Source organism: Salinigranum salinum (assembly GCF_009176545.1).
GTDB classification, from domain to species: domain Archaea; phylum Halobacteriota; class Halobacteria; order Halobacteriales; family Haloferacaceae; genus Salinigranum; species Salinigranum salinum.
Map to the genome: position 1 here is coordinate 1 of NZ_VTOJ01000002.1, position 228224 is coordinate 228224.

Annotated in this window: 217 protein-coding genes, 5 tRNA genes, 1 rRNA gene and 2 pseudogenes (1 of these 225 running past the window's edge); 123 read left to right on the top strand and 102 right to left on the bottom strand. The window is 66.5% G+C overall.

The window, feature by feature from the left end; translation table 11 throughout:
* The first annotated feature begins 220 nt into the window (after positions 1–220).
* Positions 221–342: ribosomal RNA gene (gene rrf / locus FZP69_RS11685) — 5S ribosomal RNA — on the top strand.
* 411 nt (positions 343–753) lie between these two features.
* The gene (locus tag FZP69_RS11690) at positions 754–2418 is read left to right on the top strand and encodes a (2,3-dihydroxybenzoyl)adenylate synthase (RefSeq protein ID WP_192918566.1); all 1665 of its coding nucleotides are present in this window, start codon (positions 754–756) and stop codon (positions 2416–2418) included.
* Between the two features lie 83 nt (positions 2419–2501).
* Here FZP69_RS11690 and FZP69_RS11695 read toward each other — a convergent pair whose 3' ends face one another.
* From FZP69_RS11695 to FZP69_RS11730, 8 genes are all read right to left on the bottom strand, one after another.
* Positions 2502–3503, bottom strand: coding sequence for an LLM class flavin-dependent oxidoreductase (locus tag FZP69_RS11695; protein WP_152041597.1), 1002 nt, complete (start codon positions 3501–3503; stop codon positions 2502–2504).
* Between the two features lie 96 nt (positions 3504–3599).
* Positions 3600–6026 carry a xanthine dehydrogenase family protein molybdopterin-binding subunit gene (locus tag FZP69_RS11700; RefSeq protein ID WP_152041598.1) on the bottom strand — a complete coding sequence of 809 codons (2427 nt, stop codon included), beginning with the start codon at positions 6024–6026 and terminating at the stop codon, positions 3600–3602.
* 194 nt (positions 6027–6220) lie between these two features.
* Entirely contained in the window at positions 6221–8245 is a 2025-nt protein-coding gene (locus FZP69_RS11705; RefSeq protein ID WP_152041599.1) for a hydantoinase/oxoprolinase family protein, read from the bottom strand.
* Positions 8242–10053 carry a hydantoinase B/oxoprolinase family protein gene (locus FZP69_RS11710; protein WP_152041600.1) on the bottom strand — a complete coding sequence of 604 codons (1812 nt, stop codon included), beginning with the start codon at positions 10051–10053 and terminating at the stop codon, positions 8242–8244. Before FZP69_RS11710 ends, FZP69_RS11705 begins: the two co-directional genes overlap by 4 nt.
* Before the next feature lie 96 nt (positions 10054–10149).
* Entirely contained in the window at positions 10150–10437 is a 288-nt protein-coding gene (locus FZP69_RS11715; RefSeq protein ID WP_152041601.1) for a lipoyl domain-containing protein, read from the bottom strand.
* The gene (locus FZP69_RS11720) at positions 10437–11456 is read right to left on the bottom strand and encodes an alpha-ketoacid dehydrogenase subunit beta (protein ID WP_152041602.1); all 1020 of its coding nucleotides are present in this window, start codon (positions 11454–11456) and stop codon (positions 10437–10439) included. The genes FZP69_RS11715 and FZP69_RS11720 overlap by 1 nt, the downstream gene beginning before the upstream one ends.
* Complete coding sequence (locus FZP69_RS11725) at positions 11453–12445, bottom strand: thiamine pyrophosphate-dependent enzyme (protein WP_152043371.1); 993 nt, start codon at positions 12443–12445, stop codon at positions 11453–11455. Before FZP69_RS11725 ends, FZP69_RS11720 begins: the two co-directional genes overlap by 4 nt.
* A gap of 351 nt (positions 12446–12796) precedes the next feature.
* Positions 12797–13429 carry a halocyanin domain-containing protein gene (locus FZP69_RS11730; RefSeq protein ID WP_152041603.1) on the bottom strand — a complete coding sequence of 211 codons (633 nt, stop codon included), beginning with the start codon at positions 13427–13429 and terminating at the stop codon, positions 12797–12799.
* Positions 13430–13822: 393 nt separating this feature from the next.
* On the opposite strand from FZP69_RS11730, the gene FZP69_RS11735 reads away from it, so the two are divergent.
* Entirely contained in the window at positions 13823–14344 is a 522-nt protein-coding gene (locus tag FZP69_RS11735) for a CinA family protein (protein WP_152041604.1), read from the top strand.
* 33 nt (positions 14345–14377) lie between these two features.
* Here FZP69_RS11735 and FZP69_RS11740 read toward each other — a convergent pair whose 3' ends face one another.
* Together FZP69_RS11740 and FZP69_RS11745 are read right to left on the bottom strand one after the other, a co-directional pair.
* Positions 14378–15013 (bottom strand): universal stress protein, encoded by a 636-nt coding sequence (locus tag FZP69_RS11740; RefSeq protein ID WP_152041605.1) that lies wholly within the window; start codon positions 15011–15013, stop codon positions 14378–14380.
* A gap of 119 nt (positions 15014–15132) precedes the next feature.
* Positions 15133–16323, bottom strand: a complete 1191-nt coding sequence (locus FZP69_RS11745) for a redox-regulated ATPase YchF (protein WP_152041606.1) — start codon at positions 16321–16323, stop codon at positions 15133–15135.
* A gap of 185 nt (positions 16324–16508) precedes the next feature.
* On the opposite strand from FZP69_RS11745, the gene FZP69_RS11750 reads away from it, so the two are divergent.
* The 5 genes from FZP69_RS11750 to FZP69_RS11770 all read left to right on the top strand — a co-directional run bounded on the left by FZP69_RS11750 (position 16509) and on the right by FZP69_RS11770 (position 19734).
* Positions 16509–16742 (top strand): hypothetical protein, encoded by a 234-nt coding sequence (locus FZP69_RS11750; RefSeq protein ID WP_152041607.1) that lies wholly within the window; start codon positions 16509–16511, stop codon positions 16740–16742.
* The gene (locus tag FZP69_RS11755) at positions 16729–16917 is read left to right on the top strand and encodes a hypothetical protein (RefSeq protein WP_152041608.1); all 189 of its coding nucleotides are present in this window, start codon (positions 16729–16731) and stop codon (positions 16915–16917) included. Before FZP69_RS11750 ends, FZP69_RS11755 begins: the two co-directional genes overlap by 14 nt.
* A gap of 350 nt (positions 16918–17267) precedes the next feature.
* The gene (locus FZP69_RS11760; protein WP_192918567.1) at positions 17268–18665 is read left to right on the top strand and encodes a hypothetical protein; all 1398 of its coding nucleotides are present in this window, start codon (positions 17268–17270) and stop codon (positions 18663–18665) included.
* Between the two features lie 192 nt (positions 18666–18857).
* The gene (locus FZP69_RS11765) at positions 18858–19277 is read left to right on the top strand and encodes a hypothetical protein (protein WP_240137616.1); all 420 of its coding nucleotides are present in this window, start codon (positions 18858–18860) and stop codon (positions 19275–19277) included.
* Positions 19267–19734 (top strand): hypothetical protein, encoded by a 468-nt coding sequence (locus FZP69_RS11770; RefSeq protein ID WP_152041610.1) that lies wholly within the window; start codon positions 19267–19269, stop codon positions 19732–19734. The genes FZP69_RS11765 and FZP69_RS11770 overlap by 11 nt, the downstream gene beginning before the upstream one ends.
* A gap of 265 nt (positions 19735–19999) precedes the next feature.
* Here the strand turns inward: FZP69_RS11770 and FZP69_RS11775 are convergent, their stop codons facing one another.
* On the bottom strand, positions 20000–21625 hold the full coding sequence (locus tag FZP69_RS11775) for a hypothetical protein (protein WP_192918568.1): 1626 nt from the start codon (positions 21623–21625) through the stop codon (positions 20000–20002).
* Positions 21626–21871: 246 nt separating this feature from the next.
* Between FZP69_RS11775 and FZP69_RS11780 the strand changes: the two genes are divergently transcribed.
* The 6 genes from FZP69_RS11780 to FZP69_RS11805 all read left to right on the top strand — a co-directional run bounded on the left by FZP69_RS11780 (position 21872) and on the right by FZP69_RS11805 (position 28022).
* Positions 21872–22933, top strand: coding sequence for an alcohol dehydrogenase catalytic domain-containing protein (locus FZP69_RS11780; protein ID WP_152041612.1), 1062 nt, complete (start codon positions 21872–21874; stop codon positions 22931–22933).
* Positions 22934–23130: 197 nt separating this feature from the next.
* Positions 23131–24534: an ABC transporter substrate-binding protein gene (locus FZP69_RS11785; RefSeq protein WP_152041613.1), complete on the top strand. Its 1404-nt coding sequence runs from the start codon at positions 23131–23133 to the stop codon at positions 24532–24534.
* 27 nt (positions 24535–24561) lie between these two features.
* Positions 24562–25449: a branched-chain amino acid ABC transporter permease gene (locus FZP69_RS11790; RefSeq protein WP_152041614.1), complete on the top strand. Its 888-nt coding sequence runs from the start codon at positions 24562–24564 to the stop codon at positions 25447–25449.
* Positions 25446–26480: a branched-chain amino acid ABC transporter permease gene (locus FZP69_RS11795; RefSeq protein ID WP_152041615.1), complete on the top strand. Its 1035-nt coding sequence runs from the start codon at positions 25446–25448 to the stop codon at positions 26478–26480. Before FZP69_RS11790 ends, FZP69_RS11795 begins: the two co-directional genes overlap by 4 nt.
* Positions 26477–27232, top strand: coding sequence for an ABC transporter ATP-binding protein (locus FZP69_RS11800; RefSeq protein ID WP_152041616.1), 756 nt, complete (start codon positions 26477–26479; stop codon positions 27230–27232). The genes FZP69_RS11795 and FZP69_RS11800 overlap by 4 nt, the downstream gene beginning before the upstream one ends.
* 85 nt (positions 27233–27317) lie before the next feature.
* Positions 27318–28022 (top strand): ABC transporter ATP-binding protein, encoded by a 705-nt coding sequence (locus tag FZP69_RS11805; RefSeq protein WP_152041617.1) that lies wholly within the window; start codon positions 27318–27320, stop codon positions 28020–28022.
* 74 nt (positions 28023–28096) lie between these two features.
* Here FZP69_RS11805 and leuS read toward each other — a convergent pair whose 3' ends face one another.
* Positions 28097–30781 (bottom strand): leucine--tRNA ligase, encoded by a 2685-nt coding sequence (gene leuS / locus FZP69_RS11810; RefSeq protein ID WP_152041618.1) that lies wholly within the window; start codon positions 30779–30781, stop codon positions 28097–28099.
* Between the two features lie 258 nt (positions 30782–31039).
* On the opposite strand from leuS, the gene FZP69_RS22565 reads away from it, so the two are divergent.
* Entirely contained in the window at positions 31040–31711 is a 672-nt protein-coding gene (locus FZP69_RS22565; protein WP_192918569.1) for a DUF7344 domain-containing protein, read from the top strand.
* 514 nt (positions 31712–32225) lie between these two features.
* On the opposite strand, the gene FZP69_RS11820 is transcribed toward FZP69_RS22565, so the two are convergent.
* Both FZP69_RS11820 and FZP69_RS11825 read right to left on the bottom strand, forming a co-directional pair.
* The gene (locus tag FZP69_RS11820) at positions 32226–32939 is read right to left on the bottom strand and encodes an HAD family hydrolase (RefSeq protein WP_152041619.1); all 714 of its coding nucleotides are present in this window, start codon (positions 32937–32939) and stop codon (positions 32226–32228) included.
* A gap of 121 nt (positions 32940–33060) precedes the next feature.
* Entirely contained in the window at positions 33061–36582 is a 3522-nt protein-coding gene (locus FZP69_RS11825) for a PAS domain S-box protein (RefSeq protein WP_152041620.1), read from the bottom strand.
* 269 nt (positions 36583–36851) lie between these two features.
* On the opposite strand from FZP69_RS11825, the gene FZP69_RS11830 reads away from it, so the two are divergent.
* Entirely contained in the window at positions 36852–37511 is a 660-nt protein-coding gene (locus tag FZP69_RS11830) for a DUF7344 domain-containing protein (RefSeq protein ID WP_449329023.1), read from the top strand.
* 108 nt (positions 37512–37619) lie between these two features.
* Here the strand turns inward: FZP69_RS11830 and FZP69_RS11835 are convergent, their stop codons facing one another.
* The 9 genes from FZP69_RS11835 to FZP69_RS11875 all read right to left on the bottom strand — a co-directional run bounded on the left by FZP69_RS11835 (position 37620) and on the right by FZP69_RS11875 (position 43930).
* Positions 37620–38795, bottom strand: a complete 1176-nt coding sequence (locus FZP69_RS11835) for a thiolase family protein (RefSeq protein ID WP_152041622.1) — start codon at positions 38793–38795, stop codon at positions 37620–37622.
* Positions 38796–39019: 224 nt separating this feature from the next.
* On the bottom strand, positions 39020–39430 hold the full coding sequence (locus FZP69_RS11840) for a type II toxin-antitoxin system VapC family toxin (protein WP_152041623.1): 411 nt from the start codon (positions 39428–39430) through the stop codon (positions 39020–39022).
* Positions 39431–39433: 3 nt separating this feature from the next.
* Positions 39434–39700, bottom strand: coding sequence for an AbrB/MazE/SpoVT family DNA-binding domain-containing protein (locus FZP69_RS11845; RefSeq protein WP_152041624.1), 267 nt, complete (start codon positions 39698–39700; stop codon positions 39434–39436).
* 242 nt (positions 39701–39942) lie between these two features.
* Positions 39943–40017: transfer RNA gene (locus FZP69_RS11850), tRNA-Glu, on the bottom strand.
* Between the two features lie 100 nt (positions 40018–40117).
* Positions 40118–41272, bottom strand: coding sequence for a metal-dependent hydrolase family protein (locus FZP69_RS11855; protein WP_152041625.1), 1155 nt, complete (start codon positions 41270–41272; stop codon positions 40118–40120).
* A gap of 249 nt (positions 41273–41521) precedes the next feature.
* Entirely contained in the window at positions 41522–41866 is a 345-nt protein-coding gene (locus tag FZP69_RS23040; RefSeq protein WP_152041626.1) for a hypothetical protein, read from the bottom strand.
* Between the two features lie 148 nt (positions 41867–42014).
* Positions 42015–42890, bottom strand: a complete 876-nt coding sequence (locus FZP69_RS11865; RefSeq protein WP_152041627.1) for an MOSC domain-containing protein — start codon at positions 42888–42890, stop codon at positions 42015–42017.
* Positions 42887–43624, bottom strand: a complete 738-nt coding sequence (psmA, locus tag FZP69_RS11870; protein ID WP_152041628.1) for an archaeal proteasome endopeptidase complex subunit alpha — start codon at positions 43622–43624, stop codon at positions 42887–42889. The genes FZP69_RS11865 and psmA overlap by 4 nt, the downstream gene beginning before the upstream one ends.
* Positions 43625–43744: 120 nt before the next feature.
* Entirely contained in the window at positions 43745–43930 is a 186-nt protein-coding gene (locus FZP69_RS11875) for an HVO_2922 family protein (RefSeq protein ID WP_152041629.1), read from the bottom strand.
* Between the two features lie 162 nt (positions 43931–44092).
* Here FZP69_RS11875 and sufB point away from each other — a divergent pair, with 162 nt between their 5' ends.
* Complete coding sequence (gene sufB / locus FZP69_RS11880; protein WP_152041630.1) at positions 44093–45526, top strand: Fe-S cluster assembly protein SufB; 1434 nt, start codon at positions 44093–44095, stop codon at positions 45524–45526.
* A 150-nt stretch (positions 45527–45676) separates the two neighbouring features.
* Here sufB and FZP69_RS11885 read toward each other — a convergent pair whose 3' ends face one another.
* From FZP69_RS11885 to thrS, 5 genes are all read right to left on the bottom strand, one after another.
* The gene (locus FZP69_RS11885) at positions 45677–48724 is read right to left on the bottom strand and encodes a PAS domain S-box protein (RefSeq protein WP_152041631.1); all 3048 of its coding nucleotides are present in this window, start codon (positions 48722–48724) and stop codon (positions 45677–45679) included.
* Between the two features lie 143 nt (positions 48725–48867).
* The gene (locus FZP69_RS11890; RefSeq protein WP_152041632.1) at positions 48868–50274 is read right to left on the bottom strand and encodes a hypothetical protein; all 1407 of its coding nucleotides are present in this window, start codon (positions 50272–50274) and stop codon (positions 48868–48870) included.
* A 116-nt stretch (positions 50275–50390) separates the two neighbouring features.
* Positions 50391–50945 (bottom strand): dihydrofolate reductase, encoded by a 555-nt coding sequence (locus FZP69_RS11895; RefSeq protein ID WP_152041633.1) that lies wholly within the window; start codon positions 50943–50945, stop codon positions 50391–50393.
* 1 nt (position 50946) lies between these two features.
* The gene (gene thyA, locus FZP69_RS11900; protein ID WP_152041634.1) at positions 50947–51948 is read right to left on the bottom strand and encodes a thymidylate synthase; all 1002 of its coding nucleotides are present in this window, start codon (positions 51946–51948) and stop codon (positions 50947–50949) included.
* Between the two features lie 60 nt (positions 51949–52008).
* Positions 52009–53931 carry a threonine--tRNA ligase gene (thrS, locus tag FZP69_RS11905; RefSeq protein ID WP_152041635.1) on the bottom strand — a complete coding sequence of 641 codons (1923 nt, stop codon included), beginning with the start codon at positions 53929–53931 and terminating at the stop codon, positions 52009–52011.
* Positions 53932–54150: 219 nt separating this feature from the next.
* Here thrS and FZP69_RS11910 point away from each other — a divergent pair, with 219 nt between their 5' ends.
* On the top strand, positions 54151–54576 hold the full coding sequence (locus FZP69_RS11910; RefSeq protein ID WP_240137617.1) for a VanZ family protein: 426 nt from the start codon (positions 54151–54153) through the stop codon (positions 54574–54576).
* On the opposite strand, the gene FZP69_RS23260 is transcribed toward FZP69_RS11910, so the two are convergent.
* Entirely contained in the window at positions 54563–55945 is a 1383-nt protein-coding gene (locus FZP69_RS23260; RefSeq protein WP_152041637.1) for a sensor histidine kinase, read from the bottom strand. The two genes, FZP69_RS11910 and FZP69_RS23260, sit on opposite strands and share 14 nt — an antisense overlap.
* 90 nt (positions 55946–56035) lie before the next feature.
* Complete coding sequence (locus FZP69_RS11920) at positions 56036–57583, bottom strand: ATPase domain-containing protein (protein WP_152041638.1); 1548 nt, start codon at positions 57581–57583, stop codon at positions 56036–56038.
* 153 nt (positions 57584–57736) lie between these two features.
* Between FZP69_RS11920 and malQ the strand changes: the two genes are divergently transcribed.
* The 4 genes from malQ to FZP69_RS11935 all read left to right on the top strand — a co-directional run bounded on the left by malQ (position 57737) and on the right by FZP69_RS11935 (position 61137).
* On the top strand, positions 57737–59215 hold the full coding sequence (malQ, locus tag FZP69_RS11925) for a 4-alpha-glucanotransferase (RefSeq protein WP_152041639.1): 1479 nt from the start codon (positions 57737–57739) through the stop codon (positions 59213–59215).
* 201 nt (positions 59216–59416) lie between these two features.
* Complete coding sequence (locus FZP69_RS23265; RefSeq protein ID WP_275689361.1) at positions 59417–59545, top strand: hypothetical protein; 129 nt, start codon at positions 59417–59419, stop codon at positions 59543–59545.
* Between the two features lie 285 nt (positions 59546–59830).
* Positions 59831–60058 (top strand): CBS domain-containing protein, encoded by a 228-nt coding sequence (locus tag FZP69_RS11930; RefSeq protein ID WP_152041640.1) that lies wholly within the window; start codon positions 59831–59833, stop codon positions 60056–60058.
* Between the two features lie 125 nt (positions 60059–60183).
* The gene (locus FZP69_RS11935) at positions 60184–61137 is read left to right on the top strand and encodes a mechanosensitive ion channel family protein (protein WP_204960002.1); all 954 of its coding nucleotides are present in this window, start codon (positions 60184–60186) and stop codon (positions 61135–61137) included.
* Positions 61138–61155: 18 nt separating this feature from the next.
* Here FZP69_RS11935 and FZP69_RS11940 read toward each other — a convergent pair whose 3' ends face one another.
* The gene (locus FZP69_RS11940; protein ID WP_152041641.1) at positions 61156–62004 is read right to left on the bottom strand and encodes an aldo/keto reductase; all 849 of its coding nucleotides are present in this window, start codon (positions 62002–62004) and stop codon (positions 61156–61158) included.
* A 53-nt stretch (positions 62005–62057) separates the two neighbouring features.
* Between FZP69_RS11940 and FZP69_RS11945 the strand changes: the two genes are divergently transcribed.
* From FZP69_RS11945 to FZP69_RS11955, 3 genes are all read left to right on the top strand, one after another.
* Complete coding sequence (locus tag FZP69_RS11945) at positions 62058–63602, top strand: APC family permease (RefSeq protein WP_152041642.1); 1545 nt, start codon at positions 62058–62060, stop codon at positions 63600–63602.
* Positions 63603–63739: 137 nt separating this feature from the next.
* The gene (locus FZP69_RS11950) at positions 63740–64675 is read left to right on the top strand and encodes a DNA-3-methyladenine glycosylase family protein (RefSeq protein WP_152041643.1); all 936 of its coding nucleotides are present in this window, start codon (positions 63740–63742) and stop codon (positions 64673–64675) included.
* A gap of 143 nt (positions 64676–64818) precedes the next feature.
* Positions 64819–65289 carry a DUF555 domain-containing protein gene (locus FZP69_RS11955; RefSeq protein ID WP_152041644.1) on the top strand — a complete coding sequence of 157 codons (471 nt, stop codon included), beginning with the start codon at positions 64819–64821 and terminating at the stop codon, positions 65287–65289.
* A gap of 257 nt (positions 65290–65546) precedes the next feature.
* Here the strand turns inward: FZP69_RS11955 and FZP69_RS11960 are convergent, their stop codons facing one another.
* A complete protein-coding gene (locus FZP69_RS11960; RefSeq protein WP_152041645.1) occupies positions 65547–65783 on the bottom strand; it encodes a UPF0058 family protein in 237 nt (78 codons plus the stop codon).
* Between the two features lie 170 nt (positions 65784–65953).
* On the opposite strand from FZP69_RS11960, the gene FZP69_RS11965 reads away from it, so the two are divergent.
* Positions 65954–66361: a translation initiation factor IF-2 subunit beta gene (locus tag FZP69_RS11965; protein ID WP_152041646.1), complete on the top strand. Its 408-nt coding sequence runs from the start codon at positions 65954–65956 to the stop codon at positions 66359–66361.
* 9 nt (positions 66362–66370) lie between these two features.
* On the opposite strand, the gene FZP69_RS11970 is transcribed toward FZP69_RS11965, so the two are convergent.
* The 8 genes from FZP69_RS11970 to trpB form a co-directional block, all read right to left on the bottom strand.
* On the bottom strand, positions 66371–66550 hold the full coding sequence (locus tag FZP69_RS11970; protein ID WP_152041647.1) for a DUF7836 family putative zinc-binding protein: 180 nt from the start codon (positions 66548–66550) through the stop codon (positions 66371–66373).
* Positions 66551–66620: 70 nt separating this feature from the next.
* Positions 66621–67604, bottom strand: coding sequence for a transcription initiation factor IIB (locus tag FZP69_RS11975; protein WP_152041648.1), 984 nt, complete (start codon positions 67602–67604; stop codon positions 66621–66623).
* Positions 67605–67995: 391 nt separating this feature from the next.
* Positions 67996–68976 carry a magnesium/cobalt transporter CorA gene (gene corA, locus FZP69_RS11980; protein ID WP_152041649.1) on the bottom strand — a complete coding sequence of 327 codons (981 nt, stop codon included), beginning with the start codon at positions 68974–68976 and terminating at the stop codon, positions 67996–67998.
* Positions 68973–69128 (bottom strand): hypothetical protein, encoded by a 156-nt coding sequence (locus FZP69_RS22570; RefSeq protein WP_192918570.1) that lies wholly within the window; start codon positions 69126–69128, stop codon positions 68973–68975. Before FZP69_RS22570 ends, corA begins: the two co-directional genes overlap by 4 nt.
* A 50-nt stretch (positions 69129–69178) precedes the next feature.
* Entirely contained in the window at positions 69179–69820 is a 642-nt protein-coding gene (locus tag FZP69_RS11985) for a DUF6517 family protein (protein ID WP_152041650.1), read from the bottom strand.
* A 149-nt stretch (positions 69821–69969) separates the two neighbouring features.
* The gene (locus FZP69_RS11990) at positions 69970–70371 is read right to left on the bottom strand and encodes a hypothetical protein (protein WP_152041651.1); all 402 of its coding nucleotides are present in this window, start codon (positions 70369–70371) and stop codon (positions 69970–69972) included.
* A gap of 32 nt (positions 70372–70403) precedes the next feature.
* The gene (locus FZP69_RS11995) at positions 70404–70871 is read right to left on the bottom strand and encodes a hypothetical protein (protein WP_152041652.1); all 468 of its coding nucleotides are present in this window, start codon (positions 70869–70871) and stop codon (positions 70404–70406) included.
* Positions 70872–71242: 371 nt separating this feature from the next.
* The gene (gene trpB / locus FZP69_RS12000) at positions 71243–72418 is read right to left on the bottom strand and encodes a tryptophan synthase subunit beta (protein ID WP_152041653.1); all 1176 of its coding nucleotides are present in this window, start codon (positions 72416–72418) and stop codon (positions 71243–71245) included.
* Positions 72419–72696: 278 nt separating this feature from the next.
* Here trpB and FZP69_RS12005 point away from each other — a divergent pair, with 278 nt between their 5' ends.
* From FZP69_RS12005 to FZP69_RS12040, 8 genes are all read left to right on the top strand, one after another.
* Entirely contained in the window at positions 72697–74490 is a 1794-nt protein-coding gene (locus FZP69_RS12005) for an alkaline phosphatase D family protein (protein ID WP_152041654.1), read from the top strand.
* Positions 74491–74838: 348 nt separating this feature from the next.
* Entirely contained in the window at positions 74839–75033 is a 195-nt protein-coding gene (locus FZP69_RS12010; RefSeq protein WP_152041655.1) for a cold-shock protein, read from the top strand.
* Positions 75034–75263: 230 nt separating this feature from the next.
* Entirely contained in the window at positions 75264–76142 is an 879-nt protein-coding gene (locus FZP69_RS12015; protein ID WP_152041656.1) for an NOP5/NOP56 family protein, read from the top strand.
* A complete protein-coding gene (locus FZP69_RS12020; protein WP_152041657.1) occupies positions 76139–76768 on the top strand; it encodes a fibrillarin-like rRNA/tRNA 2'-O-methyltransferase in 630 nt (209 codons plus the stop codon). The genes FZP69_RS12015 and FZP69_RS12020 overlap by 4 nt, the downstream gene beginning before the upstream one ends.
* Positions 76769–76868: 100 nt before the next feature.
* Positions 76869–77942 carry a glutamate--cysteine ligase gene (locus FZP69_RS12025; protein WP_152041658.1) on the top strand — a complete coding sequence of 358 codons (1074 nt, stop codon included), beginning with the start codon at positions 76869–76871 and terminating at the stop codon, positions 77940–77942.
* A gap of 147 nt (positions 77943–78089) precedes the next feature.
* The gene (locus FZP69_RS12030; protein WP_240137618.1) at positions 78090–78704 is read left to right on the top strand and encodes a winged helix-turn-helix domain-containing protein; all 615 of its coding nucleotides are present in this window, start codon (positions 78090–78092) and stop codon (positions 78702–78704) included.
* 83 nt (positions 78705–78787) lie between these two features.
* On the top strand, positions 78788–79294 hold the full coding sequence (locus tag FZP69_RS12035; protein WP_152041659.1) for a phosphopantetheine adenylyltransferase: 507 nt from the start codon (positions 78788–78790) through the stop codon (positions 79292–79294).
* A gap of 178 nt (positions 79295–79472) precedes the next feature.
* Positions 79473–79700, top strand: coding sequence for a hypothetical protein (locus FZP69_RS12040; RefSeq protein WP_152041660.1), 228 nt, complete (start codon positions 79473–79475; stop codon positions 79698–79700).
* Positions 79701–79731: 31 nt separating this feature from the next.
* On the opposite strand, the gene FZP69_RS12045 is transcribed toward FZP69_RS12040, so the two are convergent.
* Positions 79732–80040, bottom strand: coding sequence for a transcription initiation factor IIB family protein (locus FZP69_RS12045; protein WP_152041661.1), 309 nt, complete (start codon positions 80038–80040; stop codon positions 79732–79734).
* 89 nt (positions 80041–80129) lie between these two features.
* Here FZP69_RS12045 and FZP69_RS12050 point away from each other — a divergent pair.
* Positions 80130–80213: transfer RNA gene (locus tag FZP69_RS12050), tRNA-Leu, on the top strand.
* A 553-nt stretch (positions 80214–80766) separates the two neighbouring features.
* Here FZP69_RS12050 and FZP69_RS12055 read toward each other — a convergent pair.
* Positions 80767–81429 (bottom strand): potassium channel family protein, encoded by a 663-nt coding sequence (locus FZP69_RS12055; protein ID WP_152041662.1) that lies wholly within the window; start codon positions 81427–81429, stop codon positions 80767–80769.
* Between the two features lie 114 nt (positions 81430–81543).
* On the opposite strand from FZP69_RS12055, the gene dacZ reads away from it, so the two are divergent.
* From dacZ to FZP69_RS12075, 4 genes are all read left to right on the top strand, one after another.
* A complete protein-coding gene (gene dacZ, locus FZP69_RS12060; protein WP_152041663.1) occupies positions 81544–82359 on the top strand; it encodes a diadenylate cyclase in 816 nt (271 codons plus the stop codon).
* Between the two features lie 2 nt (positions 82360–82361).
* The gene (locus tag FZP69_RS12065) at positions 82362–83135 is read left to right on the top strand and encodes a mechanosensitive ion channel domain-containing protein (RefSeq protein WP_152041664.1); all 774 of its coding nucleotides are present in this window, start codon (positions 82362–82364) and stop codon (positions 83133–83135) included.
* A gap of 251 nt (positions 83136–83386) precedes the next feature.
* Positions 83387–84127, top strand: coding sequence for a hypothetical protein (locus FZP69_RS12070; RefSeq protein ID WP_152041665.1), 741 nt, complete (start codon positions 83387–83389; stop codon positions 84125–84127).
* A 301-nt stretch (positions 84128–84428) separates the two neighbouring features.
* On the top strand, positions 84429–85490 hold the full coding sequence (locus tag FZP69_RS12075; protein ID WP_152041666.1) for an ATP-binding protein: 1062 nt from the start codon (positions 84429–84431) through the stop codon (positions 85488–85490).
* A 39-nt stretch (positions 85491–85529) separates the two neighbouring features.
* On the opposite strand, the gene FZP69_RS12080 is transcribed toward FZP69_RS12075, so the two are convergent.
* The 4 genes from FZP69_RS12080 to FZP69_RS12095 form a co-directional block, all read right to left on the bottom strand.
* The gene (locus FZP69_RS12080) at positions 85530–86177 is read right to left on the bottom strand and encodes an acyltransferase (RefSeq protein ID WP_240137620.1); all 648 of its coding nucleotides are present in this window, start codon (positions 86175–86177) and stop codon (positions 85530–85532) included.
* Between the two features lie 132 nt (positions 86178–86309).
* Positions 86310–87329, bottom strand: coding sequence for an Acg family FMN-binding oxidoreductase (locus FZP69_RS12085; protein WP_152041667.1), 1020 nt, complete (start codon positions 87327–87329; stop codon positions 86310–86312).
* Positions 87330–87453: 124 nt separating this feature from the next.
* Entirely contained in the window at positions 87454–88740 is a 1287-nt protein-coding gene (purD, locus tag FZP69_RS12090; RefSeq protein ID WP_152041668.1) for a phosphoribosylamine--glycine ligase, read from the bottom strand.
* Positions 88741–88992: 252 nt separating this feature from the next.
* The gene (locus tag FZP69_RS12095) at positions 88993–89163 is read right to left on the bottom strand and encodes a DUF1059 domain-containing protein (RefSeq protein WP_152041669.1); all 171 of its coding nucleotides are present in this window, start codon (positions 89161–89163) and stop codon (positions 88993–88995) included.
* A 212-nt stretch (positions 89164–89375) separates the two neighbouring features.
* Between FZP69_RS12095 and FZP69_RS12100 the strand changes: the two genes are divergently transcribed.
* Entirely contained in the window at positions 89376–91514 is a 2139-nt protein-coding gene (locus FZP69_RS12100; RefSeq protein ID WP_152041670.1) for a thioredoxin domain-containing protein, read from the top strand.
* Between the two features lie 6 nt (positions 91515–91520).
* Here FZP69_RS12100 and FZP69_RS12105 read toward each other — a convergent pair whose 3' ends face one another.
* Positions 91521–91928, bottom strand: a complete 408-nt coding sequence (locus FZP69_RS12105) for a thioredoxin family protein (RefSeq protein ID WP_152041671.1) — start codon at positions 91926–91928, stop codon at positions 91521–91523.
* Between the two features lie 35 nt (positions 91929–91963).
* On the bottom strand, positions 91964–92509 hold the full coding sequence (locus FZP69_RS12110; protein WP_152041672.1) for a DUF7504 family protein: 546 nt from the start codon (positions 92507–92509) through the stop codon (positions 91964–91966).
* A gap of 109 nt (positions 92510–92618) precedes the next feature.
* Between FZP69_RS12110 and FZP69_RS12115 the strand changes: the two genes are divergently transcribed.
* Positions 92619–93530 carry a PLP-dependent cysteine synthase family protein gene (locus tag FZP69_RS12115; RefSeq protein WP_152041673.1) on the top strand — a complete coding sequence of 304 codons (912 nt, stop codon included), beginning with the start codon at positions 92619–92621 and terminating at the stop codon, positions 93528–93530.
* 20 nt (positions 93531–93550) lie between these two features.
* Here the strand turns inward: FZP69_RS12115 and FZP69_RS12120 are convergent, their stop codons facing one another.
* The 4 genes from FZP69_RS12120 to FZP69_RS12135 form a co-directional block, all read right to left on the bottom strand.
* Complete coding sequence (locus FZP69_RS12120) at positions 93551–94033, bottom strand: cupin domain-containing protein (RefSeq protein ID WP_204960005.1); 483 nt, start codon at positions 94031–94033, stop codon at positions 93551–93553.
* Positions 94034–94153: 120 nt separating this feature from the next.
* Positions 94154–94609, bottom strand: a complete 456-nt coding sequence (locus FZP69_RS12125) for a DUF5804 family protein (protein ID WP_152041675.1) — start codon at positions 94607–94609, stop codon at positions 94154–94156.
* Positions 94610–94671: 62 nt separating this feature from the next.
* Entirely contained in the window at positions 94672–94926 is a 255-nt protein-coding gene (locus FZP69_RS12130) for a hypothetical protein (RefSeq protein ID WP_152041676.1), read from the bottom strand.
* A 205-nt stretch (positions 94927–95131) separates the two neighbouring features.
* On the bottom strand, positions 95132–96316 hold the full coding sequence (locus FZP69_RS12135; RefSeq protein ID WP_152041677.1) for a tRNA sulfurtransferase: 1185 nt from the start codon (positions 96314–96316) through the stop codon (positions 95132–95134).
* A 196-nt stretch (positions 96317–96512) separates the two neighbouring features.
* Between FZP69_RS12135 and ppk1 the strand changes: the two genes are divergently transcribed.
* Positions 96513–99041, top strand: a complete 2529-nt coding sequence (ppk1, locus tag FZP69_RS12140; protein ID WP_152041678.1) for a polyphosphate kinase 1 — start codon at positions 96513–96515, stop codon at positions 99039–99041.
* Between the two features lie 59 nt (positions 99042–99100).
* Here the strand turns inward: ppk1 and FZP69_RS12145 are convergent, their stop codons facing one another.
* The 3 genes from FZP69_RS12145 to cyaB all read right to left on the bottom strand — a co-directional run bounded on the left by FZP69_RS12145 (position 99101) and on the right by cyaB (position 101308).
* A complete protein-coding gene (locus FZP69_RS12145; protein WP_152041679.1) occupies positions 99101–99280 on the bottom strand; it encodes a hypothetical protein in 180 nt (59 codons plus the stop codon).
* A gap of 149 nt (positions 99281–99429) precedes the next feature.
* Positions 99430–100647, bottom strand: coding sequence for a methionine adenosyltransferase (locus tag FZP69_RS12150; protein WP_152041680.1), 1218 nt, complete (start codon positions 100645–100647; stop codon positions 99430–99432).
* Positions 100648–100720: 73 nt separating this feature from the next.
* Positions 100721–101308, bottom strand: a complete 588-nt coding sequence (gene cyaB, locus FZP69_RS12155; RefSeq protein WP_152041681.1) for a class IV adenylate cyclase — start codon at positions 101306–101308, stop codon at positions 100721–100723.
* Between the two features lie 202 nt (positions 101309–101510).
* On the opposite strand from cyaB, the gene FZP69_RS12160 reads away from it, so the two are divergent.
* Both FZP69_RS12160 and FZP69_RS12165 read left to right on the top strand, forming a co-directional pair.
* Entirely contained in the window at positions 101511–102626 is a 1116-nt protein-coding gene (locus tag FZP69_RS12160) for an FKBP-type peptidyl-prolyl cis-trans isomerase (protein WP_152041682.1), read from the top strand.
* A 96-nt stretch (positions 102627–102722) separates the two neighbouring features.
* Positions 102723–102980: a hypothetical protein gene (locus FZP69_RS12165; protein ID WP_152041683.1), complete on the top strand. Its 258-nt coding sequence runs from the start codon at positions 102723–102725 to the stop codon at positions 102978–102980.
* Positions 102981–103047: 67 nt separating this feature from the next.
* Here the strand turns inward: FZP69_RS12165 and FZP69_RS12170 are convergent, their stop codons facing one another.
* From FZP69_RS12170 to FZP69_RS12180, 3 genes are read right to left on the bottom strand one after another with little or no spacing between them, the layout of a single operon-like run.
* Positions 103048–103674 carry an RAD55 family ATPase gene (locus tag FZP69_RS12170; protein WP_152041684.1) on the bottom strand — a complete coding sequence of 209 codons (627 nt, stop codon included), beginning with the start codon at positions 103672–103674 and terminating at the stop codon, positions 103048–103050.
* Positions 103675–103732: 58 nt separating this feature from the next.
* The gene (locus FZP69_RS12175) at positions 103733–104368 is read right to left on the bottom strand and encodes a MinD/ParA family ATP-binding protein (protein WP_152041685.1); all 636 of its coding nucleotides are present in this window, start codon (positions 104366–104368) and stop codon (positions 103733–103735) included.
* 50 nt (positions 104369–104418) lie between these two features.
* Positions 104419–104793, bottom strand: coding sequence for a YlbF family regulator (locus tag FZP69_RS12180; RefSeq protein WP_152041686.1), 375 nt, complete (start codon positions 104791–104793; stop codon positions 104419–104421).
* 91 nt (positions 104794–104884) lie between these two features.
* Here FZP69_RS12180 and FZP69_RS12185 point away from each other — a divergent pair, with 91 nt between their 5' ends.
* Positions 104885–106273 (top strand): hypothetical protein, encoded by a 1389-nt coding sequence (locus FZP69_RS12185; protein ID WP_152041687.1) that lies wholly within the window; start codon positions 104885–104887, stop codon positions 106271–106273.
* Positions 106274–106333: 60 nt separating this feature from the next.
* Here FZP69_RS12185 and FZP69_RS12190 read toward each other — a convergent pair whose 3' ends face one another.
* Both FZP69_RS12190 and FZP69_RS12195 read right to left on the bottom strand, forming a co-directional pair.
* A complete protein-coding gene (locus FZP69_RS12190) occupies positions 106334–106981 on the bottom strand; it encodes an alpha/beta hydrolase (RefSeq protein ID WP_152041688.1) in 648 nt (215 codons plus the stop codon).
* Positions 106982–107064: 83 nt separating this feature from the next.
* Positions 107065–107259 carry a hypothetical protein gene (locus tag FZP69_RS12195; RefSeq protein WP_152041689.1) on the bottom strand — a complete coding sequence of 65 codons (195 nt, stop codon included), beginning with the start codon at positions 107257–107259 and terminating at the stop codon, positions 107065–107067.
* Positions 107260–107403: 144 nt separating this feature from the next.
* Between FZP69_RS12195 and dph2 the strand changes: the two genes are divergently transcribed.
* Together dph2 and FZP69_RS12205 are read left to right on the top strand one after the other, a co-directional pair.
* Positions 107404–108435: a diphthamide biosynthesis enzyme Dph2 gene (gene dph2 / locus FZP69_RS12200; protein ID WP_152041690.1), complete on the top strand. Its 1032-nt coding sequence runs from the start codon at positions 107404–107406 to the stop codon at positions 108433–108435.
* A gap of 59 nt (positions 108436–108494) precedes the next feature.
* Positions 108495–108875: a TrmO family methyltransferase domain-containing protein gene (locus FZP69_RS12205; RefSeq protein WP_152041691.1), complete on the top strand. Its 381-nt coding sequence runs from the start codon at positions 108495–108497 to the stop codon at positions 108873–108875.
* Positions 108876–108959: 84 nt separating this feature from the next.
* Here FZP69_RS12205 and FZP69_RS12210 read toward each other — a convergent pair whose 3' ends face one another.
* A complete protein-coding gene (locus FZP69_RS12210; RefSeq protein WP_152041692.1) occupies positions 108960–109433 on the bottom strand; it encodes a TIGR00725 family protein in 474 nt (157 codons plus the stop codon).
* A gap of 862 nt (positions 109434–110295) precedes the next feature.
* Here FZP69_RS12210 and FZP69_RS12215 point away from each other — a divergent pair.
* The 8 genes from FZP69_RS12215 (at position 110296) to FZP69_RS12250 (ending at position 118147) form a co-directional block, all read left to right on the top strand.
* Complete coding sequence (locus tag FZP69_RS12215; protein ID WP_152041693.1) at positions 110296–111231, top strand: substrate-binding domain-containing protein; 936 nt, start codon at positions 110296–110298, stop codon at positions 111229–111231.
* Entirely contained in the window at positions 111228–111950 is a 723-nt protein-coding gene (locus FZP69_RS12220) for an ABC transporter permease (RefSeq protein ID WP_152041694.1), read from the top strand. The genes FZP69_RS12215 and FZP69_RS12220 overlap by 4 nt, the downstream gene beginning before the upstream one ends.
* Positions 111947–112711, top strand: a complete 765-nt coding sequence (locus FZP69_RS12225) for an ABC transporter ATP-binding protein (protein WP_152041695.1) — start codon at positions 111947–111949, stop codon at positions 112709–112711. The genes FZP69_RS12220 and FZP69_RS12225 overlap by 4 nt, the downstream gene beginning before the upstream one ends.
* A 200-nt stretch (positions 112712–112911) precedes the next feature.
* A complete protein-coding gene (locus FZP69_RS12230; RefSeq protein ID WP_152041696.1) occupies positions 112912–113133 on the top strand; it encodes a hypothetical protein in 222 nt (73 codons plus the stop codon).
* A gap of 268 nt (positions 113134–113401) precedes the next feature.
* Positions 113402–114097, top strand: coding sequence for a TOBE domain-containing protein (locus tag FZP69_RS12235; RefSeq protein WP_152041697.1), 696 nt, complete (start codon positions 113402–113404; stop codon positions 114095–114097).
* A 120-nt stretch (positions 114098–114217) separates the two neighbouring features.
* A complete protein-coding gene (locus FZP69_RS12240; RefSeq protein WP_152041698.1) occupies positions 114218–115051 on the top strand; it encodes an MBL fold metallo-hydrolase in 834 nt (277 codons plus the stop codon).
* Positions 115052–115276: 225 nt separating this feature from the next.
* Positions 115277–117187 carry a hypothetical protein gene (locus FZP69_RS12245; protein ID WP_152041699.1) on the top strand — a complete coding sequence of 637 codons (1911 nt, stop codon included), beginning with the start codon at positions 115277–115279 and terminating at the stop codon, positions 117185–117187.
* A 63-nt stretch (positions 117188–117250) separates the two neighbouring features.
* Positions 117251–118147, top strand: coding sequence for a hypothetical protein (locus FZP69_RS12250; protein ID WP_152041700.1), 897 nt, complete (start codon positions 117251–117253; stop codon positions 118145–118147).
* Between the two features lie 97 nt (positions 118148–118244).
* On the opposite strand, the gene FZP69_RS12255 is transcribed toward FZP69_RS12250, so the two are convergent.
* On the bottom strand, positions 118245–118781 hold the full coding sequence (locus tag FZP69_RS12255; RefSeq protein WP_204960011.1) for a cupin domain-containing protein: 537 nt from the start codon (positions 118779–118781) through the stop codon (positions 118245–118247).
* Positions 118782–118913: 132 nt separating this feature from the next.
* Here FZP69_RS12255 and FZP69_RS12260 point away from each other — a divergent pair, with 132 nt between their 5' ends.
* Positions 118914–119600 (top strand): cupin domain-containing protein, encoded by a 687-nt coding sequence (locus FZP69_RS12260; RefSeq protein ID WP_152041701.1) that lies wholly within the window; start codon positions 118914–118916, stop codon positions 119598–119600.
* Between the two features lie 218 nt (positions 119601–119818).
* Positions 119819–120847 (top strand): NADP-dependent oxidoreductase, encoded by a 1029-nt coding sequence (locus tag FZP69_RS12265; RefSeq protein WP_152041702.1) that lies wholly within the window; start codon positions 119819–119821, stop codon positions 120845–120847.
* Between the two features lie 21 nt (positions 120848–120868).
* Here the strand turns inward: FZP69_RS12265 and FZP69_RS12270 are convergent, their stop codons facing one another.
* The gene (locus FZP69_RS12270; RefSeq protein WP_192918571.1) at positions 120869–122572 is read right to left on the bottom strand and encodes an ABC1 kinase family protein; all 1704 of its coding nucleotides are present in this window, start codon (positions 122570–122572) and stop codon (positions 120869–120871) included.
* A 613-nt stretch (positions 122573–123185) separates the two neighbouring features.
* Here FZP69_RS12270 and FZP69_RS22575 point away from each other — a divergent pair.
* Positions 123186–123581 (top strand): inositol monophosphatase family protein, encoded by a 396-nt coding sequence (locus tag FZP69_RS22575; RefSeq protein ID WP_275689363.1) that lies wholly within the window; start codon positions 123186–123188, stop codon positions 123579–123581.
* A gap of 1084 nt (positions 123582–124665) precedes the next feature.
* On the opposite strand, the gene FZP69_RS12280 is transcribed toward FZP69_RS22575, so the two are convergent.
* The 3 genes from FZP69_RS12280 to FZP69_RS12290 all read right to left on the bottom strand — a co-directional run bounded on the left by FZP69_RS12280 (position 124666) and on the right by FZP69_RS12290 (position 127906).
* Complete coding sequence (locus FZP69_RS12280; RefSeq protein ID WP_152041704.1) at positions 124666–126090, bottom strand: aspartate aminotransferase family protein; 1425 nt, start codon at positions 126088–126090, stop codon at positions 124666–124668.
* 399 nt (positions 126091–126489) lie between these two features.
* The gene (locus tag FZP69_RS12285) at positions 126490–127512 is read right to left on the bottom strand and encodes a tyrosine-type recombinase/integrase (RefSeq protein ID WP_152041705.1); all 1023 of its coding nucleotides are present in this window, start codon (positions 127510–127512) and stop codon (positions 126490–126492) included.
* Entirely contained in the window at positions 127505–127906 is a 402-nt protein-coding gene (locus FZP69_RS12290; protein ID WP_152041706.1) for a DUF5805 domain-containing protein, read from the bottom strand. The genes FZP69_RS12285 and FZP69_RS12290 overlap by 8 nt, the downstream gene beginning before the upstream one ends.
* A gap of 1683 nt (positions 127907–129589) precedes the next feature.
* On the opposite strand from FZP69_RS12290, the gene FZP69_RS12295 reads away from it, so the two are divergent.
* Entirely contained in the window at positions 129590–130597 is a 1008-nt protein-coding gene (locus tag FZP69_RS12295) for a HEAT repeat domain-containing protein (RefSeq protein ID WP_152041707.1), read from the top strand.
* 543 nt (positions 130598–131140) lie between these two features.
* On the opposite strand, the gene FZP69_RS12300 is transcribed toward FZP69_RS12295, so the two are convergent.
* Complete coding sequence (locus tag FZP69_RS12300) at positions 131141–131902, bottom strand: IclR family transcriptional regulator (RefSeq protein ID WP_152041708.1); 762 nt, start codon at positions 131900–131902, stop codon at positions 131141–131143.
* Positions 131903–132072: 170 nt separating this feature from the next.
* On the opposite strand from FZP69_RS12300, the gene FZP69_RS12305 reads away from it, so the two are divergent.
* From FZP69_RS12305 to FZP69_RS12335, 6 genes are all read left to right on the top strand, one after another.
* On the top strand, positions 132073–133260 hold the full coding sequence (locus tag FZP69_RS12305) for an NAD(P)/FAD-dependent oxidoreductase (protein ID WP_152041709.1): 1188 nt from the start codon (positions 132073–132075) through the stop codon (positions 133258–133260).
* Positions 133261–133777: 517 nt separating this feature from the next.
* A complete protein-coding gene (locus tag FZP69_RS12310) occupies positions 133778–134392 on the top strand; it encodes an ABC transporter permease (RefSeq protein ID WP_192918573.1) in 615 nt (204 codons plus the stop codon).
* On the top strand, positions 134392–135426 hold the full coding sequence (locus FZP69_RS12315; protein ID WP_152041711.1) for an ABC transporter ATP-binding protein: 1035 nt from the start codon (positions 134392–134394) through the stop codon (positions 135424–135426). Before FZP69_RS12310 ends, FZP69_RS12315 begins: the two co-directional genes overlap by 1 nt.
* On the top strand, positions 135423–136472 hold the full coding sequence (locus tag FZP69_RS12320; protein WP_152041712.1) for an ABC transporter ATP-binding protein: 1050 nt from the start codon (positions 135423–135425) through the stop codon (positions 136470–136472). Before FZP69_RS12315 ends, FZP69_RS12320 begins: the two co-directional genes overlap by 4 nt.
* A complete protein-coding gene (locus tag FZP69_RS12325; RefSeq protein WP_152041713.1) occupies positions 136472–137464 on the top strand; it encodes an ABC transporter permease in 993 nt (330 codons plus the stop codon). Before FZP69_RS12320 ends, FZP69_RS12325 begins: the two co-directional genes overlap by 1 nt.
* Positions 137465–137704: 240 nt before the next feature.
* The gene (locus tag FZP69_RS12335) at positions 137705–139507 is read left to right on the top strand and encodes an ABC transporter substrate-binding protein (RefSeq protein ID WP_192918574.1); all 1803 of its coding nucleotides are present in this window, start codon (positions 137705–137707) and stop codon (positions 139505–139507) included.
* A 1-nt stretch (position 139508) separates the two neighbouring features.
* Here FZP69_RS12335 and FZP69_RS12340 read toward each other — a convergent pair whose 3' ends face one another.
* The 4 genes from FZP69_RS12340 to FZP69_RS12355 all read right to left on the bottom strand — a co-directional run bounded on the left by FZP69_RS12340 (position 139509) and on the right by FZP69_RS12355 (position 142416).
* Positions 139509–140201 carry a thioredoxin family protein gene (locus FZP69_RS12340; RefSeq protein ID WP_152041716.1) on the bottom strand — a complete coding sequence of 231 codons (693 nt, stop codon included), beginning with the start codon at positions 140199–140201 and terminating at the stop codon, positions 139509–139511.
* 72 nt (positions 140202–140273) lie between these two features.
* Positions 140274–141119 carry an ABC transporter permease gene (locus FZP69_RS12345; protein WP_152041717.1) on the bottom strand — a complete coding sequence of 282 codons (846 nt, stop codon included), beginning with the start codon at positions 141117–141119 and terminating at the stop codon, positions 140274–140276.
* Entirely contained in the window at positions 141116–141823 is a 708-nt protein-coding gene (locus tag FZP69_RS12350; protein ID WP_152041718.1) for an ABC transporter ATP-binding protein, read from the bottom strand. The genes FZP69_RS12345 and FZP69_RS12350 overlap by 4 nt, the downstream gene beginning before the upstream one ends.
* A gap of 137 nt (positions 141824–141960) precedes the next feature.
* Positions 141961–142416, bottom strand: coding sequence for a universal stress protein (locus tag FZP69_RS12355; RefSeq protein WP_152041719.1), 456 nt, complete (start codon positions 142414–142416; stop codon positions 141961–141963).
* Positions 142417–142646: 230 nt separating this feature from the next.
* Between FZP69_RS12355 and FZP69_RS12360 the strand changes: the two genes are divergently transcribed.
* The 3 genes from FZP69_RS12360 to FZP69_RS12370 all read left to right on the top strand — a co-directional run bounded on the left by FZP69_RS12360 (position 142647) and on the right by FZP69_RS12370 (position 146244).
* Positions 142647–143831: an NAD(P)/FAD-dependent oxidoreductase gene (locus tag FZP69_RS12360; protein WP_152041720.1), complete on the top strand. Its 1185-nt coding sequence runs from the start codon at positions 142647–142649 to the stop codon at positions 143829–143831.
* A gap of 114 nt (positions 143832–143945) precedes the next feature.
* Positions 143946–145058, top strand: coding sequence for an NAD/NADP octopine/nopaline dehydrogenase family protein (locus FZP69_RS12365; protein ID WP_152041721.1), 1113 nt, complete (start codon positions 143946–143948; stop codon positions 145056–145058).
* 172 nt (positions 145059–145230) lie between these two features.
* On the top strand, positions 145231–146244 hold the full coding sequence (locus FZP69_RS12370; protein WP_152041722.1) for an ornithine cyclodeaminase family protein: 1014 nt from the start codon (positions 145231–145233) through the stop codon (positions 146242–146244).
* Positions 146245–146439: 195 nt separating this feature from the next.
* Here the strand turns inward: FZP69_RS12370 and FZP69_RS12375 are convergent, their stop codons facing one another.
* Positions 146440–147261, bottom strand: a complete 822-nt coding sequence (locus FZP69_RS12375) for a HoxN/HupN/NixA family nickel/cobalt transporter (protein ID WP_152041723.1) — start codon at positions 147259–147261, stop codon at positions 146440–146442.
* A gap of 106 nt (positions 147262–147367) precedes the next feature.
* Between FZP69_RS12375 and FZP69_RS12380 the strand changes: the two genes are divergently transcribed.
* Positions 147368–147763 (top strand): CopG family ribbon-helix-helix protein, encoded by a 396-nt coding sequence (locus FZP69_RS12380; protein WP_152041724.1) that lies wholly within the window; start codon positions 147368–147370, stop codon positions 147761–147763.
* 41 nt (positions 147764–147804) lie between these two features.
* On the opposite strand, the pseudogene FZP69_RS12385 reads toward FZP69_RS12380, so the two are convergent.
* Both FZP69_RS12385 and FZP69_RS12390 read right to left on the bottom strand, forming a co-directional pair.
* Positions 147805–147918: pseudogene (locus FZP69_RS12385) on the bottom strand (IS1595 family transposase); the annotation flags it as partial.
* Between the two features lie 129 nt (positions 147919–148047).
* A pseudogene (locus FZP69_RS12390) lies at positions 148048–148683 on the bottom strand (IS6 family transposase).
* A 614-nt stretch (positions 148684–149297) separates the two neighbouring features.
* Here FZP69_RS12390 and FZP69_RS12395 point away from each other — a divergent pair.
* On the top strand, positions 149298–149639 hold the full coding sequence (locus FZP69_RS12395; RefSeq protein ID WP_152041725.1) for a hypothetical protein: 342 nt from the start codon (positions 149298–149300) through the stop codon (positions 149637–149639).
* Here FZP69_RS12395 and FZP69_RS12400 read toward each other — a convergent pair.
* Positions 149636–150403, bottom strand: a complete 768-nt coding sequence (locus tag FZP69_RS12400) for a hypothetical protein (protein WP_152041726.1) — start codon at positions 150401–150403, stop codon at positions 149636–149638. The genes FZP69_RS12395 and FZP69_RS12400 overlap by 4 nt on opposite strands.
* 169 nt (positions 150404–150572) lie before the next feature.
* On the opposite strand from FZP69_RS12400, the gene FZP69_RS12405 reads away from it, so the two are divergent.
* The 4 genes from FZP69_RS12405 (at position 150573) to FZP69_RS12420 (ending at position 154596) form a co-directional block, all read left to right on the top strand.
* A complete protein-coding gene (locus FZP69_RS12405) occupies positions 150573–151226 on the top strand; it encodes a hypothetical protein (protein WP_152041727.1) in 654 nt (217 codons plus the stop codon).
* Between the two features lie 214 nt (positions 151227–151440).
* On the top strand, positions 151441–152196 hold the full coding sequence (locus FZP69_RS12410; RefSeq protein ID WP_152041728.1) for a DUF5518 domain-containing protein: 756 nt from the start codon (positions 151441–151443) through the stop codon (positions 152194–152196).
* A 206-nt stretch (positions 152197–152402) separates the two neighbouring features.
* Positions 152403–153701 carry an MFS transporter gene (locus FZP69_RS12415; protein WP_152041729.1) on the top strand — a complete coding sequence of 433 codons (1299 nt, stop codon included), beginning with the start codon at positions 152403–152405 and terminating at the stop codon, positions 153699–153701.
* 28 nt (positions 153702–153729) lie between these two features.
* Positions 153730–154596, top strand: coding sequence for a polymer-forming cytoskeletal protein (locus FZP69_RS12420; protein WP_152041730.1), 867 nt, complete (start codon positions 153730–153732; stop codon positions 154594–154596).
* A 91-nt stretch (positions 154597–154687) separates the two neighbouring features.
* Here FZP69_RS12420 and FZP69_RS12425 read toward each other — a convergent pair whose 3' ends face one another.
* From FZP69_RS12425 to FZP69_RS12450, 6 genes are all read right to left on the bottom strand, one after another.
* Positions 154688–154894 carry a hypothetical protein gene (locus tag FZP69_RS12425; protein WP_152041731.1) on the bottom strand — a complete coding sequence of 69 codons (207 nt, stop codon included), beginning with the start codon at positions 154892–154894 and terminating at the stop codon, positions 154688–154690.
* A gap of 360 nt (positions 154895–155254) precedes the next feature.
* Positions 155255–155539 (bottom strand): CPBP family intramembrane glutamic endopeptidase, encoded by a 285-nt coding sequence (locus tag FZP69_RS22580; protein ID WP_192918575.1) that lies wholly within the window; start codon positions 155537–155539, stop codon positions 155255–155257.
* 496 nt (positions 155540–156035) lie between these two features.
* The gene (locus tag FZP69_RS12435) at positions 156036–157964 is read right to left on the bottom strand and encodes a S9 family peptidase (RefSeq protein ID WP_152041733.1); all 1929 of its coding nucleotides are present in this window, start codon (positions 157962–157964) and stop codon (positions 156036–156038) included.
* 907 nt (positions 157965–158871) lie between these two features.
* Positions 158872–160458, bottom strand: a complete 1587-nt coding sequence (locus tag FZP69_RS12440) for a hypothetical protein (protein WP_152041734.1) — start codon at positions 160456–160458, stop codon at positions 158872–158874.
* Positions 160459–161342: 884 nt separating this feature from the next.
* A complete protein-coding gene (locus FZP69_RS12445) occupies positions 161343–163718 on the bottom strand; it encodes a xanthine dehydrogenase family protein molybdopterin-binding subunit (RefSeq protein WP_152041735.1) in 2376 nt (791 codons plus the stop codon).
* 628 nt (positions 163719–164346) lie between these two features.
* A complete protein-coding gene (locus FZP69_RS12450) occupies positions 164347–165039 on the bottom strand; it encodes an SOS response-associated peptidase (RefSeq protein ID WP_152041736.1) in 693 nt (230 codons plus the stop codon).
* A 199-nt stretch (positions 165040–165238) separates the two neighbouring features.
* On the opposite strand from FZP69_RS12450, the gene FZP69_RS12455 reads away from it, so the two are divergent.
* The 3 genes from FZP69_RS12455 to FZP69_RS12465 all read left to right on the top strand — a co-directional run bounded on the left by FZP69_RS12455 (position 165239) and on the right by FZP69_RS12465 (position 167545).
* Entirely contained in the window at positions 165239–166003 is a 765-nt protein-coding gene (locus FZP69_RS12455; protein WP_152041737.1) for a ribonuclease H-like domain-containing protein, read from the top strand.
* A gap of 67 nt (positions 166004–166070) precedes the next feature.
* The gene (locus tag FZP69_RS12460; RefSeq protein WP_152041738.1) at positions 166071–166403 is read left to right on the top strand and encodes a hypothetical protein; all 333 of its coding nucleotides are present in this window, start codon (positions 166071–166073) and stop codon (positions 166401–166403) included.
* 416 nt (positions 166404–166819) lie between these two features.
* On the top strand, positions 166820–167545 hold the full coding sequence (locus tag FZP69_RS12465; RefSeq protein WP_152041739.1) for a dolichyl-phosphate hexose transferase: 726 nt from the start codon (positions 166820–166822) through the stop codon (positions 167543–167545).
* Between the two features lie 91 nt (positions 167546–167636).
* On the opposite strand, the gene FZP69_RS12470 is transcribed toward FZP69_RS12465, so the two are convergent.
* On the bottom strand, positions 167637–167837 hold the full coding sequence (locus FZP69_RS12470; RefSeq protein WP_152041740.1) for a DUF5800 family protein: 201 nt from the start codon (positions 167835–167837) through the stop codon (positions 167637–167639).
* Positions 167838–168012: 175 nt separating this feature from the next.
* On the opposite strand from FZP69_RS12470, the gene FZP69_RS12475 reads away from it, so the two are divergent.
* The 4 genes from FZP69_RS12475 to FZP69_RS12490 all read left to right on the top strand — a co-directional run bounded on the left by FZP69_RS12475 (position 168013) and on the right by FZP69_RS12490 (position 173094).
* A complete protein-coding gene (locus FZP69_RS12475; protein WP_192918576.1) occupies positions 168013–169185 on the top strand; it encodes a glycoside hydrolase family 27 protein in 1173 nt (390 codons plus the stop codon).
* Between the two features lie 369 nt (positions 169186–169554).
* Complete coding sequence (locus FZP69_RS12480) at positions 169555–170406, top strand: polymer-forming cytoskeletal protein (RefSeq protein WP_152041742.1); 852 nt, start codon at positions 169555–169557, stop codon at positions 170404–170406.
* A 262-nt stretch (positions 170407–170668) separates the two neighbouring features.
* Entirely contained in the window at positions 170669–171817 is a 1149-nt protein-coding gene (locus FZP69_RS12485; RefSeq protein ID WP_152041743.1) for a DUF4349 domain-containing protein, read from the top strand.
* Positions 171818–171918: 101 nt separating this feature from the next.
* Entirely contained in the window at positions 171919–173094 is a 1176-nt protein-coding gene (locus FZP69_RS12490) for a redox-regulated ATPase YchF (protein ID WP_152041744.1), read from the top strand.
* 63 nt (positions 173095–173157) lie between these two features.
* On the opposite strand, the gene FZP69_RS12495 is transcribed toward FZP69_RS12490, so the two are convergent.
* On the bottom strand, positions 173158–174285 hold the full coding sequence (locus FZP69_RS12495; RefSeq protein ID WP_152041745.1) for a pyridoxal phosphate-dependent aminotransferase: 1128 nt from the start codon (positions 174283–174285) through the stop codon (positions 173158–173160).
* Positions 174286–174612: 327 nt separating this feature from the next.
* Here FZP69_RS12495 and FZP69_RS12500 point away from each other — a divergent pair, with 327 nt between their 5' ends.
* The 6 genes from FZP69_RS12500 to FZP69_RS12525 all read left to right on the top strand — a co-directional run bounded on the left by FZP69_RS12500 (position 174613) and on the right by FZP69_RS12525 (position 178810).
* On the top strand, positions 174613–175674 hold the full coding sequence (locus FZP69_RS12500; RefSeq protein WP_152041746.1) for an ABC transporter substrate-binding protein: 1062 nt from the start codon (positions 174613–174615) through the stop codon (positions 175672–175674).
* A 1-nt stretch (position 175675) separates the two neighbouring features.
* Entirely contained in the window at positions 175676–176515 is an 840-nt protein-coding gene (locus tag FZP69_RS12505; protein ID WP_152041747.1) for an ABC transporter permease, read from the top strand.
* Between the two features lie 11 nt (positions 176516–176526).
* Positions 176527–177348: an ABC transporter ATP-binding protein gene (locus FZP69_RS12510; protein ID WP_152041748.1), complete on the top strand. Its 822-nt coding sequence runs from the start codon at positions 176527–176529 to the stop codon at positions 177346–177348.
* Positions 177349–177458: 110 nt separating this feature from the next.
* Positions 177459–177809 (top strand): hypothetical protein, encoded by a 351-nt coding sequence (locus FZP69_RS12515; protein WP_152041749.1) that lies wholly within the window; start codon positions 177459–177461, stop codon positions 177807–177809.
* A gap of 65 nt (positions 177810–177874) precedes the next feature.
* Positions 177875–178327 carry a pyridoxamine 5'-phosphate oxidase family protein gene (locus tag FZP69_RS12520; RefSeq protein ID WP_152041750.1) on the top strand — a complete coding sequence of 151 codons (453 nt, stop codon included), beginning with the start codon at positions 177875–177877 and terminating at the stop codon, positions 178325–178327.
* Positions 178328–178429: 102 nt separating this feature from the next.
* Positions 178430–178810: a hypothetical protein gene (locus FZP69_RS12525; RefSeq protein WP_152041751.1), complete on the top strand. Its 381-nt coding sequence runs from the start codon at positions 178430–178432 to the stop codon at positions 178808–178810.
* Positions 178811–178840: 30 nt separating this feature from the next.
* Here the strand turns inward: FZP69_RS12525 and FZP69_RS22585 are convergent, their stop codons facing one another.
* Positions 178841–179014, bottom strand: coding sequence for a hypothetical protein (locus tag FZP69_RS22585; protein WP_192918577.1), 174 nt, complete (start codon positions 179012–179014; stop codon positions 178841–178843).
* A gap of 106 nt (positions 179015–179120) precedes the next feature.
* On the opposite strand from FZP69_RS22585, the gene FZP69_RS12530 reads away from it, so the two are divergent.
* The 3 genes from FZP69_RS12530 to FZP69_RS12540 all read left to right on the top strand — a co-directional run bounded on the left by FZP69_RS12530 (position 179121) and on the right by FZP69_RS12540 (position 183413).
* The gene (locus FZP69_RS12530; RefSeq protein ID WP_240137622.1) at positions 179121–180461 is read left to right on the top strand and encodes a DEAD/DEAH box helicase family protein; all 1341 of its coding nucleotides are present in this window, start codon (positions 179121–179123) and stop codon (positions 180459–180461) included.
* Between the two features lie 122 nt (positions 180462–180583).
* Positions 180584–182131 (top strand): DUF790 family protein, encoded by a 1548-nt coding sequence (locus FZP69_RS12535; RefSeq protein ID WP_152041753.1) that lies wholly within the window; start codon positions 180584–180586, stop codon positions 182129–182131.
* A 43-nt stretch (positions 182132–182174) separates the two neighbouring features.
* Positions 182175–183413, top strand: a complete 1239-nt coding sequence (locus FZP69_RS12540; protein WP_152041754.1) for an outer membrane protein assembly factor BamB family protein — start codon at positions 182175–182177, stop codon at positions 183411–183413.
* Between the two features lie 43 nt (positions 183414–183456).
* Here FZP69_RS12540 and FZP69_RS12545 read toward each other — a convergent pair whose 3' ends face one another.
* Both FZP69_RS12545 and FZP69_RS12550 read right to left on the bottom strand, forming a co-directional pair.
* A complete protein-coding gene (locus FZP69_RS12545) occupies positions 183457–183981 on the bottom strand; it encodes a DUF7122 family protein (protein ID WP_152041755.1) in 525 nt (174 codons plus the stop codon).
* The gene (locus tag FZP69_RS12550; protein ID WP_152041756.1) at positions 183978–184883 is read right to left on the bottom strand and encodes an RsmB/NOP family class I SAM-dependent RNA methyltransferase; all 906 of its coding nucleotides are present in this window, start codon (positions 184881–184883) and stop codon (positions 183978–183980) included. Before FZP69_RS12550 ends, FZP69_RS12545 begins: the two co-directional genes overlap by 4 nt.
* 231 nt (positions 184884–185114) lie before the next feature.
* Between FZP69_RS12550 and FZP69_RS12555 the strand changes: the two genes are divergently transcribed.
* From FZP69_RS12555 to FZP69_RS12580, 6 genes are all read left to right on the top strand, one after another.
* Positions 185115–186140 carry a succinylglutamate desuccinylase/aspartoacylase family protein gene (locus tag FZP69_RS12555; RefSeq protein ID WP_152041757.1) on the top strand — a complete coding sequence of 342 codons (1026 nt, stop codon included), beginning with the start codon at positions 185115–185117 and terminating at the stop codon, positions 186138–186140.
* 218 nt (positions 186141–186358) lie between these two features.
* A complete protein-coding gene (gene sdhC, locus FZP69_RS12560) occupies positions 186359–186751 on the top strand; it encodes a succinate dehydrogenase, cytochrome b556 subunit (RefSeq protein WP_152041758.1) in 393 nt (130 codons plus the stop codon).
* 1 nt (position 186752) lies between these two features.
* A complete protein-coding gene (locus FZP69_RS12565) occupies positions 186753–187124 on the top strand; it encodes a succinate dehydrogenase hydrophobic membrane anchor subunit (RefSeq protein ID WP_152041759.1) in 372 nt (123 codons plus the stop codon).
* A 6-nt stretch (positions 187125–187130) separates the two neighbouring features.
* The gene (locus FZP69_RS12570) at positions 187131–188018 is read left to right on the top strand and encodes a succinate dehydrogenase/fumarate reductase iron-sulfur subunit (protein WP_152041760.1); all 888 of its coding nucleotides are present in this window, start codon (positions 187131–187133) and stop codon (positions 188016–188018) included.
* 137 nt (positions 188019–188155) lie between these two features.
* Positions 188156–190012: an FAD-binding protein gene (locus FZP69_RS12575; RefSeq protein ID WP_152041761.1), complete on the top strand. Its 1857-nt coding sequence runs from the start codon at positions 188156–188158 to the stop codon at positions 190010–190012.
* Positions 190013–190374: 362 nt separating this feature from the next.
* Positions 190375–190617: a helix-turn-helix domain-containing protein gene (locus tag FZP69_RS12580; RefSeq protein WP_152041762.1), complete on the top strand. Its 243-nt coding sequence runs from the start codon at positions 190375–190377 to the stop codon at positions 190615–190617.
* Here FZP69_RS12580 and FZP69_RS23515 read toward each other — a convergent pair.
* Together FZP69_RS23515 and FZP69_RS12585 are read right to left on the bottom strand one after the other, a co-directional pair.
* Complete coding sequence (locus FZP69_RS23515) at positions 190583–190744, bottom strand: DUF7563 family protein (protein WP_449329024.1); 162 nt, start codon at positions 190742–190744, stop codon at positions 190583–190585. The genes FZP69_RS12580 and FZP69_RS23515 overlap by 35 nt on opposite strands.
* Positions 190745–190978: 234 nt before the next feature.
* The gene (locus tag FZP69_RS12585) at positions 190979–191587 is read right to left on the bottom strand and encodes a hypothetical protein (protein WP_152041763.1); all 609 of its coding nucleotides are present in this window, start codon (positions 191585–191587) and stop codon (positions 190979–190981) included.
* A gap of 146 nt (positions 191588–191733) precedes the next feature.
* On the opposite strand from FZP69_RS12585, the gene FZP69_RS12590 reads away from it, so the two are divergent.
* The 6 genes from FZP69_RS12590 to FZP69_RS12615 all read left to right on the top strand — a co-directional run bounded on the left by FZP69_RS12590 (position 191734) and on the right by FZP69_RS12615 (position 200674).
* Positions 191734–192960: a DUF7345 domain-containing protein gene (locus tag FZP69_RS12590; protein ID WP_152041764.1), complete on the top strand. Its 1227-nt coding sequence runs from the start codon at positions 191734–191736 to the stop codon at positions 192958–192960.
* Positions 192961–193077: 117 nt separating this feature from the next.
* Positions 193078–194112: a hypothetical protein gene (locus FZP69_RS12595; RefSeq protein ID WP_152041765.1), complete on the top strand. Its 1035-nt coding sequence runs from the start codon at positions 193078–193080 to the stop codon at positions 194110–194112.
* A 226-nt stretch (positions 194113–194338) separates the two neighbouring features.
* Positions 194339–194740 carry a hypothetical protein gene (locus FZP69_RS12600; protein WP_152041766.1) on the top strand — a complete coding sequence of 134 codons (402 nt, stop codon included), beginning with the start codon at positions 194339–194341 and terminating at the stop codon, positions 194738–194740.
* Between the two features lie 472 nt (positions 194741–195212).
* Entirely contained in the window at positions 195213–196172 is a 960-nt protein-coding gene (locus FZP69_RS12605; protein WP_152041767.1) for a PGF-CTERM sorting domain-containing protein, read from the top strand.
* Positions 196173–196492: 320 nt separating this feature from the next.
* A complete protein-coding gene (locus FZP69_RS12610; protein ID WP_152041768.1) occupies positions 196493–199297 on the top strand; it encodes a PGF-CTERM sorting domain-containing protein in 2805 nt (934 codons plus the stop codon).
* Positions 199298–199750: 453 nt separating this feature from the next.
* Positions 199751–200674: an ATP-grasp fold amidoligase family protein gene (locus FZP69_RS12615; protein ID WP_152041769.1), complete on the top strand. Its 924-nt coding sequence runs from the start codon at positions 199751–199753 to the stop codon at positions 200672–200674.
* A gap of 241 nt (positions 200675–200915) precedes the next feature.
* Here FZP69_RS12615 and FZP69_RS12620 read toward each other — a convergent pair.
* Both FZP69_RS12620 and FZP69_RS12625 read right to left on the bottom strand, forming a co-directional pair.
* Positions 200916–200989: transfer RNA gene (locus tag FZP69_RS12620), tRNA-Thr, on the bottom strand.
* A gap of 11 nt (positions 200990–201000) precedes the next feature.
* A complete protein-coding gene (locus FZP69_RS12625; protein WP_152041770.1) occupies positions 201001–201489 on the bottom strand; it encodes a GNAT family N-acetyltransferase in 489 nt (162 codons plus the stop codon).
* A 319-nt stretch (positions 201490–201808) separates the two neighbouring features.
* Here FZP69_RS12625 and FZP69_RS12630 point away from each other — a divergent pair, with 319 nt between their 5' ends.
* From FZP69_RS12630 to FZP69_RS12645, 4 genes are read left to right on the top strand one after another with little or no spacing between them, the layout of a single operon-like run.
* Positions 201809–202747: a branched-chain amino acid ABC transporter permease gene (locus FZP69_RS12630; protein WP_240137749.1), complete on the top strand. Its 939-nt coding sequence runs from the start codon at positions 201809–201811 to the stop codon at positions 202745–202747.
* Positions 202744–204066, top strand: a complete 1323-nt coding sequence (locus FZP69_RS12635; RefSeq protein ID WP_152041772.1) for a branched-chain amino acid ABC transporter permease — start codon at positions 202744–202746, stop codon at positions 204064–204066. The genes FZP69_RS12630 and FZP69_RS12635 overlap by 4 nt, the downstream gene beginning before the upstream one ends.
* Positions 204059–204925, top strand: a complete 867-nt coding sequence (locus tag FZP69_RS12640) for an ABC transporter ATP-binding protein (RefSeq protein WP_152041773.1) — start codon at positions 204059–204061, stop codon at positions 204923–204925. Before FZP69_RS12635 ends, FZP69_RS12640 begins: the two co-directional genes overlap by 8 nt.
* Positions 204922–205698 carry an ABC transporter ATP-binding protein gene (locus FZP69_RS12645; protein ID WP_152041774.1) on the top strand — a complete coding sequence of 259 codons (777 nt, stop codon included), beginning with the start codon at positions 204922–204924 and terminating at the stop codon, positions 205696–205698. Before FZP69_RS12640 ends, FZP69_RS12645 begins: the two co-directional genes overlap by 4 nt.
* A 256-nt stretch (positions 205699–205954) precedes the next feature.
* On the opposite strand, the gene FZP69_RS12650 is transcribed toward FZP69_RS12645, so the two are convergent.
* Positions 205955–207268, bottom strand: a complete 1314-nt coding sequence (locus FZP69_RS12650; protein ID WP_152041775.1) for an ABC transporter substrate-binding protein — start codon at positions 207266–207268, stop codon at positions 205955–205957.
* Between the two features lie 350 nt (positions 207269–207618).
* Here FZP69_RS12650 and udk point away from each other — a divergent pair, with 350 nt between their 5' ends.
* Entirely contained in the window at positions 207619–208308 is a 690-nt protein-coding gene (gene udk / locus FZP69_RS12655; RefSeq protein ID WP_152041776.1) for a uridine kinase, read from the top strand.
* A 4-nt stretch (positions 208309–208312) separates the two neighbouring features.
* Here the strand turns inward: udk and FZP69_RS12660 are convergent, their stop codons facing one another.
* The 6 genes from FZP69_RS12660 to FZP69_RS12685 all read right to left on the bottom strand — a co-directional run bounded on the left by FZP69_RS12660 (position 208313) and on the right by FZP69_RS12685 (position 213013).
* Complete coding sequence (locus FZP69_RS12660) at positions 208313–208630, bottom strand: DUF5785 family protein (RefSeq protein WP_152041777.1); 318 nt, start codon at positions 208628–208630, stop codon at positions 208313–208315.
* A 635-nt stretch (positions 208631–209265) separates the two neighbouring features.
* Complete coding sequence (locus FZP69_RS12665) at positions 209266–209796, bottom strand: hypothetical protein (RefSeq protein ID WP_152041778.1); 531 nt, start codon at positions 209794–209796, stop codon at positions 209266–209268.
* Between the two features lie 190 nt (positions 209797–209986).
* A complete protein-coding gene (locus tag FZP69_RS12670) occupies positions 209987–210709 on the bottom strand; it encodes a hypothetical protein (RefSeq protein WP_152041779.1) in 723 nt (240 codons plus the stop codon).
* Positions 210710–210772: 63 nt separating this feature from the next.
* On the bottom strand, positions 210773–211408 hold the full coding sequence (locus FZP69_RS12675) for a uracil-DNA glycosylase (RefSeq protein WP_152041780.1): 636 nt from the start codon (positions 211406–211408) through the stop codon (positions 210773–210775).
* Between the two features lie 311 nt (positions 211409–211719).
* Positions 211720–211968, bottom strand: a complete 249-nt coding sequence (locus tag FZP69_RS12680; protein WP_152041781.1) for a hypothetical protein — start codon at positions 211966–211968, stop codon at positions 211720–211722.
* Between the two features lie 10 nt (positions 211969–211978).
* Entirely contained in the window at positions 211979–213013 is a 1035-nt protein-coding gene (locus FZP69_RS12685) for an Mrp/NBP35 family ATP-binding protein (protein WP_152041782.1), read from the bottom strand.
* A gap of 292 nt (positions 213014–213305) precedes the next feature.
* Between FZP69_RS12685 and moaA the strand changes: the two genes are divergently transcribed.
* From moaA to FZP69_RS12760, 15 genes are all read left to right on the top strand, one after another.
* The gene (moaA, locus tag FZP69_RS12690) at positions 213306–214319 is read left to right on the top strand and encodes a GTP 3',8-cyclase MoaA (protein WP_152041783.1); all 1014 of its coding nucleotides are present in this window, start codon (positions 213306–213308) and stop codon (positions 214317–214319) included.
* A gap of 435 nt (positions 214320–214754) precedes the next feature.
* Positions 214755–214839 (top strand) — tRNA-Ser (locus FZP69_RS12695).
* Positions 214840–214855: 16 nt separating this feature from the next.
* Entirely contained in the window at positions 214856–215368 is a 513-nt protein-coding gene (locus FZP69_RS12700; RefSeq protein ID WP_152041784.1) for a 30S ribosomal protein S13, read from the top strand.
* Entirely contained in the window at positions 215365–215892 is a 528-nt protein-coding gene (locus FZP69_RS12705; RefSeq protein WP_152041785.1) for a 30S ribosomal protein S4, read from the top strand. The genes FZP69_RS12700 and FZP69_RS12705 overlap by 4 nt, the downstream gene beginning before the upstream one ends.
* A gap of 7 nt (positions 215893–215899) precedes the next feature.
* On the top strand, positions 215900–216289 hold the full coding sequence (locus FZP69_RS12710; protein WP_152041786.1) for a 30S ribosomal protein S11: 390 nt from the start codon (positions 215900–215902) through the stop codon (positions 216287–216289).
* Between the two features lies 1 nt (position 216290).
* Positions 216291–217043, top strand: coding sequence for a DNA-directed RNA polymerase subunit D (locus FZP69_RS12715; RefSeq protein WP_152041787.1), 753 nt, complete (start codon positions 216291–216293; stop codon positions 217041–217043).
* A gap of 212 nt (positions 217044–217255) precedes the next feature.
* Positions 217256–217340 (top strand) — tRNA-Leu (locus FZP69_RS12720).
* A 138-nt stretch (positions 217341–217478) separates the two neighbouring features.
* Positions 217479–217829: a 50S ribosomal protein L18e gene (locus FZP69_RS12725; RefSeq protein ID WP_152041788.1), complete on the top strand. Its 351-nt coding sequence runs from the start codon at positions 217479–217481 to the stop codon at positions 217827–217829.
* The gene (locus FZP69_RS12730) at positions 217826–218263 is read left to right on the top strand and encodes a 50S ribosomal protein L13 (RefSeq protein WP_152041789.1); all 438 of its coding nucleotides are present in this window, start codon (positions 217826–217828) and stop codon (positions 218261–218263) included. Before FZP69_RS12725 ends, FZP69_RS12730 begins: the two co-directional genes overlap by 4 nt.
* Positions 218257–218655, top strand: coding sequence for a 30S ribosomal protein S9 (locus tag FZP69_RS12735; RefSeq protein WP_152041790.1), 399 nt, complete (start codon positions 218257–218259; stop codon positions 218653–218655). The genes FZP69_RS12730 and FZP69_RS12735 overlap by 7 nt, the downstream gene beginning before the upstream one ends.
* Before the next feature lie 11 nt (positions 218656–218666).
* A complete protein-coding gene (locus tag FZP69_RS12740) occupies positions 218667–218858 on the top strand; it encodes a DNA-directed RNA polymerase subunit N (RefSeq protein ID WP_152041791.1) in 192 nt (63 codons plus the stop codon).
* A complete protein-coding gene (locus FZP69_RS12745) occupies positions 218855–219031 on the top strand; it encodes a DNA-directed RNA polymerase subunit K (RefSeq protein WP_152041792.1) in 177 nt (58 codons plus the stop codon). Before FZP69_RS12740 ends, FZP69_RS12745 begins: the two co-directional genes overlap by 4 nt.
* A 33-nt stretch (positions 219032–219064) precedes the next feature.
* Positions 219065–220264 (top strand): phosphopyruvate hydratase, encoded by a 1200-nt coding sequence (eno, locus tag FZP69_RS12750; protein ID WP_152041793.1) that lies wholly within the window; start codon positions 219065–219067, stop codon positions 220262–220264.
* A gap of 6 nt (positions 220265–220270) precedes the next feature.
* Positions 220271–221104: a 30S ribosomal protein S2 gene (gene rpsB, locus FZP69_RS12755; protein WP_152041794.1), complete on the top strand. Its 834-nt coding sequence runs from the start codon at positions 220271–220273 to the stop codon at positions 221102–221104.
* A gap of 198 nt (positions 221105–221302) precedes the next feature.
* Entirely contained in the window at positions 221303–221788 is a 486-nt protein-coding gene (locus tag FZP69_RS12760; RefSeq protein WP_152041795.1) for a hypothetical protein, read from the top strand.
* A 470-nt stretch (positions 221789–222258) separates the two neighbouring features.
* On the opposite strand, the gene FZP69_RS12765 is transcribed toward FZP69_RS12760, so the two are convergent.
* Positions 222259–223071 (bottom strand): VOC family protein, encoded by an 813-nt coding sequence (locus FZP69_RS12765; RefSeq protein WP_152041796.1) that lies wholly within the window; start codon positions 223069–223071, stop codon positions 222259–222261.
* A gap of 126 nt (positions 223072–223197) precedes the next feature.
* Between FZP69_RS12765 and FZP69_RS12770 the strand changes: the two genes are divergently transcribed.
* Complete coding sequence (locus FZP69_RS12770; protein ID WP_152041797.1) at positions 223198–224160, top strand: zinc-dependent metalloprotease; 963 nt, start codon at positions 223198–223200, stop codon at positions 224158–224160.
* Between the two features lie 219 nt (positions 224161–224379).
* Here FZP69_RS12770 and FZP69_RS12775 read toward each other — a convergent pair whose 3' ends face one another.
* The 4 genes from FZP69_RS12775 to FZP69_RS12790 form a co-directional block, all read right to left on the bottom strand.
* Positions 224380–226128, bottom strand: a complete 1749-nt coding sequence (locus tag FZP69_RS12775) for a BCCT family transporter (RefSeq protein WP_192918578.1) — start codon at positions 226126–226128, stop codon at positions 224380–224382.
* A gap of 417 nt (positions 226129–226545) precedes the next feature.
* Positions 226546–227385, bottom strand: a complete 840-nt coding sequence (locus tag FZP69_RS12780) for a hypothetical protein (protein ID WP_152041798.1) — start codon at positions 227383–227385, stop codon at positions 226546–226548.
* Between the two features lie 315 nt (positions 227386–227700).
* Complete coding sequence (locus FZP69_RS12785; RefSeq protein ID WP_394350162.1) at positions 227701–227949, bottom strand: hypothetical protein; 249 nt, start codon at positions 227947–227949, stop codon at positions 227701–227703.
* Positions 227946–228224: the 3' portion of a nuclear transport factor 2 family protein gene (locus tag FZP69_RS12790; protein ID WP_152041799.1), read on the bottom strand. It continues 144 nt past the right edge of the window; 279 of the gene's 423 nt are visible here — the last part of the coding sequence; its start codon lies beyond the right edge, outside the window — the gene reads right to left on this strand; the stop codon is at positions 227946–227948. The genes FZP69_RS12785 and FZP69_RS12790 overlap by 4 nt, the downstream gene beginning before the upstream one ends.

Genomic DNA, 228224 nt, shown 5'->3' on the forward strand with positions numbered 1-228224 from the left:
AACGAGTCGTTCAGCCCGCGAGCACTAACAGACCGAGCCATACTCGTAATCAGAGTTGGCCCGCACTGTGACTCGACGAACCGAGTCCAGGCGCAAACTGGATTGCACGCACACACGATCCGACCCGACCAGACCGATCCGATTCGGTCGGTAGGGTTTCGGTTCGATTCGGTTTGACCGACGTTGGACGGAACGACGGTTCGACTCCGTCGGTCGGCGTTGAGGCGGCCAGAGCGGCGAGGTAACACCCGTACCCATCCCGAACACGGAAGTTAAGCTCGCCAGCGTATCAGCGAGTACTGGGGTGCGCGAGCCCCTGGGAACACTGATTCGCCGCCTCGCACTCATACTTCATACTCATATTCATACGCACAGTCGTAGCCGTGGCTCGGTCCCGTACGCACACGTACCACTCATACTGTAGATCCGAGCTCGGGTTCGGATTCGTGCGAGCTCCGGTCCGGAATGACACAGAGGTCGGAGAGAGGGATCACCGCACGGCGCGAGAGTGGATCTCTCGGCGTGGGGGCGTGGCTGGACGTGGCACGCGGGCGGTGTTCGACGGCGGACGGGCCACTGTCGTCGTCGAACGCTGTCGCAGGTGGCGGGCACGACAGCCGAACCGACTCTCGCGGCGACCACGTCGTTTACGGACGAAACACTCCCACCCGAAGAGGAACCTCTCCGATCGCCCGTGGCGGCCCGACCCCGCGATTGGCCCATCTATTTAACGGACCTCCCAGTTCGAAGGGTATGGACGGTAGCCCCGACACCGCAACTGCCGACATCGAAGGATACGTGCCGTTCCCGGACGACCGGATTCGGCGGTACGTCGACGAGGGTCACTGGCGGGGGCTCACGTTCCACGCGGTCGTCGACCGGGTGGCCGACGAGAGCCCGTCCCGCCGGGCGGTGATCGGACCGACGCGCGAGCTGAGCTACGGGGAGCTCGCCGCGAACTCCCGCCGACTCGCCGGTGCCTTTCGGGACGAACTCGGCTTGCGGACCGACGACCTCGTGACCCTCCAGTTGCCGAACTGTGTGGAGTTCGCCGAAGCCTTCCTCGCGTGTTCGCGGCTCGGCGTCGTCCCGGCGCTTGTCCTCCCGCGTCATCGTGAACAGGAACTGCGACACATCGTCGACCTCACCGAATCCCGGGCTGTCGTCACGGTCGGCGACCGCTACGACCTCGGATTCGACTACGTGGACCTGGTGGACGGGATCGTCGACGACTACGACCACCTCGACGCACGGATCGCGATCACGGCCGACGAGAGCGAGCCACCGACCGGGTGGCACGATCTGGCGGCCATGCGCGAACGTGGCGACGAGACAGTCGGGACGGACGTCAACCCCTGCAATCCCGGCTTGTTCATGCTCTCTGGCGGGACGAGTGGGCTCCCGAAAGCGATTCCACGGACCCACAACGACTACGTCTATCTCTGGGAGCACATCGCGACGGAGATGGGCGTCGACGCGGACTGGACGCTCGTCGCGGGGTTACCGGTGCCACACAGTTTCGCGTTCGGCTACGTGTTTGGTGCGGCGCTCTGGGCCGGCGCGACCGTCGCCGTCGAACCGAGGCTGAAGCCCGATCCGCTGATCGGGCTCGTCGACCGCGTCGACGGTGACGTCATCACGCTCATCCCGAAACAGCTCATCGACTTCCTCGAAGCGGGCGACGACGCGACGCTCTCGACGCTCCGGGTGGTCTGTTCGGGCGGGCAGAAGGTGCCGCCGGACCTCGTTCGGCGCGTCGCCGACCGCTGGGGAGCGGGCTTCTGCAACGTCTTCGGGATGGGCGAGGGCGCGCAGGTCATCAGCCGGCCCGACGACCCGCTCGAGGTACAGGCGACGACCGTCGGGCGACCGATCGGCCCCGGCGACGAACTCCGGATCCTCGACGAGGAGGGGCAGCCAGTACCGCAGGGCGACCTGGGCGAACTCGTGGTCAGGGGTCCGGGCGTCTTCACCGGCTACCTCCGGAACGACGCGGCGAACGAGAAGTCGTTCGACGACGAGGGGTGGTTCTACACCGGCGACGTCTTCTCACGCCGCGCCGACGGGAACCACGAGGTGTGGGGCCGGCTCGACGATACGATCAACCGGGCCGGAGAGACGGTGTACGCGCCGGCCATCGAGGACGTGCTCGTCGAACATCCGAAGATCACCAAGGCCGCCGTCGTCGGGATTCCCGACGAGACGCTGGGCGAACGGATCGGCGCGGTCGTCGAACTCCGGGCCGGCGTCGACTCGCTCGCGCTCTCGGAGGTGACGGCGTTCTTCGAGGACCGCGGCCTCGCGGTCTTCCGCCGGCCCGAGCGGTTGCTCGTCGTCGAGACGCTCCCGGAGACGGACGTCGGCAAGATCGACCGGAACGCCGCCGAGGGGCTGTTCGAACGGACGACCGCGGAGTGAGTCGACGGGCGGGAGGAGCCGACGAACGCGAGGAGGACGGTCACGACTGGCGCGACCAGCGCGACGGAACCGGGTCGGACCGTTCAGAACGTTTCGGGGGCGAGCGCCTCGACGTTGCGGAGTTTGACCTCTTCGGGCCCGTAGTTGTAGATGACCGGGCACTTGACGCCGGCGTCGACGTACTCGCGGTAGCGGTCCCGGACGGTCTCGGGCGAGCCGACGGCGGCGACGGTGTTGAGGAACTCGCGGTCGACGATCTCCTTCATCGCCTCGTAGTCGTTGCTGCGCACGGCCTCGCGGAGCGCCTCGATGTCGTAGTCGATGCCGGCCCGGTTGACGAGCGGCTTGATGTGGTCGCTGCAGCAGTGCCACGCCGTGAACTCCAGGACGTCGCGGATCTGTTCGTCGACGCTCAGCTCCGACTCCTCGTCGACGACCGCCGTGGGGATGTTGAGTGCGAAGAGGAACTCGTCCGGGTCACGGTCGAACTTCTCCTCCAGCTGCTGGGTCCCCTCTTCGACGACGTCGGCGACGAACGGGACAGTCGCGTTGAACGGTAGCCATAGCCCGTCGAACTTCGCCGCGGCGAGTTCGCGCATCTTCGGGCCCATCCCCGCGAGATAGAGGGGAACGTCGTCGTGAAACTCGCTGCGGAGCTTCCAGTTGTTCATCGTATAGATGTCGCCCTCGTAGTCGCACCGTCCCGTCTGGATGATCGACCGCAGGATGTCGTGCGTCTCGCTCATCCGCTTGATCGGGCGGTCGAGCGACTTCCCGAGCTTCTGGACGACCTCGGGAGCGCTCGTCGCGACGGCGAGCCCGCGCACACGACCGCCGGAGTAGTCGTCGACCGAACAGACCTCGGTCGCGATCATCGCCGGGTGACGTGTGTACGGGCTAGGCAGACCGACGACGATGTCGATGTCGATCCCCCAGGCACCGAGCGCCGTCGCGGTGGTGATCCCGTCTTTCGTGTCGATGAGCTCCTGCGTCCAGAAGGAGTCGTAGCCGAGTTCGGCGGCGAGTTCGGCCTGTGCTTTGATCTCTGTACCGGGACCGACGGTGTCCGAGACGGCGATCTTCATCTGATGAACGTACCCTCTGACGGGTCGCTCAAAGCAGTATCGGTCACGACGGCGAATCGGTTACGACGGCGAATCGGTCACAACGACGACCGAGAGTCAGTCGCTCGCCTGCTCGTCGTTCCGTGCGTCACGGATCGCCGACCAGATCGTCTCGCCCGTGAGCGGCGGCGTCAGGTCGCCCACGCCGAACGGTGATAGCGCGTCCTCGACGGCGTTGACCGTCGCCGCGAGCCCGCCGACAGCTCCCGACTCGCCGACGCCCTTGACGCCGAGGGGGTTGCGTGGCGACGGCGTCACGGTGAACCCGGTCCGCATGTCCGGGACGTGGTGGGATTTGGGGACAGCGTAGTCCATGTGCGACCCGCTGACGAGCGTCCCGTTGTCGTCGAAGATCGCCCCCTCGAACAGCGCCTGTCCGATCCCCTGTGCGGTCCCGCCGTGGACCTGTCCCTCGACGATCTTCGGGTTGATCTGGACGCCACAGTCGTCGACAGAGACGAAGTCCTCGAACGTCACCTCCCCCGTCGAGGGGTCGACCTCGACGACCGCGATCTGGACGCCGAACGGGAACGAGTAGTCGTCGGGGTCGAAGTACGACGTCGCCTCCAGGCCGGCGTCGACTCCGTCGGGGAGGTCGTAGCCGACGTTGGCCGTCGCCGCCACCTCCTGGATGGTGAGCGAGCGATCGGGTGCGCCGCTGACGAAGAACGCGCCGCGCTCGAACTCGACGTCCTCAACGGCGGCCTCGAGCCGGTGGGCCGCGATCCGCCGCCCCTTCTCGACGACCTTCTCTGCGCTCTCGCCGATGGAGCCACCCGCGGTGATCGCACACCGACTGGCGAACGTGCCGACGCCCTCCCTCACTCTGGTGGTGTCGTCCTCGACGACCTCGATCTCCTCGATCGGCACGCCGAGTTTCTCGGAGACCACCTGCGCGTACGTCGTCTCGTGGCCCTGGCCGTGGTTCGAGGTGCCGACGAAAACGGTGACGCCGCCGTCGCGGTGACACTGGAGGTTGCTGTACTCCCAGGAGGCGACGTTGCCGCCGCAGCCGAAGCCACACTTCTCGATCCACGCGCCGATGCCGATGCCGAGGTAGCGTCCTTGCTCCCGCAACTGTGCTTGCCGCTCGCGGAGGTCGTCGTACCCCACGAGTTCGAGCGCCTCGTCGAGCGCCGGCTCGTAGTCGCCGCTGTCGTACGAGCCGCCGGCGGCGGTCTCGTACGGGAACTGGTCGGGCGGGACGAAGTTCTTCCTTCGAATCTCCGCGGGATCGATCCCGGTCGCGGCCGCGGCTCTGTCGACCAGTCGTTCCAGCGTGTGGATCAGCTCGGTCTCGATGACGCCACGGTACGCGTCGGAGGGGGTCGCGTTCGTCATCACGCCGCGGACGTGGTAGTGGACCGCCGGGAGGTCGTACTGGCCCGTCATCACGTTCAGACAGGTGATGGCGATCCCCGGGGCGAACGCGGAGAGGTACGCCCCCATGTCGTCGACGAGGTCGACGCGGAGCCCGAGGAAGGAGCCATCGTCGTCGACCGCGAGCGTCCCCTCCGTCGTGACGCCGCGACCCTGCACGTCGCTCGCGTAGTTCCCCGTCCGGGTTCCCTGCCAGCGTACCGGGCGTTCGAGATGCATCGCGATCCAGGCGATGAGCGCCTCCTCGGGGTAGGGGACGCACCGGCTGCCGAACCCGCCGCCCATCTCCGGCGCGATCACGTCGATCTTCGACTCGGGGTAGCCGAGCGTCGCCGCGAGATCCCGGCGGAGTTTGTGGGGGATCTGCGTCGTGCTCTTGAGGCTCAGCCAGCCGGTCCCGGGGTCGAAGTCGGCGATAGCACCCCGTGGTTCGATGGGGTTCTGGACGATGCGCTGGTTGCCGATCTCGACCGAAACGGTGTGGGCCGCGTCCGCGAACACATCGTCCATCGCCTCGTGGTCGTCGTACTCCCACTCGAAGGCGACGTTGTCGGGCGTCCCCTCGTGGAGCGTCACGTCGCCGGCGAGCGATTCCTCGACGGTGACGGCCGTGTCGAGCCGTTCGTAGGAGACGTCGACCTCCCTGACGGCGTCGCGGGCGACGTAACGGTCCTCGGCGACGACGACCGCGATCGGCTCGCCCTGGTGACGGACGACGCCGTCGGCGATGACGGGACGGTTGAGGTGTTCGGCGGTCGTGATCCCTGGACCGGGGATGATCGGCAGGCGAGTCGGCGTGGGGAGGTCGCTCTCGGCCATCGTCTCCGCGGTGACGACCGCGACGACGCCGTCGATCGCCTCGGCGGCGGTGACGTCGATGGATTCGATCCGAGCATGGGCGTGCTGGCTCCGGACGACCGCCATGTGCCCCGCGCCGGCGACTGGCAGGTCGTCCGTGTACCGGGCCGCTCCCGTGATCAGCCGCCGGTCCTCGACGCGCCTGACGCTGGCACCGACAGCACTGCCCGTCGACGCCTCGCCCGCCGCCGAGTCACCCGTCTGTTCCGTCTCCGACTCCGCGGGTGTGACCCCGTCCGTACTCATTGCGTTACGCAAACGGCAGGGGGTGTAATAACGGTGTGTGCTCACGTCCCATGGTCGCGCGGGACGGGTACTCGCCACCGTACGGGACGTCTACTCACTAGTAGCATGGGACCTCCACTCACTACCGCACGAGAGCGCGTCGAACCGCGACCTCGGGTCGTGGTCGTGACCGTTCGCCGGTCACCGCGGGCGTCTCATCGCTCGACGAGGACCGATCCGTCGTCGGCGACCGTCGCGGTCGCGTCGGGCGGTAACAGGGCGGTGTTCCCCCTGTCCTCGATGATCCCCGGTCCGTCGACGGACGCACCCGGCGAGAGCGCCGGACGCCACCAGATCGCGGCGGGTTCGTAGCCGGTCGCCTCGAAGTACACCTCCCGTTCGCCGCGGCGGGCCTCGCCCGCGTCGCGGTCGGGGCGGTCCGCGAGGGGCGGGGTCGGCACCCGCCCGGTCACCCGGAGCGTGACGACCTCGACGCTCTCGTCGGGCATCGCGTAGCCGTAGAGCCGCTCGTGGGCGTCGTGAAAGGCCGCGACCGCGTCGTCGAGCGCCTCGTCGTCGAGCGTGCCCGCGGCCGGCACCGTCAGTTCGTACGACTGGCCGACGTACCGCACGTCGACCGCGCGTTCGAGGGCGACCTCCTCGGCCGCGAACCCCATCTCGGCGAAGCGGTCCGCCTGCACCGCTTCGAGGTCCGCGAACCCCTCCTCCATCGTGTCCGGATCGAGCCGCTGGCCACGGAACGCCCGTGACTCGTCGGCGCGCACGTCGGCCAGGAGGAGGCCACGTGCCGAGAGCACGCCGGCGTTCCGGGGCAGGATGACCGTGTCGATGTCCATCTGCGCCGCGACCGCCGGTGCCTGCATGGGGCCGGCTCCGCCGAACGCGAGGAGGGCGAACTCCGTCGGGTCGCGCCCCCGCTCGACCGTCACCCGTCGGATCTCGCGGGCCATCTTCGCGTTCGCGACCTTGAGGACGTCGAGCGCGGCGGATTCGACCGAGACGCCGAGCGGATCGGCGATGGCTTCGGTGAAGCGTTCGCGCGTCCGGTCGACGACGGGGTCCATGTCGCCCGTGACGAACGCCTCGGGCGTCAGTCGTCCGAGGACGAGGTTCGCGTCCGTGACCGTCGGCTCGGTCCCGCCGCGTCCGTAACAGATCGGGCCGGGGTCCGCACCCGCACTCCGCGGGCCGACGCGGAGGCCACCGGCGCTGTCGAGCCACGCGATGGAGCCGCCGCCGGCACCGACCGTGTTGATGTCGATGAGCGGCGTCTTGATCGGGAGGTCGTTGATTTCGCCCTCGGTCGAGCGGACGAGTTCGCCGTTCTCGACGATGCTCACGTCGGCGCTCGTCCCGCCCATGTCGAGCCCGATCGCGTTGGGGTAGCCGAGTTCCGCGCTCACGGAGCTGGCCGCGACGGCCCCCGCGGCCGGCCCCGAGAGGACCGTCCGGAGCGCGAACTGGGTCGCCTGTCCCGGGCTGAAGATGCCGCCGCCGGAGTGCATCACGTTCAGCGGCACGTCGATCCCCCGCTCTTCGATCCCGCCGCCGAGCCGATCGAGGTAGTCGGCGATATTCCGTTTCACCGCCTCGTTCAGCACCGTCGTCACGGTCCGGTCGTACTCGCGCGTCTCGGGGTACACCGCGGAGGAGAGGGCGTACTCGAGGTCCGTCCGCTCCTCGATGAGGTCGCCGACGCGCCGCTCGTGGTCGTCGTTGAGGTACGAGAACAGCATCGAGACGACGATCGACTCCGCGCCGGCGTCGACGAGGTCGTCGATCGCCGCCCGCGCGGCCGCCTCGTCGAGCGGGTCGACCACCTCGCCGTCGTGACCGATGCGCCCGGGGACGCCGAGGCGTCGCCGCCGCGGGACGAGCGCAGGTGGTTTCTCCTGCTGGAGGTCGTAGAGCTTCGGACGCGTCTGGTCGCCGATCTCGAGCACGTCCTGCAGCCCCTCGTTGGTGAGCAGTCCGATCGGCGGGATGTCGCCCTCGAGGACGGCGTTGGTGCCGACCGTCGTCCCGTGGCTCAGGAACTCGACGGCCGCGGGGTCGGTGTCGGTCTCGGCGAGGATCTTCTCGATCCCGGTCAGGACGCCCCGGTCGAAGTCGGGCGGCGTCGACGGCGTCTTGGTCGTGTGGATCGTGCCCGACTCGTCGTCGTACAGGACCACGTCGGTGAACGTCCCGCCGGTGTCGACGCCGATCCGGACGGTCATCGGTCACCCCCGGCGACCGGGGCGTCGGTGTCGCCCGCGTCTGCACGGTCGCCGTCGTGGTCGTCACGATCGTCGCCGCCGTCCGTCCGCGCGTCGCCTCGAATCGCCTCCCGACGCTCCCGGGTCGCCGCCGCGTCGAGGTCGCCGTCGTCGAGGACGACCCCGTAGACGTCGCGGGCCTTCGCCGCGGAGACCTTCCCGTCGCGGACGTCTTCGACGACGGCGTCGGGTGCTCGTTCGAGAGGGTCGCCGTAGCCGCCACCGCCCGGCGTCTGCACGCTCACGATCTCGCCGGGGTCGAGCGCGGTCGTCGACTTGGAGGCGAGCACCGTCTCCTCGTCGGTTCCCGGATTGCGCAAAAAGCGTGAGGCCCTGGCCGCGTGCCCGCCGAACAGCCCCCACGGGGCCGACCGGGTCCGGTCGGTGAGTAGCGAGAACGTCGCGTCCTCACCGTAGAACTCGTAGTCGCGCCGCACGCCGAGGCCGCCGCGCTGTCGACCCGCACCCTCCGAATCCCGGACGAGTTCGTACCGGCGGACGTACACCGGAATCTCCGACTCCAGTTCCTCGATCGGGCTGTTGGCCGTGTTCTGGAAGTGCGTCTGGACGGCGTCCATGCCGTCCTTCTCGGCGCGTGCCCCGTAGCCGCCGGCGACCGTCTCGTAGTAGACGTACTTCTCGTCGTCGCGGGGATCACGCCCGCCGTAGGCGATGTTGCAGACGATCCCCTTCGTCGCGGCGATCGTCTCCTCGGGCACCGCGTCGGCGAGGGCCTTCGTCACGAGGTCGCCCGCCCGCATCGCGATCTCCCACCCACCGGCGACGGGCGCGTCGTCGGCCGGGTTGACCATCGTCCCCTCCGGCGTGATCGTCTCCAGCGGGCGGTAGAAGCCGTCGTTCTTCGGGAGGTCGCCGCCGATGAACGCCATCACGACCGACATCGCGCCGGCGAACGCCATCGCCGGTGTGCAGTTGAGCGGGCCACGGTTCTGCCCGGCGGTCCCCGTGAAGTCGAGCGTGATCTCGTCGCCGTCGACCTCGATCGCCAGTTCGAGCCGGACGGGATCGTCGGTGAGGCCGTCGCCGTCCATCTCGTCCGTGGCGACGTAGGTGCCGTCCGGGAGGTCGGTGATGGCCGCCCGGACGCGTCGCTCCGTGTAGTCCAGCAGGGCATCGAGGTTCTCGTTCACCGTGTCGAGCCCGTACCGGTCGCAGAGCTCGGTGAACCGTTCCTCGCCGATCCGGTTCGCGCCCAGTTGCGCCTGGTAATCGCCCCGGCGCATCTCGGGTTCGCGGACGTTTCGGAGGAGAAACGAGAGCACCCGGTCGTCGTACGCCCAGTCGGAGACGGCGTGGATCCCGGGGATGACGACTCCCTCGGCGTACAGCTCGGTCGAGTCGTTCGGGATGCCGCCGGGAGTCCCCCCGCCGATGTCGACGTGGTGGGCCGAGTTGGCCGCGTAGCCGACGATCTCGTCCTTGAAGAACAGCGGCGAGATGAGCATCACGTCCGGCAGGTGGACCGCGCCCTTGTACGGGTCGTTGATCAGGATGCCGTCGCCGGGTTCGAGGTCGCGTTCGAGCGCCCTGACGTTCCGCGGGACGACGGAGACGAGCGAGCCGATGTGCTGCGGTGCGAGGTCGTGCTGAGCCACGTGCCGGAGCCGGGAGTCGAACAGCGCACACGTGTGATCGCGCCGGATCTTGATGTTGGTCGAGTACGCCGTCCGCTGGAGCGTGACGCCCATCTCCTCGACCACGCTCTTCAGCGAGTGCCGGAAGATCTCCAGTTCGCCCGTTGAAACCATACCTCCGGTGCAGAGGCCGATATGATAAACGTGTGGGAGTGGACGGGAACTCTCGGGATCGGCGAGGACTCGGAGGACGCGACCGTGCGAGACTCGCTACCCCGGCTGGATCCAGCCCAGCGTCTCGTTCTGCCCGCAGACGTCCCCCTCGGCGACGACGATGTCGACGAGGGTTCCGGCCACCGGTGTGGGGACGTCGACGCTGACCTTCTCGATCTGGATCTCACAGACCGTCTCGCCCGCGTCGAGCGACCGGCCCTCGCGGGCGAACCAGTTGACGACGTACCCCTCCTCGACGTCGGCGGCGTCCGCTGGCCACACCGCCCCCGTCTCGATCGGGACGCGGTCGTCGTCGCCCGCGCTCGCCTTTTCGTCCCCACTCATCACTGCGTCGCCCGGACGGCGGCTTCGATGTCGGCGACGTCCGGGTTGACCTCCTGTTCGAGGGGTCGAGCGTACGGGATCGGTACATCGGGGACCGCCACCCGCTCGACGGCGCGGAGGCTGTCGAGCGCGCCCTCTGCGGCCTGGGCGACGATCTCGCCGGTGACGCCGAACGAGCGGTAGTCCTCGTCGACGACGACGAGCCGGCCCGTCTTCTGCACCGACTCGACGACGGTGTCGGTGTCCAGCGGCGTCAGCGTCCGGAGGTCGATCACCTCCACGTCGGCCTCGCCCACGAGGTTCTCGGCCGCCTCGAGCGCCCGGTGGACGTGCAGTCCCAGGGTGACGACGGTGGCGTCTTCGCCGGTGCGCTTGACGTCCGCCTCGCCGAACGGGATCAGGTAGTCGTCCTCGGGGACGCCCGTCTTCGGTCCAGAGGGTGCGGGCATCCAGCCGAGCCCCTGCAGACGCTTGTGGAACATGTAGACGACGGGGTCGTCGTCGCGGATGGCGTTGTGCATCAGCCCCTTGGCGTCGTACGCCGTCGAAGGGACCACGACCTTCATCCCGGGGAGGTGGGCGAACGTACCGTACAGCGTCTGGGAGTGCTGGGCCGCGTCGTTGTACGTCCCGCCGACGGCGGTCATGAGCACCATCGGCACGGAGAAACTCCCACCTGACATGTAGGTGTTCTTCGCCATCTGGTTGTAGATCTGGTCCATCGCGACGCCGAAGAAGTCGACGAACATCAGCTCGACGATCGGGCGCATCCCCGACTGGGCCGCGCCGACGCCCGCCCCGATGAACGCCGTCTCCGAGATAGGGACGTCCATGACGCGGTCGCGGCCGAACTCCTCCAGGAGGCCCTGTGTGCTGTCGAAGATGCCGCCGTAGTCGGCGACGTCCTCGCCCATGACGAACACGTCGTCGCTCGCACGCATCTCCGACGCGATCGCCTCGACCGCTGCCCGGCTCATGGTGAGTTCGCGGTCCGACTCGCGGTCGACGCCGGTGCTCATCGGCCGTCACCCCCCTCGACCGCCCCCGACAGCGAGTTCGTGAACACGTCCTCGTACGCCTCGGACGGGTCGGGTTCGGGCTGGTCTTTCGCCCACGCGATGGCGTCGTCGACGCGTTCCTCCGTGGTCTCCCGGATCGACGCGAGGTCGTCGTCGGTCACGCCGTGGTCGCGGAGCGTCGCGGCGAGTCGCTCGATCGAGTCGCGCGCTTTGTGGGCCGCGACGTCCTCGTCGGGACGGTACGCCTCCGCGTCGCCCATGAAGTGACCCATCCGTCGGTGAACCTGGATATCGAGCAGCGTAGGACCGTTACCGTCGCGGGCGCGCATCACGGCCTCCTCGGCGGCCTCGTAGACGGCGACCGCGTCGTCGTGGTCGACGCGAACCCCGGGGAGGTCGAAGCCGCCGGCGCGCTCTGCGGAGTTCTCGACGTCGGTCACCCGCTCGATGGGCATCGAGATGGCCCAGTCGTTGTCCTCGACGACGAAGACGACGGGGAGGTCGTGGACCGCGGCGAGGTTGAGCGACTCGAAGAAGCCGCCCTGGTCGACCGCGCCCTCTCCCAAGAAGGCGACGGCGACGCTGTCCGTGTTGCGCTTCTTCGCCGCCATCGCCGCCCCGACCGCTGGGGGACAGCCCTCGGCGATGATGCCCGAGCAGGCGAAGTTCACGTCCGGGTCGAACAGGTGCATATGGCCGCCCTTCCCCTTCGAGAGCCCCGTCGCTCGGCCGAAGATCTCGGCGGTCATCCGCTTCAGGTCGACCCCCTTCGCGATGGCGATGTGATGCGGGCGGTGTGGTGCCGTGACGGTGTCGTCGTCGCGGAGGTGCGCACACACCCCCGCACCGGACGCCTCGTGGCCCGCGGCGAGGTGGAGCTCACCCGGGATCGGCCCCGCGCTGATGTCGAACGCCGGCTGTTTCCCCTCGAGGTACTCCTCCTGGAGGCGCTCTTCGTAGTAGCGCGCGGTCACCATGTCGTCGTACATCGATCGTAATATGTTAGCACTGACCATTGCCGGGGTATGTTTCGCAAACATCATAAATAAGCGTTGACGTGGGTGGTGTCCGACCGGCTCTCGTCGTCGACCGGTGGGAACGGCGAGTCAGTTCGACTACCCTCTCTGCCCGACGCGCGCCTTCACGACGGACGACGAACGGCCGCGAGCAGGGGCGGTCGTTCCCTCACTCGTCGCCACGAGCGCCGCGGTGTCGGTCAGGTAGCGCAGGGCGAGACGGGCAGCTTCACCAGCGACCAGTACAGTGCGAGGCGTCGGCGCAGCACGGCTCGCCGGGTGTCACGTGATGGGTGTGTCGTCGAGGCTTCCGGTGGGACCTCGTCACTCGACGACGACCGCGCCCTTCATACCGAGGGCCCTGTGGGGCTGACAGTAGTACGTGTACGCCCCGCTCTCCTCGAAGGTGTGCGAGAAGGTGTGTCCCTCGTCGGTCGTCAGTTCGCTCTCGAAGGAGCCGTCCTCGGCGACGACGTTGTGCGACCCGCCCAAGCCGTTCCACTTCCACGTCACTTCGGTTCCGGCCGAGACGCGGACCGCAGCCGGGTCGAACGCGAGGTTGCCGCCGTTGCCGTCAGCCCCGACGGTCACGGTTACGCTGCCACGTCCGGTCTCGTCGACCACACCGGAGAAGTTGCCCACGTCGGACAGGTACCCCGACACCTCACCGGGGGTTGTCCCGGACTCGCCGGAGTCCGATCCGTCTGCGTCGGAACCGTCGTCTGCGTCGGAACCGTCGTCGGAGCCAGACCCGGAGCCACCGTCCGAGTCCGCGGGCGTGCCGGTCGGGGTCACGGTCTCGTGGGCGGTAGAGCCGCTCGATCCACCGGAACCCGAACCCGAACCGTCGCCCGTGTCACCCTCTCCGGCGCTGCCGGCACAGCCGGCGAGCGACGCGAGTCCGAGCGTGGCCAGGCCAACCGTCCGGAGCGTGTCGCGTCTGGTGAGGTCGGTCATCACGTTCGAAGCTACGACCCCTCTTCACTCCGTAGTTTTGGACGAACCGGTTCGGGTGACGTTCCAGCGAGCGGGAATCGGTCGGGCAGGTCCCAAACACGTTCGGGTGTCGGCGATCGCGGGCGTGGTCGGCTGGTGACCCCGACGGCACCATCGAACGCGTTCTCGTGTGCCGACGGGCGTCGACTCGGACGGCGGTTCCGTGCGACCACGGACTCACCCCCCTCTCGACGACGGTGTCGATCGCTGTCGACGTTCGGGGCACACGTGGCGCGGGGCTCGACACACACCGCCTGTGGCTGTTCGACCCATCACCGGGTGCCTCAGTCGAAGCGTGACGACACCCTGAGGGTCGTCGCCGGATTGAAGCGACGACCGCCCGGAGCTACCGCCATGACCGACACCCCAGTCGAGGCCCGCGTCGGCGACGCCCTGCGAGCCCGCGGTCAGACGGTCGCGGTCGCGGAGTCGCTCACCGGCGGCCTCGTCGGTTCACGACTCACGGACGTGCCCAGGTCGAGCGACTACTTCGACCGCGCGGTCGTGACGTACTCGAACGACGCCAAACTGGAGGAACTCGCGGTGTCGCGGGAGTCGCTCGACGCACACGGTGCCGTCTCGGCACCCGTCGCCCGCGAGATGGCGGGGGGCGTGCGAGACACCGCCGGGACGACCTGGGGCGTCTCGACCACCGGCATCGCCGGGCCGACGGGCGGCACTGCGCAAAAACCGGTCGGACTGGTCTTCGTCGGCGTCGCCTACGCCGCACCGTGGGGCTCCGACGACTCGTTCACGCGCGCGGAGCGGTACGTCCTCGACGGTGGCCGCGACGCCGTCAAGGAGGAAAGCGCGACGCGGGCGCTCTCGGATCTGCTGGCGGCGGTCGAAGCGGTCGCGGACGCGAGCAGCGAGTGAGCGACGCGACTCGCACCGGTCGTCGCTCGCGACTCAGTTCGTCGGAGCCGTGACGACGTGCGGGTCGCCCGTCGCGCGGTCGACGTACACCGTCACGTGCCGACTCTGGACTGTGCCCTCGAACACCCACGTCCCCTGTTCGCGGTACGCGCCCGGATCGAGGTCGACCGTCTCCGCGTCACACTCCGCGAGTACGGCCTCGTGGGCGACGTCACGCGCCGCCGCTTCGGTGGTGACGGCGTCGGCGTCGGCGTGGAATCCGACCGTCAGGACCGGCACCCCGACGGATCGGACCACGCGCTCCGTGACGCTCCCGAGCAGGCGTCGTTCGAGTCCCGTCCGGCCGCGCGTGCCCATGACGACGAGGTCGATACCGGCGTCGTCGACGTACCGCTGGATCTCCCGGGCGGGTTCGCCCCAGGCGAGATCGCCGACGACCGGTACGTCCGCCCTGGCCGCTCGCTCGCGGACCGTTCCGAGGGCACGCGCTCCCCGTGCCGTGAGTTCGTCCTCGACGTCCTCGCCGCCCACGATGGGACTCCCGCCACCGTCGACGACCGACAGCGCGTGGAGCGTCGCGTCGTACCGCCCAGCGAGGTCGACCGCGTGTCTGATCGCGCGCTCGGCGCCCGGACTGCCGTCCGTCGGGAGGAGGATCCTGTCGTACATCGTCGTTCACCGCCTCCGACTACGACGCGGCCGGGGGAATAACCGGCACGCGATTCCAGTGTGGTGAGAACGCTCGATCCGGTCCGACCCGGCGATCGCGCGACAGCGGCGGCGACCGCTCAGCTGGTCGTGACGAGTTCGACGACGTCGCGGTGGTCGAGTTCGTGGTCGCCGCCGATCTGACAGCCCGAGCGACAGTCGATGCCGTGGAGGAGGCCGTCGCCGAGGTCCGAGTGTATGTGGGACGCGAACGCTTCGGTCGTCGCACCCTCGGGGAGGATGAAGCAGTCGCGGAAGACGCCCTGGCTGTCGGCTCGACCGTTCGCGCTCCCCGGGAACACCGCCAGTGCCCCGAGTTCGTCGAACAGCGCCGTCTCGAGTGCCGACTGGACGCCAGTTCCGCCGTAGTCGTCGACGAACTCGCGGACCTGTTCCAGTCCGGCGCGCTGGTCCGCCGAGGGGTCACCGACGATCTCGAACGTTTCGTCACCGGCCCGGTAGTCGACGACGCCAGCCTCGGCCCCCCGTTTCAGCGCCTTCTCCGCGTGGGCGGACGCGGGCACGACGGTCAGGTGGTCGTACGCGGGGTCGTCGACGATCTCGTCGTAGTTGTCCTGTGCCGCCGGCGTGTCCATCTTGTTCGCGACGATCACCATCGGCTTCGTCCGCAGACGGAGCTCGCGAGCGATGGCGAGCGTCTCCTCCCCGGACCAGCTGTCCGGGTCGAGGTCGAGACCGAGGCCCAGGATGACCTGTTTGATCTCCTCCTCGGAGGTGCGGAACGCGTCCATCTGCGTGGCGAGATCCGCCTCCACGTCGCCCGCCTTCCCGTGGTAGCCCGACTCGTACCGTTCGATCCCCTTCTCGAGCACGTCGAGATACCACTGGTCGAGCTCCCGCTCGAGGAAGTCGATGTCCTCGCGCGGGTCGTGGCCCGCCGTGGGCTCGCCCTCGTGGTCAGTCTCGCCGGAGAAGTCGACGACGTGGAGCAGGACGTCCGCCTCGTTGAGGTCGGTGAGGAACTGGTTGCCCAGCCCCTTCCCCTCGTGCGCACCGGGGATCAACCCGGCCACGTCGACCAGTTTCACGGGAACGAACCGCGTGCCGTCGTCGCAGAAACCGACCGACGGAGTACACTGCTCGTCGAACTCGGGCGCGGCACACGGAACGCGGACGTACGCCTCGCCGACGGCGGGATCGATCGTCGTGAAGGGGTAGGCCCCCTCGGGGACGTCGTTCATCGTCGCCGCGTTGAAGAACGTCGATTTGCCCACCGAGGGCTTGCCGACCAGGCCGATCCGATAGCTCATTACCCACCCGTCTCCGATCCTCGGACTAAAGGGGTCCCGTTCGACGGCGTATTGCCACGCCGTGACGTGACACGCACCGCGGATTGCGGCACATCTCATCCTGACACGCCTGGCCTGGCTCATGGACGACGCTGACCCTGGCGCCAGCCCCGGGGAGGACGCCGACATCGAGGTCCGGGGCCGGTTTGGAGGACCACGCCGCGGCTGACACCTTCGGCGTCGGCGTTCACGTCACCGCGCGGGAGCTCCAGTTCGTCGTCCACATCCCCTCGTCGATCGACTCCGGGTGGACCGACCCCGAGGCGTTCCAAGAACTCGTCGAGCGCGTCGTCTTGACGCACCTCGATCAGGACCGGACCACGTGCTCCGTGGCACTTCCGAGCAGGCGTCGTTCGAGCCCCGTCCGTGCGTGCTCGTGAGGACGAGGTCGATGCCAGCGTCGTCGACGTACCGCTGAATCTCCCGAACTGGTTCGCCCCGGGCGAGACTGCCGACGACCTGCACGTCCGCCGCGGTCACCCGCCCACGGACCGAATCGAGCACCTCTCCTCGATCGTGGAGATCGTCGAGCAGGTACTGGACGTGGTCGTATAGCCACTGCCCGCCACCGTCTGAGAGATCGACCTCAGGCCGGGATTACCGAGTACGTCTTGACGAACGTTCCTGTCCGGCAATAACAGATCTCCACACGGTATCCGATACGGGAGTGTCTGTGCACCAATAATACTATCTTTCCACAACTACCCGGAATTTTGTCCGTACTGACCAGTAGTACCCCAAAAAATACATACGTTTGATTGTTTACTAGTAGTCAACCGTCTAACCAGATAGCCGGGTCAGTTCCCCAAACCACTCCCCCCAGCCCCGACAATATGCCACAGACCAACCGCCGGCAGTTCTTGAAATACACGGCCGGTATTACTGGGACTGCTGGTGCCAGTGTCATGACCGGTGAGGCACAGGCTCAATCCCGATCTCCGGTTGTTTGGAGTGTTCCGATCGGAGGAGAGTTACGTAAGTATTCGATCGGAGCGGAGAGCGTTCTTACCGGCAACAGTGATGGACGGATACGCGCTCTGGAGACCACGACAGGAGAGCAAAAATGGGAGCTAAACGTAGATAGCGGCGTACGGTATGGTGGATTAGCACAGACGGATCGATATATAATGGCGATTACGGAAGACAACAGGGTTCAGTTTATAAACAAACAGCGGGACGGTGACAGACTGAGTCTTCCGTTATCGGGTAAACTCTCCGGAGTGGATACCAAAGACGGGAGTATCTGTGTTGGAACAGACAAATTAGTGAGACTATTTGATCTCCCTCCGGAGGGAGAGACTCTCGACAGTTGGAGGGAACAAACGAGGTTAGAGCGATGGAGGAGCGAGTCCGGGAATTTCGGTCCCCCCGTGGTCTGGACGAATCGAGGTCTGTTGGTCAGCGGAAGCGAGGACAACGGCAACGTAGTGAACATTCTGTCTACAGATAACGGCCTACCAGTTGATGAACCGAGTAATAACAACGGTGCTCTCGGGTCGTACCGGAAGGGATACGATCTCCACTCTGTCGCACAGTCTGAAGACTACGTCGCTATCCACGGCTTCAGAAATTCTCTCGCAGGACGCCGTTCTGTTAGTGATTCAGTGATAACCGTCGTGAACACCTCCATCGGAGAGAGTCGATTCCGACAATACACGAAAAACGCCATGTCCGTCGGTATGAATAACGACTTTGTGATCTACGATAACCGTGATTCCGGCGGTATCACGGTTCGATCTCACGGGACTTACGAAGAAGTTCAGCCACTGCAAGGGAAACTGTATCCAAAAGGGATCCATACGGAACCAGAGCGCACGTTCCTCTCGAAAAAGACTAGTTCGGGGACAACGATTCAATCCCTGACTCATCCGAATTCGAGACTCAGTTTCGGTGAACTGGACGCCGAACTGCCGTTCAAGTTGTGGTATATTAGAGGAAAAGACGAACTGATATTTGGTTTCGATAAATCGAACAGCCGACTGATCGCTCTGTCGAAGACCGGTGACCCCTGCGACACTCCCGGCGGTTGTACACCCACTTCTACGGACCGATTCACCACGACCACGACTCGAGACGGAGGTGGACAAGGTGGGGACGATGGGAACGGTGGGAACGATGGGAACGATGGTGACGACGGAACCCAAGAGGACGAGGAGGGGCTATACATGAACCTCCCGTTCCTAGGGAAGGCGAGACTCGACACTGTTGGTTCCATCGCTAGTATAGTCGGACTCCTTGTGAGTGTATTTCCCCTCTGGTGGTTGATCGAGAAGGCGTCTACCAGTTCGGAGAGAACGGAATAACAGAACACCAGTCTGTTCGATCCACTCTGGGGGTATTCCGTATCGCACGTGGGGAGCGCGCAAGGGTCGGCCCGGATCGACCGATTCGAGGAGTTCGACGGCGCCCACGACCCGGTCACGGCCTGTGGCGTCGCGTCCGGTTAGGACCAGGGGATCGCGACGTATTTCAGCCGTGCAGATCGACCATTGTGCATGGACGAGACGGACCTCGACGCGGGGATCGAGGACGATACCGACGGGGACCATGTCGACACCGCGAACGAGCAGGACACGCCCGCCGACACCTTCGGCGTCGGGATCCACGTCACCGAGGCGGAGCTCCAGTTCGTCGTCCACGTCCCCTCGTCGATCGACTCGGGGTGGACGGATCCCGAGGCGTTCCAGGGGCTCGTCGAGCGCGTCGTCTGGACCCACCTCGAGCAGGAGCCGACGCTGCGGGCGGTCGCGACGTCGGCGTCGACGGGTGAGACGGTCACGCTCGGGACGGTCACGCTGCGACCCGACGGAACGGTCGTCGACCACACCCTCTCGCCGCCGGAAACCGCGGCGGTCGACAAACCACACGGCGATCCGGCGTCGGATCGATCCCCCGGAGGGCCGCATGACGGGTGATCCCCTCCGGCTCGTCCAGCGGGGCGCGCTCGAACGCGCGCTAGTCGACGACGTCGACGCCCGTCGGTACTTCGCTCTCGCGGGGACGCTCGACGTCGCCCGTCGGGAGGCACGCACTCTCGACGGCGGCGACCACGGCGACCGACCTGCGACGATCGAGGTCGACGTCGATCACGGCAGCCGTCTCGCCGCGATCGAGGCCGACGCCGACGCGGACGACCCTTCGGCGGCGGTCCTCCCGGCGGCGCTGCTCTCGCTGGCCGCCGTCTCCATCTACAACGAGGGGGCACGGCCGGCGTCGGCGAGCGTGGATCCGTGGCTGCCGGGCACCGACACGACCCGGTCCGCGGTGCGGCGTGGTGCGCGGCTCGCGCTCCGCTGGTTCGACGTCTCGACCGAGCACGTCGCCGCCCGTGCGGGGCTTCCCGCGGTCGTACTCGCGGCGTCCGACGACTGACTGGCGTCGCGAGTGGACCGCCGGTCCCGAGAGTGGACCACTGGGAGCGAGATCGAGCGATTACACGTACGCGGTCATCAGCGTCGGACGATCGCAGGCCCGGTGACGGCGGCGTCCCCTCTCACCCGCCCGACGGTTGAACGGCGCACGGTGGGTCGAGTGGCGTCCCGACTCGACACTCGAACGGAGACGTCCGCCATCGGCTCACCGCCGGGTGGTCGGGAAGCCGAGTGTGGGTGAAAAACAGTTCCGCGACAGTCCCGCGTTACTTCCCGCGACCGTTGCCGTTGCCGCCGCCGTTGCCGTTGCCACCCTTGTTTCCACTGTTGCCGGGCGCGTCGTCCTCGTCCTCGTCGTCCGTGGCGTCGGTGGAGCCGTCCTCACACTCGTCGCCGTCTTCGACGTCGCAGTCGGTGTCCTCGCCGTCTTCGGCTTCGTCACCGTCTTCTGCGTCCTCACCGTCTTCGGCTTCGTCACCGTCTTCTGCGTCCTCACCGTCTTCGGCTTCGTCGCCGTCCTCGGCACCGGGCTTGCCCTTGTTCTTCTTCGCGTGCTCGGGCGGACCGCGCTTGTCGTCCTCCTCGGCCGCCTCGGCGTCTTCCTCACTCTCGTCGTCCTTCGGCCCCGCGTGGTCAGGCCTGTTGTCCGCACCGGGGTTGTTCTCGGTCGCGAACTCGGAGACCGCCTGGCCGAACTCGGCTCCGTGGTACCCCTCCGTCTTGAGCTGCTGGACGTAGGAGGAGATCCACAGGCCGAAGTTCTTGAAGCCGCCGTTCTCGACGGCTTCGAGCGCGGCAGTCGTCGTCGCCTCCTCGGTCCCGTTGATCGCGGTGACGGTGATCGTCACGTTCTCCTCGGGGTTGGGGAGGTCGACGGTGCCGTTCGTGCCGGTGGTGTAGCTGCCGTTGCCCGCGTACGCCACGTCGGAGGTGACGTTCACCGTCGCGTTGTCGACGGCGGCGCCGTCGTCGGTGACCGTGACGACGGCCGTCCCGTCGTCGTTCTGGACCGCGTCGACCGCGAGACCGGTGTCGACCGGCGACAGCCCCGTCTCGGTCGTCGCCTCGTCGTCACCGTCGTCGGCCGTGACGGTCACGTTCACCGTCTCGGACGGTTCGGGGAGAGCGACCGTCCCGTTCGCGTCGGTGGTGTACGTGCCGTTGCCCGCGTACGCCACGTCGGATGAGACGGTGACGTTCGCGCCCTCGACCGCCCCGTCGTCGCGCGTCACGGTGACGGTCGCCGTCCCGTCGTCGTTCGCCGCGAGGGCGACCTCGAACTCCGCGATGGGTTCGATGGTGCCCTCACCGAACGCTTCGAGATCACCCGACGTGACGGTCACGTCGACGTTGGTCGTCTCCGTCGGTTCGGGGAGGGCGACCGTCCCGTCCGCGTCGGTGGTGTACGTGCCGTTGCCCGCGTACGCCACGTCGGACTCGACTTTAGCGGTCGCTCCCTCGAGCGCGTCACCGTACTGCGTGACGGTGACGACGGCCGTCCCGTCGTCGTTCGACGTGACCGCCACGTCGATCGACTGCTTGACGGGGACGAGCGTGAACGTCTCCGTGACCACGTTGTCACCGTCGGTCGCCTCGATCGTCGCGTCGAGCGTCTGCGGCGGGTTCGGGAGCTCGATCGTCCCGTTCGCGTCGGTCGTGTACTGACCCGCACCGTCGTACGTCGCGCTCGCCGTCACGTTCACCGTGGCCCCGGCCACCGCGTCGGAGCCGTTCGTGACGGTCACCGTGGCGTTCCCCGTCGCCGGGTCCTGTGCGAGACTGAGTGTCAGGTCGGTCGTGCTGTCGGTGGTCTCCTGGGCGCTAACGGCCGCCGGTGCGACGGCAGTCAGCACCAGCACCGCCGCCAGGAACACCGCGAGTTGCTTGCGCATCATTCAGCTTTTACTGATAGTCCCGATCTATTAAAGTATACCATCGCTGAAATCCAGTTTGCCCCGATTTGGCCACAGTTAAGCCGAATTCAAACCGTTTTATTCGAGCACCTAGAGCCGTCTACTCCGAGAATCTGCGTTTTGCGTCGAAACCGGCGTTCGATCGCTGTTCTCGTATGTGATATCGAGCCTCGTGCCTGGGCCGGGCGTCTGCGCTTATGACCCACCCCCACGAAACGACGCGACATGGTGACACCGGAGACCGAGACGATGCGGGCCGTCGGCTTCCACGACCACGGCGACGTCGACCAGTTCGAACTCCTGACCGTCCCCGTCCCCGAGATCGATCCCGACGAGGTGCTGGTCGAGATCCGGGCGGCGGCGCTCAACCACCAGGACCTGTTCGCGGTGCGCGAACTCGACCACTACATCCCCGAGTATCCGTTCTGGGGCGGCGGCGATATGGCCGGGACGGTCGCCGCCGTCGGCGACCGCGTCACCGGGTGGCAGGCGGGAGATCGGGTCGTCGTCGACCCGACGATCACCTGTGGGGAGTGTCGGTTCTGCCGCGCGGGCGAGCAGTCGATGTGCGAGCAGTACGAGGTGTTCGGCGAACACCGGAAGGGTGGGTTCGCCGAGTACGCCGCCGTCCCGGCCGCGAACCTCCACGCCGTCCCCGACTCGATCCCCTTCGAGACCGCCGCGGCCGCACCGATGGTCACCGGGACGGCCTGGCGCGCGCTCGCGACGCGCGCCGGCCTCGAACCGTACGAATCGTTGCTCGTCGTCGGCGCGACGGGTGGCGTCGGCCACATGGCCGTCCAGCTCGCCCGCGAGGTGCTCAACGTCGACACCCTGTACGCGACGACGAGCACGGCGGAGAAGGCGGCGTTCCTCCGCGACCTCGGCGTCGACCACGTCGTCGACTACACGGAAGAGGAGTTCAGTGCGCGCGTCTGGGAGCTCACCGACAAGCGCGGCGTCGACGTGGTGTACAACAACGTCGGCGGTGAGACGTGGGTGCCGTCGATGCGGTCGCTCAGACCCGGCGGGCGACTGGTCGCCTCGGGTGCGACGGCTGGTCCCACCCCGCCGACCGAGATCAGGCTGGTGTTCGTCCGGCAGCTGAACGTCATGGGGAGTACGGCACACAGTGCGACGGACCTCGATCGGGCGCTGGGGTACGTCTGGGACGGCACGGTCGAGCCCGTCGTCCAGGAGACGTTCCCGCTCGAGGCGTACGCCGAGGCGTTCCGGACGATGGCCGACCGGGAGGCGTACGGTAAGCTCGTCCTCACTCTGGACTGAGGGGCTGTCGGTCCCCCGGTCGGGCCGCTCTGGAGCCGTGTACACTGGGGTCGGGAGTCGGCGGCGGCCTGGTCGAACGATGGCGTCCGACCGGCTGTTGGCGGCTCTGTCCCCCGATCCGTTCAGTCGGACGACACTCGACATATATTCCCGATACACTTATCAGATGGGGGTATGAGCGTTGCAAACGAGTAACAATGAGCGAGAAGGATACGACTCCGAACACGAACGATTCGAGCCGACGGAGTTTCTTGAAACTCACCGGCGCGAGCGCCATGTTGGCCACCAGCCTCGCCGGCTGCGCCGGAACGGAGGGAGGTGGCTCCACGGCCACCGCCACCGACACGCCGAGCGGCGGCGGTTCGACCGAGATGACCGAGAGCGGCGGCGGTCAGACCTCGACGGGGACGCCCACGTCGTCGGGCCCCGACAGGGTCGTCTTCGGTCAGCCGGCGGGTATCTCGGGGAAGTGGGACTTCCTCCAGCCGGCCGTGTCGCAGTCGTCCGAAGTGGCGACGCAGCAGATCAACGACGCCGGGGGCCCGCTGGACGCCGAGTTCGAGCTGCTCCGCCGGGACACGGCAGTCAACCCCCAGCAGGCGCGTCAGGTCGTCCGCCAGCTCGTCAACAACGACCAGGTGCCGGCGATCAACGGGCTGTTCTCGAGCGAGATCGTCCCGCTGTGGGACTTCATCCAGGAACTGGAGGTACCGATCATCTCCCCGTGGCCCGGATCGACGTTCCTCGACACCAGAGGCGGCGACATGGGAACGCCCGAGGACCTGAGCGACGACGAGTGGCTCTGGCGGACGGTCATCGGCGACACGGTCCACACCGCCGGCGCGGCGCAGGCCATGGTGGAAAACGACTTCACGACGATCGGCGTGCTCAACGGCACCAGCGCCGGTGAACGGAGCTGGTCCGACTCGTTCATCGCGGCGTTCGAGAACCTCGGCGGCACGGTCAGCCAGCGCGTCGAAGTGTCGGAGGGTCAGTCCTCGTACCAGTCGTCGCTGAACCGGCTGTTCCAGGCCGACTTCGACGCGTGGGCGCTCGCGGTCGCGCTCAACGACGCGACGACGGTCATCCGCGACTGGTCGAACGCGGGCTACGGTCGACAGCTCCTCCTCGAAGACGGCCTGATGGACGCGGACCTCATCGACGCCGTGGGTGAGGAGGCGGAGGGCGCGTGGATCGCCGCCGGCAGCACCCAGGGACCGAACTACGACAACTTCCTCCCGGCGTTCCAAGAGGCGGGTGACGCGGACGTCCACACCTGGGGTGTCGCCTCGTACGACGCGACGAACGTCCTCGCGCTGGCGACCCATCGCGCGGGAGAGGCCACCCCCGAGGCCATCCAGCAGAGCATCGGTCCGGTCACCCGCGAAGGCGGCACCGCGGTGTCGAACTTCGCCGAGGGCAAGGAGGCGCTCGACGCCGGCGAGGAGATCAACTACGAGGGTGCGGTGACGCCGGTGGACTTCACCGACTTCGGCAACGTCTGGGGGAACGTCGGCGTCTCGACGGTCGGCCCGGACGGCTTCCAGGAGGAGTTTACTATCTCGGCTGACACGCTCAAAGAGTCCATCGCGAACTACTGAGGAACTACCGAGGACCCCTCTTAATAAATGGCTATTCCCTTCGTTCAGGAACTCATCTTCGGTCTCGTGCTCGGCTCGTTCATCGCGCTCGGAGCCATCGGCTTCACACTGGTGTACGGACTGGTGAACATGATCAACTTCGCGCACGGCGAGTTCGTCACGGTCGGCGCGTACGTCGGGCTGATCGCCGCGCAGTTCGTCGGTCTCCCCCTGACGGTCGCCATCCTCGTCGCGCTCGTCGTCACGGCCGTCTTCGGCTGGGGCGTCGCTCAGGTGAGCTTCGAGCCGCTGAACGACGCCGGCGCGGTCCCACTGCTGTTGACCTCGATCGGCCTCGGGCTCGTCCTGCGCAACGGTATCCGGCTGTTCGCGGGCGCGAGCCCCAGGTACATCGACACGGCCCGTCCGACGTCGTACCGCTTCGAGGAACTGGGCTTCTTCTTCACCGACCAGCAGGTGTTCATCGTCGGTCTCACCCTCGTCTCGGTCCTCGCGCTCCACCTGTTCCTCAACCGGACGATGATCGGCGTGGCGATGCGAGCCACCTCCGACAACGAGGACCTGGCGCTCGTGACCGGCATCGACACCCGTCGCGTCCGCCACGTCGTCTGGCTCCTCGCCTCGGGGTTCGCGGGTATCGCCGGCGTGCTCCTGGCGGTGAGCCGTTCGGTGAACCCCTCGCTCGGCTTCGGTCAGCTCCTCCTGGTGCTCACGGCGGCGATCCTGGGCGGTGCCGGGAGCCCCTACGGGGCCGTCGTCGGCTCGTACCTCCTCGGAATCGGCATCTCGCTCGCCATCGGCTTCCTGCCGACCGGCGTCTCTGAGTTCGGTACCACGATGGCGTTCGTGGTGCTCATCGTCGTCTTGCTGATCCGTCCCGGTGGGATCGTCAACCAGGAGGTGCGCGAGTCGTGAGCGCCCTCGACGACCTCCCCGTCGACGCGGCCCGCGCCGGCGTCGTCCTCGTCGTCGTCGCTGTGGCGTTCCTCCTGAGCCCGCTCTTCATCGCGCCGCCGCGCGCGACGCTCCTCTTCTTCGAGGTGGGCATCATCTTCCTCGCGTACGTCCTGATCCTCGTCGGGGTGAACCTCCAGTTCGGCCACGCCGGCCTGGTGAACTTCGGCCCCGTCGCGTTCTTCGCCGTCGGCGGCTACACCGCCGCGATGCTGACCGCCGACGCTCCGTTCGAGGGCATCGGGCTGGGGTTCCCCTGGCCCGTCGGCCTCGTCGCGGGCGTGGCCGCCGCAGTCGTCCTGGGGGCGATCCTGGGTGCGTCGACGCTCCGGCTCCGCGACGACTTCCTCGCCATCGTCACGCTCGCCGTCGCCGAGATCATCCACGGACTCGTCGGCACGTTCCAGTCCATCACGGGGGGGAGTCTCGGCCTCGGCAACATCCCCCGGCCCATGGCCTCGCTCACGAGGGAGGGCGCGCCCAACCTCTTCGCGACCGCGTTCCTGTTCGGCGCGCTGGCGCTCTTGGCGTACGGCGTGTTCCACCGCCTCACCGAGTCGCCGTACGGGCGCGTCCTCCACGCGATCCGGGCCGACGAGCGGGTCACGGCCACCCTCGGCAAGAACGTCTTCCGGTACAAACTGGTCGTCTTCATCTACGGTGCCGCGCTCGCGGGGTTCGCCGGCGCGATGTTCGCGTTCCACCTCGGCGCGGTCTCCCCCGGCTTCTTCACGATCAACGTGACCGTGCTGGTCTGGATCGGGATGTTGATCGGGGGGGCCGCCAGCAACCGGGGCGTGATCGGCGGCCTCGCGATCATCATGAGCTTCCAGCTGCTGACCCGCTTCCTGAACGAACAGATTCCGGCGGTCACCGCCGACCAGTTCGCCTCGATCCGGCTCGTCCTCGTCGGTCTGCTGCTCATGATCATCATCCGCTACCGCCCCGAAGGGATCTGGGGCGACGCGCGAGAGCTGGGGGTGGACCGGTGACCCTGCTCGACGTCGCGGAGTTAGAGCGGTCGTTCGGCTCGATCAGGGCGCTCGACGGCGCGACCTTCTCGGTGGAGCGTGGCGAACTGGTCGGGATCATCGGCCCGAACGGCGCGGGGAAGACGACGCTGTTCAACTGCGTCTCGGGCGTGCTCGATAGCGACGCCGGCACCGTCACGTTCGACGGGACGGACATCACGGACGTCGAACCGTACGAACTCGCCCGTCGCGGCATGGTACGGACGTTCCAGCAGACGCGCGAGCTCTCGACGATGTCGGTCGGCGACAACATGCTGCTCCCGACGCCCGACCACCCCGGCGAACGGGCGCACCACGCGATCCTCCGGACGGAGGCGACACAGAGCCGCGAGCGCGAGGCCCACGAACGCGCCGAGGAACTGCTCGACCTCTTCGACCTCGAGACGATGGTCGACGAGTACGCCGGGGCGCTCTCGGGAGGGCAGCGCAAACTGCTCGAACTCGCGCGAGCGCTGATGCTCGATCCGGACCTCCTGCTGCTCGACGAACCGTTCGCGGGCGTCAACCCGACGCTCACGCGCGACATCGCGGCGCACATCGAGTCGCTCAACGACGACGGGCTCACGCTCGTCATCATCGAACACGAACTCGAGACGCTCACGGATCTGGTCGACCGGCTGATCGTGCTGACGAACGGGAGCGTCCTCACGACGGGGACGCCCGCGGAGATCCTCGAAGACCAGCGCGTCATCGACGCGTACCTGGGGAGCTGACCATGTCGGTGAACGACCTCCACACGACGGACGCGGTGGCACCGCTGGCACCCCGCCGACCGGCGGGGACCACGGAGGGCGAGCCGTGACGCTCCTCGACGTTCGCGACCTCGAGGCGGGCTACGGCGATCTCCAGGTGCTCCACGGGGTCGACCTCGCGGTCGGCGACGGCGAGTACGTCGCCATCGTCGGTCCCAACGGGGCCGGCAAGTCGACCGCGATGAAGACCGTCGTCGGGCTGACGACCTTCATGAGCGGCACCGTCGAGTTCGCGGGCGAGGACATCGCGGGGCTCGCCCCGCAGAAGATCATCCAGCGCGGCATCGGCTACGTCCCGCAGTCGGGCAACGTCTTCGCCTCGCTGACCGTCGAGGAGAACCTCCGACTCGGGGGCTACCTCGAGGGGGGTGCGGACGACGACGACCTCGACCGGGTGTACGAACAGTTCCCCGTGCTCGAGGAGCGGACGAACCAGCGCGCCGGTAACCTCTCGGGCGGCCAGCAACAGATGCTGGCGATGGGGCGGGCGCTCGTCCTCGACCCGCCGCTCGTCCTCCTCGACGAACCCTCGGCGGGGTTGGCACCCGACCTCGTCACGACCATGTTCGACCACATCGACACCATCAACGAGGCCGGGACGGCCGTCCTCATCGTCGAGCAGAACGCGAAGACGGCGCTCGAACGCTGCGAGCGCGGCTACGTCCTCGCGCAGGGTGAGAACCGCCACACCGACACCGGCGAGGCACTCCTCGGCGACGAACAGGTGCGGCGGGACTTCCTCGGCGGCTGACCGGGCTCGCTCCCGCCCAGTGGCTGACTCGGTCCGTCCCTGCACAGGGATCGGGCTCTGTCCGCGGCCCGTCCTCAGTCGATGTGAATCGCAGGCTTGTCCGGGCGCGCCTTCCGCGCGAGGTCGTCGTCGGGGCCGTCGGTCGCCTCCCGGACCACCACCTCGGCACCGAACTCCTCCTCGAACAGCCACGCCGCCTGCTCGAACAGTTCCCGCTCGCGCTCGGCGTCGAGCACTGGTTCGAGCCCCGGTTTTCGCTCGGCGACGCTCGCGGCGTACTCTCCGGCGGCCTCGCCGTGTTCCGCGACCGCCTCGTCGGCCATGATCCGCCCGACGATCGCCTCGTCGGGATCGGCCGCGCGGGCGATCTCGTACGCGCGGTACTTCCACGGCTGGGCGACCACGAGTTCGATCTCGTCGGGTTCGTCGATGCCGACCACGTCGGTGATGCCGCGGACGTCGTCGAGCGTCTGCCGGATCAGCTGTCGTTCGACCTGGTGGGCCGTGATCTCTTGCATCGGTTCGGGCCAGCGTGCCTCCGCGGCCAGTCCCGTCTCTCCGAGCATACTCCAGAGTTCCTCGGCGAGGAAGGGCGTGATCGGGGCGACGAACCGGGCCAGCGTCCGGAGCCCGCGCTCGTACGGGTACTTGTACGGCGTCTCGTACGCGCGGTAGCGGCGGAGGAGCCGCGTCAACCCCTGGATCTCGCTCACGACGCGGTGGAAGCGGAACCGCTCGTAGTCCGCCGTGACGGCGGCGATAGTCCGGTCGAGCTCGCGCTCGAGGTACGCGTCGTGCGGCGCGTGTTCGTCGCGGGTCGCCTCCGCGTCGCTGTCGACGTACTCGCGGACCAGCCGGTACACCGCTTGCTGGAGGTCGTACGCCGTGGAGACCTTCTTCGCGGTCCACTCGAAGTCCTGTTCGGGGTGTGCGGCAGAGAGGACGAACAGCCGCGTGGTCTCCGCGCCGTACTCGTGGGGCGCGATGGCGTTGCCTTTCGACTTCGACATCTTCTCGCCGTCGTACAGCACCGTCCCCTGGTTCAGGAGGCGGTCGACGGGTTCGCGCACGTCGAGCAGACCCAGATCACAGAGCGCCCGCGCGAAGAAGCGGATGTACAGCAGGTGGAGCACCGCGTGTTCGTCGCCGCCGACGTAGACGTCGACGGGGAGCAGGTCGTTGGCCCGGTCGGCGTCGAACGGCGCGTCGTCGAGATCCGGCGAGAGGAACCGGAGGAAGTACCACGAGGAGTCGACGAAGGTGTCCATCGTGTCCGTCTCCCTCCGGGCGGGGCGGCCGCAGTCGGGGCAGTCGGTCTCGACGAACTCGTCGCTCGCGTCGAGCGGATTGCCGGTCGTCTGGACGAACGCGGGGAGTTCGACGGGCAGGTCCTCGTCGGGGACGAGCACGTGGCCGCAGTCGTCGCAGTGGACGACGGGGATGGGCGTCCCCCAGTAGCGCTGGCGGGAGATGAGCCAGTCGCGGAGCCGGTACGTCACGCTCTCGGCCACAGCGTCCTCGTCGAGGAGGCGGTCGCGGGCCGCCGCGCTGGCGAGGCCGTCGTACGCCCCGCTGTCGGCGAGCATCCCGTCGCCCGTGAAGGGTTCGTCGGGGAGGTTCGTCGCGGTGCCGTCGACGGGTTCGACGACCTGCCGGATCGGGAGGTCGTGCGCGCGGGCGAACGCGTGGTCGCGCTCGTTGTGCGCCGGGACGCCCATCACCGCGCCGGTCCCGACGTCGTCGAGGACGTACGCGGCGACGTAGACGGGGAGTTCCTCGCCCGTCAGGGGATGGGTGGCCCGGAGCCCCGTGTCGACGCCGGATGTGCTCCCCGCGTCGGCACGACCGCGGACCATGTCGACGTACTGTGCGACGGATTCGTCCTCCGCGGCGACGGCACGCGCGAGGTCGTGGCCCGGGGCGAGCGCGACGAACGTGCCGCCGAAGACCGTGTCGAGGCGGGTCGTGAACACGTCGACCGTGGTGTCGCGGGCGGGCACGTCGAAGGTGACCTCTGCACCCTCGCGGCGGCCGATCCAGTTGCGCTGCACCTCGCGAACGCTGTCGGACCAGCCGTCGAGGTCGTCCAGCCCGGCGTGGAGTTCCTCGGCGTAGTCGGTGATCCGGAAGAACCACTGGTCGAGGTCGCGGCGACCCACCGGCGTCTCACACCGCCAGCAGACCTCGACCGTCCCGTCGGCGTCGTGTGTGGCGTGGTCGTCTCCGTCCCCGTCGCCACGGTCGCGCCGTTCGACCTGTGCGTCGGCGAGGACGGTCTCGCAGTCCGGACACCAGTTGACGGTCGCAGCCTCGTAGTCGACGAGTCCCGCCTCGTAGAAGCGCGTGAACAGCCACTGGTTCCAGCGGTAGTACTCCGGTTCGCACGTCGTGATCTCGCGCGACCAGTCGTAGCCGAACCCCATCGTCTCCATCTCCTCGCGCATCTGCCGGATGCACGTCTCCGTCCACGACCGCGGGTCAGTGTTGCGGTCGTACGCGGCGTTCTCGGCGGGGAGACCGAACGCGTCCCATCCCATCGGGTGGAGCACCTCGTCGCCCCGCATCCGTCGGTAGCGGGCGTACGCGTCCGTGATGGTGTAGTTACGGACGTGGCCCATGTGGAGTTCACCCGACGTGTACGGGAACATGCCGAGCACGTAGGTCGGGTCGGCGGCGTCACCGACGTGGTAGACACCTTCGCGCTCCCAGACCGACTGCCAGTACTCCTGCACTCGCCCGTGGCTGTATCCCTGAGACATGGTAGAACGATCGTACGGCCCCTGCGGCGCGGAGGGATATGACTGTTCGGGCGGTCAGGCGATCCGGTTCTCCGTGCGCAGTCGGCCGACGCTCCGTAGCCGACCGCGCACCTGCAGAATCGGTGTACTGGCGACACTAATTACTAAAATGTTTCGACCGTTTCGAAGCGAAACAGTCCGATTACAACCCGCTTAACGCCGAAACAGCGAGAACGGCTTCCACTGATTATGCCGCTGCACAATGTAACGAAGAGACAGATGTCAGTCGACACGACCAGTACCGCACTCGAACAGTCACCCTCCGAGGAGCCTCTGACGGATCAGATCGACGACGCGGACGGCGAGGCGTTCGGGCCGGACGAGATCTTCCACCTCCTCCAGAACCAGCGTCGACGGCAGGTGCTCAGACGGCTGCGCGACGTCGAAGACCGCGTCGCCATGGGCGACCTCGCCGAACAGGTTGCGGCCTGGGAGCACGACACGACCGTCGAGGCACTCACGTCGAGCGAACGACAGCGCGTCTACATCGCACTCTACCAGCGACACCTCCCCAAACTCGACGACATGGACGTCATCGACTACAACCAGAGCCGGGGCGTCGTCGAACCACGTCCCCGTGCCGCGTCGGTCACCAGTTATCTCGATCTGGCCACCGACGACGGTTCGACGCGCGGCCCGATCCACGACTCGGCCGGTAACGACGACGCCGAGGAGGTGACTGCCCCCGCCGACCGGGCAGGAGCCGACGACCACCGTGACGCCGAGGTCCCGTGGCAGACGTACACCCTCGGAACGACTGGCGTGGCGGCCGTCGTGCTCGCGCTGACGGCGCTCGACGTCTCCGTCTTCGCCACGGTCCCCGAGCTCGGCGTCGCCGCCGCCGTGGTGGCGGCGGTCCTGCTCCTCTCGGTCGCACAACGCCGCGACTGACGAACCCGCGACTGGTATGTCGACGCTGATCGGTCCCGTTCGTCGAGTCGTCACCGAGCTGTGACGTGACGAGCGACGACGTGACGGAAGCCCTCCTGCGGATGATGACAGATGTCCGAGCGACGGCGACAGCGGGGTAGACGGCGCTCTCTTTCGGATCGCACGCGGACATATCGGTATCGTGCGCCGAACGGACAGCAGAGACGGCCACGGAGCGTGCCGGGACTCTCCGCGAGCACACGGCACGGCTCCCGGCCGGGGGCATGGTCGGTCGGTGCGGCAGATCTGTACGGGTATCCACGAGGGGGAGACGAGAGCACGGCCGTCCCCGGACGGAGGTCAGTCCCGTCCTGGCCCCCGTGAGTAGCTGACACTCGCGTACCACCGTGTGGGGCACCGGTCGGCCGTCACGGGCCGACCGAACGGTGGTACGGGTGGACGTGAGACCGCGACCGACGTTACTATCCACCCGGTAAGCCGCGACGTCGGCCGTCGGTGCGGTGGTCGATCCCCGTCACCGCGAGTGTCGAGGGCCGTCGAGCACGTCGACGAGTCCTGCGAGCGTGTCGAGCACGTAGTCCGGTCGGTGACCGTCGGGCCACGGCGTCTCGCCGGTCTCGTACCCGCTCGCTCCGTCCGAGTCGGGACACCACGCCACCCGAAGCCCCGCCCGGCTGGCCCCGACCACGTCGTACTCGACGGAGTCGCCGACGTACAGCGACACCGTCGCGTCGACGCCGAGCCGCGACAGTGCCCGGTCGAACGGGTCGGGGTGTGGCTTCCGCCGCGGGAGATCGCCCGCGTAGACGACCACGTCGAACGCATCCGCGAGACCGAGCGCGTCGACCTTGACCGACTGGCGGTACGCCGGACCGTTCGTGACGAGGCCGACGGGAGCGTGGTCGCGCGCCGCGGTGAGTGCCCGTTCAGCGCCGGGGAGCAGCGAGACCGCACGGTAGTCGACGGTCTCGAGAAAGCCCGCGGCGAGCGCGTCGGCGTCGACCGTCTCGTCGTACTGGGCGGCGATCCGTTCGAAACCGGCGGCGAGATAGCCCGCGGGATCGTGCGGATCCGGGTCGCCGTCGAGTGCCTGCCAGAGGTCGTCCGGTTCGCCGAACGGTTCGACGCCGGCCCGATCGAACGCGCCGGTGTAGATCGTCTCGGCCGACTGTTCGTGACGGCAGAGCGTGTTGTCGAGATCGAACAGGACCGCATCGAACCGTGGCACACGTCGGATAGGGGTGCCACCGAGAAAAGCCCTCGTCCACGCCGTCTCACGCGCCGATGCGAGGGTCGGTCGGCGGTCGAGACGGAGTCGACGAGACGCGTCGACTGTCCCTCGCTCCCGGTCACTCGTTGACGGCGCGCACGTCGGCGAACGTCGAATCGAGCAGTTTCCGGACGCCGATCCGGAGGTGCTGGTGGAACGTGGGTGGGCTGACGCCGAGGGAGTCGGCCACCGCCTCCCCGGTGCTCTCCCGGGGCCATCCGAAGTAGCCGCTGAAGTACGCCGCCTCGAGCACGGTCCGCTGTCGCTCCGTCAGGTCCTCGCTCAGCACGCGTAACAGCGAGCGCCCGCTCCCCAGCGGCCGAGTGGAGTGGCGCTGGGAGACGAACTTGGCCTCGGGGAACGTCTCCCGGACGACGTCGGAGATCTGCCGGGTTTCGACGCCCGGCGGGAGGTGCACCTCGATCCGGTAGTCGCCGTCTTCGACGACGGCCCGTCTCACGTAGCCGCCGCGGGAGGCGACCGCCGAGACGACCGGCGCCTCCGAGAGCCGGAGTTCGAACCGGACCGTGTCCGACTCCTCACTGATCGCTGTCACCTCCCGCCAGGAGGGAACGTCGCCGACCCGCGTTCGGAGCTGCTCGAAGCCCGCCGCCGAGATGGTACCGTACGCGAGGTGTTCGCCGTCTCCGATGGGAGTGACGCGTTCGAGCGTGACTCGCCCGTCGATCGCCGGCACCGCGTACTCGTCGAAGACGTCGCGCACGAGGTACTCGACCGAGACCACCTCGTCGCTCATGAGCGCCCGCTTGCGCTCGATGCTCGCGATGGCGTGTCCCATCACCTCCCCCAGTTGTCTGATCACGGCCCGCTCCTGTTCCTCGAACGCGTTCGACCGGTCGGCGTAGACGGCCAGCGTCCCGTAGAGGGTCCCATCGTGGGTGATCGGGATGGCCGCGAGCGACCGGAACCCGTAGTTGCGGAGGTGATCGTACCAGGGTTCGTAGTCCGGGTCCTCGAGGAGGTTCCGGGAGACGCGCATCTCCATCGTCTCGACGGCCCTCCCCGTCGCGCCGCGGGAGCGCGGGTCGTCGGGATCGACCGAGATCGTGATGTCGTCGAGGTACCCCTCGACGCCCGCCTCTCGCCGGAGCTGGACGGTCTGCGAGCGCGAATCGACCTCTCCGATCCACGTGAACTGGTAGGAGTCGGAGTCGGCGAGTCGCTCACAGACGACGCGTTCGATCTCCTCGCGGGTGGACTGACTGACCACCGCGTCGGTGATGTCGCTGACGACCTCGTAGAGGTTGTTCAGCGCCGTGAGCCGCTCTCGCTGGTTCCTCAGCCGGTGCTCGTTCTGCTGCCGGTCGATGGCGGTGGCGAGGATGGTCGCGACCGACTGCACGAAGTTCACGTCCTGTTCGGAGAACGCCTTCCGGTCGCGGTCGTGGGTGCCGAGGATTCCCCACGGCCGCTCGAACGAGCCGACGATCGTGCTGATCCCGCTGTGGACGTCGTGGTCCGTGAGCAGGTCGGGGCCGCTGAACCGCGACTCCGCCTCCAGGTCCTCGACGACGATCGGTCGTCTCGACGCCAGCGTGTGTGCCGCCTGCGACTCGTCGTCGACGGCGGAGACGGTCGCCGAACCGACGATCCCGTCGTGCCACCCGACCCCCTGTCGGAGGACGAGTCGGTCGGCGTCCCGGTCGAGGTCGAGCACCTTGCAGTAGTCGGTGTCGAGCGTCTCGGCGACCCGTTCGGACGCCTCCCTCATCAGCGCGTCGAGATCGTGGCTCTCGAGCGCCCGCTGACCGAGACGGGTGACGACCCGCTGCTGGCGGACTCGTCGTTCGAGTTCCCGCTCCCGTTCGACGCGCGCCGTGACGTCCCGGACCACACCGCAGCGTCCGCGACCGTCGGCGAGCTGCACCGGTCCGAGCCGGCTCTCGGCGGGGAAACTGGTGCCGTCGGCCCGGTGGATGTCCAGTTCGATGTTCGCCGTCTCCCGCTCGCCAGCGGCGATCTCCTCGACGAGTCGGACGGCCCGCGGTGTGATCTCGTCGTCGTGGACGAGCGTCGCCGACGTGCCGAGGAGGTCGTCGCGGCCGTAGCCGGTCATCTCACAGAACGCGTCGTTGACGAGAACGAAGCGGGCGTCGGCGTCGACGGCGTAGATGCCGTCGTCGACGGTCTCGACGATCGTCTCGTACCGTTCCAGCTGGCGCTCGCGCTCCCACCGTTCGGTCACGTCCCGCAGGTGGATCGACAGACCGCTCTCCGAGGGATGCACACGGACCTCGAACCGGGCGTCCGGTGTCGAGAGCGTCGTCTCGAACTCGACGGGCTTCTGTGTCTCCATCGCGCGGGTACACACCTCGCGGAACCGCGAGTCTGCGTCCGAAAACGCCGCCCACACCGGCTCTCCGACGAGTTCGTCGATCGGGCGGCCGAGCACTACTTCGGCCCGCTCGTTCGCGTACGTGAACCGCCACTCCCTGTCCAGTGCGAACACCCCGTCGTCGATTCGATCGAACACCTCGTCGAGCTCTCGCCTGAGGGCGTCCCGCTGACGGGCCAGCCGCTGTTTCCGCGTCTGGAGCGTCGTGATGTCGTGTGCAGTGACGACGATCCGGTCGAGGTTTCCACCCGTATCCGTGAGCGGAGCCGTGTTGATCGAAACCCACCGAACGTCACCGTCCGACCCCCGAATCCGGACTTCCCGGTCGGTCGCCACCTCCCCGGCGTCGACGATCTGTCCGAGCGGGTGCTCGTCCGGCGCGACGGACGCACCCTCGGCGTCGACGACCGGCCACTCGGTCGCGTCCCCGTCCGTGGCGGCGGATGGGCCGAGCAGTTCCACCGCGGGGCCGTTGCTTCGAACGACCGTCCCGTCGGCGTCGAGGAGCGCGATTCCGGCCGTGCTGGTCTCGAGGACCGTCCGGACCACGTCGCGCTGTCGGCGGAGCTTGCGCTCGTACTCGCGGCGGTCGGTCATATCGCGGGTAACCTTCGTGTACCCCTGTAGTTCGCCGTCGTCGTCGCGGATGGCCGTGAGCGTCGCCGTCGCCCAGAAACGCGATCCGTCCGCGCGGCGTCGCCACCCCGTCAGTTCGATCGAGCCTTCCGCCGCCGCCCGGTCGAGGTTTCGCCCGGGCGTCCCGTCGGCGACTGCCTCCTCGGTGTAGAACGTCGAATAGTGGTCGCCGACGATCGCTTCGCGTTCGTACCCCTTGATACGCTTCGCCCCCTCGTTCCAGGTGACGACGTGCCCGTCGGCGTCGAGCATGAAGATGGCGTACTCTTCGACCGCCCCGACCAGCGACTGGAACTCCAGCTGTGGCCCACCCCCACCCCGATCGATCACGTCGGCCGTGGCGGTCCCGCTGCCGGATCCGGCGCGCGTCGTTGCATCGGGAGCCTGATCGAGTGGCAACCACCAGATCCGACCGCGAGCGCCGACCTTCTTCGTCGAGAGCGCGTCGCGTGCGACGAGTTCGTCGAGGCGGTTGTACGTCGCCCGGCGTGAACACGACAGCGTGTCCGCGACTTCGCTCGTCGTGAGCGGTTCGAACTCGGACGACCGCTCCTCGAAGACGGAGAGCGTCTCACTGAGCCGGTCTGACAGCGACCCCGCGGAATCCATGCGACGCGTACAGCGGGTAGTGTCATAAAACGTCCGTTGACGGAAGGCCTCGCGCTCGCCCCCGGAAAACCGGGCGTTCACGGGCCGAATAGACGGGTTCACGCCGGCTTCTCGTGGTCCCTGGTCGACGGTCCGACGATAGTATTCTTCTGACAGGTCTGTCGAACGGCCCTCCTCTACCGCGTCGGTACCCACCACGACATCGTAGCACACACCCTAATCAATTTGGGCCAACTGGTATTTACCGAGGTTGCTTACGTCTATTCGCGATGGGGGAGAGACGGGGAGAACCACCCCACGGGAATCACGTTTCGTGGTTTCCACGAGCGTCCGTATCTGACGTCCTGGGCGACCGCCGTCGGACCGTCCTCTCGGTCCTGTCGGCGCAGTCCGAGCCTGTCAGTGAATCGACTCTCGCCGCGAGGGTCTGTGCCGAAGAGAGACGTCTGCCGCCGCCGGACTCCGCTGACGTGGCCCTCGATCACGTTCTGACCGAACTGTACCACATCCACCTGCCGAAACTCGACGCTGCCGGCCTGATTTCCTGGCACGACGGGACTGTCGAGACACGGTTCGAGGGGTGGTCCAACTACCAGCCGAAGAGCACGCGGTCTGTCGACCGTGACACTCTCCGGGATCGGTGGGAACCGAAACCGGACGACGTGGCGCTCCGTCGGCACGTCGTCGACGTGCTCGGCGGCGTGGACCGCCCGATCCCGCTCTCGGAACTGGCAGCGACGCTCGCCGACCACGTCGACCTGCCGGCGGTTGGTACGGTCGGCGGCGCGAGTCCGGACGACGGTGACCGTCTCTCGGCCGTGCTCCACCACGTCCACCTCCCGCTGCTCGATCAGGCCGACGTCGTGCGGTACGATCCCGACCGCAAGCGCGTCAGCCTCGCCGGGGACGCCCCCGTGCTCGATCGGTGAGCGGCGGTCCGCAGACGGTCCAGAAGACGCGGCCCGCCGCCGCCGACTCGACGTCCGACAGGAGTCGTCCAGTCGGCACGATCGCGAATGTGCCCCTGCCGGAGCCGTTCACCGACGCCACAGCGACATCACTGCCCCACCACCGCCGAGGCTCATTCCGACGAGGCCGCAGTCGAGACCCTCGTCGACCAGCTGGTACGCTAGTGACGTCGCGAGCATCCCGCCCGACGCGCCGATCGGGTGGCCGAACGCGACGGCGCCGCCACACGGGTTCATCCTCTCGCGCGGGATCCCGAGCCGTTCCATCACGTAGACCGACTGGGCGGCGAACGCCTCGTTCACCCACCAGGCGTCGACCGCGTCGACGCCGAGATCGTTCGCCGCGAGCAGCCGCTCCACGACGTCGCCGACGGCCTCGTTGAACTCGTCGGGCTCCCGGTAGACGAAGTCGTAGTCCACCAGTCGCAGCATCGGATCGAGTCCGGCGTCCGCGGCCGTGTCGCCGTCGGCAAGCAGGACGACACCCGCCCCGTCGGAGAGCTTCGAGGCGTTCGCGGGCGTGATCGTCCCCTCCGGACGGAACGCCGGCGAGAGCGCCGCGAGGTCAGCCATCGTCGACTCGGGACGCGGTCCCTCGTCGCGGTCGACGGTTCCGTCGCCGGTGTCGACCGGGACGAGTTCGGCGTCGAACCGACCGGCTTCGATCGCGTCGGCCGCGCGCCTGTGGCTCTCCAGCGCGTACGCGTCCTGTGCCTCCCGCGAGAGGTCGTACTCGTCGCCGAAGCGATCGACGAGTCGTTCGGTGATCTCACCCATGTGTACGTCGAGGTTCACGTCCCAGAGCGCGTCGAGGAGCATCGAGTCCTTGAGCGTCACGTCGCCGTGCCGTTTTCCCTCCCGGTAGCCGGGGAGGATCCACGGGGCATGCGTCATCGACTCGAACCCGCCGGCGACGACGAACGACGCGCGCCCCGCCGCGATGCGGTCGGCGGCGAGCGTGATCGCCCGGAGTCCAGATCCCGACGCCTCGTTGACGGTCGTCGTCGGCGTCGCGTTCGGCAACCGCGACTCCACGACCACCTGTCGACCGGGCACCTGGCCGATCCCCGCCTGGATCGCGTTGCCGAGCACCGCGTGATCCACGCGTCCGGGGTCGACCGCGACCCGATCGAGGAGGCCGTCGACCGCGGTCCGCCCGAGGTCGACTGCCCCGACGTCGGTCAGCGAACCGAGGAGCGTTCCGTGCGGGGTCCGCGTGCCGTCGACGAGAACGACTTCACTCATAGCTGTAGCGTCGCTCACGACGTCTATCAGTGTTTGCCCGGTGTGCGCCGATCCGGTCGACGCCGCTCGGGATGACGGGATCGATTCGGATACGAACGCCCGGTGAACTGCCCGTCAGACGATCTCAGTCCGGACGAACGCTCACCAGTGACGACTGCACGGATCGTTCGTTACGATGGTGTGGCGACGTGAAGTGGACACCGGGCCGATCGAACTCGCGCCTCTTACTCGTCAGTGTCGCCAGCGTCCGGTTCGAGCGGTATTCGGTCTAGCCCAACGGTGTCGTAGTCTCGCTCGCTCGAGAGAACGTCTTCACCGCTCGTGGCTGCGATCCCGGCGTGGAGCGCGTCGAACGGTGTCAGCTGGTACTCCTCGCTGAACGCTGCCGCCGCGAGGACGGCGTCCTCGTGTTCCGACGGCGTTATCCGGACGAGTTCGAGGAGGTTGGCGATCGCTCTGGGCGCGTCGATCTCGTAGTTAGCCTGTTCGCGGTCGTAGAAGAGTACCAGCACCTCGACGTACGCGAGAATCGAGGTGTGGAGGTCCTCCCGCTCGTCGAGCGCCCGGAGTGCCGACTCGCGAAGCCAGCCCTCGTCTTTGACCAGTGCCGTCAGAAAATCGGTTTCCACGTACACGGCTCAACGCTCGCGGTTCGTCCGTCGGACTTCGGTCTCTACCTCGATCTCCTCGGAGATGGCTCTCTGTGCTCGTTCTTTCAGCTCGTCTGCGTCTGTCCCCTCGAAGGCGTCCCCGACCGCTTCACGAAGTCCCTCTAGCGGATCGTCATCTACCGGAAAGAGCGCGACGTGGCTCGGTAGCTCGACGATACGGTACGTCTCGCCGAACCGGTCTCGGACGTCTTTCGGGAGGTAGAGGCGTCCTCGCTCGTCGGTCGACTTCGACATACTGTCGCTTGTACGGGGAGAAAATAATGTCTTCCCACCAAAAACTGAATATCCCGGTTTGGCTGGGCCGTCTGAAACGAAGCACTCGGAGGCCCGGTTGTACTGGCAGAGGTGGCGGCAGGAAAGGATGCTCCGTCAGGGATTCGAACCACGGTCGTTCTGCTCGCGTACGCTCGCGTCACTCTCTGATTCGAATCCCTTCCGTGCGCGCTTCGCTCGCTCGAAAAACTCGCTCGCTGTAGTGCTCCGTCAGGGATTCGAACCCTGGTCCTTGCCGTGAGAGGGCAAGATGATTGGCCGGACTACACCAACGGAGCTCAGTCGAAACAAACGCCGAGATACGTAAAACAGTTCCGTTTCACGGTCGCAGTGTGGCGGTTTGACGCACCGCGGTCGCCCCCTCGACTCGGTGCAGTCTCAGCGGACGATCCGGCCGTCGCGGATCACGTGTTCGAGTTCACGCCACGCGTCGACGTCGTCCAGCGGGTCGCCGTCGAGCACCAGCAGGTCCGCGACGTACCCCTCGCGGATCAGCCCCACGTCGTCGAGTCCGAGCAACGCGGCGCCGTCGACGGTCGCCGCCCGGAGTACGTCCTCGAGCGACAGCCCGTACTCGTGCATGTACGCGAGTTCGTCGAGTGCGGCGCGCCCGTGGTGGTTGAACGGGGTGCCGGCGTCGGTCCCCATAGCGATTCGGACGCCGTGCGCCAGCGCGTGATCCCACGCGTCGTCGTATGCGTCGAGGGCGGCTTCGGCTTTCTCGACGGCCTCGGCCGGAATGCCGGCGTCGACGCCGTTGTCGACGATGCCGTGGAGCGCGCTCGCCGTCGGCACCCACACCGTTCCGGTGTCGGCCATCCGCTCGGCAGCCGCCCCGTCCATGTACGTCCCGTGTTCGATACTGGAGATCCCGGCACGGACGGCGTTGTCGATCCCTTCGGCGGCGTGGGCGTGTGCGGCCGTCGGCACGCCCGCCGCGCTGGCCGCCGCCGTCAGCTCCCTGATCTCGTCGGTCGTGAGTTCGACGCCGCCGGTGTCGGCACCCTCCGTGAGGACGCCGCCGGTGGCCATACATTTGAGCACGCCTGCCCCGGCTTTGAGCTGCTCGCGTGCGGCCTTCCTGACCTCAGCGGGACCGTCCGCCTCGCGACCGAACTGGTGACCGTGGCCGCCGGTCATGACGACGGCTCGCCCGGCGGCGACGACGCGAGGCCCGTCGAGCACGCCCTCGTCGACGGCGCGGGCGGCCTCGAGTGCGATCCGGTCGCGCGCGCCGAGGTCGCGGACGGTCGTCACTCCGGCGTCGAGCGCCTCCGACAGCGCGGCGGCCGCACGGTACGAGAGCAACGCAGCCGACTCGGACGTGACCGTCGCGGTGTCTGGGCGTCCGTCCAGCATGAGGTGGACGTGTGCGTCGACGAGACCCGGGACGATCACCTGTCCGGAGACGTCTCGCTCCTCGTCGGGCGAATCGACCGCGCCGACCGCGACGATCCGTCCGTCCTCGATGCCGACGTCGGCCGACCTGACCCCGTCGGCGTCGACGACCGTCCCCCCGGTGAGCGCGTCCATACGTGGATGGGTCGCGCCGGGTGGATAAAGTCGTACGGCCCAGTCACCGTTCACCACCGTAGGTCGATCGACGAGCCCGTCCCAGCGGTCACCGACCGTGGACGGGTCAGTCCCGGCGAAGCCGAGCGTCGGGGGTTCCTCGTTCGTTCTCCGCTGCGACCTGAGTCGTCGGGGGGCGTGACTGTCGGTCATGTCCGCCTCACGACTCGCGTCTCGTCTTCGGCTCGGTTCCCCGTCTTGCGTCCCGGATCAGTTTCCGCGTCCGGTGTCCGGGTCGGTTCCGGGGTGTCGGTGGTGGTGGCCCAGTCCGAGCGCGACGACGTTCACGGCCACGAGCGCGACGAAGACGAGGAGTTCGCCCCGCGTCTCCAGTCCCCGGGACAGGAGGGGAAGGTAGAAGAAGGGGACGGCGACGGCGACCCAGAACGCCACGACGCCCACCGCCGCGAACAGGTAGCACTCGGTCAGAACACGCCCGTGGTCGAGTCGGCGGCGGAACCGGTGCACCCGCTGGACGCTGTCGCTCTCGTCGGTGGGAGCGGCGCTCGACGACTGACCGTGTTCGCAGTTCGACGAGCGGGCGCGGCTGAACACAGCCTTCCAGTACGGTCTGTGCCAGCAAAACACCCACTCACTCCGGCGGGTGGGGCGCACGACCGGGAACGACCGGCCCACGAGTCACGGCCCTCGCGCGTCGAGAGTGGCTCTCGGACGGGTACCGGAACGCGAACAGCGTTCCGGACTAGTCTCCGCTCGGTCGGGTGTCACCGACTCTGACGGGGTCGCCGACCGCCACTCCTCGTCCCTGCGTGTCGCCCACGACGCGCGTGTTGACCATCAGCCGGAAGTGGTGGTCGAACCAGTCGCCACCGCTCCACGACGGCATCGTCTCCCGACGGCGCTCGACGAAGCGTTCGCGGAAGCCCGGCGTCTCCTCGCCGGTGTCGGGATCGCGAGTCGGGACGACGCAGCGCTGACAGGGGTTGACGCCCTCGAACGTCACGTCGCCGATCGAAAAGCGCACGACGTGGTCGCGGTCGTCGAAGAGCCGGTCTTCCCAGAACGCCGGCACGCCGCCGATCTCGAGGTTCGCCCGGAGCCGCCGTCGCATCTCTCCGGCCGAGATCGACGGGAACCACGAGGCCACCGTCTCGATCGTCGCCGTCGAGATGACCGTCGGGCCTGCGGCGGCCGTGTCGTCCGGGAAGCCACCCGTGGCGTCACGACGGAGCGAGACGGGGTAGCCGAAGTAGTCGGAGAGCCACTCCTCGAGAGCGTCTCCGTCGGTCTCGTCACCTGCTCCGTGCCCGTCGACTACCTCGGGTCCACTGTCTGCGCCGTCTCCTCCGGCTCCGGAGAGGGAGAACGTCCGCGGTTCGTGCTCGGAGGTCCAGAGCCGGAGTCGTCGACGGTCGGGGTCGAACTCGCTCCGGAGTCCGTGGACGGCCCGCTCGCGCTTGCCGTTGACGTAGTCGCCGTCGTCGTCGACGAGCGCGTACTCCCGGTCGTGTGCGAGCGCCTGGCCCCTGAAGCCGGTCCGGTCGCGGTCGAGACCGTCGAGCGACTTGACCGGATAGGTGGTGATGCGGGCGAGGTGTGGGCTCTCGGGCGTGCTCACGCTTCGTCGTCGTCCGTCGACTCGGGCTGGACCTCGTCGAGGACGTCGCCGACCTCCTCGACCGAGAGGTGCCGGTAGCCCTCGCCCGTGACGACGGCGACGCTGGCCTCCTCGGCGGTGAGCGAGTCGACGCCGGCGAGCAGCGCCTCGAGCGCGAGCGTCACCGCGTCGTCGGTGGAGAGCTCCGCCGTCCAGTTCTCCTCGAGGAACTCCTGGATCTCGCCCCGGGAGCCCCCGATGGCGACCGCCTTCCACTCCTGCGGCGTGCCGGATGGGTCCGTCGCGAACAGGCCGGGCCGCTCGCCGTCCATCCCGCCGATGAGAAGCGACGCACCGTACGGGCGGGTGCCGCCGAACTGCGTGCTCTCCTGGATGTCGTCGGTGAGCGACTTCGTGAGCGTCTCCAGGCCGACGGGCTCGCCGTACCGGAGGCGGTTGGTCTGACACTGCAGCCGGGCGTCGTCGACGAGCTGGCGGGCGTCGGCGACGTGACCCGCGCTGGCGGCACCGATGTGGTCGTCGAGCTTGTGGAGCTTCTCGACGCTCTCGGTCTCCATGAGCGACGAACTCGTGCGCGTCTGTGCGGCGAGGACGACGCCGTCCGCGGCGCGAACGCCGACGGCGGGCGCACCTCGCTTGACCGCCTCGCGGGCGTACTCGACCTGGTAGATCCGACCGTCGGGCGAGAACAGCGACGTCCCCCGGTCGTACGCCTGCTGATCGTTCCGCTTCATTACCACTCCTTCGGCCCTACGCACGGATAAAGGCTCCCGAGGCGGCTGTGGTCCCCGTCTCCGACGGCGTTTAATGTCCTCGCCTCCCCGCTCGCCCGCCTCCCCGTCCGTTCGGCTCCCCTACTCGTCGACGACGACCTCGGCGTCCGACGCGTTCCGCTTGACGCTCTCGATCCCCTGCCGGGCCTTCTGCCGCGAGGCGTACCCCTCGCCGCTGTCGGCGATGATGTTGCCGTTGTCGTGGACGAGTCGCCACCGGTGGTTTCCTCCCCGGTCGACGTACAGCTCGAACGTCGCCTTGCTCATGATCCCCGTTCGACAGCCGCCGGCAAAAGGCCACCGTCGCCCTCGGTCGCTGTCGCTCCGTCACCGTCGTTCGAGCGAGATTGTGTAACGGATCGTTCGAGCAATACCAATAAAAAGAACGATTCCAGATAGACTCATATCAGTTCGGCACCGAGAACGGGCATGAGTACCCGTGAGGAACGGCACTTCGAGGAGACGGACGCACAGGCGCGCTTCGAGTTCAAGAAGGAACAGCGCGCGGCGTTCGTCGCGGAGAAGGGGCTGAACGAGGAGACGGTCCGTGTCATCAGCGAGGACAAGGGCGAACCCGAGTGGATGCTGCAGCGTCGGCTCCGCGCGCTACGGACGTTCCACGCGATGCCGATGCCGACCGGGTGGGCGAACCAGCCGGACCTCTCGGAGGTGGACGTCGACGCCATCGTCCCGTACATCCGCCCGGACGTCGAGGTCCGGGGTGGTGTCCGTGACTGGAACGACCTGCCCGAGGACATCAGGGACACGTTCGACAAACTGGGCATCCCGGAGGCCGAGCGGAACGCGCTCTCGGGCGTCGGTGCCCAGTACGAGTCCGAGATCGTCTACCAGAACATGCGCGAGGAGTGGGAGTCTGAGGGCGTGATCTTCATGGACATGGACAGGGCGGTCCAGGAACACCCCGACCTCGTCCGCGAGTACTTCATGACGAAGTGCGTCCCACCGACGGACAACAAGTTCGCCGCGCTCCACGGGGCGATCTGGTCCGGCGGGTCGTTCGTCTACGTCCCCGAAGGGGTCCGTCTCGACATGCCGATCCAGGCGTACTTCAGGATGAACTCCGAGGGGATGGGCCAGTTCGAGCACACGCTCATCGTCGCCGAGAGCGGGTCCGAAGTGCACTACATCGAGGGCTGTTCGGCACCCAAGTACTCGGCGTTCAACCTCCACTCCGGCTGTGTCGAGGTGTTCGTGAAGGCGGGTGCACACGTCCAGTACTCGACGGTGCAGAACTGGTCGAAGAACACGTACAACCTCAACACCAAGCGCGCCATCGTCGACCGCGACGGGCGGATGGAGTGGATCTCGGGGTCGATGGGGTCGAAGGCGACGATGCTGTATCCGGCGACGATCCTCAACGGACGCGGCGCGTCGGACAATCACATCACCATCGCCTTCGCCTCCCGCGGGCAGGACATCGACACCGGCGCGAAGGTGTATCACAACGCCCCGGAGACCAAGTCCACGATCGTCTCGAAATCCATCGCCCGCGAGGGTGGGCGCACCAACTACCGGGGCCTGGTCCGTATCGCCGACGGCGCGTACGACTCCTCCTGTACGGTCGAGTGTGACGCACTGATGTTCGACAACGACTCGCTGTCGGACACGATGCCGCACATCGAGATCATGGAAGACCGCGTCGACGTGGCTCACGAGGCCACGGTCGGCAAGATCGGCGACGAGGACGTCTTCTACCTCCAATCTCGTGGCATCGACGACGACGAGGCCAAGCAGCTGATCGTCTCGGGCTTCATCGAACCGATCACGCGCGAACTCCCGATCGAGTACGCGGTCGAACTGAACAGGCTAGTGGAGCTGGAGATGGAAGGCAGCCTCGGGTGATCCGACCCGAGCCGACCCGAGCCACGTTCGGGTGAGTCGGACGCGACGTGGGGACCGCGGGGTGGAGGCACCGTGCACACGGGAGCGGAGTGACCCCGTGACGCGAACACGGGAGCGGAGTGGCACCGCCGCCCACCGCCGCTTCGCCGTTCAGTCCTGGAAGAACGCGTCGACGAGCTTCCGCTCCGCCGCGCGGAGGTGCTGGTGGTACGTCGCCGGTGCCACCCCGAGCGCGTCGGCGAGTTCCTGCGCGCTGCTCCCGCGACGGGGCCAGTCGTAGTAGCCGCCGGCGTGTGCCGCACGGAGCGCAGCCAGCTGTTTCTCGGTGAGGGGTCTGGGCATCTCCTCCCCGGCGAGAGCGACGGGTGACCGCCCGCCGATCGCGCTGGCTCGCTCCGCAGACCGGGACTCCTGGCGTTTGCGGACGAGGTTCGTCTCCGGATACTCCTCGCGGAGTCCGGCGACGAGACTCCGGACGTTCGTCTCCGTCGGTACCTCGACGACGAGCACCCCGACGCCGTCGGTCGACGACAGTCTCCTGACGTGGGAACCCTGTGTCTCGAGCAGGAGGGCGGGCGAGTCGTCGTCGACGTGGACCTCGAGCCGGAGCGCGCCCTCGGTCGTGATGACGCGACAGCCGTCGACGGCGTCGACCGCCTCGACCGACCGGTAGACCTCCTCGGCGTCCCACTCACGTCCCCCGTCGGTCTCGTCGGTCACGTGAAGGTAACAGGCGTGCCGACCGTCGGCCATCGGCACGAGGGCCGTCACGGTCACCGTCGCCCCGAGCGTCCGGCTCAGCTGATTGAACGCGTCGCCCGCGTCGTCGACGGTGAACTCCAGCGTCACCACCTCGTCGGCGTGGAGGAGTCGGCGGGCGGTGACGGCCGTGATCGCCTTCCCGACCGTCGTGCTCAGGTCGTCGAGCACCCCCTCTTCGCCACCGACCAGCGGTGGCGGCCCCCCGCCCCACTCGGCACCGACCAGCAGAACCCCGTGGATCGTTCCCGCGTAGACGATGGGGAAGCAGCCGAAGACGTCGGCGTCGACGTCGTCGCGGCTCTGTAGGTCGTCGGGCGACGGCGTGACGATCGACGTGCGCCGCCGTCCCGCAGTGAGGAGTTCCCGCTCGAGCGCCGAGACGGTCGCCGACGCTGCCACCGTCGAGAGACCGGCCGCCGAAGTGACTTCGAACCGTCCCCCGGCGACCTCCGTGGTGACGAGCACGTGACGGTAGACGTCGGCGGCGACGAGTCGGCCACAGACGTCGGAGAGGACTTCCGTTCGGGTGTCCGCGCCCACGACGGCCTGGTTCACCTCCCGGACGAGCCGGTTGATGTGGTCGAGACGCGCGAGTTCGTCGCGCTGGATCTCGAGCTGCCGTTCGCGCTCGACGCGCTCCGTGACGTCGCGGAGGATCGAGAGGTGCTCGCCCGGACGGACGTTCGCCCGTGCCGCGAACTCCGCGATCCGGACGTCACCGTCGGGCCGGACGAGTTCGAACTCTCCCCGCGTCGCCTCCTGTTCGAGGAACGCGCTCCACGCCGCCTCGAAATCGTATTCCGGCGGCGCGAAGTCGGCCGCCGTCTTCCCGAGCAGCTCTTCGCGTGAGAGCCCGTACAGCTCACACGCGGCGGGATTGACGTCGACGTACCGTCCCTCGTCGTCGGCGAGGACGAGCGCGTCGAGCGACCTCTCGAACAGGGCACGGAACCGTGATTCGCTCTCTTCGAGTGCCCGAGCCCCCTCGACGCGCTCCGTGACGTCGCGGCTGTACACGGAGAGGCCCGTCTCGGACGGATAGACGCTGATCTCGTACCAGACGCCCGCCGGCTCGTGGTAGCCCTCGTACGTGGTCGGTTCGCCCGCCTCGAGCACCTCCGGCAGGAGTTCGAACGCCTCCAGCGTCTCGGCGTCGTCGACGACGTCCCAGAGGTAGACGCCGACGAGTTCCTCGAGGTCGTAGCCGACCGTCCGGGCGAACCGTTCGTTGGCGTACTCGATGCGGAGGTCGCGGTCGACGCTGAAGAAACCGTCCGCGATGCGGTCGTGTATCTCGTCGAGCTCCGCACGGTACTCCTCGCGCTCCGTCACGTCGCGGAGGGCGGCGATGTGTTCGCCGGGCCAGACCTCGGCGACACCGGTGTACTCGACGATCCGTCTCTCCTCGTCGGCACGGACGATGGTGACCTCCCCCTGGAGCTCTCCGGCGTCGAGAAACGCGTCCCACGCCGCCTCGAAGTCGAACGACGGATCGGTCAACCCGGCGGCGCTCCGCCCGACAACCGACTCGCGGGGTTCGCCCACGAGATCGCACATCGCGGCGTTCGCGTCGACGACGGTCGCGTCGTCGTCGACGACGAGGAGTGGGTCGGGGATCTCCTCGAAGAGCGTCCGGAACCGTGCCTCGCTCGCCTCGAGCTCCTCCGCGCGGTGGACGCGCTCTGTGACGTCGCGGAAGTACACGGAGAGCCCCGTCTCCGAGGGGTAGACTCGCGTCTCGTACCAGCGGTCCTGTGGCTCGAAGTACGTCTCGTACGACGTCGGTTCACCGGTCCGGAGGACCGCCGGGAACAGCTCGAACGCCGTCGTCGACTCGGGGTCCGACGAGAACTCCCAGAGCCGGGTCCCGACGAGGTCCGACCGCGAGTGACCGAACAGGTCGGCCGCGGAGTCGTTTGCGTACGTGATCACGAACTCCGTATCCAGCGCGACGAACCCGTCCGTGATCCGGTCGAACACCTCGTCGAGTTCGTGCGCCAGCCGCTCGACGTCGGTCACGTCCCGACAGGCGTACAGGAGTGCGTCCGCGGTGTCGTCCCCGGAGACACCGTGTTCGTCCGCCGACCCGTCCGGTTCGTCCGCCGCGTCGACGGTGATCCGCGTGACCGTCACGAGCAGGTGGTGGGCATCCCCCCCCGCGTCGGTGACTGTGAGACGCTGGTTCTCACGCTGATCGGTCCCGGTTTCGAGCGGGTCGACGAACTCCGGGGCGAGCACCGACGCCACGGTCTCCGACTCGACGAACTCCGTCGCGTCCCGACCGAAGATGTGAGTGACGTTGGAACACGCCCACCGGATGGTTCCGTCCGTGTCCGCCACGAACACCGTGTCCGGGAGCGACTCCATCGCGAGCTGGTACAGGCGCACGTCGGGGAACGGCCCCGAGTCGTCGACGGAGCCGGGGACGGTCGTCATACGGTTCGTTCGCTCCCGGCCGACATACGTCTTCTACCGAAGTACATCGGTATCGACGTCGTCGACCGCAACGACTACCGTCGTCCGTCGGCACTGTCGATCGCCGTCGCCGACTCTGCCGGCGGTCAGGCGGACGTCACTGCTCAGGCCGACGTCGGCGTGCCGAGCGGTGTCGACGGCGTCGTCGTGGGTGTCGTCTCGTTGCAGCCACCGGCCCCGTTGCAGTCCAGTGGCGTCCCGGCCGTCTCCGTCGGCGTCGTCGGTTCGATCGCGGCCGTCCCCGCGGACTCGGCCTCGTACCACGCGGGCGGCTCCACCGTCGTCGACCCGACGTCCGTGTAGCGGAGGGAGACGACCGCCGAGACGCCTGGTTCGCCGGGCACGTCGTACTGCCGGCGGAGTTCGTGGACGACGCCGTTCTCGTCGACGAGCGCGCTTCCGGAGGAGTTCTCGACGCCGGGGTACGGGTCGCGCCCGAGGCGGACCCAGTAGTAGCGGGTGCCGTCCCGCTCGAAGCTGTCGACGACCGCCGACTCCGAGACGGAGAGATACCACTCCAGATACCGCTCGGCCCGGTCGGCGTACTCGTCCTCGCCGTTCCGGACACCCTGCACCGGGGCCGGATCGACGGTGTACGACTCCTCGAACTCGTCGGCGATCGGTCGCCGCTCGTACCGGATCTCGCCGTCGGCGTACACCTCGACGCTCGCGACGACCAGGTCGGCGCGGCGGAGATCGCCGGCCGCTTCCAGTTCGGTTCGGTACTCGGTCGACGAGGCGACGGACACCGTCTCGCGACGGTACGCGTTCGGTCTGCCGTCGACGAACTCGCGGTGCGTGATCGTCCAGCGGTACGACTGGCCAGTCATGGCCTTCGCGTGGGTGTCGGCGAGCGTGTTCGCGTCGATCACCCCGTCGGGGCCGAGACCGGGTGGATACGGGCCGCGTTCGGCCGACGTCTCGGTGGCGGCCGACGTCGGTTCGTCGGTCGGCGTCTCGGCCGACGCGCCAGCACCGACCGAGTCGGGTGCGCCGAACACCGCGGCGTCGTCGCCGTACAGCGTCGGTCCTCCGAAGACGCCCACGACGAGGAGGGCGACGCCGAGGAGCCCGACGACCAGCGGTGCCGAGTATTCGGGGACCCGCGCAGTCACCGGCGTCTGCGTGGAGTCGGCGACGAGCGGTCGATCGAAGAAGCGTCGACAGAGGTCGTCGGCCTCGGACCGCGGGACGGCGTACAACAGCATCGCGTGGAGGTCGTCCGCGTCGACCACTCGCCCACCGTGGTCGTCGACCCCGCGCACGGCCGACGCGGGACGCGCGAGCACGAGGATCTCGTCGTCGCGTGCTGCGGTCGGGACTCGACGCCCGACGACGGGTCTGAGCTGCCTGTGTTGTCCACCCCGTCGGGCATCCACGACTCCCTCACCGGAGACGACGGTCGTCTCCGCACCGCGGGCGGTCCAGAGCGTGACGACGAACGCGACGAATCGGTCCGCGGAGAGATCACGGAGACCGCGCCGAACCGTCCCCACTGAGACGAGGGCCATAGGACCGATTCAGAGGGAGACGAGTCAAACGTTTCGGCGGCCTATCGGGGTCGGGCGTGTCTCGACGCCTCCCCGGACACGCCGCGAGCGTCGGCGGCCCGGCCGGTTCCGCCGACTCAGGCGCGTTCGTACGTCACGACGTCGAACTCCTCGTCACGGTCGCGGTCGACCGCGACCCACACGTCGCGGTCGAACGCGGGGAAGACCGTGTCACCGTCGTAAGCCTCGTGGAGTTCGGTCAGCACCAGTCGCTCCGCGAACGGGAGGAACTGTTCGTACACCGTCGCGCCGCCGACGACGTACACCGTCTCGACACCCATGCGGGCGGCGGCGCGCTCGGCCACACGGCGAGCGGCCGCCACGGTGCCGACGACCTCCGCCCCGTCGGGGAGATCGAGGTCGTGCGACGAGAGCACGACGCTGTGTCGGTCGGGGAGCGGCCCCCCGAGGCGGTCCGCGATCGACTCGTACGTCCGTCGGCCCATCACGACCGGGTGGCCGGTCGTCGTCCGCTTGAACCGCCGGAGGTCGGCGGGGAGATGCCACGGCATCCCCCCGTCGCGGCCGATGACGCCGTTCCGTGCCACCGCCGCGACGAGGACGTACGTGGCGTCGCCGTCCCCGCCCGCAGTCTCGTCCGTCCCGTCGTCTCGTCGTGTCTCACCGCGCATCTCACTCGGCCACGGCGAACCGGATGCCCGGCTCGGGGTCGTACTCCCGGAGGACGACGTCGTCGGCCGTCAGATCGTCGAGCGGTTTGTCGGCGATCTCGAGGGTGGGTTTCGACCGTGGCTCCCGTGAACACTGTTCGAGCAGTCCCGGGACGTGGTCGTACCGTTCCTCGCCGTCGGCCTCGGGCGGTGCCTCGCGCTCGACCCACTCCCGGATCGCGCGGTACTCCTCGCGAGCGTCGACGTCGGCGAGCCGTGACTGGAGGGCGTCGAGGTTGTCGGCGTACCACTCGCCTCGAGCGCCCGCCCCGCAGTAGACGTGCGCGTCGACGACCGTGTGTCCGAACGTCCCGAGCTCGAAGCCGGTCCGGGCGGCGACCGCCTGGGTGAGCATCGCGTACGCGGCGACGTTGAAGGGGATGCCGAGCGCGACGTCGCCCGAGCGCTGGGTGAGGTGACAGTTCAGCCGCGACCCCTGCACGTTGAAGACGAAGGTGTAGTGACACGGCGGGAGCGTCGACACGGCGGCGTTCGCGGGGTGCCACGCGCTGACGACCAGCCGGCGCGAGTTGGGGTTCTCCTCCAGGGTGTCGAGCACGTACTGGATCTGATCGAACTCCCCGTCCGAGACCCAGCGGTGGGCGTCGTCGGGCCACGACTCACCCGGCAGCCGCTGGTCCGCTTCGGGCACCGGGAACCGCCGCCAGAACCGACCGTAGGCGGTGTCGAGTCTGCCCTCGTCGTCGGCCCAGGCGTCCCAGATGCCCGTCTCCTCGCGTAGCGAGCGGATGTGTTCCTCGCCCGAGAGATACCACAGCACTTCGTGGACGAGCGAGTTCCACCGGAAGCCGGAGAGGTCCTTGGTCGTCAGCAGGGGAAAGCCCTCGCAGAGGTCGACCGTGTAGTGGTGGCTGAAGCCGGCGACGGTGTCGACGCCTGTTCTGTTCGGTTTGTGCGTCCCCGACGAGAGGACGCTGTCGACGAGGTCGAGGTACTGATGCATTGTGGTGGTGGGGTCGGGTGTGTTCGGTTCTCGTCCCTTTCTCGGTGTCGGCCCGCGCGCTCAGTCGAGGAACGACGGTTCGGGCGCTTTCTCGCTCTCCTCCTCGCGGAGGTGTTCGCGGAACGCCTCGATCGAGACGGCCTGTCGCTCGCGTTCGTTCCGGTCCCGGACCGAGATGGTCTCGGCCGCCGCCTCGTTGCTCCCGACGACGAGCATGTACGGGACGCGGTCCTCCTGTGCCTCGCGGATCTTCCGGTCGAGCGTCCACGACCGCTCCTCGATGTCGACGCGGAACTCCGAGAACTCGTGACGGAGCCGCTTCGCGTAGCCGAGCTGGTCGTCGCTGATCGGCAGGATACGGATCTGTTCGGGGGCGAGCCAGAACGGGAACTTCCCGTTGAAGTGCTCCGTCAGGACCATCAGGAACCGCTCGTAGCTCCCGTACAGCGCGCGGTGGATCATCACCGGCTGGTGGTCCGCGTTGTCCTGGCCCGTGTACGAGAGGTCGAACCGATCGGGCATGTTGAAGTCGAGCTGGACCGTCGGCCCGTCCCAGTCCCGTCCCAGCGCGTCCTCGAACGCGAAGTCGATCTTCGGGCCGTAGAACGCGCCGTCGCCAGCTTCGAGCGTGTACTCCATGCCCTGCTTCTCGAGGACGGCCTCCAGCTGTGACTCGGCGTGCTCCCAGATCTCGTCGCTCCCCACCGACTTCTCGGGCCGGGTCGCCAGCGCCACCTCGTAGTCGAGGTCGAACGTGTCGAACACCGTGAGGATCGAGTCGATGATGAGGTTGATCTCGTCTTCGATCTGGTCGGGCCGACAGAAGATGTGGCCGTCGTCGATCGTGAACGCCCACACGCGCGAGAGGCCCGACAGCTCGCCGCGCTGTTCCTTGCGATAGACCTTTCCGTCCTCGAAGTACCGGACGGGGAGGTCGCGATACGACCAGTTCTTCTGGGCGAAGATGGTCGCGTGCCCCGGGCAGTTCATCGGCTTCAGCCCGTACTCCTCGTCGTTCACGTCGAGGAGGAACATGTCGTCGACGTAGTTGTCGTAGTGCCCCGACTGCTTCCACAGCTCCGTCCGGAAGAGGTGTGGCGTCTCGACGGGGTCGTAGCCAGCGTCGAGGTTCAGCTCCTCCGCGTAGTTCGACAGCGCGTTGAGGATCCGCTTGCCGTTCGGGTGGTACAGCGGCAGGCCCGGTCCCGTCACCTCGGCAATGGAGAACAGGTCGAGCTCCTGCCCGATCTTGCGGTGGTCGCGCTCCTTGGCCTTCTCGCGCATCGCGAGGAACGCCTCCAGATCGGAGTCGGACTCGAACGCCGTCCCGTACACCCGGGTGAGCTGTTCGTTCTCCTCGTCGCCGCGCCAGTACGCCGAGGAGATGTTGAGTAAGGTGAAGGCACCGATCTCGCCGGTCGACTCGACGTGCGGCCCTTTGCAGAGGTCCTGCCAGCCGTCCTGCCGGTAGAAGGTGAGCGGGTCCTCGTCGGCCGCCTCGGTCTCGAGGATGTCGCGCTTGTAGGGGTTGTCCTCGTAGAGCGCGAGCGCCTCTTCGCGGGGGCGCTCGACCCGCTCGATGGTGTAGTCGGACTCCACGATGTCGCGCATCTCCGCCTCGATCGCCTCGAAGTCGCTCTCGTCGAGATCGACGCCCGTCACGTCGTAGTAGAAGCCATCGTCGGTCGGCGGTCCGATGGCGAGTTTGGCCTCGGGGCGGAGGCGCTGGAGCGCCTGGGCGAAGACGTGGGCGGCGGAGTGTCTGAGCACCCGGAGGTAGTCGTCGGAGTCCTCTGTGACGATGACGAGATCCGCGCCGTCGGGGAGTTCCGCGGCCTTGTCCACGAGTTCGCCGTCGACCACGCCGGCGACCGTGTCGTCGCCCAGGCCCGGACCGATGGCGTACGCGGCGTCGTGCACCGTCGACCCCGCCGGCAGCTCCAGATCGGAACCGTCGGGAAGGGTCACCACGATCTCACTCATACGGTACGGAAAACGAGGCCGGAGATTAAGTGTTGTTGGAACGCGCGCGGCGAAACCGGGGTGACCACCGCAGCTCCGATCCCGCCTGTCTGGGCACGTTCGGCGCTCTTGACGCCTCGGATCCCGACGCGCTCCCGTCCGTCGACGGGCGGTTCGGGATCTGTCGAGCCACTGACCGGCGTGACACAGTATATGAGGCCCGGGCACGTAGACGTGCACGTGTCCGCTCGTCGGTTCGACCCCCGCACCGTTCCACCGGCGACGCTCCTCGCCGTCGCGTCCCTCGCGATGCTCGTCGGCTCGCTGGTCCCCGCACCCGCCACCACTGCCGACGTCGCAGTGGCCGGCCCGTTCGGCGTCGGTGCCGACAAGTGGCTCCACGCGGCCGGCTACGCGGTCGTGGCGGGTCTCGCGGCGGCGAGCCGCGACTGGCGGCGACGCGCCCTGGCGCTCGTCGTCGTGGTCGTCGCGGTCGCCACGTTCGGTGCGGGGATCGAAGTCGCACAGTCGGTCGTCCCCGGACGAACCGCCTCCAGCGCCGACGCCGTGGCCAACACGGTCGGGGCCGTCGTCGGGGTGGCTGGCTGGGCCCTCGTCGCGCACCGCCGCCGACGTCGACGCCGCGGCGGGGTCAGGTCTCGGTGATCGCCCGACGGAGGGCGACACAGCCCACCGCACCGCCGCCGGGGGCGTCCTCGAACCAGACCCGGCCGCCGTAGGAGTCGACGAGCCGTCTGACGAGCGCGAGTCCCAGCCCGTCCCCCGGACTGTCGGCGCGTTTCGAGGCTGGCTCGAACACCTGTTCTTTCTTCTCGTCCGGGATCCCCGGCCCGTTGTCGGCCACGCGAACGACGACTTCGCGTGCGTCGACCGCGACCGTAACGTGGATCTCGGCCGTCTCCGCGTCGTTGTGCCGGACCGCGTTCGAGAGCAGGTTCGCGAACACGGACGGGAGCATCCCACCGGCGATCACTTTCACCGTCGGGTTCGACGTGTCGAGTTCGATGTCCACTCGCTTGGTCGTCGACGCGTGGATGCGCCTGATTGCGTCGACCTCCGACCGGAGGACCGGTTCCAGCAGCGTCGCCTCCGTCTCGAGCCGGTGGCCCGCCTCGAGCAGGGCCGTGAAGTCGCGACTGTTCTCGACGAGCTCCGTGATCCGCTGTCCGCCGCGGAGCACGCGTTCGAGTGCCTCGGTCCCCGGCGGTGAGACCTCGTCTCGGAGCACTTCACCCCAGCCGGTGATCACCGTCGCGGCGTTCGCCACGTCGTGTCGCAACACCTGTGCGAGCAGCGAGAGCTGGTCGTGTCGGCGGTCGAGTTCCACCGCCTGCCGTCTGAGGCGGAGGTACGCCCGAAGTCGGCGTTCGAGGAGCGCCGGCTCGACCGGCGTCGCGATCACGTCGTCGACGAGGTCGCCCAGTTCGTGTGCCTCTCGGGGTGCGAGGATCCGTCGTGCGGTGGCCTCCGACGCGAGCAACAGACAGGGCAGCGGGAGGGGCCGTTCGAGTTCGATTCGGTCGGCCAGCCACGCGCCGTATCTGGCGAGAGCGGTCGTGTCGACGAGACAGAGGTCGAGCGGCTGTCCGTCGAGCGGGTCGCCTCCGTCCGCCTGCTCGGTCGTCGGTCCCCTCTCACGGCGGCCGTCATCTGGCTCGGTGTCGTCGCCCTCCCCCTCGTTCGTCTGCCACTCGGGAGGGACGCCCTCGTGCGGCTCACCTGCTCCGGGCTCGCCGTCGTCGGGAACGTCTCCGCTCTCACCGGCCGGGCCGGACAGCCTGTCGGCAGCAGAGGTGTACGGGTCGCCGCTGGACGCGTCCGGGGTGACGACCTCGTACATCGGCTGGTCGGCGAACCACTCGGCGAGGAGCGTCCGGTTCCGCCGGTGGGCGACGAGCAACAGGATACGGTAGACGGGAGGGGCGGTCGAGGCGGGGGAGAAGTCGTCGACGGACGGCGGCAGACCGGCGTCGTCTGCCTCGGTGGTCGCTCTCTGCTCGGACGAGCGCCGCACGCGTTTACCCCCTCCAGCCGGTCGAGTTGGTCCCGGCGGCTCGACCGTCGCGACCGACGCCACGGGCCGGGGTGCCCCAATCGCCCGCGCTCACAGGACCTCCTCGCGTTCCGGGTCGGTCCCGACCCACTGGGGTGCCCCGGTGAGCACACCGGAGAGGCCCCGGAGCGGTTCACCGACGCTGACGCCGTACTCGGTGATCTCGAACTGGCGCAGGCGGCGCTCGAAGTCGCTCGTCCGTTTTTTCAACACGCCGACCGCCCGGTGGATCTCGCCGCCGAACTCGACGTAGCGCATGAAGACGATGTTGTCGGCGAGGGCGGTCTCGCCGGACTTCGTCGGCCGGAAGTCCCCGATCACGTTCGGCATCTCGTCCGTCAGCAACACCGTGATCCCACGCGTCGTCAGGAGGCTCGTCAGCGCCGACAGTTCCTCGAGGTCCTCGGAGACGTTGGTGAGCTTCCCGAACCCCTGGATGCCGTCGATCATCACGAACTCGGTCTCGTCCGTGAGGTCGGCCTGGACGCGACCGAGAAACTCACCGACGGTCATCAGGGCGGGTGTCACGCCGACGATGTCGAGCGTTCCTCTGTCGATCATCTCGCTCACGGGGATGTTGATCGATCGACACCGTTCGACGAACGTCTCCGGCTTCTCCTCGAGGTGATAGAGGACGGAGTGGTGTCCGCGGCTCGCCGCCTCCTTCAGGAAGAGCGACCCGGCCGTGGTCTTTCCCACGCCCGTGGGGCCGCTGAGGAGCGTCGTCGTCTCTCGTTCGATGCCGCCGTGGAGCAGTTTGTCGAACGCCGGGACTCCCGAGGAGGCCACCCGGCGGACGAACGTCCGCTCCTCGGGCTCGTCCACGACACGGGGGTAGACGACCATCCCACCGGAGCCGAGCGTCACGGTGTGTGTGCCCGCCTCGGCGTCGGAACCGCGGAACTTCGGCACGCTGAGTAGCCGTCCGCCGTTGGGCCGGGACAGTTCGATCACGCCGTCGCTCAGGAACTGGAGGTCGTCGTCGGGCGTCTCCGGGCTGGTCTGTGACGTGAACAGCACGGTCGCCTCCCGCTCCGTCAACAGCCCCATGAGCGAGAGGAGTTCGCGGCGGAACTGGAACTCGTCGGGCGACAGGTACCGGAGCTGCGTCACGGGATCGAGGAGGACACGCCGGGGTCGGTCGGCGTCGACCTGTGCGCGGACCCGGTCGGTCAACGACTCGCGTTCGACGGTGGAGGGAGCGAACACGTCGTAGCTCCCCCCTTCGCCGGCGAACTGCGACTCGGGGCTCAGATCGAGGATCGTGACACCGTCCAGATCGATGCCGAGCGACGCCGCGTTGCGCCTGATCTTGTCGGGACGCTCCTCGAAGGCGACGTAGAGGGCGTCCTCCCCGCCGTCGGCGACGAGGAAGTGCCAGCCGAGGATCGTCTTGCCCGCGCCGGGCGTCCCGCGGACCAGATAGTGGTAGCCCGCGAGGAAGCCGCCACCGAGAACATCGTCCAACCCCTCGACACCGCTCGAGAGGCGCTCGGTCGCGACCGCCGTCGACCCCGTTCGGCTGTCGCTCCGGCGTCGAGGCGGGTCCGCGTTGGGGTCCGATACGTCGGTTCCACCGCTCGGTGCGCCTGTGTCCATGGATCTCTGCTCCCCATCACTCGGTGAACGAACAATACTGTTTCTCCACCCCGACAGACTATCTGATTTCGGAGACGATTCAGTAGCGGTGTGACGATCGCGGCGGGTCGCGAGTCCACACGCTTAATGTGTCGTGCTGTCGAAGCCGCCGGTATGAGATTCCAGCGCCAGGGCGGCGTGTTCATGCACGTCACGTCGCTTCCCGGCCCCCACGGCATCGGCGACCTCGGCGACGGGGCACGTGCGTTCCTCGACTTCCTCGACCGCGCCAACCAGTCGCTCTGGCAGTTCTGTCCGCTCGGCCCGACCTCCCAAGCCCACGGCAACTCGCCGTACCAGTCCTTCTCGGCGTTCGCGGGTAACCCCCTGCTCGTGAGCCTCGACCGCCTCGCCGACCGGGGACTGCTCACGGACGAGGAACTCGACGTGGACGCGGGCGAGACGTTCGATCGCCACTCGGTCGATTACGACCACGTCGCGTCGTTCAAACGCGACCGTCTCCGGACGGCGTTCGAACGGTTCGACCCCGACGACGACTACCGCGCGTTCTGCGAGCGCGAGGCGTACTGGCTCGACGGCTACGCGCTGTTCATGGCGCTGAAACACGAGTTCGAGGGGGCGCTCTGGACCACCTGGCCCCACGAGGTGAAGACCCGCGACCCCGATACTCTGGATCGATACCGCGACGAACTCGCCGACGAGATCGCCTTCCGGACGTTCACCCAGTACGTCTTCGACCGCCAGTGGAAGGCGCTCCGCGCGTACGCCGACGAACGCGGGATCGACCTCGTCGGCGACCTCCCGATCTACGTCGCGCTCGACAGCGCCGACGTCTGGACCGCCCCCGACGCGTTCGCGCTCGACGAGGACAACGAACCGACCGTCGTCGCCGGCGTCCCGCCCAACCCCCAGGACGACGGACAGCGGTGGGGTAACCCCCTCTACGACTGGGACCACCTCCGTGAGGACGGGTATGGCTGGTGGCTCGACCGCCTCCGCCGGTTGTTCGACCTCGTCGACGTCACCCGGATCGACCACTTCAAAGGGTTCGACGAGTACTGGGCTATCCCCGCGGAGTCGGACTGGGCCGGCGACGGCCAGTGGATCGACGCTCCCGGCCACGACTTCTTCGAGACGGTCCAGCGCGAACTCGGTGACCTCCCGTTCGTCGTCGAGGATCTCGGTTTCCTCGACGAGAGCGTGGTGGAACTCCGCGACCGGTTCGAGTTCCCCGGGATGCGCGTCCCGCAGTACGCCGACTGGTGTCAGGCGGGACATATGTACCAGCCGATGCACTACCCGGACAACGTCGTCGGCTACACCTCGACGCACGACACCGACACCGTCGTCGGCTACTACCAGGACCTCGGGGAGCAACAGAAGGACTGCCTCCACTACAACCTCGGCGTCGACGGCTCGAACATCCACTGGTCGATGATCGAGGCCGTCTGGAACTCCGAGGCCGTGATGGCGTTCACGACGATGCAGGACCTCCTGGGGCTGGACTCGCACGCCCGCTTCAACACGCCCGGCACCGCGGAGGGCAACTGGCGCTGGCGGGTCACGCGCGAGGGCTTCGACGAGGACGTCGCCGACGAACTCGCGAGTCTCACGGACATCTACATCCGCTGAACCGCCGAGCGAACCGGTCGCGTTCGGTGCTGGACGGATGCTTCGAGGCCGTCTTCTTCTACGGACTGGAAGACAGTCCACTGGTAGGTATTCCTTTCAAGAACGAACGTCGTTAAGTGATCGACTAACCCGACTTAGTAGGTTACCACCGGTGAGATTCTGCAAATCGGTTTTATATACTATGCCACGATCCAGTATGGTATGCAAACCAGCTCCCCCCTGACCCCACAGCAGCTGGCCATGAAGCGCCACCTGGAGACGGCCCTGGACGAATCGACCGATCCAGAGGTCCGGTTCCACCTCCGCCAGGCGCTCCAGATGGTCACCTGAGCACGGTCGCCGGAGTCGACACGGCGACACCAATCCGACTCGTCGTGGCCGACGGCGGATCCGAGTCGGGGCGTGCTCCCGCTCGCTCTCTCCGGCGACTCGCTCCGCGCCGTCGACGCTCTCTTCCTCCCTTCCCCTCTTCCTCACTGCCTCACTGCCTCACCGTTTCTCTCGCGCCGTTCCGGGGCCTCCGCGGTCTCCCCGCTCGTCCCGGTGATCACACCCCGCCGCGTCCGCCGGAGATACTGCCCGAACGACCGCGGTCAACAGTTACGATAAAAGGTGATGATTTCGATGTCGGACGCGGCGCTCCACGTGACTGTCGAGGAGATCATGACCGAACCCGTCGAGACCGTCGAGAGAGACAGCCCCGTCTCGGCGGCCGCACGAACCCTGTGCGACGACCGGATCGGATCGCTCCTGGTCGAGAGTGACGACGACGGACGTCTCGAACTACTGCCCGAGCTACCACCCGCGAGAGGACGCCTGGTCGGAGCTGTGACGGCTCGATGACGTGTCGTCCGCCTCGTGGGTCACCGTCCACCGTCCGGACGCGGGCGACGCCGCGGTGAGACGGCGTCGACGCGGTCCGCTGGGATGACGGTACTGTTTTGTCCCCGCCATCCAACCTCCGCGCCGTGACTCGCCGACTGGGATACACCGCGCTCGTCGCCGCCGCCCTCGCCACGCTCGCAGCGGGCTACGTCCAGGCCACAGCGCCGTTCCCCGACCCGTTCCCGACGACGGTGCTTTCGGGGAACGCGGTGCTGACGAAACTCCTGCTCGTCACCGCCATCGTCCTCGGCTTCTACGGCGTCTACGTCGTCGTCCTCGGCGTGCTCGTGATGCGGTTCACCAAGCGCCGCGCACACGACGTCCGTAACGTCCTCCGGCTCGTGCTCGGCGGAACCGCGCTCGTCGCCGCGCTCGGCGTCATCACGGAGCAGTGGGTCGGCGTCCTCCTCTCGCTCGGGGTGGTCGGCTTCGCGATCACGTTCGCCCTCCAGCAGCCGCTGCTCTCGCTCCTCGGCTGGGTGTACATCGTGCTGAAACGCCCGTACGCCGTCGGCGATCGGGTGAAGATCGAGGACTCGAAGGGCGACGTCATCGAGGTCGACTTCCTCGTGACGACCCTCTGGGAGGTCAACGGCGACCTCGTGTCGACCCACCAGCCGTCCGGCCGCGTCGTCACGGTGCCCAACAGCGTCGTCCTCTCCTCACAGGTGGTCAACTACACCACGCTGGTCCACCACGTCTGGAACGAACTCGCCATCCAGGTGGCGTACGAGACGGACCTCCAGTTCGCCCGGCAGACCATGATCGACGTCGCCGACGACTACCTCGGCGACGCGATGGCCCGCGAGATCGCGACCTACCGCGAGCGGCTCGCCGAGACGGCCGTCGAACTCGAAGTGCAGGACCGTCCCACCGTCAACGTCGTCCAGACGGAGTCGTGGGTCGAACTCCGCCTCCGCTATCTCGTCCACCCGCGCCGTGGGGCGCGGACCCGGAACGTCCTCTACGAGCGTATCCTCCAGCGGTTCAACGACGAACCCGAACGCGTGAAGTTCCCCGTCAGCCGCCACCGGTGAACCGGGTCTCTCGGGGGCTCACTCACACCCTTCGGAGATGCCGTACACGGGGTCCGTCCAGTCACGCGCGGGCGTGTCGTAGACGGGATGGTTGCGCTCGCGCGCGTCGAGCCGTTCCCGGTCGGCCGCCGACAGCTCCCAGTCGAACAGCTCGAAGTTGCTCCGGACGTGCGCGGGCGAACTCGACTTTGGCAGGGGAACGACGTCGTTCTCGACCGCCCACCGGAGGACGATCTGTGCGGGGCTCCTGTCGTACTCCGCCGCGAGCTCCTGGACGACCTCGTCCTCGAACACTTCGGTTCGGGCGAGCGGCGCGGCGGCCTCGAGGAGCGTGTCCGTCTCCCGGCAGTAGTCGACGAGGTCCGGCCGCTGGAACCACGGGTGGTACTCGATCTGGTTGACCGCGATCGGCACCTCGCTGATGCGATGGGCCGCGCTGAGGAGGTAGGCGCTGAAGTTCGAGACCCCGACGTTGCGGACCGCCCCCCGCTCGTGGAGGTAGCGCATCGCGTGCAGCGTCTCCCGGAGCGAGATCGCCGGGTTCGGCCAGTGGATCAGGTAGAGGTCGAGGTAGTCGGTGCCCAGCCGGTCGAGCGAGTCGTGGCACGACTCGATGACCGACTCGTAGCCGAGGTTCTTCGAGAGCACCTTCGAGGTGAGAAACAGGTCGTCGCGGTCGTACGACGCCAGCACCTCGCCGATCTCGGCCTCGTTCTGGTAGCCCTCGGCGGTGTCGATGTGGGTGTACCCCGCCTCCAGACCGGCACGAACCGACTCCTCGACTGTGTCGCCTTCGATGTTCCAGGTCCCGAGCCCGACGACGGGCATCTCGTCGCCGCCCGGTAACGTCTTCGTTGGAATAGTCACGGTCTCCCGTTGACGAGACACGCACACGATAATAATCGTTGAGGTAGGGGAGGATGCCCCCGCCGTTGAGCGTCCTCGTCCCCGAACGGGACGGTGATCGACTCCTCACCGGACGGGACAGCGGCCGGCTCGTCTCCGGACGGGACGGTGCTTATATCGCACCGGCTCCCTTCGACCCCGACATGGCCCGTGGGCGACGTCGACTGTCGGGGCTCCACGCGCTGTCGGTCGTGGCCGGCGTCTTGCTCGGTGCGGGTGCGCTGTTCGTCCCCAAGCGGGTAGAGAACCTCGCCGGACCGGCGACCCCGATCCCGTTTCTGGTCGCCGTCGCCGGTGGCCTCGCGTTGAGCGTCGGCTACGCGGTGTTCCTCTCGGGACCGCTCGGTGACGACGGCGGCGGGGCGTACCGCCACCTCTCGCGGGCGTGGCGCTCGCGGACGCTCGGCTTCCTGCTGATCTGGCCGAAGCCTGCCGCGTACACCGCCCTCCTCGCGCTCCTCGCGCAGTACCTCGCCGGCGTCGTCCCGCTCTCGCTCGGGGGGTCCGACGACGCGCTCGCGCTCGCCGTACTCGGGCTCCTCTTCGTGATCCACCTCGCCGGTCCGTCGGTCGTCGGCTGGCTCGGCGTCGTTCTCTCCGGCGGTTTCACGCTGTTCCTCGTCGCGCTGCTCCTCCCGAGTGTCACCGCTATCGCCCCCGGTAACTTCGTCCCGCTCTTCCCCACGCCGCCGCTGCAAGAGCAGCCGGTGCGGTCGCTGGGCCGGGCGACGCTCGTCGTGCTCTTCGGGTTCGTCGGCTTCGACGCCGTCGCGGGGCTGGCCGGCGAGGTCCGCGAGCCCACGCGGACGCTCCCCCGCGCGCTCCTCTCGGGCGTCGTCGGCGCGGGCCTGCTCGCGACCGCGCTGGCGTTCGTCGCCCTCGGCGTCATCCCCTGGACGCGGCTCGTCTTCGCCGGCGCACCGTTCGTCGACGCGGCCGCCTCCGCGCTCGGGATCGACGTGGGCGTGCTCTTTCTCCCTGGCGTCACGCTCGGCACGCTCGCCGCGCTCGTCGCGCTCTCGTGGGCACCCACCCGGACGCTGGCCGGTCTCGGCGAACTCGTCCCGCCGCTGGCCCACACGAACCGCTTCGGCGCGCCGGACGTCGCGACCGCCGCCGTCTTCGGCGTCGCCGCCGCGCTCGTCTTCGCCGACGCCGTCTTCGTCGGGCTCTTCCTCGTCGTCCCCGGTCTGCTCGTCCTCTACGTCGCCCACGGGCTGACGACGGCCGTCCTCCCGGCGCTCAACCCGGAGCTGTACGCCGCGAGCGAGTTCCGCCCGTCGCCGCGGCTCCTGGCGCTCGCGGGGTTCTCTGGAAGTGGGCTCGCGGCCCTGTTGCTCTGGCAGGCGCTGACGCTCGATCCGGCAGTCGTCCTCGGATACACCCGCGTCGGCCCCGCGGTGACCGGCACGGCGGCCGACCCGCTCGTGCGACAGCCGCTACAGAGCGCGGTGCCGGCGCTCGTCGGCTGGGAGACGGTCGGTGTGGTCGTCTACGTCACCGCCCGCGACTACCGCGAGGAGATCGGTGTGGAGCTGGAGCCGCTGACGCGGTTTTGACGCCCTCTCCGGGGTGCTGTCCCCCGACCGACGGGATGGTCCCACCGATCCGGTACGGACGAGACACCGCGCGGCGACGGACTGCACCGGGAGGAAGACCGAAACTCACAATCACTCGGGGCCCTTCGACCCCGAAGATGGAACGCGAGTCCGCGACGCTCGAAACCGGTGCGATCCCGCGCTCCGACGTGGGTCCGTTCGACCTGCAGGCGACCCTCGAGAGCGGGCAGTCGTACCTCTGGGACCGCCCCGACGGCAGGATGTACGACTCGCTTTCCGCCCACGGCGGCGACGCGTGGTACGAGACGGTGGTCCCCCCGATCGACGGCGTCTCGGACGAACAGGTGGTCGTTCGGGTCCGCCAGTGTGACGACGCCATCGAGTGGGAGGCGACGACCGACCCCGTGCCCCTCCTGACCCACCTCCTCCGCCTCGACGACGACCTCGACGCGATCCTCGACGCCACGCCCGACCTCCCTCTGCTCGAGCGAGCGTACGACCGCTACCGGGGGATGCGGCTCGTCCGCGACCCACCGTTCGCCTGCCTGATCTCGTTCATCTGCTCGGCGCAGATGCGCGTCGCGCGGATCCACGAGATGCAGCGACGGCTCGCACACGACTACGGCGAGACGGTTTCGGTCGACGGTCGACAGTACCACGCGTTCCCCACGCCCGACCAGCTCGCGGCGGCGACAGAATCCGCCCTCCGCGAACTGAAGCTCGGCTACCGCGCGCCGTACGTCCAGCGGACGGCCGAGATGGTCGCCGACGGCGAGGCCCACCCGGCGAGGGCGGCGGACCTCGACTACGAGGCGGCTCGCGACTACCTCACCCAGTTCGTCGGTGTCGGCGACAAGGTGGCCGACTGCGTGTTGCTGTTCTCGCTCGGCTTCCTCGAGGCGGTGCCGCTCGACACGTGGATCCAGACGGCGATCGCCGACCACTACCCCGACTGCGACCGTGGCTCCTACCGGGAGACGTCGCGGGCCATCCGCGAGCAGTTCGGCGGCGCGTACGCGGGCTACGCGCAGACGTACGTCTTCTACTACCTCCGGGCGGGCGGAGCGGCGTAGCGCCGATCCCGACGACGGGCACGCTTCGTCGGGCCCCGTCGACTCGTGTTCGCTCCGTGACCGCCACGACGCAGCCGAATCGGCCCGAATCGGCGCGTCCCCCCGGGAGAACCTTCTTGAAGACGGAGCGACATCTATCGCATATGGATTGCAGAGTCGTCGTCGAGGCCGCGGTTCCCGTGTACGACGTCGAGACGGAAGATGAGGCGATCCGTATCGCCATCTCGAAGACCGGCGACATGTTGAACCCCGACCTCAACTACGTCGAGATCGAGATGGGGTCGCGCACGTCGCCGTCGGGTGAGGAACTCCCCCCGGCGTTCATCGCCGCCGACGAGGCGCTCGTCGCCCTCGAACTGGAGATGCGCGTATTCAACGTCGAGCGCGAGGAGCACGCCGCGCGCATCGCCCGTAAGGAGATCGGGACGCGACTCCAGAACATCCCGCTGAAAGTGCTGGTCGTCGAACCGACCACCGACGAGGACGACGACGCCGCGACCGGATCCGCCGACGAAGACGAGCCGCCGTCGGTCGACGAGGCCACCGAGGCCAACGAGGCCAACGAGGACGACGACCTCATTCCGGAGTTCGAGGACCTCGTCGAGGACGGCTGACCCCACCGGCGTCGCCGCCCGCGTCGGCCGTCTCGACGAGAGGGTTCCGACGCCGGGCCGTCTCCCGTGCTCCCGACTCCCGTCCGCCGCTCCGTCGCGTTCGCTCTCCAGTCGACCGGTGTCTGTCGTGATCTCGAACCGAGGCGAGTCGAACGCCGAGCGCCGCACGACGCGGTGGCTCACGCGGGACTGTCGCACTCACGTCGTGTGCGTCGCTACACGCCGCTGGTCGAGTCGCAGGGCCTACGAGAAGTAGTTCAGTCGGCCTTGGGTGCCACAGGATCGGCTTCGGCTTCTTCCATCGCCGTCGTGATTCCGTTCGCGATCTCGAACACGGCGGCCTTGTGATCGGTCTTCGACCGGTGGATGGATGTCGGACGGACGCCCATCGACTCGTACCCGGACATCTCGAGTTCGTCGTCTTCCCACGCTTCCATCTGCGCACGTACTTCTGACAGCAGACCGTGCAGGTGAATGAGCTCCTGTTTCTTCATGAGCACGCCCACCTTGCAACCGGAGGATTATATTATTATCTTGAGTCGCGTTAACATACAGTCGGCGTCGACCGTTAACACGACTGTCCGGAACCGTTAAAGAAACCCGCTGACACGTCTTCCGTCCCGTGTTCGTGAACGTTTTGTCGATCGCCCCCTCTCACCCCCGTATGGACTACGATGACGCACTCAACCGCGGCCTCGATCGGGCACCCGACATCGAGGACGGCGGCTCTCGCTACGAGATCCCCGACCCGGAGGTCCGTCCGGAGGGGAACGTCACCGTCTACGAGAACTTCCAGGAGACGCTCGACCGTCTCGACCGTGACGAGCGCCACGTGCTGAAGTTCTTCCAGTCCGAACTGGGCACCGCCGCGAAGATCGACGAGAAGGGTCGCGCCCGCTTCACCGGCGAGTTCAAGCAGTCACGGATCCGGCGGGCGCTCGAGGCGTACGTCGACGGGTTCGTCACCTGTTCGGAGTGCGATCTCCCCGATACGCGACTCGTCACCGAGAACGGGACGACGGTGCTCAAATGCGACGCGTGCGGGGCGCTGTCGGCGGTGCCGGACGTCTGATCGGGCGCGCTACTGTAGCTGTTTCAGCGTGTTCAGGTCGTGTTCGGTCCGCATGAACTCCGCGAGGCGTCGTGTGGCGTGACAGCCGGGACAGGAGAAGTTGTTCCGCGGACCGGGCAGGTCGGCCGGCTTCGTCTCCCAGCCCTTCTTGCACTCCGGACACAACAGCCGAACGAAGGCCTCGACCATGGGTTCGTATGTCACAGTACGGGTGGATAAAGGTTGTGTGGAGCCGGGCGACGACTCGTAGTCGGCTCTCTCAGGCGAGGACGCCGCTGTCCTCGGCCTCGAGGAGTTCCTTGTAGCGGTTGCGGATCGTCACTTCGGAGATGTTCGCCACCTCGGAGACCTCCGACTGGGTCACCTTCTCGTTGGTGAGGAGCGCGGCGGCGTACACCGCGGCGGCGGCGAGGCCGACGGGCGACTTGCCCGAGTGGATCCCTTCCTCCTTGGCGTTGCGGAGGAGCTGGCGCGCCTGACGCTCGGCCTCGTCGGAGAGGTCGAGGTCGCTGGCGAAGCGCGGGACGTACTGCTCGGGATCGGCGGGCTGGATCTCGAGCTTGAGCTCGCGGACGATGTAGCGGTACGTCCGGGTGAGCTCCATCTTGTCGACGCGGGAGACCACCTCGATCTCGTCGAGCGACCGGGGAGTCCCGGCCTGGCGGGCGGCGGCGTACAGCGCCGCGGTGGCGACGCCCTCGATCGAGCGGCCGGGCAGCAGATCCTCGCTCAGCGCACGGCGGTAGATGACAGAGGCGGTCTCGCGGACCGTCTCCGGGAGGCCCAGCGCCGAGGCCATGCGGTCGATCTCGCCGAGCGCCTGCTTGAGGTTGCGCTCCTTCGAGTCTCTCGTTCGGAAGCGCTCGTTCCACGTGCGGAGGCGCTGCATCTGCTCGCGCTGACGCGACGACAGCGAGTTACCGTAGGCGTCCTTGTTCTGCCAGCCGATGTTCGTCGACAGCCCACGGTCGTGCATCATGTTCGTCGTGGGTGCGCCCACGCGGGACTTCTGGTCCTTCTCGCGCGAGTCGAACGCGCGCCACTCTGGGCCGTGGTCGATGTTCGTATCCTCGACGACGAGGCCGCAGTCCTCGCAGACCGTCTCGCCGTCGTCGGCGCGGAGGGCTCCCCCGCACTCGGGGCAGACCTGCACCTCTTCGGCTGTCTGTTCGTCCTCGCGTGCGGTCACGTCGAGGTCGGTCTCGTGGTTCGGGTTGAAGGTTCGGAGTTTCGTGTCGCTCATGATGGGGTTGGTGATGGGACGTGCTCGACCGGAGGTGAGATAGATCGTGATCCGGGGGCCGTCTCCTTACCAGTAGTAAGTGCGAAAAGTATATAAATGTTTTGCTTGTGTGCGTGGTCGAAACCGAATCACGGCGTCGGATCACTGGGGTATTGTACGGTGTCCGCATCTGTCGGGCCGAAGCGGAAGCGCATTAATATGTGTTTCGCCGACCGGGGAACCCGGGTTTGCGGGTCGATCGGCACGGAGCCGACAGCGGTTTCGGGGTGGTGCCTCCGATGCGCTTCCATCTCTGTCTTCGTCCAGTGTCCTAAAGAGAATTTGCCGAACTCTCACCCAAATTCCCCCGGTTTCGTCGGCGGGCCGGACCGTGGGACGGCCCAGTCGTCGTTCACAACCAGTCCTGCTGTCTGAAGTACACGAGCAGGACGACCGTGATCGAGGCCATCCCGAGCACGAGCCCGGGGTAGCCGAACCGCCAGCCGAGTTCGGGCATGTTGTACGGGCCGCCCGAGAAGTTCATGCCGTAGATGCCGACGACGAACGTGAGCGGGAGGATGAGGGTCGCGACGACCGTGAGGGTCTTCATCACCTCGTTCGTCGACTGCGACAGCGAGTTGAGGTAGATGTCCCGTGCACCCCGGGCGAGATCCCGGTACGTCTCCGTGAGGTCGACGAGCTGGACGAGGTGGTCGTACACGTCGCGGTAGTACTTCTCGGTCGGCTCGCGGATGTAGTCAGGGTCGCCGCGAGCGAGGACCGCCGCGGCCTCACGCGTCGGCCACAGCACCTTCCGGACGGAGAGCAGGTCGCGTCGGACGGCGTTGAGCGAGACGAGCACGTCCTCGTTCGGTCCCGCGAGCACGCCGTCTTCGACCTCCTCGATGAGGGCCTCGGTCTCGTCGAGGACGGAAAAGTAGCCGTCGACGATGCGGTCGATGACGCGGTAGGCCGCGAAGTCGGGCCCGAGCCGGAGCACCCGCGCGTCCTCGGCCTCGACGACCTGCCACACCCGTTCGACGGCCTCGATCGCGTTCGTCGTCATCGTCACGAGCCAGTCGCGGCCGATGAACAGCCCGATCTGTTGCGTTCGGAGCTCCTCGCCGAACGTCGTCTCGCCACCTCTGAGTGTCGCGGTCTTCACGAGGACGAACGTGTGCGAGGAGAACTCCTCAGTCTTCGGCCGTACGTCGCGCTGGACGTCCTCGACCGAGAGCGGGTGGATGCCGAACACGGTCGCGACCCGGTCGAGTTCGGCCGACGAGGCGTCCGACGCCCGAACCCAGGTCGTCCCGTCGGCGTCGCGGGCCGCCTCGAGATCGTCGTATCTGGTGACGCCGTCGACCGTGTACACCACTGTCTGGACGGTCATTTGAATCCACCCCCGACCGCGAAGAGCGTGAGCCCGACCATCACGCCCGCCACGCTGAATCCGCGACCCGGATACGGCGTGGTAACCCCGATCACGTAGCCGGAGAGTCCGGCGACGGTGAGCACGACACCGGCCGCCTGCACGTGGTTCATGGGAGCTACCTCCCGGGGTGAGCAAAAAAGCGTTGTCCGGATCGGATCGGTCAGGCGCTCGCCGGATGTTCGATCGCGCGGAAGAGCGTCAGTATCTCCGACTCCTGGTCGAGCGCCTGCGGGTAGACGCCGACGCCGACGAGGAAGTCGTCGCCGTCACGGATTTTCCCCACGTGGACGAAGACGTCGATCTCCCGCCCTTGCACCGTCGTGGTCGCGGCGTACTTCGTCACGGCCGTCTCCGTCCCACGGACGATCACCTGCCGGGAACTGACCCGTTCGACGTTCGAGAGCGAGCCGAACCGATCCGTGACGAGCCGGACGAGTTCGTCGTTCGAGTAGTCCCCGATGGGGTTGAACGTCTGTCCGGCGATCTCGACGGCCGGCGTCGACACGACGCTGAACACGCCGAGTCGGGCAGTTCCCAGCAGGGGGATCGTGAGCGACTTCTCGTACGTCGTCACCTTCGAGATCACCCGTACCGTCTGAGTGGCCCCGTCGGGACCGATCTCCCGGGTAGCGACGCTGTCGCGCGTCCCGTTCTTCTCGAAGCCGGTCTGTGACGCGGCCGCCTGGTCGACGTCTGCGGGTTCGGCCTCGAACGTCGTCGCGTCGTCGGAGAGAACCCCGAGGCAGCCGCTCGTCACGAGGAGGACGACCAGTGCGAGCGCGAGGACTGGCTGTCGTCTCATCGGGAACGCTCGGGACGACAGTCGAAAAAGGGCGTCGACTCGGCGAGGCGACCCGGCAGTTCGTGTGGGGCGACGGTCCGGCGGCTCGTGTCACGTCGGTGCGGCGGCCGGTCCCCTCGTGTGAGACGACGGTCCGTCCGATCGACCCCTTACGACGAGTCCTCGATCCCCCGCTGTCGCTTCCGACGCTCGTTCTCCCGTCCGACGACGCGCCCGCTGTACAGGTAGTAGGCGGGAGCGACCAGCGGGAAGACGACCGTCGCGCCGAACCAGAGGTGCCGGGAGTGCCCCCACTCGATCCCCTGTCTGCGGATGGACTTGATGTCCAGTCGGACGAGCCACGCGAGCGCTAGGTGTGAGACGAGGACGACCCACGGAATAGTCGCCGCGGCCTGGCTGAACAGCGACAGCACGAACAGGATGGCCAGGCCGATCCCCCAGACGACGACGATGACAGGTCGGTACCGCGGGTTCACCCTCGGCTGTCGCTGTTGCCGTTCCTCCTCCGTGCGGCCGCGACTGTACTCGTCGCCGGTCGTGTTCGCGCTCACGGGCGTACCGAGATGCTCAGGTGGGAAAAGCGCTACTCACCCTGCCGGCCGAGGTAGTTGACGTCGACCGTGTGGCTCCCCGCCTCGCTCTCGAGTTCCAGCCGGTCGACGAGGTTCGCCCGGACGTGTTCGCGCCACGTCTCGACGCTCTCCGCGTGGAACGTCCGGTGCCGTTCGACCGAGTAGTCGCCACGGCACCGGAGTTCGTCCTCGGTTTCGTCGACCGACGGCACTGGGGGGAGGTCGGGGTCGACGAACGCCGCCGGGTCGATGTGGAGGGGCCGGGTCCCCTCGTGCGACGCCTCCGTCCCCCCAGCGACGTGCAGTCGCGCACGCATCCGCCCGGCGAACGGCGGTGTCACCCGGAGCACGGCGGGCCTGTCGGCTCGCTGGCTGGCTTCGAGCGCCGTCAGCACGTCGTCGACCGTGACGGCGACGCTGCGGACGGTCGTCGGATCGTCGCTCCCGCGCTCGGTTCGTCGATCGAACCCCGTCGTCATCGATCCGCCCTCGGGACGGCCCTGTCACGTCCTTCGGCCGCCTGGCGGTCACGCCGACGGTTCGCTGTCACGAGAAGGGAGCGTCCACGGCTCACGTCCCGTCGCCCCGCGCGACGGACTGCTGCCCGTGGCTCGTCCCGTACGCTCGCGGACGGAGTGTGCCACCACACTCCGGACACGCGGCACGGTAGGACCCCGAAGAGACGGGGATCTCACAGTCTCGGCACACGTACGACGGCCGTTCGGACATCACTGCTCTGTAGGCGAGTATTCGTGTTAAATGTTGGCACGCACCTCGCTGCCGGACCGCCGGCGTGACAGCCGGGCTCCGGAGAGCGCAGGGACCGGTTCGAGAGGCGAGACAGGCGGGCTCAGGTCCCGAGGTCGAACAGCTCCGCAGCCTGCTCCATGTCCTTGTCACCGCGACCGGAGAGGTTGACCACGATCGTGTCGTGGTCGGCGGCGAGTTCCTCGGCGAGGGCGACCGCGTGACTCGTCTCCAGCGCGGGGATGATCCCCTCGGTCTCCGAGAGCGTGCGGAACGCCGCGAGCGCCCGGTCGTCGGTGACGCCGTGGTACTCACACCGGCCCACGGCCCGGAACATCGCGTGTTCGGGGCCGACACCGGGGTAGTCGAGACCGGCCGAGACGGAGTGGACCTCGACGTCGTCGTCGATGACTCGCGTCTGCATTCCGTGGATGACGTCCTCCGTGCCCTCGGCCAGGGGTGCGGCGTGCTTCTTCGAGTCGGCCCCCTCGCCGCCGCCCTCGGCCCCGTAGAAGGCGACGTCGTCGTCGCGGAAGGCGTGGAACAGGCCGATGGCGTTCGATCCACCGCCCACACAGGCGACACAGGCGTCCGGGAGGGAACCGGTCTCCTCGAGGATCTGCTCGCGCGCTTCCTCGCCGATGACCGACTGGAACTCCCGGACCATCCGCGGGAACGGGTCGGGGCCCACCGCGGATCCGACCAGGTAGTGGGTGTCGTCCATGTTGTGCGCGAAGTCCTCGAGTGCCGCGTCGACCGCGTCGGCCAGGCCTGAGCCGCCACGGGTGACCTCGTTCACCTCCGCGCCCATCAGCCGCATCCGGAAGACGTTCATCTTCTGCCGCTCCACGTCCTTCTTCCCCATGTAGATCTCCGTCTCCATGTCGAACAGCGCGCCGACCATCGCGGTCGCGGTGCCGTGCTGGCCCGCGCCCGTCTCGGCGATGAGCCGCGTCTTGCCCGCCTTCTTCGCCAGCAGCGCCTGTCCGACGGCGTTGTTGATCTTGTGCGCGCCGCCGTGGAGGAGGTCCTCGCGCTTGAGGTAGACGTCGGCGCCGTACTCCGCCGAGAGATTGCCGGCGTAGTACAGCGGTGTCGGACGGCCCGCGTACGGTTCGAGTATCTCGCGAAATTCGGCGTGGAACTCGGGGGTCCGGACGATGGTCTCGAACGCGTGAGCCAGCTGTTCGAGCGGCTCCTCCATCAGCTCGGGGACGTGCCGACCGCCGAACTCGCCGAACTGTCCGTCGTCGTCCGCGTCGTCGTGGTGCTGTGACATGTGACTCCGTGTCTCGGTCTCGTACAAATAGCTGCCGTTCAGCCCGACCCACCGGGTGAGTTCACGGGCCGACCGAGTCTCGGGCGTGGAGCGAGAGACCAGGGCTCACACGCCGAACCCGGAGGCGGTCACGCCGGTTCGCCCTCTACGGTTAAGTTGTCTGGCGTCCAACAACAGTGGTATGTCTCTCACTGTCGTTCACACGCGACCGGCTCCGGCCCGGTCGACCGACCAGGATCGCAAAACCCCCGGCGACTTCGGGGGACTCCGAGGCTGAAATGTCGACTGTCACGATCCGACCGGCGATCGAAGCCACCGAACTCACCGACGTCGACACGCTGGTCGACACCGGCGCGGATATATCCGTCGACCGCCCGGAGGAAGTGTTTCCCCAGTCCGTCGCGAGCGGCGGGCCGACGCCGACCGGCATCGTCCTCTGGACGCGAATCGACCCCGAACGGTACGACACCGACCGGAGGCTGCGGCTCGAGGTCGCGACCGACGAGTCGTTCGCGGAGCCGATCGTCCGGCGTGAGTTCCCGGGCCCCGGCGTGAAACCCACGGACAACTACACCATCCGCGTCGACCTCGACGGGCTGCTCGAACCCGACAGCGTCTACTACTACCGCTTCGGCTACGGCGGCGTCCGCAGTCGGATCGGGCGCTGTCGAACGCTCCCCCGGCGTGGCTCCTCACCCGACTCGCTCAGCTTCGGGCTGTTGAACTGTCAGAACTACCAGAACGGCTACTTCGGCGCGATGGCCCACCTCGCCGATTCCGACGTCGACTTCGTCCTCCACCTCGGCGACTACATCTACGAGTACGTCGCCGACGGCTACCCGAAGGGACCCGACGGGCCGTACAAGGACCGACGTCTCGAACTGACCGACGGCGAGACGCTGCCGATGAGTCTCAACGACTTCCGACGCATCTACGAGACGTACAAGACCGACCCGCACCTCCAACGGCTCCATGAGCGGCACACGGTCATCCAGACGTGGGACGACCACGCCATCGCCAACGATCGGTACTGGGACTTCGACGCCGACGCACCGGTGTTCCCCCAACACCCCTGTGGAGAGGCCGCCGAGTTCACGCGGTACCTCACCCGGGCCGGCATCCAGGCGTGGTGGGAGTTCGTCCCCGCCCGCATCACGTACCGGCCCGACGCGGGCCACATCCACGACTCGTTCGACCTGTACCACGCCGTCCGGTTTGGCGACCTCGTGACACTGCTCCTGACCGACGAGCGCCTCTTCCGGAGCGAGCCGCTGTCGTTCACGGAGAAGCTCAGTCCGCGCAAGCGGGCGGACCCCTCGCGAACGATGCTCGGCACCGACCAGCGGGAGTGGTTCCTCGACGAACTCCGCGAGAGCGAGAGCCAGTGGACGGTGTGGGCGAACGCGGTCCTCTTCAAACCGCTCACGCTCGGCACCCGGTGGCTCACCCCGTGGAGCGACTCCTGGGACGGGTTCGAGGCCGAACGGTCGCGGATCCTCCGGGCACTCGGCGAGGCGCGGGAACGCGGCGAGACCCGGGTCGTGACGCTCACCGGCGACATGCACACGACGATCGCGACGACGCTCGAAACCGAGGGACCGGACGCGACCCGTGTCGGCGTCGAACTCATGACCCCCAGCGTGACTGCCGTGAACTTCGCCGAGAAGGCCACAGAGAAAGTCGAGACGGCTGCCGGCAGTCGCCTCGCTGGTCGGCTGGCCGGACACCTCCTGTCGAAGGTGATGCGGGCCGTGGTGACGGGACTGAACGACGACTACGCGTTCCTCGATAGCGCGAACTTCGGCTACTCCGTCATCGAGTTCTCCCGCGACGACTGCACGTGGGACGTCTACTGGGTGGACAAGACGGTCAACGCCGCCGAGACCGACGCGATCCACGCCTACAGCGTTCGCGTCCCCGTCGACGCGTACGAGATCGAAACCCGACCGACCGAGGGGCGGGTCGACACCCACGGACGGGCCCGTGATGCTCCAGGACCGACCCGACCACGCCGGCTACAGTCGGACGCCCCGACCACTCGGCGAGAACGACCCTCGAAGCCGAATCCGTGACCTACACTGTCTCGACCCGACCGTGGGCGGGAACGTGCCCCGACCGTCGCCTGCGGTTCTGAGCTGTCGCGTCTCCCCCCGTCGAACGGGTGTCGTCCGTCGGACGTCCCCGACCGATCGACGGGGACGACCGTGTGCGGTGGACGGTGCCGGCCGGACCCGAACCGTGGCTTCTCCCGAAATCACCCCGGATCCCCCCAGAGTCGGAACCCTTCGCGCCGAATCGACCATTGAACGGACACCTGTGCACTCTGCTGTCTCTTTTACGGGATAAATCAATCCCATTCCGGACTTTTGTTGAAGTTTTTCACAACCCTTATACGCGTGACCGGATTGTGTTCAGTTGCAATGGCGAAAGGAAACGTTGATTTCTTCAACGACACTGGCGGCTACGGTTTCATTTCGACGGACGATGCGGACGACGACGTGTTCTTCCACATGGAAGATGTCGGCGGCCCGGACCTCGAAGAGGGACAGGACGTCGAGTTCTCCATCGAGAGCTCGCCCAAGGGTCCCCGCGCAGCGAACCTCACGCGCCTGTAAAGTCGTCGCTCGAGACGACTCGATCACCGAACACTCGTGACGTGGGCACGGTGCCCCGCCGACGAGCGGAAAACCCGTTTGTCCGGTCGTTCCCGGCAGACGTCGTTCTTCTCCGAACCACTCCAACCGCGAGCGGCCGCGCTCCGGGCGACCGCGAGCCGAGGGGCGTCGTCCGATCGATCACGGGCCGCGACCGGGACGGATTTACAGCCGCGGGGAGAGCGTGCGGTATGCACGGCGGCACTCCCCCGACGGAGGCGGGCTGGTTCGCGGGCGTCGACCCGGACGATCTCGACGCCGCGAGGGAGGCGATCACCGACGGCGAGACGGACGAACCGGACGACTGGTCGGCCCTCGCCGTCGAGGCTGGATACGTCGACTCCACGGACGAGTACTACGAGTGGCTGCACGCGGCCACCGTCCACGCGGCAGCGGAAGACGTGCGCGAACGCGAGCGCGCGGACGACCAGCAGTTGAAACACGCGATCCGTGCCATGGACGACGCGGCTCGAACCGCGAACGAACTGGCCGAGCGGGTCGAGGAGTGGGGCGGGGCGCTGTTCGACGACGACCTCGGCGGTGGCGTCGCGGCTGCACGCGACGTCGCGGCTCGCGACCCCCGCGACCCGACCGAGGAACGAGTCGTCTCGCTCGCCGCGCGCGTGGTCGCGCTCGACGACGAGCGCGACGCGTTGCGCGCGTACGTCGAGACGCACGCACCGACCGTCGCACCGAACCTCGCCGAGATGGCCGGTCCGGTGCTTGCCGCCCGACTCGTCGCGCTCGCCGGGGGACTCGAGCCGTTGGCGAAGATGCCCGCGGGAACGATCCAGGTGCTCGGTGCCGAGGACGCGCTCTTCGCCCACCTGCGCGGACGCGCCCCTTCCCCGAAGCACGGCGTCATCTTCACCCACGAGTTCGTCCGTGGGACCCGCCCGGAGGACAGGGGCTCGGCGGCGCGGGCGTTCGCCGCGAAGCTGGCGCTCGCCGCGCGGGCGGACCACTACGCCGGCGAGCGACGCGAGCGACTCCACGTCGACCTGGCGGCACGGATGGAGCGGATCCGCTCGCGTGCCCACCCCGGCGGGACCGGTGGTGAGGACGCGTGAGTCTCCCGACGGGCGTCGAACGTCGAACCGTCGACGACCGCGAGCGACTCGTCACCCGCGGCGAGCCGGTGTACGGCGAACCCACGGTGGGCGAGTGGCGCGTCTGGGACGCCGGCCGCTCGAAGCTCGGCGCGATGCTCTCGATCGGCGTGGAGACGGGGCTCGACGGCGGGGAGACCGTGCTCTATCTGGGTGCCGCCTCGGGGACGACCGTCAGCCACGTCGCCGACTTCTGCGGGCCGACGTACGCCGTCGAGTTCGCTCCGCGGCCGGCCCGCGACCTCGTGGGAGTGGCGTCGAGCCGTGAGAACCTCTTTCCGCTGCTGAAAGACGCCCGCCGCCCCGAGACGTACGCCCACGTCGTCGAGCGCGACCTCGGGGTGATCGTCCAGGACGTCGCCACGCGCGGCCAGGCGGACGTCGCCCTCCGGAACCGGCGGTTCCTGCGCGACGACGGGCGTCTGCTCCTCGCGGTGAAGGCGCGGAGCGAGGACGTCACGGCCGCCCCCGCTGACGTGTTCGACCGGGTTCGAGAGCAGCTCGCCGAGGGGTACGAGATCCTCGAGACGCGCCGACTCGACCGCTACCACGCGGACCACCTCGCCGTCGTCGCGCGGCCACGGTGACCGGCCGGTCATCGCTGGACGAATCCCCGTCCGCCGGTCGGGGCCGTCGCGTGCACGCGGTCCACGGTTTATTTAACAGCCCGGAGCGAAGCCCGCGCCGATGGACATCGGCTCGTCGGAGGCGTTCTCTCGGCTGGGTACCCTCGGCGTCGAGGAGGAGTTCTACATCGTCGACGACGGAGGGCGACCGACGTCGGGCATCGGCGATCTGGTGTACGGTGACCCGCCTCCGGACCTGCTCGAAGACCGGCTCGACCACGAACTGTTCAAGTTCACCATCGAGACGCAGACGCCGCTGATCGAGTCGATCGACGCGGTCGACGAGACGGTCCGGGCGGTCCGCGAGGCGCTCGTCGACCACGCCGAGAGCCACGGCTACCGGATCGCCGCGGCGGGGCTGCACCCGGCGGCGAAGTGGCGCGAGCTCGACCACGCCGAGAAACCCCGCTACCGCGCGCAGCTGGATCGGATCCGGTACCCCCAGCACCGGAACACGACGGCGGGGCTGCACGTCCACGTCGGCGTCGACGACGCCGACAAGGCGACATGGGTGGCGAACGAACTCCGGTGGTACCTTCCTCCGTTGCTGGCGCTGTCGGCGAACTCGCCGTTCTGGAACGGCTTCGACTCGGGGCTGGCTTCCGCCCGGGCGAAGGTGTTCGAGGCGCTCCCGAACACGGGCATGCCGACCGCGTTCGACTCGTTCGACTCCTATCTCGACTTCGAACGGCAGATGGTCGAGACCGACTCGATCAACGACCGTGGCGAACTCTGGTACGACGTCCGCCCACACACGGGCCACGGGACGGTCGAGGTGCGGACGCCGGACGGACAGACCGATCCCGCGCGCGTGACGGCCTTCACCGAGTACGTCCACGCGCTCGTGCTCGATCTCGCCGCGCGGTACGAGGACGGCGAGTCCGGGACCGACGTCCGGCGGGAACTCCTCGACGAGAACAAGTGGCGCGCGATGCGGTACGGCCGCGAGGCGTCGTTCGTCACCCCCGAGGGGGAGAGCGTGGTCGACCTCGCGACTCACGTCGACGCCGAGTGCGACCGACTCGGGGTCGACGGCCTCCGCGAGATCCTCGACGGCGACTGCTGCTCGACCCGACAGCGACGCATCCACACCGAGGCGGGTATGGACGCGCTCTGTCGGTCGCTGCTCCTCTGATTCCACCCCGGTCGAGGGGGTCACGGGCGTGGAGTCGCCCCCGCGACGAGACGGAACCGCGGTGGCGGGGTGGGCGGCCGCTGTCGTTCACTCGTCACGAGAGAAAGATTTACCTGGCCGTAGTTTTGACCTTGCGGCGAGCACACGATGACTCCCGAGGACACCGACCCGACTGACGGGGACGAGGGCGAGGACGGGGACGAACACCGTCCGGGGGCCGAAGACACCGGATCCGTAACCGACGACGAGTTCGAGGACGAGTTCGACGTCGAGGAGTTCGACGACCTCGCGGAGTCGGAGGGGTCGCCGAAGGCGAAGGCGAAGGCCGCGCGCGAGCGGCTCGAGGCCGAGGCCGACCGCGCAGTCGAAGGGTTCGACGAGAACGTGGTCGACCTGCTCGCGTGGCTCCTAGACACGGAGACGCGCGCACGGATCTACGTCTATCTGAGACAGCATCCCGCGTCGACGAGCGAAGAGGTCGCCGAGGGTACCGGACTCTACCCGAGTACGGTCCGCGAGGCGCTCGCGGAACTCCACGACGAGAGGAAAGTGACGCGCGGGAAACGAGAGAGCGCGGGGGCTGGGAACAACCCCTACGAGTACGAGGCGATCGCCCCGTCGGAGCTCGTCAACGGGGTCGTCGACCAGGTCCAGCAACAGCTCAACACCGTGTTCAACCTCGACCGCCGGCTGGGCGGGGCCGACGTGGCCGGCGACGACTCGCCCGTCACGATCACCGTCGAGGATGAAGAGACGGAGTGAACCGACGACGCGGACCGACGTGACGCCCCACGGCGCTCCGGTGAAGTAGTCGACTTTAAGACGCGGCGCACCGACCGCCGGATATGCACGTCGCGCTGGGCGGGACGTTCGACCCGGTCCACGACGGTCACCGCGCGCTCTTCGAACGCGCGTTCGAACTCGGCGACGTCACTGTCGGTCTCACGAGCGACGAACTGGCGCCGAAGACCCGGAACGTCGACCGGTACGTCCGCCCGTTCAAGGAACGAAAGCGCGACCTCGAAACCGAACTCGCCCGGTTCGCCGACGAGTACGACCGCGACTTCGAGGTTCGGCGACTCGACGAGCCGACGGGCATCGCGACCGAGCCCGGCTTCGACGCGCTCGTCGTCTCGCCCGAGACCGAGTCGGGTGCCGAGGCAGTCAACCGCATCCGGCGCGAGCGTGGGCTGAAGCCGCTCGAGATCTCCATCGTCGACCACGTCCCCGCTGCCGACGGCGACCGGATCTCCTCGACCCGGATCGTCCGTGGCGAGATCGACGAACACGGCACGCTCACGCCGGACCGCGAGGGTCGTCCGCCGGCACAGGGCTCCGAATCCGGTCACTGATCGGTCGTCGCGTCCCGCTGCATCGCGTGTTCGACGTCCCGGCCTGTCACCCTCTCACGTTGTCCCGTCCCGGCCCGCGGGCGGCTCGTCGTCCTGTCGGTCTCACCATCGACCTCACCGTGGTCCACGCCGACTCCCTAGCGAAACGTTCTCACACCCGGTGGGCGTAGACGGAGGTATGCGCCCGAAGACACTCGCCGTTGTCGGGAGCGTCCTCGTCGGGCTGGCAGCGTTCGCCTTCGTCGGCTTCGGCGTCACGCATCTGCTCGCACGGCGGGCCGCGATCGGGGCCACCTCGGAGGCGTCGCCGCTCATCGGGGCACCGGCGGGGGCGACGGCGGCGATCGTCAGCGGGCTGGTCACCTACTACGTGCTCTGGCGGCACTTCGGCGTGCGGGTGGCCTGATCGTCGCCGCTCGTCCCGACCTCCGACCCGGTCACCACTCCGGTGGATGGAACCCGGCGTCCCGGAGGAGATCCTTCCAGCGCGTCTGGATCGAGAGCCGTGCGACGTCCATCGTCTCGGCGACGCGCGACTGCGAGCGCTGCTCGCCGACGATGAGGCTCCCGGCGTAGAGGCTCGCGGCGGCGACGGCCGGCTTCGACCGGTCGGCGTCGGGGACGTGCGAGAGGAAGAGGTCGACCGCGATGGAGCGCGCCTCCGAGCCGAGGTCGAGGCTGTCGGCCGCGCGGTTCATCCGCGCCAGCCACTCCTCGTTCTCCACACGGTCGCGTGCCCGGTACATACCTCGGCTTTCGACGTCGGTGGATAAAAACCGCGCGTCGGCTTCGAAGCGATGGGTTGAATTCTCGCCCGGGTGTACGCGACAGACGCGCGTGGGTAGCCAAGCCAGGAAACGGCGCAGCGCTTAGGACGCTGTCTCATAGGAGTCCGCCGGTTCAAATCCGGTCCCACGCATACCGTCTCGAACGCCAGTGAGAGACGTGTATGCGTTACGGGCGGATGTGCGGCCCAGAGAACGAGCGAAGCGAGTTCTCGTGGGTCAAATCCGGTCCCACGCACTCTCCTGCGAACGTCAGTGAGCAGTGAGCGTGCAACGTCCGGTTTGAACCCGACGAGTCGCGCGCAGCGAACGGAGTGAGCGAGCACGTCTCGGCCCGGTTCGAATCCGGTCCCACGCACTGAGACGGCTTCGGAGTTGACCGATTTTCTCCCCGATAGGACACTCCGAGATGGAAGACCTGCCGATACCGCTCTCACGCCGTCCCGCTCGGGTGTCCTGCAGTCGGGACACGAGTCCCGGATCGAACCCGACGCAGCCCGGCCCAGTGACTGTCCGTTTCACTACCGGAACCCGCATACGAGGGAGTGAACGGGCGAAAATCGGATGAGGAACTGAGCGAGAGCAGTGATCACCAACTGCTGATTGTGGTGAGCAAGTGAGCGTCCCCGTCTCCGTGGTCTCCGCCTCGGATGACGTTCCGACCGGGTCCCTCGTGTTCGACGACCGTCACCCCTCGAACAGTCGTCGGACCTCGTCGGCGACGCCGCGGTCGAGCGCGAGCAGGTACCGGTTGCCCGATTCGAGCCGCGTCCCGCCGGTGACGATCGCGGAGCGGGTCACGTCACCGACGAGGCGACCCCCGACGGGGAGCGAGATCTCCTCGACGCGCTTCCCGTCGACGGGGGCACCGTCGGCCACGGTAAAGACGGCGGCCTCGAACCCCGGTGGCAGTTCGACGAACTGCTCGAACCCCTCCTCGAGGAGGGACGCGAGCACCAGTCGTGCGCCCGCGTGCTCCGGGTAGACCACGCCGTCGACGAACGTCTCGTTGGCCTCCCGCTCCGCCGCGGCCGCGCTGTCCGCGCGCGCCACCGTCCGGATCTCGGGGGCGATTTCGCGGGCCTGCGCACAGACGGCGACGTTCGTCGCGCCGTCGCCGGTGACGGCTGCGACGGCGTCGCTCCGCCCGACGGTCGCCTCCCGGAGGATCTCGGGACTGGTGGCGTCCCCCTCGACCACCATCGACACGTGGCTCTCGCTCACCGCCCGGCACCGGGTTCCGTCGCGCTCGACGACTATGGGCGTGTGTCCGTACTCCTGCAGGAGGTCGGCGACCCGAAATCCGACTCGGCCACCCCCCGCGACGACGACCCGTGAGTCGAGAGACATGTCTGGTGTGTTGACGTGGCACACGAATAGAGGTTCGGGAAGCCCTCGAACCGCACGACGAGCGCACGACGATGACGTAAACCCTTATCCCGGAGGGGGTCGAGATACGGAGCAATGGCGACGCTCTCGGACCTCCTCGACTACCTCATCACTGACGTTGACGGCGTGTTCCTCTTCTCGCCGAGCAGTTCGTTCTACGAGCAGGTCGCTGACACCGACGCGCCGACGGAAGTGGTCGTCGTCGCGCCACAGAACGCGGTCGAGGCGGAGTCGTACGTCGAACTCCCCCTGGAGTTCGAGAACGTCCGCGACAGGATCCGCTTCGGCATCGAGGGAGCCATGGACCGCGAACTCGTCGCCGAGGGCGACGACCTGGCCTGTTCGGTCGCCGTCTTCGACGGAGGGCCGGACTCGGTCGTTCGGGTCCGGGTCGACGAGTCGATGCGGTCGGGGTTGTACGACCTGTTCACGCACTCGCGGGCCGAACCAGGTGTCATCCGCGACGTGTTCGAGGTCGCGATCGAGCTCGGCAAGAAGGGTCAGAAGGGCAAGCCCGTCGGCGCGCTGTTCGTCGTCGGCGACGCGGGCAAGGTGATGAACAAGTCGCGCCCGCTGTCGTACAACCCCTTCGAGAAGTCACACGTCCACGTCGGCGACCCCATCGTGAACGTGATGCTGAAGGAGTTCTCCCGGCTGGACGGCGCGTTCATCATCTCCGACTCGGGCAAGATCGTCTCCGCCTACCGCTATCTCGAGCCGTCTGCCGAGGGTGTGGACATCCCGAAGGGGCTCGGCGCTCGGCACATGGCGGGCGGCGCGATCACGCGCGACACGAACGCGACGGCGATCGTCCTCTCGGAATCCGACGGCCTCGTCCGGGCGTTCAAGGGCGGCCGACTCATCCTGGAGATCGATCCGGAGGATTACTGACGATGCAGACGGCGAGGGAGCTGCTCGACGCCGTGCCGACACGGATCTGGATCGCGCTCGGAATCGTTGTCTTCGGCGTCGTCCTTGGCTATCTGGCGAGCGTACTCCTCAGACGGGTCCTCGAACGGCTCGGGGTCCCGAACGCGATCGAAGGCACCTCGTTCGAGCGAACCGCGCGCGACTTCGGGAGCTCGACGGTCGTCATTCTCTCGCGGCTGACGCGCTACTTCGTCATCGGCCTCGCGGTCCTCGTGGCGCTGTCGGTCCTCGGCATCGACTACGTCGACCAGCTCGGGAGCGCGATCGCCGCCCTCTTCCCACAGGTGTTCGCCGCCACGATCATCATCATCGTGGGACTCGTCGTCGCCGACAAGGTCGAACTGTTCGTCGCCGAACAGCTCCGTGGCGTCAAGCTCGAACGAGTCGATGTCGTCCCGCTGGGAGCGAAGTACAGCGTCCTGTACCTGGCGACGCTCATCGCGCTGTCGCAGGTCGGCGTCGCCACCGATGCGCTCGTCGTGTCGCTCGCCGCGTACTTCTTCGCGCTCGTCGTGCTCACGGTCGTCGCCTTCAAACAGATGCTCGCGTCGGGAGCGGCGGGGATCTACCTCCTCCTCAACCAGCCGTACGGGATCGGTGACGAGATCAGAGTCGGCGACGCTCACGGAATCGTTTCTGAGATGGACCTGTTCGTCACTCACATCGAGTCCGACGAGGAGGAACTCATCCTCCCGAACGACAAGGTATTCGAACGCGGCGTCGCCCGGGTCAGGTGACTGCACGGCTCGAAAGGGCGCCACGTCATTCGTTTTATGCCCCATTAATTCCGCTCCGTCCGTCTTCACGCTCTCATAATGCGCACAATACTACGAGCAATAAATACACGAAATAATTACTTTCAGGTTAATGCTATATTTTTCACAGTTTCAGCCGTGATAGTTAGCGAGATGAACTTATGTACTACCCCCCGAACGGTGAAAGTGACGACCCCGTCGCAAGGGGTCGCCTGGCACGCGAACCAAAAACCATGTCCGAATCTTCGAACTCTCTGGCACGCGAACCGACGCGGACGATCCACAGCACCGACACCACGACTGACGTACCCACCCCCGACGAGGCGGCCGAGACCCTGCTCCGGGCGTTCTACGCACAGGACGAACGCGACGCTCACCTCCGTGCGGGCGACGCCACTGCCGCCGCTCGTGCGGCGGACATGGCCCGTGACCTGATGGGTACGGCGTTCGTCGCCGAGTTTCCCCACGTCCCGGAGTCGATGGCCCACCTCGCGGGCGTTCGCTTCGTCGAAGCGCTCTTCATCCAGGACGAGATCGAGAACCGCGAGGCGCTCGCCTCGGCGGTCGACGAACACGGGCTCGACGCGACGCTGTTCCTCACGGACACTGCGGTCCGCGACGGACCACTCCTCGCCGACCCGCGCTGGGACCTGGTCGAAGCGTACCTCCGGGACGTCTGCGACCACGTCGACATCGACCACGACTACGCGGCCGCACAGACGCGGTTCTGGAAACTCCACGGTCAGCAGATGAACTGGATGGACGCCGCCGCGACCGCCCACCGCATCAAGGTCGAAGCGATGCTCGACGGTGTCGACGCGGCACCGAGAGATATCGCCCGACTCGCGGACTACTTCGTCGCCGGCGTCGCCGGTCACGACCAGTGGGGCGACGACGAGACCGACGCCGTCGACAGCGTCGCCGACCTCGTCACCACGTACTACGACGAACTGTTCACGCTCCGCTCCGCCTGAACCGAGCGCCGTCCCGCCTGGCACGCACGGGACATCACCGCCGCTGACACCCCACGACGCGCACGAGACCCACACCGCCCCGCCTGGCACGCACGGGACATCACCGCCGCTCTCACTGGCGAATCGGAATCGACAGGACCGATACGCACGAGCGCAGCGGCCGAATCAGACACGCGACAGACACACGATAGGCACTGACATCGATCCTCCGCCGAGTGTCGGTTCTCGCTGACGTTCACGCTCTCACGCGTGTAGGGGACGGGTTAATACCACCCCGGAGTGTATGGAACGTACGCACCTGATGTCTACTCCGCCTCCGTCGGTGTACGTAGAAGCGTTCTACAACGCTGATACACCGATGCTCCTCTACGATCTGAACTTCATCATCAACGACGTGAACCGAGCGGGAGAGGTGTTCACCGGCTACGCCCGTGACGAGCTGGTCGGCGAGCCGGTGTCGATCATCGCCGGCGACACGGAGACCGTCGACGACATCATCGAGACGCTGGTCCGTGGCGAACCGTGGCGGGGGGACTTCGCACTGCAGACGAAGTTCGGCACGCGCGTCTACGGTCGGGGGTCGACCGCGCCGATCGTCGTCGACGGGAAGACGAAAGGGTACGTCGCGGTGTTCGTCGACACGACGAAACAGCAGCGGTACGCGAGCACCTCGCGCGTATTGAGTCGACTCCTGCGCCACGACCTCCGGAACGAACTCAATCTGATGTACGGATACATCGATCGGGCCGCCACGAAGACGGACGATCCCGACGCGCTCGCGTCCCTCCGGAAGGCCCGCCAACAGGTCGAACAGATCGTCGGGCGGTCGGACCAGGTCCGCGACCTTCGCGACCTCCTCGAACAGTCGTACGACGCCGAGAGCCGCCCCGTCCGGCTCGCGGAGGTGCTCGAGGAGCGAGTCGTCGCGGCCCGGAAACAGTTCCCCGAGGCCGACATCTCGCTCGGACAGATCCCCGGTGTCCGCGTCTACGCCGACGACCTCCTCTCGGCCGCCTTCGACGCGCTCATCGAGAACGCCGTCGTCCACAACGACAAGGAGGTACCGGAGGTCGAAGTCGACGTGCTGGACCGACAGACGGACGTCGTCGTCCGCGTCCGAGACAACGGGCCCGGTGTCCCGCTGGAGCAAGAAGACCTCATCTTCGGCCGCGAAGACGTCGACGTGGTCCACCACGGGACCGGTCTCGGGCTGTTCCTAGTCGACAGCATCGTCAGCAACTACGACGGAACCGCGTGGGTCGAGGAGAACGAACCCGAGGGGGCGACGTTCGCCATCCGCCTCCAGCACGCCTCGGACACGGCGGTCGGCGAGAACGTCTCAGAGCCGATCCGCGAGGACTGAGACGGACAACGAAGCGGACTGGTCGACCCTGTCGCTGGGTTACTCCTCGTCGACTCCTCCCGTGTCGGCGTCGGCCGCCCCGGTTCCGTCGTCCACTGTCGACACCGGCGTCGCCGGGACGCCCGCCACGGTCGCACCCGGGGGAACGTCCCCCGCGACGAGCGAGTTCGCCGCCACCTGCGCGCCCGCCCCGATCCGAACGCCGGGGAGCACGACCGCTCCGGCGCCGATCATCGCCCGTTCACCCACGTGGACCTCGCCCGTCCGGTACTCCTCCTGGAGGAACTCGTGACAGAGCAGGGTGGCGTCGTAGCCGATGATGGCGTGGTCGTCGACCGTGATGAGTTCGGGCCAGAAGACGTCCGGCGTCGACTCCAGCCCCCACGCCACTCCCTCGCCGACGGTCATGCCGAGCGCGCGGAACAGGCGGTTCTTCAGCCGGAGGCTCGGGGAGACCCGCGCGAGGAGGACGACGGCGTAGTTGCGCGACACCGTCAGCGGCGACTTCGCGTCCGTCCACTGCATCAGCGAGTTGCTCCGTCCCCGCGTCGGATGGCGGGTGAGGCGATCGTGGCGACGGTCGTCGGTCCCCGACGCGTCCGTCTCGCCGTCGTCTTGCCCGTCGTCCGAGCCTCCCTCGTCGTCCGCGGCGTCCCCGTCGTCCGCACCGTCGTGCGTGTCTGTCACGACACGGGCTTCGACGGGGGTGAGTAAAACCCTCTCGCGTGACCGCCAGAGAGCGACGCCCGTCGGTTCGAGCGTCACCGGGAGCGTCAGTCGCACGTCGTCGAGAGCCTCAGCCGAGCGTCGTCGCGAGCGTCAGTCGAGGACCGCCGAGAGCGGGCGGCGCGAGGAGTGACCCCGTTCGGGGTCGGCGTGTCCGAGCCGGAACAGGTGCTGGACGACCTTGCCTCCGCCGCCGGCGGTGTCGTCGGTGTCGCCGGTTTCGATCCCGAGCGCGTCGGTCAGTTCCGCGCGCAGGTCCGGGAGTTCGAGCACCTGACTCATCGGGTGGACCGAGAGCCCCTCGACCGTCGCGAGCAGTGCCAGTCGTTCGAAGGTCTGCCCGACCCGGACCTGTGCGCTCCGCGTGTCCAGTTCGCTCCCGAGGACGACCACGACCGGCGCGCCCTCGACGAGGACGGAGTCCGTCGCCGCCTGCCGGTCACCGAGGTCGAGGTGGGTCACCGCCAGCTGCCCGAGCTTCGCCTTCAGCCACGACGTCGCGAGCGCCCCGTTCCCGATCCACTCGCCGAGCTCCCTCCGGTACGCGGGGTCTTCGAACTGCCGGCGGTCCGCGCGCGTCACGAGTTCGCCGAGCCTCGCCTTCGTCTCCTCGCCCTCGACGAACTCGATCCAGAGGTCCGGGTCGGCGACCGCCCGCTCGAGCTCCGCGAGGGTGGACGCCGACACGGAGCCGTAGTATGGTCCGTGGTTCGTCGACCGCTCGGTGAGCGCCTCGAACAGTCCCCCGCGCAGGGGCGACCGCGACCCGCCGGGCGAGAGGACGACGCGCGCGACGCCGGGTCCGTCCTCGGCGGCGACGTACGTCACGTCGTGTTCGAAGCCGAACTCCTCGGCGGCGACGAGGAGGTTCTCCAGCGCACAGCCGACGCTGATGTACAGCTCGCGGCGGTCGGAGTCGGCCACGGGGAGCCACCGATCCTCGTCGACGGCGACGTCGACGCCGCCGTTCTCGATCGAGAACCGCCACGGCTGGGTGTTGTGGCTGGACGGTGCGAGGATCGCGTACTGGAGGAGAAACCGGAGCTGTGCGTCGAGCGGGCCGTCGTCGGGGAACGCCTCCCTAGAGACGGTCCACGGGTCCGAATCGTCCATATTCGTCGGTCGACACGAGACGGCAAGAACGTTGTGCGGGGGGCTCGGAGAACGGCGCCGGCGAGCGGTCGATCCGATGGACCGAGCCGACCGTCCCGACGAGTGTCGGGCAGATCCGTCGGCGTTACGACCCGCGGAGTTCGTCCATGTGGTCGATCCGGGCCCGGAGGAGTTCGTGTTTGCCGATGTCGTGCCTGACGCGGAGTCCCTCGTCCGCGGCCGCGAGCGCGCCGTCGGCGATCCCTTCGGCCTGTTCGATGGTGTCGCCGAGGCCGACGACCGCGAACGAGCGGGAGGTTGTGGTGTAGAGCCCGTCGTCGCGTTCGTCGACCGAGGCGTAGAAGAGGAGCGCCTCGCCGACGCTCTCCTCGTCGACCGCGATGCGTGCGCCGGCGGTCGGCTCCGTGGGGTAGCCGTCGGGGACGGCGTACTTGCAGACGGTGGCCTTGCGGTCGAAGTGGAGTTCGGGGAGCGAGTTCCCGTCGCGCGCCGCGGTCAGCACGTCGAGGAACCGCGTCCGGAGCACGGGCAGGGTGTTCATCGCCTCGGGATCGCCGAAACGGGCGTTGAACTCCACCACCTTGGGACCGTCGGCCGTGAGCATGAACTGCCCGTAGAGGACCCCCTTGTACTCGGGGAGGGCGTCGACGACGGCCTGGAGGATCTCGATGGCCGCGGCGTAGTCGTCCTCGGTCATGAACGGCAGGATGAGCGACGCGTCGGAGTACGACCCCATCCCGCCCGTGTTGGGTCCCTCGTCGCCCTCGTAGGCGCGCTTGTGGTCCTGGACCGCCGGCGTCACCCGGACGTCGCCGTTGGCGACGAGCGCCTGGACGGTGAACTCCTCGCCCACGAGCCGTTCCTCGAGGACGACCCGGTCGTACGACTCCTCGCGCAGGTACGCCTTGGCCTCCGCCTTCGTGACCTGGTCGCCGATGACCTTGACGCCCTTCCCGCCGGTGAGTCCGGCGGGCTTGACCGCGAGGTCTCCGTCGAAGGCGTCGATGTAGTCGCAGGCCGCCTCGATGTCGTCGAACGTCTCGAAGGCGGGACAGCCCGGGACGTCGTGGTCTCGCATGAACCGCCGCTGGTACGCCTTGTCCGTCTCGATGCGTGCCGCCTCCTCGCGTGGGCCGAACGTGTACACCCCCGCCTCGTCGAGGGCGTCGGCGACGCCCGCCGCCAGCGCCGACTCGGGACCGATCACCGCCAGCGTCGCGCTGATCTCCTCGGCGTAGTCGACGATCTCCTCGACCGCGGTCTCGTCGACGAGCTCAATCGCCTCGGCGAGCCGACCGATGCCCGGGTTCCGGTTCGACGCGCAGGCGTACAGCTCGCAGTCGTCGGCGAGCGCACGGGCGATCGCGTGCTCGCGGCCGCCCCCACCCACCAGGAGTACGGTCTCCGTCATTGTCGGAGGAGTTTTGCACGAGAGTGTAAAGTTTGCCTTTCCGCCGAGCGACGGTGTTCACGAGCGTGGATATCGGATCGGGCTGGCGTCGCGGGACGGTCACCGGCAGGCTGGCTCCGTCTACCGTCTTCGGTGGGTAGCGGGGAGGTGCCTCTCCGGCTGGTCACGCTCTCCGTCAAGGCCGAACCGAAGCCGAGGTCGAAGTCGAAGAAGGGACCGACGTCGTCGTCGAAACCCCAGTCGATTCGTTCCCTATACGTCCCGGATGCTCGACCGGATCGACTCGACCGTCGCGTCGTCCAGTTCCACGTCCGGATGGGCCCCGGCGGCGTGTTCCTGGGCCTGTGCCATGATCTCCGCCTCGGTCTCTCCTTCGATCGATGCGTGACACCCCTCGATGATGCAGTCGAGCCGCTTTGTCATAGTACCAAAGTATGTGTGGTATCATCTACCATAACCCTGTCGGGGTCTGACCCGGCCAGTGCTCGCACGGCCAGAGAGGGTTCGACGTGCCGTCGCTCGGCGCCCCGAACTCGTCGTACGCGGCCCGAACGCGCACCCCACGGTGTGCGGGCGACGACTGTCTCGCCGATCCGACTGAACGCCTTTAGGGTTCCCCGGAGACAAGGACGACTATGACCGAACGCGCGGGTCGGAACCGTCTCGACGAGGAACAGAGCCCATATCTTCGCCAGCACGCCGACAACCCCGTCCACTGGCAGCCCTGGGACGAAGGGGCGCTCGCGGAGGCGCGCGAGCGCGACGTCCCAATCTTCCTCTCGATCGGCTACTCCGCCTGTCACTGGTGTCACGTCATGGAGGAGGAGTCGTTCGCGGACCCGGAGGTGGCCGCGTTCCTCAACGACCACTTCGTCCCGATCAAGGTCGACCGCGAGGAGCGCCCCGACGTCGACTCGGTGTACATGACCATCTGCCAGCGCACCACGGGTCGCGGCGGCTGGCCCCTCTCGGCGTGGCTCACGCCCGACGGCCGCCCCTTCTTCGTCGGGACGTACTTCCCCCGGGAGTCACGCCGGGGGATGCCCGGCTTCCTCGACCTGCTCGAACGGCTCGCCGCGTCGTGGGACCAGGACCGCGAGGAGATCGAGAACCGCGCGGATCAGTGGAGTTCGTTGCTCAGGAACGAGCTGGAAGAGACGCCCGACGCGCCCGGTGAGGTCTCCACGGAGGCGCTCGCGAACGCGACGAGCGCCGCGCTCCGCAGCGCCGACCGCGAGTACGGCGGCTTCGGTTCCTCCGGGCCAAAGTTCCCCCAGCCGTCGCGGCTGGAACTCCTCTTGCGGTCGCACGTCCGGACCGGTCGAGACGAGCCGCTCGCCGTCGTCCGACGGACGCTCGACGCGATGGCCGACGGTGGGATGTACGATCACCTCGGCGGCGGCTTTCATCGCTACGCGACCGACCGGAAGTGGGTCGTCCCCCACTTCGAGAAGATGCTGTACGACAACGCGCTCCTCCCCCGGGTGTACCTCGACGCGTACCAGCTCACCGGCACGGCGCGATACGCGCAGGTCGCCCGCGAGACGTTCGCGTTCCTCGACCGGGAACTCTCACACCCCGACGGCGGGTTCTACAGCACGCTCGACGCCCGGAGCGAGGGCGAGGAGGGGACGTTCTACGTCTGGACGCCCGAGCGCGTGGCCGACGCCCTCGGAGACGGTGCAGACGACGCCGACGGCGAACTCGTCGACCTCGTCTGCGACCGCTACGGCGTCACTCCCGGCGGCAACTTCGAGGGGGAGACCGTGCTGACGCTGGCGACGAGCCTCGCCGATCTCGCCGACGAACACGACGCCACCGTCGAGGAGATCCGCGACCGTCTCGACGACGCCCGCGAGCGACTGTTCGCGACCCGCGAGGACCGTCCGCGTCCCGCCCGGGACGAGAAGGTGCTCGCCTCGTGGAACGGGATGGCGATCTCGGCGCTGGCCGCGGGCGCTCGCGTCCTCGACGAGTCGTACGCCGAGCGGGCGAGCGAGGCGCTGTCGTTCGTGCGCGAGCACCTGTGGGATCCCGAGGAGGGACTCGCCCGCCGGTACAAGGACGGCGACGTGAAGGGGCCCGGCTTCCTCGATGATTACGCCTTCCTCGCCCGCGGCGCGTTCGACCTCTACCAGGTCACCGGCGACGTCGACCACCTGGGGTTCGCGCTGACGCTCGCCCGGGTCGTCGAAGCGGAGTTCTGGGACGAGGACAGGGAGACGCTGTACTTCACGCCCGAGAGCGGCGAGGGGCTGGTGACGCGCCCCCAGGAACTGTCGGACCAGTCGACGCCCTCCTCGCTGGGCGTGATGGTCGATCTCCTCCTCGACCTCGACGGGTTCGCGCCCGAGAGCGGGTTCGCCGACGTGGCCGAACGCGTCCTTGAGCGTCACGCCAACCGACTGCGAGGCAACCCGATGGAGCACGTCTCGCTCGTCCTCGCGGCCGAGAAGTACCACGCGGGCGTGCTCGAACTGACGCTCGCGGCGGAGTCGGTCCCCGACGCGTGGCGCGAGACGCTCGCGGCCCGGTACCTCCCGGGTGCGGTGGTCGCGCCGCGGCCGGCGACCGACGAGGCGCTGGAACCGTGGCTCCGGACGCTGGACCTCGACGAGGCACCACCCGTGTGGGCCGGCCGGGAGGCACGCGACGGCCCGACCGTGTACGCCTGCGAGGGGTTCTCGTGTTCGCCGCCGCGGTCGTCGGTCGAGGAGGCGCTGACGTGGTTCTCGGAGGACGGTGCGGACGGAACCGTGGCGACAGAAGAGTAGCTGCGATCAGTCGTCGGCTTCGGCCGCAGCCGATTCGGCCGCGAGACGGTCGGCCAGGTAGACCGCGACCGGCACGTCCTCCTTCTCGACGAACCGCGCGAGTACCTCGCCGTCGCGCTCGACGACGACGGTCGGGATGAGTTCGATCCCGTACTCGTCGACGTGTGGGCCCACCTTCGACCCGTCCTCGCGCTTCTCGACGGGGTAGTGCTCGATGCGCTCTTCGGGGACGCCCGCGGCGGCGAGCGCGGCACCGAAGTCGGGGAGTCGTGCCCGACAATCCTTGCACCAGTCGCCACCCCACACCTTGAACACCAGCCCCGCGCCGCCGAGCGTCTCGACGACCTCGGGGTAGGAGGCGGCGTCCCAGGCCGGGTTCGGCTGCATCGTCTCCAACCGCTGGTTCCGACTCATGACGCGAGGTTCGGTACCGAGCGTCTTAACGCTGTTTAGCCGCGTCGTCGGATCCGTCGGTCGCCCTCCTCACCGACGACAGCGACGTCGAACGGCTGGGTCATAGTGGCGAGCGTCTGCTCGTCGTGTGCACCGGGGTTGATCGTGGCGACGAGGACGGCGTCCTCGCGGTCGATCCGACCGCTGAGGACGTGGACGAACCGGAACGCCGCGTCGACGGAGACGTGCTGGAGGAGTGCCGTGAGCGAGTCGACCGTGACGAACAGCGGCGCGTCGACGTCCTCGATCACCTGCGTGAGCGCCACCCCGTACCCGGTGAGGTTCTCGGGACCAGCGACCGGGTAGACGGGGACGTCGCCGAACGACCCTTCCTCCGCCGGCCCGACGAGGACCACGTCGGCGTCGTCCGCGAGGTCGGCACGGGAGGGGAGGCGACTGAACCGGATGTCGACCGTGACGTAGTCGTCGCCGAGGCGGGCCGACGCGTCGATCTCGGGTGGCTCAGTGAGCGGGACCTCGTGAACGAGGACCGACGATTCGTCGGCGTCGAGGACGACAGTGTCGTCCGACAGCTCGGTCATGTACGTCCAGCGAACCGTGCGGGATACATATAAATCCGTCCGATGACGAACGACGCCGTCCGTCGCCGGCTCCGTCACCGGTTTATCGACGGGTCGTGTACCGGCCGACATGAACGAGAGCATCCTCGACACGATCGGCTCGCCGCTCGTTCGGGTCGACTCGCCGGACGGGACGACGGTCGCGGCGAAGATCGAGTCGAAGAACCCCGGCGGCTCCGCGAAGGACCGGCCGGCGCTGGCGATGGTCGAGGCCGCCGAGCGCGAGGGCGCGATCGAACCCGGCGACGCGCTGGTCGAGCCAACCAGCGGCAACACGGGGATCGGTCTCGCCGTCGTCGCCGCCGCGAAGGGGTACGACCTCACGGTCGTCATGCCCGCGTCGAAGTCGCCCGAACGGCGAGGGATCATGCGCGCGTACGGCGCAGAGATCGAACTGGTCGAGGGCGACATCTCCACGGCGAAAGACCGCGCGGACGAACTCGAAGCCGAGGGGATGCACCAGCTCCGACAGTTCGAGAACCCTGCCAACCCCGAGGCGCACTACCACACTACGGGTCCCGAGATCCTCGATCAGGTCGGCGACCGCGAGATCGACGCCCTCGTCGCCGGCGTCGGCACCGGCGGGACCATCACGGGCACGGGTCGGCGGCTCCGCGAGGCCTTCCCCGAGATGGAGATCGTGGCGGTCGAACCCGCCGACAACGCCGTCCTCTCCGGTGGCGAACCCGGCATCGACGACTTCCAGGGGATGGGGCCCGGCTTCGTCTCGCCGAACCTCGACACCGACCTCCTCACCGACGTCGAGACGGTGACGATCGACGAGGCCGAGGCGGAGTGTCGGCGGCTGGCGCGCGAGGAGGGAGTCTTCGTCGGACAGTCCAGCGGGGCGTCGAACCTCGCCGCGAAGTGGGTGGCCGAACGCCTCTTGGACGAGGGTGTCGACGATCCGTTCGTCGTGACGGTGTACTGGGACAGCGGCGAGCGCTACATGTCGACGGGGATGTTCGACGAGCAGGAGTAGGTCCCGCTCGACGCACCCCACTACCGCTCGAGTCCGTGTCGCTCCACCAGCTCCGGCATGCTCCCGGGGTCCATCTCCAGGTCGTACGCCCCCGCGATCTCCGCGAGACGACGCATCGCCGCCTCGTCGGGAGGTCCCTCGGGGACGACCGCGGCCACCTCCTCGAAGTAGCCCGCGAACGCGCCCGGTGCGATGAACTCCAGGAAGCGCAGGGGCTCGTCGCCATCGTTCCAGAACGTGTGCCACACGCCTCTGGGTTTAGCGACGACCTCGCCGGGGCCGGCGGTCGACACCTCCTCGCCCTGCTGGGCCCCGAGGACGCCCGACAGCACCACGGATATCTCGTCTTCGTGTTCGTGTCGGTGCAGCGGCGCCCCCAGCGTCCGCGGCGGGAGTGTGTGTTCGACCACGGCCACGCCCGCCTCGGTCGCGTCCGGAGCCACCACCAGTTCTGCACCGAGCGGTCCCACACTGACGTCGTACGCGTTCCACTCTCGGCTCACGTCGCGTTTCTTGTGCCACAGTGACATACCTGTTAGGGTGCCCGCGCCGGCCACGACGACCTACCGCTCGGGACAGCCCCATCGCCCGTGGACCGCCGATCGCTCGCGTCGCTCGCACCCCTAACCGGCGTCGAACTCCGCGCCCGTCAGTCGGACGACGACCGTCTCGTCGGCGTCGCGGAGGTCGTACTCCGGGAGGCCGCCGTCGATTCGCGAGACGTACATCGGCTCCACGAGCCGGCCGTCGACGACGCCGAAGATCGCGACGTACTCGCCGGTCTCGTCGGGGTCGATCCGTCCGTCTCTGACCTTCCGCGCCAGGTCGCGGGAGAGCCACTCGTCGGGATCGATCGACGGGTCGCGGACGAACGCGTGTTCGGCGAACCGCACCAGGTACCAGTTCAGGTCGTTGAGGAGCGAGACGGCGGCCCCGAGGCTCACCGTGTCGACGGCGATCGCGTTGGCGAACGGCTCGGCGAGGTCGTACGTCGCCAGTGCGGCCCGGGAGGTCTCTCTCGACAGGAGTTCGTAGCGGAGGTTCACGTCGTCGACGCCGACGATACAGACCCGCGTCACGTCACCGGAGTCACCGTGGCCGAGTAAAGCCGTTGTGGTCCTCGTGATCCGTCGAGCGAAGGTCAGTCGTGACGCCAGTCGGCGACGCACCGTTCGGAGCAGAAGACGAACCGCTCGCGTTCGAGACCGAGCTTCCCCCCGGTCGGGAGCGGGCGCAGGAGTTCCATGCCGTAGTGGTCTCCGCGCAGGTCGACGTCGGCCCCGCAGGCGGCGCACTCGTCGCTCCCCTCGCACCAGGACGCGTACGGACGGACGTCCTGAACGACCCAGTCGGGACCGGGTCGAGGTCGGGAAACGCGGCGCTTCGTGTGGGACATACTTCAGGGTAGGTGCTGGAGCTACGTAAACCCATTTTTGTGTGATCGTTCACGCTGTTTCGCTCTGTCTGTCACGTAATAATCGCTCCCGACTGCAGACAATCCGAGTACATGCCCGCGCTTTTCGCGTGTGTGTCAACCCGACGCACGGCCGACGGTCGTCTCGGTGGCGTGGTCGCTCGATCGGTAACGGAGCCGGAGTCGCTCAGTCGGTGACGGAGCCGGGGTCGACGATCCTGACGTTCCGGGCGACGGCGACCGCCTGCTCCAGCAGGTCGTCGGGTTCCACCGCGACGACCGCCGCACGGGTCGCCGCCGTCTCCGGATGCGTCGGAGCGATCCGCTCGCACCCCACGGGGAGTGTCGCGTCGTCGAACGTGCCCAGATCCCGTGCACAGTCGACGATGTCGGTCTTGTCCCACGTCAGGAGCGGCCTGTGGACCGGGAGATCGACGGTGGCGTCCGTGACCGCGAGGTTGGGACCGGTTTGGCTCGACTTCTGTCCCAGTGCCTCGCCCGTCGCGATCGCGTCTGCGCCCTCGTCCGCGGCGACGACCGCCGCCATCCGGAGCATCGCGCGGCGGAGCGAGAGCATCCGCGTGTCCCCAACGTGGTCCACGATTCGCTCGACGACCGGCCCGCCGTCGACGACGCGGAGCCGCAGGTCGACGTTCGGCGCACGACGCCGCAGTCGGTCGACGGTCTCGACCGCTCGCGCGCGGTGGTCGGCGCCGCCGTACGCGCCGAGGTCGACGTACAGCGGCACGACACGACAGCCGCGGCGGAGCAGTTGCCACGCGGCCACCGGCGAGTCGATGCCGCCGCTCACCAGCGCGACGACGGTCCCCTGCGATCCGACCGGGAGACCGCCGGGACCGTCGTACGAGACGTGACTGACGTGGGCCCACTCCTCGCGGCACTCCACCCGGTAGACCCGGTCGGGCGCGTCGAGGTCGACCGTGCCGGCGACGGCGTCGAGCACTGCACGCCCGCCGACGCGTTCGATCTCCGAACTGGAGAAGGGATGGGCGTCGGCCGGCCCCGCCCGCTCGCCGCGGACCGCGAACGTGTCGTCTTCGGGGTGGTCCGCCGCCACGCCGACCAGCGTCTCCACGATGGCGTCGAGGGTCGGCTCACACCGGCGGGCAGGGCGCGCCCAGACCACGCCGGGCACCTCGGCAGTCGCCCGGGCCGCGCTGTCGAGCTGGGCGGCCGGCCCCGTCAGGTAGAGCCGCGCCCACGTCGCGTCGACGGCGACGTCGAGCCCGCGGTCGGCGACCACGCTCTCGACGTTCGACGCCAGGCGGTCGAGGAGCTTCGACCGGACTGCGGCGCTCTTCGTGCCGATCTCGCCGTACCCCACCACGACGACGTCCGTCGCGCCGCTCACGACCCGTGTTGCGTCCGCGCGGGCTTGAGCGTTTCCGCCCCGGGTCGCCGCAGTCGTCGACGTGAACGTCGGTGTGGTCGACTCCGTACCCGCGACGGTGGGTATGTATCCCACCGCGGATTTATTATAAACCCACTTGTAGACAGCATCACTGGATGGGACCGCGACAGACGACTTCCCCCGAACTGCTGCGATCATGTCACAGCCACCATCTCCATCCCCCGCGACCGACGTCCACCCGGACAGCGACGTCGACTTCGACGACCCCGAACTGTATCTGAACCGCGAACTCTCCGAGCTCGCCTTCCAGCGACGCGTCCTCAACGAGGCGCTCGACGACCGCAACCCGCTGCTCGAACGCGTCCGGTTTCTCGCCATCTTCACCAAGAACCTCGACGAGTTCTTCATGAAGCGCATCGGCGGGCTGAAACAGCAGATCGACGCCGGTGTGACCGATCAGACCGCGGACGGCCGCACGCCGTACGAACAGTGGACCGAGGTCCACGAGACGGCCGGACCGATGCTCGATCGGCAGGCGGCCTGCTATCGCGAGGAGATCCGCCCGGCGCTCGCCGACGCGGGCATTCGTATCTCCGAGTACGACGACCTCACCGACGCACAGGAGACGGAGATGCGGTCGTACTTCGAGGAGAGCGTGTTGCCGACGCTGACGCCGCTGTCGTTCGACCCTGCCCATCCGTTCCCGTTCATCTCGAACCTCTCGCTGTCGCTCGCGGTCCTGACCAGAAAGTCGGGGCAGGCCGAGCCGACGTTCACCCGGGTGAAGATCCCCCAGAACCGCCCGCGACTGGTCGAGGTCGACACGGCGGCTGGGCGGCAGTTCGTCCTCCTCGAGGAGGTGATCCGCGCGAATCTCGATCTCCTGCTCCCGAACGTCGAGATCGTCGACACCGCGCTGTTCAAGCTCACGCGCAACGCCGAGGTCCGGCGGAACGAGGAGGTGGCGGAGGACCTCATCGAAGTCATCCAGGAGGTGCTCGAACAGCGGCGGTTCGCCTCCGCGGTCCGGCTGGAACTCGAAGCCGGCGCACCGGACGCGATCCGCGACCTGCTCACCGAAGAACTCGACCTCGCCGAGCGGGAGGTGTACGAGGTCCGTGGACCCATCGACTACCGCGAGTTCATGGACCTCACCGACCTGGACCGTCCCGACCTGAAACTCGACGACTGGTCGCCGCTACCCCACCCGCGACTGCCGAAAGAGGAGGGGATACCCGAGTCTCCCGACGGACACGCACACACGGTGTTCGACCGCATCCGCCGGGACGATATCCTGTTACACCACCCGTATCACTCCTTTACCGACACGGTCCAGCGCTTCCTCGACGAGGCGGCCCACGACCCCGACGTCCTCGCGATCAAGGCCGCGATCTATCGGACTGCGTCGGACTCGAAGGTGATCCAGTCGCTCATCGACGCCGCGGACAACGGGAAGCAGGTGGCGGTGATGGTCGAACTCAAGGCCCGGTTCGACGAACAGAACAACCTCGAGTGGGTTCGAACCCTCGAGGAGGAGGGGATCCACGTCGCGTACGGGACCGTCGGGCTGAAGACACACACCAAGACCGCGCTCGTCGTCCGCGAGGAGGACGACGGCGTCCAGCTGTACTCGCACGTCGCCACCGGCAACTACCACTCCGGCACCGCGAAGGGGTACGTCGATCTCGGTCTCCTGACCGCGGACCGAGACATCGGGCAGGACCTCGTGAAGGTGTTCAACTTCTTCACCGGCCCGTCGCTCGACGAGGAGTTCCGCAAGCTCCTCATCTCGCCGGTGACGATGCGGCGACGGCTAACGGAGATGATCCGTCGCGAGGCCGACCACGCCCGCGCCGACCGGCGCGCCCGGATCGTCGTCAAGGCCAACGCGCTGGAGGATCCCGGCCTCGTCGAGGAGCTGTACCGTGCGTCGATGGCCGGCGTCGACATCGACCTCGTCATCAGGGACATCTGTCGGCTCCGGCCCGGTCTCGACGGTGTGAGCGAGACGGTCGACGTCTACAGCATCGTCGATCGGTTCCTCGAGCACTCGCGGATCTTCTACTTCGAGAACGCCGGCGACCCCGAGTACTACACCGGCTCCGCCGACTGGATGACGCGCAACCTCGACAACCGGGTCGAGGCCGTCACGCCCGTCGCCGATCCGGCGATCCGCGAACAGTTGCGGTTCGTCCTCGAACTCTGTCTGCAAGACAACCGCTCGGTCTGGGAGATGAACGACGACGGCACGTACGACCAGCGCCGACCCGGCCCGGACGAGTCGGAGCTCTGTACGCAGGACGTGCTGATGGACCGCACCCGTGCCGCACACGAGTCGGGCGACGAGCGCGGCATCGTCCCCGCCCATCCGGCCGTCGAGACGAGCCTGTTGCTCGAATCGGCGACCGACGCCGCGTCTACCGCGTCACGACCGGACGACGGCGCTGCGTCCGATCCGGACGCCGTCTCGGTCGCGATGGACGGCGACACGTCCCCGACGTCGGATCCGGACGCCGTCTCGTCGAGCGAGATGGGTGACGGGGCCGACGACATCGGCGACGATGACGACGACCGGCTCCCGACGGCGCTGGTCGACCATCCCGACCGGTGGTACGTCCCCGACAGCAGCCGGTACGAGTTCGCGGTTCGCACCCCGGACGGCGACCGCGACTACCGGAAGACGCCGGAGGCGGCGGCCGCGCTGGTCGAACGCTACTGGGCGTAGAAGGGGTGAGCCGGACGTGAGACGCCGACCGGGCGCACGGGGGAGACCGGTTCGGAAGGTTACGTCGAGAGATCGGTCATCGTCCGCTGCATCGACCAGTACGCAGCGGTCTGCCGCTCCGTCCCGTGTGATTCACCCGTGCGGCGCGTGGCGTGTGAACCACGGACCGGGCGGTCGGCGTCTACGTCTGCGTCGGTGTCGAACGAGGACGGGTCGACGGATGCGTCGTCAGTGGACATTATCAACATTCACAGGCGAACAGCCAATAAACCTTGTCTACAGACACATATAAGGTGTGTATATTGTATGCCATCCTCGAAGAGGTGGACGAAATATAACCTCTCGAACGGCGGATGGATGACCGGAAACGGTGGTGGCGTCGTCGGGTTCAGAAGGTGCGGAGTTCGCCGTCGATGACGCGCTCCGTGATCGCGGTGACGTCGGAGAGTTCGCGGTCGACGATCGCCGCGACGTCGCTCTCGATGTCGCCGAGTTGCACGCCCTCTTCGGTGACGAGTTCGACGTCGGCGACGTGGGGCTGGTCGATGGGGCGACCGATCTGACTCAACAGGCGGACGCGGAGATCACGGATCCCGTCGACCTCTTCTACCACGCGGTGAGCGATCTCCGTCGAGAGGAGGTTGTAGATCTTCCCGATGTGGTTGACGGGGTTCTTCCCCGACGTCGCCTCCATCGACATGGGACGGTTGGGCGTGATGAGCCCGTTCGAGCGGTTCCCCCGTCCCACGGAGCCGTCGTCGCCCATCTCCGCCGACGTCCCCGTCGTCGTGAGGTAGATCGCCCCCTCGTCGTAGTCGTCGGCGGTGTTGACCTCGACGGTGACTGCCCGGTCCGTGTACTCCTGTGCGAGCTCCGTGACGAACGTCCGGACGTCCGCGACCGCCTCCCGGTACGCACCCAGATCCGCGACGTAGCTGTCGACCATCGCCACGGCCACGGTGAGGTCGATCCGGTCGCCCTCGCGCTTCCCCATGATCTTCACGTCGGGGCCGATCTCGGGGTTCGAGGCGGCGTAGCGCCCGTTCAGCGCCTGCTCCGCCTCGAGCACGATGCGTTCGGTCTCGGTCAGTGGCGCGTGCCCCACCCCGAAGCTCGTGTCGTTGGCCATGGGGACCTGCCCGTCCTCGCCGAAGACGTCTCTGAGGTCGCCCGACCCCTCGCCGAGCCGGACGTCGACGACGACGTCGGTCCCGACCTCGAGTTCGGGAACCGTCTCGTTGAGGTAGTCGCGGGCCGCCTCGAGCGCGACCGAATCGACGGGGAGGGTGTGCTCGGTGCCGTCGTCGGCGACGTAGTGTTTGGTCGCCCGCCCGACGATGAGCACGTAGATCGGTTCGAGGATCTCGCCGCCGCCGAACGACGGGGCGGCCGACCCCGCCACCAGTTGCGTCTCGTCGGTGTTGTAGTGGAGGACGTGACCCACGCGGTCGAGGTAGAGGTTCGAGAGCGCGCGGGAGACGCTCTCGGCGATCCCGTCGCAGATAGAGTCCGGATGACCCAGCCCCTTCCGCTCGACGATCTCGACCTCCTGGTCTTCCACGGCGCGTCGGCCGACCGATTCGACCTGGATGTTCCGTTCGGTCATTGCGTGGGGGTAAACCCGGCCATCGCCTATAACTTGCGGAAAGTTTCTGCGACCGATGTATTACCGCTAGATATTATTCGTCCGCCGCGCGGCCGAGAAGCAGGCCTAGATACGATGTCCTGATCTGATCCGTGGGATCGAGTCCGAGGTCGCGGACGAGTTCGAAGGCACCCTCGCGCGCGCCGTCGATATCCGTGGACTCGGTTTCGACCTCGACGTACTCGCCGAGGTCGGTGACGGCGTCGAGGGTGACCGTGTACTCGTCGAGACGGAAGCGTTCACGCCGCTTCTCGACTACCGCGGCCGGTTCGAAGCCCACTGCGCGCAGGATCGCGTCCATCGTCTCGTCGTCGTCGACGCCCGTCTCGTGTTCGCGTCGCGTCTTCGAGTCGGCGTCGACGAGCGGCCCCTTGTACGTGACGAGCGTCTCCGGACTGGCGTGTCCGTCCTCGACCGCGCCGGTGTCGTCGTGCTCCGCCGCGTCGGTGTGGGCTACCCGACGGATGCGGAGTGCCTCGTCCGTCTCGGCGAACTCCCTGTGTGGGGCGTCGTAGTACGTGTCGTGCTGTGTCACCGTCTCGAGCGACTCGGCCCCGATCTCCGAGAGCCGTGCCCGGATCGCGTCGTGGTCGGCAGCCAGCTTCACTTCGACTTCGTACATGTCCCGGTCGACGGCGACCCGACGCAAAAGCGTGGTCGTCGATCGCGACCCCATCGCCTGGCAGTCGTCGTCGGGCACCACCACAGGGGCCTCCGACCGACTCGCGCGCCGAGCCGACCGGTCGGTACGGTGAACCGGACCGCTCGGTTCGTGGGAGGGCCGAAACGTGATTCTTAAGAGTCGGACGACTCACCGTTGGGGTATGACCGATGACCAGCAGGCGGAGTCCGTGGACGAGGCGGTCGCCGCCGACGACGAGGACGTGGAGGACGTAGAGGACGTCGAGGCTGCGGGCGAGGACGAAGCCGAGACCGAAGACGAGGAGGAGAGCGGGATCCAGCGCGGCGACTTCGTCCGGCTCGCGTACACGATGCGGACGATCCCCGACGACGACGACGAAGACGACGAGGGCATGGTCGTCGACACCACCGACGAAGCCGTGGCCGAGGAGGCCGACATCGACACCGACGACTACGAGTTCGAGCCCCGCATCGTCATCGTCGGCGAGGGTCACGTGTTCGAGGCCGTCGACGACGCGCTCGTCGGGAGCGAGGCCGGCGACACCGGAACGGTCACCATCCCGGCTGCCGAGGCCTTCGGCGAGGTCGACGAGGACGAGATTCGCACGGTGAGCGCCTCGAAGATCGACGAGGACGACCGCTACCCCGGCGCACAGGTCCAGATCGACGGCGAGCAGGGTCGCATCGAGACGATCATCGGCGGTCGCGCGCGTGTCAACTTCAACCACCCGCTCGCCGGTGAAGACCTCGAGTACGAGTACGAGGTGCTCGAAGTCGTCGACGACCGCACGGAGAAGGCGAAGGGCCTCCTGGGACTGTACCTCCAGCAGACGCCCGAGCTGTGGATCCAGACCGACGAGATCGAAGAGGAGGTCCAGGTCGAGGTCGAATCCGACGACGAAGCCGACGAGGACGACGAAGCCGACGAGGACGACGAAGCCGACGAGGACGACGCGGCCGAGCCCGAGTACGAGACCGAACTCCAGACGGTCGAGAAGGAGACGCTGTACATCGAGGCGACGCCGCAGATGACGATGAACCAGCAGTGGCTCTTCTCGAAGCAGCAGATCGCCCAGGACGTGATGAACCGCCTCGACCTCGACCGGGTCATCGTCCAGGAGACCATCGAGGGTATGGGCGGCATGATGGGCGGCATGGGTGGCATGATGGGCGGCATGGGCGGCGGTGCCGCCCCCGAAGACATCGAAGAGGCGATGGACGACGTCGATCTCGACGACGTCGACGTCGACGCCGACGAACTCGTCGAGGAGCTCGAAGGCGACGTCGACGAGGAGTGAGGCCGCCGCGGTCGGCGTTGTCCCCGACTCCGCGGACGGTGTCCCGGTCGGGACGACACCGTATCCGTTAAACCGCCGGCACACACCAGCGATCGTATGGACCTTCCCGAGAGCGTCCGTGACGACCTGCTCGTGGCCGTCGTGGCGGCGGCCTGTACGGTCGCGCTCACTCTCGCGCTCCGTTTCGGCGCGGGCCTGAACCCGCCGCTCCTCCCCCGACTATCCCCACTGGTGCCGTACTTCGGCTACCTGTTCTCGAAACGAAGCGGCCCGCTATCGACGCTCTCGGCGCTCGACTGGATCGGGGCGACGGTCGTCGTGACGCTGCTCACGTTCGTCTACTTCGTCGGCTGACTCGGCGGACGACGACCTCTCGCCGGTTCGTCGAGTTATCAGCTCGTCGAATAGTCGGCTCGTCGATTCAGGCGATGTCGCGGCTGGTGTCGACGTCGACCTCCTCGGCGAGTCGGAGCTTGACCGTCTCCTCGAGTGCCCGGCCGCCGCGGAACTTCGGCACGGCGAGTCGGTTCTCGATCTCGGAGCCGTTCACCGTCGTGTCGAGGTCGAACACGATGTCGGCCATGTGCTTCGTGACGCCACGGTTCCTCGGCGTGTTAGCCGTCTTCAGGCCGTGGAGGACCGTGAGCCCGCCCGTGTTGATCATGTGTGTCTGGAGCTCGTTGAGGAAGTTCCGGTACCGTGTGGGATCGACCCGTTCGAGCACGTCGACCACGTCGATGATGAGGTTCGAGTCCTCGGGCAGTCCCCGCACGAGGCGGTGTGCCTGGTCCACCGGGCCGTCGCCGTCGACGGCTCGGACGGTGGGGTTGCCGCAGCGGAACGAGCCCCGATCGAGCGCGTCTCGCACCGCCTGATCGGACCGGGCCGTCGTCAGATACAGCGTCCCCCGCGCGGCCGTGAGTTCGTAGAGCATGAGTTCGGACTGGCTCGCAGGGTCCGCCCCCAGAAAGACGATGCTTCCGGCCGGGATGCCGCCGTCGAGCCGTCGGTCGAGGACGGTGATGCCAGTCGGAAGCCGGTTCTCCATACCGTCCGGTTACCCACGGCGACACATATCCGTTCCCGTCTGATTATCACTGTTGATACTATTCTGTCGTCGAGAACTCCCCGTCGGAGGGTGCCTCGAGAGGTCCCATGCGTGCCGCGACGTCGGCGTACGCGCGGCGAACTCGCTCGTCGGAGAGAACCGGATCGGCGACGTTCGGGACGACGCCGAGGACCGGACAGTCGAGCAGCGACTCGACACCGTCGGGTGCCACGGTCGTCCGCGCCAGGACGACGCCGCGGATCCGACAGCCGAGTGCACGAGCCATCGCGGCCGTCTTGGCCGCGTCACGGAGCGACGGCGCACAGGCCGTCGAGACGAGCACGGCCTCGGACGCGGCCGACAGCGGTGCGGCCGCGTCCGGTCCCGCACCACCCGGGCAGTCGACGAGGAGCCGGGCGTCCGTCTCCTGTTCGATTCGCGAGAGGATCGTCGTCACCGCGGCGTCGCTCGTCGACGGCGGCGGCGCGGGGAGGACGGAGACGCCCGCGTCGACGCGCTGGGGGGCGACGCCGGCGGCGGCCGTCGGTTCGCGTGCCACGCCTGCCATCGCGTGGAGATTCGGCATATCCCGGTCGACGTCGACGACGACGGTCTCGTCCGCGAGGGCAGCCCCAAGCGCCAGCGCCGTGGTCGTCTTGCCACACCCACCTTTCCCGCCTGCGACTGCGAGCATAGCGCTCACTGGCCGCGGGATCGTACTTGAATCTCCGGATGGAGCGAAACTCAGTCCTGACAACAGCCGCCGGCCTCGCCGCCGAAGTCGACCGCCAGCGGCTCGGAGATCGCCTCGTTGATCGCCTCGAGTCGGTCCTGGAGCGCCGACTGCGCCTCGAGGTACTCCGCCATGACCGGCAGGTCGTGCAGTTCCTGCTGTTTGGCCTGGAGCTTCCGCATCCCTTCCTCTGTGGCGTTCCCCGTCTGTCGCGCGAACATGAACTCCTCGCGGAGCTGGTTGAACTCGCGGATGTGTTCCTGGGCGTCGTCGTCGGCTTCGACGGCTGCCTTGGCCGCCTCGAACCGTTCGTACGTCTCCGTCTCGGCGATCGCTTCCCCGAGTTCGTGTCCCAGCTGCTCGAGGGTCGCTGTCTCGACGCTCATACCCCGGTTTGGGGGAGCGCGTAGTTGAATTTGCCGGCTCCCGGCGGACTCCGTCGAAACGTTCGAGTGTGTGAGGAGCATTACCACGATAGTGGCCGACCCCCGATCGTCCAGCCCGCCGACCGACCGCATCGTGGAGCTGATCGGACGGCTCCACCGGGAGCGGTTCGTCGACTTCTGCGTCTCGCTCTGGGCCGCACGGGGGTACGAGACGCGCGTCGAGGACGACCGGATCGTCGCCACACGGGCGAACGAACGGGTCGTGCTGCTGCCGTGGACAGCGCCCGGGCCGCTGAGTCGTGCCCTCGGGACGCTCCGCGCCCCCGCGACCGGACGGGGCCGCGAGACGACCGACGGCGGCGTCGACGTCGTGGTGACGGCCGTCGACGCCGCCCCGGCGCGACGACTCGCCGCCCGTCACGACGCGCGTGTCGTCGGCCCGGCGGGGCTCGCGGACCGCCTGCTGTACGGCGTGTCGCGCGCGGACGCCGCCGAACTCGTCGCGACACACCTCGACGAGGAGCTCTCGGCGGTGCTCGCCACCACGTCGTCTCCTCCCCCGACGAGCACTGGCATCGACGCGACCGCGGTCGTGGCCGTCGCCGGCGTCGTCTGTCTCGTTGTCGCCGGGCTCGTCGGCGGCGTGTGGACCACCGACGGGCCCGATGCCACGGTCGACGGCCCCACTGGATCGTCCCCGACCACCTTCACGACGGACATCCCACCGACAGAGACGGACGTCCGATCTGCGCGTTCGGCGACCGGCGACGCCGCTGGAAACGGGTCCACGATCGAACAGTACCCGCCGGGGGTCGCGGAGGGGTTCCTCGACGTCTGGGTGCTCTCGGATGCACACGCGAGGGCGATCGATGGCCGTTCGTACCGGCTGATCGTCCGGCACTCCGGGAGTGGGGCGTTCGACGGAGATCGGCGCTGGAACGGCGCGTGGCAGCACGCGGTCGTCGGCGACGACGGCACCTGGCTCTACTCCGTGGTCGGGTACGCCGCCCGCGGGAACGACTCGGAACTCGTCCAGTACACGGTCTACGCCGACGGATCGGCCGTCTACCGACGTGCCGACAGCCGGGATGGTCCGACCTACGAACGCTCCCCCGTGCCCGTCACAGACGACGGCTTCGGGCCGCACACCGAACGAACCCAGGAGTACCTGCGACGATACCTCGAGACGCCGGAGGTGCGTATCGACCGTCCGTCGTGGAACCCGGACGTCTACCGTCTCGTCGCGACGGGACAGCCGTCGAGCGCCGATCGCGAGGTCTCGAACTACACCGCGGCCGCGCTGGTCACGGAGGCGGGTTTCGTCTCGGAGCTGAACGTCGAGTACACCCTGGTCGGGGCGGACGACGAGCGGACGGTCCGGTTCCGCTTCGAGTACGCCGCCGTCGACGAGACCACGGTACGGCCTCCCGGCTGGTACGACGAGGCTGCGGCGGCGACGAGGAACGCTAGCCGGGCGTGACCCGGCATCGTGGGTCGACCCGTGTGACCGCTCGGCCACGGACTGACAGCCGTGCGTCGCTCACCGCTCGTCGACGAACGCGACGACGTCGGCGAGTTCCGCCCGGGAGATGCCGTGCCCGGCGTCGTACGTCTCGTACGTGACGGCCGCACCCATCTCCCGGAGACGGTCGGCGGCGGTCGCGACGCGCGCAGCCGGGATGATCTCGTCGGCGCGTCCGGCCCCGAGGAAGACGGGCGTCCCGTCGAGGTCGACCGTCCGCTCGGCGTGGGAGGCGGCGAGGTAGCCGTGCAGTCCGACGACCCAGTCGGAGTCGTCGGGGGATTCGACGAGCAGTGCCGTACTCACGATCGACCCCTGCGAGAACCCGAGGAGGCCGACGTCGGTCGCACCGAGCGCCTCGCGCGCGGCGTCGACCGCCTCGCTCGCGAGATCGAGGCTCCGGCGGAACTCGTCGGCGTGGGGCTGACTCCGGTGGAGGTCGCCGTCCGGCATGTCGAGTTCGTACCAGGTGTAGCCGCCCATGAGCCGGTCGGGTGCACGGAGGCTCACGACGTGCGCCGGCGGCAGACGATCGGCGACGGGGAGCAGGTCGGTCTCGTCGGCGCCGCGACCGTGGAGGACGACGACGAGGCGGTCGCTTTCGGTCTCGGGCGAGCGATAGACGTACTCGAGCGGGAGATCGGCGTCGAGCGACTGGTCGGGCATCGTCAGTTCGTAGGGGCGCGAGCCGCATGAAGACCCGAGTGACACCCGTGTCACCACGTCGGCGCGATCGGGGGACGGTGGCCTCACTCGGTGTCGCGCGTCCCGATCCCGAGCGGCTTGCGACAGTTCTTGCAGAGATAGAGGTTCTGAGTGGCGTCGCCGTAGCCGATTCCACCACGGGGCTTCGATCGGATCTCCTGGACTTCTTCGACGTCCATCTGGTCCGTGGATCCGATCTCCTCACCGCACTCGGGACACGTAATGTGGTCTGTCGCCATGATGGTATTATCGTCGTGTCTGTATATAATAGCAACACCCCCGTGCACCGCCGGTGCACGAGAGCGAAACCGGCGTGGGCGAAGGGTTCACACGGGCCGTCACGAAACGCCGAGGTTAAACGAGTCGCCCCGCAAGAGGGGGCAATGAGCAACGACGCCTACTCCGAGGGCGACCTCCGAAAGACGGGGATGGCCCTGAAACACGACCGGGAGTGGGATTACGAACTCGACCGCATCGTCGACGCGATCGAGGAACGCGACGCCGCCACCGTCGGGCTCCAGTTCCCCGAGGGGCTCAAGCGGCGGGCCCCGGCGGTCGCCGACGATCTCCGTGCGCTCACGGACGACGTGACGTTCATGATCTCCGGCCAGCCGTGTTACGGCGCCTGCGACCTCGACACGTTCCTGATGCGGCGATCCGACGTGTTCGTCCACTTCGGCCACTCACCGATGAAGGAGTCGGACAAGATCATCTACGTCCCGCTGTTCTCGAACGTCGACCCGTTCCCCATCCTCGAGGACGCCGTCGACGAACTCCAGGGAGAAGAGGTCGGCCTCGTCACGACGGCCCAGCACATGAACCGCTTCGAGGAGATGGTCGACTGGCTCGAATCACGAGGGTACGACGTCCAGACCCGCCGCGGCGACGAACGGCTCACCCACGAGGGGCAGGTACTCGGCTGCAACTACGCCTCGGCCGACCTCCCGGCCGACCAGGTGCTCTACGTCGGAGGCGGGAAGTTCCATCCACTCGGACTGGCGATGGAACACCCCGAGAAGACGGTGATCATCGCCGACCCCGTCAACAACGTGGTCACCATCGCGGACACGGAGAAGTTCATGAAACAGCGGTTCGGCGCGGTCCACCGCGCGATGGACGCTCAGACGTGGGGCGTCATCTTCTGCACCAAGATCGGGCAGGGGCGGTGGGAGCAGGCCGAGAAGATCCTCTCGGAGAACGACGACGCCTACCTCGTGACCATGGACGAGGTCACCCCGGACCGCCTCCGGAACTTCGACTTCGACGCCTTCGTCAACACGGGCTGTCCGCGCATCACGACCGACGACGGCCCCCGCTTCCACAAGCCGATGCTCACCCCCGGCGAGTACGAGATCGCCGTCGGCAACAAACCGCTCGAGGAGCTGTCGTTCGACACGTTCCACGGCACCTGGTAGCGGCTTCCGTGCACGGGGTGGGGCCGACCGTTTTTCTCCGGGCGCCGCGGACCGTGCGTATGTACTGTGACCCCATCGGTACGATCTCGACACCGTTCGAGACGACCAGCGAGGCCCCGTCACAGGGGTTCCACACCGACGCCGAGGGCGTCGTCCGCGTCGGCGACGAGTACGCGGACGGCCTCTCGGGGTTCGACGCACCCGCCGTCGTGGTCGTCTGGTGGGCCGACCGGGCCGACCGCTCAGTTCTCACGCTCGACCGCGACCCCTCCCGCGGCGTCTTCACCTCGCGGTCACCCGCCCGTCCGAACCCCGTCTGCATCACCGAGTGTGAGGTGCTCGGCGTCGACACCGGCGAACTCCAGGTCCGTGGCGTCGACATGGCCGACGGTTCGCCGGTCGTGGATCTGAAGTCGTCGCTCCGCGACCGCCCCCGGTGAGTCGACAGACCGGGGGTCGAACACCGCGAGGGGTGACCGGGGGCTGAACGCCGTCGCGCCCGGCTCGCAGTGGGACCGCTCCCGTCAGCGCACGCCGTCGTCGCCGTCGCTGTCTCCGTCGACCGCGCACTCGACGTAGTCGACGGCTTCGCCCGGCGTCTCGCACGGGTGGACGCCGGCGACGTCGTGGGTGTCGAGCCCGGCCACCGGCCGGTCGAAGACGGCCGCGTAGCCGATCTCGGACAGCGTGCCGCCGCCGCCATCGACCGCGACGACGGCGTCGCCGTTCATCACGACGAGGGCGTTGCGAGCGTGTCCCAGTCCAGTCGCGACGGCGGTCTCGACGAACGGGTTCGCGTCGTCGGGGTCATCGCCGGGGACGATCCCGACTGTGTGTCCGCCGGCCTCGCGAGCACCCTCACAGACGGCTTCCATGACACCGCCGAGACCGCCGCAGACGACGGTGTGGCCGCGGTCAGCGAGACGCCCGCCGAGCTCGTGGGCGATCTCTCGTTCGGTGGCGCCGACGGCGCTGCCGCCGACGACGCTCACACGCACGGGCTGTTCCTCCCCCCCAGTTTCGGTCCCATGTCCTCGACGTGGGGCGCCACGCCCGTAAGTCAGGCGGGTCGCGGCGTCACGTCGTCGGAGACGCCGACGCTCAACTCGCGGAGCGTCTCCGACATCTGACCGAAGTGGGCCGTCCGACGCTGCTCGGATGGCATAGTATTCACCTTCCGTTCCTCTCCGTTAAATGTCTTCCTTGTGTACTCTCCATCTATCGTATATTATATCGACGACAGCTTTACCTGGGTGATCTCACGTCCGGGCTCCGCGTCCGACGGTCTCGTGTCCGCGCACGATCCGCGGGACGCCAGCCGAGGCGGGCGACTGGGGTACACGGGCGGAGGACGTCGGGCGTCGAAGGGTGCGGTCCGAAGAGTCCGGCAGTCCGGTTGCTCCCCGTCGGGGACCATGCACAGCAGTGAACGCGGCCGTGTCCGCCCCTCGTCGTCGAGTCCGACCTCACACTCGATCAGCAAGCCACTGGTTTCGACGTGCCGTGCGGTGCCGGAGAGCGAGTCGCGAGCACCGAGCGTCGGATCGGACGTGACCACGGTGGGGAGACGCTGTCCCGCGAGACCTGCAGGCACGTGCCACGGGACGGTTCCGTCCGAACGGTGGGACGTCAGCCGAGTCGGCGAGGCGGTGACGAGCGTGTCCGGTCGGCGTGGTGAGTCGAACCGAGTTCGGATCGCCCTCCGAGCACCCCTGTCGGCCGTATCGACGGCGATTCCGACGACGGCCGTCGGTATCCCCGTCTTCTGTCACGCGGTGACAGTCGTGCCGAGGGGACGATCGATCGGCGTCGCTCGATCACACCGAAACGCCTTTTTGATGGGTCACCCTCGGTATTTCCATGACGATACAACGGAGGGACGTCCTCAAGGCGATCGGTGCCGGGGCAGTGGCGAGCGTGGCCGGCTGTACACAGAACGGCGGATCGGGCACACAACAGGAGAACCAGGCCGGCGTCGCTGGCGAGACCCTGACGCTCACGACCACGACGAGTACGTACGACACGGGACTGCTCGACGAGATCCACCCGGACTTCGAGGAGCTGTACGGGGTGAGTGTCGACGCGGTCGCGCAGGGAACGGGTGCGGCCCTGGAGTCGGCCCGCAACGGGGACTCGGACGTGGTGATGGTCCACGCCCGCGGTCTCGAGGACGAGTTCATGCGCAACGGCTACGGCATCAACCGTCGCGACCTCATGTTCAACGACTTCGTCATCGTGGGACCGGAGAGCGACCCGGCGGGCATCCAGGGCATGGGCTCGGCGACCGAGGCGCTCACCACCATCGCCGAGGCGGAGGCGACGTTCGTCTCTCGCGGGGACAACTCCGGCACCCACACCAAGGAGCTGAACCTCTGGGAGGCGGCGGGAACCGAACCGGGCGGCGACTGGTACCAGGAGACCGGCACCGGCATGGGCGAGGCGCTGAACGTCGCCAACCAGCAGGGCGCGTACACGCTCTCGGACCGCGGGACGTTCATCTCCCAGCGGTCGGAGATCGACCTCGTCATCCTGGTGCAGGGGCCCATCGGGGGCGGCCCGGAGATCCTCGCGAACCCCTACGGCATCATGGCGGTCAACCCCGGCGTGCACGACAACGCCAACTACGATCTCGCGATGGCCTACATCGGGTGGATCACCAGCCCCGGAGCTCAGGACGCCATCTCGAGCTATCAGGTCAACGGGGAACAGCTGTTCTTCCCCGAGGCGGTCTCGGAGAACCCCGACTTCCAGCAGTACGTACCGCAAGGCTGGAGTGGTGACTCCTCCGACGAGTGAGCGTGCCGCTCGAATCGGTCGTACCGCTGCCGGTCGTGGTCGACCTCCCGTTCAGAGAGGGGTACGTCTCGAGTATCGTCTACGTCTCGCTGTACGTGAGCGTCCTCGCCGTCACGCTGAGTACGCTGTTCAGCATCCCGGTCGCCATCGCGATGGGGTTTACAGAGTTCCCCGGCAAGCAGTTCGTGAAGTCGGTCATCAACACGGGGATGGGCTTTCCGAGCGTCGTCGTCGGCCTCCTAGTGCTGTTCACCGTCTCCAACCAGGGACCGCTCGGGCCGCTGGATCTCATCTTCACCAAGGAGGCGATGATCATGTCGCAGTTCGTGCTCGCGACGCCGCCCATCACGGCGATCAGCCTCGCCGCGATCACCGGGGTGAGTCAGAACGTCCGCGACGCCGCGCACGTCCTCGGCGGCACGCGCCTCGACGTGGCGCTCGTCGTGCTCAAGGAGGCACGCTACGGCATCGCGACGGCGATCCTGGCCGGATTCGGCCGTGCGATCAGTGAGGTTGGCTCCGTCCTCATCGTCGGCGGGAACATCACGAGCGCCGACGGGATCTCGAAGACGCGGACGCTGACGACTGCGATCCAGCTCGAGGCCCGGCAGGGCCAGTACGAGACCGCCATGGTGCTCGGGGCTGTCCTCGTGGCGCTCGTGTTGACGATCAACGCCGTCGTCGTCCGGGTCGGCGACACGGGGGCGACGAACCGATGATCCGGCTCTCGAACGTCTCCCACAGCTACGACGACGAACCGATACTCGGGGACGTCTCGCTCTCGGTCGAACCGGGCGAGGTCGTCGGAATCATCGGCCCGTCCGGCGTCGGAAAGACGACACTGCTGCGAATCCTCGCGCTGTTCCTCCGGCCGACGACGGGCACGGTCGAACTGGACGGACGGGACGTGTGGGCTGTTGACGAGAGCGAGCGACTGGCGCTTCGGCGTCGGATCGGGATGGTGTTCCAGGAGGCGAGCCTCTTCGACGCCACGGTCGCGCGAAACGTCGAGTACGGACTGCGGGTACGGCAGTCGTGGGGCGAACGGCTCAGCGAGCAGCTGTGGTCGATCCTCGGGTCGAACGGGACGCCGGACGCGGTCGCGGAGGCGCTCGACGTCGTCGGCCTCGACGAGAAGGTCGGCCAGGAGGCACACTCGCTGTCGGGCGGCGAGGCCCAGCGGGTCTCGTTCGCCCGCGCGCTCGCGTACGAGCCGACGTTCCTCCTGCTCGACGAGCCGACGTCCGATCTCGATCCGCGGAACACGGGGCTGATCGAGGAGGCGATCTTCGAGGCGCGCGCCCGCGACATCGGCGTCGTCGTCGCGACCCACGACATGCACCAGGCCGAACGGATCGCCGACAGGGTCGGCGTCCTGCTCGGCGACGGGTTCAGCGAGATCGGGGCCACGGAGGCGATCTTCGAGCACCCAACGGACGAACGGACGCGAAAGTTCATCTCCGGGGAACTGGTGTACTGAGACGCGCCGGGGGCGCTCGTCGACGGGGAGTCGCGGTACGACGAGGACGCGACCCACCGGAGAACGGACGGAGAGGCCAGCGGACCGGTCGGAGCGGTGCTCTCGACGGACGGAGACTGAACGGTCGGCCACCGAACGCCGGCCCGGACAGAACGCGCCACGTCCGTCCGACTTATGTTGTCGGCCGTCGTGTCGCGTCCATGGTTGACGAACATCTCATCCGCCGGATCGACTGGTTCCTGCTCGTGGTCGCGGGGTGGTTCCTGCTGTCGCTGGTCGTCGCGAGTTTCGCGCTGATGCTCTTCGACGTCGGTGTCGGCCTCGCGGCACTCGGGACCGTCGTCCTCGTGGCCGCGGTCGGCACCCTCTCGTACGCGCGAACGGCGGGTCACGACGCGGCGCTCCGGGTCGAGATCCGGTGAGCTTCGGTCCACGTCGACACTCTCGGGCTACTTCGGAGTTCGAACCGCACGATCGAAACACCGTCGTTCTCCCCTTCGATGGCTCCGTCGTACCGTCCCCTGCGGAACCGGTTCCGGTGAACGCGAACGCTCGCGAGCGGGAACGCACAAAACCGATCAGTCACGAGCGTCGCCGGGGTGAGATCTCGGCGCACCGCTCGGACGCGCCCGAGAGCCACCCGCCCCGTCCGTCGTGACAGCTATATCGGGTGCGGCCGAACCGGACGGTGTGGAGGGAATCCCGGACGCCGCAGTTCGCATCGAATCGGACGGCGTCGAGTTCGCGGCCCGCGACGTCGAGCTGTTGCGCGGCGTCGACGAGCACGGCTCGCTGAACGCGGCGTCGTCGGCGCTCGGCCGCTCTTTCGCGCACGCCCAGCGTCGCGTGGTCGAACTCGAGGAGGCGTTCGGCCCGCTCGTCGAACGACGCCGTGGCGGCGCTGGCGGGGGGGGGAGCGAACTCACCGACAGGGCCCGAGACCTCCTCGCGCGCTTCGACCGACTCCAGGCCGAGTTCGCCGGCGTCGCCGACGCGACGCTCTCCGTGCTCGTCGGCGAGGTCCGGGCGCGCGAGGGGGAACTGGCGACGGTCGAGGTCGGACCGGGCCGCGTGCTCGCCCTCGTACCGAGGGATGTGGCCGTGGGTTCGACAGTCGAAGTGTCGGTCCGTGCCGACGCCGTCACGGTCGAACTCCCCGCGGAGTCGCCCGCACCGGACGCGACCAGCGCCCGGAACCGATTCGAGGGGCGGGTGACGGAGGTCGTCCGCGGCGAGGCGATCGGCCGCGTCGCCGTCGACGTCGGCACGGAGACACCGCTGTGGGCGCTCCTCACGACCGACAGCATGGACCGCATGTCCCTCGCCGAAGGGGACACCGTCGTGGCGTCGTTCAAGGCCACGGCGACCCGTGCGCTCGCACAGTGACGACCGTTGCCGGAACCGAGCCCCGGCGTGAGACGTCGAGACGGACGCGTCGTCGTCGGGTTCGACCACGCCACCACCGCATCCACAACGCTTAGACGGGCAGGCGTCGAACGCCTCGGCATGTCGACATCCGACTGGGGTGACTGGCTGCCACGGACGATCGAAGAGGCGACCCCCGACACCGTCGCCGTCTGGTATCTGGGCTGTAACGGCTTCTTCCTGAAAGGTTCCAACGGGACGACGCTCGCCATCGACCCGTACGTCGGTCTCGGCGATCCGCCACGGACGATCCGGATGGTCCCCGTCCCGTTCGACCCCGAGGACGTGACGGAGATGGACGCGATCCTGGCGACGCACGAGCACATCGACCACGTCCACGGCCCGTCCCAGGCACCGATCCTGGCGAACACCGGTGCGACGCTGTACGGCCCGGACGACGCGGTCGCGGTCGCCCGCGAGGAGGAGGCGTGGACCGACAACTGGGACGTAACCGACGACCAGTTCACGGTGGTCGAAGAGGGCGAGACGTTCGAGGTCGGCGAGTTCACCGTCCAGGTCGAACCGTCGTACGACCCCGACTCGACACACCCCGTCACGTACGTCGTCGAACACTCGGACGGGACGTTCTTCCACGGCGGGGACACCAAACCGGCCGAGGAGTTCACGGACGTCGGGGCGCGCTACGACATCGACCTCGGCGTCCTCGCGTTCGGCTCGGAGGGGATGATCCCGGACAAGGAAACCGGTGAAGGGGTCCACACGAAGTGGTACAGCAACGAGAACGAACTCGTTCGCGCCGCGAACGACCTCCGGCTCACCCGGTGTCTCCCCTCGCACTGGGACATGTGGAAGGGGATGACCGCCGACCCGACGGTGCTTCACAACCACGCCGCCTCGTTCGACTACCCGAACCAGCTGGAGATCGTCGAGATCGGCGACCGCGTCGACCTCTGAGGCGGACGGCCGGGCCGCCCGGGAGTTCGGGGACCCAAACCGACGGGCTCCGCGAGTCGGGCCGACGGCCGTGACCGACAATCGAGGCCAGCCGTGCACCGACCGATCGGCTAGCCTCGCCGGGCGGGGACATCTCCCCGAAACGGAGCTCTACACGGGTAGAGACTCTCAGAACTGATACCTCGTCCCTCCTATTTTATGTGGTGGCTCACGGAATGGCACGTCATGAGTTCCGATCCCGACCTCGATGCGTCCGTCTCGACCACGGAGGGGCCGGTCACGGTGACGAAGTCGTACGAAGCCGACGAGTTTCCCGTCCCGGCGATCAAGTTCGTGCTGGAATCGACCGCCACGGAGCCGTTGCGTATCCGACTGACGGACGCGATCCCCGAGACGTTCCCGATGGAGAACGTGGGCTTTCACCCCGACTTCGAGAAGGACAACTGGACCGCGTTCAAGAACCACCGGGTCGAGTATGACAGGCTCCTCGACCCGGAGGAGACGACGACGACCGTCTACGGCGTCAGACTCGAAGGAGCGGATCCGACGACGTTCCTGATCGAGCCGGAGCTGTCGTTCCCCGACGCCGACGGCGAGGGCGACGCCGCGAGCGCCGTCGACGACGTACTGGGTGAGGATTCGAACCAGATCGTCCGCGACGTGCTCTCGGGCGACCGCGAGTCGCTGCCGGGGCTCGACGACGAGGATGCCGGCGGCGACGCGGGAGTCGACGCGGCGGTCGACCCCGTGGACGACGCCCCGACCGAGGACCTCGAACTCGACCTCGACGAGGAAGCCCTCGAAGACGAGACCGACGAGATCGACGACGAGGCCGACGAGACCGACGAGATCGACGACGAGGCCGACGAAATCGAAGACGAGGCCGACGAAATCGAAGACGAGGAAGGCGAGGCCGACGCACCGGCGCCGCACGCGTTCGACGACGCGGGCGACTCGGCCACCGAACAGGTCGAGGACGTTGCCGTGAGCCCGGTCGACTCCGTCGACGACGAATCCGTCGACGACGAATCTGTCGACGACGCCCCGGCAGAGGGTGGTGCGGTCGCAGGGGGGGTCGAACTGGACCTCGACGAGGACGAGACGACAGCCGACGACGAAGCGGCCGACGACGAGGCGACGGACCTCGACGCGGAGGCGGTCGAGACCGCAGCCGACGACGTGGGTGCGGATCCCGTGGCCGTCGACGGCAGCGTCGTCGGGGCGCTCGCGGACGAGATCCGCCACGGCGACGTCGACGAGGAGGACGTCGCGGCGCTGCGCGAGGCGCTCGGTGCCGGCGGCGAGTCGTCCGAGGTGCCCCGGAGCGTCGACCTCCGGATCGGCCGCCTCCAGTCGAAGGTCGAAGACCTCGCGGCGTACGCCGACGGGCTCGAAGCGTTCCTCGACGAGGAGGGAACGGCCGAGGAACTCATCGAGGGCGTTCGGGCGGAGGTCCAGGCGACCGAGAGCGAGATCCACGCGCTCGCCGCCCGGATGGACGACGCGGACGACGACCGTGGACAGCTCCACGCGGACGTGACCGCACTCCGAGACGACGTCTCGGGCGTCGACGACAGGGTCGACGACGTGGCGGAGTCGGTCGACGACGCCACGGAGCGGCTGGCGGACGTCACCGACCGGCTCGACGAGATGGCTGGCCGGTTCGACGACGTCGACGAGCGACTGACCGCGCTCGACGACCGCCTCGACGACGTCGACGCCCGTGCGGCGAGTGCCGAGGAGACCGCGGCGGGGCTCGACGACGAGGTGGACGGCCTCCGCGAGGACGTCGCGGCCCTCGACGACGACATCGCGGAGACGCGTGCGGAACTCGACGACGAGATCACCGGCGTCAGGGAGGCTGCCGAGGACGACATCGCGGAGACGCGCGAGGAACTCGACGAGTCCGTGTCGGCGGTCCGCGACGACGTGGCCGCGATCGAGGACGACCTCGACAGGCTGGACGAGACGGTCGAGGACTTCCGGGCGTTCCGTGACCGGCTCAGTAGTGCCCTCGGCACGATGGCCGGGGGCGCGGCGGCGGCCGGTGCTGGCGCCGACGGTGGCGCCGGCGGTGGAGCCGACGGCGACGAACACGAGGCGAGCGACGACGCCGACGACGCCGACGAATCGTAACCCCGCGGTCGCTCGCGCGGTCGAAGCGCAATCGGTTTAGTGCAGGTTCTCGTTCACCCGACAATGACAGCGACGGTGCGCGTCGCCGTACCCCGGAAAGGACGCCCGCTCGAGGCCGTGCTCGAACGCCTCGCCGCGGGCGTCGGCATCGACGACCTGGCTGACGAGATCTCCTCGACGCTCCGGTACGAGAAGAGCGTCACGAAGGGCCGGTCCCATCCCGACCGCGACGTGTACGAGCGACTGGCCGACTACAGCGATCTCTCCGACCCCGAACGCCCCGAGTACACCCTCCTGCGCGACGACCGCGACGGGATGCCCCGTCGGATCGTCTTCGACTCGCTCACCGTCGACACGGGCGACGTCCACCTCCAGCTGATCGGCCGCGAGGAGCCGTTCCGTGCGCTCCGGACCCACGAGTTCGCCCTGGGGTTCGACAGTGCCGACCTCGTGCTCGAGGAGGTCGTCGCGCTCGACGAGGAGGGGATCGCCGACCTCGCGGACGTGAACGCACGCATCGATCCGATGGAGTCGGACGTCCGCGTCGTCTCGGGGCTGGGCGATACGGTGTACCACACGCTGATGGCCACGCCGGAGATCCTCCCGCCGGGAGCCGACCTCGACCGCGGGTTCGTTCGCGACTACGAGGGGTCGCTCTGTATCTCGCCGCGGTACGAGCGACTGGTCGAGGCAGTGCTCGGGACGGGAGCGATCGGGGACGTCGACTTCGTCTACCCGACCGAGCACGTCGAGGAGGAGGCGGCGATCGCCGAGACGGGCCTCGGCGTCTACCTCTCGGTGACGGGGTCGACCGCGCGCGACCACGGACTCGTCCTCGGCGACCACCTGTTCCCCAGTGAGACCGTGCTGATGGAGAACGAGGCCGAACTCGACGCGACGGCCGACGCGGCCAAGGACCTCCTCGCTGCCCCCCGCGACGAGACGCAACTGGTCGTCTGAGCCGCCCTGCCGAGACTCGGAGGAACTGACAGAGCTCTCGTGCGAGATACAGAGGGTGGAGTCAGCAGGGTGTCTCTCCTGACCTTCAGATGAGCTGTTATTCGGGAAGGCGATACCCGAGTACACGACCGACACGAGCCAGCAGCTTGAACGACCAATGTGGGGGACTGACGACACGCTGTTCGTCTTCGTGTTCGACGACCAGCATGGCGAGCAAGATAGATGGCTTGAGGCCATCCGGCGGCATGGGTACCCCACGTTCGGTTTTCAACTTGTGGAACCCTCTGAAGAACTCCTCGAACTGCATCGCGGGTCGGTGGATGTTGATCACCTCGGCGGGTGCTGTGTTCCTGAACGCGTGTTCCGTATCCGGAGGGATGACGACTTTCTCGCCGGCTGTGACCGTCGACCATTCCCCATCGACCTGTACCTCGAGTTCACCAGCGATGACCTCGTAACTCTCCTCGGCGGTCGGGTGGAGATGCGGCGGCAGTTCCCCTTGTTCGTCCAGTTCCATGCGCGTCTTGAACCGCTCCCCGCCGGTCTCATCCGCCGTTTCGAGGATCTCCCACCTGCCCGGAAATCCCTCGTGATCAAGGACACGATCTGACCCCACGGGGCCCTGCCTTGACATATCATACCAATGGCCGGTGGATTTGAAATAGGTTCGCATAGTGCGGGCTGAGGTTCTGAGAGAGGGGATTATCGACGTGCTCGATACCACGACGTCAGAACGTTTACTGTCGAGTCAGTGCTAACTGTTAGCATGGGAACCATCGCAGTGGGGAGAACACTCGACGAGCACGGCGAGCCGATTCCGGGAACCGGCTTCGAGGTCGACCCAGAGGGAATCGTCGCTGAAAAACTCAGTGAGCGGACCGGACCTCTGATCTCCAACCCGGTGTCAGAGGAGTGGATCGCCGAACTCGAACCACCCGATGAGACGGGGGGTGAGCATCTCAGCGGGCTCTTCGTGATTGCTGGGAAGGGGCCACCGGAACACTATCATGTCGGGTACCAGGAGACATTCGAAGTCATCTCGGGAGAATTGACGATTGTTGTCGAAGGAACTTCCCACCACGCTTCAGCGGGAGATTCGTATACCGTGCCAGCCGGAACGGTTCACAAACCCTGTTACGAGGGCGATGAATTCGCCGCGGCTATCGGCACGGTCCGACCACCAGCAAGGACGCTCCCAATCATCAGGACGTTGTTCGGCCTCACCCACGAGGGAAAAGTGAGCAGCTCGGGACAGCCGGGATTTCTCCAGGGAATGGTGATGACCGACGGGTTGGTGGACGACACGGTGTTCGTGTCACCTCCACCGGCCCTAACTCGGCCTCTGGCAACTCTACTCGCCCCGATTGCCCGCCAGATCGGCTATCAAACCACGTATTCGAAATACGATACCCCGGAATTTTGGGAGCGGCACGTAGAACAACCATCATTGTAACGATTCTGGAGTCCTCTGTCGACCCAGTACGATCCGTCAAATGACAATCCGGTAGAGAAGTAATTTTGATCCTTGATTGCTGCACTCGCGCTGTATATTCAGCACTGTCGTCAAAATATAGCAGATAAGTTATATTTTGTCGAGCCCAGCCGTGTGGATTCGACGCTTCGTCCCCCAACGACCGAAAGAGCCTCGCGTCGACGGGACGAGCGTCCGGTATGTCCGACCCCACAGACGGCGCCGAAGACAACCGCGTGTGGACGCTCGCTCGCCGCCCGACCGGCACCCCGACCATGGACTGTTTCGACTTCGAGACGCGACCGCGCCCCGATCCGGGAGCCGGCGAGGCGCTCGTCCGGACCCGCTACCTCTCGGTCGACCCGTACATGCGTGGCCGGATGCGCGCTGGCGAGTCGTACGCCGAACCCTGGGACGTCGGCGCACCGCTCGAAGGCGGCGTCGTCGGCGAGGTGATCGCGTCGAACGGGACCAGTTTCGAGCCCGGCGAACTCGTGGTGGGGAACCTCCAGTGGGCCGACTACGTCGCGGCACCGGACCACGCGCTCACGCGGGTCGACGTGGGCGACCTCCCGGCGTCGACGGCGCTCGGCGTCCTCGGGATGCCCGGTCGAACCGCCTACTTCGGCACCCGGGAGGTCGCCGAACCACGACCTGGCGACACCGTCGTCGTGAGTGCGGCGGCGGGGGCGGTCGGCTCCGTCGTCGGGCAGCTGGCGAAGATGGCCGGGGCGTACGTCGTCGGCATCGCCGGCACGGACGAGAAGACCGCGTGGCTTCGCGAACTGGGGTTCGACGCGACGATCAACTACCGCTCACGCGACGACTACGACGCCGCGCTCGCCGGGGCCGCTCCCGGTGGCGTCGACGTCTACTTCGACAACGTCGGCGGGCCGATCACCGACGCCGTCTTCGAACACCTGAACGTCGACGCTCGCGTCGCGGTGTGTGGGCAGATCGCGCTGTACAACGCCACCGAGCGGCCGACCGGCCCGCGGAAGCTCGGCTCACTGATCGCCACCCGTGCCCGCGTCGAGGGCTTTCTCGTCAGTGACTTCTCGGCCCGGTACGAGACGGCGACCGCGGACCTCCGTCGGTGGGTCGAGCACGGCGACCTCGAGTGCCGGGAGACCGTGACGGAGGGACTCGAGAACGCACCCGAGGCGTTCCTCGGGCTGTTCGAGGGCGACAACGTCGGTAAGCAGGTGGTGCGCGTCGCCGACGCGTGATCGGTCGTCCTCGACGCGTGATCAGTCGTCGCGCCGCATGTTGTACCGCGTGAATCTGGGGTTGACGGCGAGCCCCCGCGGGCCGCGGCGCATCGCACGAACGAAGCCGATACCCACGAGCAGCGTCGCGACGGCGGTCACCTCGGCGGCGAGGAAGTCGGAGAACGCGAACAGGACCGTCGTCGAGAGTGCCCCTGCCGCGAACAGCAGCCCCCAGACCACGCGGCTGGCGAGGTGATCGAGCGCGTCGTTGCGCGCCGTCAGGTCGATCTCAACGGTGACGGCGTCGTTCTCGGCGGCGGTGAGGATCCCGTCGACGTCCGCGGGCGTGCCGACGACGCTGCGGACGACCTCGGTCAGGTCGCCGCCGAAGCGGTCGACCAGCGCCCGGACGTTCTCCTCGGACCGTCCCTGTTCGCCGACGTATTCGCTGACGACCGCGATGAAGTCGAACTCGGGGTCGAGCGTCCGGCAGACCCCCTCGAGTACGGTCGACACCCGGACGATGAGGGCGAGGTTCTGCGGGAGCCGGAGGGGGAACTCGTAGAGGGTGCCCTGAAACTCCGTGACGATCTGTCGGACCTCGTACACCTCGACGTCGCCACCACGGAGGCTCTCGAAGACGAGTTCGAAGACGTCGCGCATCCATCTCCGGTCGACGCTGGGGTCGAGCGCGCCGAGCTGGACGAACGCGTCGATGACCGCCTCGATGTCGTCCTGCGCGACGGCGATGTAGAACTCGAACAGCAGGTCTTGCGTGCGTGGATCGAGTCTACCCGTCACGCCGAAGTCGTAGAAGACGAGCGTGCCGTCGGCCTGGACGGCGATGTTCCCGGGGTGGGGATCGGCCTGAAACAGCCCGTGGTCGACGATCATGTCGATGTACGTCTCTTCGAGCCGACGCACCAGCACCTCCCGGTCGAGTCCGAGCTCGTCGATGGCGTCGACGTCGTTGATCTTCACGCCGCCGACGTACTCCATGGTGAGCACGCGATCCGTCGAGTACGCCGGGAGCGCGCGCGGGATCCTGACGTGAGGGTCGTCGGCGAAGTTCTCCCCGACCGCCGTCAGCATCGCCGCCTCGTGGTCGTAGTCGAGCTCCTCGCGGATGGTCGTCTCGAACTCGTCGGCGAGGTTCTCCATCGTGAACGCCTGGCCCGGCGGGGCGAACCGGACGATGGGCGGCAGGAGCGTCTGGATCACGCGGAGGTCGGCCTCAACACGGCGGACGATCCCGGGGCGACGGATCTTGACCGCGACGCGCTCGCCGTCGACGACCGCCGTGTACACCTGTCCGAGCGACGCCCCGCTGATCGGGTCGGTGTCGAACTCGTCGAAGGTGTCGTCGACCGGTCCCAGATCGGCCTCGACGATCGGTTCGACCGCCGTCCAGGGGTCGGGCGGCACGCGGTCCTGGAGCCGTGAGAGCACACGAATGTACGTCCGCGGGAGCACGTCCGGGCGGGTCGAGAGGATCTGCCCGATCTTGATGAACGTCGGTCCCAGGTCCAAGCACGTCTCCAGGAGGGACTCGGCGCGTCGCTGGCGGTCGGCTTCGGTCACCCGTCGCCCGCCACCGAACAGCAGGAACCGCCGCGAATCGCGGGCGTACGCCACCAGCAGCGGGAGGAACGACCAGACGACGACGAGGAACCGCCAGTAGGATCGGACCGTGACGCGAATCCCCGTCGGCGGATCGACGCCCGCCTCCGTGCGGTGTGACACGTTCGCGGTGAGGGGACCGTCGGGGTTAAGCGTACTGTCACCGATCGACTGCACCCGGTCGCACCGCAGGACCACTCGTCGGTCACCGCACCGTTCGGGCGTTCCCGTCACGACCCGTCCCCGCACGACCGGCGGGTGACTCCCACCCGCCCGCTGACGGGGCTACGGGGGTGAGGCGAATCGATGGTGACACCGGTAGACTCGAAAATAACATCTTTCGTATAAAAAATAGAAAATAACAGAAAAATAGTAGCTCGTGTCGACGCGACACGCTCGGACCGGCCACGGCCGAGATCGACGAGCTTCCCCACTCCCACTCGTTGTCGGACGGCTCGATCGCTCTTTCGTCACGTTTGCGCAGGACGCCTGCCATCCCGACGGCGTGGCTACCTCGTCCGTCGCCGAACGATCGAGCCCGAGACGCCGAATGCGTTCTGTCGAGGTCGTGAACCGACCGACAGTACCGCAGTCGGCGACGTCAGTCGTCTCTCGGGTCGCGATTTCGACCGACGGCGCGCCGACCTCGCGTCGAACCGATGTCCCGAACGCCGTGGTGAACGCGAGGTCCAGCTCTCCGAAATCATCTGATTCTTACGTATTACTGAAATATGAAATGAGAGTCCAACTTCGTTCGGTGAACGATGTGATTCGGGATCGACGGCAACCGGTCCCGAGGGTCGCTCTGGCCGTCGACGACCGGTTCGTCGCGACGAGCGCCGGGGTCACGTGTAACGGTGCTCCGGTGTCGGTGAGCGACCGGGCCGACGTCGCCGAGTTCACGATCGCACCGATCCTGCGGTACGGCCAGGACCGCGGCGACGAGTTCGGGACGCTGCTCTGTGAGGTGTTGCGGGCGTTCGGCGACCTCCGGCGGTTCGGCTCCGCACAGCTGACGCTCGGCTACGTCGCCGGTGGCATGCTCGACGCGGCAGTGAGCCTGCAGCCACGGCCGAACCCGCGGGACACCATCGCCGGTGTCTCGATGGTCGAGTGGGCGGTGGGACGGTGACCGACGTCCACGGGGACGGGTGAACGCCGACGAGTGACGGGCTGGTCGCGTCGAACGGAGACGCACACGGGCCGGTACTGGATCGACCCCACGACGCGATCCCGCTCGGTTGAGTCGCACGCGTTCGCCACGACGAGGTCCGTCGTCTCGACCGTCGTCGCAGGCGGCACCAAACGCCGTCGATCGGGACCCGTCGTCGGGCGAAGATATAGCAGTTATGAGTATACTACCGTTGTGAGATCGGGAGGGTCTCGTTCCCTCTCTCCGTCGCTCCGAGTCCCGTCGCGTACCACCAGTCGTCCACGTTCCTCACGGCAACCAGGACAGCACGATCGGCGGTGAGCGTACGACGACGGAGACTCGTTCGCCGGGGGCCACGTCTGCCGTTCACCGGAGGAACACACCTGCGTACGGTTCCGTCGTGATCGACACACCCCGAGTCGGAACCACGTCACGGTCGGTCTTCGGGGGCCGTCCAGCACCCCCACCGGTATCTCCATCGACGTGTTCTCAGCAGAGAAAGTTCGAGACACGTTGCTGGATCGTGACGGTTCGTGACCACGGCACTGTGCACGGACAGCCCGCGGTCTCGAGTCACGGTGCCGCTCGCGGCTCCGGTGCTGTTCGCTCCTGGAGCCACCTCCCGAACCCCTCCGAACGTTACAGACGTACCCGTGTAACGAAACCGCCGCCGTGGGGAACGAACGTCGCAGTGTCCGGTGGACGTCGCCCGCAGGACTTCCGCGTCACGACGCCGTCACCGGGATACACGAGGCGTGTTCGACCTTCGTCCCCTGCCGTGGCCCCGTCGACGTGGACGAGGAACTTCGAGATTCCGCCGATCCGTTCGTCCACTGCTTCGAGCAGTGGGGACCGGGTGACCTGCAGCAGGTAGCCGCCGCCGGCTCGGGCAGACCTCCCGACCGTCCACGAGGCAGGGGTCGCAACCGTGTCTCACGGTTCGGGCGACCCCGAAGTCGATCCATCACTCTCCCGTGGCTGCCACTCCCGTCGCCGGAAGGTCCGGACGCACCCTCTCCGACGGGGCGAGCAATTGGGCCCAACGACGTCGCTGTCCAGCGGGCTATCCGACCTGCGTCTCGATAGCCTCGACGACGACGTCGAGTCCCGTCTCGGCCTGTGCGCGGGTCATCACGAGCGGCGGGAGGAGTCGGAGAACGTTACCGTGGCGGCCCGCCTTCCACACGAGAACACCCCGTTCGTAACAGTACGTCCGGACGTCTTTCACCATCGTCTTCGCCACCTTCGAGACCTCGCCGTCGGCGTCGAGGAACTCCGCGCCGACGAACAGGCCCTGGCCTCGGACCTCGGCGAGGTGGCCCGAGTCGGCCTCACGGAGGCGGTCCCGTATGTACTCGCCCAGGTCGCGGGCGTGTGCGAGCAGGTCGTGTTCCTCGACGTAGTCGATGGCCGCGAGCCCGCCGCGCATCGCCGGGACGTTCCCGCGGAAGGTGCCGACGTGGCCACCGGGCTCCCACGTGTCGTACGCCTCGTGGTACATCATCGCGCCGATCGGGAGGCCGGCTCCGCCGATCCCCTTCGCCATCGTCATCGCGTCGGGGGTGACGCCCGCCCACTCGCTCGCCCACCACTGTCCGGTCCGACCGAACCCGGACTGGATCTCGTCGAAGACGAGCATGACGTCGTTGTCGTCGGCGACATCGCGCAGCCCCTTCAGGAACCCCGCCGGGGGAACGACGACCCCGCCCTCACCCTGGATCGGTTCGACCCAGATGGCGGCGGGCTTCGGCTGACCCGCGTAGGGGTCTTCGATCGCCGTCTGCACCTGTTCGAGCGCCCGACCGCACGAGAGGTCGCCACAGCACTCCCCCGACGACGCCGGACAGACGGCACGGGCGTTCTCTCCGTCGGCGTCACCCCGTTCATGCAGTGGGTACGGGTACGGGACGTGGGTCACGTCCGGCAGGAGCGGGTCGTACCCCTCTCGGTACTTGCGGCCGCCAGTGAGGCTCAACGCTCCAGCGGTGCCGCCGTGGTACGACCCCTGGAACGCAAGCATAGCGTGCCTGCCGGTGTTGTGTTTGGCGAGTTTGATCGACCCCTCGATGGCGTCCGACCCGCTGGGGCCGCCGAAGACGACCCGGTTGTGGTCTTTCAGCCCATCGGGGGCGATGTCGTTGAGCCGTTCGATGAACTCGATGCGCGCCTCCGTCGGGAAGTCGATGGTGTGGACGAGCTTCTCGGTCTGGTCGTGGACCGCCCTGAGTACGTGTGGGTTCGAGTGGCCCACGTTGAGGACGCCGATGCCGGCGAAGAAGTCGAGGAAGACGTTGCCGTCGGCGTCTCTGATCGTGGCCCCGCGCCCTTCGTCGAGCGCGATCGGGACGCTCCGCGGATAGGCGACCGCGCTCGTGTCCACCGCGCGCTGTCGTTCGAGCAGTGCCTCCGAGTTCGGGCCCGGAATCGGGGTCGTCACGGACGGCGCCTCGGCGAAGTGCAGCTCCTGGATCGGCGGGCCGACTGTCATGCCAGACTGGTCGACGACTGCCGTGAAATAGGTTTGGCCTGGTAGCAGTCGCGTGTCACGTCTGACCCACGTGATCCTCGACGCTCCTCGTCCGTGGCGACGACGCACCGATCGATCCCGGTTCCGCCGAACGGGGCGGGGATGGCTCGTACCGGCTGGTTTCGAGCTCCGGACGGTCTCGCCCTCGTTCAACCGTCAGCTCCCCCTCCTCACCGTGTCAGCAGTGCGTCGCCCGTGGCTCCTCGGCCCCGCCCGGTCGACCGACATTCAGTATAGCGATATGTAGTTTATGCGTCGGTGCCGGGACAGACACATATCACTCACAGTTGATTTTTAACATATATTATCCGTTCGACTTTCCCGAGAGACCGGCAGATCGACCCGGACGCGTGGCCGTCGTCAGGTCAGCGAGTAGATGTGGCGCTCGTACGTCTCTCTCACCCGATCGCCCCAGTTGTGGGTGTACGTGTCGATGATGTCGCCCGCGACGTCACCCCGGAGGTACTTCACGATCCCTCGGTCGCCCGTGCGATCCCGCAGGTGCGTGGTGAAGAAGTGGCGGAAGTAGTGGGGCGTGACGTTCTCCGCACTCCCGCCTCCACTGCGGTGCCACCCCGTGGCCTCGGCGTGACCGACGACGATGCGCCGGGCGGCCTTGGCGGAGAGGCGCGTGCCCCAGTGATCTCGGGTGCGGACGAACAGCGGGTCGGCGGACGAGCGGGCGTCCGGGCGGATCGCGAGCCACTCGCTCAGGACCGTCGCGAGTTCGTCGTCGACCGGCACGACCGTCGACCGTTTACGCTTGTTCGAGTCCTCCCGACGTTCGCCGTTCGTGACCTGCCCACGGGTCGGTTCCGACGAGACGAACAGCGCGTCGCCACGACCGTCAAGCTGAGGGCGGCCCGTGAGGTCGTATCGGTCGGACGCGGCGCTCTCCGGGAGCTGGAGGTCGCGAATGTCGAGATTACAGAGCTCGCCGACCCGGATGCCCGTCTTCAGCAACGTGACCACGACGGCCCGGTCGAGCGGATGTGAGATATCCTGGACGAACAGACGCATCTCCGGAACCGACACGTCACGCCGTGTCGGGTTCGTCTCGATCCGCTCGTCGAGTTCCTCCATCACCAGCGTCATCGGGTTCGACTCGAAGACGTCGACCGAGTTCATGTACGTGTAGAATCGGTGGAGATACGCCGCGTACGTCGCGATCGTGCTGTCCGCCGCCGTCTCGCGCTGGCGGTGGAGCCAGGCCATGCAGTCACGGTTCGTCGCCGCCGCGAGCGAGGTCGATCGCTCCGTCAGGAACGTCTCGAAGTCCGCGAGCACCCGCCGGTACGCCGCTCTCGTCCGATCCGACCGCCCGTAGTACTCCATATCCTCCAGGAAGTACTCGACGGGCTGATCCGGCGTCGTCTCACTCATTGGTCACCACGTACCCTCCCTCGCGGCCGCTGTACCGGAGGCGGTTCTCCTCCTGGAGGGTGGTGAGGGCGTCGTCGAGCCGTTCCTCCACGTCGTCGACGAGTCGTTCGACCAGCTGATCCCAGTCTAGCGGACCCGAGTCCGTGAGGAGTGCGACGACCCGTTCTTCGATGCCTTCACCCTGGGGGTTGGGGTCCGAGGACGCCTCTCCAGCGGCTTCGTGCTCCGACCGGTCAGCCGACAGGAATCCGCGACGGCCCGCCTGGACCATCGTCCGGACGAACTCGCTCTGTGTCATTCCCAGGTCGTCGGCATGGTCCTCCCAGATGGACTTTTGATACGCCGGGACGTACGTCTGCACACGGGTTCGTTCCGAATCGGAATCTGTGGTCACGGTTTGGCTCTCGACCGGGACTCACATCAATTTAACTCTCGAACCGGCGATAAGGGATCTTATCTCCTATTCTGAGACTAGAACTTGTGCCGGTGCAAACTGATTATCGCCGATTATAACACTATATTTCCACGTGTGTGTCTAATTCGGTGATAATTAGTTCGGTGGCGTGAGGGAGAGCCCGCTCCTGTGTAAGGCGTGTTAACAGACATCGTGACAAGGAGACCGTGATCGGGAAGTCGTGAGGGGCGGTCGCCGTAGGTAGTCACCGGAGCGACAGCCGGCCCGTCGTCGGACCGAATCGCGTCTACCAGGCCAACCGAATCGCATCCAGCCGACCGAATTCACATCTATCCGGACAGAGGTCAGTCTCCGCCATTCGCCGCACTGCAGGTGGTGTCTACTACAGCCGTCATGCCGGTTCGGATCGGCGACACGATCGCCGAGTCGTGGCGTGAGTAACACTCTCCGGGTCGGCCTCGCTTCCGAAGACGCCGCCTGACGGCACACTGGTCGTGACAGCTCGGCAGGCACCGTCACCACGAGACACTTCGGCAGGTGACCTCCGAACTCGCGCCGACCGACGACTCAAGAAGGGCCGACTGTGGTCTCGGTCGAAATCGACCCTCGTGTCGTGCCCCGACGCACGTAAGAGGCGCACAGTGACGGTGTCGTGGTGGCTTTCTCTTTCGGTGACGACCAGGTCGTGGGAGGCCGGTCGACGGGTCTGTATTTCGTTTGAGACCGCCGAGAGGTCTCGAATCGGGAGGGGGTGTCCAGCGTCCGTCCCGTAGATGGTCGTGGATCGAAAGCTAACCATCCGATCGGTGTGTCCGGGGATGCTTCGTGGGCGGGTGAATCAGCCTGGTGGACGCGTACGCCGCCACATCGCTTCTCTGAGTACAGTGTCGACCCCGACCACGACTCCGTCAGTCCGTTCAGTGAAGTCGGGAGAGCGCGGTCTCTCGGGGTGAGATTGACCGGATAGTGGACCGAGACGTCGCCTCGATCGACAGCGTCGGACGGGATCGAGATCTCCCCGTGGGAGAGGCACGGGAGGAGACGCGGAGTCGCTAATCCGCCCGTCCGAACTCGGTCCCGGCCGAGAGCAGTGCTGGCGACCGAACAAGACATCCCAAACCAAAAATGTAACCTGGAATTTAGAATATATGAATTATTTCGTGACTCGCGTACGACTGATAAACTGCATATTGCTATATCTAATTCCCGGGACGAAATTGCCAGAGCTTGGCAGTCTGGATTTCTGCGAAGGGGGTAGCAGAAGCCGGTCACCTCTCGACCACCGTGGAGTGCGAGTCCGGCTCAAACGATCTTTTCCCGTATTTCAAGACGAAGAACGGTTTCGCTGGTGTCAATGAATTTGTACACCGAAATTATCGGAGAGAACAGGCACTATCTCACCGTACGTTGGCTGATGTGGAATTCGGGATCTGCTCTCCTGTTTCTTCGGAGTGCCTGTGTCCGAAGAAACGTGGACTGGGTGGCGTGGTAGGCACACGAACAGCAATACTGTCACGGCCGGCCGTTTTGCGGTGAAACGGCGTAAAGAGAGAGTTATGTCTGCCGTTTATTACTTGACCACGCTCCCGTGGTGGGCGGGGGCGTGATTACTACGGTAGTGCTTTACACATTGCACGATACGCTTCCCAGGCAGTCACGCTCATGGACGACTCGACCCATCCCCCACTGGCCGACCGCGTCGTGGACCTACTGGAGCGAAACGCTCGGGACGAGATCATCGAACGTCTCGATCGGATGGAAACTGCGCCAGCGGAGGATCGGAAGGCGTTGCTGCGGTCGCTCCGGACGACCGCCGGGGACTGTCCTTCGTTGCTCGATCCGATCCTCTCGGCTCTCGGACCTTTTCTCGAGGACGACGATCGATCCGTCCGGCTGACGGCCGCCAAACTGTTCGTCTGTGTCGCAAAATCGTCTCCCGAGGCTGTCGTCCCGCTCGTCCCCTCACTGTCGGAGCGACTCGCGGGCGAGAGCGAGTTCTACTACGTTCGCGCCCGTGCCGCCGAAGCGCTCGGATACGTTGCGCTCGAACGTCCCGAAGCGGTCGCCTCTCCCGAACTCCTCGCCGACCTCCGCATCGGCCTCTCGTTCGACGAACCGGAAGTCAAGGAGAAACTAGCAAAGGCGCTCGAGTGTGTCGCCCTCGGAAATCCACGCCGACTTCGACACCAGATACCGAAACTCGTGGCGCATCTCGACGACGAGAACGACCTCGTCCGAGATCACCTGTATACCGCGCTGGTCGCGGTCGGAGCGGAGTTTCCGGGGCGACTCGCTGATGCGCACGATGGCCTCGTCGACGGGTTGGACGACGACGTCCCGCAGGTGCGGGGGCGGGCCGCCGAGGCGCTTGGTCTGCTGGCTCGGTCGGGGGCCGAGGACGTCCCTCTTTCCGAGACAGTGCTTCGGGGAATGCAGGAAGACGACGACGGGGACTCGTTCGTCACTGATCGGGTTCGATTCGCCCTCGACGCGGATATGCCGGACGCGGACCTGGACCACGTCGGGACCACGCGGGGGGTTCGTCAGACGACTGATGACGCCGTCGATGCGATCCAATCACCCGACGCCGACGGTGACTACCCGCATCGGGAGTTGGAAGACCGGTTAATCGACGCGAGCGATTGTCGGGTGTGTGCGAGATTTATATAACTAACAATCGGCGCGAAACATTTTCGTCAGCAGCCAAATTGGCTAGTATCAGGCCGTGCTTAGTCAGCTCATCACGAACAGCACCAATACAATGGTTGACGATTATATTGCGCTCGGACCGCTTCAGTCGATCGTGAACCTCGGGGGGTGACAGAGTCGGTTCAGGAGACCGAATTGTGATTACACACGTATGAGTGTAAAGTCTCGGATGGGCTGTCTGTAATCAGCGAAAGGCTCCCGACGAGGTCTGTTGATATTATCAACACACTCTCGGCGTAGATGGTAGTTAACCCGACATAACGTAGGTTTTGAGTTCGTTTTACCCTGCGGATTGACCTCAGAGGAGCCGTAGACCAAGTGATCTACATCCATGGTAAATTGTGCCATAAACCACCTCGTACTGCCGTGTGTGGGGTGTTCTCACATCAGTTAGTGTGTCAGAGAATGGCTCACTCGGCGGAATTACTGAACATCCAACTCGACGGTGTGCTGGCGTCCGTGAGGAAATTGTTTGACAATATCAACAGAAGAAGGAAAACACACTTATGACCGCACTCGCTGGATGTTGACTTCGATTTGGTTAGCTGCCTCAATCAGTCTCTGAACCACTTCGTCGGTATCTTTCTGCTCGAACCGGCCAATCGTCCCACTAACCGCAATCGAACCGGCGAGGTCTCCGTTGGGCAAGTGGACCGAAGTCGCATACGTCTGTGCTCCCATAGTCTGTTCTTGGTTGTTCGAGGCGTACCCCTGTTCTCGAATCGACTCTAACTCCTCGAACAGTGTCTCGGGCTCCGTGATCGTGTGTTGAGTAAGTGGTCTGAGCCCGAGCGAGTCGACAATCTCCGCTACACGGTCATCGGGCATTTTCGCAAGAATCGCTTTCCCAGTAGCCGTGGCGTGTATCGGTATGCTACCGTTACTCGGCGTCTCTTGCTTGAGTGACCCACGCGAAGAGTACAGAACATACACGACCCCATCGGATTCGACAGCCAAGTGCGTCACGTCTCCGGTCGCAATCGCTAGCTCGTCAGCTTCTTGTCTGCCATGTTTGTATAAGGGTTGGCGCTCTCTAATGGACGATGCTATATCGAGGATCTTCAAATTAAGATCGTACACGTTGTGTTTCGACTTTCGGATGAATCCCTCCTGTTTGAGCGTCACCATGTACGTGTGAACCGTTCCTCTCGTCAGGTCTACTTCCTCAGCCACCTCCGCAACCGTCGCACCGCCTCTTTCCTCAAGCACACCGATGATCCGCCGAGCGTTTTCGACTGATTGTATCGTTCGGGGGCTTTTGTTCATACCAGGTGACGATGAGCGGACTCAGTATAAATGTGTATGAAGATATCAAACAATTACATTGGTGGCTGATCCCGGCGCAAAATCGGGTTGGTTGGCCTCGTTTCCGTCCGTGTACTGGTTATGGAAGTGCTCTCCCAAAGGTTTAGTATCGTTCACAGTAACCCCGAACTGTGACCTCGAAGTACGGAATCATAGGTGGCGGTATAGCAGGGGCGAGTATCGCGTATCATCTCAGTCAGCGAACCGACGACCCCGTTGTTCTCTTTGAACGACAATCACCCGCGTCAGAGACGACATACAAATCCGTTGCCCAATACGGGTTCTATGGAGACGAGACCCAGTATCGGATGAAACGCTACGGAATGAAACTCTATAATGAGTTCTTCCGAGATCATCGCGTGAACCCTCGGTACACATCGATGGGGATCCTGACGGTATCTACCGAACCGGACAACGCCCGCAGGATGCAAGAGGCAATCCAGAAGGGGGGTGACTCTTACTTCGGGAAGATGGGGATGGGGTTCGACAGAGATCTCGTCGAGTATCTCGACGGCGGTGAGATCAAAGAGAAGTTGCTCCTACCACCAGTCGACGACGAACCTATCAAGGGAGCACTCTTCCGTCCAAAAGTGGGGTATATGGACCGACCGCAAGAACTGGCGTATGAATTTCTCGAACGCGCGAAGGAACACGGTGTCGACGTGCATTCGAACACGGCCGTCGCCGAGGTCACGACAGAGGGGGACCAAGCCACGGGAGTGATTACCGAGGAAGGTGAGGAAATCGAGCTGGACGAGGTCATATGTGCTGCTGGCCCGTGGAACACCGAGATTGCCGAATCCGTAGGAGTGGAGCTCCCGGTTAAACACACGATGGCACCGATCCTCGTGTTACAGCCTGACGACCAGTCCGATTACACGCTCCCCGCGATCAGCCACTTCGAGTCTCCCTACGCGTTCCACCGCCGGAGCGAGGATGAGTTCCTCATCGGGTACAACCCCGGCGATGTGTACGACGATGCAGGGAGATTGGATCCGAACACGATGAGCGAGAAGGTGCCCGAGGAGATTCGAAACGAGGGAATCGAATTGCTCGGCAAGCTCGTCCCTGACCTCATCGACGCGAAGGTAGTCGAAGAGTGGGTCGGAATCCGGTCTATCACTCCTGACAAGAATCCAGTCGTAGGGTGGACGGAACTTGAAGGGTTCTCGATCGCGGCGTTCCACACGTCCGGGATCCAACTCGCCCCGGCGGTCGGGAAGATGATCGCAACGCAGGTTCTGGATGACGACCCGGGGGACTACTACGAGAACCTCTCGATAGCCCGGTTCGACGGATACACAGACTACCGCACATAGACGATCTCTTCCCGTCGTTCTCTGACTGCATTACGCCGAATCGTCCCAATCGATTTCCCTGTCTCCACCTCCTAGATCCTCGAACTGATCGGCCAACTGGGCGCTCCAGAAAACAACCGCCGTCATCTCTGGGGGATCGCTCTTGAGAACTGTGAACTAGTGTCATCGTAAGGATTAAGACGGCTTGTAGGCCACACATGGGTGGGATACGATACCAATGAATGTCCGTGGAAGAGAGATTGGTCGTGACCAATCGTACATCCTCCGGAACCTGAGCCGTGGCTTCAAGGTCATCTGGCGGGACCCGACGTCGAGGTTTGCCTTTCTATACCTCTCTGTACTCCTCGTTCTTGCGGTCGTGGGTCAGGAGATTACACCGTACAGTTACGACCGAGTCTTCTATGCGACTGAGGGAGGGGTTCTTCGCTCCGAGCCACCGTCAGTAGCTCATCCACTTGGGACCACCGCGAGTGGCCGAGACGTACTTTCACGACTCATTTACGGTGTCCAGCCGACGGTGGTCACGGGCTTCGTCGGCGGGGCAATCATCATCGGAATCGGAATGACCATCGGCGTGCTCGCCGGATACATCGGCGGGTGGGTGGAGGCGCTGCTCATGCGGATCACCGACTTCGCATACTCGGTCCCGACGATTCCGTTCGCCATCGTACTGGTCAGCTTCCTCGAGGTGGGATTCTTCGCGTCGATCATCGTCATCGGCCTCATCCTGTGGCGAGGGAACGCCCGTGTGCTGCGGTCGCAGGTGATCCAGATCAAAGAACGGCCATTCATCCTCGCAGCCAAGGCGTCCGGTGCGAGCCGAATACGCATCATCATCAAGCATATCCTCCCGAACATTGCCCCGATGGCAGCGCTGTTCTTCTCGCTTGGTGTCGGGTACGCCATACTCGTCAACGCTGGTCTCGCGTTCATCGGCGTCTCGAGTCCGTTCATCCCGTCTTGGGGCGTCATGATCCGGAACGCATACCAGTCAGGGACGATGGTTCAGGCCCCGTGGTGGTCGCTGCCGCCGGGGATACTCATCTCACTGACCGTGATGTCCGCGTTCATGATCGGTCGACAGCTGGAAGATAGCGACGACGAGCAGTCCGTCACGGGGGCTGGTCCGTAATGTCGAATCAACCACTCCTCGAAGTCGAGAACCTTACTATAGAGTACAGTACCCGCGAGGGGCCGCTCACGGCAGTCTCGAACGCGGACTTCACCGTTTCCGAAGGAGAGTACTTCGGTCTCGTCGGCGAGTCTGGCTGCGGAAAGAGTACGCTTGCAAAGTCGATCATTGGTGGATTAGACGACAACGGACGAATCGCATCAGGGAAACTGAAGTACAGGGGTGAAGAGATCCAGAACTTCACCGATGCCAAGCTCAACGAGAAGGTCCGGTGGAAGGAGATCGCCTACATTCCGCAGGCATCGATGAATAGTCTTGACCCGATGCAGCGACTCAGTGAGCAAGCGGTCGAGATTGCGAACGTCCACACGGACCTCGGTGACGACGAGGCGCTCGACCAGTTCAGTGATATGTTCGAGGTCGTTGGATTGCCGGAAAGCCGCATTCGGGACTATCCCCACCAGTTCTCCGGTGGCATGCAACAGCGTGCCATCATCGCGCTGGCACTGTTCCTCGAGCCGTCGATTATCATCGCGGACGAACCGACGACGGCGTTGGACGTTATCATGCAAGATCAGATATTCAAATATCTCGATACGATCAAGGGTTCTACGGACACCAGCATGATTCTCATCACGCATGACATCAGCTTGGTCTTCGAGAGCTGTGACGAACTGGCGGTCATGCACGGCGGACAGGTCGCCGAAACCGGAGCGATAACCGACGTGTACGATGAGCCGAAACACCCGTATTCATACCTCCTCCAGCGAGCATTCCCGGACATCCGGTACCCCAATCGAGAACTCGAGACGATCGAAGGGACTCCTCCCCAGCAGTTCGGTGACGTGAACTACTGTACGTTCGCAAACCGGTGTCCGTGGTCCACTGAGGAGTGTCGGGAAGCTGCACCCGAACTCGAGGCAACCGACCAGTCTGCCGACGGCCATCGTGCGGCATGCTTCCGAACGGAGGAGATATTCGAGCAGGGAGACCCGGACGAAAGTCTGGTGGCAATCCGAGGTGACGGTTCGTGAGCGACCCACTCTTCGAACTCGACGGGATGGAGAAGTACTTCACCCGCAGTACCGGGCTGTTCTCTTCGCTCTTCGGGAGAGACGAGTACGTGAAGGCTGTCGATGGCGTCTCGTTCACTCTCGAGGAGAACCAAGTCGTCGGTGTCATCGGCGAGAGTGGCTGTGGAAAGACGACGTTACTGAAGACGCTGATGGGGTTACACGACCCGACCGGTGGGGAAATACGGTACAAGGGCACTCCCCTGTCGTCGTTTAGCCGGGCGGACTGGAAAGAGTTCCGTCGGAACGTACAGATCATCTTCCAAGACCCGTTCAACTCCATCGATCCGAAGATGTCCGTTCAAGAGACACTGAAAGAACCGCTCAAGATACACGGCATGGATGCGTCCGAGGAGCGGATTCTGGAGGTTCTCGAACGGGTGGAGCTGAACCCCGCCAGTAACTATCTCAATCGCCTCCCACAGCAGTTGAGTGGTGGCGAGAAACAACGGGTCTCGATCGCTCGAGCACTCGTCACCGACCCGAACATCATCCTCGCAGACGAGCCCGTTTCGATGCTGGACGTGTCCACGCAAGCGTCGGTGCTCAACCTCCTCTCGGACCTGACGACTGAACTCGGCGTGAGCATGATTTACATCTCACACGACCTCTCGACGGTCGGGTACGTGTGCGACATGATCAAGGTCATGTATCTCGGGCGAGTGGTCGAATCGGCACCCACACAGGCGTTGCTGGACGACCCGAAACATCCATACACACAGGAGCTTGTCTCTGCAGTCCCGATACCCGACCCACATCACGCCCGAGACCGAACCTCGATCGAAGGTGCCGTTGCGGATCCCATCGGGATTGGGGATGGCTGCCGATTCCGCGATCGGTGCCCGGAACGAATGGATATCTGCGAGAAGAAGCCGATGAATATCGAGTGTGGTCAGAAGCGAGAGGTTGCGTGTCATCTTCACTACGACCACGAACAGCGGGTACAGGCGGGGTCGGACACCATGGTCAAGAACACGGCTGCCACGGGCCAGGAGGGTGATGACTGATGTCGACAGTTAGGTACTTCGTCAACCGAACGCTCCAGACGGTGCTGTTGCTGTGGGGGATATTGACGTTCCTGTTCCTCCTGTTCAGGGCGATGCCTGGTGACCCGGGGACGCTCATGTTGAACGCGGGAGCGAGTCCGGAAGCCGTCGCTGCGGCGAGAGCGCGGTGGGGACTCGACCAGCCGATTCACATCCAGTATCTGCAGTACACGAAGAGCCTGGCTACGTTCAACCTCGGGAACTCGCTGACCAGTGGGGTCCCGGTCTGGGAACTGGTTCGGATGAAGATATTCAACACCTTCATTCTGGTCGGCCCGGCGACGGTCGCGTTTTACATCCTCGGCTCGCTCGTCGGTGCGGTCCTCGGTTCCAAACGAGGGACCAAACTGGAGAGCTATGGCATTATTCCCTTCTTCATCCTGGGGACGATGCCATCGTTCTTCCTGAGCATCATCCTCGTGGTGGTGTTCGCGATGTACTTCGACCTCTTCCCGACGTCGGGAATGTTCTCGCCCGGTTTCCTCGCGCTGCATCCAGAGTGGCCGTGGTGGCGTCCGTACTTCACCCAGACGTTCTTGGAGCACTACATCCTGCCGTTCACGGCGGTCGTTCTCAGATACGTGTACTCGCCGCTGTTGGTGATGCGGACCAGCGTGACCGAGGTGATGGGACAGGACTTCACCTACTACCACCGGATCACCGGCCTGCCGTCAAGAAAGCGTCTCAAGCATATCTCGAAGCACGCGAGTCTACCGGTTATCACGCTCTTCCCCACGTCGATGCTGCAGGCCGTCAGTGGCCTCGTTCTCATCGAGGTAGTGTTCAATTGGCCCGGGATCGGTAACCTGCTGGTGCAATCGATCCTGGCCAGGGACTATCCAGTCGTCCAGTTCGTGTTCTTCGCTGCCGCAGTCAGCGTGGTGATCGGTAACTACGCGGTCGACATCCTCTACGGTGTCATCGACCCGCGAGTGAGCGTGACAGACGACTGAGAGCCCGCTGTATCCCCCGGTTGTCCCTTCATCGGGCATCGAACGAGAACCAGACGCCGGTCCAACTGGTCACACCCTCGGTCCTCACAGGGGGCGAGTGGCGTTCGCGATCTCGGGAGTGGTATATACGAAAACTGATACGAACACATAATTTTTAATAGATGGGTATAATGTGGTGTGATACGGAGCAACACAGAAATGAGCGAGCAACAGATGGACAGACGGAGCTTTGTGAAAACGATGGGCACGATTGCCGGGGCGACGGCTGTCGCCGGGTGTGGTGGCTCGAGTGGTGGCTCGGGTGGTGGCTCGGGTGGTGGCTCGGGTGGTGGCGATGGCTCGAGTGGAAGCGGCGGTAGTGGTAGTACGTCCAGCAACGCCAACCTCGGAGAACGGGTTCCATCACTGGCATGCCCGTACTGGTCGGACGTCGGTCGTGCCCCGACGTGTGAAGAGCAGCTCTCGATCGCTAAGCCGAACGTCGAAAACGCGCTCGGGGTTCAGGTCGAGCTCCAGCCGAAAGACATCGCGACGGTGATCTCAGAGTGGAACAACGACGTTCGTAATTTCCCCATCGCGTTCTGGTACATGGGGAACACCGGTGGCCGCCTTGATCCGAACCCGCTCATGGTCCGAAACATGATCACTCGGGCGGGAGGAGACGGACTGTTGAACTCCTCGCATTATCCATCGTGTGAGTTCTCGATGCTCGCACACCAACAGGTGTCCGCGCCGTCGCTGGAAGAACGCAACGTGATGGTTCGTGAAGGGATCAAAATCATGAGCCGAGACGCCGCTCACATCCCGACGACGAACACGCTCAATTTCAACGCGGCCAGAGGAGCGGTGAACACGGAGCGGGTCGGTCAGGCGGGGTACGCCAAGAACAACCCCCGATTCCACATCTACTCGTCGGTCGAGGACAAGGACATCATGGTGTTCAACGCCGACGGGAACACCATGACGACGTCCGCCTATCCGCGGATGGACTCCGACTCCCTGTGGAACCACCTCGTGACGTCGACGCTGATGGAGTACGACGAGAACTTCGAGCTGCAGGAGAACATGGCCGCGAGCCTCGAGACGTCCCGCGAGGGCAGGCGAGTCGTCGTCGAGGTCAAGGACGCGACGTTCCACAACGGCGACCCTGTCACCGCAGAGGACGTCCAGTACACGTTCCAGTGGAACCACGAGAACGGCAGCGTCGTCCCCGACCACACGTCGATTCCCTACGAGAACGGTGTCAACGGCATCGAGATCGTCGACGACAAGACCGTCGAGTTCAATCTGGAACAGGCGTACTGGCCGTTCATCACCAAGAAGCTTCAGAAGCGCGGTATCTACCACAAGCAGTCGTTCGTCGAGTCCGGGGCAGACGAGAATCCGTCCAGCTTCACACTGAACGAAATCATTGGCTGTGGTCCCTTCCAGGTCGCCAACTTCCAGGAGGGACAGTCGGTCACGCTCGATCCGTTCCCGGACTGTGCGTCGCACGACCCACCGGACCAGCGGAAGGTGTTCCTGTCGTTCGACAGCAAGCAGGCCGCAGCCCAGGGACTGCGAGCCGGCGAAGTCGATGTCGTGTCACAGCTTCCGACCGGGCTGTTCGACCAGATGGAGCAAGCAGAGAACGTGCAGACGAACGTGTTCAATGGCTTCATGGGCTACCACTTCCACCCGCACCACGGCGTCGCGCCGACCAAATTCTTAGAGTTCCGTCAAGCGTGGGGGAAGGCACTCAACAGACAGGAGATCAATCAGGTCTCACAGTCCGGGCTCGGCGAACTCCAGTTCCACGGGAGTCACTTCATCACCACCCATCCGTCCTATCCCGAAGACGACAACGACGTCTACAAGTACACGACCGAGCCCACGGGAGAGCCCGATGCCGCCAGGCAGTTGCTCGAAGAGAACGGCTGGGGCTGGGACAGTCAGGGACGCCTTCACTACCCACCTGACGCCGACCTGAGCCCGCTCTGGCCGGCGGAGGGAACCCCCTCTGAAGAAGACTTCCCCTGCCTCTCGGAGCTCCCGGAAGACTAGTTCACAGGACGCCCTGCATCTCGGCGGTCGTTATCGAGTTGCTGATCTCTCTTTCGATCACTGCTTGGACGTGTGCTCCCTGAAGTCGGCAGTCTATCTCCCCGTCGACGACGAACAGCGTCGTCGGGCCTCCGACGACGTCATAGCGCTCTTCGAGCAACCCGGCACACGTCGGGCCGTACACCGACAAGAGCGTCATCTGGTCGTGACTCCCTTCGAAGGTCGTCTCGAGCGCTTCCCGCATCACGTCACAGTCCGGACATTGTTCGCGCCAGATGTACACCACGGCGAGCGGGAAGATAGAGAGCATTGCCGGGAGCCGCTCTCCACGGATCGGGAGAAACAGCTCCGGTGAGCCAGCTGTCTGCGAGGTGGGATCGGTGAGCTTGTCGAGCAACACGAGAACTCGAACGCTCTCGACGAACTCTATAGACTCCACCATATCACGAATTGCGAGGTAACGGGCGACGAACTCCGAGTCCTCGGCTGCGGCCGACGTGAGCCTATCCACGTGGCGAGAGGGTGTGCCAACTTGGGTGACGAGGTCTGTGATGTCGGCTGTGCCGTTGGTTATCTGGTCGTGGTATTGTGTGGCCCGCGATTCGAATTCAGTCGACAGTTGGATCGTTCCGTCGTCCCCTTCTGTCAGTAGGCCGGATTGAACCAGGCGTTCGAAAAGCTTGTTTTCGTCCATTACGACTGATGAGCCTCGCTGATTGTATAGACTTTTTGGGAATGAACCACGCCTAAACAGCTAGTTCGACGGCTATCCGGCCTCGTCAACAGAGGTGGTGTCGCCTTCGGCCGGCCGAATCCGCTTGAGTTGGTCCGCATCGGTAAACAGGTGCTCCCCGACGAGGATACTACTGCTCATGCTCGTCAGTCCCCCCGCCGCGAATATCATCGACATGATCGCAAACTGGTAGAGCGCTGCGTACAGCGGATTCTCGCCCGAGAGGATCATCCCCGTCATGATTCCTGGAATCCACACCCAGCCGAGACTCTTGAGTGAATCGATCGTCGGAATCAGCGCTGCTCTGACGCCCGTCTGTACGTGCTGGGTGATGACTGCAGACGGCGGCGCGCCAAGCGCCAACCCCGCCTCGATTTGTTCACGGTTCGCACGCACTTCACCTCGGACCCGATCAAGCGAGAGGGAGTTGATCTTCATCGCGTTGGCGATGACCATACTCCCAACGGGGACGATGTCTCTGACAGTCGATTCGATCGCCCCGGTCAGTGTCATCAGGACGACGACCGTCCCTGCACCGAACGAGATCGAGAGCAACGAGACGCGTGTGACTCCTGGGAGCCCTTCGCCTCGGCTTTTCGAGATCCACGTCGCTCCTCCGATCATCCCGAGCAGAATGAGCCAGCTCCAGAAGTACTGGACGGTGAGCAGAACACCGATGAGCGAACCCATGACGATAACCTGCACGAACCCCCGGACGAGTGCGATGCTGAACTCCCGCTCGAGGGCGAGGCCCCGGAGACGGGAGACACCCACGACGACGAGAGCGATAGTAACAGCCGCCCCGACTTGGAGCAGTCCCTTGAGGACTACGGCGTCGACTCCGTTACGGAGTGGCTCCAAGAGGACATCCCCAATCATGACGGCAGGACCTCTCGAGGCGTTCCGAGTTCTCTGACCACGCCGTCTTCTAGCGAGAGCACGGTATCTGCCAACCGTCTCGCCTGCGCTACGTCGTGAGTGACGATGACACAGGCGAGCCCTTCGTCGTTGATGACGTCCCGCAGGAGGCTTTCGACCTCCCTCTCCGTCTCCGTATCGAGGTTCGAGGTCGGTTCGTCGAGCAACAGTGCGTCCGGGTCGTTCACGAGCGTCCGTACCAGTCCGACGCGCTGAGCCTCGCCTCCGGATAACTCGCTCACGTCTTTCAGCTTGTCGTCGAGAAGCTGAACCGAGGACAACAACTCGTGTACTCGTTCCTCGGGTATCGGTTCGTCTCTGAGCGCGGGTCCTCGAACGGCGTTCTTCCAGACGGTTTCCGGTATCAGCGCGGGGTTTTGAGGCACGAGGCCGATGCGTTGTCGCAAAACTCGTGGGGAGAGCTCGCGGTAGTCGACGCCATCTACGTACACAGAACCTGCAGACGGCTCGTCGAGCCGGTTGAGCAGACGAAGGAAAGAAGACTTCCCCGCCCCGGAGGGCCCAACCACAGCCAGTACCTCTCCTCTCGAAACACTCACCGAAACCGAATCGACGACGGTCGTTCCGTCGACGACGCGAGTCAGGTCCACTGTCTCTAGCAACGGCGTCTCGTGTGAATCCGTGGCTGGTGTGTCGGTGTCCATCTGTGAGTGGGATCGCGACGCCGGAACCACCGCAGAACGTTCTCGGGACGTCCGGCACTCATCATTACGCGCAGCCGAGACTAAAACTACCGGTACCAGAGACAATCACCCAGTCGTCGCCTGTCGCCCAGAGGTGCTCACGAATCATCGGTCGTCCTAATTGTGAGCACGGGCCGCTCCGAATTCAACAGAATCGACTGCGTCGTACTTCCGAACATGGCTTTCCCGACCGGCGAACGTCCACGTCCCCCAATAACGAGATAGTCCGCGTCGAGTTCTTCAGCGATGGAACAGATTTGCGCCTCCGGTTTGCCGACTCGTCCCTCGACAGTGACTCGCTCCCGCTGTGTCTGGTCAAGGGTCGTCTCGACCATGCGCCTGGCGAAGTCCGCAGCACGTTCGGTCTCACCCGAAACACCAGTATCGGAGTACCCAGGTAACTCCCGCATTGTCTGGATGTGTTCTTCCATCGCCTCGTCAGGAATCACGTGGACCACGACAAGCGTCTCGTCGTACGCAGCCGCCAGGTCTGCGGCTGCCTCGATGACTCGTTTCGACGCCTCTTCTTCCCCAATTGCTGCTACTACGACCATAGCCCTGAGTTCTAAATCAAGAATAATAAAACACTACTAGAGACGCAGAAGCCAGCGGACCGATTCCGGTCTCGATGCGACAAACAGCAGGTGAGAGGGGGGTGGTGTCCGGAGCAGCCCACTATCACGGTGGGAGTGCCGGCTACTCACCCAAGCTTTAAGATACTGTAGTCGGAACCGGTTATGTGACTCAATAGCATGGGCTATCAAAACGGAAAGGTGCCTGTTCGATGAGCGAAAATAGAGGTTACCACATCATCGGAGGGGGTATCGTCGGTGCGAGCATTGCGTATCATCTCGGTCGTCGAACTGACGAACCGGTTCACGTTTACGAGAAAGGCCGATTAGCGAGTGAGACGACTAGGAAGTCGCTCGCGTTCTTCGGATTTTATGGCGACGAGACGCAGTATCGCATGAAGCAGTATGGGATGGAGCTGTACAACGGGTTTCTGTCGTCTCCACGCGCAGATCCCGGATACGTCACTACTGGACTGCTCAACGTCTCGACCACCGAAGAGGGAGCGCGAGCGCTCCAAGAGGAGGTTGCCGAACGGAACGAACGTCTCGCCGACGCCAAGGGAACGGCTGTCGACACGTCACCGGTCGACTTCATCGCTCCGGACGACCTCAAACGGGCAGCCGTATTGCCATTTCTCGACACCGACGTTGTCACTGGGAGTGTGTTCAGGCCACAGGTCGGCTACTTTCGCCCGCGAGAGTTGGCACTCGAGTTCATCGAACGGGCTCGAGACGAAGGGGTGGTCTTCCACGAACACACTGCGGTCACCGATCTCACAGTCGAAGACGGTGTGCTGTCCGGGCTTTCGGTCGACGGTGAGTGGCGTCCAGCAGATGAGGTGATCTCTGCGGCCGGGCCCTGGAACCCACGGGTCGCGGCGATGGCTGGCGTCGACTTACCGGTCAAGCACACCCTCGCACCGGTGCTTGAACTGAAGCCAAAGGAACCGATTCCGTACACGCTTCCGTGGATTACACACCGAGAGTCCGGGTTCTCCATTCGTCGGAACGCTGATGGACGTGTACTGATGACCAACCATCCGCCGGGTGGGTACGAGGAGGCGACGGAGTACGACCCTGAGACCGTCGACGACTCGTTCCCGCCGGATCTACAGAGTCGCGGTCTTGAGGTACTCGAATCGCTGCTCCCGACCGTCGAGACGTTCGACGTCGTCGACGAGCGCGTGGGAATCCGCTCATCGACGCCGGATAAGAATCCGATCGTTGGCTGGACGCGCGTCGATGGCTTCTCTGTCGCGGCGTTCAGTACTTCGGGGATCCAACTCGCTCCGGCGACGGGGAACGTAATCGCCGATCAGCTCATTGACGACGACCCGTCCGAGTTCTACGAGGGACTCTCGGTCAGTCGCTTCGAGTCGTATGTAGACCACAAATAACTGTCCTTCCCACGAATCAGCGAGATCAACAAGCAGACCGTTAGCGCCGCAAAATTTTATTTTATTTTATGATGGGGGCGAAAATATTAAGATAATGAGTCTCAAGTAGGTAATATGGGACAGAAAATCACAGTCCTTGGTGCAGGTGCTGGGGGTCTCACGACGACCGCTGACCTCACACTCCAGGGTCACGATGTGACACTATTCGAGCTGCCGAAGTTCGAGTCGAATCTCGATGCGATTCGGAAAAACGGCGGTATCGATATCACGGGCGCCGCAAGCGAAGGTCACGCAGAGCCGACCACGATCACGTCGGACCCTGAAGAGGCGGTAGCGGATGCTGAGCTCGTTATTCAGGTAGTCCCGAACTTCGCGTTCGAGCCGTTTGCCGAAGCTGTCGGCCCGTACCTCGAGGAGGGACAGGCGTTCGTCCTCCTCTCAGCTAACACCATGAGCGCGCTCGAGTATCGTGAGATACTCAAGAATGTGGGTGCCGAGGAGGTTCGACTTGGGGAGACACCCTCACTTGCGTATGCGGTGCGAAAGACCAGTCCAAGCGGCGTTAACGTTCTCGGGATCAAACGTGAGCTGTCAGTTGCTGGGGTTCCATCGAAGCACTCATCGCAGCTCGCAGAGTTACTCGACGAGGTATTCCCGTTCACGATCACTGCAGCCGAGAACGTCCTGGAGACGAGCCTCTTCAACGCGAATCCGGTGATCCACCCCGTTGGAGCGCTGCTGAACGCTGGTGAGATTGAGTCGCCTGAGGACGAGTATTACCTCTATCAGAACGTTACCGACTCTATCGGTCGGGTGATGTCGAAAGTCGATGAGGAACGAATACGACTCGGCGAAGCGCTCGGATTGGAGGTGAAGACGGTCGGTGAACTCTTTCACGACTGGTATGGTATCGGTGAGCACGAGTTCTACGCGACGACTGTCAACTCTCTCCGAACGAGCTCGATCCACGGTCCGATTCAGGGGCCAGACTCTCTCGACCATCGGTACGTGACTGAAGACGTCCCATACGGTCTCGTTCCACTCTCTGAGATGGGGTCGGCCTGTGGTGTAGAGACACCGACAATCGACTCACTGATCCAGCTCGCCGAAGATATGCACCATACTGATTATCGCGAAGAGGGTCGAACACTTGCGGACTGCGGCGTCGCTGACACTGACCGAGAAGCCCTCCTGAGCGTCGTAACCCGTCAGAACGTTCACGCGTAGGTTATCGACACGCCCGGCTACCGAAACGACCGTCCGAGTCGATTCCGAGTCAGACCTGACTGCACCGTTCGACGATGGAATTGCTTGTCAGGAACGTGAACGGAAAATCACAGCACGATGCGTACCGACCGCCAACTACCCCTTCCCGATGAAACCAGCCAAAACCCCAACTATGAGCATGACAGACGACCCGACAGTATGGAGCAGCGCCCAGACGACCATGATTTCGAGCCGTGAGGTTGAAGAACACCTCCAGATGGCTGACCTCGTCCCGGCAGTCGAGGCAGCCTTTGCTGCCTACGAGAACGGGACTGCACAGATGCCCCCGAAATCGTACATCGACCTGCCCCGCTACAACGGTGATTTTCGCTCGATGCCCGCGTATCTCGAGACTGATGAGTGGGAGGCCGCTGGCATCAAATGGGTGAACGTCCACCCAGACAATCCAGAACGGTTCGATCTTCCGACGGTCATGGGAACGTTCGTGTACACCGATCCGGAAAGTGGGTATCCTCTCTCGGTGATGGACGCGACAACGCTAACGATGAAGCGAACGGGAGCTGCAGCGGCAGTCGCGACCGACCACCTCGCCGTTTCGGATGCCTCGTCGCTTGGTATCGTTGGAGCGGGTGTTCAGTCGTACGCTCAGCTTGAAGCCATCGCCGAAGTCAGGCCAATCGAAACGGTCGTTATCAGTGATCTTGACGACGATCGGCTACAACGATTCGTCGAAACCTTCGAATCAGAGTTCGATGTCAGCACCGGGACGATCTCGGAGGCTGCGTCGTGCGATGTACTCTCAACGGTAACACCGGTTGAGTCACCTATCGTTTCGAATGACGACCTCGGTGACTCCACTCATGTCAACGCGATGGGGGCAGATGCCGAGGGAAAACAGGAACTAGAGACGGATATTGTACGCGACGCGTATCTCGTCATCGACGACTTCGACCAGACCACACATTCTGGCGAAATCAACGTACCGTGGAACACGGAGGTGATCGACGAGACCGATATCGACGCAGAGCTTGGTGCGATTGTGGTTAGTGAGTCTCCCAACGGTGACGTCAGATCCCAGCCCACGGTGTTTGACTCGACAGGATTGGCTATCCAAGATGTCGCTGCTGCGCGGGTTGTCTATCAGGCCCTCGACGGTATCGGTAGGCAATTCGACCTGACGTCCTGACTCTCGATACGAACTGTCCGTGGAGATGTGAGTGCCAGATCGCGTTCGGTTCGCGAGTCAGGCTCCGACTCGAATCGGAAGCCCGCCTCGGTGCTCTGTGAAGTTCGAGACCGGGCTTGAGAGAAACCAGTGCTGTTCAGCTCTGTGGGAACTTGTCTCTGAAATCGACGGCCTCTGTGGCTTTTTGCCGAAGGGTTAGAACAGCCCGACGATGAACCCAAGTCCCATCACAGTAAGGACTACCCCGGAGAACACCGGAAGATACGGAGTGTACTGTTCGACTTTCTCTTGGGAATGTTGGTATCCAGCGATCAGCAGCATGGTCAGTGTGACGATTCCAATGATAACCGTAAGTGCGTATGCACTCATCAATTCGAGGCAGTAGTTCGAACCGGCACAGAGTGCGATTATCTCGAACTCCTCCTCGTGAGCGAATCCGAGGAGGAAAGCGAACCACGCAATCCCGAGGAGTCCACGGTCGGCTGTTCTGTCGAGGTCCCCGTGGGAGTGATCACCAACGAACGGAACGATCTCTTTAATGCGTGAGACGATTCCGCGATCATCATCCGAGTGGCCGTGGTGGTCATGGTCGTGTCCGTGGTGGTCATGGTCGTGTCCGTGGTCGTGGTCGTGGTCATGGTCGTGGTCATGGTCGTGGCCGTGTCCGTGGGAGTGACCATGACGGTACTCACGAACGCCAAGGAAAATTAGCAGTATTCCAGCCACGATGCTGACCGGCCCACCGATTTGAATTCCCCCGAGTACCGAAAGCGGTTGGTTGATCTGTGTCAGGTTGAAGTACCCTTTTGCATAGAAGAACACTGCGACCATCGCAATACTGCTGATGAGGTGTCCGACTCCGAGGATGAAACTCGCCGCAAACCCGTATATCCATTTGTTCGTTTGATCAAGCGCATACGAGGCAGCGACAGGCCACCCGTGGCCTGGCTCGATACCGTGAATAGCGCCGAGCACGAGTGCCCCAACCAGCAGTCCGAGCGCATCTCCGTGTAGCATGGTCGTACTACTGAATCTGAGAGATGAGTGAATAACAGTTGTTAATACCCAAACCGGTGTCCGGTCATACGCAGGACTCTTCAGGAGCCGCGATGACGTGTAGCTAATGCGAACGAGCTTCAACATTCCAGACGAGTTGGTCGAAGAGTTTGACCGGGTCTGGCAAGACGAAGGACTTGACAACCGCTCACGAGCGGTGAGGGAGGCGATGCAAGAGTACATCGAGGCCCACTCACGGCTTGAAGAGTTGACCGGAAACGTAGTTGCACTCATTGCGTTCGACTACCGTCATCATGAGGTAATCGAAGAGTTACATTCTGTTCAACACGGTTATCAAGACGTCATACTCAACACAAGCCACACGCATCACGGGGACTGGTGTCTCGAATCATTGTTTTGCCGAGGAACCGTCGGGCGGGTCCGTAGACTCAGCTATCAGCTACGAGACTTCGATGGGGTACACCGGGTGAAGCTCATGGTTCTCCGTGACGACGAGCAGTGAACTCCTTTCCGGACGCTCTTGTGGCGTAGATTGTTGGTGAATTAGAGTGCAGTTTCGAGGATGGTTCTCAGAGCTTCTTGACCTGGTTTTTCGAACACATCACGGTGGAGCAGAAACGCTCGAAGATACGGTGTGAGTCTGTCGTTCGAGACGCCTCAATATCGACTCGGTCGACACTTGGCGTACTCGTCCACTAAATTACTGAAGAATTGCTTGCATTTCCTTTCGGTTTCTGTGAGCGATCCGTCGGTGATTTCTCGTTCCCAGTCATTCGACCATCGTGTTTAATTAAGCGAATTATGCCAGACTACGAAGGATTGCAGCCACGATTCCGCGGTCGGCAGCTGCGCGTTCGAGAACATATTTGAAAACAAATATTTTCTGCGTTTTACCTCACAAAAGACACGTTCGATAGCGCTTCGATTTCCACGGTGGCACACGCGAAATCAGAGGCCGAGTCGATCGAGTGCAGCGTTGAGATGGGCGGCGTCATCGACGAGAAGCGTGACGTCCGACGGCTGCTGTTTCTCTCGAAGTTCGCGAAGAAACAGCACGGTAAGTTGCGTTGTCCGCGTCTGAAACAGCCGAACGTGGAGAAATTGATTCGTCTCGGGATCGACCGCCACAAACAGCCAGTGACACTGGCCGTTGACGCGAATCATCGTCTCGTCAACCGCAATCTAATTCGATTCGACGTCGCTGTCGGGCTGTAGACCGGCTTTCTGTACCCAGTCGTGAATCGCCGTTCGACTTCGCTCGACACCCAACTACTCAAGATGTTGTTTGGTATTCGAGAGTGATAAATCCGCGAAACGGAGCTGAATACCCACTTGAATTGCGGACTCGGGTGTCCGCTGTCACTCCACAAACTCCAATTCGATCCAATCGACATTTCGGCTGAGGCGGTCGATTTCTCGCATAAGGCAGTCAGAAATTGACCGCCTCGTTCCTAGCTTAACACGACCGGCCAGCTTCGCCGGAAAGCTTTCCCGCTCGTCCATCGCGACCAGCTGTAGATGGCGACTCGATACGCTGATACTACTCTGGATGTCGATGCTGATCGATGGTACTACACGAAGTTCAGTGTTGAGCGGTATCGACAAACAGTTGAATGGGAGAGTGTCAAGAAACCCTTCGACCAGACCGCAGAGGCTGTCCGAGCCCTTCTGGAGGCATATCAGTCGGCGGGAGTGTTCGGAGATGCAGAGCTGACGGCGCTGAAGTCGACGACGCTGAAGTCGGTCCAATTCCCCGTGGGGAGCCGGTGCCGACGCCGACGACTGCAAGGGCAGAAATCGGGGAAGGACAGTCCAAGTGGCCCATTGGAACTGTAGCTCCAACCGCTGTAGAGGACTCTGGCGCGAAGAGATCGATGGTTCGGCTCACAGTCACGGTTCCGGGGGTCCAAGGAGATATGTGAAACTATCACTTATCTCGCTAGACGATGGCCGTCGAGGAGGTACTGTTGCCATAGCTTCTGGATCGTCAGCCGACGTGGACGGACGTACTGGCTGGTGTATTCGCCGTCGTCTGGGTGATCGTCGAACTCCGTGACGACGCCCTCTCGTGGGCGTGGTTCACAGTTGGATTCATCTCGTTTCTCGTCGCTGGTGGTCCTGTCACTCGATCGATAATTGGTCAATCTGTTGGCGACTGGTTTCGGGCAATCGATCCCACTGATCGGGGACTCGTCGTTCTCCTCTTCGCCATCGTCGTCTGGGCCATCTACGCGAGGTTCGACGTACCGAGTCGACCGATCACCAGTTTTACCGTCGGCCTGATGTGTGCCATTGGGTTGCTCGTCCTCACCCACGTCCTAATCGCCGGTCGGCCCGAAAGGTGGGGAGTGGGTAAGCCGTTCTCGGTATCCGGTTAGACCTCTGGTGCAGTTCCGGAGCTCGTTGCAGCGACCACGTTGGGATCACCGCGATCCCCGTCGTCCTCGGCGAGCTGCAGGTATGCCGAAGCCGTGACCCCGTAGATGAACGTGAACAGAATACTGTTGAGCAAAACGGACACGAGGTCGCCGATCGTGGATGCGCCGGCCACCTGAAAGAGCGCGGGGACGGCACCGATGAGCGAACCGCTGATTCCGGAGAAGACGACGATCACAGCCAAGCGAAGCCGATTCCCCTTCGAGAGGCTCCAACTCCGCTTGAGTGCGCTGAGCACGCCGCGGTCTTCCACACCGACGGTGAAGATGACGAACAGGAAACACACCGCGAGGAACAGTCCCGGGATGAAGAACAAGACGAACCCGATCATGATCGCGAGGAACACGACGATTCCCCCGACGAGCATCGTAAGCGTGGCTCGACCGATCCGGCGGGTATACAGCTCCGTGGGAAACGACGAGAGCCGCGTCATCGGGCGAGCGAATGCCCGGGCGAGGATCACGAAGTAGACTGCCGTGAACAGGAACGCTCCGAGCAGTATGGCGCCCGCAACGGTCCCCGAGACCGGTAACGATAGGCCGATGACGTCGGCTGCCTCGGGGGGAACTTCGGCTGCAATCAGTGTGTTGAGCGACGTGACGAGCAGCAGCTGTTGGGCGAACAGGAGGGCCAGCAGGACGACGCCGGTTCGAGTCAGCACTCGTCTGGTTCCGTCAGTAATCGCATCGATGAGCTGGAGGGCCATCGATCTCGACCACAATCGGCTCGGACATAAACCCTCGAGACGCTCAAACGAGACTCGTACTCACCCAGCACCCGAACCAGCGCCGACCGCGATATCGACCCCCACTCATTTGAAACTGGTCGTGCAATCCTCACGGTACCGTGCGAGGTGTCGCCCGGCCATTACCAGCATGCACGAACGGACCACCGACACCCTCTATAGGCTCTCGAGGACCGTCGGACGCTACGTCAACCACGACGACGTCCTGACCCGGTTCGCGTCGTTGTGGGTGATCGTCGCGACACTCTTCACCATCGCCTGGGTCGGGAGTTACTCCCTCCTGCCGCAGGGACTCCTGCGGGGAGCGAATCCGGGAGCGACGGGCCGGTATGCCGGGAGCGTCACTCGAGAGTTCCTCTCCCTGTTCGCGTGGAACGTGGGTGTGTCTCTGATCGCGGTCGGGGCAAACACGTTCCGATCGGTGAACACGCCGCTCGGATACGTACTGCAGGTCATCCAAGCGCCTCGGTATGGCGTGGTGTGGGGGACGGGCTCACTGGCGATCGGAGGTGGTACTCGTGTCACGCCGTCGCTCTCGGTAGTCGGCGAGCGGAGCGGGCCGATGGAACTCACGGCGATCATCGCGATCGTCGTCGCCACCGGAGGTGTCATGATCTGGCATCAGACGTCGGGACCCCGATGGAAGGAGCCATGTGACCGAGTTCGGTCCCCTCGTGACTGGTCGTTGACCCGTCGGGAATGGATACTGCTCGTCGGCGGGTACGCCCTACTCGCACTCGCGAACTATCGCGAAGCGCTCGACATCGCCAGCGTTGCTGGATGAGGCACATCAGTTCTCGGGGACGCTCATTGCCTCGGCCAGATTAGTCCCGAGCGGTCACGAGCGAGATTACAGGAACGCTATCAGTACGAGCGATCCCTGGGCGACGGTTACGGTCGCGTGTGTGACCGTGCTACCCACGGTCCCCCATCGTTCCCTGACAACACCGAAAGTCAGGGTGAGGAGTATGTCTTGCCGGAAGTGGGCGACTGCGAGGATGTCAACGATACTGTGTAGTCAAGTAGCTTCTCAGTTACAGGGAATCAACACTACCGAATTCTGCTTCAAGAACATCTACATATCCATGGAACGAACAACGCTCAAGAACGCTAGTATCGGGGCTCTCATCGGCTTGGTGCTGACGTTCGTCCCGCTGATCTCGCTCCTCGCTCCACTGGTAGGCGGCGGCGTCGCCGGATACCGCGAACGTCGGGGCGCGAAGGGTGGACTCGTCCCCGGTGTACTGGCGGGCGCGTTCGTAGCCGTTGGTGGAATCGTGATACGGACCGTGTTCGCCACGCTCCGTTTCGGAATCGAGGGCGCCATCCCCATCGCCGGCGTGCCACTGCCGACGTTGCTGGCCGCTCTGTTCGTCGGGACGTTCCTGACGGTAGTCGCTGCAGCTGGCACCGTCCTCGTCGCCGCTATCGGTGGCGCACTCGGTGGCGTTCTCGAAGAGGACCGTAGCCGACGCCAGACGGACGAGACCATCGCCGACACCATCCCCGGTACCGCCCCGCGGACCCGTCGGATGGTGATCGCCCTCGTTAGCTTCGTCGCGGGGCTCGTGACGTTCGTCGCAGTTGGATTCGGAGTGACAGAGGTGCTTGACCCGTACATCTGGCCGTCTGCGCTGGTCGGACTGCCGGTCGGGGCGATCCTCGGTGTCACGGTCTCTGTGCTGGGCTACCATGTTCTCACGACACGGGGGGGACGCCGACAGGAGGACGACGAGTCTTCCGGCGCGATATAGACGACCCTCCCACTCACCTTCGAATCGACGCATACCGCTCGATACCCACCTTCATCGATCGGGTCGGTGTCACACGTCGAGAGGACTATGACGGTGACGCGACGTGGCTATTGATGCAGTATCGGTACCAGTTCCGTCGTCCCACCGATACCCGGAGGGATAGAATTTTTCCTCTACGGCGTGGAGGCTCGGGACGAGGAGAACGCGTGCGATTCCTTGAGTACGTCAAGAACGGTGAGTGGTCGACGGTTCTGGGCTATCTCCTCTTCGTCGTCCTGATGGCGGCCGGATATTACTACAATATCACGTTCGTCCAGCTCGGGTTGATCGACCTCGGGACCCGTCTAGTCGGCATGTCCGGAACGTCCGTTTCTACCTGGATGGCCGCCCTCGCGCTGCTGACGTTCCTCGTGGCGGTCGGTACCGGCGTCACGATGGATCGGCGCAACTGGAGTACCGACCTTCGGACCAAACTCCGCGTGTTGTTGCTGGTCGTCGTGGTCCAGTTCGCATTGACAACCGTCGCTCCGGGTATCCGGACAGTATCGGGGTTCGGCGTCTGGATCGTGATCGCGTCGGTCGCGCTCGGTGTCGGCTTTCCGATTTCGTTCAGCCTCACTATCGATTTTATCCCCGTTCCGGACCGCGGGTACGTCGCGGCAGTGATCACCGCAGTTACGTACTTCGTGGCCAACGCTGTCCCGCTCGACTGGTCGATCGAGGTGTTCAGCCGAATGATGCTGGTCGCGATGGGGCCGGGGATCGTCGTGCTCGCGGTGCTGGCCTCGGATCGGATCCACGTTCTGAGCGATGTCGTCGATGAACTTTCCCTTCAGCACCGCGAGTTCGGTCGTGGTCGGTTCTGTCGGCCGGCGCCGATCGGGACGCGGAGCCTGGCGTTCTTCGTGCCGGTCGTGCTGATGTTCGGTGTGTTCTTCATAGATAGTCTCGGCTTCCTCCGGATCATCGAGACGCCGGCGCTCGTCCTCACCTCCTGGCAGTCCCCCTCGATCACGACCCGTCTCTCGATCGCTGTCGTCCACGCCATCGGGGCGCTCATGGCTGGTGTCCTCTACGTGAACTTCGATCGCAACGGTCTGTTCCTCTGGGTGTTTGCCCTCTTCGGGTTCACGTACGTGCTTTATACCTCCGACCTTCGGATGGCGGCACTGTTCCCGACGGTCGGAGGGGACACCCCTTCTATCGTCAATCCGTTGTTCTACTCGCTTACAGTGAGCTTCTACACGACGCTGAACTTCGCGCTATGGCCCGACCTGTCCACGGCGGAGACGATCGGCACACACAGCGCCGTCGGAATCGGGATGGCCGGCTGGCTGGCCACGTTCCTCTCGACGGCTGTCGCCCTCTATCTCGAACACGCCGAGTACACCCTCCTGTCGCACCTGAATCTCGTGAACGCGCTCGCGCTCCTGCTGTTCTTCGGGCTCGCAGCCGGGATCTACGTCCGACGCATGGTCACGATTTCGAGGGGGCGGTCGGCGTGACGTCACTCACGGGCGGGGGTGGTGACTGATGACGCCGACCGAGATTATCCCGCTACTCGTGGTCGTCCTGCTGCTGCTCTCGGCATCGGGTGTCGATCCGGAGTCGATGGAGGTCGTCTTCGACGGCGATCATACGATCTCCGCGGCCGACGACGCGCTCGTCGTCGGTGGAGGGACCGCGTCGATACCGTCGGACGCGACAGTCGAGACCCGGCTCTTCGTCGTCGGTGGCGACGTGCGGATCGACGGCCAGATAGACGGGGAAGTCCGCGTCTTGGGCGGCAACCTCACGGTGACCGATGGAGCCGAGATCACGGGTGAGCTTCAGACCATCGCCGGTAACACCCGCGTTGCCGACGGGGCACTCGTGGGCGAGCGGACGGCACTGGACGTGACTTCACAGCCTCGTTCGCCCCTCGCCAGCGTCGGCTGGTTCGTCCTCCAGTTGTTCGCACTTGGCGGACTGGGAGCGCTGCTTGCTCGACGGCGGCCGGGGCTCCTCGAGAACGTCGGCGACTCGATCGCTCACCACACGGCCGTGAGCGGCGTTGTGGGATCGATCGCCGGCGCGGCGCTGCTCGTCCTGTTCGTCTACATGGCGTTCACGCTGATCCTCCTCCCGATTAGCGTTCTGGGTCTGCTCGCCGAGCTCTTCGTCGTCGTCTACGCCTACGCCGTCTACGGGTACCTCATCGGCAGTCGATTGCCAGTCGAGCGGGCGGACGTGGCAACGGCCGTCGGAGCCGGTCTGTTCCTGATCGGCATCGAGGCGCTGGGGCGCGTTCCGGTGGCTGGATTCCTCCTCCAGTTCCTGCTCGTGACCGTCGGGTTCGGAGCGGTCCTCATCACGTACTTCGGGCTTCAGGAGTTCGAGCCTGCCCGGATTCCCGAGTGAGAACGAGATGTATCTCCCGAACGGACCAGTGCGTAGGGGATTCCGAAAGGACTTGCAGGAGGGGGGACAGGTGTGGTCGTCCACGACAGATTCACCGGAGGACGAGGTGGGCCACGACGGCGACATTGATAGCCACGCCGATGACGCCCTTCTCGACCAGCAGATCGACTTGGCCGTCCCGCGTCGCGAACGATGCTGCACAGCCGGATTCGGCGGCATCGAATCGAGGCGGAAAGCTCGATCGGGTCTCTTTCGGGTCTTTTCGCAGCCGGGCGTGGAACCACATGAACGAACTCATCCGACGAGAGTCGGCGTGTAGATATATATTGTCTGGAAAACAACTTCCACTCACAGGGGTCTAAGATGCCGCCAGATCTGATCACCGGTCGAGACGTTGAGCTGATAGCGATCGGGATCGTCTCCCTACTCGCTGGTGGTATTTGGGCCATAAAACCGGATCGTTCGATAGACCTGGTTCCGCTGGGTACGTTTTTACTGTTGTCAACTCTGAGCTTCTTCCTAGCTTGGGTGGACATACGCGCGAGAGGTAACCTCTCCAATCGGCGGGAGACGTAACAGAGGGAACGGCATCGCTTCCGGTGGTTCGTCGATCCGACTGCGGGTTTGGACGGTAGTAAAAAGACAGTCCAACGGCCGCTCATCCGACGAACCCGTGAGCGATGCCGGCAGCGAGGAGCGTCCCGCGCCGGTCGACGAGCCATCCGGTGACGATACCGACGAGGAACACGACGAGAAGCAGTGGCCACGCGGAGACAGGGTAGTACCCGAGATGGGCGAGCGAGAAGACGGCCGCCTGCCCCACGATCGCGACGATGCGCCCGTACCGCTCCTGGTAGAGGGCCTGAAGGAACCCACGGAACAGCGTCTCCTCTTGGAACGCGGCGATGGCGAACCCGAAGAACCACCCGAGCAGCAGGTTCACCGCAAAGCCGGTCGCTGCGTCCGCCGTGACGGTCGGGGTGGGGGAAGCGCCGATCGCTCCGACAGACGTGAGTGCTGGGAAGAGCGCGGCGAGGGCGAGGGTCCCGCCGAGAGTGACGGCGAGTACGAGGACGATACCGGCGACGTCCCAGAGGAGGTCCCCACCGAGGGCAGGAGGAAGATTCCACCGAGGAACGTGAGGAACAGTGAGTCCGTGCTGTAGCCGCCGGGGAAGTACCGGTCCCAGGCACGCCTCAGGACGGCCCGGAGGACAACGAACGCTCCACGGAGGACAAAGCCTCTGACCTGCTGGGTGCGCGTGAAGGTGGGTGGTCGAAGACCATCCATCGATGTCGAACTCTTCCCATCCGATCTCGACTGCGCGGCCTCCCTGGACTGTGAGGAACAGCGCAGTAACTCATCTGACTTCGATCGCCTTGCTGATCGAGACCGAGCCTCCCGCTCGACTCGGACGGCTCGAACCGGCTGGTCGGATCTCAGTCCTCACTCGTGGAGGTCGCGTCCCCCACCGCACTGGCATCGGTACCGATTCGTCGCTCGAAGAACTCATCCAAGAGGTGGAACGTGCGGGCTTTCTGATCGATGTCCGTCGAAGCGTGGCCTTCTTCGCCGAGTTCACGATACTCGAAGTCGGCATCCTCACCGGCCTCGAAGCCGTGTTCTTCGAGGGCCTCGCGGAAGAGCCGGGCCTGTGAGACAGGCACACGACGGTCGTTGACCCCGTGCAGGATCAAAAGCGGTGCCGAAAGGTTCGCCGCGTGAGTCGTCGGCGAGCGCTCCTCGTACAGTCCGGGGTTGTCTTCGGGCGTGCCGAGGTACTTCTCCATCAACTCAGTCCGAAAGTGCGACATCGTGTTCTCGTACATGTCGGAGAGATCCGAGATCCCGATCCACGCGACACCCGCGTCGTATAGGTCGGGATACTGCACCATCTGCCAGTACGCCGAATACCCTCCGTACGAACCCCCGAACACGACGACTCGACTCTCGTCGATCGGATACTCGTCGATAACGTGCTCTGCGGCGGTCGCAACGTCGCCCTGTTCGGCTCCACCCCAGTCGTCGTACAGGCGCTCGACGAACTCCCTCCCCCGACCGGAGGACCCTCGGTAGTTCACCTGGAGCACCGAGAAGCCACGTGAGACGAGGAACTGGGCGTACAGGTCGAACTGTTTGGTCGATCGGGCCCGCGGCCCACCGTGAGGGTGGACCAACAGTGGCGAAGGCCGGTGACCGGAGTCGTACAGGATCGCCCCGATCTCCAGTTCGTCGTATGGGTCGTGATCGACGGCATCAGCCGGTGTGTCAGGGATACCGTCGGATCTGACGGTGAAGTAGTCCGCGTCGGCGAAGTCCTCGGGAGAGAGCTCACCGTACTCGGCCTCAACTATCGTCTCGTAGTCGTGGGTCTCGATATCGTAGGCTAACAGCTCAGATCGACGGGTCGGGGTCGAAAACGACAGGAGGATCCTCCCGTCTTCGAGTATGTAATCGCCGGCACCCCAGCCGAAATTCACAACTCCGTCCGGGAGCGCGAACTCCTCCGACTCACCGGTGACGACGTCGTACACCACAGGCACCGTCGAGGCCTCACGCTCGCGGACGGCGACGAACTGATTGCCATCTGATAAGAAGAACTGCGGTGTTTCATCGAACTGACCACCACCGAACCAGGCCACCTCGTCGGTCTCAAGATCGTACACTCCACACCGACCGAGATTCACAGTATTGTCGCCTACGAGCAGGGCGTCACCGTCGGGGTGCCAGTCGGCGGGCGTTGCTTCGGCCCCCGTCTCGCCAATCTCGAGATTTCTGGGATCGGATCCATCGACACCGGCGACGTAGACATCTTGGTTCTCGTAGACATCGGTTTCGTTGGTTGCGTATGCGACCCTTTCGCCGTCGGGCGAGAGGTGGCCGACGTACACGGCCCGCTCGTAGTCGGTGATCTTCGTCGTCTCACCGGACGCAAGGTCGTGACGGAAGAGATTCATCTGGCCGTCGCGGTTCGAGCCAACGAGCAGGTGAGTGCCGTTTTCACCCACGTCGGCGAGGAACACCTGGCCGTCCATTTCGACGATCGGTTCGACCCGGCCGTCGCGATCGATCGCGTACAGGTCGTTCTGCTCGTCGCCGTGTTCGTCGAGATGAAAGAATACTCGGTCGCCGTCGGCTGCCCAGTCGACAAACCAACGGGCGTCCCGGGGTACTTCGCCATCGCTCCACTGGTGAAGTTCTCTTGTCTTCGAGTTCAAGACGTGCAGTTCGTTCCGTTCGGTGACATCGTAATACAGTGCGACCTCGCTTCTATCCGGCGACACTGTCGGATGCGCCATGGTCGGAAGTTCCGCGAGTCGTTCTACCAGGTCTCGCTCACCGTTCCCGACCTCCTCAGGATCAGACATACTCGTTCGCGTCATGCGGCCGGGGAAACTTCAGTCGTGCCGTCCCGCTACCGCAACGGGCGCGGGCACCAACGATGTTCGATACCGGCTATTACGAGATGGTCCGGGCGACCCGCCCAGACTGGGGACGGGACCGGGGAGCGAGTAGAACGACTCGTGTGAAAAATTCGATGCCATCGTTTCTGCCCGTCAACAATTCTGCTGAAAGACTGCTCTCTAATGATCAATCAGGTGACTGGCTAACGACCCCACATTGACGCTCGCTGTGCTCGGGGGTGAGGGAAGGGACTCCACGCTACCGCATCAGTTGAAACCACTCGTCTGTGGTTGACGTCACAACCCCCCCCAATTCGACGCGGAACAACGACGGCTGGATTACGATTGTGACTGTTGTGGCATCTGACGACGACACTGCGAGGATCACACAACGGGAGCAGGTGAACTGATGCCTGATAGAGATCCAAGCGAGGACCTCGTCCATGTGGGCTCTAGGGGCGCGCTGACCGACTGGACGATCGTGCAGTTCCCCGCCCCTGGGCGGCGGTGGACGGAGGGGATCGTCGCAGCTCTTTTTGTGACGTGCCGGAGCAGCCCAGGCCCCACCTTCTCATCCGCCGCTCCGTGCTCGCTTCGAAGGAAGCTGCGCGCGCTGCCACAACCTCGTTGGTTGGCTGGGGTTCGAATCGGTTCGACGAGAGTGGGAGCATTCCGGATCAGTTGTGTACTGGCCCGGTCGGTGCGGACGTCCTCGCGGCTGTGTCGGACGAGTAGTTCTTCGGTGTTGTTCCGCCCACTCTGCCGCGGGGTTGCTGTGACAGGACGCGCAGAACTGTTCTCATGCTAGTGAGCTGTGAAGTTTAACTGGTCGTGCTGCATCACAGGCTTGTACTACGTACATTGCTCTGAGTCAGAGGTCGAAATAGCGGACTATCCAGAGGGCGCCGCCACCGAGTATGCACACCACCGTCAGTACCCAGAGGAATATACGATACGACCCGAGGCTGGGCCAGACAACAGCACTGCTTGCAATCAATACACCCATCCCGAGTAGGTAGGTCGGGAACACCCAGTTCAGCCCGGCCTCGTTCTCGAATCGGTCGATATCGGGAATTATCGACACCGACACCACGAGAGCGACGGCCATGACCGAAAGTGGACGAAAGACGATACCGAGTGGGTTCTCGAGAACGGAGCGTCCGTGAGTGATGACGTGTGAGGCAGTCAAAAGCGACAGGAGTTGCGAGAGAACCCCACCGACGATGACGAGTCGTTCACGCCCGACCGGACGGGGGTGACCACGGAGTGAAACGAAGACCGACAGACAGAGGGCCGTGATCAAGAGCGGCCAAGCGATCGCGAAGCCGATCCGAACCCACAGGACGTTCCTCGCGGTTAGGAACCCGGCAACGAGCGGCATCTGTACCGAAGCGACGGCCACGGCACCGATCATCCGATCGACCGGGGGTTTCGCTGGATCGTGAACTCCTTCCCACTCATCCAAGAAGGCGGGGAGCCGTCGGTACTGACGAACCCACGCCCAGAAACTCGACACGCCGGCGAGGAGCAGACTCGTTACGCTCCCGATCACTCCCCAGAGAAACGGGGAGAGCACCAGAGTCGCTGTCACGAGGTCGGCGATGCCGGACGAGGCGAGCAGCTGGAACCCGACCCAGAAGATCCCCGCCGCCCCGAGTGCACCAAGGGCGATAAAGACGGTCGCGAACAGTCCCATCAGACTTCGAGTGGCGTTTCGGCTTGCTCCGAGCAGTCGTTCTTCGAGGTCGACACGCGTGTCAACTGCGGGGAATCGACGCCTGACGTGGGCCGGTGTCCGACGCGAGACCGCGGTCCCGCCGACCCACAGGATCGCGAGCAGGTCCGGAAGGGGGTACGCACGCATCAGGAATCGTGCGGTCAGGCCTGTCAGGAAGGCCGGAAAGACGAGCACGATTCCAGTGGCCGCCACGAACAAGATCACACCGACGACTCGGAGTGCTCCCGTGCGGCTGAGGTCCGTTTTGATCTCTTCAGCGATGTCGTCATCGGATCGGGAGACGAACGCGAGCGGTTCGATCAGGACGTTTTCTGGGTCGAACAGGCTCTGACTGGAGACGAGGTGTGCGTAGCCGGTGAGGGCGACGATCGACAGACAGGTGGTGATGCCTACACGGGTGAGTAACGCGTTCGGGGTTTCCGCCTCGAGTGCGAGTCCGAACGCGAGGGCACAGCTTGCAAACAGGATCGCGAGCCCCCGTCCACGCACGTCGTCCGGGACAATCCCCCGGTAGATGCGGTCGGCGACTATGTAGAACGCGATTACGAACACTCCCCAGCCGACGAACGTCCCGAAGAAGGTGCTAGCGACGGTTCCGGCGACCAGCGAAACGAGAGGGAGCAGGAGCTCCTCCGAGAGGTCCACGAGCGCGAAGACCGCGAGCACTGTCCGCGAGTTCGGGCGAAGCGGCGGGCCGAAGCCGGGAACAGGTTGAGGCACAATCGATCCTTCGAGAGGGGGTATTCACGGTCACCGGGGCAGTGCAGGTGCTTGCTCCCGAAGACGACGTACTGACTCGAATAGATTGTGACGTGTGGTATCCGAGGTGAATTTCATCCCACCCAGCCAGGTGGGAGCCGGGTCCCCTCGAACGTGTCCAGACCCACGCGGGCGTGGAAGTGCCACTCCGGACCCTCGTACTGCATGCGCGGTGGTGCGTCCTCGAGGCGTATCAGTGTCGGCCACCGTCGGTCGGTTAGTTGGCGTTTTCTGGACCTTGTGACGCTCGAATAGTTTCGCGTCTCCATCGTGGTCGTGTTGTTTCAACTCCGGTTCGGGTTTTCTGCCCCTCGTGACGCCGCAGAACATCGTGTGCAGAAATAAACGTTCATCTCTTCTCCTGATTTTTGATACTCTGTCTCGCTAGTTCCACAGTACGGGCAGATTGGTTCTGCAGAAGAACGTCTCACATCCTCACGCAAGCGTTGGGGTCTCAAGTGCGTTCGAAGCCCGAAGATGAGAGCGTCGCAATCATTATCGTGTATCGAACGCGCTCGGAGCGATAGCGTTCACCCTCCAAGTCCCACCGTGACACACGTCACCCCGCACGTCGGGTTGCTGGAGCAGGAACGGCCGTGAAGAGCGGCCGACCCCACCGCCGGAGCGACCGGACGTGCTCACCGCCTGGACCGTCGGGAGTCAGTGTCGGCGAGATCCCGAGCCAGCGGTTCGGTTGGACGGTCGTCACCGGGGCATCGATCGTCGCCGTCGGGCACGGGTTCGGCACGCACGAGGACGTGGTCGACGCGGCTTCGTGAGTCACGGATTACGAATGCGACGAAAACACGCGGCAGCGGCGGAGGAGACGGTCGTCGCCACAGTTGTCAGTCCGCCGCGTCGATCGCCCGCCACACGCGTTCGGGCGTCAGCGGCATGTCGAGCGTCTCGACGCCGAACGGTGCCAGCGCGTCGACGACAGCGTTCACCACCGCGGGCGGGGCGGCGATCGCGCCCGCTTCGCCGACGCCCTTCACGCCGAGGGGGTTGTGTGGACACGGGGTGACCGTCGACTCCCACTCGATCTCCGGGACGTGGCCGGCCTTGGGCATCGCGTAGTCCTGAAGCGACCCCGTCAGGAGGTTGCCGTTGTCGTCGTAGACGGCCTCCTCCTGGAGGGCCTGCCCGATCCCCTGTGCGACGCCGCCGTGGATCTGGCCCTCGACGATCGAGGGGTTGATCTGGACACCCACGTCGTCGACGGCGACGTACCGCTCGACGTCGACTTCGCCCGAGTCGGGGTCGACCTCGACGACGCAGACGTGCGTCCCGAACGGGAACGTGTAGTTTGGCGGGTCGAAGTAGGTGGTCGCGTCGAGGCCCGGTTCGGTTCCCTCAGGAAGGGCGTCGGCACCGTCGTACGCCACCGCAGCTACCTCCTGGAGGGTCATCGACCGGCTCGGGGCACCCCTGACGGCGAACGTTCCCTCGTCGAACTCGAGGTCTGCCACGGCGACTTCGAGCTGGTAGGCGGCGATCTCACGGGCCTTGTCGACCACCTTCTCCGCGCTCCGCTTGAGTGCGCCCCCACCGACGGCCATCGCCCGACTCCCGGCCGTCCCGTGTCCCTCGGCGACCTCGGCCGTGTCCCCCTCGCGGACCTCGACGTCGTCGAACGGGACGCCCAACGCGTTCGCGACGATCTGCGTGTAGCCGGTCCGGTGGCCGGTGCCGATCTCCGCCGTGCCGGTCTTGACGACCACCCGGCCGGAGGGTTTGACGCGGACGACGCCACTCTCGAACATCCCGGGCCCGGCACCGCAGGCCTCCACGTAACACGAGAGACCGATCCCCAGGTGACGACCCTCCTCGCGGGCGGCCCGCTGTCGCTCGCGGAACGCCTCGTAGTCGATCAGGTCGAGCGCCCGGTCGAGCGTCTTCTCGTACTCGCCCGAGTCGTAGGTGCGGCCCAGTCCGGTCTCGAAGGGGAACTGGTCGGGGGAGATGAAGTTTCGTCGACGGAGCTCGACCGGATCCACGTCGAGTTCCCGCGCGACGACGTCCACCAGTCGCTCGACGAAGTACGTCGCCTCCGGTCGCCCCGCGCCCCGGTACGCCGAGAGCGGGGCGGTGTTGGTGAACGCCCCCGTCGTGTGGACGTACGCATCCGACACCTCGTACTGGCCGTTGGCCATCACGCCGAGGTTGGTCGGCACGCCCGACCCGCCGGGGACGAGCAAGCCGCCGACCGGGACCGTGGTGTCGGCGCGGAACCCCCGGAGGATGCCGTCGTCGTCGACGCCCACGGTCGCGTGCACGAGGTGGTGTCGCGCGTGGATCATCGACAGGAAGTCCTCGGTCCGCGGCGCGACCCACTTCACGGGCCGCCCGAGTTGCATCGCACACCAGCCCGCCAGCAGGTGGCCCGTATACGGGAAGAGCTTGGCCCCGAACCCACCACCGACGTCCGGGGGTCGAACCCGGATCCGGTGATCGGGCAGCCCGAGCGTCTCCGACAGATCGGCCTGGACCTGGTGGGGGTTCTGCGTGGACATCTCGACGAACAGTTCGCCGTCCGACGGACGGTACTGCGCGACCGCGGCGCGCGGCTCCATCGCCGTCGGACTCACTCTGTTGATCTCCAGGTCGAACTCGACGACGGTGTCCGCCGCGTCGAGCGCCGCCGCGGCCGCATCCTCGTCTCCGGTGTCCCAGGTGAACGCGACGTTCCCCGGCGCGTCGTCGTGGATCGTGGGTGCCCCGTCGGCCAGCGCCGCCGTCGGATCGACCACGGCCTCTCGGGGGTCGTAGTCGACGTCGATGGCGTCGAGCGCGTCGCGAGCCGTGTAGCGGTCCTCGGCGACCACGGCCGCGACGGGCTGGCCCTGGTACGTGACGAGGTCGTCGGCCAGCATCGGATGGTCGGGCGCGACGCCGTCGGTCTCGGTGTCGGACTCGGCCGACCCACCCGCCGGATCGTCCACCCGGATGTAGCCAGGTGCGTCCGACGCCGCGACGTCGTCCCAGGTGACGGTGGCGACCACGCCGTCCATCGCCGCCGCGTCGCTCACGTCGATCGACTCGATCCGTGCGTGGCCGTACCGACTCCCGAGCAGTGCGAGGTGGACCTCGCCCGCGTACGAGATGTCGTCGGTGTACTCGGCGTCGCCAGTGATGAGGTGAGGGTCCTCGCGACGCTGGATCGCCGACCCGATCAGGTCGCTCGGCGTGGCGTCGCCGCCCGCGATGGTCTCGAACGGCATCTAGTCACGCCCTGCCCGGACCGTGGAGCGTGCCAGCGAGTGGTGTCGACGACTCGTGCGTTACCTCACAGGGTGTGTCAGGACGACTCATGGGCTACCTCACTGTCCCTCCGCGCGTACAAAAACGAGTCGTCTCTCGGCACTCTCGGGGGCTCCGTCCGGAGCCCGAGCCGTTCCCGTGGAACCACACCGCGAGGAAGCCGAAGTCTTCGACCGGAGGAGAGTCCGACACACGTGGGGACACCGGTCCTCGGACGCGAGTACGGATACTGGCCCTCGTGAACGGTACGCATCACTCGGGAACGCTCCGGAGTGGGCCGTTACCTCCGGTGTTTCACCCGGATTCGGTCAGTTCGCCGGAACGTATTTGCGTCAGACGCACGTACGACGAAACGATGGTCGCACCCACGACCGTACAGATCTGCCTCGACTGTGGCCGGGACGACCTCGCGAGTCGAAGCGAGGACATCGAACGCTGTCCCGACTGCGATTCCCTGGCAGTCTGCTAACGGACCATACACGAGACGGTCACCCCATCGGTTCCGGGGGGAGCCTGCGCGTTGCCGTCCGGCGAGTTCTCCCGTGAGATCACCGCGTCTACCGTATCGATTCCACGCCGCTCTGCCGCTCACTCGACCGCTTCGACGAGTTCCGGACCGTCGTTCGCGGGGCTGTTCACCCGCGTCGAGACGGGGTAGGCGGTCCACTCGTCGGCGGGGGCGGGATCGAGCAGGTCGAACGCCTCCTCGGGCGTGCCGTGGAGCCACTGATCCTCCTCGTCGGGGGCGAGCACCACCGCCATCCGGTGGTGCAGTTCCGAGACGACCGCGTTCGGCTCGGTCGTGATCACGGTGAACGTCTCGACCGGATCGGGGTCGCCCGTCGCCCCGCCACCGAACTCGCCGAGGCCCGTCTGTCGCGTCGGCGGCGTCCAGCGCTCCCACAGCCCCGCCATCGCGAACGGCCTGTCGTCCTCGTAGGCGACGCGGTAGGGCTGTTTCCCCCCATCGCGCTCGGCCCACTCGTAGAACCCGTCCGCCGGCACCAGACAGCGGCGGGACTCGAACGGTTCGGCGAAGCTCCGTTTCTCCCGGACGGTCTCGGCGCGGGCGTTGATGAACGTCGTCGAGTCGTCGTCCGCCCATCGGGGGACGAGCCCCCACGTCTTGAACGCGAACTGGTCGGGGGTGTCGGCCGTCACCACGGGGAGCTGCTGGCCGGGGGCGCAGTTGTACCGTCGCTCCACGGGTCGGGGGAAGGAGGCGTCGAACCGTTCTTCGAGTCGCTCCTGGGGAGTGAAGAGGGAGTATCGGCCGCACATGAGTCGAGAGAGGTGTCGGCGGGACATAACCCTCGGGGTTCAGCCGACGGGCCGGCACCGGTGACGGAGAGGAGACGACCCACCGGACGAGGAGTGATGTACCGTCACTCGCGATACGGACCGTCTGGCCTGGCGTTGCGTCCCGCCCCGTGTCCCGCGAGCGAGGGGTTTACCACTCCCGGCCGACCTCTGATCGTGCATGCGCGTGGAGAACTCCTTCATCCCGGTGCGCGGCGTGGGCGAGAAGACCGAACGGCGTCTGTGGCGGCAGGGCGTCGTGGAGTGGGACGACTTCCACCGGGCGGTCGACGGGGTGGGACCGACCACCGCCGAGCGCATCGAGTCGTTCATCGAGGAGGCCCGCCCGCGCCTCCACGACCGGGACTCGGCGTACTTCGCCCGGACCTTCCCCGACAGCGAACAGTGGCGGCTGTACGAGACCTTTCGGGACGACGCCTGCTTCTTCGACATCGAGACGACCGGCCTCGACCACCGTCGCGACGCGGTGACGACCGTCTCCCTCTACCGCGACGGCGACACCACCACGCTCGTCCGTGGCGACGACCTGACGGCCGACGCGCTCGCGTCGGCATTCGACGATGCCGGCCTGCTCGTGACGTTCAACGGCGCACGGTTCGACGTCCCCTTCCTCGAGACCTCGTTCGGGATCGACCTCGACTACCCGCATCTGGACCTCATGTACGCCTGTCGATCCGTGGGGCTCACGGGCGGGCTCAAAACCGTCGAGCGGGAGGTCGGGATCGACCGCGACCGACCGGACCTCTCGGGACGCGACGCCGTCAGACTCTGGCGACAGTACGAACGCGGGGACGACGCGGCGCTCGACACGCTCGTGTCGTACAACCGTGAGGACACGGTGAACCTCGCGACGCTCGCCGACCACGTCACGGCGCGGCTCGACGAGCGGACGTTCGGAGCGCACGAGGGACCGTCCACGGAGTGACCGCCCGGCGAGCAGCTGTCGGTCCAGTGCCGGGTGATTTTTGATGCGTCCGTCGGTGGATGCCGGTATGACTCGTGACCCCACGCGCACGCCCGACGACCCGGACTCGACGACCGAGTCGGAGGCGTCGGTCGACGTGGACGAGGACGACGAGGCGAACCGACCCGGCAGTCTGGAGAACACGAACCCACCGCCGCGCGAGTCGGACGGCGACGACCACGACGGCGACGAGACGGTTCCGGCGGTCGAACTGGACCTCTACGACCTCTCGGTCCGGGTGAGCGGCCAGTCGACCGACGACCTCGACGCGGTCGAGGGGGCCGCCCGGGAGCTCATGGACTTCCTCGTCGACCGGGCGCGGACGCTCGAAGACCGGCCCGACGACCGCGGGCTGAGCTGAAGGGCGTCGTCGCGGTCGCGGTCCGCTCGACCGCCTCCTGCCGGCTCTCTCAGGGACGGTCAGCGCCACTGGTCCGTCGTCGGTCCCCGACGGAAGTGAACGAACCGCACGACTCACTCGTCTCGGACGGACGACACGTGGTGCAGTAAATCACTCGTTTACAATACAGTCCATATTGGACATCTGATTACTCGTGCACGAGAGGGCAGCTAAACGGCTCTAATTTGCCCATATCGATATTGACTCTCGTAAGACCGTTCCATCTCGACTTACTCGTGTCTTCTCAGTACATCTCTCCACCGAGAGTTTCTCGGTCCGAGCGGGGTGAGCAGCACCGGGAGCACGACCCGCGACGGTTCCTCCCCGTTTTTGGCGAACCTAAACCTTCAAATCACTCGACTCGTAACCCCAAGTCGATGACCACGTACACGTTCGACGACGTCGCCGTCGTGATGGGCACGTACAACGAAGAGGCCGCCATCGAGCACGTCCTCACCGACATCGACCGGGTGACCGACGGTCGGGCCGAGGTGGTCTGCGTCGACGGCTCCTCCGACCGGACGCCCGAAGTCGCCCGCGACCACGGCGCGCGCGTCATCGAACAGGAGCCGCAGGGGTACGGCGTCGCCGTCCGCGAAGCCGTGCTCGCACCCGATCGGCCCGTCGTCGTCACCACCGACTGCGACGACACGTATCCGATGGAGCGACTCCCGGACTTCCTCGACGCGATCAACGAGGGGTACGACGTCGTCTCCGGCGACCGACTCTCCCGCGGTGCGGAGACGATGCCGCGGGTCAACCGGCTGGGGAATCAGGCGTTCGCGCTCTGTGCGTCGGCGCTCGTGGGCCGCCGCCTCCACGACACGACGACGGGGATGCGCGCGTACCGACGCGACGTGATCGAGGACGTGACGTGGACGGAGAACACGGGCCTGTCGGCGGAACTGCTCCTGCGACCGGTGATGCGCGGCTACCGCGTCCGGGAAGTCGAGATCGACTACGACGAACGACGAGGGGAGACCACGCTCGATCCGCTCTCCGGCGGGCTCGAGATCGCCGGCTCGATCGTCCGCGTCGCGGGTGAGGAGTGGATGCGGCGGCTCACGGCCGACGACAGTCGCGCGATCACTCGGTCGACGTAGCCACCAGTCGACAGCGCCAGTTCCGCTCGCCGTGGCGGTCGTCTCTCGGGACTGGACGCTGGCGACGCCGGACCCGATGACTCGGTCGCGACTACCGCCGGAGGATGTCCTGGATCCGGCGCGGTTCGCCAGAGAGGGCAGGGTTCTTCTCGACGATCTTCATCACCTCGTGGTCGGTCACGTTCGGGTAGGATTTGCCGATCGCCTCCTCGATGAGGTCCCGTTCGAGCCGGAAATCGGTTCCCTGGTAGACGACGTCGACACCGTGCTCGTCGAACGACAGGGCGGTCATGGAGGGTCGTACCGCTCGGGAGGATATAAACGCACGGCAACGGGTGCGGTGGAACACGTCCGCTCCGCCCCCCGTCGTCGCCCCGTCCCGAGCGTCGGTCCGCGTCCCGTGTCGTCCGGAATTCGTCGACCGGGGACACGAACCGTTAACTCCGCGATCCGCCCACACCACGGACATGCCACCGTCGACCACGCGGACGCCGCCGATGGGCTGGAACTCCTGGAACGCCCACAGTTGCACCGTCACCGAATCCGACGTCCGCGACGCGGCGGCGGCGCTGGTCGACACCGGGCTCCGCGACGTGGGCTACGAGTACCTCGTCGTCGACGACTGCTGGATGGCCCCGGAGACGGACGACGACGGACGGCTCGTGCCCGACCCCGAAGCGTTCCCGGGCGGCATGGCGGCGCTCGCCGCGGACGTCCACGCGGCCGGGTTGCGGTTCGGGCTCTACTCGTCCGCCGGGACGGAGACCTGTCAGGGGTACCCCGCGAGCCTCGGCCGCGAGCGTCTGCACGCCGAACAGTTCGCCGAGTGGGGCGTCGACTACCTCAAGTACGACAACTGCGGCGACCACCGGGGGAGAGACGCCGTCGAGCGGTACGCCGCGATGGGTGCGGCCCTCCGGGAGACGGACCGAGAGATCGTCTACAGCGTCTGCGACTGGGGGACGAACGATCCCTGGTCGTGGGGACGGAACGTGGGCGGGCACCTGTGGCGGACGACCGACGACAGCGTCGCCAAGTGGCGCACGGGCGCGGACGAGTTCGGCCTCGGGATCGCCGACATCCTCGACCGTACGGCCGCCCTCGACATCGCGTCGTTCCACGGACCGTACGGCTGGAACGATCCGGACATGCTGCAGGTCGGCAACGGTCCCGACTCGGGCCAGTCGCGACACGAAGCCGTGGTCGTCGACCGACCGCTCACCCGCGCGGAGACCCGCACCCACTTCGCGTTCTGGTGTCTCTTGGCAGCTCCGCTGGTGATCGGGACCGACCTCACGGCGCTCGACGCCGTCGACCGCGAGATCCTGGCCAACGAACGACTGATCCGGATCGATCAGGATCCCCTCGGGTTCCAGGGAACGCCGGACCGCCGCGACGCCACCGAAGAGATCTGGAGCAAACGGCTCGCCGACGGCGGGGGTGCTGTCGCCCTGCTCAACCGCGGCCACGACGTGACAGAGATCCAGACGCGCGTGGCGGACGTCGCGGTGCCGACGGTCGCCGACCGCTACCGGGTGGTGGACTGCTGGACCGGCGAGGAGTGGGAGACGACGGGCGAACTGGCCGCGAGCGTCGTCCCGCGCGACACCGCGGTCCTGCGCGTGACTCCGGTCGAGTGAACGACGGACGCCGACGCCGAACCCGGGAGAGAACGAGGCCAGGAGAGAACGAGCCCGGGAGAGAACGGGACCAGGTGGACGGTCGATCCGACGGTGTCGACGGCCTCGTCGTCCCGAACGCCGACGGCGAGCGACGCGAGCCGTCCCCCACACGTAGCTCCGGAGTCTGAATGTCGTCCGTCCACGCGCCTCGGTCCGCCCACCCTCGGTCCGCCCACTCCCGACCCACTCACCGCCGATCCGCCCCCGGTCCACCGCCACTGCCGTCGACGAACCCCCCGCGACAGCCCGGGACGAGAGGCGAGACAGCCGATTCGTCTGACGCGCGTCGCACGAGAGTATATTATCCCCGACGTGCCATGATTCGATGTGTCACTCGGAACGGACCCGCTGGACGCACTGGAGATTCCTGACGGGACCACCGTCGAGGAACACGACCTCGTCACCGACCGGGACGTGATCGTCGGCGGCCAGAGCTCCGTCGAGTTCGGGGTGCGCGGGCGGAACGTGATGGCGGGCGAGCGCGTCCGGTTCGGCGGCGACATCGAGGCCGAGGGCGACTGTCGGCTCGACGTCTGGTGCCGGGTCGCCGGGAACGTGCTCGTCGGCAAGGACGCCTACCTCGGCGAGCGCGTCCACATCGAGGGACGCCTGATGGTCTCCGGCGACCTCGACATCGGCGACGACGTCGACATCGACGAGGGGTTCGAGGCGAGCGGCTGGATCGTCATCCGCAACCCGATGCCGACCCTCGTGTTCTACTTCATCGTGCTCTCGCAGCTGCTTCGGCTGGGCGAGGACGACGCCGCCGACGAGATGGCGCAGGCGCTGTCGTCGGACGGCGGGCAGACCCCACTGGTCGTGCCCCGCGGGGCGGACGTCTCCGACGACGCCTGGCGCGTCTCCACGCCGGCACACGTCGGTTCGGACTGTCGCCTCCACGGGAACATCCGCGCTGCCCGGATCGAGATGGGCGAGCGGAACAACGTCTTCGGGAGCCTCCGCGCGAAGGGTGACGTCACCATCGGGTCCGAGACTCGCATCCACGGCGACGTCACTACCCGGGGTGGCCACGTCACGGTCGAAGAGGACGCACGGATCCTCGGCGACGTCTCCTGTGGTGACCTCGAACTCCACGAGGGTGCGACGGTCGACGGGACCGTCCGCGCGCGCGGCGAGATGCGCATCAGTCGTACCGACGCGTCCCGCGATGCGGAGTGACGTCGGACGAGCGTCCGCCACCGACCCCACCACGCTGGTCACTGTCCGGGCTCGCACCGTCGGCCCACCGGGACCGCGTTCGGCCCGAACTGTCGGCGATCAGTCCTGGAACGGTGCGATCACGAGGAGAAACGCCACCCCACGGCGTCCGGCGTGAACGCCACGGAGATGCCGGCACGTGAACCGCTGTGCCGTGTCCGTAAGTGAAGGGCGGCTTTGTCCATAGCCAAGGGTTTTTTGACTGCCTGTCGTTCCCCCGAACATGAATCGGAGTCGAACACGGACGATCGCGACCGTTCTCGTCGTGCTCATGGCGGTCCTCGCGGGCTGTAGCGCGGGGTCCCAGGACGCCGGCGGCGTCGCCAGCGGCGGCGGCGGTGACGGCGGTGCCGCCGAGCCGGAGGCAGAACGAGCCGACGCATCGACGGAGCTCGCCGCGGAGGGAGACGGCTCCTCCGGCGACGCCTCGTCGGTGCAGTCGATCGATTCGCGCGCGCTCGTCCGCACCGGACGGGTAGAACTCGAGGTGACGGACTACGAACGCACCGAGCGGAACCTCACACGCCTCGTCGAGTCGCGCGACGGGTTCGTCTCCGACACCCAGCAGCGACAGCACCGCGTGGGTGACCGGACGTATCTGACGGGAACGGTCGTCCTCCGGGTGCCCAACGAGCGGTTCGCCGAGACGTTCGCGGACATCCAGGCGGAGGGCGAGGTGCTCGAGTCGTCCACCTCGACCGAGGACGTGACCGAGCAGCTGGTCGACATCGAGGCGCGGCTGAGCAACCTCCGCGCCCAGCGCGACCGGCTCCGCACGCTGTACGACCAGGCGAGCGACACCGAGGACGTGCTTCAGGTCGAGCGCCGGCTCTCGGAGGTCCAGACCGAGATCGAACGACTGGAGGCGCGGAAGCAGGCGCTCGAACGCCGGGTCGCCTTCTCCACCATCACCGTCGAGATCAGAGAGGAACGACCCGACCGTCTCGGTGTCGACGAGAGGTGGTACGACATCGGCTTCGTCGGCGCGTTCCTCGAGTCGGTGAACGGGGTCGTCGTCGCCGCCCGCATCGCCGTCGTCGTCGCCGGCTACGTTCTGCCGTACCTGCTCGTCCTCGGGGTTCCCGTCGGGCTCCTCGGCGGCGTGCTCGCGTGGCGACGCGGCTGGCGGCCCCTGGGCGGGGGAAGCGAGGTCGTCGAGGATCCGCCATCGACGGGTGAACCGGACGACGCTGATGACGGACGCGACGGCGTGACCGACGTCGGGGAGGCAGACGACGTCGGGGATGCGGACGACGCCGATGGTGTGGACGACGTCGCGGACGACACCGTTGCAGACACGACCACGGACGCCGACGCCGAGGGCGACTCGGAACCGGCGGACGACCGCGACGACCGCGACGACCAGCAGTAGCGGCGTCGACCACTCGACCCACGTCGGCCATCCGACCCACCACGGCTCTCCGATCCACCTCGACCGAAAGGCAGTTTTCGGCCACGCCCGACGGAGAGGGTATGCTCTCTCTCGCGCTCGCGGGCAAGCCCAACGCGGGCAAGTCCACGTTCTACAAGGCGGCCACGATGGCCGACGTCGACGTCGCCAACTACCCCTTCACGACGATCGATGCCAACCGCGGCGTGACGTACGCGCGGGCGCGCTGCCCCTGTCTCGACCGCGACGAACGCTGCGGCAACTGCAGCGACGGCAAGCGGTACGTGGCCGTGGAACTCGTCGACGTCGCTGGACTCGTCCCCGGCGCGCACGAGGGACGCGGGCTCGGCAACCAGTTCCTCGACGAACTCACGAACGCCGACGCCATCCTCAACGTGGTCGACGCCTCCGGCGGCACCGACGAGGAGGGCGAACCGGTCGAGATCGGGACGTACGATCCCCTCGACGAGGTCGACTTCATCGAGCGGGAGATGGACCTGTGGCTCGCGGGGATCGTCGATCGCAACTGGGAGTCGATCGAGCGGAAGTCGCGGTCGCCCGACTTCGAGATCGACGAGGCGCTCGCCGACCTCCTCACTGGGTTCGGCGCGTCGGAGTACGAGGTCGCCGCCGCCCTGCGCGAACTGGACTACCCGGCCGATCCGATCCAGTGGACCGCGACGGAGAAGGAGGCGCTCGCCCGCGAGATCCGAGAGCGGACGAAGCCGATCGTGCTCGTGGCGAACAAGGCCGACGTCGCACCTCCCGAAAACCTCGACCGGATGCGCGACACCGGCGAGTTCGTCGTTCCGGCGACCGCCGACGGCGAACTCGCTCTCAGGCGCGGGGCCGAGGCGGGCGTCGTCGCGTACGACCCCGGCGACGACGACTTCGAGATCGTCGGCGACGTCACCGGCGGCCAGCGGAAGGGGCTCGAGCAGATCCGCGCGGTCGTCGAGGCGCACGGGGGGACGGGCGTCCAGCAGTCGATAAACACCGCCGTCTACGACCTACTCGACCACGTCACCGTCTACCCCGTCCAGAACGAGTCCAAGTGGACCGACGGGCAGGGCGAGACCCTCCCCGACGCCTTCTTGCTCCCGCGGGGATCGACGCCGAAGGACCTCGCCTACGCGGTCCACTCGGACATCGGCGACGGCTATCTCCACGCCGTGGACGCCCGGTCGAACCGGCGGATCAGCGAGTCGTACGAGCTGGAAGAAGGCGACGTGATCAAGGTTGTCAGCACGGCGAAGTGAAACGGTGGCCGGCGGTCGCGCTCTACGGGCCGGACGCACCCGACAGCTGAAGGGCCCGAGTCGTCACTGCACCGCGTCGTACGCCTCGCCCATCCGGGCGAGCGCCTCTTTCAGTTCCTCGACCCCGGTCGCGTAGGAGAGTCGGGCGTACCCCCTCCCGTGGGAGCCGAAGGCCTCGCCCGGGACGACGATGACGTCGCGTTCGATGCAGGCGTCGACGAACCCCTCGGGAACCTTCGGCATCGCGTAGAACGCCCCCTTGGGCGTGGGGCACTCGATGCCGATCTCCGCGAAGCCGTCGAGGAGGAGGTCGCGGCGTTCGCGGAACGACTGCGTCATCTCCTCGACGAGCGCCGCCGTCTCCGACCCGGTCAGCGCCGCCTCCGTGGCGAACTGTGCGGGGGCCGACGCACACGCCTGGGCGTACTGGTGGACGCGAACCATCCGCTCGACTCTGCGCGAGGAGCCGTACACCCAGCCGAGGCGCCAGCCCGTCATCGAGAACAGTTTGGACGCGGAGTTGACGACGACGACGTTGTCGGTTTCGGCGTACTCGACGGGCGAGTGGTGGTCGCCCTCGAAGACGGTGTACTCGTACACCTCGTCGGAGATGCAAAGCACGTCGTGTTCGTCGGCGATGCGGGCGAACTCGCGGACGTCCTCCTCGGAGGAGACCGCTCCCGTGGGGTTGCCGGGCGAGTTGACGACGAACGCGGCAGTGTCGTCCGTGATGGCGTCCTCGACGGCGGCGGGGTCGATCGTGAGGTCGTCGCGGAGGGGGACGGGCGCGGGTTCGCCGCCGGCGAGTTTCGTCAGGGCGTCGTACGAGACGAAGCCCGGATCCGGGATAACCACCTCGTCGCCGGGGTCGACGTGTGCCTCCAGCGCGATGTGGAGCGCCTCGCTCCCCCCGGCGGTGGCGACGACGTCGTCGGGCGAGAGGTCGATCCCCTGGTCGCGCTCGTGCTTGGCCGCGATCGCCTCCCGCAGCGAGCGCATCCCCTTGTTCTCGGTGTACGCGTCGGCCTCGCCGGCCATGATGGCGTCGGCCGCTGCCTGTCGTGCGTGTTCGGGGGCCGCGAAGTCGGGCTGGCCCAGACCGAGGTTGATCGCGTCCTCGCCTGCCGCCTCGAACACCTCGCGGATGCCGCTGATGGAGATGCGCTCGACTCGGTCCGAGAAGTGAGTCATACTTCCATCCGTGCAGGCGAGTGGAATAGTTCTTTGCGAACGGTCCCGATCACGACCGTCCGTGAGAGGGCTGTGCGTCGCCCGTGCCCGACACCGGTAGTCGTGATCCCAGGAACTGTCGAGAAAGAGATATCACAGGGGACGAGTCTAGGAGACATTTGCCCTCTTCTCCGACGAGTCGATGTCACGCTAATCCCTGTCGAACGCGCCAGTGAGCCACCCGAACCCTGAATCCACCCCGTCGAGGGGTGGTTGCTTTCGAAACGGCTCTACACGACTCTTACCGCCTGCGAGTGGGGAATAAATGGTCGGCACGTAGCGTACGTAATGTCAGAACACACGCGCAGTAACGCTCCTGTGGTTTCCCGACGGCGGTTCCTCGGTGCAGCGGGGGCGACGGGCGCGGCAGCACTCGCCGGCTGCACGGGGACCGTCACCAGCGGCGGGGGCGGCGGCCTCTCTGAGATCCAGGTCGCGTACATGCCCATCTACCCGGACATGCAGTACTTCGTGATGCGAGAGGAGGGGTACTTCGACGAGCTCCCCGTCGACGTCTCGGGCAAACTGTTCTCGGACGGCCCTTCGATCGTCCAGGCGTCGGCGAAGGGCGACTTCGACGTGATGATGTTCGGTATCGTTCCGGCGATGATCGTCATGGACAAGGGGATCCCCTCGAAGATCACCGCGGCGAACATCGAGGACGCGATGCAGATCCTCGCCACCGACGAGTTCGCCGGGATGTGGGACGAACACGGCACCGACGCGTTCGCCGTCTTCGAGGAGGAGAAGGGACGCAGGTTCAAGTTCGGCACCTTCCCACCAGGGTCGGTGCCGGACATCCTCCTGCGCTTCTGGATCGAGGAGGAGCTCGGCCTCGACCCGGAGGAGGACGTCGAGATCACGGCGCTCGGCGGGGCAGGGCCGGTGCGGCAGGCGCTCCTCTCGGAGAAGATCGACGGCACGAGCATCATGGAGCCCGTGCCCACCGTCGTCGAGGCGAACGACGCGCCCTTCTCGCCCATCGCGTGGGCGGGAGACTTCATGCCCGGCCAGCCCGCGGCGGTGACGCTGATGCACGACCGGCTCCGCGAGGACAATCGAGAAATCGCCACCGAATTCGTCCGCCAGCACCAGCGTGCGACCGACTTCGCGCTGTCGAACCCCGACCGTGCGGCCGAACACGCCTCGACGGTCATCGGGGAGGAGGCGCTCCCGGTCGAGACGGCGAAGCGGGCGATGCGGTCGCGAGCGTCGGCGTTCATCACGAACCCGCACGAGATCGAGAACGGCGCGAGCATCTTCTCGCGCTACGCCGCTCGCCTCGGCAAGACTGGGTCGGAGCTGAGCGTCGACAGCATGTTCGACTACGGCGTCTACGACAGCCTGTAAGATGGCCGTCGAGACACCGATCGAGAGCGAGTCAGCCCCCGTCCTGGCCGACCTCGACGCGCGCCGGCTCGTCCTGGGCGGCGTCGGGACGTTCGGGTTCCTGCTCGCGTGGCAGGCGGCGGCGCTCGCCATCGGGAAATCGTACCTCCTGCCGACGCCGCTGGCGGTCGTCGGGGCGTTCGTGACGGAGCTCACGGCGGCGGAGACCCTCTCGGTGGGGTTCGGCGTCGAACTCCCCGCGACCCGGATGGTCGCGAAACTCGTCCAGAGCCTCTTTCACTACATCCCCGGTCTCGTGATCGGCTCGACGCTCGGCATCTCGCTCGGCGTCGCGATGGGGTGGAACGAGACGCTCGACGATGCGTTGACCCCGGTCACCAGGGTCCTGCGACCGATCCCGCCGCTGGCGTGGATCGCGTTCGCCATCGTCTGGATCGGGATCAACCACAACGGCGCGGCGTTCATCGTCGGCATCGGCGCGTTCTGGATCAACTTCTACAACGCCTACTCGGGTGTCGAGGGCGTCCCTCGCCACCTGAAGGAGGTCGCCGGCTCGCTCGGCGTCGACTCTGACCTGCGGATGATCCGGAAGGTGATCGTCCCGGCGGCGTCGCCCTCGATCATGACGGGGATCCGGACCAGCATCGGCCAGTGCTGGATGATCGTCGTCGCCGCGGAGCTGTTCGGGGCTCCCGGGGTGGGGTTCCAGATCATCAACGCCGCACAGAACCTCCAGATGGACGTTTCTGTGGCATACATGCTCGTCATCAGTGTGGTCTTCCTGGCCAGCGACGGGCTCTTCCGCAGAGTCGAACAGAGGGTTCTCGAGTGGCGCGCCTGAACCGGACGTCGATGGCCGACACCGGCACGGACACGGACGCGGACACGGACATCGTCACGGACGCGGATGCAGCGGCGGTCAGCCGGCCACGCGAGAAGGTAGTCGTCGACGGGCTGGGAATGCGGTACGAATCCGACCGCCAGACCGTCCAGGCACTCGCCGACGTGAACTTCGCGGTCGGGAGCGGCGAGTTCGTCTGTCTCGTCGGCCCCTCCGGCTGTGGGAAGACCACGCTCTTCCGGCTCATCGCCGGACTGGAGACCCCGACGACCGGCGAGGTCCGCCTCGACAGCGACCCCGTCACCGGCCCCGGCACCGATCGGGGGATGGTGTTCCAGGAGTACGGGCTGTTCCCGTGGCGAACCGTCGAGGAGAACGTCGCCTTCGGGCTCGAAGAGCAGGGCGTCGACGGTGCCACACGCGAGGCACGCGTCGACGAGATGATCGAACTCGTGGGACTCGCGGGCTTCGCCGACGCCTACCCGAAGGAGCTCTCCGGTGGGATGAAACAGCGCGTCGGCATCGCCCGTGCCCTGGCGGTCGACCCGGAACTCCTCCTGATGGATGAGCCGTTCGGGAGCGTCGACGCGCAGACGCGCGACATGCTCCACGCGGAACTGCTCGACGTGTGGGCCGAGACGGAGAAGACGGTGCTGTTCGTCACTCACAACGTCGAGGAGGCGGTGACGCTCGCCGACCGCGTCGTCGTGATGGCCGCGGATCCGGGCCGCGTCCGCGAGGTCGTCCCGATCGACCTCGACCGGCCCAGAACCCGGACCACGCCCGCGTTCGCCGAGGACGTCGAGCGGATTCGAGACCTCATCGGCGGCTGACCGGCCGCCTCGAACCGGCTCGGTACGCCGGGACGGAACCTCCCGACGCCACTCGAAACACACTGTACTCCGCGTGCACGTTTATACCGCTGAACGGTGTTAATCTACGGATGGCAGACGACAAGCGAGGCCGGGTCGCCAAGGCACACAACGCCGAGCGCCGCCAGTGGGTGCGGGAGATCGAGGAGGCCCGGAGTCGAAGCGACGAGGCCGAACCCACGCTCGACGACGACGTCGGTTCGTTTCGGCCCTGCCACCGGTCCGACTGTGATCGAACCGCGATGTTCTACCTCCTCGAACGGTACGAGGAGGAAGCGGGGGACAGCGTCGTCAAGGAGACGGCGAACCTCTGCCGGGGGCACGCTGCCGAAGAGCGCCCCATGCATCTCGAGGGCGTCTACGACAACTACGTCTTCCGTATCGAACAGCTCCCGGAGCTGACCGTCCTCGACGGGTCGTAGTCGCCGACTCCCGTCGAATGGAACTAACCGGTACGATACAAGTAGCTTCCTGACAAGGTGTCAATATGAGCAACACTGCGACGGACATGGACGCGATCGAGATCGCCGAGTTCTTGGAGACCCAACACACGGGTGTGCTCTCGCTGGCGAAAGACGACGACGGCTACGGGATCCCCGTCTCGTTCGTGTACACGGACGACGACGAGGGCGGTCCGTTCGTGTACTTCCGACTCGGATACGCGCCCGGGAGCATGAAACGCCGGTACATCGACGCCAGCAACTACGTCTCGTTCATCGTCTGCGACGAGACTGAAGACGGGTGGAAGAGCGTGATCGCCCGCGGTCGACTCGAGGAGATTTCCGCGCGGAGCCTCGATGCGATCATCGCCGAAGTGGTTCGTGGTCTCGACATCCCGTACTTCTACGTCCACGATCGCCCGGTCGAAAATCTCAATCTGACCCTCGTTCGGCTCAAGATCTCGGATCTGAAGGGGATCGTCGAGGGCAAGGGCGGCTGAGCCTCGGACCGGTGACTACGGTCGTCAGTGTTCGAGAGCGGACGCCGAGGGTTCGCTTCCGTCCACAGCCTTATCTATTTGACAGGTGTTGTTGCTGTTCGTATGCCGGACACCAAACGCGGCCGAGAGGAACAGGCCCGCCACGAGGAGCGCCGTCAGCGCGAACGCGAGATCGAGGAGGCACAGGAGCGGGCGGACGAACCGAGACCGCAGGACGAGGAGTCGACGGAGACGACCGAGACCACCGCAGACGACCGAGACGGTGCACCCACGTGTCACCGACGCGGCTGTGACCGCCCGGCGGCGTTCCTCGTCCTCGAACGCTACCTCGAGGACACCGGACACGGCGCGGTGGAGGCGACGGCCGAACTCTGCCGTGAACACACCGAAGAGGAGAGCCCGACGCGGCTCGACGACGCCTACTCGGGGTACGTCTTCCGGGTCGAACCGCTTCCGGGCACGACCGACGACGCCGAAGGATAGCGCCGCCCGACGAGGGAGAGGGTGCGGCGGCTACGCTTCGCCCTCGTACGTGTCCCGGAGTTCGGCGACGTGGTCGCCGAGCCGCGAGAGGGCGGCGTCGGGATCGATGTACCCCTCGTTGTACTCGTGGTAGATCTTCTCGGCGGCGTCGATGAACTCCGCGACCGGTTCTGGGGTCTCCTCTGGAGCGGTCGAGTCGGTCATACCTGCCCCGTCGCGGGCCGTCGTGTTGGTCGTTTCCCCTCGGGTCGGTCCGGAGATCGGGTCAACGGCGACGACGCTTTTACCGTCGGCCGGCTACGACCGTACCGTGACCACGCTCTCGTTCGAGGACGGCACCATCCGGGTCGACGATCCCCCGGACGGCCTGTCGCTGCCGTTTCTCGAGTCCGACCCACGCTCGGGGACCACCCGCGCGCCCGCCTTCCGCTACGCGGCGCTGACGGACGTGCTCGACGGCCGCGACGACGCGTACGACGACCGCGTCGGGACGTGGGGGTCCCTGTCGCTCTCGACGGCGTACGAACTCCGCGACTACCAGCGCGAGGCGCTGGAGGCGTGGCAGGCGAACCACCACCGGGGCGTGATCGAACTGCCGACCGGTGCGGGCAAGACGGTGGTCGCCATCGGTGCGATGGTCGCGCGAGGCGTCCCGACGCTCGTCGTCGTCCCGACGGTCGACCTCCTGACCCAGTGGCGACGTGAACTCGCCGCGGAGTTCGACGTCGAGATCGGTCAGTTCGGTGGCGGGGTGCAGGAACAGGGACCCATCACGGTGTCGACGTACGACTCGGCGTACCTCCGCGCCGACGACGTGGGCGGCGACTTCGGCTTCGTCGTCTTCGACGAGGTCCACCACCTCGGCGGCGAGGGCTACCGCGACATCGCACGGTTGCTGGCAGCGCCCGCCCGGATGGGCCTGACGGCCACGTTCGAGCGACCCGACGGTGCCCACGAGGTCGTCGCGGAGCTCGTCGGTCCGCGCGTCTTCGCGCTCGACGTCGACGACCTCTCGGGTGATCACCTCGCCGACTACGACATCAAGCGGATCGAGGTCGGCCTCTCCGCGGCGGAGCGCGAGGCGTACGACGAGGCCCAGGAGACGTTCGTCGACTACCTCCGCACCTCGAACCTCGACATGCGCTCCGGCGCGGACTACCAGAAACTCGTGATGCGGTCGGGGAACGACCCACGCGCCAGAGAGGCGTTGCTGGCGAAGCAGCGCGCCCGGCGGGTGATGATGAACGCGGACGCGAAGGTCGACCGGCTGGCGGAGATCCTCGACCGCCACCGCGACGACCGCGTCATCGTCTTCACCGCCCACACCGACCTCGTCTACCGGCTCTCCGAACGCTTTCTCCTCCCGGCGATCACGAACGAGACCGGCGCGGCCGAGCGCCGCGAGCTCCTCGACCGCTTCCGGACGGGGACGTACTCGCGGGTGGTGACGGCGAACGTCCTCGACGAGGGCGTCGACGTGCCCGACGCGAACGTGGCGGTCGTCCTCTCGGGCTCCGGGTCGGAACGCGAGTTCACCCAGCGGCTGGGTCGCATCCTCCGGCCGAAGGCCGACGGGAGACGGGCCCTGCTGTACGAGGTCGTCACGGAGGAGACCGCCGAAGAGAACGTCGCCGCACGTCGGCGGGGGTGAGACGACCGCGTGTCGCCCGCGACCACGGACTCGGCTCGAACGAGCGCGCGGAACGGTCGCCCCGGGGGACGACCGGAGGCGAGTCGCACGCGTTTTTACGACGCAGCCACGTCCGTTCAGCCGTGCTGACGAAGGATCTCCTCCGCGTCTCCAGGCGGGGTGGCGGCTACCACCCGCAGTTCGTCGACCGCGAGACGCGCCCGCTCGCCGCGCGCGTCCTCGGCGTCTATCAGGGTCACGTCGGCGAGACGCGGGCCACCCTGACGGCGGCGGTGGACGAGGTCGAACGCGACGCGGACGACTTCAAACTCGTCCGCGGCTTCGCCGCGCTCCTCGACCGGGAGGCGACGTTCGAGACGCGCGCACCCCTCCCGCCGGAACGTGCCCGCCGGGCCGCGTTCGAGGCGGCGGAGGCGGTGGGTGTGACGACAGAGTCGGAACGTCGGACCGCGCTCGACCGCGCGGCGGACCGCCTCGGCGTCGACCCGAGCGAGATCGAGACGTCGCTGTACGCCGACCGCGAGGTGAACCAGGTGCTCGTCGAGGTCGACTCGCCGTGGGATCCCGACGACCTCCTGGCCAGATACAACCTCTCGCTCGCCCAGACCGCGCTCTTCGACGCGCGCGAGGTACGGATCCAGTCCGCGAATCCGCGGGTGCTCGTCTCGGCGATCAAGCGGCTCCGGCTGATGTACGAGATCCGGCGGATCGACGACGGGAGAGAGGTGGTCGTCACCGGCCCGGACGCGCTGTTCCGGCGGACGAGACGGTACGGGACGGCGTTCGCCCGCCTACTCCGGACGCTCGTGAACGCCACCGAGTGGCGGCTCGAGGCGACCATCGACGACCGGGGCACCGACCGCGAGCTCGTGCTCACCCACGAGGACCTCTCCGTCCCCGACGACGAACCCGTCGCGGAGCCGTCGTTCGACAGCGACGTGGAGGCGGAGTTCGCGGCCCGCTTCGCCAACCTTGGGCTCGACTGGACGGTCCACAGGGAGCCCGAGGCGCTGGCGACCGGGAACCGGGTGATGATCCCCGACTTCGCGTTCGACTACCGGCCCGCCGGTTCGTCCGAGACGGCGACGGAGTTCGACGACAGCCCGGAGGGGTTCCGCGTCTACTTCGAGATCATGGGCTTCTGGACGCCGGCGTACGTCGAGAAGAAGCTCGCGCAGTTCGCGGCGGTCGAGGACGTCGAACTGCTCGTCGCGGTCGACGAGTCGCTCGGCGTCGGCGAGTCGGTCGAGGCGCTGGATCACCGGGTCGTCACCTACTCGGGGCGGGTCCGCGTGAAAGACGTGGTCGACGTGCTCCGGGAGTACGAGACGGAGCTGGTCGCGGCGGCAGCGCGCGACCTCCCCGACGAACTGGCCCCCGACGACGACGCGATCGCGCTGTCGACGCTCGCAGCTCGCTACGGGGTGGGCGAGGACGCGCTCGACGGCGTCGCGTTCCCCGAACACGAACGAGTGGGCCGGACGCTCGTCCGGCCAGCGACGCTCGACCGCGTCGCCAGTGAGGTCGAAGCTGGGATGGGACTCGCCGACGCCGAGGCCGTGCTGGCTTCGTTCGATCTGGACGACACCAGCGCCGTCCTCTCCCGGCTGGGGTACCGCGTCGAGTGGGAGGGACTCGGCGGCGGCGTGCTGAGAGAGAAGTCGGCATGAGGCGACCCGAAGACACTTGTCCCCGCCCCCGCCGCAGGTGTGTATGGTCTCCCGTCGTGCGTTCCTCCGGCGTGGTGGAGCCGCGGGACTCGCCGGCCTGAGCGGGCTCGCGGGCTGTACACTCGGCGACACGCCCGAGCCGCTCCTCGAACGGGACGCACCGTCGCCCGGGCTGCTGGCCACGCCGTGGGCGGCACCGCGCTCCGACCGCCGGAACACCGGAGTTCCCGGAGCCGTCGGTCCGGGCAACGTCCCCGGCGTCGCGTGGCGAGGTGGCTTCTCGACCCGGCCGCGGATCCGCGCCCCGCCGGTCGCGGTCGACGACGACCTGTTCGTCCTCGACGATCGGCGTGGACGAGTGTCCTGCCTCGCGGTGGCCGACGGCCGGACGCGCTGGACCGCGTCGGTGGGTCCCGTCGGCGACGGCGTCGCACCGACGGTCACGGACGACCGGGTGTACCTCGCCGCCGGCCGCACGCTCCGGGCGCTCACGCGCGACGGCGACGACCGCTGGCGTGTCGACTTCCCGGGTGCCGTCCGCGGGGTGACCGTCGGCGACTCGCTGTTCGTCTCGACGGCCGACGGGACGCCCGGCTGCTACGCGGTCGCCCCCGACTCGGGCACGGTGCGGTGGGCGGTCGAGACGGGTCTGGTCGTCGCGCCCGCGGCCCACGACGGCGACACGGTCGTCGTCGGCGACATGCGCGGCACGGTCAGCTGTCTCGACGCCGCCTCGGGCGAGACGCTGTGGCGCCGCGAGACGCCCGACGCCTGGGTCCAGGCCGCCCCGGTCGTCGCCGACGGCCGGGTCTTCGTCGGCACCGGGACGGCGCCGCTCGACGGCGGACACCTCGTCGCGTACGACCACGCGGACGGCACCGTCGACTGGCAACGACCCCTCGCGGACGCGGCGGCGTTCTCGTCGTTCGCCTGCGACGGGTCGCGACTGTTCGCGGTCGACTCGCGCGGCGTCCTCCGCCGGCTCGACGCGGCGAGCGGCGCGCTCGACTGGCGGTTCTCCTCCCGTGATCCGTTCGACTCGGCCGTGTCGAACGTCACCCTCGACTTCGCACCGGCAGTGGCCAACGGACTCGTCACCTACGCCGGCCCGGACGAGCGACTCCACGTCGTCGAGACCGACGCCGCGACCGACGGCTCCGAGGTGGGCGCACGCTTCCGTGGCGACGTCCGGGCGACGTCGGCACCGACGGTCGCGGGCGGCGCGCTGTTCGTCGGCACCCGGTCGGGTGTCGTCGCCGTCGGGGACGCCTCCGCCGACTGACGACTGATCCGTGGCTGGCGGCTCGTGGGCGACGGGAGACGAGCTACGGGAGGTCTTCCTGCGTCCCCTTCGGGACCACCGAGCGGAGTTCGCCGTGGAGGTACAGCCCCACGCCGAGGGGTGCACGCTCGCCGGCGATCTCGCGCGTCGCGATCAGGTAGCCCCAGTCGCCGTCCCAGGCGAGTTCCTGGTCCTCGCCGGCGGCGAACCGGCGCGCCTCCTCGGGAGAGAGGTCGACGACGTTCCGCGTGGCGAGGCCGCCGAAGCGCTGGGCCGCGACCGTCGTCGGCTTCCAGTGTTCCTGTCGCGTGCGGAGGAAGGTCATTCCGAGCCCTTCGACCCGTGTCGGGTCGGCCACGTCGCCAGCGAAGATCCAGATCTTCCCGGCACCCTTCTCCCAGAAGGAGTGGCCGTCGAACGTCCCGGCGGGGACGCCGAAGCGGTCGTCCCACCAGTCGAGTACCTCCGCGCGCGAGGCCCGCCCCGGCACTTCGCGGTCGGCCGGTGTGGCGGGGAGGCGGTCGAACTGCTGGCCGTCGTTCGTCCGTTCTCCCCCGTCTTCGGTCATCCCGTCACCTCCAGTTTCGCACAGAAGAACCCGCCCGTGTCGTTCTGGTGAGGGTAGACGCGGTGAGCGCGCTCGACCGAGGGGTCGAACGTCTTCCCTTCCCACTCGGTGACGCCCGGCGACGTCTCCAGGGGCGTCTCGAAGGGGACGAGTCGGCAGTCCTCCTCGCCGAGGACGTGGTCGAGCACCGCCTCGTTCTCCTCAGGGGCGAACGTGCAGGTGGAGTAGACGACCGTCCCGCCGGGGCGGGTGGCCTGCACTGCCCGTTTCAGGATCCCCTTCTGGACGCCGGCGACCTGGTGGACGTGGTCGAGCGTCCACTCCTCGAGCGCGGTGGGGTTCTTCCGGCAGGTGCCCTCGCAGGAGCAGGGCGCGTCGACGATGGCGCGGTCGAACGCCTCGAACCCCAGCCCGCGCATCGAGAAGTTCCGCGCGTCCCGGTTCGTGACGACGAGGTTCGTCACGCCGAGTCGTTCGGCGTTGTGGCGGAGCGCCGAGAGCCGCCCCAGCGAGTTGTCGTTGCCGACGAGCGTGCCGCGGTCGTCCATCAGCGCGGCGAGCTGTGTCGTCTTCGAGCCGGGGGCGGCGCAGGCGTCCCACACTCGCTCACCGGGCCGGGGGTCGAGCACGGTCGCCGGGAGCGCAGACACCTCCTCCTGCCCGTGGATCCACCCCAGGAAGTACGGCCACGTCCGCCCGGCCTTCCCCTCGAGGGTGAGGAGTTCGCGGTTCCAGTCGACGGGTGTGTAGCCGACGCCCGCCTCGTCGAACGCAGCGGTCACGCGGTCGGCGGTCGCCTTGATGGTGTTCACTCGGACCGCGTACGGGAGCGGTCGCTCGCACGCCGCTCTGAACGCGTCGGGGTCGTCGACGAGCGGCGCGTACCGTTCGAGCGGGTTCACGCGAGCCACCTCTGCTGGCGAGGGTGAGCAGGGAACAGCTCCGCTGTGACCGTGTTCACGCGAGCCACCTCTGGTGGGGGGCTCGCGTCGGGGGGCGAGCGCGTCGCGACCGGAGTCATGGACGCGCTTCGCCGGGTGCGCGTTTGTGGGTTTCGGAGTCACGTGTGGGAGATCGACGGGATCCGTTCCGGTGTCTCACGATTTAAATACGAGGCCGGCCAGTAGCGCACTATGACCCACGACGGGGCCTTCACGTACAACGGCGGACGGGTCGATCCCGGCGAGACCCAGAACATCCGCTACGGCATCTCCGAGACGTATCTGGGGGATCCGGTCCGGATTCCCGTCACGATCGTCAACGGCGAACGTGAGGGTCCGACGGTGTTTCTCACCGCGGCGGCCCACGGCGACGAACTCAACGGCATCGAGGTCGTCCGTGAAGTGGCCTTCGAGTGGGACCTGTCGAGCCTCGCGGGGACGCTCGTCTGTATGCCCGTACTCAACGTCCCCGCCTTCCTCGCCCAGCAGCGGTATCTCCCGATCTACGACCGCGACCTCAACCGATCGTTCCCGGGGCACGAGGAGTCCACGTCGGCCAAGCGCATGGCCTACCGGATCTTTCAGAACTTCATCGAGCCGTGCGACTTCGGGCTCGACTTCCACACCTCGACTCGCGGCCGGACGAACATGCTCCACGTCCGTGCGGACATGGGCCACAAGGGCGTCGCCCGGCTCGCCCGCGCGTTCGGTTCGAACGTCATCATCGACGGCGAGGGCCCCGACGGCACGCTGCGCGGGGAGGCGACGAAGGCGGGCGTTCCGACGATCACCATCGAGATGGGAGAGGCCCACCGGTTCCAGCGGCCGCTCATCGACGACGCGCTCGCGGGCGTCGAGAGCGTCTTCGCCGAGTACGGCCTCCGCGAGACGAGCCTCGTCCGCTGGCCGGGGTGGCGGACGGTCATCACGGACGACAAGGAGAAGACGTGGATCCGCGCCGACGCCGGTGGCATCGTCGACGTCCACTACGAGGTCGGCTCGCTGGTCCACGCCGGCGACCGCATCTGCACCATCACCAACCCGTTCAAGGACGACAACACGTCCGTCGAAGCGCCGTTCACGGGCGTGCTCGTCGGCATCCTGGAGAACCCGGTCGCGTACCCCGGCAACCCCCTCTGTCACCTCGTCGAACTGGACGCGAAGACGCGGAGCGTCGTCGAACAGCGGCAGTCGCCGGAGGCTCACGCGCGCACGTGACGTTCACTGAAGAAGGCCGAAGAAGGTGGTGGCGGTGTCGCATCGATCGCGTAGCGACGTGGGCCGATGCGGCCCCGCCGGTGAGCGGGACAGTGAGCGCGTGGCACAGAGGTCCCTCGTCCGCCGGTGAGCGCCCCTCGTCACCCCCCGGCGGACGGCGGTTTCGTTCGGCGAACGCGTAACTTCTATACCACCCCGGTACAGAGCCACACACGAGCATGAGTAAGCATTACAATCGCGGCCTCGTCGAGGACTTCGGCCGGTGGCGGGAGTTCTCCGCGGGGATGTGGGCCTGGGTGTTCCACAAGTTCACGGGCTGGGTGCTCGTGGGCTATCTCTTCACCCACATCGCGGTGCTGTCCACCGCGCTGTCCGGCGCCGGGGCGTACACGGAGACGATCCAGGCGCTCGAGAGCCTCCTCGTGGTCCGCATCCTCGAGGTCGGCCTCCTCGCCGTCGCGGTGTTCCACATCCTCAACGGGCTCCGGCTGCTGCTGGTGGACCTCGGCGTCGGCCTCGAATCGCAGGACAAGAGCTTCTACGCCTCGCTCGTGCTGACGGGCGCGATCGTCGTCGCGAGCGTGCCGACGTTCCTGGCGGGGGTGTTCTGACGTGGCCGAACGCTACTCCTCGTTCGAGCGGGGCGGCCGCCGGTGGCTCTGGCAGCGGATCACGGCGGCGTTCCTCGTCATCGTGCTCGCGTTTCACTTCTTCCTGCTCCACTTCGTCAACCACGCCGACGAGGTGACGTTCGCCATGAGTTCGGCACGGATGGAGCAGCTGTCGTACTACTCGCTGATGATCCTGTTCCTCGTGACGGCGACGTTCCACGGCGTCAACGGCGTCTACAACGCGCTCGTCAACCAGGGCCTCACCGGCACGAAACTGCAGGTCGTGAAGGGGACGCTCGTCCTCGCCAGCGCGGTGCTCGTCATCCAGGGCATCCGCACGGCGAACGCGTGGGCCGGCTTCCCGACGTTCTAACCAACCATGAGTACACAACTCCCCGAAACCGAATCCCAGGAGGCCGAACCGGACGCGGAGACGCAGCCCTCGAAAGGCGACGAGCGACGGGCGGAGCGGCGTCGCAGGGCAGCCGAACGCGAACGCGAGCGCCAGGCCGAGGAGGCCGAACGCGCGAAGGAGGCCGAGGACACGGTCCAGCTGAAGGTCTTCCGGTACGACCCCGAGGTGCCCGAGAAGGAGAAGCCGCGCTTCGACGACTTCTACGTCCCCTTCGAGAAGGGGATGACCGTGCTCGACGCGCTCATCTACGCCCGGGACACGTACGACTCGTCGCTCACGTTCAGACACTCCTGCCGGCAGGCCATCTGTGGGTCGGACGCGCTGTTCGTCAACGGCCGGCAACGGCTGGGGTGCAAGACGCAGCTCTCGGATCTGGACGAGCCGGTCCGCGTCGAGCCGCTCCCCCACCAGGAGGTCGTCAAGGACCTCGTCGTGGACATGGAGCACTTCTACGACCAGATGGAGGCGGTCGAGCCGTACTTCCAGACCAGCTCGCTGCCCGACAGCGAACTCGACGAACAGCGCCAGAGCCGCGAGAACCGCGAGAAGATCAAGATGTCCACGCGGTGTATCTGGTGCGGTGCGTGCATGTCGTCGTGCAACATCGCCGCCGGCGACAACCAGTATCTGGGGCCCGCGGCGATCAACAAGGCGTACCGGTTCGCCATGGACGAGCGTGAAGGCGAGGACATCAAGCAGCAGCGACTGGAGATCATCGAGCAGGAACACGGCGTCTGGCGGTGTCAGACGCAGTTCTCCTGTACGGAGGTCTGCCCGAAGGACATCCCCCTCACCGAGCACATCCAGGAGCTCAAACGCGAGGCGGTCAAGAGCAACCTGAAGTTCTGGTAGCCGTGGGGGCGCGAGGGGCGGAAACCCTCAAGTTTACCCGGTCCTAACCGGCTCTCACGGACGGACGTTTAAAAAGGAACGCGGCACGGGCGGACGAACGACACGGAACGCGGAACACCGGACAACACACCCACACAATGTACGAACACGACGTCATCGTGGTCGGCGCGGGCGGTGCGGGCCTGCGCGCGGCCATCGCGGCACAGGAAGAAGGGGCCGACGTGGCCATCGTCACGAAACTCCACCCCGTCAGGAGCCACACCGGCGCCGCGGAGGGCGGCATCAACGCCGCACTCCGCGAGGGCGACTCGTGGGAGGACCACGCGTACGACACGATGAAGGGGTCGGACTACCTCGGGGACGCCCCTGCGGTGGAGACGCTCTGTAAGGAGAGCCCGAAGGAGACGATGCAGCTCGAACACTGGGGGATGGCGTTCTCCCGCGACGAGGACGGGCGCGTCTCCCAGCGTCCCTTCGGAGGACTGTCGTTCCCGCGGACCACGTACGCGGGCGCAGAGACCGGCCACCAGCTGCTCCACACGATGTACGAACAGCTGGTCAAGCGCGGCATCGAGGTGTACGACGAGTGGTACGCCACCCGGCTCGCCGTGAGTGACGAGGAGCGCCCGGAGGACCGGACCTGCCACGGCGTCGTCGCCTACGACATCCAGTCGGGCGAGATCGCCGGCTTCCGCGCCCGCAAGGGCGTCGTCCTCGCGACCGGCGGGCCCGGCCAGGTGTACGACCACACCACCAACGCCGTCTCCAACACGGGCGACGGCGTGGCGATGGCCTACCGCGCCGGCGCACCAATGGAGGACATGGAGTTCATCCAGTTCCACCCGACGACGCTTCCCTCGACGGGCGTGCTCATCTCCGAGGGGGTCCGCGGCGAGGGCGGCATCCTCTACAACGCCGAGGGGGAGCGGTTCATGTACGAACACGGCTACGCGAACAACGCGGGCGAACTGGCGAGCCGGGACGTCGTCTCGCGCGCCGAGTTGACGGAGGTGAACGAGGGACGAGGCATCGAGGACGAGTACGTCCACCTCGACATGCGCCACCTCGGCGAGGAACGCATCGTGGATCGGCTGGAGAACATCCTCCACCTCGCGGAGGACTTCGAGGGCGTCGACGGCATCGAGGAGCCGATGCCGGTCAAGCCGGGACAGCACTACGCGATGGGCGGCGTCGAGACCGACGAGAACGGGGAGACCTGCATCACGGGGCTGTACGCGGCGGGCGAGTGCGCCTGCGCCTCCGTCCACGGCGCCAACCGGCTCGGCGGGAACGCCCTGCCCGAGCTCATCGTCTTCGGCAAGCGCGCCGGCCAGCACGCCGCGGGACGCGACCTCGGCACCGCGAAGATCGAGACGGGCAAGCGTGGCGAGTTCGAGGTCGGGGAGGTCGAGACACCCGTCGAACCCGGCGAGATCTCCGGGGGTGAACCTGGTGACGTCGCCGCGGACGGTGGGAAGGCGGCGGACGGCGGTGCGACCGCCGAACTGACCCCCGAGGAGTGCGTCGAACGCGCGGTCACCGACGAGCGGACCCGCGTCGACGCGCTCATGTCCCGCGACGGGACGAACCACGCGAACATCCGTGCGAAGGTCCAGAAGTCGATGACCCGGTTCGTCAACGTCTTCCGCGAGGAGGAGGGCCTCAAGCAGGCGCTCCGCGACATCCGCGAGGCGCGCGAGGCGTACCAGGACGTCGCGGTGTCGGACCCCTCGCGGACGTTCAACACGGATCTCATCCAGACGATCGAGACGCGCAACCTCCTCGACATCGCCGAGGCCATTACCCTGGGAGCGCTCGTCCGCGACGAGTTCCGTGGTGCCCACTGGCGGGCCGAACACCAGGAACGCAAGGACGAGTCGTGGCTGAAACACACGATGCTCTCGTGGAACGACGGCACTCCCGAAGTGTGGTTCCGCCCGGTCGTTCTGGAGGGCGAGGACAAGCGCTACGAGCCCAAGGTCCGGAGCTACTGAGGCTCAACCCCGGACCGCCCCTGTTCCGTCTCGCCCGCCCTGTTCCGTCTCGTCCGTCCCGCTCCATCCGTTCTACCTTACTCCGGGTCGTCGCACCCGGTGACCGGTCGCCACCGGCGACTCTCGTCCGTCACCAACGGCTATTTGTCCCGGCCGAGGCTACTGTGGCGTGGAAGGGTGGCTCAGTGGTAGAGCACGCCGGCTGGCCTCGTGCCCCGGCGGATATTTGGCTTCGCGTGGTTCGACTCCCGCCCCTTCCACTCCTCGGCAGTGCTCCGTCCGGTGAGTCGGCTCACCCGACGCCCGTATTTCGACGATCGTCGAACGAGGTTTTTAGTATCGTCGAACCCACACGGTCGACGATGACAGCACGCTCGACACACGCCGAGGTGCCCGAGGAGATACAGTCACCGCGAGCGAAACTGGTCTATCTCTCCCTCGCGGCGGGGGGCCCCGCGAACGTCGACGAGCTCCAGTCGCGGCTATCGACGACGAAGCTAACGCTGTACGGCGTCCTCGGGACGCTCTCCGAGCGAGGGCTGGTGGAAAGAAAGCGGGGACGGTACGCAGTCAGTTCGTGTTTCGCGGCGAACGGGCCTTCCTGACGTCGGCCCCGTCGCGAACCATATCCTCACAGCTCGGACAGACGCGGGGGTTCTCGACGCCGTCGGGTGTGAAGACGCGGGCATACGCGGGGGTGACGAAAGAACCGCAGTTCTGGCACTCCGGCATAACGTGACGGAGATGTGAGACACGTATTGTAAACTTTTCCCCCGTCGTCGGACGACTGGCTGACCGTCTCGTAACGAACCGACCGACGTTCTGCCAGACCGTCAGATCAGACTCGCGAGAATTCCGGCGGCGATGAGCAGTCCCAGCAGCGCCGAGACCACGAGAAAGAACTGGTCTGCACCGTCCATACGGGCCGTACGAACGGCCGTCGGATAAAAGTGAGCGCTCGCCGGCTCACTCCCCGGCGGTGAGGACGGCCCGGACGTGGGTGTGTGCCGAGAGCACCTGGAGGACCACGCCGCTCACGAGCGCCAGCACTGTGACGGTGCCGACGGTGACACCGAGGCTCGAGGTGGCGAAGGGGTTGCCGCCGCCGACGGCGAGGAACGCGTCGAGCGCGCGCTCACCACCGAAGCCGAGGACGACGAGCGCGTACGTGGAGACGGTGGCCAGCCCACCGGTGCCGAAGCCGAGCATCGAGCAGAGCGTCTCGAACGTCACCAGCTCTCGTGCCTGGTGTTCGTCGAGCGGCCTGAGGTGGATCCGGGCGTGTTCGACGAGTGCGTGTCCGAGACCGGTGGTGGCGACGAAGACGACGGCGACCAGCGCGACGAACGCGAGTTTCGGCGACGCCGTCGCGACGTCCGCGAAGTACGTCCGCCGGATCCCGGGCGGGAACGCGGCGAGGATCGGGAGGAGCGCTGCGAGCGCGAAGAGGAGGTAACTCTGCCACGCGAGCTTCTGGTCGATCGGCCGTGCGAAGTAGCTGAACTGACGGGCGCGCAGCCGTTCGTACGGTGAGTCGCTCAACAGACGTTCAGTGATCGGATCGTCGATGGGCACAGGAGTTGGTCCTCCGTTCTCCCGTATCAACGTAGTACCTGATATCTACGAGACGATTATCACCTCGGAGATCGGACGCGGCCGGTCGATCCGTGGCGCGGCGTTGCAACGTTTTAAGACTAGCCGGGCCATCCGACCGAACGGTCATGAGCCGCGCCCGGCGAATCGGAGCGTTCCTCCTCACCGTGGCGGTCGTCTGTGCGGCTGTCGGCTCGATGCCCGCGACCGTGTTGGCGACCGAACACGGCTCGGGTGGTCTCGGGGCGGCGCAGCTCGGCAACGCTGGCATCGAGCCGGACGGCGTCCTGCTCCGGGTCGACCTCCGGGACGACGGGAGCGCCCGGTGGACCGTCGAGTACCGGATCAGGCTGAACGACGAGAACACGACGGCGGCGTTCACGTCGCTCCGCGACGACATCGCGGCCAACGAGACGGCCTACACGGCGACCTTCGGCGAGCGAATGGCGTCGACGGCCCGAGCGGCCGAGAACACGACTGGCCGAGAGATGCGCGTGGAGAACGTCTCTGTGTCGACCGCTCGCCAGCAGCTCCCACAGGAGTACGGCGTCGTCACGTACAGGTTCACGTGGCAGGGGTTCGCCACCACCACCGGCGACGTGATCGAGGCTGGCGACGCGCTCGCCGGTCTCTTCCTCGACCAGCGGACGACGCTCGTCGTCGCGTGGCCGGACGGATACGGGGTCACGGCGGTCGATCCCACTCCCGACGAGCGCCGGGACGACGCCGTCGTCTGGGCCGGTCCGACGGACTTCGACGCCGGACAGCCGGCGCTCACGCTGTCGACGGCCGCGACCGACCGGACGTCGACCGACGGCGAGACGAGCGGTGGCGCGGGTGCCGGTGGAGAGGACGGAGACGGGAGCGGGGACGGGACGACGGCACCGCTCGCACTCGTCGGAGGTGCCGCGGTGCTCGCGATCGGGGTCGCGGCCGCCGTCGCCTGGCGGCGGCTCCGGGGCCGCGACGGCGGGGTCACCCTCTCCGGACCGTCGGACACCGACTCCGTCGGCGACGAAGCGGGGCAGTCCGACGCGGCAGGCGCTGGCAGTGCGGCGGACTCGGCGGAGAGAGGAGAGACGGAGGCGAGCACCGAGACGGCAGACGGGGCGGCCGAGGGAACGCCCGATCCGTGGGCCGACGAACTCCTGAGCAACGAGGAGCGGGTGCTGGCGCTCCTCGAACACAACGACGGGCGGATGAAACAGCAGACGATCGCCTCGGAGCTGGAGTGGTCGGCCGCGAAAACGAGCCAGGTGATCGGGAAGATGCGCGACGCGGGCGACGTCGAGACGTTCCGGCTGGGACGCGAGAACGTCGTCTCGTTCCCCGACCGGGGGTTATCCGACGATTAACCTCGCTGAGAACGCCGAATCGATCGACAGCGCGGCGGTAAATGCGTGTAAATCGTGGTTGATTCGTCGTGACGGTCGTCGAGATATAAGAGGGTGCCGCCCGAACGTGAGTCCGAGATGAGTCGGATCGGGACCGTCGTCGTGGTCGTGATCGTCGTCCTCGCGAGCGTCGCCCTCCCGGCGTTCGGGGTGGAGACCACGACATCACCGATCACGGACGAAACGACGAGGGAACAGACCGAACCCACGACGGCCACGGACGGCAACGAGAGCGGACGCGCCGAGACCGCACCCGGCACTCGCCTCGCGGGCGCCATTGGCGTCCAGGGAGCGGAGATCGGTGGTGAACTCGAATCCCGATCGCTCGCCCACCAGCTGAACCGCTCGGCGTCGAACGACTCGAAGGCGGCGGTGGTGGCGCGACAGGCGAATCAGAGCGAGCGTCGACTCGCAGCGCTCCGTGCCGAGTCGACGCGCCTCGAGGCGGCCCGCGAGAACGGAACCATCAGCGAGAACGAGTACCGGGTCCGAACGGCACAGCTGAGCGCGCGGATCACCACCGTCCGCCGCGTGACTGACCGCACGACGGCGGCCGCGACGGCGCTGCCGGACGAGGCGCTCCGTCGGAACGGCGTGGACGTGACGACGCTCCGCTCGCTTCGCACACGGGCGAACGAACTCGGTGGGGCCCGGATGTCGGCCGTCGCACGCGAGGTGGTCGGACCGACGGCTGATGCCGGGTTCGGCCCCGACCGCGCCGGGAACCGGACGCGTGGGCCACCGGCCGAGCCGGGCGCGGACGCTCCCGGTCGGAACGACGGGCAGCGTGAGCAGCGACCGTCGGGAGAGCGGCCCGACGACGCCGGCGAGAACGCGCAGGCCGGCGACCGACAGTCGGGCGACAGGCGGGACGGATCCAGCGCCCGCAACGAGAACGCGACCGGGGAAGGTTCGTCGAACGGGAGTGGTTCCCCGGACGAGAGTAGTTCGTCGAACGAGAGTGGTCCGCCGAACGAGGGGGGCCCGTCGAACGCCGACGACGGTGAGGGCGGCCAGGGTGAGAACGGGTCGGGCGGCCCGCCCGACGACCCTGGGCGGAGTGGTGAGGCGCGCGAGCGCGAGTCGGCACGGACGACCGATACGGACGGCTGACGGCGGCGCCTCGGGCTGCCGCCTCCGTATGCCGACGTCCTGGTCGCCGACGCCGGTACACCGACTGACGCTTCCGGGAACCCACGTCGGTCCGTTCGTCGGCGGAATTTTCTCGGTGGTCCGTCGACGACAGAGACGCCGAGTGCGAAGCCGCAGGACTGTTCCGAACGCGTGTCAGTCCGTCACGAGATACAATTAAATCACTCCCATCCGTTACTGTACGCAGATGGAGTCCGCGTTCGCAGTCGTCGCGCTCCCCGTCGGGCTCGTGCTCGTCGCCGTGAGCGTCGTTACTGCGGCGCTGTACACGCCGTACACGACGTCGCGCGTCGACACGGCGATCACCGCGTTCATCGGCGTCACGCTCCAGTTGGGGAGCCTGATCGCCACCTCCTCGGCGGTCCTCTTCGTGTTCGGCTCGCTGGGCTTTGCGGGACTCGAGGTCCCCCTGCTGGTCCAGGTCGTCCTCGCGTACGCCGCGAGCCACCTCACGATCTACGTCGCCTGCCTGAAAGTGACCTCGTTGCAAGAGCGTCCACTGGACCCCGGTGTCGTCCTCCAGTCGGGACCACTGCGACTGTTCTCGCCGGGGCCCGAACCAGCGGAATCGACCGCAGACGACCCCTGAACGGCGGTTCGTACCGAACGTCCGACGCGCGTCTGTCACAAAGTATATATTCACGTCGAAGATATACGCTAACAGACCGAGGAGGTCCAGCGGCAGACTGCGGGTAGGGGTACGCGCATCTGACGCTGCCTCCCGGCGCATTATCCGAAGCGTAGCGACGGTGAGCGACGGCACTCCGGTTCGTGCGTGTCGAACGCGAGCCGTCGGTAGTTATTTGCCAGCTACCATCATATTCGTTCATGAGAATCCGATGGCTACGACAGCAATCGCCCACTGCACGAACTGCGGGTGGACCGGCGAGCAGCTGGAACTGGACGACGCCCACGGGGGGCCGGCGTGTCCAGCGTGCGGGGCTCGAGTCACGGTTCGGTGATCAAATCCCGGTCGTGACGATGCCGCTCCACCCCGTGGGGTGGGAGGCGTCGACCGGCGAGGACACGCTCAAGGGGCCTCAGGTCGTGTCCCGACACGCATGACGATTCCCCGCACACTCGTCGTCTCCGTGGTCGCCCTCCTCGTCGTCGCGGGCGTGACCGGTGCCGTGTCGGCACCCCGCGATCGGCCGGCGGAGACGGAACCGCCCGTCCGCGTCTTCGTGGACGAGACGCTCGACGTCTCCGCCGTGGAGTTGACTGGCGGGGGGACCGTCGGTACCGATCCCGTGGCACTCGCCGGCGTGGCGGGTGAGGCCGACGGCGTGATCGAGAACGTCGACGATCCGACCGACGCCGACTTCGGTGGGTTCGCGACCGGGAGCTACGACGTTCGTGCCGACGATGACGACCGGGCGGAGTTCTCCGTCGTGGAGCCGCGCGTGACGAGCGTCGTCGTGAGGAACCAGAACGGCGCCAACGTGACGAACGGCTGGGAACCGAGCGGTGCCAGCCTCACCGTCACCGCCGAGTACAACTTCGACGAGGCCGACCGCCTCGACCTGACCGTCGAGGCTCCCGACGGGCTGGAGGTGACCAGCACGGTCGCGTCCCGCGATCGGTTCACCACGAGCGGCGGGTCGGTCAGTCTCGACCTCTCGGACGAGGCGGACGGGACTTTCCGGATCACGGTCGAAGGGAGCGACCTCGAGGACGCGTCCAGAACAGTGACCGTCCGGACGGGACCACGTCGGACGGCGACAGCGACCGCGACGCGGACGGCGACACCCACCCGGACCGCGACGCCCGAGACGACCGCGACGATCACTCGAACGGCGACGCCCACGGAGACCACGGAACCGACGCCGACGCCCTCGCCCACAGCGACGCCCACGGCGACCACGGAGCCGACACCGACGGAGCCACCGGATACCACGGCCCCCTCCACACCGACCGCTCCGTCGACCACGACCCGGACCACGACGCCGGGGTTCGGTCCGATCGTCGCACTGGTCGCGGTGGGAGGCGTCGCGCGCCTCCTGCACCGACGACGGGAGTGACGTCCCCGGAGGCCGACCGTCCCCCGAACCGTCGTGCCCGCCCGGTCGCGACGTCGCAATCATCAACTCTACGAATGCTGATCGTTCGGTGCCGTTCCCAGCCGAGTCCGACCCGAAAATCGACACCGGACGGGAGGAGGGATTATATCCTTTCTGATGTGACGGATAGTTTATAACACAAGACTTTTACCGAAAACGCCAGTGAGCTTTGGGCGTACCCCTACCCATGACGGCGTAGCGGAGTACCGCCCTCCCACCGACCTGGTGTGGTCCCCCCCGGGTCGAAACGGTACGTCGTCGACTGCAGTCCCCGCACAACCATGTCACGAAACAACGATACGATCCGTGCGGTCGTACTCGCGGCGCTGATGGTCCTCTCGGTCTTCGCAGGGACCGTCGCGTTCACGGGTACGGCCGCCGCGGCGCCTGTCGACGGCATCTCCAACGTGTCCTCGACAGACGTCCGCGCAGGACAGGACGAATCGGTTCAGAAGATCACCTTCGACGTCGGCGCCAGCGGCGGCGGCGCGTCGGATACCATCAACATCAACACCACCGGCTCGGGTCTCGACACCGTCACCGACGTGACGGCGAAGTCGTCCGACACCGGTGCCATCGTGGTCGACTCCACCGACGTGGACGGCACGCAAGGTAACGTCACGGTCGACGTCACGGACCAGACGTCCGGTGACGACAACGCGACGGTTTACGTCTACGTGACGCACGACCTGTCGTCCGTGTCGCCAGGCACGAGCCTGACGGCGACGGTCGACACCCCTGACGCCACCAGCGACAGCGATGGCTTCACCGCCATCGACGGCGAGGTCGACCCCGTCGTGCAGGGCCCGAACGGTCGGGTCTTCCTGGGTGACGACAGCGTCGACATCTCGGCGATCGCCGGTATCCCCACGTCGGGCAGCACGACGCTGTTCGGCACGAGCGGGAACGCCGACGGTGGCCAGGCCGACGTCAGTGACGTCGAGAGCGTCGACATCTCCGACGCGAACAACTTCGAGACGGGCGCGTACAACGCCTCGGACTCGGACGGCAACTCCGTGCTCTCGGTCGTCGAACCCAGCGTGACGGATCTCACGATCTACAGCGGCACCACGACCGACACGGACATCACTGACGGGTCGGTCACGTCCGACACCGACAACGTCCTCGTCGAGGGCGAGTGGAACTTCGACAGCGCCGAGCGCGTCGAAGTCACCGTCGAAGACGAGGACGGTCTGGACGTCACCGACCAGCTCACGACCGACGACTCGATCAACAACTCCGGCGGCACGCTCCAGCTCACCGGTGTCGAGGACCTCGACACGGGCGAGTACACGGTGACGCTCGAAGGCGAGGAGGACCTCGACAGTGCCTCCCGCAGCGCGACGTTCACCATCCGCGACGAGGACCAGACGGTCTCGCTGAGCTCGTCGACCGTCACGCAGGGTGACGACGTCGTCGCCACGGTCACGGGCACGCCCGGCCAGTGGGGCGTCGTGAAGATCGACGCCGAGGACATCGACCCCGACGATCCGACGACCGATGCTGCCGAGTCGATCTTCCCCGAAGCCGGTGACCTCGAGTTCGCCGACGGCACCGCCAGCCTCTCGGGTGGCTCCTCGGGCACCATCGACGACGAGTGGGTCTTCGCCGTCGTCGACCTCGGCGACTCTGGCGACGCACAGGTCCGCATCGAGTCCGAGAACCTCTCGGACGGCACGCTCGACGTCGAGTTCAACCAGCTCGACACGACGAGCGAGCCCGCCGCCAACAGCGAGGTCGTCGCGGACGGCCTCAACGAGAGCGCCGACGATTCGGCCGAGCTGACGGTCGAGGAGCGGAGCATCAACATCACGTCCGCCCCGAACGTCGTTCGGGTCGGTGAGGAGTTCACCATCGAGGGCACCGCGCCCGAGTCCGACGACGTGAAGGCGTACGCCCGCATCGACGACGACTGGGAGCCGCTCGAAGACGAGGACGGTGACCTCTCCGAGGACGACGTCGACAGCAACGGCGAGTGGTCGGTGGACATCGACTCGGGCAACGAGCTCGACCTCCCAGACAACTACCGCATCGCGATCGTCGCCGACCCGGTCGAGGACTCGACCGGCACGAACCTCATCGGTGAGAGCACCACGGTCGACTCGGACGACTACGGCGAGTTCGACACGAAGGCCTCGACGTCCGTCCGGACGGTCGCCGGTGACCTGACGGCCGAACTGTCGTCGGAGACGGTCGCCTCCGACGAGGGCGACGAGATCACCGTGTCGGGCACGGCGCTCGGCCAGGGTGACGACGTCCGCATCTACGTCGTCGGCCCGCGCGGTGACCTCTACGACACCGGCGGTGAACTCTCCGACAGCGCCTCGTTCTCGGACGTCGAGTACGAGGTCGAGGACAACGAGTTCTCCGAGGACTTCGACGGCATCTTCGACACGCGTGGTCAGTACACGTTCATCGTGGTCGGCCAGGGCCGTGACGGCCAGTTCGCCGACAACAACGACGACGTCGAGGACAGCGGTGGCATCGTCAGCGACGGCCGGACGCCCCAGCAGGCGATCAGCCTGATCCGTGACGAGCACGCCGGTGCCGGCTCGGACGACCAGGTCGTCGAGCTGACGCTCGCGGCGGAGAACCCGCAGCTGACGATCGACGACTTCACCACGGACGGGCAGGTCGCCCAGGGTGAGGTCACGATCACGGGTAGCTCGAACCGCGAGGACGGGACGACCGTCTTCATCGAGGTGCTCGGCGAGAACGAGAACGTGATCGCGTCGACGGAGACGGAAGTCAACGGTTCGACCAGCTCGTGGGAGACCACCATCGACATGTCGGATGTCGAGACGGGTACCTACACGCTGCGCGCCGATGACGACGCCTCCTCGGCCGAACTCGAGTTCGAGCTCGTAGAGGAGATCAGCACGCCGACGGCAACCCCGACGGAGACCCCGACGGCAACCCCGACGGAGACCCCGACGGCAACCCCGACGGAGACCCCGACGCCCTCGGACGGCACGCCGACCGACACGCCGACGGAGACGACGTCGCAGCAGACGCCCGGCTTCGGTGTGATCGTCGCGCTGGTGGCGCTGCTCGCCGCTGCGCTGCTGGCGTACCGTCGCGACTAACGAACCACGACTGACCGGCGGAACCGGTCACCCGGTGCGGTTTCATTTTTCGGCACGACCTGATCGCGACGAGTGGCAACGCTGGAACGTGATCTGTCCGTGTGACCCGGGGGTGCGTAACTGTTTTACACGACGCGTGATACAATCGAACGGGACCTGGTCCCCGTCTGTCATGGTACCCCGTCTGGGTAACGGGGTCACCTTTTCGTCCCCGCCGGCGGTGTAGACGACGCCGACGCTCCGCCGAGCCGCCTGTGACTTCGTACCCCGACGGTCGTCGGCTGCCGCGCCGTGGATCGAGCCGGTGCAACGGTCCCGGAGGGACGTCCCGTTCGCGTCGAGAGGTGAAACCAGCGCGAAGGTCCCGGAGCCCGAAGAAGTCGACAGCGAGCCGAGACACCTCGTCTCGGGAGTGGTCAGTGTGTTTATGTCGGCGAGAGCCTCAGCGCCGACATGAATAGACTCGCGTCGGCCCGCGAACTGTACGCCGAAGGGGGGTCAAAAACACTGGCGGTCTGGGTGGCCGATTACCTGTTGACGAACCACCCGGTCAGTCCGAAACTGCAGTCGCTGCTCGGCGCGGAGCTCCACCAGCAGCTGTGGGCGTACACGAAGTTGGGGTACTGGCCCGACGTCAGGGAGCCGCGGACGTTCAACGAGAAAGTCCTGCACCGGAAGCTGTTCACCGACGACGATCGCTTCTCGACGCTCGAGGACAAGTGGGCCGCGAGGGAGTACGTGGCCGATCGCGTCGGCCGGGACGTGTTGCCCGAGGTGTACCACTCGACCGACCGCCCGGAGACGATACCCTTCGACTCGCTCCCAGACGGGTACGTCGTCAAACCCACACACCTCTGCGGTGCCATCGAGATCGTCGACGAGGAGGACGATCCCGACGAGACTGCCCTCGTGCGTCAGTGTCGAGAGTGGCTCGACGAGGTACACGGACAGCTGAGAGCCGAGTACTGGTACGACGACATCGAACCACGGATCCTCGTGGAGGAGCGTCTGCACGGTCAGGGGCCTCACGTCCCGCTCGACTACAAACTGTACGTCTTTCACGGGCACGTGGCGTACGTCGGTGTCCACGTCGACCGGTTCGCCGGACAGACGGTGCGGTACTACGACCGCGAGTGGATCCCACAGGAGTTCTCGGTCGCGGTGGAGGTCGGGCCGGAGGTCGACGAGCCCGAACGGTTCGACGAGATGATTTCTGTAGCCGAGGAGCTGGCGAAGGGCCTCGACTTCGTACGGGTCGATCTGTACCACGTGGACGGGGGGCGGATCGTGTTCGGCGAGTTGACCGTCGCACCGGGCTCCGGAACGCTCCGGTTCGTCCCCGAAGAGTACGACCAGGAGTTCGGGTCGTACTGGTGACGCCGAGCCGATCGTGGTCGTCCCCCGCACACGAGCGGAGGAGTATCGATCCGAACTGGAGCGTTGTCTCACCGGGTTCGACCCCGCCGATCGCTCGACAGCGCGCTCACGTCCGTTCGCGCGCAGAAACGAGCCAGGGACGAGATCTCGAACCACGGTCGCTCCGCTCGTGTCACTCGCGTCGCTCTCTGCTTCGAATCCCGCCGAGACAGTCGGTCCTCGCTATCGCTCGGACACGACGAGCCAGGGACGGGATTCGAACCCGTGAAGTCTCGATTACAAGTCGAGTGCATGAACCGCCCATGCTCCCCTGGCGCGTCTCGGAGTTATCCGTCCTCCTTTGAGTGTGTATCGCTTCGGGCCGGCTTCTCCAGTTCCACGCGGTGTGGGCGGTAGCCGTGTCGCTCGTAGAACCGCCGGGCGTCCTCGTTGTCGGCCATCGCCTCGAGCGCGACGACGTCGGCCCCGTCGTCGACGAGAGCGGACTCCGCCGCGGCGAGCAGTGCGTTCCCGACGCCGCGGTCGCGGGCGTCGGGCACGACGAAGAGGTTGTGGACGACGCCACGCGTGACCGTCTGCTCGTAGGAGCCGTGTTCCAGTCCGAACATGACGAAGCCGACGATACCGTCGTCTCGGACGACTCGCACGCCGCCGGTGACGACGTGGCTCGCGAGCGCCTCGCGGGCGGGCGTCCGGTTCGGTTCCGCCGCGAGGTGTGAGCCGTACGCGTGCTGGTCGGACGCGAGCTCGACCCAGAGGTCCACGAGCCGGTCGAGGTCGGCCAGCGTCGCCGACTCGGTGTCCGGAGTAGTCACATCTACACATTCTCCCTTGGATAGTTGGATATTCCGACGGATCTGTCACACGTCGCCGCGAGATGATACACGCGATCTGATACGTTCGGCGGTGTGAGGAAAGGTTTATAAGTGCTTCACCACCGCAGACTGCATAAGGTTAGTTATCATCATGGGCATCGCTGACACCTACTCCCGCGGCCGAGAGATCGCGATCGAGCGTCCCGGGGTGCTCCTGATCGCGCTCGTCGCCGTCGTGCTGGTCGCCGACCTCGTTCGGCAGTTCGGCACCGGCGACGTACAGGTCCACGACATCGGGTCGCTCGTCTGGGACGGCCTGATGCGGGGGCTCGTCATCGGCCTCGCCGGAATCGGGCTGTCGATGACGTACAGCATCCTGAACTTCGCGAACTTCTCGCACGGGGATTACATCACGGCCGGCGCGTTCTCCGGCTGGGCGACCACGTACCTCCTGGCCGGACTCGGTCGCGCCGACATCGGCTCGCTGTTGCTCGTCGGGGCGGGTGGCTCCGTCTTCGGCGGGGCGCTGGGTGTCGGCGTGACCGGGACGCCGCTCGCGGTGCTCGTTGGGCTGGTGGTCGCTGGAGGGTTCACGATTTTCCTGGCGCTCGCGATCGATCGGGTCATCTACCGCCCGATCCGGAACGAGGACGGGATCACGCTCCTCATCACCAGTATCGGGGTCGCGTTCGCCCTGCGGTACACGATGCAGTTCGTCTTCGGCTCCGACGTTCGGGGCACTACCGCCCAGCCGCCACAGATCGGTGCGTTCCTCTGGGACGGCCCGGTGTTCGTCTCGGTGCACGACATCGCGCTCGTCGTCGTCGCCGGCGGCCTGATGCTCGGCGTCCACGTGCTGTTGCAGACGACGAAACTCGGGAAGGCGATGCGGGCGATGGCCGACAACGAGGACCTCGCGCGCATCACGGGCATCCCGACCGAGCGGGTCGTCAGAGCGACGTGGATCATCGGTGGCGGTCTCACCGGTGTCGCCGGCTACATGTTCGTCCTCTGGAAGGGGACGCTCGGGTTCAACGACGGCTGGCTCCTCCTCCTGTTGATCTTCGCCGCGGTGATCCTCGGCGGGATCGGGTCGATCTACGGGGCGATCGCCGGGGGGCTCGTCATCGGCCTCACCGCGTCGCTGTCGGTCATCTGGATCCCGTCGGCGTTCGCGCGCGCGGCGGCGTTCTTCGTCATGATCGTCATCCTTCTCGTCAAACCCGAGGGGATCTTCACCGGGAGGTCGACGGCATGAGCGTCGACGTCGATCGGTTCACGGAGCGCGTCCCCGGCGGCGACGCGGGCCTCATCGTCCTCTTGCTCGCCGTCCTCTACCTGGCGTACATCGCCAGCGGCGTCATCCTGGGTTTCTCGCTGCGCGGACAGCTGAACTCGCTCGCCGTGTTGACGTTCTTCATCGCCGTGTTCGCCATGCTGGCGCTGGCGCTGAACCTCCACTGGGGGTACACGGGGCTGTTCAACATCGGGATCGTCGGCTTCATGGCCGTCGGCATCTACGTCATGGCGCTGTTCTCGAAGCCGATCTACCAGCCGGGGAGCGCCGCGCAGGTCGGCGGGCTCGGGCTCCCGCTGATCGTCGGGATCGTCGCGGGTATGACCGCCGCGGCCCTCCTCGGACTGGTGGTCGCCCTGCCTGCGCTCAGGCTCAGGGCGGACTACCTCGCGATCGTCACGATCGCGATGTCGGAGATCGTCCGGTTCTCGTTCCTCTCGTCGCAGTTCCAGCAGTTCCAGCTGTTCGGACGACGGGTCGGGTTCGGTGGCGGGTCGGGCGTGATCCTCGACTACCAGGACCCCCTCCAGGCGTTCTTCTCCGCGTTCGGCCTCTGGGACGCCTACCTCGGCCTCGTCGACGCCTCGCAGGTGCTCATGCCGAACAACCCGAAGCCGGTCGTCGACGGGCTCGTCTACGGGTCGGTCCTGCTCGTCTTCGTCGGCGGCTACTTCTGGCTGCTGAAGCGGACGGGCGAGTCGCCGTTCGGTCGCGTCCTCAAGGCCATCCGCGAGGACGAGGACGTCGCCAACTCGCTCGGTAAGGACACCAACGGCTTCAAGATCAAGTCGTTCATGCTCGGCTGCGCGCTCATGGGGCTGGCCGGCATCCTGTGGTTCATGGGCCAGGGCGCGGTGACGCCGAACACGTTCCGACCCCGGATCACCTTCTTCATCTGGATCGCGCTCATCATCGGCGGTGCCGGCTCCAACACCGGGAGCATCGTCGGCGGGGCGGTGTTCGCGGCGCTCCTCTACCAGGGGCCGCGCTACCTCAAGAACGTGCTCGAGGAGATCCTCCCGCAGGTCGACGCCCCGGGCTCGTTCGGACCGGCGATCTCGCCGCTCATCTCGGGTGCCGACCCGTTCCCGTTCATCTGGTACACCCTCGACAGCGTGCGGCAGCTCCAGCTCGTCATCATGGGTGTCGTGCTCATCTGGCTGATGCACAACCGTCCGGACGGGCTCCTCGGTCACCGGAAGGAGACGGCGTCGAGCATCGACCTCTCGGCCAGGCGTGGCCGCGCAGTCGCCGCCGACGGTGGTGAGGACGATGAGTGAAGCGACCGAGGGGGGCGGCCAGGGCGCACCCGACGACGTCGCCGTCGACGCCGACGCGCTGTCGGCGACCAGCGACGTCGACCTCTCTCAGGAGTACCCGCTGCAGGTCGACGACCTCCACAAGTCGTTCGGTGGCATCACGGCGGTCGACGGCGCCACGTTCCAGGTCGAACGCGGCTCGCTGACGGGACTCATCGGGCCGAACGGCGCGGGCAAGTCGACGACGTTCAATCTCATCACGGGGATGTACGACCCCGATTCGGGATCGGTGACGTTCAACGGCGAGGACATCACCGGTCTCGAACCCCACGAGGTCGCGAACCGCGGGCTCGTCCGGACGTTCCAGATCGCCCGCGAACTCAAGGAGATGACCGTCCTCGAGAACATGATGCTCGCCCCGAAGGGACAGGTCGGCGAGAGCCTCTGGCGCTCCGTGACACCGGGCGTGCGGGGACGGGTCGTCGAACAGGAGGAGGAGCTCCTCGAACGGGCGTGGGAGACGCTCGAGTTCTTCGAGATCGACCACATCGCCGAGGAGTACGCCGGCAACCTCTCCGGCGGCCAGCGAAAACTGCTGGAGATGGCGCGGGCGCTGCTCACCGATCCCGACATGCTGCTGCTCGACGAGCCGTTCGCGGGCGTCAACCCGTCGCTGGAGAAGCGGCTGCTCGAACACATCCACGAACTCCGCGAGCAGGGGTACACGTTCCTGCTCGTCGAACACGACATGGACCTCATCATGAACAACTGCGAGCACGTCATCGTCCTCCACCAGGGTCGGGTGCTCACCGAGGGGACGCCGGCGGAGATCAAGTCGGACGAGGAAGTCATCGAAGCCTACCTCGGAGGGAACGTATGAGCACGAACGCGGACGCGGACACGCACACCGACGCGAGTACGGGCGCGAGCACGACCCCGGCGGGGAGCGAGCGACTCCTCGAGGTCGAGAACCTCGACGCCGGCTACGGCGACCTCCAGATCCTGACCGACGTCGACATGTTCGTCGACGAGGGCGAGTACGTCACCATCGTCGGTCCCAACGGTGCGGGGAAGTCGACGCTCATGAAGTCGGTGTTCGGGCTCACCGCCCACATGGGCGGGACCGTGACGTTCGCTGGTGAGGACATCACCGGCCTCATGCCCGAACAGATCATCCACGAGGGGATCGGCTACGTCCCACAGAACGACAACACGTTCACCTCGCTGTCGGTGCAGGAGAACCTCGAGATGGGAGCGTACATCCTCGACGAGGTCCCGGAGGACGCCCTCGAGGCGGTGTTCGACCGCTTCCCCATCCTCCGCGAGCGCAAGGACCAGAAGGCAGGAACCATGTCCGGCGGCCAACAGCAGATGCTCGCGATGGGGCGGGCGCTGATGCTCGAACCGGACCTCCTCCTCCTAGACGAACCTTCGGCGGGGCTGGCGCCGGACCTGGTCGCCGACATGTTCGACCGCATCGACGCGATCAACGACGACGGGACGGCGGTGCTGATGGTCGAGCAGAACGCGAAGGAGGCGCTCCGGCGGTGCGACCGCGGCTACGTGCTCGCCAACGGGGAGAACCGCTACGTCGACTCCGGTGACGCCCTCCTGAACGATCCGCAGGTCAGACAGGACTTCCTCGGCGGCTGAACCGTCGCCGCGGGCGGTCGTTGCCGCGACGGCGGGTAGCTTCGAGAGCGGTCGGTTCGGAGACCGTCGCCGAACGCGAACGCTCGTGAGACGCCGGTCGCACGACGGTTCTCGCCACGCCGGAACGGTCTGGATCGACGACTCGTGCGTCGCCACCGGACACCGGACGGCGAACCCGACGACGCACGAACCACATGGGACGGTTGGGTCTCGAGAGCGGCCACTCACCGCCTGAAAAATCGAGAAGTTAAACCGCTCAGCTGTCGGATGCCGACAGCGCCGTCTCGATGACCGACGAGTACGACGACTCGCCGATGTTGAACGCGACCTGCTGGAACACTTCGCCGTCGAAGCTGTCGGCGAACACGTTCGCAAAGCGGTTCGACAGCTGCTGGCCGTAGTCGTTGTTGACGTACAGCGTCGACGCCGTCGAGCCCTCGAGTCGTTCGGCCATCACCTGCGCCATCACGCGCCCCTGCAGGAAGTCCGAGGGGGCCGTCCGGAAGATGAAGTCGTCGTCCTCGAGGTTCGACACCGACAGCGCGGTCGACGAGGGCGAGCAGCCGACGACCTGGTTCGGGATGAACACCTGCTGGGAGACGGGGACGTTCACACCGGACGACGCGGACCCGCAGACGTACGGCACGCCGGCGCTGATGAGCGATTCGGCGGCGGCGACCCCGGCGTCAGGCGAGGTCTGGGTGTCCTCGACCTGCGCGTTCACGGAGAGGCCGGCGGGGTTGGCGTCGTTGACGATCATCGCCGGGAGCTGTGCGGCCTGGATCATCGGCTGTCCCACGGAGGCGAGGTCGCCGGTTTCGGGGAGGAGGATCCCGACCGAGAGTTCGCGGTCGGAGCCGCCGGAGGCGCTCGACGCCGACGGGCCGCTCCCGTCGGGGTTCTCGCCCGAGAACGTCTGCGTCTCCACGGTCGACGTCGACGAGGAGTCCTGCCCCTCGAACTCCCAGATGGCGTACGCGGCGGACGCGGGGTCGCCGTCGCCGTTGAAGTTCGTCGACGACGACGCGCCCTGGTAGTTGATGTCCTCGCCGTTGGCGGCGGCCTCGACGCCCTCGACGAGGTTCTGTGGGCCGATCTCCGTCCCGCCGGGGTTGGCGATGCGACGCATCTGATCCTTGATCGCGGGCCCGCTGTTCTCGCCCGCCGCGGCGTTCGCGAGGATGCCGATCGCGACGGAGTCGAACGACTGCGACGTGAACACGCCCGGTGCCGAGCCGTACTCCTCCTCGAAGAGATCGGTGAACGCCTGCTGGTTCGGCCCGCCCGCGGCCGGTGCGGTGCCGGTGACGTTCCCCATGTCGTTGCCGACCTGCCCCGGCATCGCGCCGTCGCGGAGGCCGTCGGGGACGAGGATCGAGTGACTCCCGTCCGTCTGGCTGTAGTAGTCGCGGAACAGCTGGATGCCCGACTCGGGGTAGCCGATCACGACGAGCCCGTCGGGGCCGCCGCCGCCACCGCCGCCGGGACTGCCGATACAGCCCGCGAGGCCGGCGACACCGGCGACACCCGCGGCCTTGATGAAGCTTCGTCGATTGACACTGCGTACCATGTTCCGTGGATAGACTCACCGGCTTATAAAAGTTCTTGGTTCGTCGGCAGTTGACTGGGGCGCTGTGTGTGATTTCGCCGGGAACAGTCGTGAGAACAACTCGATTCCGTCGTCACCGATCGCGGTCGGCCCCCAAGACGCTCCCGGGACGTCCCCGAGGACCGTTCCGAACTGTGTTCACTGGGACCGACACGAATCCACTCACCGAGGTCGACACGGATCCCGTCGAGGGGGAGCGAAACACCCGCAACTGCCGACCTGCGTCGATAGCGCCTCGGCGAACCGTTTTGCGGACGCGGGGCGCGAACCAACACGTTCAAACGAACGCGAACACCCCTTCGAACCAGCAGATGGGCATTCCGTCGTTCGTCATCGGCATCGCAGGAGGGACCGGAGCCGGCAAGACGACGGTCGCCCGGCTCATCACGGAGAGCGTCGGGGAGTCGATCACGCGCATCCCGATCGACAACTACTATCACGACCTGAGTCACCTCGACTTCGAGGAGCGAAAGAGCCGCAACTACGACCACCCCTCGGCGTTCGAGTGGGACCTCCTCCGCGAGCAGGTGAGCAGCCTGCTGGAGGGACGGGCGGTCGAGATGCCGCAGTACGACTTCTCGGAACACAACCGGAAGCCCGAGCCGAAGGAGGTCGAGCCGACCGACGTCATCATCCTCGAGGGGATCCTCGCGCTCCACGACGACGCGCTCAACGAGATGATGGACCTCCGGCTCTACGTCGAGACGGACGCCGACGTCCGCATCCTGCGGCGGATCCAGCGCGACGTGGTCGAGCGCGAGCGCGATCTCGAGGGCGTCATCGAGCAGTACCTCTCGACGGTGAAACCGATGCACGACCAGTTCATCGAGCCGACGAAACGCAACGCCGACCTCATCATCCCCGAGGGAGCCAACAGCGTCGCCGTGAGCCTCCTCGAGGAGAAGGTTCGCGCCGAGGTGACCGGGGACGCCACCCGGACGTGGGAGCGCACACAAGTCGAGGTCGAACTCGACTCCGAGTTCGACGCACGCGACGGGTAGTCGTTCAGCTCCGTTCGCGGACGAACTCGTCCGCGCCCTCGTAGAACCAGAGGTCGTTCTCGCGCATGGCTCGCCCGAGCGCCCGGTGGAGTTCGACGAAGTCGGCGAACTCCTCCTCGTCGACGCCCTCGAAGACCTCACGGAGGGAGACGACGCGCTCGGAGTCGATGCGGATCGGGTCGTCGCCGTACTCCGCGACGAACTCCGCCGTCGAGAGCGGGAAGTCCTCGCCCTCGTCAATCTTCTTCGCGACGATCGCGTGACCGTACTTGCGTCGGCCCTCGCTACCCTGTTCCCCGTCGGGGTCGTGTGGCCAGTCCATACCCGTTGGTTGGGAGGTCCACTCAAAGCCGTTACGCTGTCGACTGCCCGCCGGGGACGCGTGCGACCGAGAGGGAGAGCCGTGCGCCCGTCGGCACGGCCGTCTGTGTGGCCGAATGATCGCGCAGCACCCGTCGCCACTCGTCGACGGTCGCGTCGTCGTCGGGCGTCTCGACGAGGAGCGCCGCGTGGACCGAGTCGATCTCCGACCAGGGGGACGCCGACTCGATCTCACCTGCGGCGACCGCCCCGTCGACGACGACGCGCTCGACGCGTGGGCTGCCGTCGAGTGGACCGGTGATCGCGTGCGCTGCCGCGCTCAGGTGTCCCGCGAGAAGTTCGAGCGCCGTCCCCTCTCTCGACGGCGTTCGGCCCGAGCGCGTGAGCCGGAAGTCGAAGCGGACCCGATCGGTTCCACCCTCGCGGTCCGGGTCAGCGTCCGTCGCAGTGTCGACGGCGAGGTGGTTGTGGGCTTCAACCCGGTACGTGCCGGTCTGGTGGATCGCGCTGGGGGGCCGAGCGGTCTGGCACGGACGGGTCGTCGGTCACGACGACGCCCCGAGAACGCGTGACGTCCTCCCACGACACGGGACGGTCGTGCGTACGATACTGTCGGCACGGCACTGTCGGCACACGTCAGTCGCTCGCGTCCGCCACGCCGGCCGCCGTGGACGCGACGAGGAGATCCACGCCGACGAGACCGGGGGCGATCGAGAACGGGACGCAGTCGGCGAGGATCCGGTCGCGCCACGCCGCGATCGTCTCTGCCGATTCGGCGGTCCGCGCCTCGACGAGGGCGCGAACACGAGCCGGGGACGTCTCCGCGGCGGAACGCCGGTCGGCTCCGACGCCGGCGGCGGTACCGTCGCGTTCGGCCATCCCCCCGTCCGAGCGGGTCGGCGGTCGTTCGACCTCGACGGTCACCCGGCTGACGTCGATCGTCAGATCGAGTGACTGTGACTGGCGGCAGGCGGCGGCACCGAGATAGCTCGCCAGGATACCGAGCGTCGAGTCGTCGTCGGAGTCGTCGACGACGAAGTCGAACGCGTCGGGCGCGTCCGCCGCAGTGAGTTCGTTCCGCGCCTCGATCCGTCGCAGCACGCGACCGTTCGTCCGGGCGACTGGTTCGGCGTTCGGCGACTGGTCCGGCGTTGTAGGTAGGTCCATCTGAGAGAGTTCCCGACGGTCGACCGGTGCGCGGGTCGCGCTCGAACGTCCGTCGATGATAGCGTATTATTCTCACACGCACTACTTAAAAATAGCTCCCGCCGATCGTTCAATCTGAGGTGTGGGTCAGTTTATCAACAAAGACGAATCTCGAAAGAAACAGTCGGAACGGCCGTCGATCCGGGCCGCCTCAGTCGAGCAGTCCCAGTTCGGCGACGAGCGGAGCCGTCCAGGTCGGGACGACCCGGCTGGCGTCACGTCGCGCCGCGAGGATCGGGAGCACCGTCTCGAGGTCGGCGGCCGTCCGGAGGACGGGTTGCATCGGGAGGAAGTCGACGCCGAGACCGGCCGCGTCGCCACGGGCGGCGAGCGTCGCCACCTCGGGGTCGGCGAACGCGTCGGTGAAGTCGATCGGCTCGGTGAACGACGCGTAGAACACCCGACCCGACGGTGCAGGGCCGAGCACGACCGGTGTCGACCGGAGCTTCATCGCCGCGGAGTCGACGGCTGTTCGCGTCAGGAACGGCGCGGTCCCGCGGACGACCGCCACGGAGTCGACGCCCTCCTCTCGGAGGAGGTGTGTCGCCGTGTTGCCCGCGCGGGCGGCGTACGACGAGCCGACCTGCACCTCGAAGCGGACGTCGTCGAGCGAGTCGAGCGCCTCGGCGGCGAGCGCGCGCACCTCGGCCTCTGCCGTGACCTCCGCTCGCCGGTAGTCGTCGGGCAGCAGCTCCTCGGGACGGTAGTTGACGAGCAGATCGCCGCCCGAACGGTCGACCGCGAGGAACGTGTCCCGGAGCATCGCGGCGTACAGCTCGGCGGCTTCGTCTCCGGTCAGTGGTCCATCGTTCACGAGGTCGGGGAGGACGAGCCCCGCACGGGGCGGGTCGCAGAGGACAGCGACGACGGTCATGTGGTGACACTGCGGCGGGGTGGTCTTGAACGCGCCGCTTCGTGTTCGGTCTCGCCCGCCTCGCTACCGGCTCCGCCGGCCCTTCGTCTGTCGGTAGTCCCGTCCGAACACGCTCTCGCGGACGTGTGCGACGAACGCCTCGGTGTCGGCGTCGGTCTGGCTCTCCAGCGAGTGCATCGGTACGAGCTCGAACCCTCGTCCGCGGATCGTGGTGGCGTGTGCCTCGTCGATGTCGAAGCGCTCGGGGTCGCGCGTGGTGTACTCGACCGCGAGCGTCCGGAGCGCGCGCTCCCCGACGGGAACGATGATGTGAGGGTTGATCATCCTGATCTCGGCGGTGAGAAACGGATCACAGTTCGTCACTTCCGCGTCCGCCGGCGGGCGTTCGGGGTGACGACACCGCGCCAGGTAGGTGAGAAAGACGTTCTGCAGATCGGGCTCGGTCGCGTCGGGCGACGACCGCGAGAATCCCAGGTCGCCGAGGATCCGCTGGAGTCGCTCGCCGGCGGCGTCCCCGGTGAACGGGACGCCCGTCCGGTCCGCGGCCGCGGAGGGCGACTCGCCGACGAACAGGAACTCCGCACCCACGTCGCCGTAACCGTGGACGACCTGCGTGCGCGTCTCGGGCAGCGCGTCGCAGTTCGTACACTGCTCGTCCATGTTGAACGGGTTGGAGAGGCGGTCTTGATGTGCGTCCACAGTCGTCCCTGGGTGGCGAACGGCAAAACCTCCGGGGGTACGCGCCGAACCGCGTCACATTCGGTCCGAGGAGCGACGGCGCGGTCGATACATCCGTGACCGATTCGATCACCCCCGTCGGTCGGTTCACCGACCCGGTGGGCCGGACGTGCGAACTGAAAGTGAACGTGGTCGATTCCCGGTCCAGCGCCACACGGACAGGTGTGAGTCGGAAGAACGGCTCCGTTCTCCGAGCGAAAGTGGTCGGTGCAAACGGGCACGCTGCTCCGGCAGCGGCGGACGGTCCGCCGCGCCGTCGCGCCATTGCGCCGTCAGCGGTCGAGGCCGCCCCGATCTTTCACCTGGAGGATGAACCGGAGGGTCCGGTAGATCTCCGACGGTGTCGTCTCCTCGTCGGCGTCGTAGAGGTCGCTGACGCGGTAGAGGACGGCTGCGAGTTGCTGGCTCTCCGAGGAGTCTCCACGGAGGTCGTCGGCGACCTCGCGGAGGATCCGAACCCGGTCGGGGTCGGGATCGAAGCGCGTGTCGGTCGACTCGTCGTCTCTCGTCGGCACGGTCACGTCTCCGTCGTCACGACTCCGAGACGCGCCGGCGGTGGACGACGCCGACGTTGTTGGCGACGTTCTCGGTCATCACCCGGAGCGCGTCGGCAGTCTCGTTTTCCTCTTCGAGCACCATCGGCTTCCCCGTGTCGCCGCCGGTCCTGACGGCGGGGTCGAGCGGGATCGACCCCAGGAACGGCAGGTCGTTCGCGTCGGCGAACGCGCGGCCGCCACCGGAGCCGAAGATGTCGTGGAAGCTCCCGCAGTCGGGACACCGGAAGCCCGCCATGTTCTCGACGATGCCGAGGACGTTGGTGTCGTGTTTGCCGAACATCCGCAGGCCCTTGCGAGCGTCGTCGAGCGCCACCTCCTGCGGCGTGGTGACGATGACGGCACCCGTCAGCGGGAGGGTCTGGAGGATCGTGAGCTGGGTGTCGCCCGTCCCCGGCGGGAGGTCGAGCACCATGTAGTCCAGCGCGCCCCACTCGACGTCCTCGACCAACTGGGTCAGGACCTTGTGGACCATCGGCCCGCGCCAGATGACGGGGTCGTCCTCGCCGACGAGGAAGGCCATACTCATCAGCTTCATCCCGAACTTCTCGGGCGGGACGATCGTCTCCTGCGCCGTGGCCTGCGGGTGTTCGTCGGCGTCGACCATCCGGGGGACGTTCGGGCCGTACACGTCGGCGTCGAACAGACCCACGCGGGCGCCCAGCTTCGAGAGCCCGGCGGCGAGGTTGACGGCGATGGTCGACTTGCCCACGCCGCCCTTGCCGGAGGCGACCGCGACGACGTTCTTCACGCCGGGGAGGACCTCGTCCTCGGAGCTCGCGGGGAGTTTGGCCGTGAGTTCGACCTCCAGCCCGGTGTCGGCGAAGGCCTCCCGTACCCGTCGGGCGATCGCCGACTCCTGGGGAGAGTACGGTGCGCCGAGCGCGAGCGACACCCGAACCAGGTCGCCGTCGACCTCGACCGCGTTGACCAGGCCGAGCGAGACGACGTCGTCGCCGAGGGCGGGATCGTCGACGTCCCGGAGGAGATCGCGTACGTCCGCTTCGTTCATGTCTCGCACTCCGCGCGTCCGGTGAATAAGGGTTGTGAAGGGGTGACGACGGGTCGTGAGGCGGTGACGACCGTCGCCCGGGCGCACCCATCGGTACTGTTCGAGATCGTCGGCCGTCCACCCCGCTCGGGCCGTCGTTTCACCCATCGAGGCCGACGGTACCGACGCCGGCGTTATGTCGAAAATGATATTACGTTTGGTGACGTTCGACCGCAAAACGTAACTAGAATTAGTTACGACCGGGGCGAAGTGACCCGTCAAGTTAAGACTCCGCACACCCACGTCCCTGCTAATGCTCGAGGACGACTTTGGACGGGAGGTGACGGGTGTCCGGGTCTCGTTGACCGATCGGTGTAACTTCGACTGTGTCTACTGCCACAACGAGGGGCTGGGCGACACCCGCGGGCCGATGGAACCGGGCGACAACGAGATGTCGACCGACGACGTGGTCCGGTTCCTCGAGGTCGTCGAGGAGTTCGGCGTTCGGAAGGTGAAGTTCACGGGCGGGGAGCCGATGCTCCGTCAGGACCTCGAGGAGATCATCCGTCGCACGCCGGCGTCGATGGAGACGTCGCTGACGACGAACGGGACGTTCCTCCCGGGACGGGCCGAGGCGCTGAAGGCGGCCGGGCTCTCGCGGGTGAACGTCTCGCAGGATGCGCTCGATCCCGAGGCGTTCGCCGAGATCACGAAGTCGGGCGCGTACGACAGGGTGATGGAAGGGGTTCGCGCCGCGGTCGACGCCGGGCTCACCCCCGTCAAACTGAACATGGTCGTCTTCGAGCACACCGCGGGCTACGTCGAGGAGATGGTCGAGTACGTGGCGGAGAACGACGGTCTCCAGCTCCAGCTCATCGAGTACATGCCCGAACTCACGGGGAAGCCGGAGTGGAACATCGACATCGGGCGCGTCCACGACTGGCTCGCCGACATCGCCCACCGGGTGGAGACGCGCGAGATGCACGACCGCAGGCGCTACTTCGTCACCACCGACGCCACGCCGGACGGCTCGGAGGGCGGCATGGTGGAGATCGTCGACCCCGTCGAGAACGAGGAGTTCTGCGCCAACTGCCATCGCGTCCGGGTGACCCACGAGGGCTACCTCAAGGGCTGTCTCAACCGCAACGACGACCTCCGACCGATGGGGGAGATGTCGAGAGCGGAGATCCGCGCGGCCTTCCGCGAGACCGTCGCCAACCGGGTGCCGTACTACGGCGAGTACCTCGTCAAGGACGACGACGGCGAGTGGATGGTCAACGAGAAGTATCTGGGTGTCGACCCCGACCCGATCGCGGCAGACGACTGAACGGGGTCACACGCCCCGTCACGGTCGAAGAGCCGGGCGCTCCACCGACTCGAGTGGACGCTGGAAACGGTATCCTCTGGATGCTCGACGCGATGGACGGCGTCGCCATGGACGGTCACAGCACGGCCGGCACTCGCTTTCACCTCCGGTCCGCCAGTAAGCGGGGGTGTCGAGCGGTTCGTGGAAGGCTGTCTGGAGCAGGGGAGTCGCCGTCACGCTACGGTCGGTGGACGACCCCGCTGGCCGACACAGACACCCCGACCCCCGCACAGTGCGAGGCGCTCCGCGTCGCCGACGACCGCGTGACCCGTCCCCGCACGCCGCCAGCCGTTTCGTGAGCCTTAAGTACACTCTCCCAGTTGTACAGACTGCAAACACTGTAGGGGCAGCGGGTCCCGAGTCCGCCGACATGGGCGACAGTGCATCAGACCGCGGGTTGCGGTAGCCAAGCCTGGCCCAAGGCGCAGGGTTGCTAACTCTGTGGCGTCAAGCCTCCGGGGTTCGAATCCCCGCCGCAACGCTCACGAACACTAGTCATGAGTGCAGAAGAACCACAGGACGACTCCGCCGAAGACGACGACCTTCGGTACTTCGTCAGGATCGGACAGACCGACCTCGACGGCACGAAAGCCGTCGAGCGGAGCCTGACGGAGATGAAAGGTATCGGCAAGCGCACGGCGCGCATCGTCGCCGACGCGGCCGGCGTCGACCGAATGGCGACGTTCGGCCGGCTCGAAGACGACGAGATCGAATCGGTCGTAGAGGTCGTCGAGAACCTCCACGACCACGTGCCGTCGTGGATGGCCAACCGCCAGCGCGACTTCTACTCCGGGGAGACCAGCCACATCGTCGGCTCGGATCTCGGACAGAAGCGCACCCACGACATCAACCGGATGAAGATGATCAACTGCTACAAGGGCGTGCGCCACAAGCGCGGGCAGAAGGTCCGCGGCCAGCGGACGAAGTCCACCGGTCGCTCCGAGGGGACCATCGGGGTCAACGTCGAAGCGATCAAGGAGGACATGGCCGAGGAGGCCGAAGACGAATGACCACCGGCAAGAACACCAAGTTCTACGAGACGCCGAACCACCCGTTCCAGGGCGAGCGGATCGCCTCGGAAGGAGGACTGCTCGGCGACTACGGCCTGAAGAACAAAGAGGAGCTCTGGCGCGCCCAGTCGCAGCTGCGCGACATCCGCCGCGAGGCCCGACGCCTCCTCGGCGAGGCGCAGGGTGACGTCGAGGCCGCCGAGGCCGCTGGCGCGGCCTTCCTCACCCGACTCCGACGGCTGGGAATCCTCTCCGAGGAGGACGACATCTCGCAGGTGCTCGGGCTCGACGTCACGGACCTGCTCGAGCGCCGCCTGCAGACCGTCGTCTACCGGAAGGGGCTGGCGAACACGCCACAGCAGGCGCGGCAGTTCATCTCACACGGTCACATCACGGTCGAGGGCGCACGCGTCACCGTGCCGTCGAAGAAGGTCGAGGTCGACGAGGCCGACACCGTCGCCTTCGACGCCAACAGCCCACTCGACGACGACCTCCACCCGATGCGGGCGGGGGGACAGGAGTAACTAACCCATGAGCGAAGGAGAGAAAGAACGGTGGGGGATCGCCCACATCCACGCGTCGTTCAACAACACGCTGATGACCGTCACCGACCAGACCGGCGCCGAGACCGTCGCGAAATCCTCGGGCGGGTCGGTCGTGAAGCAGAACCGCGACGAGGCGTCGCCGTACGCCGCCATGCAGATGGCCGACTCGATCGCCGAGGAGGTCAAGGCGGCGGGCATCACGAAGCTGCACGTCCGCGTCCGCGGTCCTGGCGGGAACAAGACGAAGTCGCCGGGTCCCGGCGCGCAGGCGGCCATCCGCGCGCTGGCCCGCGCCGGCATCGAGATCGGTCGCATCGAGGACGTCACGCCGCTGCCACACGACGGCACCCGAGCGCCCAAGAACCGACGGTTCTGACATGACAGGACAGTTCGAAGTCGAGTTCATCGAACGCACCGATCGGCGTGCGCGCTTCGTCGCGCGGGGGCTGACACCGGCGTTCGCCAACGGCATCCGCCGGGCGATGATCGCCGACGTGCCGACGTTCTCCATCGACGACGTGCGGTTCGTGGAGAACTCGTCGGTGATGTTCGACGAGATGATCGGTCTCAGACTGGGGCTGGTGCCGCTGACCACCCCGCTCGACGACTTCGAGGTCGGCGACGTGGTCACCCTCGCGCTCGACGTCGAGGGACCGGCGACGGCGTACTCCGGCGACATCGAGACGTCCGATCCCCTCGTACAGCCGGCCGACAAGAACGTCCCGATCATCGAACTCAAGGAGGGCCAGCGACTCGAGTGCGAGGCCGACGCCGTCCTCGACACGGGCAAGAGCCACGCCAAACAGCAAGGTGGCGTCGCGGTGGGCTACCGGCACCTCCAGCGCGTCGAGGTGATCGGCGACGACCCCGACGCCGAGTTCGACGAGCAGGAGCCGAACATCCTGCGCGGCGTCATCGAAGAGGACGGCGAACTCGTCCCGACGGACGAGTTCGACAACGACCTCACGGAGCGGTACCCCGGCAAGGAGCTCGACGTGATCGACGTGCCGGGTGCGTTCGTCTTCCACGTGGAGACGGACGGCTCGTTCACCGTCGACGAACTGGTGACGCGTGCGGTCGGCTCGATCGAGTCGCGCGCGGCCGAACTCGAAGAGAAGGTCGCCCTCTGACGAGGGTACGGACGAACACGGATACGGAGACGAACACACAGCATAGATGCGCCCCCGAAACCCACCACGGACGGTCCGCTCGCCCCGCGTACGGCCAGCCGAGCGGCCGTCCTCGTTCCCGTCCGCACGGCCGACCGCGACGTCGCCGTCGGCGGACGGGCCTGGGACAACCGAAAGCGGTTTCAAGGGGCACGCAGTAGCGGAGTACGCACGCAGGGATAGCCAAGTCTGGCCAACGGCGCAGCGTTCAGGGCGCTGTCCCATAGGGGTCCGCAGGTTCGAATCCTGCTCCCTGCATTTTTCGGCTCGACCGAACGGGAGAGCCGTGAAAACCCGAGCGGACAGGTTCGGGCCTCGCGAGGCGCACCGCGTCTCGCGGAGGTCCGAATCCGACTCCCTGCACGCTCCGATTTCTCCTCACTGGAGCCACAGAACATGAGCAAGACGAATCCGAGACTCAACAGTCTCATCGCCGAGCTGAAGTCGGTCTCTCGCGATTCCGGTTCCCCCGTCTGGGCCGACATCGCAGACCGTCTCGAGAAGCCACGGCGCACCCACGCAGAGGTCAACCTGGGACGCATCGAACGGTACGCCCGCGAGGACGAGACCGTCGTCGTCCCCGGGAAGGTCCTCGGTAGCGGTGTGCTGCAGAAGAACGTCACCGTCGCCGCCGTCGACTTCTCGTCGACCGCTCGCACGAAGATCGAGCAGGTCGGCGACGCCGTGACGCTGGAACAGATCGCCGAACAGAACCCCGACGGCTCGAACGTACGGGTGATCCGATGAGCGTCGCCGAGTTCGACGCGGACGTCGTCGTCGACGCCCGCGACTGCATCCTCGGCCGCGTCGCCAGCGAGGTCGCCCAGCGGGCGCTCGCCGGCGAGCGCGTCGCCGTCGTCAACGCCGAACACGCGGTCATCACGGGCTCCGAAGAGGACGTGATGAGCGTCTACCGCAAGCGCGTCGAGGTCGGCTCCGACAGGGGGCCGTACTACCCGAAGCGGCCCGACCGCCTCTTCAAGCGGGCCGTCCGCGGGATGATCCCGTACAAGAAGCCTCGCGGCCGCGAGGCGTTCGAGCGCGTCCGCGTCTACGTCGGCAACCCGTACGACGAGGACGGCGAGGTCCTCGACGGGACGTCGCTGGATCGGCTGTCGAACATCAAGTTCATCTCGCTCGGCGAAGTGAGCGAGAAGCTGGGAGCCAACGTCACATGGTAACGAACACCTCAGGCAAGAAGAAGACGGCCGTCGCCCGCGCCACCGTGCGCGACGGCGAGGGTCGCGTGCGCATCAACTCCCGACCGGTCGAACTGGTCGAACCGGAGATGGCCCGACTGAAGATGCTGGAGCCGTTCCGCATTGCGGGCGAGGACCTCCGGTCGCGGGTCGACCTCGACATCAGGGTCTCCGGCGGGGGCGTGAGCGGGCAGGCGGACGCCGTCCGCACCGCCATCGCGCGCGGTATCGTCCAGCACCTCAACGACGCCGAACTCCGCGACGCGTTCATGGAGTTCGACCGCTCGCTGCTGGTGAACGACGTCCGTCAGTCCGAACCCAAGAAGTGGGGCGGGCCCGGCGCGCGTGCACGCTACCAGAAGTCCTACCGCTAGGTGATCTGACCATGATGATTCCCGTCCGGTGCTTCACGTGCGGCAACGTCATCGGCGAACACTGGGACGAGTTCACGGCGCGGACGGAGGCAGGCGAGGACGCCGCCGAGGTCCTCGACGACCTCGGGGTCCGCCGGCACTGCTGCCGTCGCATGATCGTCTCGCACAAGGACCTCGTCGACGTGGTGGCACCCTACCAATGAAACAGCGATACAACCGGTACGAGAAGGCCCGCATCCTCGGGGCACGCGCCCTGCAGGTGTCGTACGGCGCACCGGTGCTCATCGACTCCGACCAGTCGGAGCCGATCCTCATCGCCGCCGAGGAGTACGACGCCGGCGTCTTACCCTTCACCGTGCGGCGAGAGGGGAAGTGACATGTCGGTCGCCATCACAAAGAGAGGTGACGCATGACCCGAATCAGCTCCGTCTCGCTCCGGCGCGTGCTCGACTCCCGAGGGAACCCCACGGTAGAGGCCGACGTCCTCACCGACTCCGGCGGGTTCGGTCGCGCGGCCGCGCCGTCGGGTGCGAGTACCGGCGAGTACGAGGCGATCGAACTCCCGCCGTCGGAGGCCATCGCGGCCGCCCGCCGGCACGCCATCCCGCGGCTCGAGGGCGAGGTGTTCGCCGGTGACCAGCGCGAGGTCGACAACACGCTGCGTGCCGCCGACGGCACCGAGAACTTCTCGGAGATCGGCGCGAACTCGGCCGTCGCCATCTCGATGGCCGCCGCGAAAGCCGGTGCCAACGAACTGGGGCTGCCGCTGTACCAGCACCTCGGCGGTGCCTTCCGCGGCGACAACTTCCCGATCCCCCTCGGCAACGTCATCGGGGGCGGGGAACACGCGAAGGAGGCGACGCACATCCAGGAGTTCCTCGCCGCGCCCGTCGGCGCACCCTCGGTCTCGGAAGCCGTCTTCGCCAACGCGAAGGTCCACGGTCGCGCCTCCGAGCTGCTCGACGAGCGAGGCATCCCCGCCGCGAAGGGTGACGAGGGCGCGTGGGCACCGCCGGTCTCGGACGCGGAGGCGTTCGAGGTGATGGAGGCCGCGGTCGCGGACGTCGCCAGCGACCTCGGCTTCGAGATCAAGTTCGGTCTCGACGTCGCCGCGAGCGAACTCCACTCCGAGGAGGGGTACGACTTCGGCGACGAGGTCAAGTCCACGGCGGAGATGATCGACTACATCGCCGAGATGGTCGACGAGTACGACCTCGCCTACGTGGAAGACCCCCTCGACGAGAACGACTACGAGGGGTTCGCCACCCTGACCGACAGGGTGGGCGACCGGACGCTGATCTGTGGCGACGACCTGTTCGTCACGAACACGTCCCGACTGCAGGACGGCATCGACCAGGGTGCGGGCAACTCCATCCTGATCAAGCCCAACCAGATCGGCTCGCTGACGCAGGCGTTCGACGCCATCGAACTCGCGACCGAGCACGGCTACGACTCGGTCATCTCCCACCGCTCGGGCGAGACCGAGGACACCACCATCGCACACCTCGCCGTCGCGACCGACGCGCCGTTCATCAAGACCGGCACGGTCCAGGGCGAGCGCACAGCCAAGCTGAACGAACTCATCCGAATCGCGGACGATGCGGTATAACGCAGCATGAGCGACAACGACAACGACGCGGTCGAGGTCGTCGACGAGGAGGAGACCGAGGAGGTCCCCGCCGCCGTCGAGACCGAGACCGCAGACCAGACCGCCGAAGCGCCCGCCGAGGCCACAGAGGTCGAGGCAGAAGAGACGAGCACGGCCGCCGAAGCCGAGGCCGCCACGGACGACGTCGCAGAGGCGACCGAGACCGTCGAGGAGGACGAAGACGCCGGTCCCGCCTTCGACGAGGACGTCATGCCGGACGAGGAGGCCGACCTCCTCATCCCGGTCGAGGACTACCTCTCCGCGGGGGTCCACATCGGGACCCAGCAGAAAACGAAGGACATGGAGCGGTTCATCCACCGCGTCCGCGACGACGGTCTCTACGTGCTGGACGTCTCGCAGACGGACCAGCGCATCCGCACGGCCGCGGACTTCCTCGCGAACTACGCGCCGGAGCAGATCCTGGTGACGTCGTCGCGGCAGTACGGTCGGTTCCCGGCGCAGAAGTTCGCCGACGCCGTTGGTGCCCGCGCCCGGACCGGGCGGTTCATCCCGGGGACGCTGACGAACCCCGACTACGCCGGCTACATCGAGCCGGACGTCGTCGTGGTGACGGACCCGATCGGCGACGCCCAGGCCGTCAAGGAGGCCATCACCGTGGGCATTCCCGTCATCGCGATGTGTGACTCGAACAACCAGACCTCGAACGTCGACCTCGTCATCCCGACGAACAACAAGGGTCGCCGGGCGCTCTCCGTCGTGTACTGGCTGCTCGCCAACGAGACGCTCGACCGCCGTGGCACCGACCAGGTGTACGCGCTGGACGAGTTCGAGGAAGTCTGAATTCTCCGCAGGGTTTCGTTTCGGTCGGATCGGCAGTGAGCCGTGAGTCGTGGCCGTACCAGTCCGAGTGACGTTCCGGACACCGCCGAACGCGAGAGGTCGATCTTTCACGGACCGCTCGGCGGGCTCAATTATCCGAATTGATTCTCCAGAGGTCGGTTTAATTGTGGGTTCATCGTAACGTTCGTACAGTCACACATGTCGTACGCCGAATCGACTGGAGAGCTGATCTTGTGCTCTCCAAACCGTCACAGCCTGACTGCTCTCACGACTCGTATTCGATCGAAGCTCGATGAGAAGGGAGCACAGTACAACGGTCCGAAAACGCCTCCAGCCATCAGTTATCGAGAAGTGCACCGATTCCTGCGCCACCTCACTGAACCGGATTCCGAAGAGACGCCAGAGAAGAGGGATCTGGACGAGATCCTGTTCAGAATCGCAGACAGCGAAGAACACGTTCGTGATCTCGTCTCCATCGTCGAAGACGAGTCGGACCTTTTCGTCAGAGAGTTGTTGATCGTCGGGGACGATTCGATACGTTCAGCGTTCTCGTTCGATAACCCAGATGACGTGTTCGTACTCGCGACACTTGGGCAGCGGCGACACCAGAAGGGAAGAGGTTTCGATCCGTACTCCTGGGATCCGAATCTGGACCACATCCCGTCACACCCGGATGGGTGGTGAGATAGTAGCGTGTGGAAGAAACCACTCACTCGGTCGGTAGGTGGCCCCATACACCCGCTGCGACGGCAAGGGCAACGGGACCGGCTGTGAAGAGGTTCCAGACGCTACTATACGAGCAGCCAGGTGAACGTGTGGGGGGATGTCCACACACGGACACTCCCCGGTAGCGACTACCGCGTGCAGTGTCGAGATCGGCATCTCCACACCCGTTCGCTGGTGTCGTGGTGCGAACTCTCCGTTGCAGCAAGACTGTACGCTCGTCTGTAAACGTCGTCCACGGTGTCGTCGCCGTCGTTCCACGTCGCGATGTCTCCGGCGACCAGTTCTGCTCCTGTCGTCGTCGCTGTCGAACTCGTCCGTCTCCCCTCTGACCGTACGTGAGTGGGTGCGGTACGTCGCCAATATTATCAGATGAATGATGGCTGTTTCGCCGGGACGGGCGGCAGGACTGGGCCGACGAGCGGACGCGTTCACTCGACGACGCCGACACGCCCCCGGAGGAGGTCGTGGTCGAACCACGCCAGCCGGCGCGTCCCCCACTCGACGGTCGGCGTGAGTTCGTACGCCGTCCGGGCCGCCGCCAGGTCCGTGGTTCCGAGGAGGACGGCGACGGGGCGTTCGCCGACGCGCGCGAGACGGGAGTCGCTGGCCCCGACGAGCGCGAAGGGGTGGCCCGGGACGACGGTGGCGTCGCCGTCGACGGCGTCGGTGTCGATCGCGACCGGCGCAGGCGTGCGGTACCGGCGGTCGAACAGCGCCGCCGCGTCGTCGGGGTCGGCGACGCCGAGAACGACCGTCTCCACGCCGGTCAGCGACGTCAGCCCCTCGGTCTCGGCGACGCGCCACTCGCGCGGCGTCCGGTCGACGATGGGGAACGGCAGGAGCCACCTGTCGGACGAGTCGACGCGCTCGAAGGTCTGATCCCACTCGACCCGACGGCCGTCGGGACGGTCGCGGCTCCCGTGGATGGGGCCCTCGACGGCGAAGCCGGCGTCGATGGCCCGCTTCGCCTCTCGGACGACGTCGTCGACGCGAACACACCACGCGGCGGGTCCCGCCCGGGCCGCGAGCGCGGTTGGCCAGAAGCCCGCGTCGTCGGAGTCGGTCCCCGGCGTCGGTGCGATGTACTCCAGGTACGAGCCGTCGGCGAACCCCGAGAGCGCCATGTGGGTCGTCCCGTCCGCGTGGGTCCCGCCGTAGTCGTACGCGAGGCCGACCTGATCGAGTGCCGCTCGGACGGGATCGAGGTCGTCCCAACCGAAGGCGACGTGATCGACGTGCATACCACGACGACGGCGAGTGGAGTAAAAAAAGCGCTCGTCGGCGTCCTGCCCGGTGGTCGTGCGAGCGGGTCACCCCGTGAGACCGGCGACCGAAGGGTTTTGTCGCTCGCTCACCGACCGAACCCCATGAGTCTGTTCCGAAGTGTCCGGGCGGTCGCCGAGTCAACCGGCGACGGCTCCGGAGCCATCGACTGGGAGGCCGTCGCCGAGGCCGCACAGGCCTCGACCGACCCCGGCTCACTCGCGCTCACGACCGCGGAGCGGGAGGGGTACGCCGCGGACGTCAGGGACGCGCGGGCGCGTCTCCGCTCGGTCGGCGACGTCGAGTTCGATCTCCCGCGCACCATCGAGATCCAGAACCGTCACCACTGGATCGACGCGAACATCCGGACGTTCGAGCGCGTGATGCGCCCGATCGAGGAACACGGCGTGACGGTGCTGCCGGGCGTGACGCGCGTCGTCAACACCGGGACGATGGCGTTCGTGCTCTCGTTTCTCGCCCGGCACGTCCTCGGGCAGTACGACCCGCTCTTGCTCGCCGACAGCGACGACGACCACGGCCTCTACTTCGTCCACCCGAACATCGTCCGCGTCGCCGGGCTGCTCGACGTCGAGTACCCCCGATTCCGCCGGTGGATCGCCTTCCACGAGGTGGCTCACGCCGCGGAGTTCGGGGCGGCCCCGTGGCTCCCCGACCACCTCGAGACGCGGATGGAACGCGGCCTCGACGCCCTCGCGGAGGGCGAACTCGACCGCGAGGCGTTCAGAGACCTCGACGTCGCCATGACCGCCGTCGAGGGGTACGCCGAACTCCTGATGGACCGGGCGTTCGACGACGAGTACGCCGACCTCCGCGAGAAACTCGACGCCCGCCGGCAGGGTGGCGGCCCCGTCGCCCGTCTCGTCAGACGACTCCTCGGATTGGGCCTCAAACGCCGGCAGTACGAACGGGGGGCGCGCTTCTTCCGGGCGGTCGCCGACGAGCGTGGCGTCGCCGCCGCGAGCCGCGTCTGGGACCGGCCGGAGAACCTCCCGACGGACGCGGAACTCGACGACCCCGCGCGGTGGCTCCGCCGGATCGATCCCTGAACCGGTTCGACCTGATCCGTCCGTCGAACCCCTCCACTAGAATCGGTTTCGACGGCCGTAGTGTCTCCTGCGGGCGAACTTCGTACGAGGTTCTCTCGCCGCACTGAGGGGGCAGACCGTTCAGTACAGGACACGCACGTACGAGTCTCCGTCCGCTGGCTCGTTCCCGCTCGAACCGGGATGTCCGGCACGTCGGGCGATCACATCTCCGAACGACTGCTAGTCATCGCCGGCCGAGGGTTCGCCGTCGTCGACGTCGGTGACGACGATGCCGTCGTCCTCGACCACGACGGACTCTCGTCTGTCGAGCCGTTCCATCCACTCGGCGAACTCCGCGGACTCCATGATCCGGAGTTCGTTGCCCAGGCCCACGTAGACCGTGTAGCACATCAACAGCAGGACGAACGTAAATGGAAGCCCGGCGGTGATCACGGCGGTTTGGAGCGCGCCCAACCCCCCGCCGACCAGGAGGACGGCGGCGATGACACCCTCGATGACCGCCCAGAAGATCCGCTGGGCGGCCGGCACGTCGTATTTGCCCCCGGACGTCAGGTGATCGATCACGAGCGATCCCGAATCCGAGGAGGTGACGAAGAAGGTGACCACGAGGACGACTGCCAGTACCGACAGGGGGATCGTCAGCTGAAAGTACGAGAACATCTCGTAGATGGCGGTCGCGACGTCGGCGTTCACCGCGTCGACGAGCGATCCGTCCGTCTCCAGCTCGACGAACAGCGCCGACCCTCCGAACGTGGACATCCAGAGGAAGGAAAACAGCGTCGGCACGAGGAGGACGCCGAGCACGAACTCCCGGACAGTCCTGCCCTTGGAGATGCGAGCGATGAACATCCCGACGAACGGTGACCAGGAGATCCACCAGCCCCAGTAGAAGATCGTCCAGCCGCTCTGCCAGGTGTTCCCACCGCCGGTCTGGCTCCAGAACGCCAGCTCCGGCAGGACGCCGATGTAGGTGCCGAGGCTCGTGACGAAATTGGCGAGGACGTACAGCGTCGGGCCGACGGCGAGCATCATTCCCAGGAGTATCATCATGAGATAGACATTGAGCTCGCTCAGTCGCCGCACGCCGCCGTCGAGCCCAGCGGCCACCGACAGCGTTGCGATGGCCGTGATGACCCCGATCAGGACCACCTGAATCCATACCGCTTGCGGGATCGTCGTCGAGAGGAACTGCCCGGAGAGCGCCGTGAGGCCGGCGTTGACTTGCTGGACGCCGATGCCAAGCGACGTCGAGAGCCCGAACAGCGTCGCGATGACCGAGACGATGTCGATGGTGTGGCCGGTCCAGCCGTAGATGCGCTCGCCCAGCAGCGGCCAGAAGATCGACCGGAAGGTCAGCGGCAGGCCGCGGTTGAACGAGAAGAAGGCCAGACCGAGGCCGACGAGTGCGTAAATCGCCCACGGGTGGATCCCCCAGTGGAAGAACGTCGTGGCCATGGCGGCCCCGCTGGCCGTGGTGCTCCCGCTCTGAACGCCGGCGAAGAAGGGCGGCACGGACCCGAAGTGAAAGATCGGTTCAGCCACGCTAAAAAACATGAGTCCGATCCCCATGCCCGCGCTGAACAGCATCGCGACCCAGGAGAAGTCGGAAAACTCCCTGTCTGCCTCGACACCCCCGATCCGGATCGATCCGTACTTGCCAAGTGCGAAGTACAGGACGACGACGATGAAGACGTTCACCGAGAGAACGTAGAACCATCCTGCGACAGCGGAGATCCCGGTCTGGAGCGCGCTGAACGTCCCCGCAGCCTGCGATCGAAAGATCAGCGTGACCGCGATGAAGAGCACGATCACCAGACAGGAGAGAGGAAACACCCGCGGATGGACGTCGACTCCGAACACCTGGACGTTCGTATCCCCCGGTTCTCGGTCGGTGTCCGGATGGAACAGTTCGACCTGGAGTCCCGCTGACGTCTCCCCGACGATTTCGTCTTCGTCACCCACGGACATCGACCCGTCTCTCCGGAGCGAATTGCCGCCGAGACCACTCCAATCTGCCCGAGTCACGTCGACCGAGGACTCCGTTCCCGACGTCCCGTGTCACCGACGGGTCTGGTCTGCTCCCCGCGGGAGTCGGGTGAAACGCAAGTGGTGTGGTAACGTACGTCATGAAACAGCTTGACGCCATACTGACAACAGTCTTTCGCTGAGCGACAGTCGTTCCCGACTCTATCCGGATCGTCGGTACACCACGTGTCGGGGCAACGATTCGACGTCGGGGAACCGATCAAGAAGTCGGTTAGGGGAGAACGAACGCACTGGGCGGCCCTGCCGGACTCGGCCTCTATATCGGTCACGCTGATTCCGATAGCGTTCGGGTGGATTTCGGCGGACGTGTCGAAGAGAGAGCGCGTGTTCAGCAGTCGATCAGTTCGTGGTCACGGTCGAGTGTGACTCGGCTTCGACGGCGACGACCACCGTCGACTGTCCCGTTGGCGTCCGGACCCCGTATTCCAGTCCGGTTCCCGGATCGGCGTCTCTACTACTCGCCGACACCGTTACCTCGTCGGACGCTCCGGGTTCGAGCAGGATATCGAACCCCTTCGGCCGGTACATTGGGTACGAGAAGTTCACCGCGCCGCGGAACGTACCAGGGCCGTCGCCGACGTTCTCTGCGGTCACCGTGATGTCGAACGTCTCATCAGGCGGCACCGTCTCGGGGGCGCTGGCAGTCCACTCCCACGCAGGCGGTGGTGTCGTCGCCTTTTCGGTGTCGAGTTCCCACTCCCACGAGTCCGTATCGCCTTCCAGGCGAAGCGATGGCGCTGTGGCGAGTCGAGGTGGGACCTCGAACACGAGCCATCCACGGGGTCCGGGATTCGTCGGCTCGGGTGCGTACGGCTCACCGGGGACGTCGAGGCCGACCGGATAGCGATGATCGATCTGTACTGGGTCGTGGAGTTCGTCGGCAGCGACGAGCGTGAACGCGTCCTGACTCGGGATGGGTTCCGTCCCACTGACGTCCACGGTGACGAACACGAACTGGCCGTCCGCCGGCCGGATCGCGTTCCAGTCCACGTTCTGGATGTGGCGGTAGCTGTACTGGACGGCCGCGGCCTCGATGATCACCGCGGGGCGTGAGGGCGTGCTGGGTGTCGCCGTCGCCGTATCGGTCGGGGAGTCGGGTGTCGAGCCGGGTGAGGCACCGACACACCCCGCGAGACCGGCAGCTGCGAGGGTCGCGAGACACGCGCGTCTGGAGGGCATACCGAGAACGTTCAGTTGTTCGTTGTAAGTGTCTTGTGCGGTCGGAGCGGGATCGAACCTGTCCGGTCGTTACTCGCGCGGTGGACACCACGGATATCCGTGCAGGAGATCCTCTGTTCCGCCGGTTACATCTCTCTCTGTTCAGCACGATCCTCGTATCAGTCACGGTGCTGTTCGACAGAGCCCCCGGCTCCGATTCGACCCGAGGTCCCCGACTCGCCACGTCCTCGACCTCGGGGGGCGTGCTCGATTCGGTGCGCCCGCTGGCGAACGCACGCGAGAGCCAAGATGATTGAAATCGGCGTCTGCGACCGTTTACCGCCGAAACCGGCTCCGGTTCGTCTCCCGCCGGAACTCCGCGGACCACCGGCGGAGCCACAGGAGGAGCAGGCCACCGAGGACGAGCGCCCCGACGACCGCGAGGCCGACCTGAGGGGTCGACGCGCCGACCTGGAGCGCGACGAGGCCGCCGGAGAGCCCGACGAGGACGACGAACCCGATCTGGAGGCGGAGGTTCGCGACGCGTCGTTCGTCGTCGGTGATGCTCGGCCCGACCATCGTCACGTCGCGTCCTCGTGCGGATCGGCCGCCGCGACAGCCCGGTCGCGCGGCGCGGAGACGTGCATGTCGACGAACAGCCACTCGCGATCCGCCCCCTCGCCGCGCGGTGTGAGCACGCCGCTCCACCGCGTCTCGAACGCGTACGTCGCGTCGTTTGCGACGTCCGTCCACGCGAGGTCGACGCGGTCGGTGAACCAGCCGTGGTCCGCGCGCTCCGTGACGCGGAGGTCGTGGCTGTCGACAGTCCAGTCGTCGGTCGTTCTGGTCTGTTCGCGGAG

Coding starts and splice junctions, on each gene's coding strand:
- FZP69_RS11690 (WP_192918566.1), top strand. CDS start 754: ATGGACGGTAGCCCCGACACCGCAACTGCCGACATCGAAGGATACGTG.
- FZP69_RS11695 (WP_152041597.1), bottom strand. CDS start 3,503: ATGAAGATCGCCGTCTCGGACACCGTCGGTCCCGGTACAGAGATCAAA.
- FZP69_RS11700 (WP_152041598.1), bottom strand. CDS start 6,026: ATGAGTACGGACGGGGTCACACCCGCGGAGTCGGAGACGGAACAGACG.
- FZP69_RS11705 (WP_152041599.1), bottom strand. CDS start 8,245: ATGACCGTCCGGATCGGCGTCGACACCGGCGGGACGTTCACCGACGTG.
- FZP69_RS11710 (WP_152041600.1), bottom strand. CDS start 10,053: ATGGTTTCAACGGGCGAACTGGAGATCTTCCGGCACTCGCTGAAGAGC.
- FZP69_RS11715 (WP_152041601.1), bottom strand. CDS start 10,437: ATGAGTGGGGACGAAAAGGCGAGCGCGGGCGACGACGACCGCGTCCCG.
- FZP69_RS11720 (WP_152041602.1), bottom strand. CDS start 11,456: ATGAGCACCGGCGTCGACCGCGAGTCGGACCGCGAACTCACCATGAGC.
- FZP69_RS11725 (WP_152043371.1), bottom strand. CDS start 12,445: ATGTACGACGACATGGTGACCGCGCGCTACTACGAAGAGCGCCTCCAG.
- FZP69_RS11730 (WP_152041603.1), bottom strand. CDS start 13,429: ATGACCGACCTCACCAGACGCGACACGCTCCGGACGGTTGGCCTGGCC.
- FZP69_RS11735 (WP_152041604.1), top strand. CDS start 13,823: ATGACCGACACCCCAGTCGAGGCCCGCGTCGGCGACGCCCTGCGAGCC.
- FZP69_RS11740 (WP_152041605.1), bottom strand. CDS start 15,013: ATGTACGACAGGATCCTCCTCCCGACGGACGGCAGTCCGGGCGCCGAG.
- FZP69_RS11745 (WP_152041606.1), bottom strand. CDS start 16,323: ATGAGCTATCGGATCGGCCTGGTCGGCAAGCCCTCGGTGGGCAAATCG.
- FZP69_RS11760 (WP_192918567.1), top strand. CDS start 17,268: ATGACCGGTGAGGCACAGGCTCAATCCCGATCTCCGGTTGTTTGGAGT.
- FZP69_RS11765 (WP_240137616.1), top strand. CDS start 18,858: ATGGACGAGACGGACCTCGACGCGGGGATCGAGGACGATACCGACGGG.
- FZP69_RS11770 (WP_152041610.1), top strand. CDS start 19,267: ATGACGGGTGATCCCCTCCGGCTCGTCCAGCGGGGCGCGCTCGAACGC.
- FZP69_RS11775 (WP_192918568.1), bottom strand. CDS start 21,625: ATGCGCAAGCAACTCGCGGTGTTCCTGGCGGCGGTGCTGGTGCTGACT.
- FZP69_RS11780 (WP_152041612.1), top strand. CDS start 21,872: ATGGTGACACCGGAGACCGAGACGATGCGGGCCGTCGGCTTCCACGAC.
- FZP69_RS11785 (WP_152041613.1), top strand. CDS start 23,131: ATGAGCGAGAAGGATACGACTCCGAACACGAACGATTCGAGCCGACGG.
- FZP69_RS11790 (WP_152041614.1), top strand. CDS start 24,562: ATGGCTATTCCCTTCGTTCAGGAACTCATCTTCGGTCTCGTGCTCGGC.
- leuS (WP_152041618.1), bottom strand. CDS start 30,781: ATGTCTCAGGGATACAGCCACGGGCGAGTGCAGGAGTACTGGCAGTCG.
- FZP69_RS22565 (WP_192918569.1), top strand. CDS start 31,040: ATGTCAGTCGACACGACCAGTACCGCACTCGAACAGTCACCCTCCGAG.
- FZP69_RS11825 (WP_152041620.1), bottom strand. CDS start 36,582: ATGGATTCCGCGGGGTCGCTGTCAGACCGGCTCAGTGAGACGCTCTCC.
- FZP69_RS11830 (WP_449329023.1), top strand. CDS start 36,852: ATGGGGGAGAGACGGGGAGAACCACCCCACGGGAATCACGTTTCGTGG.
- FZP69_RS11835 (WP_152041622.1), bottom strand. CDS start 38,795: ATGAGTGAAGTCGTTCTCGTCGACGGCACGCGGACCCCGCACGGAACG.
- FZP69_RS11845 (WP_152041624.1), bottom strand. CDS start 39,700: ATGTCGAAGTCGACCGACGAGCGAGGACGCCTCTACCTCCCGAAAGAC.
- FZP69_RS11855 (WP_152041625.1), bottom strand. CDS start 41,272: ATGGACGCGCTCACCGGGGGGACGGTCGTCGACGCCGACGGGGTCAGG.
- psmA (WP_152041628.1), bottom strand. CDS start 43,624: ATGAAGCGGAACGATCAGCAGGCGTACGACCGGGGGACGTCGCTGTTC.
- FZP69_RS11875 (WP_152041629.1), bottom strand. CDS start 43,930: ATGAGCAAGGCGACGTTCGAGCTGTACGTCGACCGGGGAGGAAACCAC.
- sufB (WP_152041630.1), top strand. CDS start 44,093: ATGAGTACCCGTGAGGAACGGCACTTCGAGGAGACGGACGCACAGGCG.
- FZP69_RS11885 (WP_152041631.1), bottom strand. CDS start 48,724: ATGACGACCGTCCCCGGCTCCGTCGACGACTCGGGGCCGTTCCCCGAC.
- FZP69_RS11890 (WP_152041632.1), bottom strand. CDS start 50,274: ATGGCCCTCGTCTCAGTGGGGACGGTTCGGCGCGGTCTCCGTGATCTC.
- FZP69_RS11895 (WP_152041633.1), bottom strand. CDS start 50,945: ATGCGCGGTGAGACACGACGAGACGACGGGACGGACGAGACTGCGGGC.
- thyA (WP_152041634.1), bottom strand. CDS start 51,948: ATGCATCAGTACCTCGACCTCGTCGACAGCGTCCTCTCGTCGGGGACG.
- thrS (WP_152041635.1), bottom strand. CDS start 53,931: ATGAGTGAGATCGTGGTGACCCTTCCCGACGGTTCCGATCTGGAGCTG.
- FZP69_RS11920 (WP_152041638.1), bottom strand. CDS start 57,583: ATGGACACAGGCGCACCGAGCGGTGGAACCGACGTATCGGACCCCAAC.
- malQ (WP_152041639.1), top strand. CDS start 57,737: ATGAGATTCCAGCGCCAGGGCGGCGTGTTCATGCACGTCACGTCGCTT.
- FZP69_RS23265 (WP_275689361.1), top strand. CDS start 59,417: ATGCAAACCAGCTCCCCCCTGACCCCACAGCAGCTGGCCATGAAGCGC.
- FZP69_RS11930 (WP_152041640.1), top strand. CDS start 59,831: ATGATTTCGATGTCGGACGCGGCGCTCCACGTGACTGTCGAGGAGATC.
- FZP69_RS11945 (WP_152041642.1), top strand. CDS start 62,058: ATGCCCCCGCCGTTGAGCGTCCTCGTCCCCGAACGGGACGGTGATCGA.
- FZP69_RS11950 (WP_152041643.1), top strand. CDS start 63,740: ATGGAACGCGAGTCCGCGACGCTCGAAACCGGTGCGATCCCGCGCTCC.
- FZP69_RS11955 (WP_152041644.1), top strand. CDS start 64,819: ATGGATTGCAGAGTCGTCGTCGAGGCCGCGGTTCCCGTGTACGACGTC.
- FZP69_RS11960 (WP_152041645.1), bottom strand. CDS start 65,783: ATGAAGAAACAGGAGCTCATTCACCTGCACGGTCTGCTGTCAGAAGTA.
- FZP69_RS11965 (WP_152041646.1), top strand. CDS start 65,954: ATGGACTACGATGACGCACTCAACCGCGGCCTCGATCGGGCACCCGAC.
- FZP69_RS11970 (WP_152041647.1), bottom strand. CDS start 66,550: ATGGTCGAGGCCTTCGTTCGGCTGTTGTGTCCGGAGTGCAAGAAGGGC.
- FZP69_RS11975 (WP_152041648.1), bottom strand. CDS start 67,604: ATGAGCGACACGAAACTCCGAACCTTCAACCCGAACCACGAGACCGAC.
- corA (WP_152041649.1), bottom strand. CDS start 68,976: ATGACCGTCCAGACAGTGGTGTACACGGTCGACGGCGTCACCAGATAC.
- FZP69_RS22570 (WP_192918570.1), bottom strand. CDS start 69,128: ATGAACCACGTGCAGGCGGCCGGTGTCGTGCTCACCGTCGCCGGACTC.
- FZP69_RS11985 (WP_152041650.1), bottom strand. CDS start 69,820: ATGAGACGACAGCCAGTCCTCGCGCTCGCACTGGTCGTCCTCCTCGTG.
- FZP69_RS11995 (WP_152041652.1), bottom strand. CDS start 70,871: ATGACGACGGGGTTCGATCGACGAACCGAGCGCGGGAGCGACGATCCG.
- trpB (WP_152041653.1), bottom strand. CDS start 72,418: ATGTCACAGCACCACGACGACGCGGACGACGACGGACAGTTCGGCGAG.
- FZP69_RS12005 (WP_152041654.1), top strand. CDS start 72,697: ATGTCGACTGTCACGATCCGACCGGCGATCGAAGCCACCGAACTCACC.
- FZP69_RS12010 (WP_152041655.1), top strand. CDS start 74,839: ATGGCGAAAGGAAACGTTGATTTCTTCAACGACACTGGCGGCTACGGT.
- FZP69_RS12015 (WP_152041656.1), top strand. CDS start 75,264: ATGCACGGCGGCACTCCCCCGACGGAGGCGGGCTGGTTCGCGGGCGTC.
- FZP69_RS12025 (WP_152041658.1), top strand. CDS start 76,869: ATGGACATCGGCTCGTCGGAGGCGTTCTCTCGGCTGGGTACCCTCGGC.
- FZP69_RS12030 (WP_240137618.1), top strand. CDS start 78,090: ATGACTCCCGAGGACACCGACCCGACTGACGGGGACGAGGGCGAGGAC.
- FZP69_RS12035 (WP_152041659.1), top strand. CDS start 78,788: ATGCACGTCGCGCTGGGCGGGACGTTCGACCCGGTCCACGACGGTCAC.
- FZP69_RS12040 (WP_152041660.1), top strand. CDS start 79,473: ATGCGCCCGAAGACACTCGCCGTTGTCGGGAGCGTCCTCGTCGGGCTG.
- FZP69_RS12045 (WP_152041661.1), bottom strand. CDS start 80,040: ATGTACCGGGCACGCGACCGTGTGGAGAACGAGGAGTGGCTGGCGCGG.
- FZP69_RS12055 (WP_152041662.1), bottom strand. CDS start 81,429: ATGTCTCTCGACTCACGGGTCGTCGTCGCGGGGGGTGGCCGAGTCGGA.
- dacZ (WP_152041663.1), top strand. CDS start 81,544: ATGGCGACGCTCTCGGACCTCCTCGACTACCTCATCACTGACGTTGAC.
- FZP69_RS12065 (WP_152041664.1), top strand. CDS start 82,362: ATGCAGACGGCGAGGGAGCTGCTCGACGCCGTGCCGACACGGATCTGG.
- FZP69_RS12070 (WP_152041665.1), top strand. CDS start 83,387: ATGTCCGAATCTTCGAACTCTCTGGCACGCGAACCGACGCGGACGATC.
- FZP69_RS12075 (WP_152041666.1), top strand. CDS start 84,429: ATGTCTACTCCGCCTCCGTCGGTGTACGTAGAAGCGTTCTACAACGCT.
- FZP69_RS12085 (WP_152041667.1), bottom strand. CDS start 87,329: ATGGACGATTCGGACCCGTGGACCGTCTCTAGGGAGGCGTTCCCCGAC.
- purD (WP_152041668.1), bottom strand. CDS start 88,740: ATGACGGAGACCGTACTCCTGGTGGGTGGGGGCGGCCGCGAGCACGCG.
- FZP69_RS12095 (WP_152041669.1), bottom strand. CDS start 89,163: ATGACAAAGCGGCTCGACTGCATCATCGAGGGGTGTCACGCATCGATC.
- FZP69_RS12100 (WP_152041670.1), top strand. CDS start 89,376: ATGACCGAACGCGCGGGTCGGAACCGTCTCGACGAGGAACAGAGCCCA.
- FZP69_RS12105 (WP_152041671.1), bottom strand. CDS start 91,928: ATGAGTCGGAACCAGCGGTTGGAGACGATGCAGCCGAACCCGGCCTGG.
- FZP69_RS12110 (WP_152041672.1), bottom strand. CDS start 92,509: ATGACCGAGCTGTCGGACGACACTGTCGTCCTCGACGCCGACGAATCG.
- FZP69_RS12115 (WP_152041673.1), top strand. CDS start 92,619: ATGAACGAGAGCATCCTCGACACGATCGGCTCGCCGCTCGTTCGGGTC.
- FZP69_RS12130 (WP_152041676.1), bottom strand. CDS start 94,926: ATGTCCCACACGAAGCGCCGCGTTTCCCGACCTCGACCCGGTCCCGAC.
- ppk1 (WP_152041678.1), top strand. CDS start 96,513: ATGTCACAGCCACCATCTCCATCCCCCGCGACCGACGTCCACCCGGAC.
- FZP69_RS12145 (WP_152041679.1), bottom strand. CDS start 99,280: ATGTCCACTGACGACGCATCCGTCGACCCGTCCTCGTTCGACACCGAC.
- FZP69_RS12150 (WP_152041680.1), bottom strand. CDS start 100,647: ATGACCGAACGGAACATCCAGGTCGAATCGGTCGGCCGACGCGCCGTG.
- cyaB (WP_152041681.1), bottom strand. CDS start 101,308: ATGTACGAAGTCGAAGTGAAGCTGGCTGCCGACCACGACGCGATCCGG.
- FZP69_RS12160 (WP_152041682.1), top strand. CDS start 101,511: ATGACCGATGACCAGCAGGCGGAGTCCGTGGACGAGGCGGTCGCCGCC.
- FZP69_RS12165 (WP_152041683.1), top strand. CDS start 102,723: ATGGACCTTCCCGAGAGCGTCCGTGACGACCTGCTCGTGGCCGTCGTG.
- FZP69_RS12170 (WP_152041684.1), bottom strand. CDS start 103,674: ATGGAGAACCGGCTTCCGACTGGCATCACCGTCCTCGACCGACGGCTC.
- FZP69_RS12175 (WP_152041685.1), bottom strand. CDS start 104,368: ATGCTCGCAGTCGCAGGCGGGAAAGGTGGGTGTGGCAAGACGACCACG.
- FZP69_RS12180 (WP_152041686.1), bottom strand. CDS start 104,793: ATGAGCGTCGAGACAGCGACCCTCGAGCAGCTGGGACACGAACTCGGG.
- FZP69_RS12190 (WP_152041688.1), bottom strand. CDS start 106,981: ATGCCCGACCAGTCGCTCGACGCCGATCTCCCGCTCGAGTACGTCTAT.
- FZP69_RS12195 (WP_152041689.1), bottom strand. CDS start 107,259: ATGGCGACAGACCACATTACGTGTCCCGAGTGCGGTGAGGAGATCGGA.
- dph2 (WP_152041690.1), top strand. CDS start 107,404: ATGAGCAACGACGCCTACTCCGAGGGCGACCTCCGAAAGACGGGGATG.
- FZP69_RS12205 (WP_152041691.1), top strand. CDS start 108,495: ATGTACTGTGACCCCATCGGTACGATCTCGACACCGTTCGAGACGACC.
- FZP69_RS12215 (WP_152041693.1), top strand. CDS start 110,296: ATGACGATACAACGGAGGGACGTCCTCAAGGCGATCGGTGCCGGGGCA.
- FZP69_RS12225 (WP_152041695.1), top strand. CDS start 111,947: ATGATCCGGCTCTCGAACGTCTCCCACAGCTACGACGACGAACCGATA.
- FZP69_RS12230 (WP_152041696.1), top strand. CDS start 112,912: ATGGTTGACGAACATCTCATCCGCCGGATCGACTGGTTCCTGCTCGTG.
- FZP69_RS12240 (WP_152041698.1), top strand. CDS start 114,218: ATGTCGACATCCGACTGGGGTGACTGGCTGCCACGGACGATCGAAGAG.
- FZP69_RS12245 (WP_152041699.1), top strand. CDS start 115,277: ATGAGTTCCGATCCCGACCTCGATGCGTCCGTCTCGACCACGGAGGGG.
- FZP69_RS12250 (WP_152041700.1), top strand. CDS start 117,251: ATGACAGCGACGGTGCGCGTCGCCGTACCCCGGAAAGGACGCCCGCTC.
- FZP69_RS12255 (WP_204960011.1), bottom strand. CDS start 118,781: ATGTCAAGGCAGGGCCCCGTGGGGTCAGATCGTGTCCTTGATCACGAG.
- FZP69_RS12260 (WP_152041701.1), top strand. CDS start 118,914: ATGGGAACCATCGCAGTGGGGAGAACACTCGACGAGCACGGCGAGCCG.
- FZP69_RS12265 (WP_152041702.1), top strand. CDS start 119,819: ATGTCCGACCCCACAGACGGCGCCGAAGACAACCGCGTGTGGACGCTC.
- FZP69_RS22575 (WP_275689363.1), top strand. CDS start 123,186: ATGAGAGTCCAACTTCGTTCGGTGAACGATGTGATTCGGGATCGACGG.
- FZP69_RS12280 (WP_152041704.1), bottom strand. CDS start 126,090: ATGACAGTCGGCCCGCCGATCCAGGAGCTGCACTTCGCCGAGGCGCCG.
- FZP69_RS12285 (WP_152041705.1), bottom strand. CDS start 127,512: ATGAGTGAGACGACGCCGGATCAGCCCGTCGAGTACTTCCTGGAGGAT.
- FZP69_RS12295 (WP_152041707.1), top strand. CDS start 129,590: ATGGACGACTCGACCCATCCCCCACTGGCCGACCGCGTCGTGGACCTA.
- FZP69_RS12300 (WP_152041708.1), bottom strand. CDS start 131,902: ATGAACAAAAGCCCCCGAACGATACAATCAGTCGAAAACGCTCGGCGG.
- FZP69_RS12315 (WP_152041711.1), top strand. CDS start 134,392: ATGTCGAATCAACCACTCCTCGAAGTCGAGAACCTTACTATAGAGTAC.
- FZP69_RS12325 (WP_152041713.1), top strand. CDS start 136,472: ATGTCGACAGTTAGGTACTTCGTCAACCGAACGCTCCAGACGGTGCTG.
- FZP69_RS12335 (WP_192918574.1), top strand. CDS start 137,705: ATGGGCACGATTGCCGGGGCGACGGCTGTCGCCGGGTGTGGTGGCTCG.
- FZP69_RS12340 (WP_152041716.1), bottom strand. CDS start 140,201: ATGGACGAAAACAAGCTTTTCGAACGCCTGGTTCAATCCGGCCTACTG.
- FZP69_RS12345 (WP_152041717.1), bottom strand. CDS start 141,119: ATGATTGGGGATGTCCTCTTGGAGCCACTCCGTAACGGAGTCGACGCC.
- FZP69_RS12350 (WP_152041718.1), bottom strand. CDS start 141,823: ATGGACACCGACACACCAGCCACGGATTCACACGAGACGCCGTTGCTA.
- FZP69_RS12355 (WP_152041719.1), bottom strand. CDS start 142,416: ATGGTCGTAGTAGCAGCAATTGGGGAAGAAGAGGCGTCGAAACGAGTC.
- FZP69_RS12360 (WP_152041720.1), top strand. CDS start 142,647: ATGAGCGAAAATAGAGGTTACCACATCATCGGAGGGGGTATCGTCGGT.
- FZP69_RS12365 (WP_152041721.1), top strand. CDS start 143,946: ATGGGACAGAAAATCACAGTCCTTGGTGCAGGTGCTGGGGGTCTCACG.
- FZP69_RS12370 (WP_152041722.1), top strand. CDS start 145,231: ATGAGCATGACAGACGACCCGACAGTATGGAGCAGCGCCCAGACGACC.
- FZP69_RS12375 (WP_152041723.1), bottom strand. CDS start 147,261: ATGCTACACGGAGATGCGCTCGGACTGCTGGTTGGGGCACTCGTGCTC.
- FZP69_RS12380 (WP_152041724.1), top strand. CDS start 147,368: ATGCGAACGAGCTTCAACATTCCAGACGAGTTGGTCGAAGAGTTTGAC.
- FZP69_RS12400 (WP_152041726.1), bottom strand. CDS start 150,403: ATGGCCCTCCAGCTCATCGATGCGATTACTGACGGAACCAGACGAGTG.
- FZP69_RS12405 (WP_152041727.1), top strand. CDS start 150,573: ATGCACGAACGGACCACCGACACCCTCTATAGGCTCTCGAGGACCGTC.
- FZP69_RS12410 (WP_152041728.1), top strand. CDS start 151,441: ATGTCAACGATACTGTGTAGTCAAGTAGCTTCTCAGTTACAGGGAATC.
- FZP69_RS12420 (WP_152041730.1), top strand. CDS start 153,730: ATGACGCCGACCGAGATTATCCCGCTACTCGTGGTCGTCCTGCTGCTG.
- FZP69_RS12425 (WP_152041731.1), bottom strand. CDS start 154,894: ATGAGTTCGTTCATGTGGTTCCACGCCCGGCTGCGAAAAGACCCGAAA.
- FZP69_RS12435 (WP_152041733.1), bottom strand. CDS start 157,964: ATGTCTGATCCTGAGGAGGTCGGGAACGGTGAGCGAGACCTGGTAGAA.
- FZP69_RS12445 (WP_152041735.1), bottom strand. CDS start 163,718: ATGCCGTTCGAGACCATCGCGGGCGGCGACGCCACGCCGAGCGACCTG.
- FZP69_RS12450 (WP_152041736.1), bottom strand. CDS start 165,039: ATGTGCGGCCGATACTCCCTCTTCACTCCCCAGGAGCGACTCGAAGAA.
- FZP69_RS12455 (WP_152041737.1), top strand. CDS start 165,239: ATGCGCGTGGAGAACTCCTTCATCCCGGTGCGCGGCGTGGGCGAGAAG.
- FZP69_RS12460 (WP_152041738.1), top strand. CDS start 166,071: ATGACTCGTGACCCCACGCGCACGCCCGACGACCCGGACTCGACGACC.
- FZP69_RS12465 (WP_152041739.1), top strand. CDS start 166,820: ATGACCACGTACACGTTCGACGACGTCGCCGTCGTGATGGGCACGTAC.
- FZP69_RS12470 (WP_152041740.1), bottom strand. CDS start 167,837: ATGACCGCCCTGTCGTTCGACGAGCACGGTGTCGACGTCGTCTACCAG.
- FZP69_RS12475 (WP_192918576.1), top strand. CDS start 168,013: ATGCCACCGTCGACCACGCGGACGCCGCCGATGGGCTGGAACTCCTGG.
- FZP69_RS12485 (WP_152041743.1), top strand. CDS start 170,669: ATGAATCGGAGTCGAACACGGACGATCGCGACCGTTCTCGTCGTGCTC.
- FZP69_RS12490 (WP_152041744.1), top strand. CDS start 171,919: ATGCTCTCTCTCGCGCTCGCGGGCAAGCCCAACGCGGGCAAGTCCACG.
- FZP69_RS12495 (WP_152041745.1), bottom strand. CDS start 174,285: ATGACTCACTTCTCGGACCGAGTCGAGCGCATCTCCATCAGCGGCATC.
- FZP69_RS12500 (WP_152041746.1), top strand. CDS start 174,613: ATGTCAGAACACACGCGCAGTAACGCTCCTGTGGTTTCCCGACGGCGG.
- FZP69_RS12505 (WP_152041747.1), top strand. CDS start 175,676: ATGGCCGTCGAGACACCGATCGAGAGCGAGTCAGCCCCCGTCCTGGCC.
- FZP69_RS12510 (WP_152041748.1), top strand. CDS start 176,527: ATGGCCGACACCGGCACGGACACGGACGCGGACACGGACATCGTCACG.
- FZP69_RS12515 (WP_152041749.1), top strand. CDS start 177,459: ATGGCAGACGACAAGCGAGGCCGGGTCGCCAAGGCACACAACGCCGAG.
- FZP69_RS12520 (WP_152041750.1), top strand. CDS start 177,875: ATGAGCAACACTGCGACGGACATGGACGCGATCGAGATCGCCGAGTTC.
- FZP69_RS12525 (WP_152041751.1), top strand. CDS start 178,430: ATGCCGGACACCAAACGCGGCCGAGAGGAACAGGCCCGCCACGAGGAG.
- FZP69_RS22585 (WP_192918577.1), bottom strand. CDS start 179,014: ATGACCGACTCGACCGCTCCAGAGGAGACCCCAGAACCGGTCGCGGAG.
- FZP69_RS12540 (WP_152041754.1), top strand. CDS start 182,175: ATGGTCTCCCGTCGTGCGTTCCTCCGGCGTGGTGGAGCCGCGGGACTC.
- FZP69_RS12545 (WP_152041755.1), bottom strand. CDS start 183,981: ATGACCGAAGACGGGGGAGAACGGACGAACGACGGCCAGCAGTTCGAC.
- FZP69_RS12555 (WP_152041757.1), top strand. CDS start 185,115: ATGACCCACGACGGGGCCTTCACGTACAACGGCGGACGGGTCGATCCC.
- sdhC (WP_152041758.1), top strand. CDS start 186,359: ATGAGTAAGCATTACAATCGCGGCCTCGTCGAGGACTTCGGCCGGTGG.
- FZP69_RS12570 (WP_152041760.1), top strand. CDS start 187,131: ATGAGTACACAACTCCCCGAAACCGAATCCCAGGAGGCCGAACCGGAC.
- FZP69_RS12575 (WP_152041761.1), top strand. CDS start 188,156: ATGTACGAACACGACGTCATCGTGGTCGGCGCGGGCGGTGCGGGCCTG.
- FZP69_RS12580 (WP_152041762.1), top strand. CDS start 190,375: ATGACAGCACGCTCGACACACGCCGAGGTGCCCGAGGAGATACAGTCA.
- FZP69_RS23515 (WP_449329024.1), bottom strand. CDS start 190,744: ATGCCGGAGTGCCAGAACTGCGGTTCTTTCGTCACCCCCGCGTATGCC.
- FZP69_RS12590 (WP_152041764.1), top strand. CDS start 191,734: ATGAGCCGCGCCCGGCGAATCGGAGCGTTCCTCCTCACCGTGGCGGTC.
- FZP69_RS12595 (WP_152041765.1), top strand. CDS start 193,078: ATGAGTCGGATCGGGACCGTCGTCGTGGTCGTGATCGTCGTCCTCGCG.
- FZP69_RS12600 (WP_152041766.1), top strand. CDS start 194,339: ATGGAGTCCGCGTTCGCAGTCGTCGCGCTCCCCGTCGGGCTCGTGCTC.
- FZP69_RS12605 (WP_152041767.1), top strand. CDS start 195,213: ATGACGATTCCCCGCACACTCGTCGTCTCCGTGGTCGCCCTCCTCGTC.
- FZP69_RS12610 (WP_152041768.1), top strand. CDS start 196,493: ATGTCACGAAACAACGATACGATCCGTGCGGTCGTACTCGCGGCGCTG.
- FZP69_RS12615 (WP_152041769.1), top strand. CDS start 199,751: ATGAATAGACTCGCGTCGGCCCGCGAACTGTACGCCGAAGGGGGGTCA.
- FZP69_RS12630 (WP_240137749.1), top strand. CDS start 201,809: ATGCGGGGGCTCGTCATCGGCCTCGCCGGAATCGGGCTGTCGATGACG.
- FZP69_RS12635 (WP_152041772.1), top strand. CDS start 202,744: ATGAGCGTCGACGTCGATCGGTTCACGGAGCGCGTCCCCGGCGGCGAC.
- FZP69_RS12640 (WP_152041773.1), top strand. CDS start 204,059: ATGAGTGAAGCGACCGAGGGGGGCGGCCAGGGCGCACCCGACGACGTC.
- FZP69_RS12645 (WP_152041774.1), top strand. CDS start 204,922: ATGAGCACGAACGCGGACGCGGACACGCACACCGACGCGAGTACGGGC.
- FZP69_RS12650 (WP_152041775.1), bottom strand. CDS start 207,268: ATGGTACGCAGTGTCAATCGACGAAGCTTCATCAAGGCCGCGGGTGTC.
- udk (WP_152041776.1), top strand. CDS start 207,619: ATGGGCATTCCGTCGTTCGTCATCGGCATCGCAGGAGGGACCGGAGCC.
- FZP69_RS12660 (WP_152041777.1), bottom strand. CDS start 208,630: ATGGACTGGCCACACGACCCCGACGGGGAACAGGGTAGCGAGGGCCGA.
- FZP69_RS12665 (WP_152041778.1), bottom strand. CDS start 209,796: ATGGACCTACCTACAACGCCGGACCAGTCGCCGAACGCCGAACCAGTC.
- FZP69_RS12670 (WP_152041779.1), bottom strand. CDS start 210,709: ATGACCGTCGTCGCTGTCCTCTGCGACCCGCCCCGTGCGGGGCTCGTC.
- FZP69_RS12685 (WP_152041782.1), bottom strand. CDS start 213,013: ATGAACGAAGCGGACGTACGCGATCTCCTCCGGGACGTCGACGATCCC.
- moaA (WP_152041783.1), top strand. CDS start 213,306: ATGCTCGAGGACGACTTTGGACGGGAGGTGACGGGTGTCCGGGTCTCG.
- FZP69_RS12700 (WP_152041784.1), top strand. CDS start 214,856: ATGAGTGCAGAAGAACCACAGGACGACTCCGCCGAAGACGACGACCTT.
- FZP69_RS12705 (WP_152041785.1), top strand. CDS start 215,365: ATGACCACCGGCAAGAACACCAAGTTCTACGAGACGCCGAACCACCCG.
- FZP69_RS12710 (WP_152041786.1), top strand. CDS start 215,900: ATGAGCGAAGGAGAGAAAGAACGGTGGGGGATCGCCCACATCCACGCG.
- FZP69_RS12715 (WP_152041787.1), top strand. CDS start 216,291: ATGACAGGACAGTTCGAAGTCGAGTTCATCGAACGCACCGATCGGCGT.
- FZP69_RS12725 (WP_152041788.1), top strand. CDS start 217,479: ATGAGCAAGACGAATCCGAGACTCAACAGTCTCATCGCCGAGCTGAAG.
- FZP69_RS12730 (WP_152041789.1), top strand. CDS start 217,826: ATGAGCGTCGCCGAGTTCGACGCGGACGTCGTCGTCGACGCCCGCGAC.
- FZP69_RS12735 (WP_152041790.1), top strand. CDS start 218,257: ATGGTAACGAACACCTCAGGCAAGAAGAAGACGGCCGTCGCCCGCGCC.
- FZP69_RS12740 (WP_152041791.1), top strand. CDS start 218,667: ATGATGATTCCCGTCCGGTGCTTCACGTGCGGCAACGTCATCGGCGAA.
- FZP69_RS12745 (WP_152041792.1), top strand. CDS start 218,855: ATGAAACAGCGATACAACCGGTACGAGAAGGCCCGCATCCTCGGGGCA.
- eno (WP_152041793.1), top strand. CDS start 219,065: ATGACCCGAATCAGCTCCGTCTCGCTCCGGCGCGTGCTCGACTCCCGA.
- rpsB (WP_152041794.1), top strand. CDS start 220,271: ATGAGCGACAACGACAACGACGCGGTCGAGGTCGTCGACGAGGAGGAG.
- FZP69_RS12760 (WP_152041795.1), top strand. CDS start 221,303: ATGTCGTACGCCGAATCGACTGGAGAGCTGATCTTGTGCTCTCCAAAC.
- FZP69_RS12765 (WP_152041796.1), bottom strand. CDS start 223,071: ATGCACGTCGATCACGTCGCCTTCGGTTGGGACGACCTCGATCCCGTC.
- FZP69_RS12770 (WP_152041797.1), top strand. CDS start 223,198: ATGAGTCTGTTCCGAAGTGTCCGGGCGGTCGCCGAGTCAACCGGCGAC.
- FZP69_RS12775 (WP_192918578.1), bottom strand. CDS start 226,128: ATGTCCGTGGGTGACGAAGACGAAATCGTCGGGGAGACGTCAGCGGGA.
- FZP69_RS12780 (WP_152041798.1), bottom strand. CDS start 227,385: ATGCCCTCCAGACGCGCGTGTCTCGCGACCCTCGCAGCTGCCGGTCTC.